The following is a 223,826-nucleotide window of genomic DNA, read 5'->3' on the forward strand; positions in this document are numbered from 1 at the left end:
ATGGATGGCCCTTCGCGGCGGGCCCACGGAGCAATGCCGGAGTGAGGGTATGCCGAGCCTAGGCGAGGCACCGAGTGGTGGGGCAGAAGCGCTTTGGTTACTTTCGCGCTTTTCGAAAGTGACCCGCCGTCAGGGCGGAACCCTAAGCCGCCGTTACCGCAGCAACGGATATTCACACCAAAGTTCGGGGAAAACACAAACCCTATGGCGCTATATCCCTCCCACCGCATTGGCCAGAAAACCCTCGACCAGCGAATCAAGCAACGCATCATCAAAAATCATACTGCGATGACGCAACGGAGAATGCACCGAGCATTGCAACTCACCCGTCAGGCTGTATTCCTTGAGCAGGGCTTCGCAGAATGCCAGTTCCCCCGGGGTTTTCTCCGCCTGTGTCCACCAGCAACTGGGTCGTATCCGCACCGGTTTGAACGTGAACCCAGCAAAGGCCTCCAGCAACCGATCATGCACGGAGAACGCCTGGGCGTTCATGACTTCATCCTTGACGCGCTGCACCATTGACAGCAAATCGCCTCGCCCCGACTCTATCTGAAGGGTGGCCCATTCATGGAAGGCCTGGACCGTGCTGTCGGGTTGTTCCCGTCGGTAAGCCGCCGTGCGTTCGGTGAGGGTTGGAAACAGCAGGTCGAAATATTCGATGGCCTCAAGCAGATCCTGGGAGGCCGGGTCGACTTGCTCAGCGCCTGGCAAATGCCGATGACGCGACAATGTTGCCGGGTACAGATGTTCAGGAATCGTGGCGTCCACCAAGCCGAGAAAACTCACGGTGTGGCCCTGGCTTTCCAGTGTCGCCGCGATGTCCAGCGCGATGGCGCCGCCCAACGACCAGCCCATCAGGTAATAGGGGCCTTGCGCCTGGGCCTTGACGATTTCCTGGCTGTAATCGGCAATCATCTCGCGCCAGGCTTCAGGCCCGGCGTGGGGTTCGCTGAAGCCGCGGTGCATGACGCCAACGGTGCGAGCCCGATGTTGGAGTTTGCGCGCCAGCGGCTGGTAACAGAACACGATGCCTCCGCTGGGATGCAGGCAGAATAACCGCGGTGCCGTGGCGGGGGCGTTGTTCAATTCGACAAGGCATGGGCTCTGTTCGCGGTGCTTTTGCGACATGAACAGGGCCAGCTCGGCGACGCTCGGGTTGGCCAGCAACTCCTGCAGCCGCACGGTGATATTCAGGCGGGCCTTGAGCTGGGCAATCAGCTCGATCGCCAGGATCGAATGCCCGCCCAGTTCAAAGAAACTGTCATTGATCCCCACGCGCTCAACCTTGAGGGACTGTTGCCAGAGCTGCGCCAGGGCTTCTTCCAGCTGCGTGCGGGGTGCCAGGTAATTCGAATGCCAGAGACGGGCGTCCGGTTCCGGCAAGGCCTTGCGGTCGAGCTTGCCATTGGCATTGAGCGGCAAGTGGTCGATGAACAACAGATGGCTGGGCACCATGTAGTCCGGCAACTGCGCTTTGAGCGCGGTCAACAGACCTTCGCGTAACTCGGCCGTGGCCGGTTGCGTGGCAATCACGTAAGCGACCAGTTGCAGGCCGCCGGGGCCTTCATGGGTCAACACGACACCATCGCGCACCGCCGGCAGGGTTTGCAGGTGTGCCTGGATTTCACCCAGTTCAATGCGGAATCCACGGATCTTGACCTGATGATCCAGGCGCCCGATGTATTCGATGCTGCCGTCGGTGCGGTAGCGGGCCAGGTCCCCGGTGCGATACAGGCGGCCACCCGGCAGCGGGTCGAACGGGTCGGGGATAAACCGTGTGGCGGTCAGGTCGGCGCGCCGGTGGTAGCCGCGGGCCAGGCCGGCCCGGCCAACGTGCAACTCACCGATGCAACCCTTGGGCACCGGGTTCAGGTGCGCGTCGAGCAGGTACCAGGACAGGTCGACGATAGGCTCGCCAATAGGGCTCGCGGCCTCGCTGTGCACGTCATGCATCGACAGCGGTCGCCAAGTGACGTGCACCGTCGTTTCGGTGATGCCATACATGTTGATCAACTGCGGCGTCTGGTCGCCGAAGCGTTCGAACCAGGGGCGCAGACTCTGCACATCAATCGCTTCGCCGCCAAAAATCACCTGACGCAACCGCTGGACGAGAGGCTGCCGAGGCGCGCAGGCGACCTGTAGCAACGCCTTGAATGCCGAGGGCGTCTGGTTGAGCACCGTGACGTTTTCCTGGCAAAGCAGGGCGTAGAAATCCTCCGGCGAACGGCTCACGGCATGGGGCACGATGACCAGTCGACCGCCGTGCAGCAGGGCCCCGAAAATCTCCCACACGGAAAAATCGAAGGCATAGGAATGAAACAGGCACCAGACGTCCTGCTGACCGAAACTGAACCAGTGGTCCGTGGCCTGGAACAATCGGCTGACGTTGTGGTGGGCGAGCAATGCGCCTTTGGGCTGGCCGGTCGAGCCTGAGGTGTAGATCACGTACGCCAGGTTATCCGGGTGCATCGGCACATCCGGGTTGTGCTCGGGACCGACGCTAGCAGCATCGACCTGATCCAGCAGCAGACAGGCTATGCCAGCGGGCAGCGCCAGCGATTCACGCAGATGAGCCTGGGTCAGGATCTGCGTGACGCCACTGTCCTGGATCATGTAGGCCAGGCGGTCGGCCGGGTAGGCCGGGTCCAATGGTACGTAAGCACCACCGGCCTTGAGGATCGCCAGCAGGCCGATGATCATCTGCGGCGTGCGCTCGACGGCGATGCCGACCAGCACGTCGGGCCCGACGCCCTGGGCGATCAGCCGATGGGCCAATTGGTTGGCCTGTCGGTTGAGCTCGGCGTAACTGATGTGCTGCCCTTCAAAAGTCAGGGCGATGGCGTCACCCGTGGCGGCGGCATGGGTTTCGATCGACTGGTGCAGGCACTGTCCGCGATGCAGTCGGGTCGGCTGGCGGTTCCAGTGGTCCAGGGTTTGCTGCTGTTCATCGGCGTTGAGCAATTGCAGTTCGCCGAGGGCACGTTCGGGCGTCTCGATCAGGCCCCGCAACAGGTTTTGCCAGTGCTCGGCCATGCGCTCGATGGTGTCTGCGCGGTAGAGATCGCGGCGGTATTCGAATGTCGCCACGATCTGCTGCTGTGAATAGTCGACATCCAGCGACAAGTCGAACTTGGCCTGGCTGTCACCGGTATCGAGAAACTCCAGCGCCAGTTGACCTCGGGTCGGCGCCGGCAGTGGGGGCGTGCCGGTGCGCCAGTTGAACAAGACCTGGAACAGCGGGTTGGCGCTCTGTACGCCGGGACGTTGCAACTGATCAAGGATCAGCTCCAGTGGGTAGTCGGCATGTTCAAGCGCGGCGAGGGACTGCGCGCGCAAGTCCCAAAGAAACGCCAGCACGCTGCGGGCCGAGTCGATCCGCGCCCGATACACCTGGCTGCTGACGAAGAACCCCACCAGGTCCTGGCTTTCCTGGCTGTTGCGGTTGGCGTTGGGGACGCCGACGGTGAAGTCGTTCTGGTTGCTGTAGCGGCCCAGCAACAATTGCCAGGCACCCAGCGCCACCACGAAAGGCGTCAGCCCCTGGCGTTGGCAGAACGCTTCCAGGGCCTGGGTCATTGCCGGGGCAAGCGTCACATGCACGCGTCCGGCCATCGGTTGCTGGCGGGTGGCGCGGGGGAAATCCTGGGGCAGCTCCAGCGTGGGCAGGTCGTGGCCCAGGTAATTGCTCCAGTATTCGCCACTGCGCTGGCAGGCTGCGCTCTGTAAATATTCGCCTCGCTGGTGGGTGGCGTAGTCGGTGTATTGCATGGACAGCGGCGGCAGCGCTGACGGATCACCGAGCAAGGCCTGGGCATAGGCCTGGGTCATGTCCTGCATGAGGATCGTATTGGACCAGGCATCGGAGACGATGTGATGCATGTTGAGCAACAGCACATGTTCGTCGCTGCCCAGCCGCAGCAGCGTTGCCCGCATCAGCGGCGCCTGGGTGAGATCGAACGGTTGCCGGGCGTGCTGCTCGATGCGCTGGGAGAGCGCCAGGGCGCGTGCCGGCTGGTCGAGCGTGCCGAGATTCTCCCGGTGCAGGGTCAGGCAAACGTTGCGCTCGACCACCTGGGTCGCGGCGCCGTCGACTTCAATGAACGCGGTGCGCAGGATGTCGTGGCGGTCGATGACGCGATTGAGTGCCTGCTCCAGGGCGTCGGCATTGAGCTCGCCCGTCAGCCGCAGGGCGCGTGGCAGGTTGTACGCCGAACGGGTCGGGTCGCGCTGTTGCTCCAACCACAAGCGTTGCTGGGCGAAAGACAAGGGCGCGCGGTCCAGCCGGGGGGAGCTTTCCTGCCTGTCGCCAGCGACATCCTCCAGCAGCAGCGTCAGCAGATCATCATCTAGCAGTTCGTTCATGGTGTTCTCGCGGTAAACAGCATTGCGTCGGACAGGCTCAGGCAAAGGCTGCCGGGACCTTTTCACTGACGACCCGACCGGCCTGCATCCGGATCAGTTGGTCGGCGATAGCGAAGTAACGATCGTCGTGGGAAATGACGATGATGGTTTTGCCCAGCGCCTTCAGTTCCGGCAGCAGTTCGGTATAGAAAACGCGGCGGAACACCGGGTCCTGGTCAGCGGCCCATTCATCGAACACCAGCACCGGGCGTTCTTCCAGCCAGGCGTTGAGCAATGCCAAGCGTTTGCGTTGGCCAGTGGACAGGTCGGTGGTGCTGAAGGCACCGTCGCGGATGCTGACCTTATGGGCGATTTCCAGGCGTTCCAGGTAGCGGTTGGCATTTTCAGGCACTTGTTGATCGCCCTGGACCAGTTCATCGAACAGGTAGTAATCGGCAAAAATCGTCGTGAACAGTTGGCGATAATCGTCACGTTGGGCCGCCAGCACCGGCTCGCCGTCGAGCAGGATGTCGCCGCCCTGGGGGGCATAGAGCCCCAGCAGCAGCTTGATCAGCGTGGTCTTGCCGCCACCGTTCTCGCCGACGATGAACACAATGTCGCCCTGGGCAATGGACAGGTTGACCGGTCCAAGGGCAAAGGCTTGGCTGCCGTCGACCGCCGGGAAGGCGTAATGCACGTCACGCAATTCAAGCTGCTGGATCGTCGGCTTGGCGACACATTTGTCATTGAGCAGCAGGTGCGGTTCGGGTGAGGAAAACTGTTCGGCCAGTTCGGCGATGCGCTTGAACGCAATGTTCGCCCGGCTGATCACCGGCAAGGTCATCACCAGGTATTCCAGTGGGCCCTTCATGTACAACAGCACCAGCACGAAACCGCTGAGCACGGCCTTGTCGGTGCCCAGCCACAGCGATTGCAGGGCCAGCACCAGGCCGATGACTACAAAAAACAACATCGAGCCGAAGGTCTTGGCCACCACGAAGGTGTTGACCGAGCGGATATTGGTGTCGCAGATGTAGTCGGCGGTGGCTTCGATGCGCTGGCTGAACATGCGCTGGCGGCGTGGGCGATGGATACGCAGCTCCTTGGCCCCGGCGGCGATTGCGCTGTAGTGTTTTTGCAGCGCGTCTTCGGCCTCGCGGGCGTCTTCAAAACCCCGGATGCCTCGGCCCCGGGCGACGTATTGCACGACCGTGCCGATCACCAGTGCCACCAGTAACAGCAAGAACATCGGCAGTGACAGGTAGGCCAGATAACCCAGGCAACCGAGGGTCACGGTGAAGGCGATGGCCAGCGGTGCGAACGAAAACGCGAAATTGCTGACGGTGTTGACGTCGTGGGTCAGCACCGGGATGAGTCGATGGCTGCGAAAGCGCTCGATCTGTTCGATGGGCGCCAGCAGCACTTTCTTGCCGAGGGATTTGCGCAACCCGGCGATGATGTTCTGGCCGACATGGTTGGTGCCGATGTCGGAAACAATCGAGGTCAGCAGGGCCACCGCGCAGAGTCCCACGAACGTCATCAGCGTCTGGGCCGTGGGCTTGGCCGCGGCGTTCAGGGCGTCGTTGATGGTGGCCAGCAGGGCGGTGATGCTCAGGCCGCCCAACATGCCCAAGAAGATGGAGCCTGCGACAATCAGCCGGAAGGGTTTGAGCAGGACGAACAATTCACTGATCACCCCGCGTGTTGGTTGGCTCATGGAGGTTTCCCTGCTTGATGAAAAGGGCGAAGGCCATCGCGGGCATTCACCGCATGGGCTGGAGGACGGCGGCACGCCGGTTGGGGCGCGCCCACCTGTAGAACGATTGTTGGGGGAAGGGATTTAGTGATGCCTACTGCATCGGTCCAGACGAGCGACTCACCTGTGGCGAGGGGATTTATCCCCGCTGGGCTGCGAAGCAGCCCCAATGAAATCACCGCGTTATTTCTGGCTGATCGGTGTTGCCTTTTTGGGGGCTGCTTCGCAGCCCAGCGGGGATAAATCACCTCGCCACAAGGTATTTGGCTGAGCTTGCCGGTTTACATATCCCGCGCCACCCGAAACCCCAGCCAATCGCCCCGTGCATCGGGGTACACCGCATTGCGATTGCCCGAGCGGGAGAACACCGGCGCTTCGCCCCAGTCGTTGCCGCGGATGCGGCGTGCCTTGCAATCACCGCTGAGCCAGGCGCTGCCGTCGCTCGGGGCGCCCACATAATTTTCGTTATAGCAATCGGCGGTCCACTCGTAGACGTTGCCGTGCATGTCGTACACGCCAAAGGCATTGGGCGCGAAGCTGCCGGCCGGGGCGGTGAAGTTGTAGCCGTCGGCCGCGCCGTAGGTGTTGGCGTGCTGGGCGATGCTGTAGTCCTTGCCCTCGTCGAACGGGAAGGGGAACGGCCCGGTGCTGCCGCCGCGTGCTGCGTATTCGCGCAGGGACTCGCTGACCAGTCGGTAGTGTTTGCCGGTCTTTTTCGACAACCACGCCACGTAGGCATTGGCCTCGGAAAAATCCATGCACACCGCCGGATGTCGGTCGGTGTACTGCTTGCGCGGGTCGCTGCCCTGGTAGTCCGGGATGCCGGCCTTGCAGGCGCGGCCGGGACGTTTGTCGCCGTCGGGCATCGAGTAGCCGGTGTCGCGCAGGTAGGCGAACCATTCACCTTTCAATACCTGGAAGCGACTGATCGCCAGCGGCTTGGCAAACGTCACCGGGTGCATCGGGCCTTCGTCGGGCTCGCGTCCCACTTCGTTTTCCGGGGTGCCCATCTGGAAGGTGCCGGTGGGCAGCACGACCATTTCCGGGCAGTCCTTGCAGTCGCGAAAGACCTGGCCCGGTTGCGAGGCCTGGGCGCTGGAGGGCAGCAGGGCGGCGAGGGCCAGTGCCGGGAGTAGCTTCAGCGAAAAACTGTTCATCCATCTCTCTCGATAAGTCAGGTTCAGAGTGTCTTGCCCAGCAATCCCATGAAGCGATCGATCTCGGCTTCGGTGTTGAGCAGCCCCGGCGCGGTACGGACCACTGGCCCCGCATCGCGATGCACGGCATCGGCGATCACGCGGTTCTTCATCAGGTAGGCAGCCACCTCGTCGCTGTCGCGGTCCTTGACCCGGAAGAAGGTGAAGCCGGCGGACAGGTCTGGGCTCAGCGGCGTGACCAGCTCGATCTGCGGCTGTACCACCAACTGTTTTTTCAGATAGCTGTTGAGGGCATGGATGCGCGCCTGCACCTCGGCCTTGCCCAGTTGCAGGTGCAACTTGAACGCCTCGTCCGCCGCCCAGCGATGCTCGAAGGCGTGGTAGCCCCCCGGGGTCATGACGGTGGAAAACGCCGTGGCTTCGGAGAAGGTCGGGATGATCGGCGTGACGTACTTGAGCTCTTCGCTGCGGCTGCACACCAGGCCCGTGCCACGTGGGCCGAACATCCACTTGTGGGTGCCGGCGATGAAAAAGTCGCAATTCATCTCGGGGAAACTGAGGTCTTCGACGCCGAAACCGTGCACGCCGTCCACCACATAAATGATCCGCTGCTCGTCGCTGCGGCCCTGGTTGTGCTTGTCCACCAGGGCACCGATCTTGTCGATCGGCAGCTTCACGCCGCTGCCCGAATGCACCCAGGTCATGCCCAGGACCCGGGTTTCGGGGCGGATGTTGCGGTCGATGGCTGTGAGGATTTGTTCGTGGCTGGCGTCGTGGGCGTTCTCGAACAGCTTGATCTTGCGCACCCGTGTGCCAGTCCGTTGGGTGCGCAGGTCGAGAATCGTGTGGGTGGCGTAGTGTTCGTGGGCGGTGCTGAGGATTTCCTGGTCGGCCGCCACATGGACGCCGCCGTAGATCATCGACAGGCCTTCGGTGGTGCTGCCGGTGAGGGCGATCTGCTTCGGGCTCGCTTGCAGGTAGCGGCCGGCCCAGGTGCGGACGTTTTCCTCGCGTTCTTCGGTGACGCCCAGGTCCCAGTCCATCAACAACCCCGGGTTTTTATCCAGGGCGGCGCGGTGCTTTTCGATGGCGTCGCGCACCGGACGCGGGTGAGTGGTGACCAGGAAATTGGAGAAGTGCAGGTAGTCCGGGTCCTGGTCGAACAGCGAGCGCAGTTGTGCCCATTTATTCTTCGGCAGCGGCGGCAGAGGATCGGCGCTGGCCGTGGCGGGCAGGCTGGCGGCGAGGGGCAGGCCGGCGGCGAGGATTCCGGCCTGCTTGAGGAAAGTGCGACGTTCATTCATGGCTGGATCGCCTGCTGGGTCGAGGCGATGGCGGGGCGGGCGGCTTTCTGGACCTGGTCCCAGACCCGCAGGAAATTGCCGCCCCACAGTTTGGCGATGTCGGCTTCGGAGTAGCCGCGGGTCAGCAGTTCGGCGGTGACGTTGCGGATATCGCCGACGTTCTCCCAGCCTTTCACGCCGCCGCCTTCGTTGAAATCAGAGCTGATGCCGACGTGGTCGATGCCGATCTTGCGTACGGTGTAGTCGATGGCGTCCCCCAGGTCCTTGAGGCTGGCCTTGGGTTCGTCTTCGAGGATGCCGTAGAGCTGGCCGGCGTATTCGCCGAACTTCTGTTCCGGCCAGGCGGCGATGATCGGGTCGCCGGGCATCAGCGCCATCGCCAGGTTGGGCAGTGGCGGCAGGTCGAAGCGCTCGCGCAGGGCGTTGAGTTTGTCTTGGGTCTTTTGCGTCAGCGGGCGCAGGTACTGGGAGAAACCAACGATCTGCACCACGCCGCCGCTGGCCTTGATCAGTTGCATTTCCTTGTCGCTGAGGTTGCGCGGGATGTCGACCATCGCCCGTGGCGCCGAATGGGAGGCCACCAGCGGCGTGCGGCTCAGTTGCGCGACTTGCTCCAGGGCCTGGGTCGACATCTGCGACACGTCGATGATCACACCCAGGTCGTTCAGGCGCGTCACCGCTTGCTTGCCGATGTCCGACAGGCCGCCGAGGGCGTCGGGCGAATCGTTGAAGAACGGCAGCGGACGGGAGGAGTCGGCCCAGTCGTTGTTGCCGATGTAGCTGAAACCGAACATGCGCATGCCCCGCGCTGTCCACAGGTCCAGCAGGCTCAGGTCATGGCCGAGGGGATAGGCGTTGAGCATGCTGATGAAGATCGCGAACTTGCCTTCGCCGTGCAGACGCCGGAAATCGTCCGGGGTGTAGGCGATGGCGACCTGGTTGGGAAAGTCGCGGACCATGCCGGTGATGATCTTGTAGCGCACTTCCTGCTGGTTGCGCGCTTCTTCGACGAAGCCGGCGGTGGGCTTGTGCGGAGCGTTGGGACCGTTCCACAACTCCGGCCAGCCAAACACCGTCAGGGCCGCGCCGGACAGGTGGCCGCGGTTGGCTTTCACCAGGTCGAACTGGCCCTTGCCGTCCTTGTCGGCTTCGTTGCCGGCGGTGCCGAAATCCAGCGGCACGGTGATGTGGCTGTCGAAGGACAGCAGGCGTTCGTGCAGCTCCCTGGCCTCTTTCATCACCTTGACCGGATAGCCGGGGTTGTCTCGCCACCAATGGTCCCAAGCCGCGACGCCTGCACCGACAGCCAATGCCAGGGCCAGGGGCAGGCCGATGAAAAGAGCCTTTTTCGAACGAGGTGTTGTCATTGCCGATCTCAGTCAGGTTCGCCTTGGAAGGACAGGCGCGGGGGCCTTTGCTATCTGGGGAGAACGAGCGATCGGGCGGGAAATTTAGGCGTTCTCAAGGCCGCCATCGCGAGCAAGCTTTGCTCCCACAGTGCAATTGCAATGGGGTTCACCTGTGGGAGCAAAGCTTGCTCGCGATGAGGCGCTCACAGCAGCCTATAAATTTGTCAGCCCACCCATCGTTCTAGCTTGGATAAAGCCCGCTCCAGGGCTGGACACAGGTAAGGCAATGACGATTTCTCGACGATGGTTCATGGCAGGCCTGGCGCTGACCGGTGCCGCCGTGCCTGCGGTGTATTACGGGCATCGCGAACTGACCCGGCCGGACCCGACCATCACCCCCGGCGAGGCCTCGTTCGACGTGGCTGACGTAGCGGGCCAGCGCCGGGCCGATACGTTGCGGGGCATCTGGACGATCCGTTTCACCGGCCGCGACGCTGGTCTCGAAGGCTTGCCCGAGGACGATCTGCAGTTGTTCCTCGATATCGGCCAAAGGGGCCGTGGCCTGGTGGGCTACCTCGACACGGCCGAACGCTTGCGCGGCACCGATGAGCCGCGTTATTGGGTGCTGGGGGACCTGGCCGGCAGCGATCCGCAGCAGTTGAGCTGGCGCTTGATGAGCGCTCGACAGGGCGCGCCGGACTATGAATTCATCATGACCCTGGACGAAGTCTGGGCCAGCTTTGGCAATGCCGGCAGCGCCACCCTCAGCGGTCGTGTGTGGCGCCTGGACCGTCCCTTGGCGCTGCCTGAACAGGACAATCATTTCATCGCCCTCAAGCAGCGTTTCCCCGAAGCCCGGGAACGCACGCCGCTGAGCCCGCCGCTGCTGGCCTGGCTGGTGTCGCCCGAGCATCGGCTGTTCCACCAGCTCTGGCATGCCACGCGGGACAAATGGCACACCCTGGACGAGGACAAGCGCAACGCCCTGCGCGGCATCGGCTGGCAGCCCGGGCCTCGGGACCAGGAGCGTGATGCTCGCGGCAAGCGCAAGGATCGCAATGGCTCGGGCGTGGACTTCTTTTTCATGCACCGGCACATGCTCGGCACGGCGCGTTCGTTCCAGCCGCTGCCGTCGTGGCCGCACTTCCCCTTGCCGCAACCGGAGCTTGAGCGCGATCGTCTTGGGTTCGCCCGCTACCTCGACAACCACGATGGTACGGCCTTGCCGCCGACCTGGCTGGCCAGGGGAGACGAGCAGTACGCCCAGTGGGTCAGCGACATCAAGACCGCCGAGACGTACCACAGCAATTTCCAGGTCTGGGAATCGCGCTACCGCGACCCGCGCTACCTGTCGAAACTGACCCTGGGCCAGTTGGGTTCGGAAGTGGAACTGGGCCTGCACGACTGGCTGCACATGCGCTGGGCCTCGGTGCCGCGCGACCCGTCCAACGGCCACCCGGTGCCGTTCGCCCGCGACCCGGCGGACTTCGCCCAGCGCTGGTTCGCCCCGGAAAACGACTTTCTCGGCGATCCGTTTTCCTCCCACGTGAACCCGGTGTTCTGGGCCTTCCACGGCTGGATCGATGACCGCCTCGAAGACTGGTTCCGCGCCCATGAACGTTTCCACCCGGGGGAAGTGAGCCGGCTTCAGGTCAACGGCGTGCCCTGGTTCGCTCCGGGCCGCTGGGTCGAAATCGCCGACCCCTGGCTGGGCCCGGTCACCCACGGTTGCAGCACCACGCCGGGGTTGCAGGTCGGGCGTTCGGTGGAAATGGACCCGGAAACCATGAAACTGGCGCTGCGCATCACCTTCGGCAGCGATGACAAAAAGCTCTCCGAACTGTTCCGCCGCGTGCCGCAGCGGCCGTGGTATGCGCGCAATCTCAAATCCAAACCGGTGTGAGCCCTGGCCCGAACTGACCGAGTCTGGGCTGTGTGAATGACTGCTTTTGTGGCGAGGGAGCTTGCTCCCGCTGGGCTGTACCCTGTAGGAGCTGCCGAAGGCTGCGATCTTTTGATCTGACGCTTGGGACTCAAGCGTCAGGGGAAAGATCGCAGCCTCGTTGCACTCGTCAGCTCCTACGGGACGTAGCCCTGCACAATGACGCGGGTACTTATCGCGGTGCGGCGATGTCCAAGGCGCGATTCGCCAGCAGCTCACTTAGCTCGACCATCTGCTGGATGCCCAGGGCAAAACTCCGGCGCGCGCCTTCCAGATCAAAGGCTAGCTCGTTGGCCATGACATTGACCGAGGCGAGGGTTTCGCTGAGGTTGGCCAGCAGGCATTCCAGGTCCGCGCTTTCAGCCACGGTGAACAACTGGCCCGGTGGTGGAGTGGGTTTTTCGGGTTTGGGATCGAGGTAAAAGGCGAGGGCGCGGTCGGCGGCTTCGTTGAGTTTTTTGGACTCGTCTTCGGGGGGATTGGGAGTGATCTTGAACATGGTGCAGCTCCTGATTATCCAAAGGGCGCTGCCATACATCACTTGCAGATGATGGGTGGCAGCTATGCGCGGGTCTGCAAGACCGGGAAACCAGGAACCCGGCAGACCCGAAGGTCTCCCGCACACAGCCGCCATTGAGCGACACGGATGTGTCGATTGGCTTGTGGCTATGCGCCTGGTATTTCGTCGGGCTTGCAGACCCGATCACTGATGGGCAGTGACGGGAAACAAGTTATCGACAGGAGGTTAGGCGCACAAGCCGGCGGATTCTGGCGTAGTTGTAGGCAATGACGCAAGGCAACGTAGCCTCGCTCGGGAGTCCTACATGGTCCGATAAACAGAGCCAAAGTCGAACACTCAGTTTGTGGTTAGGAGATTGATCTGTGGGAGCAAGGCTTGCCCGCGATGCAGGCACCTCGGTCCCCCTGAAACCGTGTCGCCCGCATCGCGGGCAAGCCTTGCTCCCACAGGGGATAACCCAAGTCACACTGTATTACGTGTCTTGTGGGCGTGGCGTGGCTTACATCGCCCGCCAACCCCCACCCAACGCCTTGTACAACGCCACGCTCGCCTGCACCCGCGCCAATCTCAGCTGCACGTTCATGTCCTGGGCGGCGAAGAGGGTGCGTTGGGTTTCCAGCACGGTGAGCAGGTCTTCGGCGCCGGCCTGGTAGCGGCGTTGGGCGATGTCGAAGGCGGTCTGGGCCTGGTGCAGTTCTTCGCTTTGCCACTGCCGTTGGCGGTCCAGGCCGTTGATGCCGTTCAGGGCTTTTTCGACGTCGGCGAAGCCGTTGATGATGGCGGCGCGGTAGAGCGCCAGCAGTTCCTCTTGGCGGGCGGTGGTTCTGTCTCGTTCGGCCTTCAGGCGGCCGTTGTTGAAGATCGGCGCGGCCAGGCCGGCGCCGAGGTTGTAGACGTTGTTGCGCAGCAACTGGTCGGCGATGTCGGCGCCGGTGGCGAGGCTCAGGCCCAGGGTCACGCTGGGCAGCATGGCGGCGCGAGCGACGGTGATGTTGGCCTGGGCGGCGGCGAGGCGGGCTTCGGCGGCGGCGATGTCCGGGCGACGGCGCAGCAATTGGCTGGGCACCCCGGCATCGATGGCCGGCCAGTGCAGACGATCGAAGTTTTCATCGTCGAGTGTGAGCGACTGCACCGGTTGCCCCAACAGCGTCGCCAGGGTGATCAACGCCTCGCTGGCTTGTTGCTGCACTTGGGGCAAGCGGCGTTGCTGGGCCGCCACCAGGCTTTTTTGCTGGGACAGTTCCAGGGCCGTGGCGCTGCCGGCGTCGTAGCGGGTCTGCACCAGGTCGAGCACGCGCTGGGCGTTGTCCAGGTTCTGTTCGGCGATGCGCTGTTGCTCGCGCAAGGACAACGCCTGGGTGTAGCTGTTGGCGACGCCACTGAGCAGGGTCAATTCCACGGTCGCGCGGTCGAACTGGCTGGCCGACAGCGTCTTCAGCGCACTGTCCCGGGCCGCCCGTTTGCCACCCCAGAAATCCAGCTCATAAGTGGCACTGAGGTTGGCGTCGTAGTAATCGATGGTGCGGTTGTCCCGGTTGACGTCCAGTTGGCTGTAGCCCTTGCCGCGCAGCAATTGCTGGCGGTTGCCGTTGAGCCCGGCTGTGACCGCTGGCAGCAATGGCGCGCCAGCGATCACCGCGCTGGCCTGGGCCTGGCGCACCCGGGCCATGGCGGCGGCCAGATCGTGGCTGTCCAGGCGCGCTTGCTCGATCAAGCGGTTCAATTGCGGGCTGCCGAAGTGCGTCCACCATTGTTGGTTATCCGCTCGGGCGCCGGGCGTATCGAGGTTCTGCCAGGCCGGTGGTGGTTGGAGGCCGCTGTCCGGTGCCGACAAGGGGGTGCCGCAGGCCACCAGTAAAAGACTGGCGGCCAGGAGGGTCAGGTGGACTTTCATAGCGTGGGGTTCATTCACTGGTAAGGGCCGTGACCGGGTCGAGGCGGGCGGCCTTGCGGGCCGGCATGAAACCGAAGACGACGCCGGTGACCAGCGCGCAGCCGAAGGCGCCGAACACCGCCAGCCATTCGAAGGCCACGGCGATCTTGCCCAGCAGCAAGGCGCCGCCCACCAGCAGGGCCAGGCCGATACCGGCGAGCCCGCCGACCACCGAGAGCATCACCGCTTCGGTGAGAAATTGGCGCAGGATGTCGCGCTGGCGGGCGCCGGTGGCCATTCGGATGCCGATCTCGCGGGTGCGTTCGCGCACGGTCATGAGCATGATGTTCATCACGCCGATGCCGCCCACCAGCAGCGAAATCGCGGCGATGGCGCCGAGCATCAGCGACAGTGTGCCCTGGGTGCGCGCCTCGGCCTGGATCATCGCGGCGTTGTTGGTCAGTTCGAAATCCTGCTTGCCGTCGTGCAGGCGCAACAGCGTCCGCGAGACGGCCTGCTCGGCCTGCTTGACCTTGCCCGCGTCCTTGGCGGCGATCACCACATACTCGGGATGCCGCGTGCCGAACAGCCGCACACTGGCGGCGGAATAAGGGATGGCGACGCGATTGTCGGCGTCCGAATCCCCGGAGCTGGCGCCTTTCTCGGCCAGTACGCCGACCACTTGGAACGGCACGTTCTCGATCAGGATGTAGCGACCGATGGGGTCGGCGACATCCTTGAGCAGTTTTTGCCGGACCTTGTGGCCGATCACCGCCACCGCCGTCGCGCTGCGTTCATCGGCCTCGCTGAAGTAGCCGCCTTGGGCCACCGGCCAATTGAAGATGGTTGGGAAGTTGGTGTCGTTGCCGCCGACGTAGCTGGTGTGGTCGAGGTTGCCGAAGCGCACGTTGGCGTTGGCACCGTTGACCGGCATGATCCGTTGCACTTCGGGCAGGGCGGCGAGGGCGGCCAGGTCGTACTCGCTGATGATGCCCTTGGCGGCGCGCGGGTTGGGCGCGGTGCCGTTGAGGTAGATGATGTTCGAGCCGAAGGCGCCCATCTGGGCCATGACCTGGCGCTTGCTGCCTTCGCCCACGGCCAGCATGACCACCACCGAGGCCACGCCGATGACGATGCCCAGTAGCGTCAGGGCGGTGCGAAAGCGATTGATCCACATCACCCGCCATGCCGCTTGTACCGCGTCCACCAGTTCACCTTTCCAGGCGCCGTTGTGTTCGCTGCCGGCACTCAGGCGCTGGCGCAGGTCCACGGCTTGCAGTGCCTTTGGGTTGGCTGGCACCTCGCTCGGCAAAGCGTTGGCGCTGTCGCTGATGATCAGCCCGTCGCGGATCTCGATGATGCGCTTGGCCCGGGCCGCCACTTCGCGGTCGTGGGTGATCAGGATCACCACATGGCCCTGGCTCGCCAGTTCGTCGAGCAAGGCCATGACTTCGATGCCGCTCTGGCTGTCGAGGGCGCCGGTGGGTTCGTCGGCGAGGATGATGTGGCCGCCGTTCATCAATGCCCGGGCAATCGACACCCGTTGCTGCTGGCCGCCGGACAGTTGATGAGGACGGTTGCCGGTGCGGCTGGCCAGGCCCAGGCGGTCGAGCAGGGCGCTGGCCCGGGCGTGGCGTTCGGCGGCGCAGGTGCCGGCGTAGATGGCCGGCATCTCGACGTTTTCCTGGGCGGTGCCGGAGGGAATCAGGTGATAGCCCTGGAACACGAAACCGAACGCTTCGCGCCGCAGCCAGGCGAGTTCGTCGCTGCCCAGGGCGGCGACGTCTTCGCCGGCGAAACGGTACTCGCCGCTGGTGGGGCGGTCGAGGCAGCCGAGGATGTTCATCAAGGTGGATTTGCCAGAGCCGGACGCGCCGACAATCGCCAGGAACTCCCCGGCGTGAATGGACAAGTCGATGCCGCGCAGCACCTCCACCCGAGGGCTGTCGCCACCGCCATAGGCCTTGCGAATGTCCCGCAGTTCGATCAGGGGCGTGTTCATTCAGCCTCCGCTGCCGCTGGCCGGGCCGATCAGCACCCGGTCGCCTTCGCTCAGGCCGTCGACAATCTCGGTACGCAGTCGATCGCTGACGCCGGTGCGAACGGTGCGTGGCTGGACATCGCCATTGTCGGCCAGCACCCGCACCTGGCCGGCGTCCTGCAAGGCGGCGATGGGCACGGTCAGCACGTTTTTGGCTTGGGCGGCGACGAAAAACACCTGGGCGGTCATGTCGGTCATCAGCGCGCGGTCGGCGTTGTCGACGTCGAGCAAGACGGTGTAGAGCACCACCCGCTCGCTGCCGCTGCGCCCACCGCTGGGGCTGCCGCCCTGGCTGGCTTCCAGCGGACGTGGCGGCACCGGGAGGATCTGGCGAACGGTGCTGCTCCAGCGTCGGGCGCCGCCGGCCAGGGTGGTGAAGTACGCGACCATGCCCGGTTTGACGTGGCCGATGTCGGCTTCCGAGACTTCGGCCCAGACGGTCATCGGCGACAGGCGCGCGATGCGCAGGATCAACGGGGTTTGCTGCTGGGCGTTGAGGGTCTGGCCTTCCCGGGCACCGACGGCGACCACGGTGCCGCTCATCGGCGCGTAGATGCGCGTATAGCCTAGCTCAGCCTCGTCGCTGCGCAGGTTGGCCTGGGCTTGGCGGATCTGGGCCTGGAACATGTCGATGCGCGCCTTGGTCGCTCGCACTTCGGCCTGGGCAGTTTGCACGTCTTCCTCACGGGTAGCGCCGCCGGCCTTGAGTTGCTGCTGGCGGCGGAATTTCTGCTGCGCCAGGTCGTGCTGGGCGCGCTGTTCCTGAAGCTGGGCCTTGAGGTTCTCGATTGAAAAACGCCCGGCGTCGAGCCGGGCTTTTTGCGTGGACGGGTCGATTTCCACCAGCAACTGGCCTTCGCGCACCTCGTCGCCGGCTTCCACATGAATCTTCTGGATCTGCCCGGACGCCTGGGCGCCGACGTCGACATAACGCCGCGGTTGCAGGGTGCCCAGGGCGGTGACGCTGTTTTCGATATCGCCACGGGTGACGGGCGCGGTGACCAGGGGCGCACGGCTTGGCGCGACCGCTTGCCACGCGGCGAAGGCCACGGCCGGAAGCAGGGCGAAGGTGAGAAGCCAGGCGCGTCGGGTAGGGCGGGGACGTTTCATGCAGGGTTCCGGCCGGTGATATCGGGCCCGTCCCAGGAAGGGCAGGGACGGGAGGCTGTTCTGGTAAACGAGTGCTCGGGGCGGGAATTTACTGGTGTGAAACACTTGTAGGAGCTGTCGAGCGAAGCGAGGCTGCGATCTTTCCACTGCCAATTGAGTCCAGAGCGAAAGATCAAAAGATCGCAGCCTCGCTTCGCTCGACAGCTACAGGACCCAGCGGGAGCAAGCTCCCTCGCCACAAAAGCGGCCCTGGCGCCTCATTTATCCGAATGAATCAGGCCCGATACAAACCAAAGCTTTAAATCTATATGAGAATTACTATAAATTACGCGATTGAATCTGCCACCATCGTGCCATTGCCTGTTCCAGGCATGCCGAGTGGGCACAGGGATAGCGGTCGCAGCCATTGCGCACGGGAGTCATGTTGGAAAACTACTATCGCGAGCTGGTGTGTTTCCTGAACGCCAGGCTAGGCAACCGCCAGGCGGCCGAGGATGTGGTGCATGACGCCTATGTACGGGTGCTGGAGCGCGCCAGCGACACCCCCATCGAACAGCCCCGGGCATTCCTCTATCGCACGGCATTGAACCTGGTGATCGACGGGCATCGGCGCAATACCCTGCGTCAGGTCGAATCCCTGGAGGTGCTGGACAGCGAAGAGCGCTTCTTCACCCCGTCGCCCCAGACCAGCCTCGACCATGGCCAACGCCTGGACATGCTCCAGCGCGCCCTGGCCGAGCTGCCGCCGCTGTGTCGCGAAAGTTTCCTGCTGCGCAAGCTCGAAGGCCTGTCCCATCCGCAAATCGCCGAGCGCCTGGGCATTTCCCGGGCACTGGTGGAAAAACACATCGTCAACGCCATGAAGCACTGCCGCGTTCGCGTGCGGCAGTGGGACGCGCATTAATCTGCCCACGCCGGTCGCATCGCGGTAAATTTTTTTTCATTGTCCTCGTTCCTCTCAACACACGACTTGTTGGCCCCTAAACGCTGGGCAGGTCACCCCAGGCTTTTCGCGCCCTGTTGAGGGCTTTTCCAGAGGACACTGGACATGACACAGGCAATTGCATCGCCCATCGTTCACGATTTGATCGGCATCGGCTTTGGCCCTTCGAACCTGGCGCTGGCCATTGCGCTGCAGGAGCGGGGGCCGGTCCAGGGTGAACTGGACGTGCTGTTCCTCGACAAACAGGCCGACTACCGCTGGCACGGCAACACCCTGGTGACCCAGAGCGAGTTGCAGATTTCCTTCCTCAAGGACCTGGTGACCCTGCGCAACCCCACCAGCCCGTATTCGTTCGTCAATTACCTCAAGCACCATGGCCGCCTGGTGGACTTCATCAACCTCGGCACCTTCTATCCGTGCCGCATGGAGTTCAATGACTACCTGCGCTGGGTGGCCGGGCACTTCACCGAACAGAGTCGCTATGGCGAAGAAGTGCTGCGCATCGAACCGCTGCTGTACAACCAGCAGGTCGAGGCGCTGCGGGTGATTTCCCGCAGTGCCCAGGGCGAGGAACGGGTTCGTACCACCCGGGCGCTGGTGGTCAGTGCCGGCGGCACGGCGCGCATTCCCGAGGCGTTCAAGGCGTTCAAGGATGACGCGCGGGTGTTCCACCATTCCCAGTACCTGGCGCGCATGGCGGGTCAGCCGTGCGTGAAGGGCCAGCCGATGAAGATCGCCATCATCGGCGGTGGGCAGAGCGCGGCGGAGGCCTTCATCGACCTCAACGACAGCTTCCCCTCGGTGCAGGTCGACATGATCCTGCGCGGCTCGGCCCTCAAGCCGGCGGACGACAGCCCATTTGTCAACGAAGTGTTCTCGCCGGAGTTCACCGACCTGGTGTTCCAGCAACCCCACAGCGAGCGCGAGCGCCTGGTCAACGAGTACCACAACACCAACTATTCGGTGGTGGACATCGACCTGATTGAACGCATCTACGGGATTTTCTATCGCCAGAAAGTCTCTGGCGTGGCCCGGCATGCATTCCGCACCCTCACCACCGTGGAGAGCGCCACGGCCACCGACGCTGGCGTGGAACTGGCGGTGCGCAACAACGCCACGGGCGAACTGACGGTGCGCTGCTACGACGCCGTGGTGCTGGCCACCGGTTACGAACGGCAGATGCACCGCACCTTGCTGGAGCCGTTGGCGCAATACCTGGGGGATTTCGAGGTGGATCGCAACTACAAGCTGATCACCGACGAGCGCTGCAAGGCGGCGATCTACATGCAGGGCTTCTGCCAGGCCAGCCATGGCCTGAGCGACACCTTGCTGTCGATCCTGCCGGTGCGCGCCGATGAAATCGCCAGCTCGCTCTATGAGCACGGGAACAATCGCGGACAGGCACGTCCGGTGCGCGATCAGTTGCTCGCCGCTGTGTAGGAGCTGTCGAGCGAAGCGAGGCTGCGATCTTTCCCCAAACACTTGAGTCCCAAGTGAAAGATCAAAAGATCGCAGGCTTCGCCAGCTCCTACAAAACAACCGCAAGCCAGTCAGGAAATTCTTCAGAAACTTCCTACACTCACTTCACAGCCTCCTGCTGTTTGAAAGGCTCGGTTCGCTGTTCCCCCGTATTGGCAGTCTGAACCCATCAGCCGGTCACCCTGACTGAACGTGCAGTCGGTGTGCGCCGGGCCGACTACGCCAAACGAAACAACCTGACCAGATGATGCTGTTTTTACGCACAGGCCTGGTGGCGCTGTTGCTGGGCTCAGTGAGTGTGGCGCCAACGGTGGGCGCGGCGCCCGAGGTGCTGCAGGTGCTCGGGCGCTCCAATGTGAGCGATTATTCGGTGTCCCTGGACAATGCCGACTGGACCTGGCTGCGCCAAAAGGGCACGTTGCAACTGGGCGCCTCGGCACCGGACTACGCGCCGTTCAGCATCACCGGCAATGGTCGCGACTATGAAGGCCTGACCGCCGACTACGCGCAATTGCTCGGGCAACTCTTGCACGTCAAGGTGCAGGTCCAGCGTTATCCATCCCGTGCCGAATCGCTCCAGGCCCTGCGCGGCGGAGAGATCGATATGCTCGGCACCGCCAACGGCTTCGAAGCCGCCGATCGGGACCTGGCGATGTCCCGGCCCTATGCCGATGACCTGCCGACGCTCGTGGCCCGGATCAACGACAGCCAGGACCTGCCCAGCGACCTGGCGGGCAAGCGGGTGGCAATGCTGTACCACTACTTGCCGCCGGAGACGGTCGAGGCCTTTTATCCCGAGGCCTCCTTGCAGCTGTTCCCCTCGACCTTGAGCGCCATCGGCGCCGTGGCGTTTGGTCAGGCCGACGTTTATCTGGGAGATTCGATCAGTTCCAACTACTTGATCAGCAAGAACTACCTTAACAATATTCAATTGGCCGATTTCTCGCGCATGGAAGTGCAGCCGTTCGCCTTCGCGGTCAGCCGCGACAACACGCGCCTGTTGCGCATCATCAATGCCGCGCTGCAAGCCATCCCCGCCAGCGAACACATGAGCATCCTGAGGCGCTGGAGTGCCGGCGGCGCGAGCATGCCGGGTCAGCAGGTGCTGCATTTCAGCGTCAAGGAGCAGCGTTGGCTGGACGCTCATCCGCGGATCAAGGTGGCGGTCAACGAAAACTTCCTGCCGCTGACGTTCTTCGATGCACAAGGCCATTTGCGCGGCATCGGCGCCGATGTGCTGGCGAGGGTCAGCTTGCGCACCGGTTTGAAGTTCGATGTGCAGCGTGGCGGCTCGGTTGACGATTTGATCGGGCAGATCAAGAGCGGCAAGGCCGACGTCTTGGCAACCGCCATACCCAGCACCGAACTCGAAGACGAATTGCGCTTTACCCGACCGTACCTGACGAACCCGTTCGTGCTGGTGGTGCCCGCTCGGGCCGAGGGCCCGCTAACCCTGGACCAGATGACTGGCAAGCGCCTGGCGCTGGTGCGCGGCAACGTGTTGCGCGAGTTCCTGCTCGAACAGTTCCCCCGCGTGCAATTGGTGACGGCGCAAAACAACGCCGACGCCATGGCCATGGTCGCCGCCGGCACGGCGGACGCTGCGATCAATCCGCTGATCAGTGCCCGCTACATGATCTCCCGCCAATACCGCGACAAGCTGCAGGTCACCAGTACCGTCGGCACTTTGCCGGCGCGCGTCGCATTGGCGACGAACCGGGGCGCACTGGAGCTTTACTCGATTCTCGACAAGGCGCTGTTGAGCATTTCTCCCGAAGAGATGGACGAGCTGACCAACCGCTGGCGCAGTGAGGTGGTGATCGACGACAGTTACTGGCTGCGCAACCGCACCACGATTCTCCAGGGGTTCACCGTCGCTGCGCTGCTGTTGCTGGTGACCTTGGGCTGGGTCATTTACCTGCGGCGCCTGCTGGAGCAATTGCGTGTCGCCAAGCAAAGCGCCGATGACGCCAATCGGGCCAAGACCACCTTCGTGGCGACCATGAGCCATGAGATCCGCACACCGATGAATGCGGTGATCGGCCTGTTGGAACTGGCCCTGAAAAAAGCCGACCAGGGCATCGTGGACCGGTTCGCCATCGAGGTCGCGTCGGGGGCCGCCCATGGCATGTTGGATTTGATCGGCGACATCCTCGACATCGCCCGCATCGAATCGGGCAAGCTGTCGCTGGCGCCGCAACGGGCCAATCTGCACGAATTGACCGAGTCGGTGGCGCGGATTTTCGAGGGCCTGGCGCGGCAGAAGCACCTGCGCCTGCAACGGGTGCTGGACGCCGGGGTCAACCGTGACGTGTTGATCGACCCATTGCGCTTCAAGCAGATCGTCTCGAACCTGTTGAGCAACGCCATCAAATTCACCGACCAGGGCGAGGTGCGCCTGAGCGTGCGCGGCGAGCCGGACGCTGAACACGGGCGCCTGGGCATTTGCCTGCGCGTCGAGGACACCGGCTGCGGGATTTCGCCTGAGGACCAGCGCCGCCTGTTCAACCCCTTTACCCAGGCCACCCACACCACCCAGTCGGCCCGCAGCGGTTCCGGGCTGGGGTTGGTCATCAGTCGCACGTTGTGCGAAATGATGGGCGGCACCCTGACGTTGCGCAGCGTGATGGGGGAGGGCACGCAGGTCGAGATTCTGCTGGACCTGCCGGTGCTCGATGCCTTGCCGGCCGCGCCGCCTGCCGAGGCCGAGGCGCTGGTGCCGGGCCGGGCGCTGAATATCCTGGTGGTCGACGACTACCCGGCCAACCGCTTGCTGTTGTCCCAGCAACTGGGCTACCTGGGCCATCGTGTCCAGGAGGCGCAGAACGGTGTCGAAGGTCTGCACGCCTGGCGCAGCGAACACTTCGATGTAGTCATCACCGACTGCAACATGCCCTTGATGAGCGGCTACGAACTGGCGGGGGCCATTCGCGACGAAGAGCGTGCGCAAAACCTGTCGCCCGGCGTGATCCTGGGGTTCACGGCCAACGCCCAAGCTGAGGAAAAGGACCGCTGCGCCGAGGCCGGAATGGACGATTGCCTGTTCAAGCCCATCAGCCTTCGGGAGCTCAATGCGAGCCTGGCTTCGGTCACGCCGGACGTGGGGGCGCCGCAGCCCGGCGTTGACTTGACCAGCCTGGAGCAACTGACCGGCGGCGACACGACCGCCATCAGGGCGCTGCTGGAGGAACTGGTCAGCAGCAATGCCGACGATCAAGCGCGACTGTCGCACCTGTCCAGCCGACAGGACTTGCCGGGCCTGGCGGACCTGGCGCACCGGATCAAGGGCGGGGCGCGGATCGTCCAGGCGCAACGCCTGATCGCCGCCTGCGAGGCGCTGGAAAGCGCTTGTCGGGGAGGCGACACCTTGCTGCTCGCCCAAGCCGTGGAAGATATTCGCCAAGCCATCAAGCACCTGGCCGAGCAACTAAAGATCTACATGGGAAAGTAGGAGCTGTAGGGGCCGTAGGAACTGTAGGAGCTGACGAGTGCAACGAGGCTGCGATCTTTCCCCAGACACTTGAATCCCAAGCGAAAGATCAAAAGATCAAAAGATCGCAGGCTTCGCCAGCTCCTACACCAGCGTCGAGCGCAGGACAGGTTCCCTCGTCGCAGGGGCCTCGTCCGTCATCATTTTGGGAATAGTCCTACATCGCCTTTCAAGAGCTTCCTCTAGCCTGACGGCCCTTGAATGTTCTTGAGCCGGTTTCTACCTGGCGCGTTGCTATTGGAAAGCTTGCCATGCCGAACAAAGCACTCCGTATCCTGATTGCCGACCCACAACATGCTCATCGAATCGTGCTGGAGCGCCTGTTCAATCAACAGGGCTATTTCCGGATTGTCCCCGTGAGCCATGTGCAAGAGTTGCTGACGCTGGTGGAGTACGGCAGCGAGCCGTTCGACCTGATTGTCATCAATGCCGGGCTGGCAAGCGGGGCGTTGGACCTGCACGATTTTGTTATCTATAACCCGCAGGTTCGTCACGGGATGATTTACAACGCGCAACCGGCCAGCCTGTCGTCGGTGCCGGTCGCGCGCCGAGCGAGCATGCACCTGAGCCAGGCGCCGTTGCCTGATCTTGCCTCCCTGCAGCGCCTGATGGAATGGGTCGATCCTCACGCCAGTGAGTCGCTGCAACCTTGGACGCACCCCCTCAGGCAGGGCCATGGGCGCTGAGAAAGACCGTTGGTCTGCACTGTCGGATCTGACAGGTGGCACGGCCTGGCGCTTATGCAAGAGTCCGGTGCAGCCATGGCGCCGGTGCCGTTTGTAATGACCTGGGGAATTGCCTTGAAAGACGTGTTGATCGTGGATGACCACCCTGTCATACGAGGGGCGTTGCGGCTTATTTGCCAGAATGAGGCGTTCCCCCACATCCGGGACGCCAGCGGCGTGGCCGACGCCCGGGCCCTCATCAAGGAACGTGTGCCAGACCTGGTGATCCTGGACCTGGTGATGAACGGTTTCGATGGCCTGGACCTGCTGGTCTGGATCATGGCCCAGTTCCCTGAATGCAGCGTGCTGGTGTTCACTTCCCAGGATGCGCAGCACTTCTGCAACCACTGCATTTCGGCCGGGGCCCGTGGCTTTGTGACCAAGAAAAGCGACCTCAAGGAACTGACCAAGGCCATCCAGGCTTTGAAGTCCGGTTATGCCTATTTTCCGCAGATGTCCGTCAGGCTGGACTTTCAGCAGCGCAGCGAACAGCAGGCCCTGGAAAGTCTTTCTACCCGCGAGTTATCCATCCTGCGCATGCTGGCCTTGGGCATGCGTGGCAAGGACATTGCCGAAAGCCTGTTCCTGAGCCCAAAAACCGTCAGCACCTACAAGACTCGGCTGTTGGAAAAGCTTGGCCTGCAATCGTTGGTGGGGTTGTCGGAGTTTGCCAAGCGCAATCACCTCTAAATGAGCCGACCCTAAACCTGTGGGAGCGAGCTTGCTCGCGATAGCAGTCAGTCGATGCATCTTCGGCTGATACACCGCCATCGCGAGCAAGCTCGCTCCCACAGAATTTTGATCGTTCTCTGTATAGAACGCTAAAGCCGATTTTTGCAGTCTAGTGCTGCAAAGGTGTCGGTTCTAAGCTGTGCCCATTAAATCGCAGCACCTGATTTTTGGAGACACAGCATGAAAAACATCATCGGCCTCTACACCAGTCCACGGCCCCATTGGGTTGGCGATGGCTTCCAGGTTCGCACGCTGTTTTCCTATGACAACCTGGGCAAGCACGTCAGCCCATTCCTGCTGCTGGACCACGCCGCCCCTACTGAATTCACGCCCACCACCGAGCGTCGTGGCGTCGGCCAGCACCCGCATCGCGGTTTCGAAACCGTGACCATCGTCTACCAGGGCGAGCTGGAGCACCGTGATTCCACCGGCAGCGGCGGCAAGATTGGCCCTGGCGACGTGCAATGGATGACCGCTGCGTCCGGCATCATCCATGAAGAGTTCCACTCCGAAACCTTCGCCCGGCAGGGCGGGTTCATGGAGATGGTCCAGCTGTGGGTCAACCTGCCCGCCAAGGACAAGATGGCCCCGGCCGGTTACCAGACGATCCTCAAGGGCGACATTCCGAACATCGCCCTGAAGGACAACGCCGGCAGCCTGCGCCTGATCGCCGGGCGCTTCGAAGGGCATCAAGGCCCCGCCAGGACCTTCACGCCCATCGACGTCTGGGACATCCGCTTGAATGCCGGGAAAAATCTCATTCTCGACCTGCACGAAGGCCACAACACCGCCTTGGTGGTATTGCGAGGCTCGGTCCAGGCCAATGGCCGCGAACGGGTCGAGGCCGGGCAAATGGCCCTGTTCGACCGTGCTGGCGATCAATTGAGCCTGCAAGCCAATAACGATGCGGTGGTGCTGCTGCTCAGTGGCGAGCCGATCGACGAACCCATCGTCGGCCATGGTCCGTTCGTGATGAACAGCGAACAGGAAATCCACCAGGCTTTCAACGATTTCCACTCCGGGCGTTTTGGCCGGATGGATGATTGACGCGAAACAGCAGCCACCCTGAACCCATTGTGGGAGCAAGCTCCCACATGGGGATCTGTGGGGATCTCTACAGGGCGTTCAATCTGTGCCAATCTTCGCCAATCGCCTTCCCGGAGCTGTCCCGATGCTGTCTCTGATCTCCGAGCACCCGCTGTTCTGTGCCCTGGCACTATTGGTGCTCGACCTTGTGATGTGGCGCCTGGTCAGTGCGAATCGGATCTATTGGAAAGTCGGCGCAAGGCTGGTGATTTTTTCCTTGTTCAGCGTGCTGCTGTTCAACGAAGGCCTCAACCCCATGGTGCCGGCGCAGTGGGTCGACGATGTGCCGCGGCACCTGGCCGCTACCGGCTTGCAGATCGCCTGGTGGCTGTTTGCTGCGCGAACCCTGACGGTGCTGATCGGCGCGATGATGATGCAACGGGTCGGCCATACCGGGCGGTTGTTGCAGGATTTGCTCGGCGCGGTGATTTTCCTGATCGCCGTCATCGCAGCAATGGCCTACGTGCTGGATTTACCGGTCAAGGGCGTGCTGGCCACGTCCGGCGCGATGGCGATCATCGTCGGCCTGGCCTTGCAGAGCACCCTCAGCGACGTGTTCTCCGGGATCGTGCTCAACACCACCAAGCCTTATCAGCTCGATGACTGGATTTCCATCGACGGCACCGAAGGCCGGGTCACTGACATCGACTGGCGCGCCACGCGCTTGCAGACCGCCCAGGGCAGCATGGCGGTGATCCCCAACTCACTGGCAGCAAAAGCCAAGATCATCAATTTCAGTCGGCCCAGCGATGTCCATGGTCTGTCCATCAGTATCCAGGTCAGCCCTCACGCGCGGCCACAAACCGTGATCGACGCGCTGGAGCGGGCGATGATTGGCTGTCGCTCGTTGCTCGCCAACCCGGCACCCTGCGTGGCGCTCAAAAGCAGCGGCAGTGGCGGGACGGAGTACGAGATCAGCGGATTCGTTGCCTCCATGGCCCAGAAACGCGCGGTGCGCAACCAGCTGTTCGACCTGGCGTTCCGGCATCTGCAGGCGGCGGGCGTGAGCCTGTTGTCCACCAGTGAACGCGCGGACCCCCAGGAGGTGTCGCGACCCCGGGCCTTGCTGGAAAGCTCGAACATTTTCTCCACCCTGCGCCAGGATGAGAAAGACACCTTCGCCCAGAACATGACCCTGCAGACCTTCCGTGCCGGTGATGTGATCCTGGCGGCCGGGGAGGTCAGCGATCATCTGTTCATCATCGAGTCCGGGGTGGTCAGCGTGACCCTCATGCGCAACGGCCAGCCACTGGAGGGCGGGCGCATGGGGCCGGGGGAGGTGATCGGCGAAGCCGGGATCGTCGCCGGGCAGGCGGCGCTGGCGAGTTTTTCCGCCAAGACGTTCTGCACCCTGTACCGCATCGAGAACAGCTACCTCAAGCCTTGCCTCGAGGCCCGTCGCGACATCAACGAGGCGATGAAAAACCTGCTGGACGTACGCATGCACCTCGCCCAGAACCTCACCCGCGAAGCCCCCAAGCCCATCGCCAAGAAACGCTTCCTGCAATGGTTGCGCAGCCGCGCCTGAAGCACTTGTGTAGGCGCTGTCGAGCGAAGCGAGGCTGCGATCTTTCCAAAGACACTTGAGCTTCAAGCGAAAGATCAAAAGATCGCAGGCTTCGCCAGCTCCTACAGGATAAATTCCCCCATTGGCCACCCGAACTTCCCAACAATTGGCTATTTGTACTGCGCCACTGCACGGCTAACGTAGCGCTACACCCAATTGTCCTGGAGTTCACCATGCAACCGCGTATCGATTTCTATACCGCTTCCCCTGACGCTTTCAAAGCCATGCTGGCCCTGGAAACCGCCGTCTCGAAGCTGGGCCTGGAAAAGTCCCTGCTGGAGCTGGTCAAGCTGCGTTCCTCGCAAATCAATGGCTGCGCTTTCTGCATCGACATGCACACCGCCGATGCCCGCAAGGACGGCGAGACCGAGCGTCGCCTGTACGCCGTGACCGCCTGGCGTGAAGCGCCGTTTTTCACCGGCCGCGAGCGCGCCGCACTGGCCTGGACCGAAGCCCTGACCCGCCTGAGCGATACCCACGCGCCGGACGCCGACTATGCCCTGTTGAGCGAGCACTTCAGCCCCAAGGAAATGGTCGACCTGACCGTGGCGATCAACGCCATCAATGGTTGGAACCGCTTGGCGGTGGGCTTTCGCAAGATGCCTGAAGCGTAATCAGCAGAAAAAGTACCTGTGGGGTGAGCCTGTGGGAGCAAATCTGTGGGAGGTGAGCCTGTGGGAGCAAACCTGTGGGTACCTCAGACCTTCAACACTTTGCCACTGGCCGCCACCGCCACCAGCGACATCGCAATCAACCCGAAGGCAAAGCTCAAGCTGCTGCCGTGGGCGACGAAGCCGATCAGCGCCGGGCCGGCAAGGATGCCGGCATAGCCGATGGTGGTGATGGCCGGAACAGCGATGGCCTCTGGCATCAGGGTCTGTTTGCCGACGGCGGTGTACAGCACCGGCACAATATTCGAACACCCGGCGCCCACTAGCGCATAGCCCAGCAGTGCGGCTTGCCACATCGGTGCGAGGGTCGCCAACAGGAACCCGGCTGCCGCGATCGATCCGCCATAGATGATCACGCGCTTGGCCCCCAGGCGATGCACCACTGAATCGCCGGTCAGCCGGCCGACGGTCATGGTCAGCGCGAAGGCGGCATAACCGAGCCCGGCATAGGCGGTATCCACCGCGCGTTCGGTGGTCAGGAACACGGCGCTCCAGTCCAGCACCGCGCCTTCGGCCAGGAACACGATGAAACACAGGATGCCGATAAACAACACCACGCCGTGGGGAATGGCGAACGCCGGTCCCGAGCTTTCACTGCCGTAGGGCAGCAGGTGCGGCGCAGCCTTGATCAACGCCACCAGCAGCACCCCATTGATCACCAGCGTTGCCCCCAGCGGCGAAAGCCCCAGGCCAAGCAGGGCACTCACACCGGCCGCGCCAATGATCCCGCCGAGGCTGAACATACCGTGGAAACCCGACATCATGGTCTTGCCACTGGCCCGCTCGACGATCACCGCTTGCAGGTTCACGGTCGAGTCCACGGTGCCGAGCCCGGCGCCAAACAGGAACAATGCGGCCACCAGCCAGGGCAGGGAGGTCATTGTCGCCAGCAACGGCAATGCCAGGCAGATCAGAATCGTGCCGCCGCTAAGCACCCGCCGGCAGCCGAACCGAGCCGCCAGCGCGCCGGAAATCGGCATTGCCAGGATCGACCCGACCCCCAGGCATAACAGCAGCAACCCGAGGGTGCCTTCATCCAGGTTCGCCCGTACCTTGGCGTAAGGCACCAGCGGCGCCCAGGCGGCGATGCCGATGCCGGCGATGAGGTAGGCGATGCGGGTGGACATTTGTTCCAGGCGTCCGGGGATAAAGGTGGGCGGGGGCGTAATGGCAGTCATGAAACGTCCTTGGTTTTGGTGCGGTGCGGTGAGGCGGGCAGGCGCTATGCTGGCATATCCACAGACCGCACCGCGACCCCAAGGTGCGGCCAACGTGCAGGCTTTGCTCCCACAGCCTTTGCCAGCATAAAGTACCGGCCCCTGCTGGCTGATTACGGGTCTGGTCCATGACGCAGTTTTATGATGCACGCGGCAATATGTATGGCGTCGTTTCACCGCAACAGGTACGTGACCGCGGCATTGACCTGCCGCCGTCGGCCGCCCAGGCAGCACAGCGACGCGAGTCCTGGGCCACGGCTGCCGTGCATGCCTTCTGCAGTTGGGCGCCGGGCCAAGCACCTCCGGACGCCAAGGCCCATCGCAGTGACGGCCTATTGATCGGCCCGTTCCAGAACCAACCGCCTTTTGATCTATTGATCGTCAACACCGACGGCACCCTGGCCGAGCGCAGCGGCAACGGCCTGACGATTTTCTCCCAGGCGTTGCAAGCGCAGGGCTTGATGCCGGGCGCGGGAGAGTGTGTGCTGCAAGTTCATCACGACAAACCCGACGGCGTGTCACCGCTGCACACCTCGGTTCGCGCCGCTGAATTCGATGGCGTTCAAGGCTTCTGGCTGGACCTGGGCAAACCGCTGTTCGGAGCCCAGGCCGTTGGCGCCCAGGAGGTCGAGAGCATGATGTTCAACCAGTGCGATGTCAGCCGCGTGGCGGCGCTTCACCGGTTGAACCCGGCGTGGGGCCACAGCCAGTTCGTGAGTATCGGTAACCCTCATTGCGTGACGCTGGTGGAGGGTGTCGAGGCGTTGCCGGGCAATTCGCAGATGCGTGCTGCGGCGCTGTTGCAAAGCCTGACCCGCATTGCCTATGCCGCCCCTGGTGGGGCCGGCGTCCCGTGCCCCAGGGGTGTGAATCTGCAATGGGCCTGGCGCGAAGCCGAGGGGCGAATCGCGGCCCGGGTGTTTGAGCGGGGCGAGGGGCCCACGGCTTCCTCGGGCACCAGCGCCAGTGCCGTGGCCAGTGCGGCGTGGCGGGTGGGTTGGGTGAAGGCGGGGGCGGTGAGTGTGGTGATGCCGGGGGGGACTGCGCCGATTTTGCTGGAAGAAGAGGCGGGTGAGTTGGTGCGGGTCAGGTTGTTTGGTACGGCGCGGTCTGTGCCCTAGCGCTTTCGCGCGCAAACCCGCTCCCACAGGGAATCAGTCTGGCTGCTGCGCAAACTCCACCAGCGGCATCTGCCGCTTCATCAGCACTTTGCCGTTGCGAATCGAGTAGAGCGGCAAGCCCTGGCTGCGGATCACTTCGTAATCGCTGTCCGCCGACAGGATCAGCAGGTTCGCCGGGCGCCCGGGTTCCAGGCCGTAGCGCTCGCCCAGGGCCATGGCCTTGGCGCTGTTGTCGGTGACCAGGTCCAGGGCGCTTTGCAGGTTGCGGTAGCCGAGCATGTGGCAGATGTGCAGGCCTGCTTCCAGCACGCGCAGGATGTTGCCGTTGCCCAACGGGTACCACGGGTCGACGATGGAGTCCTGGCCGAAGCACACATTCATCCCGGCTTCGAGCAGTTCATTGACCCGGGTGACACCGCGGCGTTTGGGGAAGTTATCGAAGCGCCCTTGCAGGTGAATGCTCTCGGTGGGGCAAGAGACGAAGCTGATGCCCGAGTGCCCCAGCAGGCGGAACAGTTTGGCGCAGTAGGCGTTGTCGTAGGAGCCCATGGCCGTGGTGTGGCTGGCGGTGACGCGCGCGCCCATGTCGCGGCTGCGGGCTTCTTCGGCGAGCACTTCGAGGAAGCGCGAGTGCGGGTCATCGGTTTCGTCGCAATGCACATCCACCAGGCAGCCGGTACGCTCGGCCAGGTCCATGAGGAATTTCACCGAGCTGACGCCCTGGTCGCGGGTGTACTCGAAGTGAGGAATGCCGCCCACCACGTCGGCGCCCATGCGGATCGCTTCTTCCATCAGCTCACGGCCATTGCGGTAGGACTCGATGCCTTCCTGGGGGAACGCGACGATCTGCATGTCGATCAGATGACGGCTTTGCTCGCGCACCTCCAGCAGCGCCTTGAGCGCCGTGAGCTCGGGATCGGTCACGTCGACGTGGGTGCGCACATGCTGGATGCCATGGGCAGCGAGGGCCTGGATGGTTTTCTTGGCGCGGGTCTTGGTGTCTTCCTCGGTGATGGTGGCCTTGCGCTCGCCCCAGCACTCGATGCCTTCGAACAGCGTGCCGCTCATGTTCCAGCGCGGTTCGCCGGCGGTGAGGGTCGCGTCCAGGTGGATGTGCGGTTCGACGAAGGGCGGGACCACCAGGTTGCCGCCGGCGTCGAGGTCCTCCGGTCCGAGGCTGGCGGCCTCGGTCTGACGGGCGATATTGGCGATCAGGCCGTTTTCAAGGTGCAGCTCATGCAAGCCTTCACGGTTACGCAAACGGGCGTTGATGATGTGCATCAAGCGAATCCTTTAGAGGTCTTGGAGGGGGGTGTCAGCGGCGCGAGTACCCATTACGCTGATCAATAGCACATACGTTAGCGCGCCGGCAGCGATTCCTACCAGTGGTGCGACCCATGGCGAATTGAATGCCGCGACGGTGCCAACCCCATAGGCCAACAGCCCGGGCCAGTTGAACGCCGGCAGTTGCGCCTCGGCCAGGCGCGGATAACGACCACGCCAGCGGAAGAAGAAGTCGGCCATGATCACCCCGCCAATGGGTGGAATCACCGTGCCCAGCAGGATCAGGTACGGCACCAGCAGGTCGTACATGCCCAGCAGCGCCAGCAGCGTGCCGATCACCGCGCCGCCCAGGGTCACGCTTTTGCGCCGGCGGGTGCGCAGCAGGTTGCAACCGGCCACGGCGAAGTTGTAGATGGTGTTGTCCTGGGTGCTCCAGATGTTGAGCAGCAGCATGGCCATCGCCGCCATGGCGAAGCCCTGCAGCAGCAACACTTCGACCACGTCCGGTTGTTGATAGACGATGGCCCCGTAGGCGCCGATCAGCACCATCAGGCCGTTACCGATGAAAAAGCCGATCAGGCTCGCCAGCACCGCGACCTTCGCCGAGCGGGAAAACCGCGTCCAGTTGGTCGCCTGGGTCGCGCCGCTGACGAAGGTGCCGAACACCAACGTGATGGCGGTGGACCGGTCGAGGCTGCCCGTCGGCACTATCGCCAGCAAGCCATCGAGGCCGCCGGCCTTCACCGTCGCGACCCACATCGACAGCATCAGCAGCAACATCATCGCCGGCACGGCAATGTAGGAGAGGATTTCCAGCCCGCGATAGCCGATGTAGGCCGTGGCGCAGAAGCCCAGGCCGAACAGCACCATCAACCCGAGCACGGTGCCTTCGCTCAATTGGAAATACTTGCCCAGCACCACCGCGGCCGTCGCCGTGCCCCAGGCGTACCAGCCGATCTGGGTGAACCCCAGTATCAAGTCACTGAGCTTGCTGCCCACCTCGCCGAAGCAGAAGCGGCCCATCAGCACCGAATTGAGCCCGCTCTTGAAGGCGATGTAGCCCAGGCCGGCGGCGTAGAGGCCCAGCAGCAGATTGCCGATGACGATGACCGTGAGCATTTCGGCAAAGCCGAACGCCACCCCCAGCTTGCCCCCGGCAAACATGGTGGCGGTAAAAAAGGTGAAACCCAGCAGCACCATGGCCGTGGAGGCCAGGCCTTTGCGAGCGTGCATGGGGACTTCGCTCAGGGGATAGTCGTTGCCCGGGTCGTTCTGAGTCATGTGGCGGTCCTTGCGGATGAGGGATGTCGCAAGCGTGCAGCGGCCGTGCCAAGCGAGTGATCGCGAGGTTATTTATAGACAATCTTTGGGATTGGGTGGGCGAAGGGATCGAAAGCGGTGCGGCGGTGATTCAAGTTGGAACACAAATCCCTCTACCCATGAAGGCTCCCACAGGGAAATGCAGTGTTCTTCAGGTCGAGGAATGCAACGCCAGGAACCGCAACACCGCCGCGACGACGGCCTCCGGCGCATCTTCCTGGACCAGGTGCCCGGCGTTCGGAATAGGGTGGAACTGTGCTCCTGGAATCAGCCGGTGCAGGGCACGACCGCGCTCGATGGGGATCCATTGGTCATCCTCGCCCCACAGTATCTGGGTCGGGCAGCGCACGGTCGGGTACAAGCCCTCGACCTCGCGGGTGTAACGCTCGTCCATCTGTGCGATCTGCCGGTAGAACGCCGCCTGGCCCGGCTCGCCAAGCCACGGCTGCACGTAAGGCGCCAGTTCTGCGTCCGGGATGTCCCGCTTGATCGCGCCGCGGATATAGGTCGGCACGATCGCCCGCTGGATGTAGTCGGGCAGGCCGCTGAAGGCAGCTTCATGCTGGCGTACATGCTGCACAAAGGGTGAACCCCAGGGCGAGAGGGCCACCGGGTCGATCAGGGTCAGGCTGCGGTAGTCCTTGCCATCGAGCAGGTGCGTGCGCAGGGCCGTGGCGCCGCCAAAGTCATGGGCCACCACATCGGGGCAGTCCAGGTGCCAGTGCTCCAGCAGTTGTGCGAGTAACGGGTTCTGCACGCCGAGGGACACATCGGCATCCGGTTGCGCGGACTGGCCGTATCCCAGCAGGTCGAAGAAATGCACCCGGTGGGTGGCGAAGAACAGCGGGGCGATGCGGTGCCACACGTAGGAAGAGAAGGGCGTGCCGTGGACAAACACCAGCGGCGGGCCGTCGCCGTGGATGGCGTAGCGGATGGGGTGTCCGTTGAAGTCGTATAGCTGATCCAGTGGCCAGTTGGTCATGATCGATACTCCACTGAGAATGGTCAGGGGATGGAGCATAGGCCAATGCGATTCAGCAGGGGAGACACCCTTGCTCCCGCTGGGCCGCAGGAGCTGTGTAGGAGCTATGTAGGAGCTATGTAGGAGCTATGTAGGAGCTGTGTAGGAGCTGTGTAGGAGCTGTCGAGTGCAACGAGGCTGCGATCTTTCCAAAGACACTTGAATCTCAAGCGAAAGATCAAAAGATCAAAAGATCAAAAGATCAAAAGATCAAAAGATCAAAAGATCAAAAGATCGCAGGCTTCGCCAGCTCCTACAGAGTCCAACGAGAGCACGCGCGCTCGCCACAAGGGATTGGCTATTCGCCGTGGTAGATGCAACCGCTGGTGCAGGTCTCGTGGATGCGAATGGCGCTGAGTTCCGGCAGCAACGGCTTCAACTCATTCCAGATCCACTTGGCCAGGACTTCGCTGGTGGGGTTTTCCAGACCTGGGATGTCGTTGAGGTAGTTGTGGTCCAGGCGCTCGTAGAGCGGCTTGAAGATCGCCTTGATCTCCGAGAAGTCGCGAATCCAGCCCGTGTGCGGGTCGATGTCGCCGCTCAGGTGGATCGCCACCTTGAACGAGTGGCCATGAAGGCGGCCGCACTTGTGGCCGTCCGGCACGTGGGGCAGGCGGTGGGCGGATTCGAAGGTAAACTCTTTGAAAATTTCCACAGGTTCGGGCTCTTTATATAGCGGTCGCGAGGCAGGCGGCGCAGTTTATCAGTTTGATAACGGCGTTGCGCGGCCGTGCTGACTAAAGGGTCAGCAAACGCTCGGCCAAGCCACCGTTGGCCGTCAGCTCCAGGAACTCATCGCCGAGCCGACGGCTCTCGTCCATCGCCGTGCGCCAGTACTGGCGGCGGCTCGGGTCATCGCCCATGAAACGCTTGAAGTCGTTGCGGTCCGGCAGTTTGCCGTAGGGCAGGCGCGCCAGGTATTCACGGGACGGTGCCAGCAAGAGCACGTCTTGCAGGCGGTCGACGTTGCCCCGGCGCCACGGCAGGCCCTTGTCGAACCAGCCGGGAATGACCCGGTCGGTGAAGTGCGGGTACAGCACGATGTCCTCGCCGCTGTACGGCAGGTCCAGGTGGTAGTCCAGCAAACCGCCGTCGCGGTAGGTGCCGGCGCCGGCGCCCGGCAGGTCGCGCACACCTTCCATGACCATCGGGATCGAGCCCGAGGCCAGCAGGGCCTGGCGCAGGTTGCCGGCGGCCAACGGAACGAAGCGCGACGGAAAGTCATTCAACGGGTGCAGGGGCGGCGCCAGGCGTGGGTCATGGATGATCAGCCGTTCGAAATGCCGCGACAGCCGCGCCCGGCCGCGCAGGTTATCGGCGATCACCGACGACAAGCCCAGGCCTAGCCGGCCGCGATGATCCTGGGCCAGCAGGCCGTGGCTCTTGACCACCATGATGTTGAGCCGGTATCGCGGGTTATCGAGGATCGAAGCGTCGCGGCCGTCGAGCAAGTCATCGAGCATGCGTTGCGAGCTCTGGCTGACCCCGGCCATGGTCACGCCCTTGGCGAAGCTTTGTTCGTTGTACAAGGTGCCCAGGCGCCGGATTCCCTCGGCGGCGTCCGGCAGGCAGGCGCTGGCGAAGCGCCAGGCACCCACCGAGGCCCCGATCAGCGAGCGTTCCCGGGGCGCGGCGGGCAGCCATTCGCCGAACAGCGCCAGGTCCAGCCCCTGGATGCCCAAGGCCTTGGGGCCGCCGGCGGCGCCCGGCAGGATGCCGACGTCGGCGGCGTTCAAGCCAGCCTGGCGAATCCGCCCGAACGCGCGCGGGCCGGCCTTGAGGGTGAGGGCGGGGAACTTGATGTGGATGGCGGTCATACCGGTCTCATGGTCTGGCGGGTGCAGCGATTATAGGGAGTCCTGTAGGAGCTGCGTAGGAACTGTGTACGAACTGCGTAGGGGCTGTGAGCTGTGTAGGAGCTGCGTAGGAGCTGTCGAGTGCAACGAGGCTGCGATCTTGCCCCAGACACTTGAGTCGCAAGCGAAAGATCAAGATCAAGATCAAGCAAGATCAAAAGATCGCAGCCTTCGGCAGCTCCTACGGGAGGAGTGTTCCATGATGGCCATTCAGTTTCAGTTAAGTTCCTCCCGATACAGTCCCTCGGTAAAGATTATAAAAAGGAGATAACCCATGAACCGCCTGACTGCCTTTTTCATCGCGACCCTCATGGCACTCGGTACCAGCCTGGCTCACGCACGAGACCTGAACGCGGACGAAGCCCGCAAACTGCAAGACGCTGGTACCATCTGGCCCTTCGAAAAACTCAACGCCGCTGCCCTGGCCGAGCACCCTGGTGCCACCTTGACCGATACCGAGCTGGAACAAGAGTACGGCAGGTACATTTACCAGGTGGAACTGCGCGATACGAAGGGCATCGAGTGGGATCTGGAATTGGACGCCACCAACGGCAAGGTGCTCAAGAATCATCAGGATACGTAATGAAGCTTAATCTGCGCGCCCATAGTCGATGGGCGCTGGCGCTGCTGGCGTTTTGTTCGTTGGCCGTGGCCCGCGACCTGGATCAGGACGAGGCCCTGCAATTGCGCCAGCAGGGTGTGATCTTGCCGCTGGAGCAACTGCTGCAACAGGCGCTGGACCGGCACCCCGGCGCCAAACTGCTGGAAGCCGAGTTGGAGGAGAAACACGGCGTCTATATTTATGAGGTCGAGCTGCTGGACACCAACGGCGTCGTGCGCGAATTGGACCTGGAGGCCAAAACTGGCCGCTTACTCAAAGATAAGGAAGACTGATGCGCCTGCTTCTGGTGGAAGATCACGTGCCCCTGGCCGACGAACTGATGGCCGGGCTTGCCCGCCAGGGTTACGCCGTCGATTGGCTCGCCGATGGTCGCGACGCGGTGTACCAGGGCAGCAGCGAACCCTACGACCTGATCATTCTCGATCTCGGCCTGCCGGGTGTACCGGGGCTCGAGGTGCTGGCCCAATGGCGCACCGGTGGCCTGAGCACGCCGGTGCTGATTCTCACCGCCCGCGGATCCTGGGCCGAGCGCATCGAGGGGCTCAAGGCCGGCGCCGATGACTACCTGACCAAACCCTTTCATCCTGAAGAACTTCACCTGCGGATCCAGGCGCTGTTGCGCCGTTCCCACGGCCAGGCCAACCAACCGACGCTGCAATCGGCGGGACTGCATCTGGATGAAGGCCGCCAATGCGTGATTCGTGACGGTGCGGAGATTCAGCTGACTGCCGCCGAATTCCGGCTGTTGCGCTATTTCATGCTGCACCCCGAGCAAATCCTTTCCAAAAGTCATCTCGCCGAACACCTGTATGACGGTGAGACCGAGCGCGATTCCAACGTGCTGGAAGTCCACGTCAATCACCTGCGGCGCAAGCTGGGCCGTAGCGTGATCGAAACCCGTCGCGGCCAGGGTTACCTGTTTGGCGGGAAGGCGCAGTGAGATCCATCCAGCGGCGCCTGAGCCTGGGGCTGATCGGTGTGATGGTGGTGGTCGGCCTGGTCCTGGCACAGACCAGCCTGTGGTTGTTCGAGCTGGGCTTGCAGCGTTACCTGGAAGCCGGGCTGCGCAACGACAGCGAGAACCTGCTGGTGGCCCTGGTGCGCGGCCCGCAGGGGCTGCAACTGGATGAACGACGTTTGTCGCCGGCCTACCAGCGGCCGTTTTCCGGGCACTATTTCCGCATCGATTTTGCCGACGTGCACTGGCGCTCCCGCTCCCTGTGGGACCAGGAATTGCCCCGCCTCGACCACCCGGGCCTGCACAGCAACCTGCAACTGGGCCCTGAAGGCCAGAAGCTGCTGGTGCTGCGCACCGACTATCGACGGCTGGGCCAGGCGATTTCCATCAGCGTGGCCCAGGACTACACGCCGGTGCGTGACAGCTTCCGCCGGATGCAGCAGATCGGCCTGGGTCTCGGGTTGGCGGGGCTGCTGTTGATTCTGTTGCTGCAACGCATCACCGTGCGCCGCGCCTTGCGTCCGCTGGACCGGGCGCGGGAGCAGATTGCCCAGTTGCAACGCGGGCAGCGTTCGCAACTCGACGAACAGGTGCCACGGGAGCTGGAACCGCTGGTGGCGCAAATCAACCATCTGCTGGCCCACACCGAAGACAGTCTCAAGCGTTCGCGCAACGCCTTGGGCAACCTCGGCCATGCCTTGAAAACCCCCCTGGCGGTGCTGCAAAGCCTGGCGTCGAACGAGAAGCTCGACCCGTATCCCGAGCTGCGCAAACTATTGCTCGAGCAACTGGAGCAAGTCCGCCAGCGCCTGAACCGGGAACTCAACCGCGCCCGCCTGTCCGGCGATGCCTTGCCCGGCGCGCACATGGACTGCGACGCCGAGCTGCCGGGGTTGCTGGCCACGCTGAACATGATCCATGGCGAACACCTGAACCTGAGCTACGTCGCCCCGCCAGGCCTGCACCTGCCCTGGGACCGTGAGGACCTGCTGGAACTGCTGGGCAACCTGCTGGACAACGCCTGCAAATGGGCCGACGCCGAGGTGCGCCTGACCATGACCGAGACGGTCGAGGGGTTCAGCCTGGCCGTGGAGGACGATGGCCCGGGCATCCCCAAGGATCGCCGCGACCAGGTGTTCAGCCGCGGCACGCGGCTGGATGAACAGACCGATGGGCACGGCCTGGGCCTGGGCATCGTGCGGGACATCGTCGACACCTGGGGCGGCCTGCTGGCGTTGGACGACAGTGAGTGGGGTGGGTTGAAGGTGGTGATCGAGCTGCCCAAGCGCTGACAGCTATTTCATGGCACCGCCTCCCTGTGGGCGAGCCTGTGGATAGGGTGAGGCTGTGGGAGCAAAGCCCCCACCTCCAAGGGGGGCAAGACTTGAAAACCCGCCCCACGGCCCTTGCAGCTTGCCGCCGCTTGCTGCAAAGTCGCGACCTTTTTGTCCGGTGGCATTCCATCGCTGTGCTTTGAGGTAATGATGATAAATGCAGTAATTGCCGCGGTTGGCGTCATGCTGGTGCTCAGCCTGGCCCGCGTGCATGTGGTGATCGCGCTGATTGTCGGCGCGTTGGTGGGTGGCCTGACGGGTGGCCTGGGGATCGAGGCAACGCTCAAGGCGTTCAATGCCGGCCTGGGTGGCGGTGCGACGGTGGCGTTGTCCTACGCCTTGCTCGGTGCCTTCGCCGTGGCGATTGCCAAGTCCGGCATGGCCCACGCCCTGGCGGACAAAGCCCTGGCCCTGGTGGATCGCCAGGACGCCGCGGGTGGTTCGGGTATCAAATGGGTGCTGATCGGTTTGCTGGGAACGGTCGCGGTCGCCTCCCAGAACATTCTGCCGATCCACATCGCCTTCATCCCGTTGCTGGTGCCGCCGCTTCTCTATGTGCTGACCAAGTTGCAGTTGGACCGCCGGTTGGTCGCCTGCGTCATGACCTTCGGCCTGATCACGCCCTACATGTTCCTGCCGGTGGGCTTCGGCAACATCTTCCTCAACGAAATCCTCCTGGCCAACGTCGCTCGCAGCGGTGTGGATGTCAGCGGTATCAACATTACCCACGCCATGGGCATCCCGGCGCTGGGCATGGTGTTCGGCCTGGCGCTGTCGTTTTTTACCTATCGCAAGAAGCGCGTCTACGATCTGAAGCAAATTGCCCGGGTCGAGCAAGTGGCGGTGCGCTACAACCCGCTGAGCCTGATGGTGGCCGGGTGTGCGGTGGCGGCGGCGTTCGCGGTGCAGCTGCTGGTGGACTCGATGATCATCGGCGCCCTGGTCGGGTTCCTGATTTTCTCGCTGTCGGGAGTGGTGCGCTGGCGCGAGACTGACGACCTGTTCACCGAAGGCATGAAGATGATGGCGATGATCGGCTTCATCATGATCGCGGCCTCAGGTTTTGCCGAAGTGATGAAGGCCACCGGTGAAGTCCAGAGCCTGGTGCAAACCTCGGCGGCCTGGATTGGCCACAACAAGGGCATTGGCGCGCTGATTATGTTGCTGGTGGGGCTGCTGGTGACCATGGGCATCGGCTCGTCGTTTTCCACGGTGCCGATCCTGGCGACGATTTTCGTACCACTGTGCCTGCAACTGGGCTTCAGCCCGCTGGCGATCGTCTGCATCGTCGGCACTGCCGGCGCCCTGGGCGACGCCGGCTCGCCTGCCTCGGACTCGACCCTGGGCCCGACTTCCGGCCTGAACATCGACGGCCAGCACCATCACATCTGGGACACCGTGGTCCCGACCTTCATCCACTACAACCTGCCGCTGCTGGTGTTTGGTTGGGTGGCGGCGATGGTGTTGTAAGGCCGATTCAACAAGACTCAAGGACCGAGTCGCCCCCTTCGCGAGCAAGCCCGCTCCCTCACTGGATCTGCTGTGAGCACAGGATATGTGCACACCAGCAATCCCTTGTGGGAGCGGGCTTGCTTGCGAAGAGGCCTTTGAATCCAGCGAGCAAGCTGCTGACCGTTCGCGATAGTTCGTTAAACCTGTCCTACAGTTTTGCCGAGCGATGCCGTTAATACAGCTAACCACGCCAATAACATCTACAAGAGTGAACAGCATGCGCCTGAGCCTGAAGGCTAAAGTCCTGTCCCTTGCGATACTGCCGGTATTGCTGTCCGCCGTGATCATCAGCCTGACCACGGCTTTCATTTTGAAGGAGCAAGCCAGCAAAGAGGTCCAGCAGACCCGCGAACGTCTGCTCAGCGACGCCAAGGCCACGCTGCAGAACTACGTGGCGGTGGGCCTGACCGCCATCAAGCCGCTCTACGATGCCGCCGCGCCAGGCGATAAAGAAGCGCGTGCCCAGGCGATCAAGCTGCTGTCCAATATCAGCTACGGCAAGGACGGCTATTTCTTTGGCTACGACTCCGAGACCATTCGTCTGTTCAAGGCCAACAGCCCTGATGGCGTGGGCAAGAGTTTCAAGGACAACCGCGACCCGAACGGTGTCTATGTCAACCGTGACCTGGTGAAAGTCGCCAAGGACGGTACGCATTACCTGGAATACAGCTCGCCGCTGCCCGGCAGCAAAGACCTGGTGCCCAAGCTGGGCTACACCGAATACCTGCCCAAGTGGGACCTGGCGGTCGGCAGCTCGGTCAACCTGGACGGTATTGAAGCCCAGGTGGCGTTGGTGGAAGCCAAGGTCCATGAACGTCTGCAAGGCGTGATATTGAGCATCGTCGGGATTGCGGTCGTGGTGTTGCTGGTGATCGCGGTGGTGGGGTTGTTGCTGGCCAACGCCATCCTGCGGCCATTGCACCTGATGAAGGACAACCTGGATGACATCGCCGCGGGTGAGGGTGACCTGACGCGCCGCCTGACCATCACCAGCCAGGACGAGCTCGGCCAGTTGGCCGGTTCGTTCAACCGCTTCGTCGACAAGATCCACGGCCTGGTGCGGCAGATCACCGACATGACCTCGCAACTGACCGGGCTGGTGACGCAAGTCTCCGAGCAGGCCCAGCGCTCCGAGCAGGCCATGGAGCGCCAGCGCCACGAAACCGATCAGGTCGCCACGGCGATCAACGAGATGTCCTCGGCTGCCCAGGAGGTCGCCCGCAGCGCCCAGGGCGCCGCCGTCGCGGCCCAGCAGACCGACGAGGAAGGGCAATCGGCCAAGCGCGTGGTGGCCGGCAGCATCCAGCAGATTCATGCGTTGGTGAACGATATCCGCAGCAGCGGCGTGTCCCTGGACAGCCTGCAGCAGGACGTGGCCTCGATTGTCAGTGTGCTAGGGGTGATTCGTTCGATTGCCGAGCAGACCAACCTGTTGGCCCTCAACGCCGCCATCGAGGCCGCGCGGGCCGGCGAGGCGGGGCGTGGGTTCGCGGTGGTGGCCGATGAAGTGCGGGCCCTGGCCAGCCGGACCCAGCAGAGCACCCAGGAAATCCAGGGCATGATCGATCGCTTGCAATCAGGCACTCACGCGGCGGTGGAAGCGATGCGCCGTTCCAGTGAGGCCGGCGACGGCACCTCGGAGCGGGCCAACGAGGCGGGCGCCTCCCTGGACACCATGGCGCAACTGATCGGCACCATCAACTCGATGAACGCCCAGATCGCCAGCGCTGCCGAAGAACAGACCGCGGTGGCCGAGGAAATCAACCGCAGCGTGCATCAGATCGCCGTGGCCGTGGACAGCGTCGCCGACGAAACCCAACTCGGCGCCCAGACGTCCCGCAGCCTGGCCGACCTGGGCCAGCGCCTGGGCAAGCTGGTGGGGCAGTTCCGGATCTGATCCCCTCGCAGCAGGAGCTGCCGAAGGCTGCGATCTTTTGCTCTCGATCCAGATGTTTTCACCTGGGCAACCGGGTCTTATCGAGAAAGAAGGATCGCAGCCTTCGGCAGTTTCTGTCGGGCTCACGAGGCGCAAACACAACAAACCCATGTGTGAGCGAGTTTGATCGCGATAGCGGTGTGTCAGTCAAATGAATTTGGCTGATCCGACGCCATCGCGAGCAAGCTCGCTCACAGGGCGCACATCGCGCATCAACAACCCAAACCGCAGATCCACCGCATCCGGGATGGGCACGTACACCACGTGCCCATCCCCCGGTGCCACCTCGATGCCCTGGCCTTTGGCGTTCTGCAACTGATGCAGGTCGAAATGGAAGTTGCCCTTTGGGGTCATCAGTTCCAGGTGGTCCCCCAGGCCAAAGCGGTTCTTCACCCGCACTTCGGCCAGACGTTCACGCCGCTCACCGGTCAGTTCGCCGACGAACTGCTGGCGCTCCGATACCGAACTGCCGTTCTGGTAGTTCTGGTATTCGTCGTGCACGTGGCGCCGCAGAAAACCTTCGGTGTAGCCGCGCTGGGCCAGGGACTCCAGGTCGGTCATCAGGCTGCGATCGAATTCCCGGCCGGCCACTGCGTCATCGATGGCCCGGCGATACACCTGGGTGGTGCGCGCGCAATAGAAGTGCGACTTGGTCCGGCCTTCGATCTTCAATGAATGCACACCCATGCGCGCCAGGCGCTCGACGTGCTGCACGGCCCGCAGGTCCTTGGCATTCATGATGTAGGTGCCGTGCTCGTCCTCGAAGGCTGGCATGGATGCTTCCGGGCGGTTGGCTTCCTGAAGCAAAAACACTTGGTCGGTGGGCGCACCGAGGCCCAGGGTCGGTTCGGGCTGATAGGTCTGCACAATGTCGCCCACGGCGTTTTCCACCGCCGGTTGTGCCGAATACTTCCAGCGACAGGCATTGGTGCAACTGCCTTGGTTGGCGTCGCGCTTGTTCAAATAGCCGGACAGCAGGCAGCGCCCGGAATAGGCCATGCACAGCGCGCCGTGGACGAACACTTCCAGCTCCATGGCCGGCACCTGCTCGCGGATCTCGGCGATTTCCTCCAGGGACAGTTCCCGAGACAGGATGATCCGGCTCAAGCCCTGCTGCTGCCAGAACTCGACGCTCGCCCAGTTCACCGTGTTGGCCTGCACCGACAGGTGAATCGGCATCTGGGGGAAATGCCGGCGCACCAGCATGATCAGCCCCGGGTCGGACATGATCAGCGCGTCCGGCGCCATGGCGATCACCGGTTCGAGGTCTTTGAGGAAGGTGCGCAGCTTGGCGTTGTGCGGGGCAATGTTCACCACCACGTAGAAGCGCTTGCCCATGGCCTGGGCCTCGGCAATACCCAAGGCCAGGTTCGCGTGGTCGAATTCGTTGTTGCGCACCCGCAGGCTGTAGCGCGGCTGGCCGGCATACACTGCATCGGCACCGTAGGCGAAGGCATAGCGCATGTTTTTCAGGGTGCCGGCGGGAGCCAGCAGTTCGGGGGCGGCGAAGGTCATGATGGCGTCGGATCGCAAAAGGCGGCGAGGGTAGCTCATGCTTGGCCAGGTCTTATTGATCTGAATCAATGCACCGCGTAAACGTGAAGGCACTCCCACGCGTCCTGGCGGACTAATGTTTATCCCGCCTTTGGACATGGAAGCTGATGAATCGAAAGATGCTGCAAAACAAAGCCCAGATGTTGCTCCTGGTGCTGGTCACGGTCGCCTTCATCTGGATTCTGCTGCCGTTTTACGGCGCGGTGTTCTGGGCGGTGATCCTGGGCATCGTCTTTGCCCCGATGCAGCGCCGCCTGCAGTTGAAGTTCGGCTGGCACCGCAATGTCACCTCACTGTTCACGTTGAGCATCTGTGTGGTCAGCGCGATCTTGCCGGTGATCATCATCAGTACGTTGTTGGTCCAGGAAGGCGCGGCGTTGTACAAGAGCCTGGAAAGCGGAGAGCTGGACATTGCCGATTACCTGGCCCGCTTCAAGGATGCCTTGCCGCCGTACTTTCAGCACCTGCTGGACCGCTTCGGCCTGGGCAACCTGAACGGCTTGCGCGACAAGATCGTCAAGAGCGCGATGCAGGGCAGCGAGTTCTTCGCCACCCAGGCCTTCAGTTTCGGCCAGGGGACCTTTCAGTTCCTGGTCAGCTTCTTCGTGATGATCTACTTGCTGTTCTTCTTTCTGCGCGACGGTGCGGAGTTGGTGCGCAAGGTGCGCACGGCCGTTCCCTTGGCGGAACACCAAAAACGCCGCCTGCAGTTGAAATTCAATCGGGTGGTGCGGGCCACGGTGAAGGGCAACCTGCTGGTCGCCATCAGCCAAGGTGCGCTGGGTGGGTTGATCTTCTGGATCCTGGGGATTCCGACGGTGTTGCCCTGGGCGGTGCTGATGGCGTTCCTGTCGTTGTTGCCGGCGGTGGGGGCGGGCCTCGTCTGGGCGCCAGTGGCGGTGTATTTCCTGCTCTCGGGGGCGATCTGGCAGGGCGTGGTGCTGACGCTGTTCGGGGTGTTCGTGATCGGCCTGGTGGACAATTTCCTGAGGCCGATCCTGGTGGGCAAGGACACCAAGATGCCCGACTACCTGGTACTGGTCTCGACGCTGGGCGGGCTGGCGGTGTTCGGGCTCAATGGCTTCGTGATCGGGCCGCTGATTGCCGCGCTGTTCATGTCGAGTTGGGCCCTGTTCACCGAAACAACGCCGCGGGTGCAGTTGCCTTAGGCGCTCAGCAGGTACGGGCCGATGCGTTGCGACAGGGCCTGGGCGGCGGGCAGTGAAGTCAGCGGGCCACTGATGGTCACGCCGTCCTGCACCAGATACCAGCAGACCAGCAACCCGAGTTCCCGGAGTGGGGCGGGGACGGCGCTGCCAATGACAGACATGATTTGAACCTTGGACATGGGAAACCTCCATCAATCGATGGGGTTACCTTACGACTCAGTGGGGGTAACGAAAAATCAACCGGCTCAATAGTAGGAATCGATGCCGCTCAATCGACGACCAGATCGAGCATGTGCACCACTTCCTGCTCGTTGAGCAGGCCCTTGCGCACCAGGTTTTCCGCCAGCAGGGAAAGGAACTTGGCGCTGCGGTGGCCTTCCAGTTGCTTGAGTTCGGTCAGCGCGTTGTACACCTTGCTGGAGGTGCACAGGCCGACGATGCGGTGGGGGTTTTGTGTGGGCATACCTTCGTCCTTGTTTTTATGAAGCTGTTGTTGGCGGACAGAGCCAGGTTGCGGCCCTGTCATGACGCACACGTGACAGCTCGAGTTGTTGGAAAAAGAAAGCAGGATTCAGACCATAATGCCTTTTTGGCGCCGGATTATTGTTCCGGCAGCGACCTCGGGCAGGCTTATACGGCCATCAGTCTGTTTTTTACCCACAAAAAAGCCCCTGGATCTTTCGATTCAGGGGCTTTGTTTGTTGCTGTCTGGCTCCACGACCTGGACTCGAACCAGGGACCCAGTGATTAACAGTCACTTGCTCTACCAACTGAGCTATCGCGGAATGGCGCGTATGTTACTGATTGGAAAAGAGAAGTCAAGCGTCCATTGCCGGACGGCGCATTCCTGGTGCTCTTTGACGGACAATCAACGATTGGCAGTTACCGCCAGGGCAGGAGAGGACTACCATGGTCGCCCGGAAGTGGCAGGACGCGCTGCCGGCCATTCGCCGACATAAGGTACGCGCCATGAACCACCTGTTTCCCCTTCACACAGCCCGCCGCGCCGAGGTGCTTCTGTGAGTACCGCCCAGATCAGCTTGCCCAAGGGTGTGGGACCTCATGCCGAGAAACTGTACGACGCCATCACCCAGGCCAGCACCGCCGAAGAACTGAACCGTGCCGGTGGCAAGGCCGAGGGCTTTGTCCTGGGGCTGGAAAGCACCAAGGCGATCAAGAGCCAGGTGGCCGAGTCGTTGTATGTCATTTATGACGATGCGGCGAGCCAGCGGGCGACGGAGTTGTAGCCTCAGCGAGAGTGTCGTGCCAGGTGCTTTTGTGGCCTTGCCTTTGTGGCGAGGGAGCTTGCTCCCGCTGGGCTGCGCCCGTAGGAGCTGTGTAGGAGCTGTCGAGTGCAACGAGGCTGCGATCTTTCCACTGACAATTGAGTCCAGAGCGAAAGATCAAGATCAAAAGATCGTCCGAACGCGGCCCGAGCCTCCGCCAGCTCCTACAGAGCCCAGCGGGAGCAAGCTCCCTCGCCACAGGTTGGGGGCTCCTGAGCTGTAGGCACACTCAAAAAAACGGGAAGCTCAATGGCTTCCCGTTTTTCATCCAGCACCGAAAACGTCAGATCACCTGGACGATGGCCTTGGTCACCGCATCGATGTTGTTCTGGTTCAACGCGGCCACGCAGATGCGGCCGGTGTCCAGGGCATAGATGCCGAACTCGTTGCGCAAGCGCGTCACTTGTTCAACGGTCAGGCCAGAGTAGGAGAACATCCCGCTCTGGCGTGCGACGAAGCTGAAGTCGTGATGCGGGGCGGCCTTGGCCAGCATGTCGACCATCTGGTTGCGCATGCCGCGAATGCGCAGGCGCATCTCGGCCAGTTCGGCTTCCCACTGGGCCCGCAGCTCAGGGCTGTTGAGCACGGCGGCAACGATGCTGGCGCCATGAGTTGGCGGGTTGGAGTAGTTGGTGCGGATCACGCGCTTGACCTGGGACAGCACGCGGGTACTTTCTTCTTTCGATTCGCTGACGATCGACAGGGCGCCGACGCGCTCGCCGTACAGGGAGAACGACTTGGAGAACGAGCTGGAGGCGAAGAAGGTCAGGCCCGACTCGGCGAACAGGCGCACGGCCGCCGCGTCTTCGTCGATACCGGCGCCAAAGCCCTGGTAGGCCATGTCCAGGAACGGCACGTGGTTCTTGGCCTTGACCACGGCCAGCACGTTTTTCCAGTCTTCGGGGCTCAGGTCCACGCCGGTCGGGTTGTGGCAGCAGGCGTGCAGCACAACGATCGAGCGGTCGGGCAGGGCATTGAGGTCTTCCAGCAGGCCGCTGCGGTTCACGTCGTGGGTGGCGGCGTCGTAGTAGCGGTAGTTCTGCACCGGGAAGCCGGCGGTTTCGAACAGGGCGCGGTGGTTTTCCCAGCTTGGGTCGCTGATGGCGACGACGGCGTCAGGCAGCAGTTGCTTGAGGAAGTCGGCACCGATCTTCAGTGCACCGGTGCCGCCCACGGCCTGGGTGGTGATGACGCGGCCGGAAGCGATCAGCGGCGAATCCTTGCCAAACAGCAAGGTCTGCACGGCCTGGTCGTAGGCGGCAATGCCGTCGATCGGCAGGTAACCACGGGAAACGTGCTGAGCCACGCGAGCCGTCTCGGCCTCGACAACCGCGCGCAGGAGTGGAATACGCCCCTCTTCATTGCAGTAAACACCTACACCCAGGTTGACCTTATTGGTACGGGTGTCGGCATTGAAAGCTTCGTTGAGGCCCAGGATGGGGTCGCGGGGTGCCAATTCGACAGCGGAAAACAGGCTCATTATTGCGCGGCTCTAATGGAGAGTGAGGGGAGGTGTGGCGCTCCAGCCGAATGCACTAGAGCGGTGCACAAACGGGGAGCTAGTATAGAGGCCATCACCCGGCGCGGCGACAGGCGATTCGGGTTTTACGCTAAGTTTTTACGATTTTTTTCGACCGTTAGTCCTCTCGCCGCGTCAAAGTCTTCAAGGCGTGTAGGACGTTCGTCTTGAAAGCGAAGGCATTCACCTCCACATTGTGTGCATTCCAGTTTTTTCCTCGGACGACATCGGTCGTTTCGGTCTTTCTCGTTCCTGTCGGCTGGCCGACAGGGGTGAATCCAGAGGTTATGTCATGTCTGAATTCCAGCTAGTCACCCGCTTCCAGCCCGCCGGCGATCAGCCGGAAGCCATCCGCTTGATGGTCGAGGGCATCGAGGCCGGGCTGGCGCACCAGACACTGCTCGGTGTGACCGGTTCGGGCAAGACCTTCAGCATTGCCAACGTGATCGCCCAAGTGCAGCGCCCGACCCTGGTACTGGCGCCGAACAAGACCCTGGCGGCGCAGCTGTACGGTGAGTTCAAGGCGTTTTTCCCGAATAACGCCGTGGAGTACTTCGTTTCCTACTACGACTATTACCAGCCCGAGGCCTACGTGCCGTCGTCGGACACCTTCATCGAGAAGGATGCCTCGATCAACGACCACATCGAACAGATGCGACTGTCGGCGACCAAGGCGTTGCTTGAGCGCAAGGACGCGATCATCGTCACCACGGTGTCGTGCATCTATGGCCTGGGTAGCCCGGAAACCTACCTGAAGATGGTGCTGCACGTGGATCGCGGCGACAAACTCGACCAGCGCGCCTTGCTCAGGCGCCTGGCGGACTTGCAGTACACCCGTAACGACATGGATTTCGCCCGGGCGACGTTCCGGGTGCGTGGCGACGTGATCGATATCTACCCGGCGGAATCGGACCTGGAAGCGATCCGCATCGAGCTGTTCGACGATGAAGTGGAGAGCCTTTCGGCGTTCGATCCGCTGACCGGCGAAGTCATCCGCAAGCTGCCACGCTTCACGTTCTACCCCAAGAGCCACTACGTCACGCCCCGGGAAACCCTGCTCGATGCCATCGAAGGGATCAAGGTCGAGTTGCAGGAGCGCCTGGAATACCTGCGTTCGAACAACAAATTGGTGGAAGCCCAGCGTCTGGAACAACGGACTCGGTTCGACCTGGAGATGATCCTCGAGCTGGGCTACTGCAACGGCATCGAAAACTACTCGCGCTACCTGTCGGGCCGTCCAGCGGGCGCGCCGCCGCCGACCTTGTATGACTATCTGCCGGCCGATGCCTTGCTGGTCATCGACGAATCCCACGTCAGCGTGCCCCAGGTCGGCGCCATGTACAAAGGCGACCGTTCGCGCAAGGAAACCCTGGTGGAGTACGGTTTCCGGCTGCCCTCGGCGCTGGACAACCGGCCGATGCGCTTCGACGAATGGGAAAGCGTGAGCCCGCAGACGATTTTCGTCTCGGCCACCCCCGGCAACTACGAGGCCGAGCATGCCGGGCGGGTGGTCGAACAGGTGGTGCGGCCCACCGGCCTGGTCGATCCGCAGGTTGAAGTGCGCCCGGCGCTGACTCAGGTCGATGATCTGCTCTCGGAAATCTCCAAGCGTGTGGCAGTGGAGGAACGGGTGCTGGTCACCACGCTGACCAAGCGCATGGCCGAAGACCTCACCGACTACCTGGCCGACCATGGCGTGCGCGTGCGTTACCTGCACTCGGACATCGACACGGTGGAGCGGGTCGAGATCATCCGCGACTTGCGCCTGGGCACCTTCGACGTGCTGGTGGGCATCAACCTGCTGCGCGAAGGCCTGGACATGCCGGAAGTGTCGCTGGTGGCGATTCTCGACGCCGACAAGGAAGGTTTCCTGCGTTCCGAGCGCTCGTTGATCCAGACCATCGGTCGCGCGGCGCGTAACCTCAACGGTCGGGCGATTCTGTATGCCGACCGCATCACCGGTTCCATGGAGCGGGCCATCGGCGAGACCGAACGCCGTCGCGACAAACAGATCGCCTTCAACCTGGCCAATGGCATCACCCCCAAGGGTGTGTTCAAGGACGTTGCCGACATCATGGAAGGCGCCACCGTGCCAGGCTCGCGCAGCAAGAAGCGCAAGGGCATGGCCAAGGCGGCCGAAGAGAGCGCCCGCTACGAGGCCGAACTGCGCTCGCCGAGCGAAATCACCAAGCGCATCCGGCAGTTGGAAGAAAAAATGTACCAACTGGCCCGGGACCTGGAGTTCGAGGCGGCGGCGCAGTTGCGTGATGAAATTGGCAAGTTGCGCGAGCGGTTGCTGACCGTTTGAGGTTTGGGCGACTCGGTCTGACGGCCGGCGACACAAATCCCGCTCTCACTGGAGCCCGCCCGCCATCGCCTGTTACCATTCGCCCCCTGTTCGATCTTCGCTTTTATATTCTTTCCGAGACATGCCATGACCACCGTCCGCACCCGCATCGCGCCTTCGCCCACTGGCGATCCCCATGTCGGCACCGCCTACATCGCTTTGTTCAACTATTGCTTTGCCAAGCAGCATGGCGGCGAGTTCATCCTGCGGATCGAGGACACCGACCAGTTGCGTTCGACCCGCGAGTCCGAACAGCAGATCTTCGACGCCCTGCGCTGGCTGGGGATCGACTGGAGCGAAGGCCCGGATGTCGGCGGCCCGCACGGTCCGTACCGCCAGAGCGAGCGGGGTGACATCTACAAGCAGTATTGCCAGCAACTGGTGGACATGGGGCATGCGTTCCCATGTTTCTGCACCGCCGAAGAGCTGGACCAGATGCGCGCCGAGCAAATGGCCCGTGGTGAAACCCCGCGCTACGACGGCCGGGCGCTGCTGCTGTCCAAGGAAGAAGTCGCCCGTCGCCTGGCGGCCGGCGAGCCCCATGTGATCCGCATGAAGGTGCCGACCGAAGGCGTCTGCGTGGTGCCGGACATGCTGCGTGGCGATGTCGAGATCCCGTGGGATCGCATGGACATGCAAGTGCTGATGAAGACCGACGGCCTGCCGACGTACTTCCTGGCGAACGTGGTCGACGATCACCTGATGGGCATCACCCACGTCCTGCGCGGTGAAGAATGGCTGCCGTCGGCGCCGAAACTGATCCTGCTTTACGAATACTTCGGCTGGGAACAACCACAGCTGTGCTACATGCCGCTGCTGCGTAACCCGGACAAGAGCAAGCTGTCCAAGCGCAAGAACCCGACCTCGGTGACGTTCTACGAGCGCATGGGCTTCATGCCCGAGGCAATGCTCAACTACCTGGGGCGCATGGGCTGGTCGATGCCGGACGAGCGCGAGAAGTTCTCGCTGCAGGAAATGGTCGAGCATTTCGATCTGTCGCGCGTGTCCCTGGGCGGGCCGATCTTCGACGTCGAGAAGCTGTCGTGGCTCAACGGCCAGTGGCTGCGGGACCTGCCGGTGGAAGAGTTCGCCGCACGTGTGCAGAAGTGGGCCTTGAACCCTGAGTACATGATGAAGATCGCTCCCCACGTGCAGGGCAGGGTTGAGACCTTCAGCCAGATCGCCCCGCTGGCCGGCTTCTTCTTCGCCGGCGGCGTGACGCCGGATGCGAAGTTGTTCGAATCCAAGAAGCTTTCGGGCGATCAGGTGCGCCAGTTGATGCAACTGATCCTGTGGAAGCTCGAAAGCCTGCGTCAGTGGGAGAAGGACAGCATCACCGCGACCATCCAGGCCGTGGTCGAGTCGCTGGAGTTGAAACTGCGCGATGCCATGCCGCTGATGTTCGCCGCCATTACCGGTCAGGCCAGCTCGGTGTCGGTGCTCGATGCGATGGAAATCCTCGGGCCGGACCTGACCCGTTTCCGCCTGCGCCAGGCCATCGATCTGCTCGGTGGCGTGTCGAAGAAGGAAAACAAGGAGTGGGAAAAACTGCTCGGCGCTATTGCCTGATCACTCGTAGGAGCTGCGTAGGAGCTGTCGAGCGAAGCGAGGCTGCGATCTTTTGATCTTTCGCTTGAGATTCAAATAGCTGGGGGAAGATCGCAGCCTCGTTGCACTCGTCAGCTCCTACACAACTCCTACGAAACAGGCGAGGCCCCAGTTTTATTGGGGGAGGGTGGTAAGTGATTGTTATCCCGGCAAAAAACTTTCAAATTTGTTGAAAATAAATTTGACAGCCCTCCGATACGCCCTTAAGATTCGCCCCGTCCTCAGCGATGAGGGGCTATAGCTCAGCTGGGAGAGCGCTTGCATGGCATGCAAGAGGTCGACGGTTCGATCCCGTCTAGCTCCACCAATTTACACTTCAAGGCCTGGCCACACGGGGCTTGAAGCGATCAACACTCAGCGTTGATCAGTTGTATAGAAGGGTTTGCGTCCCCTTCGTCTAGTGGCCTAGGACACCGCCCTTTCACGGCGGTAACAGGGGTTCGAGTCCCCTAGGGGACGCCAGTTTTACAGAAGCGATGTTGCAAGATGTCGCTCCGCCGCGAGGCGAAAAATCCGGGGCTATAGCTCAGCTGGGAGAGCGCTTGCATGGCATGCAAGAGGTCGACGGTTCGATCCCGTCTAGCTCCACCAATTACAGGTTCAAGGTCTGGCCACACCGTCCTTGAATCGATCAGTTCTCAGCACTGATCAAGTCAGAAGGTTTGTGTCCCCTTCGTCTAGTGGCCTAGGACACCGCCCTTTCACGGCGGTAACAGGGGTTCGAGTCCCCTAGGGGACGCCACGATTACCCGCTCTGCGGGATTTTATAAGGGTCATTCAATTCTTGAATGGCCCTTTTGTTTGTCTGGCGTTCGGCCAATTCCCTTATCCTTGAAAATAGACTTCTGACCAGCGGTCAAATTTCCGCTTGCGGAAAATTATTACATGGATAATATTTCAGTCGTAATATTCGGAGGCGACGATGAGCGATAAAAAGGCACAAACCCGTGAACGCATTCTCAAGGCCGCCAGCGATGCGCTGATCCAGCGTGGGCCGGCAGAGCCGAGCGTGGGCGAGGTGATGGGCGCGGCCGGGCTGACAGTGGGCGGTTTTTATGCCCATTTCGAAAGCAAGGATGCCTTGATGCTCGAGGCATTCAAACAGTTGCTCAATCGGCGCCGCGGCTTGATCGCCGACATGGACGGCGAGCTGACAGGCGAAGAGCGACGCGCTCTGGTGGCGGCGTTCTATCTGTCACGCAAGCACCGTGACTCCACCGAGCAAGCCTGCCCGATCCCCGCGTCGGTCGGCGAGCTTGGCCGGCTGCCGGATGCGTTTCGTGAGGTGCTCAATGAGCATATCGAGTTGATGGTCGCGCAATTGGCGGCCAGCCCGGAGGACGCCGACAAGGCCCTGGCCGACATCGCCTTGATGGTGGGCGGGCTGGCCTTGGCACGGGCGCTGGGCCCTGGAGAGTTATCGGACCGTTTGCTGCGCGCCGCCAAGTCGGCGGTGCGATGAGCTGAGGCGCAAGCCCTGGAGATGAGCGATGAACAGGTTGAGCTGGATTCGTAGCGTCAATGGCACGCTTGGCTGGGTGGCTCCGCGCCTGGTGGCCAAGCAGATGCGTTCGCTGTTCATGCGCCCGCGGAACTTGCCGCCGCGGGATTGGGAACTGCCGCTGCTGGCCTCGTCCGAGCGTATCACCTTGCGCTTCGGTCTCTCGGCCTTGCGCTGGGGCAAAGGTCCGGCAGTCTTGCTGATGCATGGCTGGGAAGGGCGGCCGACTCAGTTTGCAGCGCTGATCACGGCCCTGGTAGACGCCGGCTATACGGTGGTGGCGCTGGACGGTCCGGCCCATGGGCGCTCACCGGGTCGCGAGGCGAATGTCCTGTTGTTTGCCAGGGCCATGCTCGAAGCCGCCGCTGAGCTGCCGCCGTTGCAGGCCGTGATCGGGCATTCCATGGGGGGCGCCAGTGCCATGCTCGCGGTTCAGTTGGGGTTGCGCACCGAAACGTTGGTCAGCATCGCCGCGCCCGCCCGCATTCTTGGGGTACTGCGCGGTTTCTCCCGGATGATGGGGCTGCCCCCCAAGGCGCGTTCGGCGTTCATTCGCCAGGTGGAAAGCGATGTGGGCATGCCCGCCTCGAAGATGGACGTTGCGCATTACCAGCTGGACGTGCCGGGGTTGATTGTCCATGCCGAGGACGACACTTTCGTCTCGGTCAAGGAGTCGCAACTGATTCATGAAGCCTGGTTCGACAGCCGCTTGCTGCGACTGCCGCAGGGCGGGCATCAGCGGGTGCTGGCCGATCCTCGTGTCATTGATGGGGTGTTGTCACTGCTGGCTGGTAGAAGCCTGCAAGCGCGGCAATCGGCTTGAGCATCCGGTACACTGCCCCGATCCAAATTCGACCAGGAGAGGGGCATGGGCTGGGATCGCGCAACACCGTTCATTATTGATCTTCAGGTAAATGCCGAAGACATCGACGGACTGGGCCACGCCAACAACGCGGTGTACGTCACCTGGCTCGAGCGCTGCGCCTGGCGCCATTCCCAGCGCTTGGGCCTGGATCTGGTGGAGTACCGGCGCCTGGACCGGGCCATGGCAGTGGTGCGGCATGAAATCGATTACCTGGCAGCCGCCTATGAAGGCGACGAATTGCAGTTGGCGACCTGGATCGTCGATTGGGACCAGCGGTTGAAGATGACCCGGCATTTCCAGCTGATCCGCCCCAGCGACAACACCACCTTGCTGCGGGCCCAGACCACCTTTGTCTGCATCGAATTGTCCACCGGCAGGCCCAAGCGCATGCCGCCGGAATTCATCGAGGGCTATGGCGTGGCGCTAAACCCTTGTGGGAGCGAGCTTGCTCGCGATAGCGGCGGCACATCCGGCATCGTTGCAAGCTGACCCAGCGCTTTCGCGAGCAAGCTCGGCTCCCACAGGGGATTGGTGGTGAATTCCGATGTCGTAGCCAAAATCCGGTAAACTGCCGCACGTTTTTTCGTTCGAGTGTGTGTTTTCATGCAAATTGCCCTGGCGCCCATGGAGGGGTTGGTCGACAACATCCTGCGGGATGTCCTGACCCGTGTTGGCGGGATCGACTGGTGTGTCACCGAGTTCGTCCGCGTCAACGACCGTCTGCTCACGCCGGCCTATTTTCATAAGCTCGCCCCTGAGCTGCTGACCGGTGCCCAGACGGCTGCCGGCGTGCCGTTGCGGGTGCAGTTGCTCGGTTCCGATCCGGTGTGCCTGGCGGAAAACGCAGCGTTGGCGTGTGAGCTGGGTTCGCAGGTTATCGACTTGAACTTCGGTTGCCCGGCCAAGACCGTGAACAAATCCAGGGGCGGGGCGGTATTGCTCAAGGAGCCGGAACTGCTCAACGAAATCGTCGAGCACGTGCGTCGTGCCGTGCCAAAACACATCCCGGTCACCGCCAAGATGCGCCTGGGTTTCGATAGCCCGGACGGCGCGCTGGTCTGTGCTACGGCGCTGGCCGAAGGCGGCGCGGCGCACATCGTGGTGCATGCGCGGACCAAGGTCGATGGCTACAAGCCTCCGGCCCACTGGGAGTGGATTCCCCGGGTGCAGGAAGTGGTCAAGGTGCCGGTGTTCGCCAATGGCGATATCTGGAGCGTGGACGATTGGCGCCGTTGCCGCGAAATCAGCGGTGTCGAGGACATCATGCTCGGTCGCGGTCTCGTTTCCCGCCCTGACCTGGCCCGGCAGATCGCCGCCGCCCGGGCCGGTGAGGACGTTGTCGAGATGTCCTGGGCCGAGTTGCAACCGATGCTCCAGGACTTCTGGGTGCAAGTGGTCGAGCAACTGACACCGCGCCAGGCCCCGGGCCGGTTGAAGCAGTGGCTGGCGATGCTGACCCGCAATTACCCCGAAGCGGTGGCGTTGTTTACCGCTTTGCGTCGAGAAACCGATCTGGACGCGGTGGGCCATTTGTTGGGTGTGAAACGCACCGAAGCGGCCTGAAAAAATTCAAAAAAAGCTCTTGAAAAGTTTTTGGCGGTCCCTAGATAGGGATTACGCGATGCCGAATTCGGGTCGCGGAGACAAAAAAACTTGCTGAATTTTTCAGGAGATTTGAATCATGAGTACTGCATTTTCGCTGGCCCCGCTGTTCCGTTCCTCGGTAGGTTTCGACCGTTTCAACGACTTGTTCGAAACCGCCCTGCGCAACGAGCCGGGCAGCAGCTATCCACCTTACAACGTGGAAAAACATGGTGATGACGAGTACCGCATCGTGGTCGCCGCCGCCGGGTTCCAGGAAGAAGACCTGGACCTGCAAGTGGAAAAAGGTGTGCTGACCATCAGTGGCGGCAAACGTGAAGCCAGTAACGACAGCGTCACCTACCTGCACCAGGGCATCGCCCAGCGTGCGTTCAAGCTGTCCTTCCGCTTGGCCGATCATATCGAGATCAAGTCCGCCGGCTTGAGCAACGGTCTGTTGAGCATCGACCTGCTGCGGGTGATCCCGGAAGAGGCGAAAGCCAAGCGCATTCCGATCAACGGAGCGCAGCAGCAACCCGCACTGCAAAACTGATGCCGCGCAAATGAAGAAGGGCGCCCAATGGCGCCCTTTTTCATTTTGGATATCGGTGGAAGATTAATTGTGGCGAGGGGGCTTTGCTCTCGCTGCGTCGCGCCCGTAGGAGCTGTGTGGAGCTGTGTAGGAGCTGTCGAGTGCAACGAGGCTGCGATCTTTCCCCAGGGCACTTGAGTCCCAAGTGAAGATCAAAAGATCGTCCAAACGCCGCCCAAGCCTTCGCCAGCTCCTACAGAGTCCAACGCGAGCTTCATATCCACGTCACGGCAACAACCGCTCAAACGCCTCCAGCGGCAACGGCCGGCTATGCAAATAACCCTGGTACAAATGACAACCAAGCCCTTGCAGGAACTGCAATTGCTCCAGGGTCTCAACGCCTTCGGCAATCATGATCAGGTTGAGGCTGCGGGCCATGGCGACAATGGCGCGGATAATCTCGGCGTCGTTGGGGTCGCTGGTGGCGTCGCGCACGAATGACTGGTCGATTTTCAGTGTGTCCACCGGCAGGCGCTTGAGGTAGGTCAGCGACGAATAACCGGTGCCGAAATCGTCCATGGCGAAGCTCACCCCCAGTTTCTTGAGCCGGCGCATCTTGGCGATGGTGTCGTCCAGGTTCTGGATCACGATGCCTTCGGTGATCTCCAGTTTCAGCAGGGAGAAGGGCAGGCCGTGAGTGACGAGGCTGTTTTCGATGCGTTCGACAAAGTCGCTCTGGCGGAATTGCCGTGGGCTGATGTTCACGCACAGGCTGAATTGCTGGGGATCGATCTTGCCCTTGGCGATCAGTTGCTTGAAACCGTCGCAGGCTTCATCGAGGATCCAGGTCCCGACTTCCAGGATCAGGCCACTGTCTTCCAGCACTTTGATGAACTCGTTGGGCGATTGGGCGCCCAGGTCCGGGTGATGCCAGCGCACCAGGGCTTCGGCGCCGATGATGCGGTTGTCCCGGGCATCGACCTGAGGCTGGAAATGCACGCCGAACTCGCCGCGGGCCAGGGCCAGGCGCAGGTCGGTCTCCATGCGCAGCCGTTCGCTGGCGGCTTTTTGCATGGTGGTGTGAAACATCTGCGAGGTGTTGCGCCCCGAGTCCTTGGCGCGGTACAGCGCAATGTCGGCGCGCTTGAGCAAATCGGTGGGCGTGGAGCCGTGGTCCGGAATCAGCGCTATACCGATGCTCGGCGTGACTTGCAGTCGCTGGCCATCGAGGAACATCGGCTCCGAGAGCAGTTCGCGCAGGGTGTTGGCCAAGGTCTGCACTTGCTTGCTGACTTCGCTGCGCGAGCCTTCCAGGCCGCTGAGCAGCACCACGAACTCATCGCCGCCCAGTCGTGCGACGGTGTCCTCCAGGCGCACGCTGGCTTCCAGGCGCGCGGTGATGATTTTCAGCACGGTGTCGCCCACCGGGTGACCGAGGGAGTCATTGATGTGCTTGAAGTGGTCCAGGTCGAGAAACAACAAGGCGCCACGCAGGTTATGGCGTTTGAGCAGGGCGATCTGCTGGCTCAGCCGGTCCATCAGCAAGGCGCGGTTGGGCAAGTTGGTCAAGGGGTCGTGGTAGGCCAGGTGGCGAATCTGGGCTTCGGCATTGCGCAGCAGGCTCACGTCTCGGGCGGTCAGCAGCAGGCACGCGGTTTCATTGAGGGTGATGGGCTCGACTGACACCTCCACCGTGAGGATTTCCCCCCGCTTATTGCGCCCGAGCATTTCCTGGTGGACGATGCGGCCCTTGAGTTGCAGTTCGGCCAGCAGGGCGGCGCGTTGTTTTTCTTCGGCCCAGATTCCCACTTCGTAGACGGTGTGCCCGATCACTTCGTCGGCGCGGTAGCCGGTCAATCGGCAGAAACCGTCGTTGACCTCGAGGTAGCGACCGCTTTCGAGCTCGGTGATGGTGATGGCGTCGGGGCTGGAATGAAATGCCTTGGCGAATTTCTCTTCGCTGGCCTTGAGGGCCGCTTCGGAGCGTTGTTGCTGGGTGATGTCCCGCAAAGTGGTGACGATGCAGGGCTGGTTGCCGACGTTGATTTGCCGGCTGGAAATCACACAGGTCAGTGGCTGGCCGTTCTTATGGTGAACGACGATGGCGACATTGTTCAACGATTGTTCGCGGATCACCCGTTCGATGCGTTGCAGGCTGCTGCCGGAGGTATCCCAGAGGCCGATTTCGTCGGCGTCGAGGCCGATCACGTCGCTGGCGGTCCAGCCGAAGGTTTGGGTGAAACTGGAGTTGATCTCGAGGAACCGGCCGCTGTCCTGGTGGGTGACGCAGATCGGGTCAGGGCTGACCTGGAACAGCGTGGCGAATTTTTCCTCCGAGGCGGCCAGGCTCTGTTCGCGCTCCACCTGGTCGGTGATGTCGAGCAAGGTGCCGGCCATGCGCAAGGGGCTGCCGTCGTCGTTGCGGTAGAGGCGCGAGCGGCTTTCCAGATAGCGCGAGCTGCCGTCCGGCAGTTGCACGCGGTAGGTCAGCTGATAGTTGCCCGCCGGGCCTTCGCGCAGGCTGCGATAGGCGTTGCGCATGTTGTTGCGTTCTTCGGTGGGGACGCCTTCGAAAAACGCATCGAACGATTCGTGGAACGGCTTGGGTTCCAGGCCATGGAGCTGCGCGGCGCGGGCCGAGCCGTAGAGCATGCCGCTGGGAATGTGCCAGTCCCAGGTGCCCAGTTGCGCCGAGTCGAGGGCCAGGTCCAGGCGTTCCTGGCTGTCCTTGAGGGCCTGTTCGGCGAGTTTGTGCTCGGTGGTGTCGAGGAACGTGCTCAACAGGTAGGGCTGGCCCTCCAGCTCGACTTTCTGCGCGCTGAGCAGGCCGGTGTGGATCTGGCCATTGCTGGCCCGCAGTTCCACCTCCATGCTCGCCAGTTCGCCCTTGGTCTTGATGGCTTCCAGCAGTTTTACCCGTTGCCCGGGGTTGACCCACAAACCCAGTTCCAGGGTGGTGCGGCCAATCACATCGTGCAGCGGCCAGCCGAACAAGCTTTCGAAATACTGGTTGGCCTCGCTGATCAGGCCGTCTTCCTGGCGGGTCAGCAGGACCATGTTCGGGCACAGATGAAAGAGCGTGGCAAAGCGCTTTTCCGAACTGCGCAGTGCCTGTTCCCGTTGGCGCTGATGGGTGATTTCACGGATCACCCCGATCATGCGTGGGCGACCGTGCTTGTCGGGCAGCACGCTGCCGCTGATTTCAAGCCAGTGCAGGCTGCCGTCGGGCCAGACGATGCGGTGGTGCATGGCCTGTTCCAGCGGCGCCCCGGCCACTGCCGCGTGAAAGGCGCGCACGGCCCGGGCCCGATCTTCGGGTAGCAGCAGGTCCAGATAGTCCACATCCGCTGGCAATGGCTGGCGCGGATCGAAGCCGAACAGCGCCTGGGTGCCGCGCGACCAACTGATCTGTCCGCTGTCGATGTCCCACGACCAGGCCCCCAGCCGCGCACCGTTCAGGGCGGCCAGCAACTGCGGCGCACTGTCCCAGCTTTGCTCGGACCGTTTTGGGTCGAGCGCCTGGATGCGGGGCAAGGGCGGGAGGTGGTCAGCGGGTTTGGGCATTATCTAGCGAGCCTTGAGCGGGTTTGGGCATAAAGCACATGCGTTCGGGCCTGCAGGCGCGGCACAACCTATGCCCTTGTCCCTGGCAAATCGATTTGTGCGTCCAGTAAGGCCATGAAAGCCCGTGCGGCATTCGACAGCGTCCGTTCGGTGTGCAAGATATAGCCTAGCTGGCGACTGAGTTGTATGCCCGGCAAAGGAATACGTGCCACCTGTTCGTCGAGCATGGTGCGCGGCAAGACGCTCCAGGCCAGGCCAATGGAGACCATCATCTTTATGGTTTCCAGGTAATTCGTGCTCATGGCGATGTTCGGCGTCAGGCCCTGGGCTTCGAACAGCCGTTGCACGATGTGGTGGGTAAACGTGTTGCCCCCCGGGAAAACCGCTGGATGCAAGGCAATGTCCGCCAGGCTGACCGCGCCGTTTTCCAGCAACGCGTGTTCTGGGGCGACCACGAAGTCCAAAGGGTCGTCCCACACTGGCGTGGCCCGTACCAGGGTGTGAGGTTCGGGGGCGAGGGTGATGACGGCCAGTTCCGCCCGGCCATGGAGGATTTCTTCGTAGGCCACTTCCGAATCCAGGAACTGGATATCCAGCGCCACCTGGGGGTAGCGACGGGTGAACTCCCGCAATAGAGGTGGCAGGCGGTGCAGGCCGATGTGGTGGCTGGTGGCTAGCGTCAGGCGCCCGGTCACTTCGCCGGTCAGGTTGGTCAGGGCGCGGCGGGTGTCGTCCAGCACGTTGAGGATCTGATAGGCCCGTGGCAACAGGGCCCGGCCAGCCTCGGTCAGGCCTACTTCACGGCCGAGGCGGTCGAACAGGCGCACCTTGAGCTGTTGCTCGAGGCCGGCAATGCGCTTGCTGATGGCCGGCTGGGTCAGATGCAGGCGTTCACCGGCGCCGGAGAAACTGCCGGTCTCGGCGATGGCAATAAAGGCGTTGAGATTGGCGAGGTCCATGGCGGTTCCGGTCGAATTCCAATTGGTTATGCAAAGTATGAAAAATATGAATTTGAGTTATTTAATGTAACCCCATAGGATCAGCCTCACAAGCCAAGGGGTTATTGATTCGTTCAAGGCCCGGGGCATAGAAACAAGCTGATGAGGAAACCGTCTGATGGCCGGCAAAACGCTCTACGACAAGCTCTGGGATTCGCATTTGGTCAAGCAGCGCGACGATGGCTCGGCGCTGATCTACATCGATCGTCACATCATCCATGAAGTGACGTCGCCGCAAGCCTTCGAAGGCCTGCGCCTGGCCGGGCGCAAGCCGTGGCGCATCGATGCCAACATCGCGACCCCGGACCACAACGTACCGACCACGCCGGAGCGCAAGGGCGGCATCGAAGCCATTGCCGACCAGGTCTCGCGCTTGCAAGTCCAGACCCTCGACGATAACTGTGACGAATACGGCATCGTCGAATTCAAGATGAATGACGTGCGCCAAGGCATCGTCCACGTCATTGGCCCGGAGCAGGGTGCGACCTTGCCTGGCATGACCGTGGTCTGCGGCGACTCGCACACCTCGACCCACGGTGCTTTCGGCGCCTTGGCCCACGGCATCGGCACTTCCGAGGTGGAGCATGTGCTCGCCACCCAGTGCCTGGTCGCCAAGAAAATGAAAAACATGCTGGTGCGCGTCGAGGGCAAGTTGCCGTTCGGCGTGACCGCCAAGGACATCGTCCTGGCGGTGATCGGCAAGATCGGCACCGCCGGCGGTAACGGCCATGCGATCGAGTTCGCCGGCAGCGCGATCCGCGACTTGTCCGTCGAAGGCCGCATGACCATCTGCAACATGTCCATCGAGGCCGGTGCCCGCGTTGGCCTGGTGGCCGCCGATGAAAAAACCGTGGAATACGTCAAGGGCCGTCCGTTCTCGCCAAAAGGCGCGCAATGGGACATGGCGGTCGAAGCCTGGAAAGACCTGGTGTCGGACGCCGATGCCACGTTCGACACTGTAGTCGAGCTCGACGCGACGCAGATCAAGCCACAAGTCAGCTGGGGCACTTCGCCTGAGATGGTGTTGGCGGTGGACCAGAACGTACCGGATCCGGCCAAGGAAATGGACCTGGTCAAGCGTGACTCTATCGTCCGCGCCTTGAAATACATGGGCTTGAGCGCCAACCAGGCGATCACCGACATTCAGCTCGATCGCGTGTTCATCGGCTCCTGCACCAACTCGCGGATCGAAGACCTGCGCGCCGCTGCAGTGATCGCCAAGGGTCGCAAGGTGGCCTCGACCATCAAGCAGGCCATCGTGGTGCCGGGCTCGGGCCTGGTGAAAGCCCAGGCCGAAGCGGAGGGGTTGGACAAGATTTTCCTCGAAGCCGGTTTCGAATGGCGTGAGCCGGGGTGCTCGATGTGCCTGGCGATGAACCCGGACCGTTTGGAGTCGGGCGAGCATTGCGCCTCCACCTCCAACCGTAACTTCGAAGGCCGCCAGGGCGCCGGTGGTCGTACGCACCTGGTGAGCCCGGCCATGGCCGCGGCGGCGGCTGTCAACGGCCGTTTCGTCGACGTCCGCGAATTGATCTGAAGGAGCGCAGCATGAAAGCTTTTACCCAGCACACCGGTCTTGTCGCGCCTTTGGATCGTGCCAACGTCGACACCGACCAGATCATTCCCAAGCAGTTCTTGAAGTCCATCAAGCGCACCGGTTTTGGCCCGAACCTGTTCGACGAATGGCGTTACCTGGATGTCGGCCAGCCATACCAGGACAACTCCAAGCGGCCGTTGAACAAGGATTTCGTGCTCAACGCCGAGCGTTACCAAGGCGCCAGCGTGTTGCTGGCTCGTGAGAACTTCGGTTGCGGCTCGAGCCGCGAACACGCGCCGTGGGCCCTGGAAGAGTACGGTTTCCGCAGCATCATCGCGCCGAGCTATGCCGACATCTTCTTCAACAACAGCTTCAAGAACGGCTTGCTGCCGATCATCCTCAGCGATGCTGATGTGGATGAACTGTTCCAGCAGGTCGAGGCCAACCCTGGCTATCAGCTGCAGATCGACCTGGCCGCCCAGACCGTGACCCGTCCCGACGGCAAGGTACTGGGTTTCGAGATCGACGCGTTCCGCAAGCATTGCCTGCTCAATGGCCTGGACGATATCGGCCTGACCTTGCAGGACGGCGAGGCAATTGCCGCGTTCGAGGCCAAGCATCGGGCGAGCCAGCCTTGGTTGTTTCGCGATGCTTGATTTTGCATAAGGCGTAAAGACGCCATCGCGAGCAAGCTCGCTCCCACATTGGATTTGCGGCGTTCACAAAGCCTCTGTGGGAGCGACTTTGCTCGCGATGGGCCCCGCCCAGGCAATACAAAAACCACAAGGACACCCCATGACCAGCACCGCCCACAGTCAGGTTGTACAAAAGCAATTCGGTGAACAGGCCTCGGCCTATCTGAGCAGTGCGGTGCACGCCCAGGGCGCTGAGTTTGCGCTGCTACAGGCTGCGTTGGCCGGTCGCGGCGATGCCCGGGTGCTGGACCTGGGGTGCGGTGCCGGCCATGTGAGTTTCCACGTGGCGCCGCTGGCCGGTGAAGTGGTGGCTTATGATTTGTCCCAGCAAATGCTCGACGTGGTCGCCACGGCGGCTGCCGAGCGTGGCCTGGGCAATATCGGCACGGTATGCGGCGCCGCTGAGCGCCTGCCGTTCGCCGACGCGGAGTTCGACTTCGTGTTCAGCCGCTATTCGGCGCATCATTGGAGCGACCTGGGCCTGGCATTGCGGGAAGTGCGTCGGGTGCTCAAGCCCGGCGGCGTGGCGGCGTTCATCGACGTCCTGTCGCCTGGCATGCCATTGCTGGACACCTACTTGCAAAGCGTCGAAGTGCTGCGCGACACCAGCCACGTGCGCGATTATTCTGCCGGCGAGTGGTTGCGCCAGGTCAGCGAAGCGGGGTTGCACACCCGCAGCACCTCGCGCCAACGCCTGCGCCTGGAGTACCGCTCCTGGGTCGAGCGCATGCGCACCCCCGAGGTGATGCGTGGGGCGATCCTCGAGTTGCAGCGCGCGATGGGTGACGAAGTGCGTGAATATTTTGAGATTGAGGCCGATGGTTCGTTCAGTACGGATGTACTGGTGCTGTGGGCCGAGCGATAGCATTTTTCCCGGCCAGCCCATGGGCGCCGATAGTAAAACGAGGAAAGCATGAGCAAGCAGATTCTGATTCTCCCAGGTGACGGCATTGGCCCGGAAATCATGGCCGAAGCGGTCAAGGTCCTGGCGCTGGCGAACGACAAGTACAGCCTGGGCTTGGAACTCAGCCACGACGTGATCGGCGGCGCGGCCATCGACAAGCACGGCGTGCCCCTGGCCGATGAAACCCTGGACCGTGCCCGTGCAGCCGATGCCGTGCTGCTGGGCGCCGTGGGCGGCCCGAAATGGGACAAGATCGAACGCGACATCCGCCCCGAGCGCGGCCTGCTGAAGATCCGCGCGCAACTGGGCCTGTTCGGCAACCTGCGTCCGGCGATTCTCTACCCGCAACTGGCCGATGCATCGAGCCTGAAGCCGGAAATCGTCTCGGGCCTGGACATCCTCATCGTCCGTGAACTGACCGGCGGTATCTACTTCGGCGCCCCGCGTGGCACCCGTGAGCTGGATAATGGCGAGCGCCAGGCCTACGACACCCTGCCGTACAGCGAAAGCGAAATCCGCCGTATCGCCCGGGTCGGCTTCGACATGGCCCGCGTGCGTGGCAAGAAGCTGTGCTCGGTGGACAAGGCCAACGTGCTGGCTTCCAGCCAACTGTGGCGTGAAGTGGTCGAGCAGGTGGCCAAGGATTACCCGGACATCGAGCTGAGCCACATGTACGTCGACAACGCCGCCATGCAACTGGTACGTGCGCCCAAGCAGTTCGACGTGATCGTCACCGACAACATGTTCGGCGACATCTTGTCCGACGAAGCGTCGATGCTAACCGGTTCCATCGGCATGCTGCCGTCGGCCTCCCTGGACGCCAATAACAAGGGCATGTACGAGCCGTGCCACGGTTCGGCGCCGGACATCGCCGGGCAGGGCATTGCCAACCCGTTGGCGACCATCCTCTCGGTGTCGATGATGCTGCGTTACAGCTTCAACTTGAACGATGCCGCCGATGCGATCGAAAAAGCCGTCAGCGTGGTCTTGGACCAAGGCTTGCGCACCGGTGATATCTGGTCGCAAGGTTGTACCAAAGTCGGTACGCAGCAAATGGGCGATGCAGTAGTCGCCGCGCTGCGGAATCTGTAATCTTTCGGGCCCACCGCTCCGACGGTGGCCCACTTTTGTATAGGTGTAGTTGCGATGAAACGTGTAGGTCTGATCGGTTGGCGCGGCATGGTCGGTTCCGTGCTCATGCAGCGAATGCTGGAAGAGCAGGATTTCGATCTCATTGAGCCGGTGTTTTTCACCACTTCCAATGTGGGTGGCCAGGGCCCGTCCGTGGGCAAGGACACCGGTGTGCTCAAGGATGCCTACAGCATTGACGAGCTCAAGACCCTCGACGTGATCCTGACCTGCCAGGGCGGCGACTACACCAGCGAAGTCTTCCCCAAGCTGCGTGAAGCCGGCTGGCAGGGTTACTGGATCGACGCCGCTTCCAGCCTGCGCATGCAGGACGATGCGGTGATCGTCCTTGACCCGGTGAACCGCAAGGTCATCGACCAGCAGCTGGACGCAGGCACCAAGAACTACATCGGCGGCAACTGCACCGTCAGCCTGATGCTGATGGGCCTGGGCGGCTTGTTCGAAGCCGGTCTGGTGGAGTGGATGAGCGCCATGACTTACCAGGCGGCGTCCGGTGCCGGCGCGCAGAACATGCGCGAGCTGATCAAGCAGATGGGCGCCACCCACGCCGCCGTCGCCGATGACCTGGCCAACCCGGCCAGCGCCATCCTCGACATCGACCGCAAGGTCGCCGAGGCGATGCGCAGCGACGCCTACCCGACCGAGAACTTCGGCGTACCGCTGGCCGGCAGCCTGATTCCCTGGATCGACAAGGAACTGCCTAACGGCCAGAGCCGCGAAGAGTGGAAGGCCCAGGCCGAAACCAACAAGATTCTCGGTCGCTTCAAGAGCCCGATCCCGGTGGATGGCATCTGCGTGCGCATCGGCGCCATGCGCTGCCACAGCCAGGCGCTGACCATCAAGCTGAACAAAGACGTGCCGATCGCCGACATCGAAGGGCTGATCAGCCAGCACAACCCTTGGGTCAAGCTGGTGCCGAACAATCGCGAAACCAGCATGCAGGAGCTGAGCCCGACCAAGGTCACCGGCACCCTGAATGTGCCGGTGGGTCGTTTGCGCAAACTGAACATGGGTTCGCAATTCGTCGGCGCCTTCACCGTCGGCGACCAACTGCTGTGGGGCGCGGCCGAACCGCTGCGTCGCATGCTGCGGATCCTGCTCGAGCGTTGATCGATTGCTGCTGTGAAAGAACCCGTGCCTTGTGAGAGGTGCGGGTTTTTTTATGTCGGTTTGGTGAGTTCTCTGTGGCGAGGGAGCTTGCTCCCGCTGGGCTGCGAAGCAGCCGCAAAACTCTAGCGGTTGCTGCGCAACCGAGCGGGAGCAAGCTCCCTCGCCACAGGTTCTCTTGTGTGCAATTGCTTGCCCGCCAACCACCCGGTAAAGTGCCGCTCCCCACGTTTTACCTGAGGTAGACCCATGAGCCAGTCCTTTGATATTGCCGTGATCGGCGCCACCGGTACTGTCGGCGAAACCCTCGTCCAGATTCTCGAAGAGCGGGACTTCCCGGTCGGTAACCTGCACCTGCTGGCCAGCAGCGAATCGGCAGGCAGCTCGGTGATGTTCCGCGGCAAAAACGTGCGGGTGCGGGAAGTCGACGAGTTCGATTTCAGCAAAGTCCAACTGGTGTTCTTCGCTGCCGGCCCGGCGGTGACCCTGAGTTTCGCCCCGCGGGCCACGGCGGCCGGCTGTGCGCTGATCGACCTGTCCGGCGCCTTGCCGCCCGAACAGGCGCCGCAGATCGTGCCGGAAGCCAACGCCCAGGTGCTCGCCGGTTTGAGCAAGCCGTTGCAGGTCAGCAGCCCCAGCGCTTCGGCCACGGCCTTGGCGGTGGTGCTGGCGCCGCTGCGCGAATGCCTGGACTTGCAGCGCATCAGCCTGACCGCCAGCCTCGCCGTGTCGGCCCAGGGCCGCGTGGCTGTGAGCGAGCTGGCGCGCCAGACCGCCGAGCTGCTCAACGCCCGTCCACTGGAGCCGAAATTCTTTGACCGGCAGATGGCGTTCAACCTGCTGGCCCAGGTCGGCACCCCGGACGAGCAGGGCCATACGCAGTTGGAAAAGCGCCTGGTCCGCGAGTTGCGCCAGGTGCTGAATCAACCTTTGTTAAAGATTTCCGTCACTTGCATTCAAGCCCCGGTGTTTTTTGGCGATAGCTTTAGCGTGACTGTGCAGTCTGCCAGTCCCATCGACCTGGCCAAGGTCAACGCGGCGCTGGAAGCGGCCCCGGGTATCGAGCTGGTGGATGCGGGCGATTATCCGACGGCGGTGGGCGATGCGGTGGGCCAGGATGTGGTCTACGTTGGTCGTGTGCGCGGTGGAATCGACGATCCGGCGGAACTAAATATGTGGCTGACGTCAGATAACGTGCGCAAGGGCGCGGCGCTCAATGCCGTGCAGGTGGCTGAGTTGTTGATAAAAGACTTGCTGTAAAAGATACTTGGCATCAATTTGTCGAATGATTCTAGCTGGGCGCTATGCTTGGTCGGAGTGCTGAAGGCGAACATCCCTCTGGGGGACATTCCCGGGGCATGAGTGAAATGATCGCGCGCACCGTCGCTTCGGGGCTGCGCGCAATGCCTTACGGCAGCGGCATCAATACCTTCTCGCTGGCCGAGGAATGTTCAAACAAAGGAAGAGGCTATGGTTCAAGTTCGCAAACTGGTGTTAGCAATAGCGGCCGCCTCGGCGCTGTCCTCCGGTATGGCGCAAGCGCTCGGGCTTGGGGAATTGACCCTGAAGTCGCCGCCGAACCAGCCCCTGGTCGCCGAGATCGAGCTGCTCGATGTCCAGCAACTGACCGCCGCCGAAGTCGTGCCGAGCCTGGCCTCGCCCGAAGAGTTTGCCAAGGCAGGGGTCGACCGCCAGCCCTTTCTCAATGACCTGAGCTTCACTCCGGTGATCAACGCCAATGGCAAGAGCGTCCTGCGGGTAACGTCCAGTCGGCCGCTGTCTGAACCCATGGTCAAGTTCCTGGTGCAGGTGATGTGGCCCAATGGCCGCCTGCTGCGCGACTACAGCGTATTGCTCGATCCCTCCAAATTCTCGCCACAGGCCGCTGACGCCGCCCGGGCGAAACCGCCCCAGGTCGTGTCCACGCCGGTCACCGGCGCCACCAAGCCTTCGCAATACACCACCACGCCGCGCGATACCCTGTGGGAAATCGCCGCCAAGGTGCGTAACGGCGGCTCGGTCCAGCAAACCATGCTGGCGATCCAGGCGTTGAACCCTAACGCGTTCATCAACGGCAACATCAACCTGCTCAAGACCGGCCAGGTGTTGCGCCTGCCGGACCCGGTGCAAAGCACGGCATTGCCGCAACCCCAGGCCATCGCCGAAGTGGCTGCGCAGAACGCCGCCTGGCGTGCGGGGCGGCGTGGCGTGGCGGGTGCTGGCAAGCAGCAGTTGGATGCCACCAAGCGCGGCCGTGGTGAAGGTGCGCCGGCACAGGCTGCCGGTCGCGACAATTTGAGCCTGGTGTCGGCTGATTCGGCGAAGGCGGGCGGCAAGGGCAAGGGCGCTGCCGGCGATGCCCAAGCGCTCTCCAACAAGCTTGCAGTCACCCAGGAAAGCCTCGACTCGGCTCGCCGGGATAACGAAGAACTGAAAAGCCGCATGGCGGACCTGCAGAGTCAACTGGACAAACTGCAACGCCTGATCGAGCTGAAGAACAATCAACTGGCCAAGATGCAGGCCGAAGGTGTCGCCGTTCCTCCTGCTGGCGAGGCACCTCCTGCAATGTCCGCAGAACTGGCCCCTGCACCTGCGCCTGCACCTGCGCCAGAGGCAGCCCCGGAAGCGACGCCGCCTGCCGCTGCGGTCGAGCCGACGCCTGCCGCGTCCAACGAGCAAAAATACAACGACCTGCTGACCAACCCGATCCTGCTGGGGTTGATTGGCGGTGGGGCGCTGCTCCTGCTGTTGCTTTTGTTGTTGCTCGCCCGTCGCCGCAAGGCCCAGCAGGAAGCGGAAAAGCACTTGCGCATGGCCCGAGCCCTCGAGGAGGAGGCTGACTTCTCCCCGGAGCTCGATCTGCCCCCGAGCAGCTTCGAGGGCATTGATGTTCCACCGCCTAGCGTAAAGCTCGAGCCAAAACCCGCGCCTGCTCCTGCGCCGGTACCCAAGCCGGCCCCGGTGGTTGCGCCTGTGGTGGTCACGCCGCCTATCGCGGCGCCCTTGGTGGCTCCGGCTGCCGATCGCTCCGACGACGTGCTGCCCCAGGCCCAGTCCCATATCGACCGCGGCCGCTTGAACCAGGCTGCCGACCTGCTTGAACAAGGCATCAAGGCCGAGCCTCAGCGCAGCGATCTACGCCTGAAGCTGATGGAAGTCTACGGTCAGCAGGGCGACCGCGACGCCTTTGTCGCCCAGGAACGCCAATTGGTGGCCAATGGCGAGAATTTCGCCCAGGTCGAACAACTGAAAAGCCGTTTCCCGGCCATGGTGGTCGCGACCACCGCGGGCCTGGCCGCGGCAGCGGTGGCTGCTGAACTGGACGCGCAGTACGTCAAGGACCTGCTGGAAGACAAGGCGCCGACCGACGAGGAACTCGACAGCGCCTTCGACCTGAGCCTGGATGACCTGGAAGCCGCCCCGGTTGCGCCGACGCCAGAGCCTGTCGCCGAGCTGGACGCGTTCCCGGAAGACGACGACCTGAGTTTCGAGTCGGTGCTCAAGCAGCAGACTGAAGCCAGCGAAAGCCTGGACGACCTGTCGGAGTTCGATTTGGACCTGGGTGCCGATGCCCCGACCCCGGTCCCTGCGCTCGACGATGAAGACTTCCTGCTGGACCTGGACGACGACCTCAAGGGCCTGGACTTGCCTGCGACTGAAACGCCGGCTTTGGCTGATACCCCGGCTGACGATCTCGAACTGCCGGCGGACTTCGATCTGTCCCTGTCTGATGAAATGGACGCGCACGATGCGCCCAAGGATGTCTTCGAGTCCGAGCTTGACGATGTAAACGCCGAGTTGGATCGTCTGTCCGACAGCCTTGGCCAGCCGACCTTCACCGCCGAAGATGCCCTGGCCGGTGCAGAAGACGAGCCGGACTTCGACTTCCTTAGCGGTACCGACGAAGTGGCGACCAAGCTCGACCTGGCCCAGGCCTACATCGACATGGGCGACAACGACGGCGCCCGCGACATCCTCGGCGAAGTCCTCAGCGAAGGCGACGCCACCCAGAAGAGCGAAGCGCAGGAGATGTTGTCGCGTTTGGCTTGAGTCAGTGTTTATACAAAAACGGCAGCCAGTGAGGCTGCCGTTTTTGTTTGCGGCGGGATTTGCGGGTGTTTGGGCTGGCCTCATCGCGAGCAGGCTCGCTCCCACAAGGGTTTTGCTGTGGGAGCCAAGCTTGCTCGCGATGACCGAGGTCCATTCAGCATCAATGCACGCTGACCCACCGCTATCGCGAGCAAGCTCGGCTCCCACAGGGGGGGGGCGGTGAGCGCGGAACGCATGAACACTGGAGAATTGCTGTGGGATCAAAGCTTGCTCGCGATGACCGAGGCCCATTCAACATCAATGCACGCTGACCCACCGCTATCGCGAGCAAGCTCGGCTCCCACAGGGGGGAGGCGGTGAGCGCGGAACGCATGAGCACTGGAGAATTGCTGTGGGAGCCAAGCTTGCTCGCGATGACCGAGGTCCATTCAACATCAATGCACGCTGACTCACCGCTATCGCGAGCAAGCTCGGCTCCCACAGGGGGGCGGTGAGCGCGGAACTCGTGAGCGCTGGTGAACCCCTGTGGGAGTGAGTTTACTCGCGATAGCGTCAGTCCATTCAATACAGGATCACCCGTCGGACTGGCATCCCAAGCCATCAGCCTTATAATGCCCGCCTTTGCGTACCTCAGCAGGCTGTAATTCCTTGGCAAACATAGACAACCCGGCCGCCGAAATGGCGGCCGATGGCTTTTTCCGGATCGCCTTGGGCGTTGAATACAAAGGTTCGCGCTATCGTGGCTGGCAGCGCCAGGCTTCCGGTGTATTGACGGTGCAGGAAACCCTTGAAAACGCCCTGTCCAAAGTCGCCGACTCGCCCGTGGCGCTGCATTGCGCCGGGCGTACCGATGCCGGCGTGCATGCCTGCGGCCAGGTGGTGCATTTTGACACTCAGGTCGAGCGTTCGATGAAGGCCTGGGTGATGGGCGCCAACATCAACTTGCCCCACGATGTCAGCGTCAGTTGGGCCAAGGTGATGCCGGCGCATTTCCATGCGCGCTTCAAGGCCATCGCCCGGCGGTATCGCTACGTGATCTACAACGATCAGATCCGCCCGGCGCACCTGAACGAAGAAATCACCTGGAATCACCGTCCGCTGGACGTCGAGCGCATGGCCGAGGCCGCACAATACCTGGTCGGCGTCCATGATTTCAGCGCCTTCCGTGCCGGCCAGTGCCAGGCCAAGTCGCCGATCAAGGAGTTGCATCACCTGCGCGTGAGCCGTCATGGCAAGATGATCGTGCTCGACATCCGCGCCAGCGCGTTCCTGCATCACATGGTGCGCAACATTGCCGGCGTGCTGATGACCATTGGTGCGGGCGAACGGCCGGTGGAGTGGATCAAGGAAGTGCTCGACAGTCGTGTTCGTCGCTCCGGTGGCGTCACGGCGCACCCGTTTGGCTTGTACCTGGTACAGGTCGAATATCGCGATGAATTCGAGCTGCCGGAGCGTTATATCGGGCCACATTTCCTCACGGGCTTCTCGGAACTCGACGGCTGACGCCCTGCGCAGCATTTGCTACCATCCGGGACTTTCACGGATTTGCCTGAGGTTTTACCCACCATGCCGGTCGTTCGCAGCAAGATTTGCGGGATCACCCGCGTCGAGGACGCATTGGTAGCGGTCGAGGCCGGGGCTGATGCCATCGGGCTGGTGTTTTACGCCAAGAGCCCGCGCGCGGTGACGGTGCAGCAGGCGAGGGCGATCATCCAGGCTTTGCCGCCGTTCGTGACTCCGGTGGGCCTGTTCGTCAATGCCAGTCGTTGCGAGTTGGGCGAAATACTCGATGCGGTGCCGCTGGGTTTGTTGCAGTTTCACGGCGATGAAGCCCCGGCCGATTGCGAGGGCTGGCATCGTCCGTACATCAAGGCGTTGCGGGTCAAGGCTGGTGACGACATCGCCGCCGCTTGCCAGGCGTTTGCCAGTGCCAGCGGCATTTTGCTGGACACCTATGTGGAAGGCGTTCCCGGAGGGACCGGCGAAGCGTTCGATTGGTCGCTGGTGCCCCAAGGCTTGGACAAACCGATTATCCTGGCCGGTGGCCTGACGGTGGATAACGTGGCTCAGGCCATTCGCCAGGTTCGCCCTTACGCGGTGGACGTGAGCGGTGGAGTGGAGCAGGACAAGGGCATCAAGGACCCGGCAAAGATTCGTGCATTCATGGCCGCTGTGCGCAGCAGCCAGTCGTCAATGTGACGGCTGGCAGACTGCCGCCGTCCATACCAGCACTGTACAAAGCAGGCAGGCGCCGCCTCCGGGTGGGCCGATAGCGAAGTGGTAACCGCCGTGCGGTTGCCGGGATGGCTGAGGAAGGCTGGGTTGCACGCAGGTCATGTTTTGCACTGACCGTGGCGACCCCTCGACTCGCCGCACAATGAATTTAGCTCAAGGGCATACGCGGGGCCGCGAACCAAAGCGTTCGGGCCGCCGGTACTGGAGAAAGAAAGCATGAGCAACTGGTTGGTAGACAAACTGATCCCTTCGATCATGCGTTCCGAGGTGAAGAAAAGCTCGGTGCCTGAAGGTCTGTGGCACAAATGTCCATCCTGCGAAGCGGTGCTGTACCGTCCCGAGCTGGAAAAGACCCTGGACGTTTGCCCCAAGTGCAACCACCACATGCGCATCAGTGCGCGCGCCCGTATCGATATTTTCCTCGATGCCGAAGGCCGTGTTGAGCTGGGTGCCGACCTGGAGCCAGTGGATCGCCTGAAATTCCGCGATGGCAAGAAATACAAGGACCGCCTGACCGCTGCCCAGAAGCAGACCGGTGAAAAAGACGCGCTGATATCCATGAGCGGCACCCTGCTGGGCATGCCGGTGGTGGTCTCGGCCTTCGAATTTTCCTTCATGGGCGGTTCCATGGGCGCCATCGTCGGTGAGCGCTTCGTTCGTGCCGCCAACTATGCTTTGGAAAACCGTTGCCCGATGATCTGCTTCGCCGCTTCCGGCGGTGCGCGGATGCAGGAAGCGCTGATCTCGCTGATGCAAATGGCCAAGACCTCCGCGGTGCTGGCGCGTCTGCGTGAAGAAGGCATTCCGTTCATCTCGGTGCTGACCGACCCGGTCTACGGTGGCGTTTCCGCCAGCCTGGCGATGCTCGGCGACGTGATCGTCGGTGAGCCGAAAGCCCTGATCGGCTTCGCCGGTCCGCGCGTGATCGAGCAGACCGTGCGCGAAAAACTGCCGGAAGGCTTCCAGCGCAGTGAGTTCCTGCTGGAGCACGGCGCCATCGACATGATCATCCATCGCCAGGAGCTGCGTCCGCGCCTGGGCAACCTGCTGGCTCAATTGATGGGCTTGCCGACGCCGAAGTTCGTCGCTGCACCGATCGAGCCGATCGTGGTTCCGCCGGTGCCTGCTGGCCTATGATCCAACGTACCCTGGGCGATTGGCTTGCCTACCTCGAGCAGTTGCATCCATCGGCCATCGACATGGGGCTGGAGCGCTCGCAAGCGGTAGCGTCCCGCATGGGGCTGGCCAAGCCGGCGCCCCGGGTCATCACCGTCACCGGCACCAACGGCAAGGGGTCGACCTGCGCCTTCGTGGCCTCGCTGTTGCAGGCCCAGGGGCTGAACGTTGGTGTCTACAGCTCGCCGCACCTGCTGCGCTACAACGAGCGGGTGCAAGTCAATGGCGTCGAAGCCACTGACGCGCAGCTGTGCGAAGCCTTTGCCGCGGTGGAAGCCGGGCGAGGCGATACAACCCTCACTTATTTCGAGATGGGCACCCTGGCGGCGTTCTGGTTGTTTGCCCGTGCCGGTCTCGATGCGGTCGTGCTGGAAGTCGGCCTGGGCGGACGCCTGGATACAGTCAACCTGGTGGACGCAGACATTGCCCTGGTCACCAGCATTGGCGTGGACCATGCCGACTACCTGGGCGATACCCGCGAATCCGTGGCCTTCGAGAAGGCCGGCATCTTTCGCCAGGGCGCGCCTGCGCTTTGCGGCGATCTCAATCCTCCTCAGCCGTTGCTCGACAAGGTTCGCGAATTGAACTGCCCGTTCTTTCTGCGTGGGCGGGATTTCGACCTGGCGATGACCGAGCAGCATTGGCAATGGCGCGGCAGTGACTTGCGGGGCAATCCGGTGGAATTGCACGATCTGCCCTTGCTGGACCTGCCGATGGAAAACGCCGCGCTGGCGCTCCAGGCCTACCTGTTGCTGGACTTGCCATGGGATGCCGGGCAAATCGTCCAGGCGCTGCAGGCGACCCGTGTGGTCGGGCGCCTCGATCGTCGCCAGTTCGATTGGCAAGGCAAGCGTCTGAACCTGTTGCTGGATGTCGGCCATAACCCCCACGCGGCGCAGTACCTGGCCGAGCGCCTGGCACGGCGCCCCGTGGTGGGGCGGCGTCTTGCCGTGTTCGGGCTGCTGTCCGACAAGGATCTGGATGGCGTTGTCGAGGCGTTGGGTGCTAGTGTCCAACATTGGGCGGTGACGCCACTGGATTCGCCACGTTCGCGTACAGCGGCTCAGCTGCAGGAAGCCTTGCAGCGCCGTGGTGCTTCAGTGCAAGCCTACGCGAGCGTGGCTGCCGCGCTGGAAGGGCAGTGCGCCCTGGCGACGGCCGATGATGAAATCCTGCTGTTCGGATCATTTTTTTGTGTTGCCGAGGCCCTTCAATGGTTGGCCCGGCGCTCCACGGAGGAAGCTGCAGATGGCATTGCTGGATAAAGCGTACAAGCAGCGCATGGTCGGGGCACTCGTGTTAGTAGCCCTGGCGGTGATTTTCCTGCCGATGCTGTTTTCCCGTCAGGACGAGCAGCGCCAGGTCACGGTCGATGCACCAGCGGCGCCCCAGGCGCCGTCCGTGCCGCCTGTGCAGGTCGAGCCAGTGATCGTGCCCGAACCACAGGCGCTGCCCCAGGAGCCTATTCCGAGCGACGAGGAGTTGGCCGAGCAATCGGCGCCGTCGATGCCGATTGCGCCTGCCCCCGCAACGCCTGCGCCCGCCGCGCCGAGCAAGCCGGCAACTGCTCCGGCTCCAGCTCCCGTTCCGGCGGCTCCAGCGGTCAAGCCGGCCCCAAGCCAGCCGATTACCGCCGCCACGACCAAGCCGGACACCACGCAAAGCCGCGTGGATGCCAATGGCCTGTCGGTCAGTTGGTCGGTGCAATTGGCCAGCCTGAGCAGTCGAGAAAGTGCCGAGAACCTGCAGAAAACCCTGCGCAGCCAGGGCTACAACGCTTACATCCGCTCCGCCGATGGCAAGAATCGGGTGTTTGTCGGCCCGCTGATCGAGCGTGCCGAAGCCGACCGCCTGCGTGACCTGCTCGGCCGCCAGCAGAACCTCAAGGGTTTTGTGGTGCGCTTCCAGCCAGAGCGCGGCTAACGGCGATTTAGCTGATTTGAATCGTGCAGCTTACCGACAGCCCTGCGCTCTGCTAAAATGCGCCGCCTTATCCGTCTGTAGGCTGCACCGTGCCATTTACCTGGGTTGACTGGGCGATCGTTGCGATCGTCGCCATCTCCGCATTGATCAGTCTGAGCCGCGGCTTCGTCAAGGAAGCCCTCTCACTGCTGACCTGGATCATCGCGGGAGTCGTAGCCTGGATGTTTGGTGGTTCGCTGTCCCAGTACCTCGCCGGATACATCGAAACGCCGTCGGCTCGCGTGATCGCGGGCTGTGCCATCTTGTTTATCGCCACCTTGCTGGTTGGCGCAATGATTAATTATCTGATCGGCGAACTGATTCGCGTCACCGGGCTTTCCGGGACGGACCGGTTCCTGGGCATGGCCTTTGGCGCGGCGCGTGGCGCATTGCTGGTGGTCGTGGCCGTCGGGCTCTTGAGCCTGGGGCCGGTACAGCAGGATACGTGGTGGCAGGAGTCCCGGCTCGTGCCACAATTTCTATTGGTCGCAGACTGGTCCAAAAACCTGATCCTGGGTTGGAGCAGTCAGTGGCTTGCCAGCGGTATCAGCGTACCCGCTGAAATACCGTTCAAGGAACAGCTCTTGCCGATGGCCAAAACGCCGCAGTAAGTGTTGTTCAGTTCAGATCCATTAAGTAGGGGTTGCGTCGCATGTGTGGCATCGTCGGTATCGTCGGTAAGTCGAACGTCAATCAGGCGCTGTATGACGCGCTAACCGTGCTCCAGCACCGCGGCCAGGACGCTGCCGGTATCGTGACCAGCCATGACGGCCGGTTATTCCTGCGCAAGGACAACGGCCTGGTGCGTGATGTGTTCCACCAGCGCCACATGCAGCGCCTGGTCGGTCACATGGGTATCGGCCACGTGCGCTACCCGACCGCGGGCAGCTCGACGTCGGCTGAAGCCCAGCCGTTCTACGTCAACTCGCCGTACGGCATCACCTTGGCGCACAACGGCAACCTGACCAACGTCGAGCAACTGGCCAAGGAGATCTACGAATCTGACTTGCGCCACGTCAACACCAATTCCGACTCGGAAGTGATGCTCAACGTCTTCGCCCATGAGCTGGCCCAGCGCGGCAAGCTGCAACCGACCGAAGAAGACGTGTTTGCCGCCGTGACCGACGTGCACAACCGTTGCGTGGGTGGCTACGCGGTGGTGGCGATGATCACTGGCTACGGCATTGTCGGTTTCCGCGATCCCCACGGTATCCGCCCGATCGTGTTCGGCCAGCGTCACACCGACGAAGGCGTCGAGTACATGATCGCCTCCGAAAGCGTGTCCCTGGACGTGCTGGGCTTCACCCTGATTCGCGACCTGGCCCCGGGCGAAGCGGTCTACATCACTGAAGACGGCAAGCTGCACACCCGTCAGTGCGCGACCAACCCGTCCTTGACCCCGTGCATCTTCGAACACGTCTACCTGGCGCGTCCGGACTCGATCATCGACGGCGTCTCGGTCTACAAGGCCCGCCTGCGCATGGGCGAAAAACTGGCCGACAAGATCCTGCGCGAACGTCCGGACCATGACATCGACGTGGTCATCCCGATCCCGGACACCAGCCGCACCGCGGCCCTGGAACTGGCGAACCACCTGGGCGTCAAGTTCCGCGAAGGCTTCGTGAAGAACCGCTACATCGGCCGGACCTTCATCATGCCGGGCCAGGCTGCCCGGAAAAAATCCGTACGCCAGAAGCTCAACGCCATCGAACTGGAATTCCGCGGCAAGAACGTGATGCTGGTGGACGACTCCATCGTGCGCGGCACCACGTGCAAGCAGATCATCCAGATGGCCCGTGAAGCCGGCGCCAAGAACGTGTATTTCTGCTCCGCGGCCCCGGCCGTACGCTACCCTAACGTCTACGGCATCGATATGCCGAGTGCCCATGAGCTGATCGCTCATAACCGTACCACCCAGGACGTGGCCGACCTGATCGGCGCCGACTGGTTGATCTACCAGGACCTGCCGGACTTGATCGAAGCGGTCGGTGGCGGCAAGATCAAGATCGAACACTTCGATTGCGCGGTATTCGACGGCAAGTACGTCACCGGCGACATCGACGAGGCCTACCTGAACAAGATCGAGAACGCACGTAACGATGCGTCCAAGGCCAAGACTCAGGCGGTCAGCGCGATCATCGATCTGTACAACAACTGATTAACCAACCGGCCCTGAGGGGCCGGTTTGCGTTTAAACCGATTTCAGGAGTGACAGCATGAGTCAGGATTGGGATGCCGGTCGGCTGGACAGCGACCTTGAAGGCGTAGCGTTCGATACCCTGGCGGTTCGCGCGGGTCAGCACCGCACACCGGAGGCCGAACATGGCGATCCGATGTTCTTCACCTCCAGCTACGTGTTCCGCACCGCTGCCGATGCCGCCGCACGGTTTGCTGGCGAAGTGCCGGGCAACGTTTACTCGCGCTACACCAACCCGACCGTGCGGGCTTTCGAGGAGCGCATCGCCGCCCTGGAAGGCGCCGAGCAAGCCGTGGCCACTGCCACCGGGATGGCCGCGATCATGGCCGTGGTGATGAGTCTGTGCAGCGGTGGCGACCACGTGCTGGTGTCGCGCAGCGTCTTCGGCTCGACCATCAGCCTGTTCGAAAAGTACTTCAAGCGCTTTGGCGTGGAAGTCGATTACGTGCCCCTGGCGGACCTGTCCGCTTGGGATGCGGCAATCAAGGCCAATACCAAGCTGTTGTTCGTCGAATCGCCGTCCAACCCCTTGGCCGAGCTGGTGGACATCGCCGCGCTGGCGGAAATCGCCCACGCCAAGGGCGCCATGCTGGTGGTCGATAACTGCTTCTGCACCCCGGCGCTGCAGCAACCGCTGAAGTTGGGCGCGGACGTGGTGGTGCATTCGGCGACCAAGTTCATCGACGGCCAGGGCCGTTGCATGGGCGGCGTAGTGGCCGGTCGTAGCGAGCAGATGAAGGAAGTGGTGGGCTTTTTGCGCACCGCAGGTCCCACCCTCAGCCCGTTCAACGCCTGGATCTTCCTCAAGGGCCTGGAAACCCTCGGCCTGCGCATGAAAGCCCATTGCGCCAATGCCCAGGCCCTGGCCGAGTGGCTGGAGCAGCAGGACGGCATCGAGAAAGTGCATTACGCCGGCCTCAAGAGCCATCCGCAACATGACTTGGCCTCCCGTCAGCAACGCGGTTTCGGTGCGGTGGTGAGCTTTGAGGTCAAGGGGGGCAAGGAGGGCGCCTGGCGCTTCATCGACGCGACCCGGTTGATTTCCATCACCGCCAACCTGGGTGACACCAAGACCACCATCACCCACCCGAGCACCACATCCCACGGTCGCCTGTCGCCCCAGGAACGTGAAGCGGCGGGTATTCGTGACAGCCTGATCCGCGTTGCGGTCGGCCTGGAAGACGTGGCTGATCTGCAAGCCGACCTGGCCCGCGGGTTGGCGGCCTTGTGATCGAGCTGGCTACGCCGTCGAGCGGCACCCATGGCCGGGTTGCACTGGTTACGGGCGCCGCACGGGGCATCGGCCTGGGCATCGCCGCCTGGCTGATCTGTGAAGGCTGGCAGGTGGTGCTGACCGACCTGGACCGCGAGCGCGGTTCCAAGGTGGCGAAGACCCTGGGCGACAACGCCTGGTTCATCGCCATGGACGTGGCGGACGAGGGGCAGGTCGCCACCGCTATCGCCGAGGTGCTCGGGCAGTTCGGGCGACTCGACGCGCTGGTGTGCAACGCGGCCATCGCCGACCCGCACAACATCACCCTGGAAAGCCTGGACCTGGCCTATTGGAATCGGGTGCTGGCGGTGAACCTGGGTGGGCCGATGCTGCTGGCCAAGCACTGCGCGCCGTATCTGCGCGCCCACAACGGTGCCATCGTCAACCTGGCCTCGACCCGCGCCGCGCAATCGGAACCCGATACCGAAGCCTATGCGGCGAGCAAGGGCGGCTTGCTGGCCCTGACCCATGCCCTGGCCATCAGCCTTGGGCCGGAGATCCGGGTCAACGCCGTCAGCCCTGGCTGGATCGACGCGCGTGATCCCTCCCAGCGTCGCGCACAACCGCTGACCGATGCCGATCACGCCCAGCATCCAGCGGGCAGGGTGGGCACGGTAGAGGACGTGGCGGCGATGGTGGCGTGGCTGTTGTCGCGCAATGCCGGTTTTGTCACGGGGCAGGAGTTCGTCGTGGACGGCGGCATGACCAAGAAAATGATTTATACGTGAGTGCGGTTGCGGGTGCCGTTTGAAACTGTTTTGAAAAAACTTCAACCCTGCTATTGACTTAGCTTCGGTACCTGCGTAAATTTCGCGGCCTCAACGAAGCAAAGGGTGATTAGCTCAGCTGGGAGAGCGTCTGCCTTACAAGCAGAATGTCGGCGGTTCGATCCCGTCATCACCCACCATGTTTTACGAGAGTTTTGCGAAAGCAAGACGGAAGCTGTCAAAAGCCTCCACCGACGCGCAGCGGTAGTTCAGTCGGTTAGAATACCGGCCTGTCACGCCGGGGGTCGCGGGTTCGAGTCCCGTCCGCTGCGCCATATTTTCCGAAGCAGGTTCGCCTGGTTCGAGATCCAGACCCAAGGGTTTTGATCAGACGAGTTAACTGGACGCAAGTCCATAGCGATACGCAGCGGTAGTTCAGTCGGTTAGAATACCGGCCTGTCACGCCGGGGGTCGCGGGTTCGAGTCCCGTCCGCTGCGCCATATCTGCTTCGAGGCCCACTGAACGCCTTGAAGCTAAGAAGAAAGCTGAAAAGCTACTTCTAGTCGATAGCAAAGACCCTGGTCGAAAGACCGGGGTTTTTTGTTTTTCGGATTTGAAAGATTGGAACAAGCCCGTGGCGAGGGAGCTTGCTCCCGCTGGGCTGCGAAGCAGCCCTTGTTGTTGGCGGCTTCAGAACCCCAATTTATCCCGCAACCCGTAATACCAAGCCCCCATCGCCGCAAATGGCGTACGCAACAACTGACCGCCAGGAAAAGGGTAATGGGGCAGGTCCGCAAACGCATCAAAACGCTCAGCCTGACCTCGTAGCGCTTCGGCCAGGACTTTGCCCGCCAGGTGCGTATACGTCACGCCATGGCCGCTGCAGCCCTGGGAATAATAAATGTTATCCCCCAGCCGCCCTACCTGCGGCAGACGCGACAACGTCAGCAGGAAATTTCCGGTCCAGGCGTAATCGATCTTCACATCCTTGAGCTGCGGGAAAGCCTTGAGCATCTTCGGCCGAATGATCGCCTCAATGTTCGCCGGATCCCTCGCGCCATACACCACGCCGCCCCCGAAGATCAGGCGCTTGTCGCCCGTCAGCCGGTAGTAATCGAGCAGGTAGTTGCAGTCTTCGACGCAATAATCCTGAGGTAGCAGGCTATGAGCCAACTCGTCCCCCAGCGGCTCGGTGGCGATCACCTGCGTACCGCAAGGCATGGACTTGGCCGCCAACTCCGGCACCAGATTGCCCAGGTAAGCATTGCCCGCCACGATAATGAACTTGGCCCTGACCTTGCCCTGTGGCGTATGCACAACCGGGCTGGCGCCACGCTCGATACGCACCGCTGGCGATTGCTCATAAATCACCCCGCCCAGCGACTCCACCGCCGCCGCTTCGCCCAGCGCCAGGTTGAGTGGATGAATATGCCCGCCGCTCATATCGAGCATGCCGCCCACATACTCATCGCAAGCCACCACCTCGCGAATACGCCGCTGATCCAGTAACTCCAGCTGGGTATGTCCGAAACGCTCCCATAAACGCTTCTGCGACTCCAGGTGGCCCATCTGTTTAGCGGTGAGGGCGGCGAATACACCGCCGTCCTTCAAATCACACTGAATCTGATACTTCGCCACCCGCTCACGAATGATCCGCCCGCCCTCGAACGCCATGTTGCCCAGCAACTGCGCCTGCTGAGGACCAACGCTGCGCTCGATCACATCAATGTCGCGGCTATAGCTGTTAACGATCTGCCCGCCGTTGCGACCCGAAGCCCCAAAGCCGACCTTCGCCGCCTCAAGCACGGTGACCTTGAAGCCGTTCTCCAGCAAAAACAGCGCAGAGGACAGGCCGGTGTAACCCGCGCCGATCACGCACACATCCGTCTCGACGTCATCCTGCAGGGCAGGGCGCGGAGGAACCGGGTTGGCCGACGCGGCGTAATAGGACGCTGGATAGGATGTGTTCGCCATTCTGCAACCTCTGTTTTATATTTTTTACGAATGCAGCGATCCTACCCGAGATAAAAATCGGCCGCCAGCCACCGCGAAATCTTCGTTGCCTTGGCGAAATTAAATATTTTGCATATTCATAGGGTTAGGTGAAAAAAAGGTGTTGACACCCCTCCGGAATTCCGTAGAATGCCGCCTCACAGCAGGCACGTAGCTCAGTTGGTTAGAGCACCACCTTGACATGGTGGGGGTCGTTGGTTCGAGTCCAATCGCGCCTACCAAACAAAATCCGCTCTGCTGGGCGGTCTAGAAGGGGTAACCAGAAATGGTTACCCTTTTTTTGTTTCTGCGATTTGCAAAACTTTTGCAAAACTTTTGCAAAACCCCCACCTCACAACGCCAATTCGGCTCCCACCTCGACGTACTCAATTGTCTTGTTGCCGTGTCCCTCCTGGTAGTGCCTGGTCATCTTCTCGTCCGCATGGCCCAGCAGCGCCTGGATGTATTCCTGAGGGAAATTTTGCTGTTCATAAAGCCATGCACCCAAAGCGCGGATCTCATGAAAAGTGGGGCGCTCGCCGGCCGGCACATGGTCGTAGGCGTGTGCCGCGTCTCGGGCCTTGCTGAACTCCTTGGTCAGGTAATCCGGTGTCACCGACGTCCAATGGTCCTTTGCGTCGATCTGCTCCCGCCGCCTAGCCTTGGGCTTGTAGTGAATCAGGTAAGGCGAAGCCAGAGGCGAGCGCAGGCACTCGCCAACTACCTCACGGAGCGCCGCCCCCATCTTGATTTTCAGGTGGACGGGGTTGTCATAACCCTGGGTCTTGCCGGGCGATACCGTCAGAGTGTTTTTCTCCATGTCGGCAGCTGATTTCAGCCACGTCACGATATCTTCGCGCCGCTGTAGGCTGGTCAGCGCCAGGCGAATTGCTCGCTTCAGCCAGGGTGGCGTGGTCACCGCGTCGATGATCGACTTCAATCCCTCCAGCGTGTGCCGCTGCCGCTTCTTCTCCGCCTCCTTCTTCACCAGAGTCAGCTCGGCGTTATTTCGCTCGGCCAGGCCCTTGGCCACGGCAAACGCGAATATCTGCACCCACAACCCCCGGTGCTTGGTGTAGGCGTTGTTGCTGAACTGGTCCAGATACTCGGCCATGGCCAGCACGTCCATCTGCCCGATAAGCCTATCTCCAAGGTCCTGCCGGTATCGCTCGATCTTGAATTTGATCTCTTCCAAGGTGCGAGCGGCGTAGCCCTTATCCACCAGCCATTCATCGTGGAAGCGCTGGAGCAGGTTGCTGACAGCCGGCAGTCGGTCACCCGTCAGCAGGGTGAGCAGCGCGCCGTCGTCGACAACGAGCGCCGCTAGTTTCAAATTCGCCGCCCGGGCTAGTTTGATTGCCTCCTCTATGGGGCGGTTGATGCTCGTCATCAGGCCGGTGATTGGGTTGCGGTACCGCCAATACTTCCCGTTGGGGTAGAGGTTCGGCGGTAACTTCCTGTTTTTCAGTGTGCGCGGCCGGGCAGCCATCAGCCGATCTCCATCATTTGGGCCAGCAGCGGGTCAGCAGATCCCATCACGGCGGCCTGGACGTCCACAAAATACATCCCGCCTTTCACTTCTCCTGCCACCTCGCCTTCCTCAATCCATTTCTTCAGCTGCTGAACGCTCGGCTTTCCCCCGACGTAGCGCAGCTTCCTGTATTCGCTCACCTCCATGAGGCGGGGGAGCTTTATCGTAATTTGGGCAATGACTTTCGCCATGATGATGCTCCGGACCGTGCTCGGCTCTATCTTCGGATTTGTCTTGCGACACGTTTTCGGTATTCGCGATTTGTGTCGCGTCACGGCCTATTCGTCACGCGAAGCGGGAACGCCTCACCTTCCCATTTACCCGGCTGACCGCGTATATCGCCGTACTGCCCGTACTGATGAGGCTTCTTGCTCAAGAATAATTTCTCGCATGCCTCGAATCGGGCCCGATCGGTATCGAGCGCGATCAATTCCTGGCCCGCCATCGAGCCGATCTGGATCCACCCCAGTTTGTCCCGCCCGTAGTTATCGGTCTTGAACAGGCGGTACCGGTTTCTGTGTCCGGTACCAGGGGAGGAGGATTCGGTGTTCAGGTAAAACGATGCGCCACCCAGGCGGACGCGCAGGACTGTTTTAGCCATCTGATCGTCCCTCCGATTCAGCCACTATGCGCAGCTTGAGGTTGATCCCGCAGATCTGGGCCAACTGCGTCAGTTCGCTGACCGTGGTGCTGGGCTCTTGCATGGCCTGGCCGAAGCGAACCAGGCGGTAACCGAGCTGGTGGAACTCATTCTGGAGAGCTATCCGGCTGCCACTGGGTGTTGTGGCTGTCATGGCTGCGCCTCCGTTTGTTCGACGAGGGAGCCGCCAGGGTTGCCCTTAGTGAACAGGTCGCGCGGATCTGTGTCAGGGTTGTTTCTTTCCTGTCCTGGAACTGCCCGCTCAAGTGCATCGGTCAGGGCATCCAGCATCAGTTCTTGGCGTCGATTGCAGTCGAGGTGATTTCGGATCGCCTGGACAATCACGCTGTTCATGCTGCGGTCTTCGATGACCGCCAGGGCCTCAACATCAGCTCGCATGTCGTCCGGCAGGCGCACCACAAATTTATCGGCGTTGCGGGAGTCGTACCGCTTCATGGTTGTTTCTCTGCAGTCTCGGCTGAATGCCATTTGTTGATGATGTGTATGACGATGCAGGCGGTGCAGATGAGCCACAGGACGGATCCTGCGAAACCGGTCAGAACGGCTCCGGTTGAGCTGTTGCTGAGTATTTCCGGCGCGGCAAATCCAAACCAGGCAATCGTGAGCGCGACGTAGACGAACATGAACATCAGCACCTCAAACAGTCGTTTTGCCGACAAGCGTTTCTGTGTCATAACTTTCTCCAGGCCGAGCGAATCCCGGCCGCATTGATGGCTTTCGCAAAAATTAGTGAGTGCCCGTGTTTCGCCATGAGATGGCGAAGGAGTGGCTATAAATTAGCAATAGCTAAATAAATTAGCAAATTGTTTTGATGATTTTTGGTTTGCTAATTTTCTAGGGCTTGACTCGTAGTGGCGAAATAATGGTGCTAGATTCTGCATTTTGCGGCTAGGACATCTGGCGGCGTATGATTTGTAGGGGCACCATGCCTTTCAACAATCCATTCAAGCCCTGAAGCGTGACCTCCAGAACATAGCCACAGGCCTCATTTGGCCAGCCGTCGCTCTGATGTGATCGCCGAACGTTGGGGGCCCGTTGGCAGCAAGGCAGATGCCCAGGTGTGGTACTGAAGATTTCCGCGGTCTTTCATGGTGGGAGAATCGGCTGCCGATTATGCGGAGGAAGGATTGTGCGGGTTGGTACGTCAGCTTGTTAAGCTGGCGGGCCAAGAAGACAAAATCAATTGACAAGTAGAAAATCCGCATGGAAAGCATAGAAAAATTTACATCATCTGGCGGTTTATCCTCTATCCTCCAGTTAACCTATGGGTTAATGTGCGCTCAGTTTCGGTGACGCAGTGGACCTCAAGATCCTTTTCGCGAACCGATGGCAAATAGCCTCCCCGATGGAGCCGAACGGGTTATCCCAAGTGGAGCTGTTCATGGAAGAGGTTGGTTCTGGCTTCGAATCGAACCTTAACGGCTTGCTGATCATGATGGAGCGGCATAGCAAACAAGGGCCGGAAACCTTCAACACAGCCCAGTGTCACTACGTTGATCAGGGCGAGAAAATTTACGAGTACATCAAGGGCCGATTGAGGCTTTTCTGGTTTGAGGACGATGAGAAAATAGTCGTTTGCACTCACGGGATAGTAAAAAAATCTCAAAAGACTCCCAAGCGAGAGATACAGCGAGCGATACGCGTGAAGCGCGCCTATGCTGAGAGCAAGTCTCTGAATAGTCTAAGATTTCTTACGGAGGAATAACTGATGCTCAAATCATTCAAGGAAAGAATAAGCGAGCTCAAAAGGACCAAGAGCTACTGCCAGGAGCAGGCAAAGCTGGAATTCGTGGGTGGAATCACACGACTCATGCGGTTAAAGGGGGTGAACAACGCCGCCCTTGCGGATAGATTGGATTCCAGTGCGGCTTACGTCACGAAAGCGCTGCGGGGTGACGCAAATTTCACCATCGAGACAATGGTCAAGGTTGCTCACGCAATGGGCGGGCGCATCCATATTCACGTCGCAGATGCTGAGGCTAGCGTTCGGTGGCTCGAGCACATTAATTGCGCAAATGTTGATCATCAGCCAGCCCCCCCTGCGCACCAAAAGGATCGCGAGCTGATTGATGTTTCCCGCGTATTTGATGAGATACAAAATGAAAGCCGCGAAATTTACGCTTGAAAATCTGTTTTTCCCTGAAATTTCCGTCAAGGCTAACCAAGGATTTAGTACTGAATCTAAAGAGTTGCCAACTGAGCCAGAAGTAGCGATTCATGTGCATAGGAATGGCAGCGATACTTTTCACGTAGGTCTACGGCTGGTGGTGTCTGCAGAGTTTGACTCGGACAAGTACGGCATTGAAGTGTTAGGGATTGGAACCTTCAGTACTGACGAGAGCCTTAGTGACGAGCAAAAGGTTTCCCTTATAGCCCGTAGTGGGCCGAATATTGTTTACAGTGGAATTCGGGATATGATTGCGACCGTGACTGGCCGTGGTCCCTGGAGTGAATACTATTTACAGCCCAAGATTATCGGGCCGGAAGATTTTTCCTCGACAGAAATAGAAGAGGAAGATGAATAAGGATTTTAGCGTCTTGAATCCTATTCCGTAAGCCCGGCCCAGCGCCGGGCTTCTTGTATCTGCCTAGATCGATTTAAACAGGATCGTCTGTCGGCTTGTGCCGAGAACCGTCAGGTAGGAAGACATGCCAATCAGCTCCAGCGGTCCATGCGATACCGATGACCAGAACTGCCCTTCCATCGCATCCTTATCGGTGATGATAGTGATCGCTGGAAAGCCGCCAGGATTTGTCATGCTGATAAGAAGAACTCTCTTTCCAGCCACCTGGGCGATTCTGTAATCACCATCACTTGCCCATACAAACTTGCCCTTGTGCTTGGATACCCCCGATTCTTGAAGCAAAGAGATTATGTTGTTGAAGCTCATTTGGTTTTTGCCGGAGAGCATGGGCTGCACGCCGGTCCGGTCAACCACGTCCGAGATTAAACGATCATCTTTCCTTCTCTCTTTGTTTTCAATATTACGAACATAGGTAAGGTGCTCTGCTCGCTTTTTCCTGCAAAGATCCGCAATCTCTTCTATCTGCGAATTTGAAACCTTGAGGCGCTGGCCGCCCCCGAGCAATGTCGAGGGGCTGACCACCTCCAACGTCGCAAGCGAGGCTCGGAACAACGCTTCATTATCGAATTCGGCTGATCTTTTCCAGAACCCTGCCCCGTCCATGTTCAGGGACCATCTTTTATCGGCCGCCCTGTAGGGTCCTATGATTGCCGGCCGGATAGAATACTGGGTATCGCCCTCAATGCAAGACGCAGAAATATCTATAGCCATCCCGGCTGACGTTGATATAACCCGCACGCCGACGGCTCCATAACTTGAGAAATCTTCATAGGCGAAATCATTTTGGGAGGGCTGGGGAGAGTTCGCGCACCCCCCTAAAGAAAGCGCTATAGATAGGGCAATTATCCGTTTCATTTCCTGCTCCAGTTTGTGCGCGGCGATTGTAGCAGAGCGCCACCATTACTTATTCAGGCCTTCCCCATCGCAGGGTTTTCTTTGTCCGCGATTTGCCCATCCCTCCCGCTAATGCATTTTAGGTTGATGGTAGAACTGCAAGCAGTTCATCGAGTGAGGCTTCGTCTTGCTCCAGATAAGACGATCCGGAATGTGTCAAAGCCAGTTGCTCCCCGCTCACCTCTACGACGTCCACCAGCCCAAACAGAGAGAGTAAATCGATTCCTTCTGCTCGACCTATCTCTGGGGCTACGAAGTCATCCTCATCGGTAAACTGCGCTGCTAGCTCTTGAGCCTCATCGCAGGACCCAAGCAGCTCAATGCCGGTGGGAGGCCAGTAGATGGAAGGTCCGAAGTAGGTGATGGTATCGGGCTGTCCGGAGGTCATGAGGTAGTAAGCGTGTTTACCTTCAAGGGCTTTGCGGTCCGGGTGTTCTGGGCCGCGGCGAATAATCCACGCGCCATTAGGTCCTCTGGCGCTGATGTGAGGAACTAAAATTAACTGGTGTGCCCATGGTGTGTACTCAAAGAAGCGTAGGGGTAGCGCTGGACGGCCCAGGCGCAGATGCGAGCCACCGCATGTGAACTCTGATCGATGACTGTTCGTGGAGGACCATGAACCGAAGGGCTCCCTCTCCCTCATCAGCTTGATGATTGCTGGGATTAGCTCCCGCGATTTGCGCCCCATCAGCGGTGCGCAGCGCGCGAAATACTTTTCATCCTCTGCGGCCGCCTCGGAGGGAGTAGGGGGGGGCATTTGCTTCCCTATCTCGACGAATTCCCATTCCCAAAGACCATCGCGTTGCATATCTACCGCAGCGTGGTATTCGTCATTGTAGGTGCGCAGCTGTTCGTCCCGAAGGGGAATGGCATCCGTCTCACGCGCCGCACGGCCGGCGTTGGGATCCGGTTTGATCGACGCAATCGCTGCTTTCCAATCGCATCCGACGCCGGACCAGATAAGGACAGCCTCGGGGAACGGTACGCCCGAGGCATTCTCGGTTGGATCTCCAGGGTAGTAGCGAACGAGTGAAGGGGCGCCGAAGAAGGACCTTGCCCAAACCCTTGTTGAGGGTAGGGCTCCTTTGGTTTGTACGCCTATGACCATGTCCAGATCGCCACAGGTCATCGCACCGCGGGCATAGGACCCTACGACCCACATCGATGTGATTTTGATCTCGCCAGTGAACTCGCCATAAATGTCTTTGTGCGTGATGGTGCGGACAGAGCATTCGTCCAGCCTCTGGCACATTCGGATCAGCTTCTTGGTAAATGATTCACGGAGATGCCGTTTTTCAGATGCGGACATGCTCTGGTCTCAGCAGACGAGCGAGAAACTGAACGTATCACTCCTGGTATTCAATCACCATTAGCATCTGGTACAGAGCTATAGGTCCGGGTTTGACATCGCTGCAGTACGTGTTGATAGCACTGCTGATTCTCTACCGGAGAGGCCAGAGCCGGGCGGCGCGGTACCTCGAATTTCATTGCGAGACACGAAAGCGTTATAGCGCAAACGTGTCACGACGGGTCGTTAGCTTCAGCAGCCTGGGAGCTGCGGTTGATCAGTGGCGCCTACCACAAGCCCTTTATCTTCGCGTATGCCAAGCTTAGCTCAAGCTCGACATGTTCTACGTCTCGCTCCGGGATGAACAAAGCCTTGTTGCTTGAGTCGTTCAAGATTTCGCTTGCTCGATCTACCAGTTTTGCCGGGTCTATTCCTTGCTCTTTCGCGGCTGCGATTATCGCAACCAAAGCTTGCTGATGAACGTCAGTATTTACATCAGACATCTCTAACTCCTTGATCCGACCCTATGCCGGTTATCCGTGATACCTCAATCCGAGCCGAATTTCCATCATTGGTAATGGACGGCTGCGCCTGGGTTGGTCTATCTGTATCGCTCAGAACGGAAGCGCACGCGATTAGGACGGCTGCATGTCGATCCATCGCTCAGCCGCGCTCTTTGAGATTTGCACAGCATGGTCATAACTATCCCACGGACCCTCGATGACGTCGTAAATGTAGATATCACCGTCGTGGTCCCGAGGCAGAATTACTGCATGTGTTGGAACATCTGAGCCTTCGCGATAACGAAACGCGATCTGGAGTTTATTGCCTTTGTAATCATGCTCAATGGGCCACGGACGATCGACTAGCAAACTCATTCTTCTTCTCCTTGATCCGGCCTCATGCCGGGCCATCAACCAATAGCCCACAAACTCGAAGCACGCCAACCGGCGAGACATCCGGTTGGTATTGTTCAATCAGATATGGTGAACATCGCCTTCAGCCGCTCCTTCGCGGTTTCCCTGTTCAATTCGTACTCAGCTTCGTCAAGACGAATGTTGTAGTCAGCAAGCAGTTGCTTCATTGCTTTCGATGATTTTTCGGCCCGAAGCCCTTGGTAGAGCGCGAGCCCGCCAACCCCAATCATCACCGCCCAGTGCCAGCGCAACCCCTCCATGAGCACCCCCATCACACCCGTGGCGCCGACGAAGCAAAGGGTCATGCATAGCAATGTCTTCGCTTTGCCGATCCAAGACTTGGGGGCATCATTCGATGAATGTAAAGCTGCGATAAGAGTCTTCAGTTCATTGATTTCTGCTTCAAGCCTGCGAGCTTTTGCCTCATCCATTCACTTGCACCCCCCTTAAAAATACGCAGTTTTATCGCGCACAACTCCGAGGGCGCCGTCGGTTGAGGTTGATACGACCCACTGGGTTGCTGCGCTAACGTGTTGCCTCAGTACATGCTCGGGCATTTGTAGAATTTGATCGCCGAGCTGTCCAGGCCGGTACTGGCAATCACATAAAGCGTTTGGATGCTGGACTTCTGTGCAATGAAACCCTCGCAGGAATGACCACACATCATGATCTTGGCAGTGAAGCAAACATTCTGCCGCTTGAGTTTGTACAAGTCCTGAGGCCGGGTCATGCAGTCATTGTCGCCGAGAGGAGGGCAGGTGACTCGCTCGAGCCCGCCAGAAGCCAAGACGGTCGACCCCGTCAACTACTGATCAATCTCTCCATACCCCCACGCCACCTGGCTCAGTCCAGTAACGATCAGCTGCAATACCCAGCGCAGTGCGGTCATAATCTTACATGATGCAGATGATAGGGCGTCGACGCTACGCTGAGCGCAGGCTTCAATGGCTGTCACCACGACCGTTCAGGTTGTGTTTCTTGGATGCGCGGCTCGGCTATTACATTTTGCTAACGGGCTATATAAACTGCGGTCTCTTGGCATTCGTAATGCAGCTGGCTCTAGGTGGAAGGTTATGGCAGCAATTAAGTTTTTAGACAAAGTGTTGAATAGCTTTGTATGTGTCTCCGACCTTGTCACCAGTGTCGCGTATTCGGATGAGGGGACAATATTATCCCTACAAGATGCCGCTCGGGTAATACTCGGATGCCTGCGATCCGTAAACACCCCTCCTCAGGGCATGAGGTTAGATAATGCTGGGTTACCAGTGTTCGACCCTGGCTGTGGTGCTACACTGCTTTTGGAAAGAGTAGCAGGAAATAAGAGTTATTCTAATCTAAAAATTAGCGATTTTTTATTTGATGAGAGATTGTTTTCAGAAAGTAAGGAGCTGCTTGAGTATGGTTTCTCAAAAGATATTTGGGATGTTCTTCAGCGTGGCGGCATCCAAACAAGTTGGCGCCTAAACTCTAAAACTGGCTTGCGTAAATATTCGCTTCTATCGTCCGTTTGGAAGGCTACGCCGCGTGAAATCAGCGTCCTGCTGGAGGATCAAGGTCATAAGCGTCCGGTGGTGGTCAGCCTCATAAGGAAGGGGTATGCGGTGCCTGCTATCTCGTTAAGTGGAGCGGTGGAACGAACAGCCGACCTTGGAATCGATCAGGACATAGATCTAGGGGATGCTAGGCGTTGGTTATCAAAAAACGGCATAGACTGGCCTATTCCCGTAATGGCGGAGCGCGTAACAGCTGGCTGCTCAATCGAAGTGCCGGTGGGCCTACGCATCAAAGAGCTTGAGCGCCAAAACTTTGATTTACTCCAAGAAAATGCCGATCTGCGGGCTCAATTAGCGAACTCAAATTTGGAGTCTGCAAGCGAAGCTAAAAGCCTGCAAGGTCTGAATTTTCCCTATGCTACAAAGGAACTTGAGGTTATGCGGGCGGTAGCTTTGAAGTACTGGGCTCAATACACGTCTGAGATGCGGCAACCGAAGCAGGACACTATTCAGCGAGAATTCTGCAGTCTGTTGGGGCTGAATGTCCCTGCTGATAAAACACCACCACACAAGGCAGTTTACTTAGCTACAGCGATCAAGCCTGATCATCTTCTCAAGCCATGACATGGAGCATGTAACCATGTAACCCCTTCCTGTCATGGGCGCTTCTGCGCCAATCTGTTTCCAGTCCCAATCAATGGCAGGAAGCAGCATGACCGACTTGAATGACCACTCCAGGCAATTTGATCCCGCTTTCGTCTTAATTCGTCTGCCTGACGTCGAAAAGATCACCGGATTAGCGAGCACCACGATTTATAGACGGATAAAAGATGATCCGTTCTTTCCCAAGCCAGTCCCATTGGGTGATAGCGATTCTCGCGGCTCTCCAGTGGGCTTTGTTCTTGCTGAGGTTCAAAGTTGGGTGCGGTTGCGAGTTAGTTTGAGGTAATCCTCTCGCACAAAGGACGCTTTAATCCGCACCGTTCAAGAGATCAACAAGTTCTTTTGATAGGCAATATGCGCAGGGGCACAAAAAAATTGTGGGACCATATGATGGGACTAAGTTTTGGGAAAGCGTTTACGAGCGGCAGGGCCTTTATTAGGCTGTTCAGCTTCATCCGTAAGTCCCTGTGTGCCCCGGAGAGCCTGGATCATCGCCGACAAGATTTTTTCTTCTTGCGGGGTCAGCGAATCATCAAGCCCGGCCAGCAAACGATCCTTATGGATTTTTGTAGTCACCTGAGCATCGCTGTATGGAACGTAGAGAGCGTGTTCGGGATTCATTCGATCAATATCGTTAATCCCAAGCTCGTCGGTCTCAGTAAAGCTCCGCTCGAGACGATCAAGAATCTCAGCTGTAGCGGAACGCTTATTCCGTTTTGCGGCAGTCATTACAAGATCGCGCAGGGATTCTGGAATGCGTAGGTTGAATTGCGGGTCGGTGCGGCTCATGTCAACTCGGTCAACTATGGGTTTACTAGGTTTACGCGAGAGAATGCATCACGGTGGTATTGACGGCAATGCATCACGGTTCTATATTGCTCTGGTGAATCACGGTGATGCATAAGGGGCGGGCCCATGTCTAGAAAAGATCCACAGTTCAATCTCAGGCTTCCGGAGGAGCTAAAGCAATGGGTGGAGAGCCAGGCGCAGGAAAATTGCCGGTCACAGACAGCGGAAATTGTTTTCCGGCTGATGGAAGAGAAAAGGCGACAAGAGCAGGCAAATGCCTGAAACGAAGAAGCCCCGACGAGGTGAGATTCGTCAGGGCTTCGGGAAACGAGATCCGCTTCGAGGAAGAAATCGTCATGAATAAGCATACCGAAGTAAACGAAAAACTCAATGCTGGCGCTGTTAAAGGGCCAGTGACTGTTGATTGCTCCTTCATCCCTTGCAACAGTGATCGGCAAGATTTGTTTGCTGTTCGTCCTGGCGTACCGGCAGAAGATGCACTCAGCGAGGCATCCTGCATCCTGAGCGAGCTTAAGGGGCAGCTCGAGTTCATGGCGATGGGGAGCGACGATATTCCGTGTATCAACGCTTGGTCGTTTCTCCGGGCAGTGGTTTCCGCGAAGGCTGTGATCGACTCTGTCCAAGAAGGTCTGGAGCGAGTGCGATGAATACTTCTTCCATCCAATTTGGACAGCTTTCTGGCGATGCGACACAATTTGTTGAATCGCGAAACGTGTCGCGCTCTGAAATCGTCAGTCTTGTAGATGGCGAAGCGGTGACCACCACTCTCGCCATCGCCGCAGGATGCGAAGTCGATCATGCCAGCGTCATTAAACTGGTTCGAACCTACCAAGCCGACATGGAAGAGTTCGGAAGGGTCGGATTTGAAATCCAGACCTTTCAGACCGCTGGCGGCCAGCAAGCAAGGGAGATTGCAAATCTCAATGAGCAGCAATCGACACTGCTCCTTACCTATATGCGCAACAGTATGATCGTCCGCGACTTCAAAAAACGGTTGGTCAAAGAGTTTTGGCGGATGGCGCACGCCAGGCCAGCCTTCGACATCGCCAGCCTCAACGACCCGAAAGTCCTCCTGGCCCTGCTGACCGACAACGTGCGCAAGGTCGTCACCTTGGAGGCCGACAACACCGAACTGACCAAAGAGAACCATCTACTGGAAGTGAAGGTAGAACAAGACGCTCCAAAGGTGGCCTTTCACGACATGGTCACGGTATCCCACAAGAGGTACAACGCTGCCCAGGCTGCGAAGATCATCGGTACCGGCCGCACCAGACTGCTGCAGTTCATGCGCCAGAAGGGGTGGGTGACCAGGAGCAACGAACCGTACCAGGCGAAGATCGAGGCCGGTTTGCTCGACGTGAAGCTCGGCACCTTCGAGCATCCAATAGACGGCATCGTCCCAACGTGCTCGACGCTGATCACTGGCAAGGGGCTGACCAAGCTTCAGGCTATGTGGCAGAGCAGGGAAGAGGACTTGCTGACGTAGCAAATGGAAGAGAGCCCGGCCATGCGCCGGGCTTTCTGCATCTGACTCAAGGCTTTTCAGCGTTGGCCTTCTCAAGCAGAGCGGCGATGCCCTCCAAGAGCACTAGGTCCGACTCCTTCAGCCGTCCCTTCGCCGCGGCTCTAGCGAGCTTCTCGATAACAGCGATCGCTTTGGGCGAAGCACTTTGTTGCATAGCCTGATAGGCGGGTGACTGGTCGCGCACAACATCCTGGCGAGTGAACTCACCTTCAATGACGTTCGAACCGTACCCACCCGGGTTGACCAGAACGCCTGGCGCCAGCCCGATCTTTTTCTCGAGGTTGAGCGCCGCTTTCTCGCCCAAGCCTCGATGCCCGTTGAGGATCTGGGACAAATAGGAAGCGTCCAGGTCGTGCTGGTCGGCGAATTCTTTCTGACTGAGTTGGCCGATTACACGCCGCAGCGCTTCGACCCGAAGGGTTTTCATGTCCATCAGCGAATAGTGTCCGTGCATTAGCAATCTGTAAATTATAAAATGCTATTGCTATTTAATTTAGCAATATGTAATGTGAAGCCTCTTAGGAGGAAAACCATGACGCTAATTGAACTCATGCGCTCCCTGGACGCCGTTTCGCTGGACTCCCTGGCTAAGCGTTGCGACACCAGCGTGGGCCAACTCAGACAGGTCGCTCTCGGCTTTCGCCGTGCCAACCCCGCTCTTGCTATCAAGCTCGAGCGTGAGACGGAGAGGGCGGTGATCTGTGAAGACCTTCGGCCCGATATCGATTGGGCGTACCTGCGCAACTCCCAGCTCAAGACCGCATAAGCGAGCCTTGCCGAGGGCGCACATTTTCGCCTTGGGCAGGACGTTCCGCCACGACAACCACGAAGAGGTTTCCCGAAATGGAACAGGTACATCGCGCAATTCACGAGGCAGTCCTGGAGGCGGGACCGAAACAATTGGCTCACCTGATGGGTATGAGTCACACCTCGCTGCTCAATCGGGTCAACCCGAACGACGACTCGCATCGGCTGAACTTTGAGCAGTTCCTGCAAATTCTGGTGCACAGCAAGAACCCTGAGCCACTTGAGCTGCTGGCAAACGCTTTGGGTTATGCCCTGGTGCCCCAGGCACGGCCGGCGAGCAAGAACCTCATCGAAGCGCTGATACACCTCGCAGCCGAATACGGGGACGTCTCCCGCCTGGTTCACGACGCGCTTTCCGATGGCCGGGTTTCACCGTTTGAGAAGGCAAATATTCAGAAAGAGATCGGCCACGTGCGGCAGAGCTTGCTTGTGTTGGAGGAGTCGGTGAAAGCGGCGTGAATGGCCGGCGAATGAATTTTCGCTCGGCCCAGAAAGCAACAAACCCGGCGGGAACCGGGTTCATTAATCGTCCTGTGCAACCAGGACAACATATCTCGTAGAGGTACTAATCATGGCACACGCAATCCGTAATGAACAAGCCCGTTCGAATGCGAGCGTCTTTGGGATGCTGCAGGCTCAAGCATATCCGATTGATGAGGTGGGCTTCGATATCGGGTGCATCGGTTTCTGCGTCCAAGGTTTCCATCGTGAGCGCGGTATCAAGCGTTTCATGACTCATGAGATGGGGCGTGCTGACGCAAAGGTGGCCCTGGAGCTTCTTATCCCAGAAGTCCCAGAGGCAGAGTTGTCTCTTTCTGCGAAGGGATTTTTCAGTCAGGAAGTACCTGAGTTTGAAAGGAAGGCTTCGATCATGAGCTCCATTGTCAGAGCGTCCAAATACGAAGCGCGGCCGGGGAGGTTCATTCTTGAGGCCGTGGGCTGGTACGGCCAGGCTGCCAAGGAGATGGCGAAGCCAATCTGGATGCCGGTATGGAGCGCAGATCAATGAGCCACCTACGTGTATCTCCTACCCGCATCGCTGATGACGCAGAGTCCATGCACTCCGCAGGCTATTTCGTTGATGCCCTTGGTCGTCTCTTGCTGGACTTAGCTGCTGAGGCCCCGGATTCGGTAGAGAGAATTCTCAACGGATACACCGTTGGCGGAATCGCTGCCGGGTTGCGAATCGTCGGCACCGACTTGATGAATCGTGGTGACAATCTGAATGCACTCCTCAAGAAACTGGACAGTAAGGGGGAGCCAAGATGAGCGAGTTCAATTCAACCGAACCTACGGTGATCGACGAAGCCCACTTCGAGAATTACTCCGACGCCGCCCTATTGCTGAAGTGCTTCGAGGTCGTCAAGGATGTGCTGGATGTGATCGACGAGCCTGAGTATTCCATCGAGAAAGAGAGTGATACTCACATTGACCTGTATCGAGCTTTCTATGCCCTCAAGGTGCTATTCAGGCGCAGGACTGGGCACGATGCGAAGCAAGTTGCCCAAGATCACTGGGAGGCTATGAGTCGCTACTTGTTGGAGGGTAAACCGCGGCCACAAAACCTTATTCCCGTCGTCGTATTCCCTGGCGAATGCCTGCCGGATGAAGCATTCGATGATCTGACGGACCAGCAACTGGCTTGTGCCGCGTTCAACTACAGCGATCGCGTTCGAATCTTGATCATGGACCACTCCCCACAGGCCTTGGCGCTGGATGAGGCTCGCACTTTTTCAATTGATGCCACAACCGCTCTGCGCAAACTTGTGCTGCGTCTGTTTGGCAGCTCTGTGGAGTCCATGGGCGCCCAGATTAGTCGCAAACCAGGGGAGACCCTGCAATGAATACACGGCCGAAAACATCATCTGCTGAGAAGGGGCCGGCATCGTTGATAGCCGGCCCATGGCCCAGCTACGCGTCATTCAGATCCCTCCCAGAGCGAGAGCGCTGGGTACTTTACGGCAGCGCCAAGGCGTACCGCGAAGCGCTGGAGGGCCAGGGCCTGATCATGGCTGAGGGTTACGACGATTTCGTCCGTCGCGTGACTGGGGAGCTTGAGCTATGAGCATCATCCGTGCCCCTCGTCCCGAGGGAAATTTCTATCTACTCAACAAAGGAATCAGCGAGGACGCCCGGCTTAGCTGGGCGGCCCGCGGGTTGCTGATTTTCCTGCTGGGCAAGCCTGATCACTGGGAAATTTCCGTAGCGCATCTGCGTGGGGAAACGGCCAAGTCATCAAAACCTACTGGCCGAGACGGTGTGTATGGACTTCTCCAAGAACTAATCAGTGCCGGTTATGTACACCGCAGCCAAGATCGTTCCGACACCGGCGTACTTGGCGAGATCCACTATTTGGTTTCTGAATCACCGCTTCCGGCTCAGCCGTATACGGATTCACCGGAAACGGCTCAGCCGTATACGGCAAATCCGACACTAGTAAGTATTGAAGGTAAGCAAGGACTGAATGAAGCAGCAAGGACTGAAAAACCTTCGTGTAAATCGGACCCTCTGGAGGGCTTTGAACAATTTTGGAAACTCTACCCAAACGGAAAGGGTAAGCAGGAAGCTGCAGCAGCATGGAAGAAGCTCAAGCCTGACGCAGATCTGCGCAATGTTCTGAAGACCGCTCTTGCACAACACAGCGCTTCTCGAGACTGGACCAAAGACGACGGGCAGTACGTTCCGATGGCATCGACCTGGCTGAATAAGAAACGATACCTGGACGAGCTGAAGCCAGCTATGCCCTCCAAGCAATCGGCATACACCGGCCTGCCTAACCACACGCTCGAGTACCCGGAGGTAGCACATGGCTCGAATTTCTAATTTCTGCCCGCAGCCGCGCATTCGCTTCTTCGACAGCGAGTGCCCGAAGCATGGCCAGGTGAGCAGCTCGGAGATCGAGCAGTTCGATGGCTCCATGCTTGCGCGTGGGTGCAAGAATTGCCACTGGGAGGCGTTGAATATCGCTCCGGCTGAGAGCGAGGAACATATCCAGGCACGCAATCGAAAAAAGGCAGAGGAGCTGAACAAACTGCTCGTAGGTTCGGGAATCACGCCGCGGTTCAGCAAATGCACCTTTGGCAACTACCGAACCTCCGGCGGTGTGGACGCCATGGCGAAAGCTTTGAAGCTTTGCAAGGGCTATGTCGATCAGTTCAATGAGAACTATGAGGCCGGTCGCTCATTGATCCTCTCCGGAAACGTTGGCAATGGGAAAACCCATCTGGCCTGCGCGATAGTCCAAGCTGTGATTCGAGAACACCGGGCCCAGGCCGTGATCGTGTCTGCGGCTGAGATAATCCGGGTGTTCAAGGGTGCTATGGATCGTGGTGCTGAATACACCGACAGGGATGTTTTGGATGAACTCGCGAGTTTTGATCTTCTGGTCATCGATGAGGTGGGAGCCCAGGCGGGAACTGCCTACGAGCTGGGTGTGCTTCACGAGGTAATTGATCGGAGATACCAGCTCGTCTTGCCTACCGTGGTGGTGTCGAATCTAGTGGCAGCGGACCTGGGGCGTTATATCGGAGATCGAGCACTGGATCGACTTCGTGAGGGGGGAGGCCAGGCTGTCGGATTCAGTTGGGCCTCGGCGAGAGGTGCCGTATGAACGACTATCGCGAGCTTTACAGCGACGAGGCAGAACATGCGCTTCTCGGTTCCCTGATGTTGGATGGTGATCTGTTCGACTCGATCACCGCCAGCGTCACAGTTGCTGACTTCCATGACCCGGAAAACGCAGCGCTGTTCCAGCTGATGCTTGACCTGCATGCAACCGGCGCACCGGTGGACCCGGTCACGCTTCACGATTTCAGGCCGTATCTACCCAGTGGCGGTCCGACCATTGCATATGCAGGGGAATTGGCGAAGAACACGCCCAGCACCGCCAACTGGAAGGCATACGCCAGAACGGTAGCAGAGAGGGCGGTTCTCCGCCGCCTGGTTGAAGCGGCCGATGCCGTGCGCGAATCGGCCAGCGAGAACAAGCCGGTGGTGGAGATCATAGCCAGCGCCCAGCAAGCCATGGCGGATCTTCGCGACCTGGACACTGGCGAGCCGGATTATAAGCGTATGGACGAGGTGGTGACTCGAAACATCGACATAATCGACTCCAAATTCAACAAAACTTTGAAGACCGGTCTTTCCACCGGCCTGACGGACCTGGACAAACTGATCCGCGGCCTGCGCAAGAAGACCGTAACCATCATCGCCGGCCTGCCAGGGAGCGGCAAGACCACGCTTGGCCTGCAAATCGCCCAGCACATTGCCTGTACCGGCCTTGGTGTGGGCATGGTTTTCTCGCTTGAGATGCCGGAGGAGGAGTTGGGCAACCGCGCGCTGGCCTCCCTCGGAAGCGTCGATCTGCAAGTACTGGACAACGGCCAACTGCAGGATGAGGACTGGCCCCGCCTGACCTCGGCGGTGAGTCAGATCATGGATAGGCCGCTGTACGTCAGCGACAGATCAGGGCTGACCGTGGCGCGGATTCGGAGCATTTGTCGTCAGGTCAAGCGCAGGCAGGGCCTCGACGTAGTGGTGATCGATTATATCGGTCTGATCGGGTCCGACGGGAAGGCGTTCAACCGCACCTCGGAGCTGGGAAAGATCTCGACAGGCATCGTGAATATCGCCAAGGAACTGGATGTGCCGGTGATCCTGCTGGCGCAGCTCAACCGCGACTCAACCAAGCGCCCAGGTAAAAAACCGATTGCCTCCGATCTACGCGACTCCGGCCAGATCGAGGCAGACGCCCACTGCATCATTCTCGTTCACCGCGACAACGATTCGGAGGAGGGCCAGAACGGTGTCACCGAGCTGATCATGCCCAAGTGCAGGCACGCTCCGGTGGGTTCATGCCTTGTGCAACAGCAGGGCAGGTTCGCCCGATTCGTCAATTTTGCAGGCCGCGAGCCCACGCAGGAGGAGGTCGAAGCAAGTCGCCCCTTCGCTGGCCGCATCAAGGGGAGAGCAAACCATGGGTAACGTCAAAGCGGTACCGCCGCGCAAAGCCATGAGCGATATCGAGTGCCAGTTCCTGAAAATAGCCGGCGAGGAGTTGGCGAAGATCAAAATGGGCGGCCCGGCGGCGCTGGCGGCTCTGTTGGATATGGTCGCCAGTTGGCACTCGAGCCGTCTGCAGATCGGTTTCCATGATTACGGCCAGCGCTGGTTGCTGGAGGGCAATGCAAAGAAAACCGCCGCCGACCGGTTGCTTCGAGATCTGTTTGGCCTGAGTGATCCTGACCCGAGGAAAGCTGCATGAAAAAGCGCACCTACATCAACAAGCCCCTGGGGGACACGGAGTACTTGCTGGAGCAGTGGGGCTGGTGGCGCATGGACGGAATGGGAGTGCCTCGGTATGTCTCGCCGCAATTGGCGCTCATGCGGGACAACGTCCAGATGCCCAGCGTGTCCAGTTACGTGATCACGGATGACGAGGCTCTGGCAGTGGATTCCGCTATGGCCAAGCTCACACAGCGCAACGCACAGATGGGCCTGTTCCTCTGGCTTTACTTCGGTGCCAAGTGGACGATGGTTCGAATAGGGGAATCGGCGGGGGGCGGGGCGGCAGGCATTTCTGAGCGTTCAACGAGAGAGATAATCAAGTCAGGTGTTGGTTGGATTGATGGCGTCCTGCACGGAATGAGCGATGCCGCGTAAATAAACCTTTCATGCCGGATAAAGACTTGCTTTCATGGCACGGTGTTCAGCTGTTGAAGCGCGACACAGAGACAGTTCTAAGGAGAGAGCCCGGTTGCAAATCGATGCGATCCGGGCTTTTTTCCGATGCAACAGCTGCAATTGGGTGCGCAACTCGGCCTTATTCGGTATCCATCGAACTTGAAACCCTTGGCGTGGTTCATCATGGAACGAGGCAGGGTTGTTCAGCGAAAGCGACTTGGGGTTGTTCTGATACTTCGCGCGATGTAATGTCCTTTAGCCATTATGGCACCATAAGGATTGATTTTATGAGCGAACAGAATACTCAAGTACGAAAGGATGACAGGGGCGATTGGCTGCTCAGAGCTTGGATATCGGGTACAGGGAAAGGTGGCGAAGGGTTCTCAGTTGTGCTCACAACAGCTGCGGGAATTATTAGCGGAACTTTGATTTCTGAAGCTCGGTATTTAGATTCCATCGGCACTGCGATGGCAGATGGCTGGGGGGAACAGGCAGAGGCTTTCCGGAATTTGTTCGCACCGATGCGTGAGTTTGAGGGCCAGCTTCCCATACATTATGTCCATCTAAAGGACGCGCAGCTTGTAACGCTTCAGGGGGCCATGCCGGTAGGTGTTAACGGCTTGTGGCGAGGCGACTTGAACGCAATTATAGGGCATTCAATTGGCCGGATCACTTTGAGCCAGGTATCTGGTTAGGCAGAGCTTCTGACGCGTCGTTTGACTGTGTAGAGTTATGATATGAAGACGGAGCCTGAGATCGAGCAGGTTCTCGTTGCTAGACCCGATTAAAAGCCCGGCCATTGAGTCGGGCTTTTTTGTATTCGAAATTCAACCCTGAGCCTCGCCACTGTGCGGGGCTTTTTCGTTTCTGGAGGCCCCAATGGCAGCCTCAGGCAGGAGTTCAAACATGGCCAACCCGACGCCCGAGAGCATCGTAGAGGTGGTGGGTGCGTCAGTGGCCAACAAAGGCATGATGGTTGGTGCGGCAACAGGCGTTGCAGGCTGGTTGTCCCAGGTCAACTGGATCGGGATTGCCGGTGTTGTCGTTGCAGTCCTTGGCTTGCTCATCAGCACCTATTTCCAGATCCGCCGGGATCGCCGAGAGCACGCCGAGAGCGCTGCCCGCATCCAGGCGTTGCGTGACCAGTGCCGCCCATGAACAACCGCCAGCGCGTTGCCGTAGGCCTGCTCACCATGAGCCTGGCCGGCATCGGTGCCTGGAAAACGAACGAGGGCTACACCGACCACGCGGTCATCCCCACCAAGGGTGACGTACCAACGATCGGCCACGGCTCGACCCGCTACGAAGACGGCACACCGGTCCGCATGGGCGACACCATCACCCCGAAGCGCGCCGACGTGCTGGCCCGCAACCTGATCGGCCAGGACGAGAAGATGTTTGCCGCGTCCCTGCCGGGCGTGAAGCTGAATCAAGCCGAGTTCGACCTGTACATGGACTTCATAGGTCAGTACGGCATCGGCACCTGGCGCAAGGGCTCGATGCGCCGCGACCTGTTGGCCGGCAACTACGTCCAGGCCTGTCACGACCTGCTCAAGTACAAGTTCGCCGCTGGCTACGACTGTTCCACACCGGGCAACAAGCGTTGCCCAGGCGTGTGGTCGCGACAACTCAAGCGCTATGCCAAGTGCATGGCGGCTCAATAACCCCGTGACCACCGAGATAATCGAGATGACCCAGGAATACATCGGCACCAAACAGATCACCGGCTGGCCTGCCATGAAAGATGGCATCGAAGGCTATGGCGTGAAGTACGAGGACGGTTACACCAGTTGGAGCCCGAAGGACGTTTTCGAAAAGGCGTACATCGGGATCGGCCAGGTGAAGGCGCTTCCTCCGCATGTACAGCGGATGATTGGTGAGAAGGCGCAGAACGATGACCGTCTTGCCAAGCTGAACGCATTCATCAAAACCCCAGGCTTCCGTGAGTTGAGCGCCAAGTCGCAAGAGCTGCTGACGACCCAGGCCGGAGCAATGACCGAGCTGTCCGAGATCCTGGCGCAGAGGATTGCCCTCTAGCATGACTCGCTACCTGATCGCCGGCCTTGCTGTTGCGCTGATCCTCGCTGGCTGGCGCCTAGATCACGTCAGCAACAGCCTGGACAGAGCCAAGGCCGTCATCAGCGGCCAGGTGGACACGATCAACACGCTTGAGGCTGCCGCGCAGTCTCGCCGCAACACCCAAAAGCTACTGGCCAAACTCGACACCGAACACACAAAGGCCCTGACCGATGCTCAAGCCGCTAATAACCAGCTTCGTGCTGATGTCCGCAATGGCACTCGCCGCCTGTCAGTCAAAGCCACCTGTCCCGCTGTGCGAGACACCACCACCTCCACCAGCCTGGGTGATGCAGAAGCGCGAGCCGAACTTGACCCAGCGTCTGGTGAACGAATTGTCGCCATCACCGACGACGGCGACCAAGGACTGATTGCTCTGCGTGCTGCGCAGGCCTACATCGCCAACGTCTGCCTGAAAGGAAACTGACCCATGCCAACCTTCAAAGTCCGCACCTACGAAGAGAACGTCACCGTCGAGGCTGACGCAGTCGAGCACTGCACTGATGGTGTGCGCCTGCTGTTCTGGACCAATGACAAGATCACCGCCGGTTTTTCGCGTTACCTGTGGGTGCAAGAGGTGAAGGCTGAGCCTGTCGCTGATGCGCCTGTGACCGAAGAGCCTGCCGAGTCAGTGAGCGAATAACCATGGCTGATCCGACCGGTAAGCGTGCTCGCTTCGTGGATGAGTACCTTATCGACCTGAATGCCACTCAGGCTGCCGTACGGGCCGGATACAGCGAAAAGACGGCTTATTCCCAGGGTCAGAGGCTGTTGAAGGATGTTGAGGTCCAGGCGCAGCTACAGAAGCGCATGACGGATCGCGAGAAACGCACCGAGATCAATGCCGATTACGTGCTGAAGCGCCTGGTTGAGATCGATCAGCTCGACGTGCTGGACATCTTGCAAGACGACATGAGCTTCAAGCCCTTGTCGGAGTGGCCGAAGGGCTGGCGCCAGTATCTGGTCGGCTTCGATATCGCCGAGATGTTCGAAGGCTCGGGCGAAGACCGTTCAATGGTCGGCCTGATGAAGAAGATCAAGTGGCCGGACAAGGTCAAGAACCTCGAACTCCTTGGCAAGCACGTCAATGTGAACGCCTTCCGCGACCAGGTGAGCGTTGATGTCAACGTTTCCCTATCTGAGCGGATGGCAAAAGCCCGTGAACGCGCCAGCAAAGATTGACCTCGAACAGCAACTGGTCGAGGACATCCTTTCATTTGCTGACGATCCACTGGGCTATGTCTGGTACGCGTTTCCCTGGGGAGAGCCGGGCACTGAGCTGGCGAACAAGACCGGTCCCAGGCAGTGGCAGATAGATGTCCTCGACTCGATCGGCAAGAAGATCCGAGGTGGCGCCAAGGACCTGGGCGATGTCATCCATGAGGCAGTAGCGAGCGGCCACGGTATCGGTAAGTCCGCCCTGGTGTCCTGGATCATCAAGTGGGCGTTGGACACCGCCATCGACACGCGCGGCGTTGTGACGGCCAACACCGAAACCCAGCTCAGGACCAAGACCTGGCCCGAGGTGGCGAAGTGGAACCGGTTATCCATCACGGCCCACTGGTTCAGGCTCACAGCCACGGCGCTGATCAGCACCGACCCGGAGCACGAAAAGAACTGGCGCATAGACGCCGTGCCCTGGTCGGAGAGCAACACCGAGGCCTTCGCCGGCCTGCACAACGAAGGCAAGCGCCTGTTGCTGATCTTCGACGAGGCCTCAGCCATTGCTGACCTGGTGTGGGAAGTGGCCGAGGGTGCGCTGACGGACGAGAACACAGAGATCATCTGGGCAGCCTTCGGTAACCCGACCAAGAACACTGGCCGGTTCCGCGAGTGCTTCACCCGATACAAGCACCGCTGGAGCCACCGGCAAGTCGACAGCCGCACGGTGGACGGCACCAACAAGACGCAAATCGCCAAATGGCAGGCGGACTACGGCGAAGACAGCGACTTCTTCCGCATCCGTGTTCGCGGCATGTTCCCGAGGGCTTCCGAATTGCAACTGATCCCGTCCGACTGGGTAGCCGCGGCGATGAAGCGCGAGCCTGTGTATGGCCTGGATGACGCCATGGTCTGCGGTATCGACATTGCCCGGGGCGGTGCGGACAGCAACGTGATCGTGTTCCGCCGCGGCCTCGATGCTCGTTCGATCAAGGCCATGAGCATTCCCGGCAGTGAGACGCGCGACACCACGCTGTTCATCGCCAAGGTCTGCACCGTGGTCCAGGAGCATCGTCCTGACGCCGTGTTTGTTGACTCGACCGGTGTCGGTGGCCCTGTTGCTGACCAACTGCGCCGCCTGATGCCTGGGATCGTCATCCTCGACGTGAACTTCGCCAGCGCTGCACCTGATCGCCACTACGCCAACATGCGCACCTACATGTGGTGGAGGCTGCGTGAAGGCCTGCGTGCCGGCCTGGCCCTTGAGGAAAACACCGAACTTGAGTCGGAACTGACCTCGCCCATGTACGGGCACAACGGCAGCGATCAGATCGCGCTGGAAAAGAAAGACGCCATCAAGAAGCGCCTCGGTCTGTCGCCTGACTATGCCGACGCCCTGGCCCTGACCTACGCAATGCCCGTGATGAAGAGCCAGTACACCGGAACCGGTGGCGGCCCCAACAGCGAACTGGAATCCGATTACGACCCCTATGCGGAGGCATAAACATGTGCGGCAAGAAGATCAAAAAACTGATGAACAAGGTCATCGACCTGGACCCACTGCGTGGCGGTGACGTGATCCTGGAGGGCATGGGCTTGCCCAACCTGACCGGCGAGAACACCGGCTTCCTGAACAAGGCTGAGCGCGAGAAGGCAGCGGCTGAGGCAGCATCCGGCTCGGGCACATCGGTGAATCCAGCAGCGCCAACGACCAGCAGCGACTCGGTACAGGCCGCTATAGATGCTGAGCGCCGCCGCCGCCTGGCCCAGTCCGGTCAGAACGGCACCATCCTGACCGGTGCATCCGGCCTTCTTGGCGGTGCCAACACCGGCCAGAAAACGTTGTTGGGGGTGTAAGTTGGCTGACTCCCTGCGCGAACAGCTCGACAAACGCCTGGCACGGCTGAAGCAGGAGCGCGACAGTAACTGGCTGCCTGAGTGGCAGGAGCTGAGCGACTACATCCTGCCCCGGGCTGGCCGGTTCAACACTACTGACGTGAACCGCGGGCAGCGCCGGGACAAGAAGATCATCAACCCGCGCGCCACGTTCGCCGCTCGGGTCCTGGCCGCCGGCATGCACAGCGGCATGACCAGCCCGGCATCGCCCTGGTTCAAGCTCGGCACACCTGACCCAGGCCTGATGCAGTACGGCCCGGTGAAGGAATGGCTATACGCCGTCGAGAAGGCGATGCGCGAAGTCATGGCCCGCTCGAACCTCTACAACGTGCTGCCCACCGTGTACGGGGAAGAGGGCGTATTCGGTACTGCCGCCATGGCTGCGCTACCGGACGAGCGCGACACCGTGCGGTTCTACCCGTTCACCTGTGGCAGCTACATGATCGCCAACAGCGACCGCCAGCAGGTGGACACGCTGTATCGCGAATTCAAGATGACTGCGCGCCAGATGGAACAGCAGTTTGGCAAGGAGGCGCTAAGCCAGACCGTGCGCACGTTGCTCGACAGCAACAGTGAGGCTTGGGTAGACGTGTGCCACGCGACCGAGCCCAACGACAAGCGCGAGCAGGGCCGCAAAGACAACACCAACATGGCCTATCGGTCCGTGTACTGGGAGAAGGGCGGCGACAAGGACAAGCTGTTGCGCCAGTCGGGCTTCCAGGAATTCCCGGTCATGGCTCCGCGCTGGGATGTGCTTGGCGAGGACGTCTACGGCACCGGCCCAGGCTCGCAATGCATCGGCTCGACCAAGGCGCTGCAGCTCATGGAGCGCCGTAAGGCTGAAATGATGGAGAAGGGCGTTCGTCCGCCAATGGGCGCACCTGCCAGCCTAAAAGGGCAGCGCGCCTCAATCCTGCCTGGCGGCATCACTTACCTGAACGACATGCAGATCGGTGCCAAGTTCGAGCCGCTGTATATGGTCAACCCAGCGTGGATCGGCCAGTTGCGCGGTGAGATCCAGGCCGAAGAGCAGATCGCCGACACCGCGTTCTTCGTCGATCTGTTCCTGATGATCAGCCAGATGGACAGCGTGCGCACGGCCTACGAGATCGCCACGCGCAAGGAAGAGAAGATGCTGATGCTCGGCCCAGTGCTGGAGCGCCAGAACGACGACCTTCTGGACCCGTGCATCGACCAGGTGTTTCACCTGATGGTTGAACAGTCGATTTCGCGCTGGATGGGTCTGCTCCCGGGTAACCCGCTGCTGCCACCACCTCCGAAGGAACTGGGCAACCTGGACCTGCGCATCGAATACACCAGCATCCTGGCCCAGGCCCAACGGGCAGTGGAGGGCGGCAGCATCGAGCGCGCCATTGGATTCGCCGGCACCGTCGCCAACATCAAGCAAGACCCGTCAGCCCTGGACCTGCTCGACACCGACAACGCCCTGCGTGAGTACTTCAAGGCTGTCAGTGTGCCGCCAACCCTGGTCCGCTCCGACGATGCCGTCTTGGCGATCCGCGAGCAGCGCGACCAGGCCATGCAGGCCCAGCAGATGCAACAGGACCTGGGCGCAGTCATTCAGGGCGCACAGCTGCTCAGCGAGACAGACACCAGCGGCAACAATGCCCTGACCCAGCTGGCGGGTGCCGTGTGATGGATGACCTCAACGAACAGGAAGAGAAAGCCAGGATCGAGGAAATGACTGCCCGCGATCAGGAGGTGGCCGACTTCCTCTGGCTGATGGGTGACCCTCGCGGGCGCCGCTTCATGTGGCGAATGATGGGGCAGTGCAAGGTGTTCCAGCCCTCATTCAACACACACGGAGGGGTTATGAATTTCAACGAAGGCCAACGAAATGTTGGCCTTTTTCTTTTGGGCGAAGTGAACCAGCTGTGCCCGGCGCGATTCGCCGTCATGGCCTCCGAAAACGCCACGCAACCAGTAGAGGAAGAATCCCATGACTGATGTAACTGCCGCTCCCGCTCAGGACACCACCGCCGCGCCAGCAGCCGCAACGCAGTCGGATACCACCGTGCTCACCCCGAGCGCTCCAGCAGCCGACCCGGCACCAGCCACTGCTGATGCAGTAGCCAAGCCGGATGACACCAAGCCAGCCGACGCAAGTACCAAGGAAGGCGATGCGGCCAAGCCAGAGGGCGCGCCCGAGGCCTACACCGACTTCACCCTGCCGGAAGGCATGGAGCTCGACGCCGACGTTCTTGGCGAGTTCACCGCCTTTGCGAAGGAGCTGAACCTGCCCCAGGACAAGGCGCAGAAGATCGTCGATTTCCAAACGAAGCTGGCAACCAAGCAGGCCGAGGAGTACCAGGCCGCTGCACTCAAGCAGGGCCAGGAGTGGGCCACGGCAGTCAAGAACGATCCAGAACTTGGCGGCGCCAACTACGACAAGAGCGTAGCCAGTGCCGTGAAGGTGATTCAGTCGTTCGGCGACGACGGCTTGCGGGAACTGCTCAACGGCTCAGGCCTGGGCAATCACCCCGCGCTGTTCAAGTTCTGCCACCGCATCAGCCAGGCGATCTCGGAAGACAAGTTCGTCTTGCCGGGCAGCCAATCATCCACCGGCCGCAAGTCGAACGAAGAAGTTTTCTACGGCGGCAACAAGTCTTAACCACGGAGTAAACACGCATGGCTACCATCGCGAACACCGCCATCACCCTGGCGGATTGGGCAAAGCGTCAAGACCCAGACAACAAGCAGGCCCGCATCGTGGAGATGTTGGATCAAACCAACGAAATCCTGACCGACATGCTTTGGCTGGAAGGCAACCTGCCAACCGGTCACCGCACCACGGCGCGCACGGGCCTGCCCTCCGGCACCTGGCGCGCACTGAATGGCGGTATCGCCACCGGCAAGTCCACCACCGCACAGATCGACGAGACCTGCGCAATGCTGGAAAACCTCGGTGTTGTGGACGTAGCGCTGGCCGATCTGAACGGCAACACCGCAGCGTTCCGCCTCTCGGAAAACTCGGCCTTCATCGAGGGCATGAACCAGGACATGGCTACCGGCCTGTTCTACAACAACGATTCGCTGGCTCCTGCCCAGTTCCTGGGGCTGGCGCCGCGCTACAACGACAGCACCGCAAAGAACGGCCAGAACATCATCAAGATGGGCGGCGCAGGCTCGGACAACACCTCGATCTGGCTGGTTGTGTGGGGTGATCAGTGCGTACACGGCATCTACCCGAAAGGTTCGAAGGCCGGCATTGAACACAACGACATGGGCATTGAGCTGGTGGACGACGGTACCGGGAAGAAATTCCGCGCCTACCGCGACCACTACAAGTGGGTACCGGGCATCGCGCTTCGCGACTGGCGCTATGCGGTCCGCATTTGCAACATCGATGTTTCCGACCTGCTCGCCGACACCACTGGCGCATCGGTGAAGATCATCGAGGCAATGATCCGTGCCGTTCACCGCATCCCGAACCTGAAGATGGGGCGTTCCGCGTTCTACATGAACCGCACCATCCTGGAATGCCTGGACATCCAGGCGATGAACAAATCCAACGTCCAACTCAAGATCCAAGAGTACGACGGCGAGTTCATCACCAGTCTGCGCGGCGTGCCTTTCCGCACCGTTGACGCCCTGCTCAACAACGAGGCCCCAGTGGTCTAAGGCCGCTGTCCCTCGCTCATTGGAGACCTGAACATGATCACCGACAAACTCAATACCTTCAGCAACGGCCAGGCGGTCACGGCTTCTGCCGCGTCCACTGATGTCCTGGACCTGGGGCCGCTGACCCACGGCAACACCCGCCGCGACATTGGTGCGGGCGAGCCGATTTACCTGGTTGTCGCCGCCCTCACTACGGCAACCGCAGGCGGCGCTGCCACTACCAACATCCAACTGCAGACCAGTGACGACAACAGCACCTGGGTGACGCTTTTTGACTCTGGTTCGCTGGCCCTGTCCGCTCTCACCGCCGGCGCTCGCCCGGTTCAGGTGGCCGTTCCGCGTGGCGTGCGCCGCTATCTGCGCGTGAACTACATCATCGGCACCGGCCCACTCACTGCTGGTAGCTTCTTTGCCGGCCTGGTCAAAGACGTACAAGACAACACCAAGTACGCCAGCGGCTTCGCGATCCTGTAAGGGGGTGATCCATGCAAGTTACAGCGAAAGAGCGCGGTTTCTACGGAGGCGGCATCAAGGACCCGGGCGACACCTTCGTGCTGACCGACAAGAAGCACTTCAGCGACCAATGGATGGTCAAGGGTACGGAAGCCCCGGCCAAGGATGCGCCGTCCTTCACCGGCTACGTGTCTGCTCGCAGCGCCGCCGGCAAGTTCGTCGTCAAGGATGCAGCCGGCCAGATGATCGGCACCTTCACCGGCACCAAGGCTGAAGCCGATGCAGAGGCCGAGCGCCTGAACCAGGGCGGCGACATTGCCCCGGCCAAGGATGCGCAGGACGACGGCAACGACAGCGACCTGCCCGACGCCTGATTCTCCCGCAACAAACCTAAGGGCCCTTCGGGGCCCTTTCTAATTTCTGGGGTTCCCGAATGCCAAGCGATATCGAGATCTGCAACATCGCGCTCTCGCGGGTTGCGCACACTCAGCCGATTGTGTCGTTCACGGAAAAGAGCAAGGCGGCCGAGCTGTGCAGCGTGTTCTTCGGCACGCTGCGTGAGCTGGTGTTGACTGAATTTCCGTGGCCGTTCGCTGAATCCATCGTGACCCTGGCCGATATCGGTAGCCCTGCGCCTGGCTGGCTGTATCGCTATCGCTACCCGGCCGACTGCCTCAAGGTTCGGGAAATCATCATCCCTGGCCAGCGCCGACCACTGTCGAGCGATCAGCAGATTCCATACAAGATCGGCTACGACCCCGGCGGCCGGGTGATCCACACCGACCAGGAAGAGGCCGGCGTGCGGTTCACGTTCAAGGTTGAGGACTCGACTTTCTTCGACCCGCTGTTTGCCGACGCACTGGCTTGGCGCCTGGGTCAGGACCTGGCGCTGCCGCTCAGCTCCAAGCCTGACTTGCAGCAGTACTGCCAGCAGCAATACGAAATGGCGAAGACGCGCGCCCAGGGCTCGGCCTTCGAAGAATCGCAGGACGATCCAGAGCCTGAATCCGAATTCGTCACGGTGCGCTCATGACCAGCGCCCTGCAGCCAACCTTCGCCGCCGGCGAACTGTCACCGTCGGCCAGCGCGCGTACCGACATAGCCCGCTATTACACCGGACTGAAACTGTGTCGCAACTTCATGGTCATGCCGTACGGCGGCGTGCGCAACCGTCCTGGCACCAAGTTTGTGTGCGAGGTGGCGGACTCGACCAAGCTGAACCGATTGATCCCGTTCCAGTTCAACGATGAGCAGACCTACATCCTGCAGTTCAGCGATCAGCTCATGCGTGTGATCAAGGATGGAGGCCAGGTGTTGTTCGGCCCCGGGCCTTTCGAGGGGCTGCCGTACCAGATCATTATGCCTTACGCCCAGTCGAGCCTGAGTCAACTGAATTTTACCCAGTCCGCCGATGTGATGACGTTCGCCCACACGTCGTATAGGCCGCGCGAGCTTAGCCGCCTGGCCCATGACAATTGGACAACAGCGGAGCTGAATTTAGCCCCGCGCATCGCAGCACCGGCCTCGGCAACAGCCACGCCAACGGCAGGCACCGGCGTCCAGCAGTCATGGCGCTATCAGGTTACCGCCGTGCTGGATGACGGCAACAGCATCGACGAATCCCTGCCGGTCACCTCGAACGCCGTGACGATCTTTGCGGACACCGCATCAGCCACCATCGTGTGGCCGGCGGTCACTGGCGCCACGTATTACATCGTGTACAAGGACAATGCCGGCGCCGGTATCTACGGCTTCATTGGCCGGGCCACGGCCCTGACATTCACCGACCGCAACATCACAGCGGTGAAGACCGACACGCCGCCGAACGGTGCCGATCCGTTCGTGGGAGCGAACAACTATCCTGGCGCCGTGGGCTACTTTCAGCAACGCCTCGTCTTTGCTGGCAGCAATCTGAGCCCGCAAACCTTTTGGATGAGCAAGACCGGCCTGTTCAAAAACTTCGGCTACTCGATCCCCAACAAGGACGACGACGCCATCACGTTCACCATTGCCAGCACTGAGGTGAACAAAGTCCGCCACCTGATCGGGCTTCGCAAGTTGCTGGGCCTGACTTCAGGCGGTGAATGGACCTTCACTGGTGGTGACTCGGGGCTGACAGCCAAAAGCATTCAGGCCAGCCAGGAAGGGTATGACGGTTCCGCCCTGGTCCCGCCGGTTGTGGTTGGCACCAGCGCGGTGTACGTCCAGGCCCGCGGCAATCGAGTGTCGTCCTTTGGCTACTCGCTCGACGCTGATGGCTTTGCAGCTGATGACCTGACGCTGTTCAGTGCCCACCTGTTTCGCGGGTACGAACTGACCAGCGTTGCCTACCAGAAGATCCCCGACTCGATCGTCTGGTACGTGCGCGACGACGGTAAGCTCCTGGGCATGACCTACCTGCCAGAGCAGCAGCTTGTGGGCTGGCACTGGCACGACACGGACGGGTTCGTCGAGTCCATCGCCTGCATCCCAGAGGGCCAGGAAGACGCGCTCTATATGGTGGTGCGCCGCACGATCAATGGCGTTCAGAAGCGCTACGTCGAGCGCATGGCTACGCGCCAGGTGCTTTCGATCGAGGATGCGTTCTTTGTGGATTGCGGCCTGACCTACGACGGGCGCAACACCAATGCAGCCAAAACGATGCTGTTGTCTGGTGGTACGACTTGGGAATATCCCGAAGTCCTGACCATGACGGCCTCGGGGCACGCGCCGTTCACGGCCAGCAGTGTCGGGGTCAACTATTCCCTGAAGCTGACCACCACCGACGCGAACGAGGACGAAACCACTGATACGGTACGGGCTGAGGTCGTCGGCTACACCAGCTCAACCGTGGTTACGGTCAAGCTACTGATTGTTTGCCCCGAAGCCCTGCGCAACGTGGCCACCTCCGATTGGGCGCGCCAGGCGAAAACCATTTCAGGCCTTAGCCACTTAGAAGGGAAGACTGTTTCCATTCTTGCCGACGGCAGTGTTCATCCGCAGCGTGTGGTATCCGGTGGCTCTGTTGTGCTGCAAGAGGCCGCTGGCGTGGCGCACATAGGCCTGCCGTACAAGTCGGACATGGAAACGCTCGACCTTGAGCTCAAGAACGGTAACGAAACCGTTCTCGACAAGAAAATTGCCGTCACGTCGTTGACGGTCATGGTTGAGGAATCCCGAGGAATCTTCGCCGGCAAGGACAAGAATTCGCTGTATGAGGCCAAAACAGAGCGGGACACCTACGAGCAGGCGCTCGACTCACTCACCGGCCAAACTGATATCAACATTTCCAACGACTGGCAGGGCAAGGGCCGGATATTCATTCGTCAATCCGATCCACTGCCACTGACGGTCTTGGCCGTGATTCCAGAGGTAACCATCGGTGGCCGCTGAAGTCCTGCCGGTATCGGCTGATGATGTGCCGGCCATCCTGCCGTTCGTGCGTCAGGCGGACATTGACGAAATCACCGAAGCCCTGGGCATCCCCATGGAAGAGGCGCTGATTGATGCCGTCACGGACAGCCTCAACGCCAAGAAGATCGTGGTCGATGGCCAGGTGGTCGCGGTGTTCGGCGATGCCACCTACAGCATTCTTGGTTCGGTTGGGGTTCCGTGGCTGATCAGCACCGTGCATGTCGAGCGCCATGCCCGGGCATTCCTGAAGGTCTGCAAGCCAGAAGTACAGGGCATGCTCACCCGGCACCAGCACCTTCTGAATTACGTAGATGCCCGCAACACAGCCGCTATCCGCTGGCTGAAGTGGCTGGGCTTCACCTTCGGCCCGGCTATCCCCTACGGCCCCAAGGGCTTCCCGTTTCACCCATTCACATTGAACAGAGAGAATTGATTATGTGCTGGATGGCATTGATACCGATCGCCATATCCCTGGTCGGCGGAATGATGGGTGCGCAGAACGCCAAGCAGGAAGGCGCGTTCGGTGCGGGCATGCTCAACCGCAACGCCCAGCTTAAGGACCAGACGGCCCAGGAGACGCTGTTTGCTGGAGATACCTCGGCAGACTGGCAGCGCGTGCGCACCGGGCAGGCCATTGGTACGCAGCGCGCCGTACAGGCTGCCAACGGCATAGACGTGAACAGCGGAAGCGCGGCCCAGCTCCAGGACGACACCTCAATGATTGGCGAGCTGGACGCCCTGACCATCCAGAACAATGCCGCCAAGGAGTCGTTCGGCTACCGCATCCAGGCCGATCAGGACCGGATGAATGCCAGACAGACACTGACCAATGCCGGGAACAAGGCCACAGGCTCGATCCTGGGCGGCATTGGCGGCGCGTTTGGCTCGTTCGCCGGGGGCATGTCATGAGGGTGCCAACGTTCGACACGGCGCAGGTCCAGCAGCAGCCAGGCCGTGCTGTCGAGCTGCGCGGTGTGGCGCCGGACAACTCCGGCATCGAGCAAGGTCTGCGTAGCTTTCAGCGTGGTGCCGAGATTCTGGTAGCCAAGGAGCGCGAGAAAGCCGACACCGCCATGCTGATGGAGGCCGACAACCAGCTAACCCAGTGGCAGCAGAAGACCATGTACGACGAGGGCGGCGTCTATAGCCGCAAAGGCAAGAATGCCCTCGACGTCACAAACCAGACCCTGGAGCAGTTCGAGCAAACCCAGGCTGAGATCGCTAAGAACCTGAAGAGTGACGCACAGAAAGCGCGCTATGCGCAGATCGTGGCAAGCCGGCGCAACTCGCTGTCCAACGACCTGAACCGGTATGAATACACCGAGCGCCAGAACTATTACGGCCAGGTTGAGAAGGGCCAGCTTGAGACGTCCATGCAGGGGGCGGCCTTGGAATACCAGGACCCGGCCAAGGTTCAGCAGTACCGGCAGAAGATCGATGCCGTGCTGGCGAGTCGCGCCGAGCGCCTGGGGCTTTCGCCAGAGGCTGCCCAGGCCGAGCGCCTGGAGACGAATAGCGGCATGTCCACGGCTGTCATCCAGCGGATGCTGGTCGATTCACCGCAGCGGGCCAAGGGCTATTTCGAGTCCTTCAAGGATACCATGACCGCCGAGGACCAGATCCGGGCGAGTAGCGGCATTGACCAAGGGTTCCGCCGACTGGCAGCCGAAGCGCGCCAGGCGCAGATCGAAGCCCGCCAGATGCAGGCTATCAACCGGATGGAGCTGAGCGGCCGCGTGCAAGACGCCAGCGCCGCCTACTCGCAAGGCCTGGATTTCGAGAATCCACCGAACTTTGCCGACTTCAAGGCGGCATACGGCGACAAGGCCAAGGATCAATACGAGTCGTTTGCCAAGGTGCAGGCTCTTGCGCCGGCCATCCGCGAGTTTGCCACCGCAGACCCGCAAGAGCGCCAAGCGATTCTGGACAAGTTCAACCCGACTCGCACGTCAGCTGGTGCGTTCTACGGCGACAAGGCCGCCGGCATGCTGGAACAGGGAAACATTGACCTCAATGCCAGGCCGACCGTGAAGAATGCCGATGGCTCAATCAGTACGGTGCGATCGATGTCGGCCAACTTTGATGGGCAGGAGGTTTTGATTCCGACTGTCAGCGACGACGGCAAGATCCTCAGCGAGGAGGACGCCATCAAGTCATACCTGAAAACTGGAAAGCATCTTGGCAAATTCGGGAACCCGGAAGACGCCACTGCTTATGCCGAATCCCTGCACGAGCAGCAGGCGCGCCAGTACGCGGATGGCGGCACCCCCACCGTGGGCAAGGGCTTCAAGGAAGACTCACAGCTCTATCAGCACCTGACCGGCGTTGCCGTGGGCTTGATGAAGCAGCAGCAGACCGACCCGGCCGCCTATGTCGCGAAGTACAGTCCGATCGTGCAGCAGGCTTTCGCCGTGGCCCAGGAAGAAGGCACGCCCGAGGCATATCAGGCGTACGCCGCAGCAACGGTTGCCGAACAACAGCGCTTGGGCGTGGCACAGCCTCAATTGCTACCGAAGCAGGCCGCCGATCAGTTCGCCGCCACGTTCAACCAGCAGCTCCAGGGCGGCGAGAATGCGGCGGTATTGATCGAGCAAGAGGCGCAGAAGTGGGGCAAGGACTTCCCTGCGGTGCTCCAGCAGGTCGGCAAAAAACTTCCGGCCGAGGCGCAGGTAATTGCGACCGGGTTACCGAAGGACATCGCCGAGCGCATGGCGTCCGTGGCCGTTGTGCCGGACAAGGACCTGGACATCGGCTTGCAAAAAGGCCAGAAGGACGAAATCAGCCAGAACATTCAATCGGCTATGGCGCCGTTCGCTGAATCGCTACAGGGCCAAATAGGGTCGACCAGCACCTACAGCACCATGTACAAGGCGGCTTTGCGAACTGCCACGTCCTACGTGCTCCAGGGTGAAAGCCCCAAGGATGCCGCGCAGCGTGTGGTCGACGGAATGGTCAACGACAAATACGACTTCTTCGGCACCTACCGTGTACCGAAGACCCTGGACACCAATGCCGTCAGCCGCGGCGCCGATCGAGCGTTGCAAACAATCACGCCTGATGAGCTGATGCCGCTTCCTGGGTTCGAGGGCGTGACTGATGGGGAAAACGCGAACCAGCTCATCAATGCCGTGAAGTCCGGCGGCCAGTGGGTACCGACCAACGATGAAAGCGGCCTGGCCCTGACGCTCAATGGCTATCAGTTGTTGGGCAAAGACGGGAAGCCACTGATCCGCACGTGGGATGACCTGCAGCTGAAGGGCCTGCAAGAATCCGGCACCTACCGTGTAGCACCGATGGGGATCATGCCATGACGATCTTTGCGGGAGACGCACCGGTACTGCGCCGGCGGACGATGCTAGACATCCCGGCCGACGCCGGCGAGGTATTCGACGCAGCGTTTGACAGCGCGCTCAGCACCAACCCCACCACCTCGCTGGTGCGCACCGAGGAACTGGCCGAGCAGGAACAAGGCCGCGCCATGGTCATGGGGCCGGAATCCTACCTGGCGCCCGATGCCGGCCGCGCAGCACCAGACACGCCAATGCTCGACGCGCAGGTCGCCCGCGAGCGCGTGGCAGGTATGGGCCTGGACATCAAAATCCCGGAACAGGGTATCCGCGAGGGCGCGCTTGAGGTTCTGGTCAATCGTCACCGGGAGCAGGCTGCCCATCAGCAGATCATGGCCCGTTCCGGCGGTGGGTCGATGGGCACGCAGGTTGCTGCCAGCCTGGCCGCGTCATTGCTCGACCCACTGAACATCGCGTCGGCATTCGTTCCCGTGGTCGGCCCGGCGCGATATGCCTCCATGCTTGGCCGAGCATCTGGCCCGCTGGGGCGTGCCGGTGTTCGTGTTGGCGTCGGCGCCGTTGAGGGGGCAGTAGGTGCAGCCATCATTGAGCCGTTGCCGCTGATAGCCGCGAACATGGACCAGACCGAGTACGGGCTTTCCGACTCTCTGGCCAACATCGCCCTTGGCGGTGTGCTGGGCGGCGGCCTACATAGTGTTGGCGGTGCCGTATCCGATGCGCTCCGCCGGCGGATTGCAACCGAGACGCCCGCAGTCGATACCGTGCTGAACGCTGCCGATCACCAAGCTGTTGCGCCTTCCTCCTTGCGCACCGCTGACTTCGACCGGCTGTTCGATGAAGACCCTGAAACAGCCCTCCGGACAACCTTGTCCCGGCAACTGGAGGCCGACGGCGCCAACCTGTACCGCAATGCCCAGCGCCAGGCCATCGACGAGATCCGCCCGACGCTGACCGGTGATCGGGTAGGGAATGTGGCTGATCTGCACGCCGAGCGGATAACCCTGACCCAGCAAGCCATGAAGCTGGACGACACGTTCCGCGATGTGGCGAAGCAGTTCCAGGGCCAGGGCATGACCCGCAAGCAGGCCGAGCGCGCCGCCCGGGACAGTATCGCCGTGCAGCGCGAACAGATCGGCGCCCGACAGGCTGAGATCAATACCACGCTCGAGCGCAACCGCGCCGGCGAGTTCGATCGTCGTGACCTGGGCCTGATCGAGCGTGGCGAGGTGCCGGAGCGCCTTCGCCCTCAAATTGAGGCCAGGGCCAAGCAGATCATGTCGGGCTACCAGCAACGTCCGCTGGGCTCCGCGATCAGAACTGCCCGGGAAACCGCCCAGGCCGCCGACTGGAAGGTGCGCGAAAGCGCGTTGCGCAGTGCCGTAGCCCAGGCCGTTAGCGGTCGCGAGATCGACGTGAATGCCTTGTTTGACTTGGAAGCCCCAGGCAAGTCAGGCGCGGCGCTGGAATACGTCAAGCGTCCACCAACCAGAAGTGTCGACCCGCAAGGCCAAGCCGAAAGCCTGCGCGCCGATGGCCAGGCTAAAGCAGAAGGCCAGGATGACCTGGAGTCTGCCCAACAAGCCTTTGACGAGGATGAAGCGCTGGTCAACGAAATGCTCGACCAGCTACCAGAACAGGATCGCGCAGATGTGCTGGCCGCCGGCCGTGAAGAGGCTGACCTAGCCATCGCCCAGGCTGAGCGGGCCGAACGCTACTCGAAGGCATATCGCGCGGCCGCCGTGTGCGACATAAGGAACGGACAATGAACCCTTGCATTGACGCTGTACGAGCTGCCGCGGGCGACCTTGAAGACCAGGAACTCGTCGAGATTTTCGAGTTGTTGCGCGGGCGCGCCCAGGAAATCATGGCCAGGGAAGGTGCGCTGGGTATGGAGCAAGCCACGCTTCGAGCTGCCGATGAACTGGGCAAGCAGGCACAACAGGCCGCACTGATCGAGCGCCGCAACGCGCTGATCAACCTGCGCCGCCGGAGCGAGATCGTCACGTTCGTGCGCAGCAACTTCGCCGACCGCCCCGACCTTGGCATCGAATCGCTGCTGGTGGGCACCAACCTGGCACGCCAGGGCTCCAGAATGTCGGTGGCCGCCGAGCAAAAGGCGTTGGGCGATGCCTACATTGGCGGCATGATTCACGACCTGGAGAGCAAGGACCTGACTGCCATCCTCGCCAATGGTGGGTCTGACATCGATATCGCGGACGCCTTGTGGAAGATCGGCAATGATCTGGACACGTCGAAGCTGAACGACCAGGTCGTCGATATCGCCAGGATCATCCAGAAATACCAAGAGGCGGCGCGCGTCGACGCGAACCGTGCTGGGGCCAGCATTGGAAAGATCCCGGGCTACATCGCTCGCCAGAGCCACGACAGCGAGAAGATCGGCGCCGCGGGCTATGACAAGTGGGCAGAAGACATCCTGCCACGCCTTGACCCGAAGACGTTCGATGGCGTGACCAATGAGGCCAGCTTCCTGCGCGGGGTCTATAACGGACTGGTCACCGGCAATCACCTGAAATCGTCTGATACTCCCAAGCCAAACGGCTTCAAAGGCCCGGCCAACATCGCCAAGAAGATCAGTCAGGAACGGGTCCTGCACTTCAAGGATGGCGTGGCCTGGCACGAATACAACCAACAGTATGGCACCGGCAACCTTCGCGAGGCTGTATTGCGCGGCTTGGATCTGTCCGGTCAGAACACCGCGATCATGCGCCGTCTGGGAACCAACCCCGAGGCAAACCTTGAAATGGCAATGGATGTCATCGCCTCCGACCTGGACAAGGCCGGTGACACAACGGCGTCGACCAACTTCAAGACCGCGCGGGACACCATGTTGAAAAACCGGTTCGCCGAGGTCAGCGGACAAACTCGAATCCCGGGCAACGCCTGGGCCGCCAGGATCTCGGCCAACGTCCGGGCCTGGCAGTCGCTGTCAAAACTGGGCGGCGCACTGCTGTCGAGCTTCACCGATCTGCCGGTGGCCGCGAGCGAAATGCGGTACCAGGGCAAAAGCTTCTTGGGTTCGCTGGGGGAAATGACCGCCGGCTTGGTCAAGGGGCGCGGAAGCAAGGAGCAGAAAGAAATCCTGTCCAGCTTCGGCGTGTATGCCGACTCGATGCGAGGGGAGATCATGCGGCGATTCTCGGCCGATGACTCGGTGGGCGGGAAAATGTCGCGGGGGATGTCGCTGTTCTTCAAGCTGAATGGTCTGTCCTGGTGGACTGATGCCAACAAGGCGAGCGCCGGCTTGATGATGGCCCACAACCTGGCGCAGAACAAAGGCCGCGCGTGGAGCTCTATGGATGCCAGCTTCCGTCGAACCCTGGAGCTGTACGATCTGGACGCCGGCAAGTGGGATCTGTTGCGTGGCATGGATACCAAGATGGCCGACGGCCGGGATTACATGACCACCGATGGCATCGGCTCCATCCCGGACGAGAAAATCAGCGAATACCTGACATCGCAGGGCAGAAAGGTTTCCGACGCCGCCATCCGCGAAACACGCGAGGGCCTGGACCGCAGCCTGCGCACCTACGTCAACGACCGGGTGAGCTATGCGGTGCTGGAGCCGGACGCCCGAACCCGATCGATCCTGAACCAGGGCACCCGCCCGGGCACGGTGATGGGCGACCTCAACCGATTCCTGACTCAGTTCAAAAGCTTCCCCGCGGCCTACATGCAAAAAACCCTGGGCCGGGAGCTATACGGACGAGGCTATACGCCGACGCCGCTGGGCCAGGGCTACCGTGGAAGCAGGGACCTCATGGCCGCCCTGCGCAACGGCAATGGGGAGAAGCTCGGGCTTGCCCAGTTGCTGCTGTGGACCACGGCCTTCGGTTATCTGTCGATGTCCTCGAAAGACGCCATGAAGGGCCGCGAGCCAAGGCCGGCGGATGATCCAAAGACGTGGATTGCATCCATGGTTCAAGGTGGCGGATTCGGGATATTCGGTGACTTCATGTTTGGCGAGGTGAGTCGATTCGGCAACAAGCCGCTGGAAACCATGGCCGGGCCGACGCTGGGTACCGCCGCCAGCGCTATCGACCTCTGGAGCAAGATCCGCTCCGGCGATGACGCGGCAGCCTCGTCGTTCAACTTGGCCCTGAACAACACGCCATTCCTGAACCTGTTCTACACCCGCATCGCCTTGAATCACCTGTTCCTCTATTCGGTCCAGGAGGCGATGAACCCTGGATCATTGCGCCGAACCGAGCAACGAATCCAGAAAGAGAACAGCCAGCAGTTCCTGATCAGGCCATCCCAAAACTACGCCGACCCACTGGGCATTGCCCGGTAGGTCAATCAACCCCATCAAGCCCGCCACTGAGCGGGCTTTTTTTCGTCCAGAGAAAAGGAGTCACGACAGTGACCGTACCAACTCTAAACAGTGTCGCCGAGTTTGCAACGAATGGGGTTACGACCAACTTCCCGTTCTTCTTCAAGTTCCTGGCGAATGAGGACCTGGTCGTCACGTACGTCAACCCGGCCGGCGTGAGTTCGGTGCTGGCGTTTGGCACCCAGTACACCGCCAACGGCGCTGGCGATGAGGATGGCGGCAGCGTCGTCACTACGACAGCCCTGGCGGGACCCGGGCAATTGATCGTGTCGCGGGAAATGGATGCGTACCAGCAGACATCGCTGCGCAACCAGGGCAAGTTCCTCGCTGAGACGCATGAGGACGTGTTCGACCGGTTGACGATGCTGATCCAGCAGGGATTTTCCATCTTCAAGCGCGCCCTTGTCCGCCCGTTCGGTCGCGATTATTACGACGCTGAAAACCGGAGGATCGCGAATGTTGCCGATCCGGTTGAGCCGCAGGACGCTGCAACGGCCCAGTGGACCGGCGAGTACGTCGCAGACCTGATAGAGCAGATTTCAGGACCCATCAACAACGCCGCCAATATCTACATTACGGGTGCCGATGGGTTGCCGCATGTGGTCCAGGATATTGGCAATGCCAATGGTTCGCAGGTCGTAGGTCATCACGGTGGCACGCTTGAGGCGGCGCTTGATGGTCTGGATAAAAGGGTTGGGCTGGAACTTGTCCTCGATGCGAAAACAGACGGCACGGACCAGACCGCTGTAGTTGTGGCGTTCTTCTCCAAGGTGTTGACTGAAAATCGCCCTTGGATGGTCCCGTCGGGGGACTACGTCATCAATCCGACTTCTCCCATCACAATTAAAACCTCAGGGGTATGCAATGGCCGATTCCTTGTCCCGAAGGCGAACCAAACTTTCCGCTTCGATATCCTCCGAGATGTAGCAGGAACCGTGATTCCAACAGGTTCATGGACTGCTTTGCAGCGCGGGACAACCAACGCAAGCGCGTTGAACGCCGTTGGCAAAAACCTGTTCATCTCATCGACCGAGGTATTGATTGAACGCATCGGGTCAGGCGGAGCACCTTACTTGAAGCAGGAGTTCATCCGATGCCCTCTGCCTGGCGGCATCTTCAGCACCGCTATCACGCGCAATTACAACTTCAACACCAACTTGACAGTGACGGCTCACACCCCGTCGGTGCCGATTTCGATTGAAGGACTTTCAATTCTGCTCACGGGACAATCTGGTGGCGTGGAGTCCAACCGCGGAACGATTGTGGTGACGCGTGATAACGTCGTGATGGACCAGCCATCCGTGATCAATGCTGACCCCGCCCAGCCACGGCCTGTCGCGATTGAAGTTAGTTACTGTGCAGATGTGACGCTTAACCAGCCGCATGTCCGTGGCTTCAACTACGGCGGCCTGGGTTATGGAATCCTCAACGGCACGACCATCGGGCTCACCGTGAATCAGCCAGTGTTGGAAGACTGCCGGCATGCCTATACCGGCGCTTATACGGTCGACGTTGTGCTCAACGGCGGCTCATACAGTCGAGTTATTGACGATCACTGGACCGATCGATTCACCGCCAATGACGTCAAGGTATACGCACAGCCGGGCGCAAGCGCATTCGAATTTGCAGGTGACGACATCACCATCAACAACCCTCAGCAGTTCGGCGGGCGAAGCCTGTTAGGCATCCGTGTGGATACGCCGAGCCTAGGGGGCAAAGTCGTGGTCAAGAACCCACGGATTCAAACTCGAGGGGAGAGCGGCGCGTTCCATTTGTTTGGTTTCTCCAGCCCGGGCGGACCTGGAGCAATTGGTTTCACCTACACCAATAAGCCGCGGTTGCCCGACACGGTCGTAATCGAAGACGCCCGGATTGATTCAGATACAGCCGTTGTGTATGGCGCGTACCTGGGGAGCCTCTTGGCGCCGCACACCACCTGGGGAACCATTTGCCTGCGCGGACAATGGACGTTCACGGGTTCTACGGTGATCGGTATCTTTGCGGAGAAAAATGCCACCTATCAGCAGGATCGGCGCCCGCTGTTGGCCTGTGAAGCAACGATGGATTGCGGAGCCAACGGTACTGCCGTGTATGTGATTGCTACCGATGCGGTCACCACCAACGCCATGGACGTCAAGTTGACGAATACTGTTCGCGGAGCTTTGCGCTACAGCGGGTACAGCGTCAACAACCTGCGAGCCAACAACGCGACGATTACGAACATGGTTGACGACAACGCGGCGGCGACGCCGTTAGGGGCGAGTATTTTTTCTGGTTGTTGGTTTACCGGCGGGGCGGTGTCCGCGACCCTGAAGAATATGGCTTTTCAAGCATGCCAGTTTACCGGCAACTACACAGCATTCCCGATCGCGGCCAACGTCACGATGGTGGGGAATATCAAAGGCACCACCGTAACCGGGCTCCCTGCTGACATTCGGGCAAACGTGGTGGCACCTTTCTCTTAAGCGCAAAGGAGTATGGTTACGCAGTCCTGCATCGGCGGCCGCGCCGCCCATGTCCGAGCGCCGATGCGGGTCGCCACCGAGTCTGCACCAGCCGCTATCGGCCTAACCGTCTTCTCAAATATATTTGGACTTCTCGTTGTAGGCGGGAGTAGCTTTGAATATCTCTCTCGCCTGGAAAGGAATATCCAATGGGCCGCAAGACAATTCCATCAAGTGTAATGTTGGCCCTAAGATCTGAAGTAGGCTTTGGATGCCCTGTGAAAGACTGCGGAAATCCGTATTTGGAGTACCACCACTTTGATCCTCCTGTCAGCGTTCGTGCTCACAATGAGCCGCAAGGCATGATTGCTCTTTGTGCGCAGCATCACAAGAAAGCGGATGGCGGCGCCTATACAAACGAACAACTACATGCATTGAAAAAAGATAGAGCACATGCTGAGAGTGTTAAGGGAAGTTTGGATTGGCTGCGTCATGAGCTTATAGCGGTAGTAGGTGGGAATTATTACCATGAGACACCAAGAATTATCGTTATTGATGACGTAGAGGTTGTTTCTTTGAGAAGAGATGAGGAGGGATATCTTCGGCTCAGTGTTAACATGTTGAGTCTTGGAGCAGAAGAGCGGATGTCAATAGATAGAAATTCTTGGGGAGGGGTAGGAACGCCAATTGACTTAAGGTGCCCGCCTCAGGGCAAGGAGTTAGAAGTTAAGTATAGAAATGGAGACTATCTTTATCTCCGCTTTTTTGAGGTTGAATCGGCAAAAGAAGCTGTAAAAAAATATCAAAATGAAGGTTTTTTAGATGAGGGAATTAATTATCCAGTTACTATCGTTGAGGTGAATTTTAAGGTTGGTGGTACTGATATTGATTTTTCACCCATTGGGTCAGAGTTTGGTGGTTATTCTGTGTCCGGCGGGTTTTCATCGCACTGCGGAGGAGGTGTGTATATAGGAGGGACTGGGTTGGAGTGGAAGCAGAACCCGGATGAAATAGCTGGATCAATATCGTCGTTAAAAAGTGGTCGCGTAATAAAAGTCGACTTTAGAAAAGGTAGATAGTTCGTGGAGGTTTAAAGCCCGGCGCTGGGCCAGGTCCTTGATGCACGTCACCACGCCTTTGGGCTGAGTTCATTGTGCTGGATGTGCGATGAGATCAGTGGAGTGCGGGGGAAAATAGCGCCTTGGCGGCCTCGTCCAGCTGCTTCTCGATCTCAATCAGCTCGGCTTCTTTGACACCAATCGCGCTTTTGTAAATGCAGGCCATGAGTCGCAGCAGTTCAAGGTCTGAAATGTTCGCGAGATCATCTTTTAGGTCGGGACACTCGCTGAGTAGAAGCGCTCGCACCTCTTCTGCGGATTTTGACTTGCCCATGCTTAATCCCTCCATGGCAAAACTCGATTTTAGCCCATGAGAATGCGGGGCAATGGCCACTGATCGCCAGATCTGCTGAAGGAGAGGGGTAGATACAAGAAGCCCGGCGCTGGGCCGGGCACACTAGTCGAGCAGATGAGTAGCTTGTCGTGACATCACCATCTCTTCCAAGATCTCGCGGACAAGTCTATGGATTCCCTCTTCTCCGTGATAATGGCTGCGCTCTATCTGTGAGATCGTGAACTGGTTTGTGCCTGGGCCAGCCACGTTAATCGATAAGCATCCGTCTTCGTTAATCGAGCACGTGACAATGCACTGCGGAAGCCGATCAGAAAGAAGGCGTTCAAGATCGAGCTTGCTTAGGACGTCCATTCAGTGACCTGAAGGAAGGGGGGAGGGAGTATGAGCATAGACCCTGACAGCCGAGTGTAAATGATGTCTTATTAATACCTCGCCAAATTGGCGGGCACATACGAAAAGCCCAGCGCTGGAGGCTCCACCCGCTGTCATCTATCCAACCATGGGTGGCGCTGGACGATGTAAAGCCTGCGGTTGATAACCATGGGCAGGTCACTCTGGTGTCATCAGGACCGCAAGCGTCATCTTGATGAACTCCTCGTTCTTGTCGATGGTGTCCAGGGCGCCGCGTACGTTGTCAGCAACGTCGGTGGAGCCGTGCCGTTCGACCCAATTGGACAGCTCCATGATGGCCGCTTCGAGGGCCAGTTGGTTTTCATGGATCTTGAATAGCAGGGAAGGGAGAAGGTCCGAGTTGGGCATGTGACGACTCCTTGGGCAATGGAATCAGCGTAGCAGTTTGGGAAGGGTATTCGGACGGCAGGACGTCGGATGAAGGGTGACCCACTGTAGTAATATACAACGCTAAGCTATTGATTCTTATAGGGTGTTAAGGCTGTTTTGTCTTGTGCGGTATTTATGAACTTTCCTTTATTTTTCATAGTGTTACACTCGATTTACGGTCACCTTGACATGGTGGGGGTCGTTGGTTCGAGTCCAATCGCGCCTACCAAACAAAATCCGCTCTGCTGGGCGGTCTAGAAGGGTCAACCGAGAGGTTGGCCCTTTTTTGCGTCTGGGGTTTGGGGAAACCTATATAGTGGAAGTCACTGATAGCCCGCTGATGCGCGGGCTTTTTCGGTACGCGTCTATCGGTTCCCAGCCTGCTCGTACACCGAGCTTCGCTCGCGCTTACCGACGGCTAGCACCAAGATGACAATTCGCTCATCCTCAACGCGGTACACAAGTCGGTAGCCGGCGCCGCGCAATTTGATCTTGTAGCAATCCTTCATGCCGTGGAGCGCATCGCCTGGCACTCGCGGGCCGGTCTGCCGCTGCTGAAGCTTTTTGAGAAACTGGAGACGAATTGCACCGTCCAGCTTTCGCAGTTCTTTCAGCGCTTTCGGATCCCACTCGACTCCGTACTCAACGCCCATTGGCTATATCTGCTTCGGCCTCGCCAATCAGATCGTCGAGAGATACGCGAACAGGTGTTTCGTTGGCGTCGAGCCGTGCCTTGGCCAGGTGTACGAGTTCCAGTTCGTCCAGGCGCTCGACCATCGCCTCATAAACATTCGCGGGGACCATATAGCCCACAACGCGGTTGTGGTTCAGCACGGCCACAGGCAAGCCATTGGCGCCGCTCAAGACGGAAGATGGGTTCTTCTTGAGTTCAGATACGCTGACGGCCACATCGGCCAGAATATTTTGCATGGATATGACTCCTGAATAGGTCTTTATTCTGGTCTTTTTATTCTGGAGTGACAACTGTGCAGGATCTTCATGCAGGCTCAAGTCCAGTCAACCGCAGCGGGGAAAGCGGGGACAGGCCACGATTATTAGATGGGCCGATTACAAGTGAGCTCAAATCGTGGTCTGTCCCCGGTTTCCAAAAAAGCCGAAAAAGGGGACAGATTTATTTCGCCGCGCTGAAAGTCTTTTTTTGGGCTGGTTTGGGAAAAAACTGTCCTCTTTTCCGTCTCCTTTCCCCTACGTCCCTTCGCTGCGGCTTATGACGACTCAAACGAGCGTCGCGAGGGGTATTGACGCAAATTCCTACACAAACCTCGGAAGCCAGCGCATTGCAGCATCAAGGTGCGCAGCTTATTGTCCCTCTGTCGCCGAGATGGCGATTCGGGTTTGGCGACTCGACTGAATGAAGCGCAGAAGCTCCTGCTACACTGCGGGGCTTTTTTGCAGTTGCAGACTGCTTTATGGCAGCTGTGTGCGGGAGACTTTCGAGTCTGCCGGTTCGCTTTCATTCCCGGTTCGCCAACCCGAGCACAGCTGCCACCCCATTCGTTTGGCGACGTTTGAGTGGTAGTCCTTATCAATTGAATGAAGGTACTGCTCATGACCCGATACATGCCCATCACCGGCATCGACTGCATCCCCGCAACCCTGCTCATCGACACCGAAGCGCCTCTGGACGTCCTTTTCGAAACCGCCGATTACCGCATCCGCACGGTGACCCAAGTCTTGGAAAATATCGCGTTTCGCTCGGACATCAGCTCAGACACGGTGGTGCTGACTGATTTTTGCAAATTGCTGACCACATCGTTACGCGATGGTTGTGATGTCATGGATGTGATTGGAAGACGATTGCGGGCGCAGGCGGCGGAATAATGAAGACGGGCGACTTATAAGCCGCCCGTTTCATAAGAGGAAAACGGGGGGCAGACTACGATTATGAGACGGGCCGATTTTACAAGCGAACTCAAAATCGTGGTTTGTCCCGGTGTCTAATCCGTTCGTCAGGCCGGTGAATGATTAGCTGCATGCCCAGGCTGCGCATGAAGATCAATGCCTAGCGCATGAATGACCTTGAGTACGGTATCAAATCTCGGCTTTGATCCGGGTGCGAACGCCTTGTACAAGCTTTCTCGCCCCATGCCAGAGTCTTTAGCGATCTGCGCCATGCCGCGGGCCTTGGCCACATAGCCAATCGCTCGGAGAAACTCCTCGCTATCGCCATCAGCCAGCACCTGAGAAAGGTATTCGCTGATTGCTTCGTCGCTATCGAGAAGTGCCGCCATGTCAAATGTCGTCAGGTGTTGGCTCATGCTCAAATCTCCTTTGCCGATTTCTTCGCTCGCCGGATATCAGCACGCTGTGAAGACTTGTCACCACCGGCCAGTAGCACGATGACCACACCACTGCGCAAGGTGAAATAGACCCGGTAGCCAGCGCCTACATCCACACGCAACTCTGAAATACCATCACCGACAGGTTTCACATCGCCCAGGTTATCTGCTGCAGCGCGATCAATGCGGCGGACGATAGCGATTTTTGCTCGCAGATCACGGACCGATGAATGCCAAGCAGTGAACGTCTGCGTTTGCTGGATGAGATCATTTATGAGTGGACCGTATCCAGCTGGATACAGGCAGTCAAGATGCCGATACTGGTCATCCCCAGTATTCTCAATCCGGGGTGGGTAGGGGAGAAAATGGGGACAGCCCATGACCTGTGAACTCAAAACCATGGTCTGTCGCCAGTCTTTGCTGACCTCGCCCTTGGCTCGTAGCAGCGAAGTAATGGTGCTAAATTCTGCGCGTCCCAGCGTGCGGGCTCGTCTGGCTCGGCGGGGATATTTAACGCCTCTCTCAACCGATTTTGTGGATATGGAAATTCAATGAACACGTCCAAGCTTTCGATTGCGCTGTCCTGTGCTGTTGCTGTTCTGATGTTGGGCGGATGCGCTGCCTCTGTTAAAAGCGGCGGGACTGAAACACTCGTCATTCAGGAGTCAGCCAAGCAAAACCTGGTCGTAAACTTTCAAGGTAATAGCAAGGTTCAACAAAACGAGGACTGGCCTCGCTTGAGGCAAGAATGGAATGACGCCCTGCAAGTCGAAGCAACTCGCGCCGGCTACAGCCTTACAGAGACTCAGGCATCAAGCCTCGACGGCAAGGACGGTGTCGGTATCAAGATCAACGTGACCAATTTCCGTTACCTGACACCAGGTGCTCGCTACGGAGCCGGGGTCATGGTGGGAAATGCGTGGGTCAATTCCAGTGCAGACTACTCGGACTTGAAATCGGGCCGCCTGATTGGAACTCGGACATATGACACGTCGTCGTCTGCTTGGGAAGGTGTCATGTCGGCTATGACCAAAGAGCAGGTTCAGGCTATTTCTCAGAAAATCATCAGTGACATCAAGAGCGCAAAAGCCAAGTAATGCGATCCTGGTTAACCGGCGTCCTGAGTCGACGAATAAAGCGGGTTGCGGAAGAGCGCGGATGACTCAATGGAAAACACAGGGGTTCTGGAGTAAGGCGTGGACCTATGCGTTGTTGGTATTTCTCGTAGTGTTTACCTTTTACTCCGACGCGACCTGGTTGGGCGACGGCTCATCCAAGCCCAGGCGGGTCTTCAGCCCCGGCTTCATCGCGTTCTGCGCATTGGTGGCTGTGTTTGAACTAATGGTGCTGAATCACTTCTATGGTGCGAGTAGATGAGGTGAGAGTTAAAGGATTGAGGGGATGCGGGGCAGGCCACGATTATGAGACGGGCTGATTACAGATGAACTCAAAATCGTGGTCTGTCCCCTGTTTCCCCTGTTTCCCCTGTTTCCCACCTCACGCCCGGCTGCATCCCTCCAGCTTCCAATCCGGCCCCGGAACTTTTCCTTAAAATGATGTCAATTTGATAGCGTTTCGCGACGCTCCTAAATGAGGATCAACCAGTGCCAGGCTGTTTCCTGGCAGACCCAGGAACGTATGAAATGAAAGTGATTCTTGCGATGGTATTGATGTTCAGCGGTTACGCCTTTGCCGGTTGTGGCAACATCGATGATCATGACCAGCGCGCTTATTGCAATGCCAGGGAGAGCGGCAGCAGTTGCGGAAACATCGATAATCACGATTTGCGCGCGGCGTGTAACGCAGAGCTGGGAGGCAGTTCTTGCGGCAACATTGATGATCATGACCAGCGGGCGTATTGCAATGCCAAGCAGGGCGGTAGCAGTTGCGGCAACATCGATAATCATGACTTGCGTGCGCGATGCAACGCGGAGACGGGTAGCAGTTCCTGCGGCAACATCGATGACCATGACCAGCGCGCCTACTGCAATGCCACCACCGGCAGCAGTAGTTGCGGGAATATCGACAATCATGATCTACGCGTCCAGTGTGAGTCCGCGAAGCGCTGATTGGGGCATCGGCGGTGGAATGGGTAGGGAGCACCTGCATAGCGTTCTGCCGTGATGTATCTGCGTCGAAGCTGATGAAGCAACGCCCCGAGGAAGGGTTGATCAATGCCAAAGAAACATCAGGAAAGCAAAGCAGCGACTGCTGCTGACATTGAGCGCTCCATCCAGGCACTGAACAAAATGGCAGAACGCCTCTGGGGCGATGGTCGGGAGGCTGAGGCGAAAGCCCTGCTCGATGCCTTGGATGCTTTAAACAGGGCGCTCGATAGGATCAGGATCGGGGAGAGTCGCAGGGTTCTTCATTGAAGCGTGAGGAGAGATGGGGCACACCCACGATATGAAACGGGCTGATTACCGATAAACTCAAAATCGTGGATTGTCGCTGGTATCTAGGCGTCGGCATACGTTTGGCGCGCAAAGAAAAGCCCGACTGGGGAGGCCGGGCTAAAAGGGTTTCACTAGGAGCTGAGATGACCATAGGCGCTCGGCTGTGAAAGGGATGTGAAAGATTGCGTTCAGTACGAGTTTTACAATCGTGGTCTGTCCCTGGTCTCATTACGGCGAGCGAGCGGGATAGAGCAATCGCTGCCGGATAACTGGCTGCTGGCTACACTGGGTTAGCTCACTCATCGAAGGACATGGAATGCTCATCGTCTTCAGCGGCCTTCCCGGCACCGGAAAAACGACTATCGCTAATGATCTTGCCGCTACAACAGGCGCCGTGTACCTGCGGATCGATACGATTGAACAGGCGATTCGAAACTCGGGTGCTCTTGCGCGAGATGTGGGACGCAGTGGTTACATGGTTGCTAATGAGCTAGCCCTGAGCAACCTTCGTTTGGGTCGCACAGTCATCGTTGATTGTGTCAATCCCGTTCTCGAAAGCCGAATTGCGTGGAGCGAAATAGCCTCACAGGCGGGTATTCGATTGGCAAATATCCAAGTGATTTGCTCCGATAAACATGAGCATCAGCGCCGGGTCGAAACAAGGAGGGTTGATATTCCCGGGCTGACGCCACCCACCTGGCAGTCGGTACTGGATCACGAATATGAGCCGTGGGATGAAGCTCCGTTTTGCATAGACACGGCTCTGATCTCTCCGGTGCAAGCGGTCGCGATGATCATCAATCGACACGGTGGTGCTGACTGATGTTTTTAAGTTGCTGACCACATCGTTACGCGATGGTTGTGATGTCATGGATTTGATTGGACGACTGCGGGCGCAGGCGGCGGAATAATGAAGACGGGCGACTTATAAGTTGCCCGCTTCGTAAGATGTGGGACAGCTCCAAGAACGGAAGGGGGGCAGGAGCCCAGCTACATCGCATTTGACGCATAACAGCCAGGATTGGAACCGGTTAAAGGCGGCTACGAAATGAATTTACCGGCGGTCCGACCTTTTGGAATTGCTGTCACCCGGGGGACTCCACTCATAGAGAAATATGTATTTCTCAATGGCGGTGAACACCGCCCGAGGTAAATGGAATGACGTCGTTCGAAGAATTCAGGGCCGCATCCCATGAGCTTCTCAAAGAGCTGGACGCTGCGACGATAAAAATGATGATGCTGGTTTCTGCCAAAGAGGTATCCGGTCCTTTTTGGGAGGATGCTGCCCAGCGACATCATGACGCTGTAGATGCTTGGCACTCCTTTCTCAATATCCCTACGGATTTCGCTGTGAATCCGCCTGTTCCCTGAGGGGGGGAAGGAAAGGGACGGGGCGAATTCTGCCCTTTTTTCGGCGCTGAAGGCGCCATTGGATCAGTCTTGGTCCAAGGTGTCGCTGGCAGGAGCATCCGCTTCAGCGATGCTCCGCCCCAACAACCACTCACTAAACACCCGCACCGCCGCCTGCCGCTCCCGCCCCGGCACACACACCACCGTATACAGCGCACCCGCCAAGCGAACCTCGGGGCGATATTCAACCAGCTCCCCACGCCCGACAGCCTCAGCAACCAGCACATTACTGGCGAGCACCAGCCCGTGCCCGGCGATCGCCGCCTGCAGGGCATGCTGCTCCTCGTCATAACGCCGCAAACGCGCGTTCTCGAGCCAGCCCAGGGTGTCGGCCTTGGCGCACCACGCAGGCCAGTCGACCGCCACCTTTGCGCTGCTCAGCCACGGCACGTCGATCAGTTCAACGGGTGAGCCCATAGCGGGTGGTTGCCAGCCGGGGCGGCAATACACGCCAAAGTACTCGTCCAGCAAAGGCTGTTCGAACAGCTGTGGGTCCGGGGTGAAGAGGGCGCGGATTGCCAGGTCGATGCTGGCGTCTCGTCGCAGGTCCACCACGTCGTTGCTGCTGTGCAGCCTGACGTCGATCTCCGGGTGCAATCGATGGAAGTCCCCGAGCCGAGGGATCAGCCACAGGCTGGCGAACGCCGGCGTTGTGCTCACCACCAGGGACTGCGCGGCACACGGTGGCGACAGCATCTGCAGGCCCTGCTGGATATCGAGCAGGGCGCGGTGCATGTAAGGGTGAAGGCGCTCGCCGTCGGCGCTCAGGCGCACGTTTTGGCTGGAGCGAGCGAACAGGCGCACGCCAAGGAAGGCTTCAAGGCTTTTGACCTGGTGGGAGATCGCCGCCGGGCTGACGTTCAGTTCCTGGGCCGCCGCCTTGAAGCTGCCCAGCCGTGCAGCGGACTCGAAGCCGCGCAAGGCGGTGAGGGGCAGTTTGGCGAACATGGGTGGGTAGGTTACTCAGGTTGAGCGTGGCTCAATTTAGCTCAATTGTGCGCGGGTGCTCAACTTGCCAGGCTGTGGTCTACCAACCCAGCTAAGGAGCCCAGCGATGCAAGGCACGCCCCGTAAAATCCTTCAGGCCATCCTCTACGAAGCCGGTGGCGTGCTGTTCGTGGCACCGGCGCTGGCGCTGACCTACGACCAGGGCATGGGCTATTCAACCCTGCTGTCGCTGGTGATTTCCGCTGTCGCGCTGGCCTGGAACATGCTTTTCAACGGCCTGTTCGAGTGGTGGGAACGTCGCCAGCGCAGCCGCCATCGCAACTGGCAGCGACGACTGCTGCATTCCCTGGGATTTGAGGGCGGCTTGACGTTAATTCTTACCCCGGTGATCGGCGCGTGGTTGGGCATCAGCTTGTGGTTGGCGCTGGTGACCAACCTGGGGTTGTTCGTGTTTTTCTTTTTTTACGCGCTGGTTTTTCAATGGGGGTTTGATCGAGTGTTTGATGTTCCGCTTTCGGCGCAGGCCGATCAGGGTTCTGTCTCTAGTGCTCGCTGAGGCAGTTGCATGAATTTGTACGGGCGGCGATGGGCCTTTCCAGGCCGAAAGTCATTACAATTTGGCACGACGCGGGGCATTCGCAACGCACGGCATTTCATTTGAATAAGGAAGTCCTACGTGAAACGGAGTTTCTCCCTGGCGCTTGTCATCCTGGCCGCAACTCTCGGTGGCTGCGCCGCCAACAAGCCGTCCAATGATCCATCCTTGGTTGGTTCATGGAAAGGCCTGCGGGCAGAAAATGGCAAATGCCAGTTCCTCTCCTGGAACAATAACCTCAAGCCTGACGGTCGCTTCACCATCACCTTTTTCCGGGATGCCCAGCAGACCCAGCCGATTCAAACCGAACATGGCACCTGGTCCGCTGCCAATGGCAAGAACGAATTGAGAACCGATGGCGTGCGTTTGCCAGATGTCTACACGTACAAGTTGATCGATGCCGACACGGTGCATTATGTAAGTGTGGCGTCAGACCCTTCCGGCGATTGCCAGGAAGATTATGACTTCATTGAGCGCCGCATTCGCGGTTAAGCCGATTTGACATGCGTTTGCCTTATCGGCGATGTGTTTTCCGCAATCAGGCATCTACTCGTTGGTCTGAGCCTGTTTGATCTTGCGTGAATAAATGATGCTGGTATGGTGGCGCCTCGTTTAAATCAGCATTCTAGAGGGACCTCTTATGCACTCATTTTTCGCCAAGACTTTTGGCGGTCTTACGACCAGCTACTACATCCGCCAGTTTCTTTTTGGGCTGGTGTTCACTGTGATGATCATCTCCCTGGCGGCCAACGGCCCCGGTGGAATCGGCGCGAAGCCTGGGCTGATCGTGTTGGCGATCATCAACACATTGCTTTATCCGTACTCTCGATTCGTCTACGAAAGCGTTGTTGGCTACATCATGGGTAACAATGTTTTTTTCGTGAATGCATTGTTCATGTTGATGGTGAAGGTTTTCACCATGGCCATGTGCTGGTCGTTTGCGATTTTCGTAGCGCCGGTGGGGTTGGCGTACCTGTTCTGGCGCAACAGCCGTTCGGCCGTTGAATAGATCAATAGCTCAACGCGTTTGTAGTTGAAAATTGGTGTGGGTAGGGCACGCGTGAACAGACCATGGTTATGGGGAAACTCATAATCGTGGTCGGTACCCTGTTTCCCTGCACGAGGAAAGCCGCAGGGTTCTCCATTGATCCGCTAGCGGACGTGAGTCCTCAATTTACGATATGGAAATCTCATGAAAAAAAACCTCGCAATACTCGTTCTCTTGGCCTTGACCGGCTGCGCCTATCAGAAATCTCAGTACGTTCTCGATATCGAGAATGCGCCCCTGCCAACGACTCCTGAAGCAACAGCCAGCGAGTGCGCTCGCATCTACGACGAGATCGACAAGAATAACCAGGCTATGGCTCGCAGCTACCAAGACGGTAGCTTCACCATGAAGGCTCAGAACGAAAAAGATGCGCGTAATGAAGCGCTATCTATTCGGACATTCAAGATAGGCTGCCCTCGGCGGTAACGTCAGCATTAGCGGTCCCGATGGTCATTACCAACTCCGATCCCGCTATGATGCATGGCTTAGATGGCGATTGTAGATAAAACTATGCAAAAGTTGTCATTCTTCGTCAGAGTGTTGTTTGCATGTTGCCTTCTTGTCGCCACGGCTAATCACATCCGTGCAGATGCTTTACATGGTTTGCTCTGGGACTACGGATACGGACCTAGCGCTTATATGGCGAGCCGTATCTTTTGGGGAGCGCTTACATTTTTTGACCCGCTCGCAGCTCTGCTCCTGTTCCTCAAGCCAAGAGCCGGAATCATGCTTACGGCTGCGATCATCTTGGTCGACGTAGCTCACAACACTTTATACGTCGCATTGAAGCAGCAGTGGCTGGAGCCGTTCTACCTGTCCCAGGTGGCGTTCCTTACCTTTGTATGCCTGCTGTCCCCCATCGCTTGGCGCGGCTTGACTCCTGACGCTGTAATTACCAGTCCAGCCTGAGCGGCAAGGGTCCCTCACGTTGAGAGCGTCAGGCAGAGAGCCAGTACTGTGGCAGTTGCCCGGTCTGCCGAAACCGAACAGCCGGCGGTCATTGGGTGCCAGCTGTGATGCTTGAAGCGCTCCCGCCAGCGGGTCGGAGTTTCGCGATCATCTCTGCGTGCAACGGGGTGGTGGTTGATTCGTCCTGGGTGTTCACCACAGCTCCTTGGAGGGTCTGGATCGACCGTTATGAAAGCACACATTGGCCCGCCGGGGCAGGGTGTCATTGGTCGGCGACTCGTCTAGATCGGGGGTTTATACCAAGCTAAGGGTTGCCACACGGATTGTTGGCGACTACCCTGAAAATGTTTGGATTGTTACGAGAAGTTTCGTGCGTGGCGATTTTTGGTCAACCCACTTAAGGATGAGGTGAGCACTATGTTTTCTCATGAAGGTACTGCAATAGAGGTGTTGCTCTTCATTTTTGGCTTTGCCGGGTTTGCCCTGGCACTGTGGTTCGTTCATGCCTATTTCGAGCGAAAGACTAAAAATGGTGTAAAAAAACAACATTTCGGTCATTAAGGCAATTGAGCTTCGGCCGATGGTTCTTCGTAAGCGTCTGCCGAATCCACCTTCCTGATACCTACGCTCAGGGCGATGGAGTCCATCTCTTGAGATGCCCGTTCTCGTCGGGCAAACTCCTGCTGCTCAGTTGGCCGATAACAGGAGTTTACGGATGCCATTTCCACTGACGGAACAGAATGCCTTGTTGACCCTGAAAGGCGTAGGGCCGGCTGTTATCGCTCGCCTTGAGCAGATGGGCATTGACTCGCTAGCTGTGCTCGGTAAAGCGAATGCTTGTGACATCCTGGCTCAGGCATCGGCAGCAGCAGGATCGACTTGCTGGAAGAATAGCCCCCAAGCTCGGGCCGCCATTAACGCGGCCATTGAGTTTGCCAGGAACGCTCAGTTGGGCACACCAGGTGCGTAAAGCTGATCGCTTATTTCAATTGGTAAATCTGATTCGTGTCCATCAGCCAATCTCTGCTGAACGACTGGCTAGCCGAATTGGCGTTTCCGTTCGCTCGATCTATCGATACATCGATGACCTTTCCTTAAGTGGAATCCCAATCTATGGGACCGTCGGCGTGGGGTATGCCTTGGATGCCGATTTTGAGATGCCGCCTTTAACGTTGAACAGGCTCGAGCTGGATGCATTGATGCTCGGGATGGAAATGCTTTCAGCTTGCGCCGATAACGATCTAAGTGCTGCTGCAAGGATGTTGTTGAGCAAGATCTCAGCGTCTATGGGCCATCACAAGGTTGATCCCGGCACGGCAAAAATCAGGGCACTTGGCACAACACCTTCTTCGACACGAGGCCATCTGGCAGCCCTTCGAAATGCCATCGAAAACATTCAGACACTGAAAATAACGTATACCCGTCTGGACGGTGTGGTTTCGAAACGGCTCATTTGCCCCCTTGGCCTTTTCTACTGGGGAGGAAAATGGACAGTTGGAAGCTGGTGTTGCGTCAGGGCGGCTTACCGCGATTTTCGGGTCGATCGCATCACCTCCATCGCCATTGCCCAGCAATCATCACCCGACCATCCTGCCCTTGATCTTCAAGCGTATATGAAGCACCAGGCAAGCCATTGGAAAGCGACCACCACTACTGACACTACGCTGTCAGTATGAGCCACTGACAATGGGGACTTCTTAACACACGGAAGGTCATTGCTATGCAGCACTCATCTCATGTACTCGAACTTGCCATTTTCAAGGTCAAACAGGAATGCGTTGCGCAAATGCCTGTGCTTCGCGCAGGGCTTCGTGAAACGTTAAAGGCCTTTGCTGGTTTGATCGAGTACCGTGCCTACTGCCCTATGAGCGACGATCGAGTCTTCGTGGACTTGGCAATGTGGGACAGTCTTGAGAGCGCACAAAAAGTGGCAAAGGCGTTCAACGATGGAGATCCGAGATTCTCTGAGTATATGTACGCCATTGAAAACCTGACGTTCATGAGTCACCTCGTTCCAGAGATGAATTGATCTGACAGGCCGTGTGACCTGCAACGGGTCACTGACGGCTTTTGGCGTCATTCCATCAGCCAGCAGAGGCAGGATACGGGCCCGCTCGACAAGGGCCTGGCCCAGCGTACTCATCCTCATCCAACCTTGCAGCGTAATGAGATCAGAAGGCGATGAAGTGAAGGGAGAGGCTGGCCTTCAGGAGCGGCTGACGCTGTCACCGTAGACACGGATCATGTCCAGCAGGTTCTTGACCCGCAACGGCAGGTTGCCGGCTGGATAGACCGCATGCATGCGCGGGTCTTCACCCGTGCTGGAGGTCAGCTTGTACTCGGGGAACACCCGCGCCAGGCGTCCCGCCGCCACTTCCGGCTCCGCCAGCCAGTCGGCCAGGCGGGCAATCCCGGCACCGGCCAGCGCAGCCTGGAACACCGCCGCGCCGGAACTGAAGCGAAACTTGGGGTGCACGCGAAAGCTGCCGGCCTGGCCTGGCCCACGAAAATTCCATTCCTTTAGAATCCGCGGCGCCGTGTGCAGGATCAATGCGTGCTGTTCCAGCGCCTCGATGGACGCCGGCAGCCCGCATCGCTCCAGGTAGCCAGGGCTGGCGTAGAGGTAGCGCGAATAGCTCCACAGCGGGTAGCCGATCAGGTCGCTGGATTGTGGAAAGGCGCCGCGAATCGAAAAGTCCAGCTTGCCCTTGACCGGATCGACCGCCGCATCGGTGAAGATCACATCCACGCTGACATCGGGATAACGCTGGCTGTACTGGGCGATCAACCCGGGGATCACCGTGTGGGCCAAGGATTGCGGTGCGCAAAAGCGGATCCAGCCGGTGGCCAGGCCGCTGAGCCCGGCCAGGTCCTCGTCCGCCTCACGTTGCAGATCGAGCATTCTGCAGGCGTGGGGCAGTAGCCGCTCGCCCGCCTCGGTCAGCGTCACGGCATTGGCCGAGCGATTGAACAGCTTGACCCCGCTGCGTTCTTCCAGCCCTTGAATGGCGCGGGTCAGCGAGCTGGGGGAGCGCCCCAGGCTGCGGGCTGCGACGACAAAGCTGCGCTTGCGGGCCACCGCCGCAAAGGCTTCAAGATCAGCCAACATATCCAGTGCCATCGGCCACCTCGTTGCACTTTTCACAATATGACATTGCAACACAAAAAGGCCCCTTCAGTTAGCCTTCCCGCTCTCGACCACCCACCCCTTTATCGCCAGAGCCTGATTCAATGTTCGATATCGTCCTGCTATGTGTCTTCGCCTTCGCCGCCGGCCTGATCGATGCGGCCGTCGGCGGCGGCGGCCTGATCCAGATCCCGGCACTGTTCAATGTGCTGCCCAGCGCCCAGCCCGCCGCCCTGCTCGGCACCAACAAGGTCGCGGCGGCCTGCGGCACGGCCTTTGCTGCACGCTCGTTCGTGCGCAAGGTGGTGATCGACTGGAGCCTGGTGGTTCCTGCCGCTGGCGCGGCCTTTGTCATGGCCTTCGCTGGCGCGGCGACGGTATCGATCGTGCCGCAGGCACTGATGCGCCCGGCGGTATTGGTGCTAATCATGCTGATGGCGATCTACACCTTCTGGAAAAAGGACTTCGGCAGCCTGCACAAGCCCATGCGCATCGGCACCAAGGAGAAGCTGCTGGCGGTACTGGTCGGTGGCGCCATCGGTTTCTACGACGGTTTGTTCGGACCGGGCACTGGCAGCTTCCTGATCTTCCTGTTCATTCGCTGCTTCGCCTTCGACTTCCTGCACGCCTCGGCGTCGGCCAAGCTGGTGAATATCGCCACCAATGTCGCAGCGCTGCTGTTCTTTATCCCGACCGGCAACGTGCTCTACCTGGTAGCGCTGCCGATGGCGCTGTTCAATATCCTCGGCGCGCTGACCGGCACCTGGCTGGCGGTGCGCAAGGGAGTGCCCTTTGTCCGCGCGCTGTTCCTGGTGCTGCTGGTGATCCTGATCAGCAAGCTGTCCTATGACCTGATCCTCCAAGGCTGATCCACCGCAGGCGCAGTTAAGAAACTCAATAAAGAATTCGATACGTTCCACGGTACGGTTTATCGGGGCCAGGGCAACGCGAACTGGGGATTAATGACTTCTCTGGCCCGCAGCCCCAAAACTCTCTAAGGCTCGGCGGGTTGAGTTGCCCATTGACCCGCCAAACAGTTTTCGACAGGCAGATTCAGCCCCATACTCTCGGTTTTTGCACCGCAGATATCCAGAAGAGGTCCTGTTTTGTCGAATGTTGAACCCCACCTGCACGCGCTGACGTTGAATCACATTTACGACGGTTTCAAACAGCTGATCCCCATCTCTCTTTTCGTCGTCGTGTTCGGAGTGGCTTTCGGCCTGGCCGCTGCGCAAACGGGCTTGAGTGATACATCAGCCGTGCTCATGAGCACGCTGGTTTTTGCCGGCGCTTCTCAATTTGCCGCACTGGATCTGTGGGGGCAGCAAGTGCCGGTGGTTCCGCTGATGATCACCGTCTTCGCCATCAACGCCCGGCACTTGTTGATGGGCGCGACATTGTATCCGTGGCTTCGGGAGCTACCCGTCGCCAAGCGCTACGGTGTCATGCTGGTTGTTTCGGACGCCAACTGGGCCATGGCGATGCAGGCGCTCAGTCGGGGCAAGCCGGGACTCGGGATTTTATTCGGCGGTGGCATTGCGCTCTGGGTCACTTGGATCCTGGGCAGTTGGCTGGGCCTTCATTTTGGCAGCGCCATTGAGAACCCGGTCAGTTTCGGGCTCGATATGGTGATGGGCTGTTTCTTGTTGGCGATGGTCGTGGGCGGGAAGAAAAACCTGCGCATGTTCATCATCTGGACCGTGGCGGCCTGCTCATCGCTGTTGGCCTACTGGTACTTGCCGGCGAACAGTCATGTCGTGGTCGGCGCTTTGGCGGGGGGCATCCTGGGCGCGCTGTGGATGGAGAAAAAACAATGAATATCGAAACGGCGGGCTACGGCACGTTGATCGTCATATTGATCATGGCCGTCGTGACATTGGCGACTCGGTGGGGCGGTGTTTTCGTGATGTCGTTCGTGCCGATCAACTATCGGGTGCAGCAGTTCATCACGGCCATGTCGGGCTCGGTGTTGGTGGCGGTGCTGGCTCCGCTGGCCGTTAAGGGTGATAACGGCGCGCGCCTGGCGCTGCTGAGCACGGCCATTGTCATGTTGATACTTAAAAAGCCGCTACCGGCGATTGCGGCCGGCATACTGGCAGCGGCTTTAGCCAGGCAGTTCTGAAAGGCCGAGTCGCCCGCCCACAAGCGGGCGATGGGTTTCAAGCAGTCCGCTGCACTGAATGCTTCTACGGAAGACGGCGCTATAGGTGTCTGCTTTAACTTGGAATAGATTCGGGAAATGGCCCCTTTCCCTGCTTTTCTTGTTCCCATTTCTTCTTTTTTACCAGCATTGACTATGCTGCTTGCTTAAACCATGGAGGATGTGAGCAATGGATGCTGCCGGCTTTGACAAGTTGTCTAACGTCGTTTCTCTCAATGGATTAGTGGGGACTGCGGGACTGGGAAATTGTATTGCCGTTGCTGGGTTCAATACGGGTAACGGCAGAATGGCCATGGCGCATTACAACACGCTTTTTTGTGCGAATGGCGAAGGCGACCCATGGAATGAAGGATCGCTGCGAAATTTTCATAAGTGGTTCGTCGGTGAGACCAAGGCCAATCAATTCATGATTGGCCTTGGTGCCGTTTGGTTCAATACTGCTGCCTCAACGGGCAAGAAGAACCGTCAAGGTTATCCGCTGATGGATGATCGGCGCTTTCAACTAATCAGGCTGATCGCACAGGTGTTTGATTATGAACCGATCCACGCAAGCCTTTGTTTTACCTTCACTGCGTCAAGAGGCCTGCCAATTCTTACCCCCTACCCGGACGAAACAATCATGCCTGACGGTTGGGGGCAGGTCGGCAAAGACATTCCCTACCGTAACTTTTAGCGCCTGATCAGCCTCTCTCCCTTTATTTATACCCATTACTGCGGCCCGGTCACTCATCGACGCCCTCATGGAGGAGGGCATCAACATGGCTTCATCAGGACGCTCGCTCCAATACATGAAAACGCGATTGTCGGCGCACTCAATGGTGTGCTCACGAAACCGATGTGATTGCTGAGGCGATGAGTTCCAGCCAACCTCCGGGTCAAAAGCTCAGGGTCGCCTCCCCAAACGAGTGATCCTGAACCCCAGCCATGAAATGCAGCGGCATCTGCTTTTTTGTCTCCAGAGGCGCAATTTCGAAACTTCCCACGACTTGGCCTTGAAGCGCACTCAGCCGTATCGACTCTTCTTCCTTTGCCTTTGCCATTCTCGCGTGGTTCGCTGCGATTTCGTTGAGAGTTGACACGGTACATCTCCATTGGCTGACTAAGCATTGATAAATTTGCCGCCGCGTCAGAATTACGTCGTTCTTGGCTGCTAACACAGGCCCGTGCAAACCCTAAGCCAGACGTGGCCGTCTATCGGACGCTACGTTTAACGGGCGACGAATGGCGGGACTGGCTGTCCAGAGCGCCCGGAAAGACGTTCAGCGCCGGTAACGTTGCAACCATGCCTCAACAATAAGTCACTGATAATACAAACCCCTCCCTCTGTATCCGGCTCACGACGATCAGTCAGCCTCTGCGCCACAGGCAGCGGGCACGGGGGGCGCGTTTTTATGCAGCGCCACCATTGCTATACCGATCAGGCTGGTGACCAGCGCCAATAGCAAAATCACCCGTTGGGTTCCGACAGGCGCGGCGAGTACCGCGACCAGCAGCCCCGCCAGCGGTTGCGACAGGTTGTTGAGCAACGTGATGACGCCGACGGTCTTGCCGAAGTCCTGAGGCGGAATGACTTGTTGGCGGAGGGTGCGGAAGTAGACGTTGAACATCTTGTCGAAACCGACAATCAGCAAGAAACCGACCACGTAGCCCCCTATGTTCGGGCTGAGCGCGGTGATGAAGGCGCCGACGGAAATCAGCGTGTAGGAGAGGGCGCCCAGCAGTTTCAAGGGCAAGGTCACCCGGGCCAGGAAGAACAGGATGAGGATGGTGGTCACGGCACCGGCGGCCTGTAAGCCTGCGTAGTCATCCTTGCCGGCGCCGTAATGGCCGATGACCATGGCCGCCGAGGTGGCGAGGGTGACGCCGATGATCAGGTTGACGCCCACCGCCAGGCCGATGATTTTTTTCAGTTCCGCCAGGTTGCAAATGTGGCCGAAGGCAATGCGTAGCGGGTTTAGCCAGAGGTCGTGATGTTGCTCGAAGGTTTCCAGGGTGACCGAACTGATGCGCTGCCAATACAGCATTGCCAGGTCCGCCAGCAGGAACAGCCCGGCAGTCGCCAGCACCACCCAGTGCCACGCCCACACCTCAAGCAGCAGCGCGGCGATCAGCGGGCCCAGTACCAGGCCGGTCTGGTCGGCGATTTGCGAGTAGGACAGGGTCTTGGTGTAGGTGTAGTGCTTGAAGATGTAAGGCATCACCACTTCGCGGGCCATGATGCCTTGGGTGGTCAGTACGCCGCACAAGGCTGAAAGGGCGACGATCCAGTAGATCCCACCAAAGATTGTGTAAAGCATGACCGCCACGCCGCAGGCGACGGCGCGATAGACCTGGCTGATGTGCAGGATGCGAATCGGCGGGAACTTGTCGCACAGCGCGCCGCAGATGGGGAACGCCAGATAGCGTGGCAAGGATTCGACGAAGAAGGCCAGGCCTGCCCAGGCGACGCTGTTGGTGGTCTGGAAAACAATCAGCGGGACGATGAACAGCAAAATCTGGTCGGCCAGCCGGGAGAGGAACATCGAAATGAAAAAGGCCAGGTAATCCTTGCGCATGGAGCTCCTTGATCGCGGATTGAATGTCTCTTCCTGTCTGGCAACGACGCACAGCGTGATATGGAACTAATATCACCGTTAGTCTCTATATCTTTACAGGGGACATCCCTTTTTTGAGAGAACTGCCATGTTCAAATCGCGCTCATTGATTGCTGCAGTTACCTGTTTCGCCTTGGCGGCGGGCCCTGGCATTGTTGTCGCTGACCCTGGCAACGGCAAGGGGAATGCTCAATTCGATCAAGGTCCCGGTCAAGGGCAAGGAGGCAAAGGCGGGCAGGGCAACAAGGGCGGTCAAGGAAATCCCGGTAACAAGGGTAACCAGGGCGGCAAAGGCAACCAAGGTGGCGGCGGCGGCGATTGGCATAGCGGCCCGAGCCTCGACCGCAGCGGCATCCTGGGTGTGATTGGCGGATATCGCGATTACTGGAGCCCCGGCCCGGCGTTGCCGCCAGGCATCCAGAAAAATCTTGCACGAGGCAAGCCGTTGCCACCCGGTATCGCCAAAAAGCTCGATGGGCGACTGCTGGGGCGGTTGCCGCACTATGACGGTTATGAGTGGCAACAGGTCGGTACGGACCTGATCCTGGTGGCGATTGCCACTGGCATCATCTATGAAGTGCTCAATGGTGCGTTCGACTAAGTCGGAGTAATGCAATCAATTAAGCAATACACCTGTGGGAGCGGTGTAGGACCGGGAGAGCCAGGCCGGCCGCAAGTCCGCCTCGCGAGCAAGCCCACTCCCACAGGTTTCGTATCAGTTTTCAACTTGCCGCAGGCGTTTGTACAAGGTATTGCGGCTGACCCCCAGCCGTCGCGCCAGGTGTGAAATATTCCCGCCCACTGCCTGCAACTGACGGTTCAGGTCCTCGGCATCGTTCAGGTCCACCGTCAGCGGCTCAGGCGTCTGCACCGGTTCCATTTCAAGGTCGACAAAGAAGTCGTCGGGCAGGTGTTCCGGGCGGATCGGTTGTTCTTCGGCCATTGCCAGGGCCACTTGCAGCACGCTGCTGACCTGGCGCAGGTTGCCCGGCCAAGGGTGGCGTTCGAACAGGTCCAGTACCTCACGGCTCAGGCCGGCCCATTGGGTCGGTTCGCGGTGGTGTTCCCAGAGGCGTTTGAACAGGGCCTGCTTGTCGCTGCGTTCGCGCAGCGGTGGCAGTTCCAGGGTCAGGCCGCCGATGCGGTAGTACAAGTCTTCGCGAAACCGCCCCAGTTGCACCTGTTCGCGCAGCGAGCGGTTGGTGGCGGAGATGATGCGGATGTCCACCGGGAACAGCTCGGCGCTGCCCACCGGTTGTACGCAACGTTCCTGCAAGACTCGCAGCAGCCGGGCCTGGGTCGGCAGGGGCATGTCGCCGATCTCGTCGAGAAACAGCGTGCCGCGGTCGGCCTTGCGGATCAGGCCGATGCTGCCCTTTTGATTGGCACCGGTGAAGGCGCCTTTTTCATAACCGAACAATTCCGATTCCACCAACTCGGCGGGGATCGCTGCACAGTTCACGGCAATGCACGGCTGCTTGCAGCGCGAACTGGCCTGGTGCAGGGCTTTGACGAAGACTTCCTTGCCGACGCCGGTCTCGCCATGGATCAGCAGTGGAATGTCCTTCTCCAGCAAGCGCTCGGCCTGGCGCACGGCTTTCTCCACGCGGCTGTCACCGAAGTGCAGGGTGTTGAGGCTGATGACATGGGCGGCAGGTGCCGAGGCAAGCGTGGGCGCAGGCTCGGTGAAGACCCGCGCCTTGATCGACACCTGGCTCGGACGCCTGAGCAAGCACTGGAAACGATTGCTACCGGATGCTTGCAGGGCGAACGGCAGGCCGTCGGGTTGGTTCAGCAGGTCCAGCAGCGAGACCTTGAACAGGCTTTCGATGCTGACCCGCGACAGGCTCAGGCCCAGCAGGTTGTCGGCCCGGCGGTTGGCGGACAGGACCTGGCCGCTCTCATCGAAGATCAGCAGCCCGGCCCATTGGCTGTCGAGGTTGTTCAAGCCGGTGTTGAAGGTCAGTTGGAAGTGTTCACCGCGGAACAGGTTGAGGATCAGCCGGTTTTCCACGGTCTGGCTCATCATCTTGACCATGCCCAGGGTGTGGGACGGCGGCAGGTAGCTGTCGCTGGAGACGTCCAGCACGGCGATGACCTTGCGCTCGGTATCGAAGATCGGCGCGGCGGAGCCGGTCATGAAGCGATTGGCCTTGAGAAAGTGTTCATCGTGCTCGATGTGTACCGCCTGTTCGCAGGCCAGCGCGGTGCCGATGGCGTTGGTGCCGGTGCAGCGCTCCATCCAGCTCGCCCCGGCGCTGAAGCCATGGGCCAGTTTCGGCTCGATGAAACGCTGGGTGCCCCAGGAGGTCAGCACTTGGCCCTGGTTGTCGGCCAGCATGATCAGGCAGTTGGAGTTGCTCAGGATGTTTTCGTAATACGGCAAGACTTCCTGGTGGGTGGTCTGCACCAGTGAATGCTGGCTCTCCAGCAACTGGGCGATGCCTTGGGCGGGCAACTGGTCGAAGGCCGGCACGCTTTGATGGCTCAGGCCGAAGGCGCGGCAACGGGACCAGGAGGCCTGGATGATGGCCTCGTGGGACAAGGCTGGAGCAGGTGCGGCCATGGGGGCACTCTCGCTGGAGCTGTTTTTATTGTTGTGGCAAGTCTCGCACAGAGTCCTTGTGCAGGGGCAAGCCTGAATACCACTTCATACACAAATCCCTTGTGGGAGCGGGCTTGCTCGCGAAAGCGTCGTGACAGTCGATATTTGTGCCGGCTGACACACCGTCTTCGCGAGCAAGCCCGCTCCCACAGAATCGCAGCCGGGCTAGCCGAAAACATTCTTTCAGTGTTGTTCAAAATTGTTCATTGTCAACCCGCTTGCTGTTCAATTGTTCATTTTCGATTGTTCACTTGTGTTCATCAACGAACGTATTTTTCCTACGGGTGAAAGGAAATTTAAAGCTGATCAAGGGTTTGTGGTTTCTGGCACGGCTTTCGCTTTCTAACTCGGGTCGCTTGACTCCAATAATAAAAAGGCCGAGCCATGTCATTAACGCTTGAGCACATCTGTCGCACCGTCGAAGGCCAGACCTGGATCGACGATGCCAATCTGAGTTTCGAACCTGGATCGTTCAACGTCCTGTTGGGCCGCACACTGTCTGGCAAGACCAGCCTCATGCGCCTGATGGCCGGTCTGGACAAGCCCGACAGCGGCCGCATCCTGATGAACGGCGTCGACGTCACCCACCGCCCGGTGCGGCTGCGCAATGTGTCGATGGTCTATCAACAGTTCATCAATTACCCGACCATGACCGTTTTCGAAAATATCGCCTCGCCGTTGCGCCAGGCCGGTGTGTCCGAAGAGGTCATCCAGGGCAAAGTCCTGGAAACCGCAAAAATGTTGCGGATCGAAAAATTCCTCAAGCGTCATCCGCTGGAGTTGTCCGGTGGCCAGCAGCAGCGCACCGCCATGGCCCGGGCCTTGGTCAAGGATGCTGAGTTGATCCTGTTCGACGAGCCGCTGGTGAACCTGGACTACAAGCTGCGTGAAGAGCTTCGCCAGGAAATGCGCGAACTGTTCCAGGCCCGCCACACCATCGCCGTCTACGCCACCACGGAGCCCAACGAGGCGTTGGCCCTGGGCGGCACCACCACGATCCTGCATGAGGGCCGGGTGATCCAGAGCGGCAAATCGTCCTCGGTGTATCACCAGCCGCAAACCGTGCTGGCCGCCGAATTGTTCTCCGAACCACCGATCAACCTCATGCCCGGACGCATCGCAGGCAATGAGGTGAGCTTCGCCAATTTCGTGCACTTCCCGCTGAACGTCGACCTGCGCCCGGTGGGCGAGGGTGAGTTCCGTTTCGGCGTGCGCCCCAGCCATATTTCCCTGGTGCCGAGCAACGACGACGACCTCGAACTGGCGGTGACCGTCGAGGTGGCCGAGATCAGTGGCTCGGAGACGTTCCTGCACGTGCGCAACGAACATTTCCTGCTGGTGCTGCACTTGCCTGGGGTGCATGAGTACGACGTGGACGCGCCGATCCGCATCTACATTCCGACCCATAAACTGTTTGTCTTCGACGCCCAGGGCAAGCTGGTCCAAGCCCCAGGGCAGCGTATCGCGAGGGTTGCCTGATGGCTGAAATTCGTTTGCAGAACCTCGCCCACAGTTACACCAGTACCCCGGCAGGCCCCGAGGACTACGCGATCCGCGAGATGAACCACATCTGGGAGCAGGGCGGCGCCTATGCGCTGCTCGGGCCTTCGGGCTGCGGCAAATCCACATTGCTCAATATCATTTCCGGATTGCTCAGCCCTTCCGAAGGGCAGGTGATGTTCGACAGCAAGGTCGTCAACGACCTGACCCCGGAACGCCGCAACATCGCCCAGGTGTTCCAGTTCCCGGTGGTGTACGACACCATGACTGTGTTCGACAACCTGGCGTTCCCGTTGCGCAACCAGGGCATGGCCGAGGCGAGGATCCACACCAAGGTGCAGGAAATCGCCGAGGTCCTGGACCTGCAGAACCTGCTGGACAAAAAGGCCCGCAACCTCACCGCCGACGAAAAACAGAAAGTCTCCATGGGCCGCGGGCTGGTGCGCGACGATGTGTCGGCGATCCTGTTCGACGAGCCGCTGACGGTGATCGACCCGCACCTGAAATGGAAGCTGCGGCGCAAGCTCAAGCAGATCCACGAGCAGTTCAACATCACCATGGTCTACGTCACCCACGACCAGTTGGAGGCTTCGACGTTCGCCGACAAGATCGCAGTGATGTACGGCGGCCAGATCGTGCAGTTCGGCACGCCCCGGGACTTGTTCGAGCGCCCCAGCCACACCTTTGTCGGCTACTTCATCGGCAGCCCGGGGATGAACCTGATCGAGGTCACGGCACAGCCCGGTGGCGTCGGCTTCGGCTCGACCCACTTGCCCCTGTCCGAGCCTCTGCAGCAACGCGTTGCCGAGGCCCAGGGCAAGACCCTGAAGGTCGGCATCCGCCCGGAATTCGTGCATGTCTGGGATGGCCCCTATGACGACGCGATGCGCGCTGAGGTGGTCCACGTCGAAGACCTGGGCACCTACAAGATCCTGACCCTCAACCTCGATGGCGTACCGCTGAAAGTGCGCCTGGCCGAAGACAAGCCAGTGCCCGAAGGCACCGCCTATATCAGTTTTCCGGGCCAATGGCTGATGGTCTATGCCGATGAATACTTGCTGGAACCGTCGAGTGAGGTGCAGCCATGAACAAGGTGCAGAACAACAAGGCCTGGTGGCTGGTGTTGCCGGTGTTCCTGCTGGTGGCGTTCAGCGCCGTGATCCCGATGATGACCGTGGTCAACTATTCGGTGCAGGACATCTTCGACCAGTCCAGCCGCTACTTCGTCGGCGCCGAATGGTACAAGCAGGTGCTGCTCGATCCACGGTTGCACGATTCGTTGCTGCGCCAGTTCATCTACTCGGCGTGCGTGCTGCTGATTGAAATCCCCCTGGGCATCGCCATCGCCCTGACCATGCCGACCAAGGGCAAATGGTCGTCCCTGGTGTTGATCATCCTGGCGATCCCGCTGCTGATCCCGTGGAACGTGGTGGGCACCATCTGGCAGATTTTCGGCCGTGCCGACATCGGCTTGCTGGGCGCGACCCTCAACGGCCTGGGCATCAACTATAACTATGCGGCCAACACCGGCGACGCCTGGGTCACCGTGCTGGTGATGGACGTCTGGCACTGGACTTCATTGGTGGCACTGCTGTGCTATTCGGGGCTGCGGGCGATTCCCGACGTGTACTACCAGGCCGCGCGGATCGACCGGGCCTCCAACTGGGCGGTGTTCCGGCACATCCAGCTGCCGAAGATGAAGAGCGTGCTGCTGATCGCCGTGATGCTGCGCTTCATGGACAGTTTCATGATCTACACCGAGCCGTTCGTACTCACTGGCGGCGGGCCGGGCAACGCCACCACGTTCCTCAGCCAGACCCTGACGCAGATGGCCATCGGTCAATTCGACCTGGGCCCGGCGGCGGCGTTTTCCCTGGTGTACTTCCTGATCATTCTGTTGGTGTCCTGGCTGTTCTATACCGCCATGACGCACTCCGACGCCAACCGTTGAGGCCCGCACGATGAGCAAGAGAAAGCTGATACCGCTGCTGATCTACATCCTGTTCCTGCTGGTGCCCATCTACTGGCTGCTGAACATGTCGTTCAAGAGCAACACGGAGATCCTCGGCAGCCTGACCCTGTGGCCCCAGGATTTCACCTTCCAGAATTACAAGGTGATCTTCACCGACCCAAGCTGGTACACCGGTTACCTCAACTCGCTGTACTACGTGAGCCTGAACACGGTGATTTCCCTGGGCGTTGCGTTGCCGGCGGCCTATGCGTTTTCGCGCTACCGGTTCCTGGGGGACAAGCACCTGTTCTTCTGGCTGCTGACCAACCGCATGGCGCCACCGGCAGTGTTCCTGTTGCCGTTCTTCCAGCTGTATTCGTCCATCGGCCTGTTCGACACCCATATCGCCGTGGCCCTGGCTCACTGCCTGTTCAACGTGCCGCTGGCGGTGTGGATCCTCGAAGGGTTCATGTCCGGGGTGCCGAAAGAAATTGACGAGACCGCCTACATTGACGGCTACAGTTTCCCCAAGTTCTTCGTGAAGATATTCATCCCGTTGATCGGCTCCGGCATCGGTGTCACGGCGTTTTTCTGCTTCATGTTTTCCTGGGTCGAACTGCTGCTGGCGCGAACGTTGACGTCGGTGAACGCCAAGCCGATCGCGGCGGTCATGACCCGCACCGTGTCGGCCTCCGGTATCGACTGGGGTGTGCTGGCAGCAGCGGGGGTGTTGACCATCCTGCCGGGCATGCTGGTGATCTGGTTCGTTCGCAACCACGTGGCCAAGGGCTTTGCCCTGGGCCGGGTCTGAGGAGTCGATGATGGAATGGATGAACTGGACCGCCCCCACGGCGGCATTCTTTGGGGTCATTGCCTTGCTGCTGGCAGGCATGACCACGTGGGAACTGCGTTCGCCGAGCATCCCTCGGCGCGGTTTCCTGCCGATTGCCACGACCCGGGGCGATCGGTTGTTTATCGGTCTTCTCGGTAGCGCCTACCTGCATATGCTGGTGATCGGTGCTACCGACTGGAGCATCTGGATAGCGTTCGCGTTGTCCTTGGTGTGGCTGTTGGCAGTGATGCGGTGGGGCTGAGTGGCCTGCGTGGCTAATTCGTGCACTCGAGTTAACCGTACAGGCCACCGTCGAAGGTTCGACGATCAGGCTCTTAAACCCAAACAGGAGGTCTCTATGTTCAATAAAAACAATAAGCTGCGACATAGCGTTTCATTGGCAGCCATGCTGGCACTCAGCGGGCTGAGTGCTGCGGCCTGGGCCGACGCCTATGAAGACGCCGCTAAAAAATGGATCGGCAGTGAATTCAAGCCGTCGACCCTGACAGCCGAGCAGCAGCTCGAAGAACTCAAGTGGTTCATCAAGGCCGCCCAGCCGTTTCGCGGCATGAAAATCAACGTGGTGTCGGAAACCATCGCCACCCACGAATACGAGTCCAAGGTACTGGCCAAGGCCTTTACCGAAATCACCGGGATCCAGTTGACCCACGACCTGCTCCAGGAAGGCGACGTGGTGGAGAAGCTGCAGACCCAGATGCAGTCGGACAAGAACATCTATGACGGCTGGGTCAACGACTCGGACCTGATCGGTACGCACTTTCGCTACGGCAAGACCGAATCGATCACTGACCTGATGGCCAACGAAGGCAAGAATTTCACTTCGCCGACCCTGGACCTCAAGGACTTCATCGGTATTTCCTTCACCACCGCGCCGGACGGCAAGATCTATCAACTGCCCGACCAGCAATTCGCCAACTTGTACTGGTTCCGCGCCGACTGGTTCGAGCGCCCCGAGCTCAAGGCCAAGTTCAAGGAGAAATACGGCTACGAGCTGGGCGTACCGGTGAACTGGTCGGCCTATGAAGACATCGCCAAGTTCTTCTCCGAAGACGTCAAGGAGATCGACGGCAAGCGCGTCTACGGCCACATGGACTACGGCAAGAAAGACCCCTCCCTGGGCTGGCGCTTCACCGACGCCTGGTTCTCCATGGCCGGCGGCGGCGACAAGGGCCTGCCCAACGGTTTGCCGGTGGACGAGTGGGGCATTCGTGTCGAAGATTGCCATCCGGTCGGCTCCAGCGTGACCCGCGGCGGCGATACCAACGGGCCGGCGGCGGTGTTCGCCACCACCAAATACGTGGACTGGATGAAGAAATACGCACCACCGGAAGCGGCGGGCATGACCTTCTCCGAATCCGGCCCGGTACCGTCCCAGGGCAACATCGCCCAGCAGATTTTCTGGTACACCGCTTTCACCGCCGACATGACCAAGCCGGGCCTGCCGGTGATGAACGCCGATGGCACGCCGAAATGGCGCATGGCGCCGTCGCCGCGCGGTCCGTACTGGGAAGAGGGCATGAAACTGGGGTACCAGGACGTGGGTTCCTGGACATTCATGAAGTCTACGCCGGAGAAGCAGAAACTCGCCGCCTGGCTTTACGCGCAGTTCGTGACGTCCAAGACCGTATCGCTGAAGAAGACCATCGTCGGCCTGACGCCGATTCGTGAGTCGGACATCAACTCCCAGGCCCTGACCGACCTGGCGCCGAAACTCGGTGGCCTGGTGGAGTTCTACCGCAGCCCGGCCCGCGTGCAATGGACCCCGACCGGGACCAACGTGCCGGACTATCCTCGCCTGGCGCAACTGTGGTGGAGCCACATCGCCGAAGCTGCCAGCGGCGAGAAGACCCCGCAGCAGGCCCTCGACGGGTTGGCCAAGGACCAGGACGCGATCATGACTCGCCTGCAGCGCTCCAAGGCCCAAGCCACCTGCGCTCCGAAAATGAACCCTGAGCGCGACGCGCAATACTGGTTCGACCAACCGGGCGCACCGAAGCCGAAACTGGCGAACGAGAAGCCTAAGGGTGAAACGGTGAGCTACACCGAGCTGTTGAAATCGTGGGAGGCGGCACGCAAGTAAAGCCCCAAGCGTGAAAACGAACGGCACCGAAAGGTGCCGTTTTTATTGGGCGCGTTTGCACCGCTATCGCGAGCAAGCTCGGCTCCCACAGGGGGCGGCGGTGAACACTGATCTTGTAGACAACCAGAGAACTGTGTGGAGGAAATCTGTGGGAGCCAAGCTTGCTCGCGATAGCGGTGTGACAGTCAATGAAGGTGTTGGGGGTCAGCCGGGGACCTGTGCGTTAGCCGGCCTTGGCCGAGCTTACCTGGGGGCGCTCGGCCATGGGCGATGGCTTGTCTTTCATCAATGTGTCCAGCGCTTGCCGGTAGGTCTGGCCCGCCAGGCTCATGCTGTTGTTATGCGTCGCCCCCGGTACCAGCAGCAGGCGCTTGGGCTCACGGGCGGCGTTGAACAGTTGCTCGCTCAAACGCGGCGGTACGTAGCGATCGGCAGCGCCGTGCACCACCAGCAGCGGCATGTTGATCTCGCCGATCTTGTCGATGGAGTCGAATTTCTGCGACAACAACCAGCGCACCGGCAGGGACGTATTCGCCATCGCGGTGGCGACATCGCCCAGGGAGGTGAACGTGGATTCGATGACCAGGCCTCGGACCTGGGCACCGCCATTCTTCGCGGCCTCCTGGCCCAACTGCGCAGCGAGGTCCACCGCGACGGCACCGCCCAGAGAATGACCGTAGATCAGCCGCAGGGCAGGGTCCGGTTGCAGTACTTTGAGGCGTTCCCAGGCGATGCGTGCATCTTCATAGACGCTGGCTTCCGACGGCAGATCCCCATGGCTTTTGCCAAAACCACGGTAATCGATCGCCAGCACCGAATAGCCCAGCGCCCTCAGTTGCTGGATACGAAACAACTGGCCGGTCAAGTTCCAACGCACACCGTGCAAGTACAGGATGGCCGGCGCATTCTTGCGTTCGGCCGGCCACCACCAGCCGTGGATGTTTTCCCCGGCCTTGAAGCGCTTGGGTCTGAGATCGAATTCCTGCACGCCGCTGGGAAGCCCACTGAACCAGCTTGCCGTCCCCGGCTCGATACGAAAGACCAGCTCGCGTTCCTTATGCTGCAGCACTGCACAGCCCACCGGCAGGCCGACCACCATGGCGCTCATGACAACGAAGGCCAGCCAGCGCCGCCGAAGGCGAGAGAATAAAGATAAAGGCATCGACGCAATTCGCCACTCGAAAACAGAAGATGCCTTGTAGCAGATTCTCCGAAAGTGACGCAGGGATTTCGGACGGCCGTGGCCAGGGAAGCGCGCTCGCGCTGGGACCTGTAGGAGCTGGCGAAGCCTGCGATCTTTTGATCTTGATCTTGATCTTGATCTTGATCTTGATCTTGATCTTTCGCTTTCGACTCAATGGGCAGGGGAAAGATCGCAGCCTCGTTGCACTCGACAGCTCCTACACAGCTCCTACACAGCTCCATCGCACCTACACAGCTCCATCGCACCTACACAGCTTCTACATCGCTTCTGCACAGCTTTTACGGAGTCTGGCGGGAACGGGTCGCTTGCCACAGACACCTCCTGCGTCCCTGTCAATGTACATCCCCATACTCAACCAGCGTCACCACCCGCGTGGTCCGGCCGTACGCGACTTTGGGCACGCCCGCCAGGCGCTTGTGCAGTACTTGGGTCAACGACTCTCCTGGCCTCAGGCTGGCATCACCAAAGTCTTCGTCCAGTTCCAGTGGATGCACGATGACCTCAAGCGAGCCATGTGTCGGTGGCGCGGCGTGGTTCAGGTCGGCAGGGGTGCAGACGTAGTCCGCTGTCGCACCGCACAGGCTGCGCATGCGCCGGTTGAGCAGGGTCTTGAAGAGGCGCTTGGGCAGGTTCAAGTTCGCCCCCAGGTTGCGTGCCAGGCGCATGGGCACGCCTTGCCTGGCGGCGAAGCGAGCCACCAGCTCGCCGATGGGCCAGATGTTGTGCACATGTTGATGGGAATCGAGGTGGCTGGGACGCAGGCCGTGGTCCAGGCAGTGTTGCCATTGCGCCTGCAGTTCATCTTCCACCGCCGCCAGATCCTTTGCACCCAGGCGCAGGCAATAACGCGACAGGTTCAGGTCGAACTGGCCATGGGCGTCGCAAAAAACCGGTCGCGAGATGATCGCCTGGCCCAACGGCGGGCCGTAGCTGAGGTTGAAATGCAGGCCTACGTGGCCGTCGAGCAGCGGTTGCCGGGCCATTTCACATGCCTGCTCGAAGCCCGGCATGTTGGCCATGGCCGTGGCCGAACTGATCACGCCGGTCTCGAAGGCCCGCAGGATCAGCGCGTTTTCACTGAGGTTGAGGCCAAAGTCGTCAGCGTTGACGATCACTTGACGCGGCATCTGTTTTCTCCTGGTGTTTGGGGGTAGACGATGCCGTCGTCGCGGTCGGTTTGGTCCGGCGTTTGCCGAACCACGGTTTCAAGCTTTTCCATAGCCGCAAGGCAAATCCCAGGAGCAAGCCACCGGGCTGCCAGGAATAGAAGCTCCAGCGCCAGTGTTCCAATTGTCCGGTCATGCGTTCATGCAATTGATGGCTGGAGTTCTCCAGGCTGACCCGTGATGCATCGATCCAGCGCCAGTTCTCGTCCAGCCCCCAGCGAATCCACTCCTCGAGCAAGACCCGGCCGCTGCCCAGATCGGCATGCTGCGGCAAGAACGCCAGGTTGTAGTCGTACAGCCGCCCCTGGTCCAGCAGGCCGAGGCGATAGCTGATGCATTCGCCGTTCAGCTCCAGCGTCACCACCCGTACCAGGCCTTGGGCGGCGAGGGCGGTGAAGGCGTGGTTCATCCATTGCCGGCGCCTGGGGTCGGCGAAGATGCCGACGCCTTCCTCGCCTTTCCAGCTGGCCGCCTCGACATCGGCGAGGGTCCGCAACAGTTGCCCCATGCTGATGGCGTCCGGTTTCACCCGACGGATCTCGGCACCGCAGGCAGCGATCCGCTTGCGTGCCCGACGCAACTTGTAGCGTGGGTCGCCAGAGATTTCCTGATGGTCGTTGTCGCTGATCAAATGCACCGGCACCCGGCAACTCAGGCGGCGCTCCCCGGTGGAGCTCAGCGCCATCCAGGCACTGAGGACGCTTTCTTCACCGACCGGCTCGACCACCTCATTCAATTGCAGCAACGCGTGGGGCAAGTGCTGGCGGATCTGCATCAGCGCCAGCCCCATGCCCTCGGCGTCCAGGCGCGCGAGCAAGGCGATGCGGTCGGCCAATGGATAACCCAAGTGATGCAACACCCGGAACCGCAGCCCACCGATACGCTCACGCCCCGATACCAGGGGCAGGCACAGGCATAGCTTCTGGTCTTGCCAGCCCAGCAACACATGCAACTGCTGGTCCGGCAGCAGGGCGAATTCCGCCGCTTGCAGCCAGGCCAGGGTGTTGAAGGGCGTAGCGTCGGGCACCTGGGCGCGCAGCTGTTCATACGCGGTTATGGGAAAGTCCTCGGCCCTCAGGGAGCGACTCCATTGGAACCGGATCGCCATGGACATCAGGCTGCCGCAGTCGATGCAACCGGACGGGCCGGTTTACGAAAGGCGTCCAGTGCCGAGCCGTTGTAAAACGTGTCGCGGAAAAACCGCCAGCGACCGAACAGGCAGTACACGTGGGTGATCTTGCCGCGTTCCTGAAAATCCATGCGCAGGTGCATCTTGATCGCAGGGATGTTCTGTATGTCGCAGACATCGACCATTTTTTTGCTGCCCTTTGCTGCCATGATTTTCCACAACTCTTCTTGCAAGTCCGCCGACATCCTGGACCCCCAGTAGGCGCGGGTCATTTCGCCGCCGAACTGAAAGTACTCGCCGGGGTTGATAGGGAAGTTGCAGCGATAGAAGTGACGGTCGAAATAGTCTCGCGTACTGGCCCAGGCGAACCCCACGGTGTCGCCCTGATCATCCAGGTACATCAAGCCTGTGTAGCCTTCGGCTGCCAGCTCGCGCATGGTTTCGACGCGGTCGCCGAAATACCGGGCAAAAGCGTCGGCATTGTTGACCGTGATGAACTCCGAGCGCGTCGGTGGGTAGGGCTTGAGGTTATGCGGGGGGAGCGGGGCCATCACGTCGTGCTCCAGCCACACCAGCCGGGAGTGGAAAAACACGTAGCGCCGCAACAGCTGTTTGAGAACGGCGCGCAGGCCTTTTTTCTGGATGCGATCACGCAATTTCTGCAGAGCGTTCATGGTGCCTCCTGACGGGTGGCGGGTTGGGGGGAAGAGGGTGCGGTCCAGCTCAGGGCAAACAGGGTTTCCCCTGGCAGGAGAAAGCGGATCTGCCCGGCCTCGCAGTTGAACGGGGCGCTGCGGCTATGGTTGTCGGGTCCGAAATACACCAGCTCGGCTTTGGCCTGGGGGCAAGGTGCGCCGTCCAGGCTGACCTGTTGCGGGCGCGTGCTTTTGTTCACGCCCAGCAGGCTGCGCCTTGCGTCGGTGGCCATGGCCAGCACGTCGACTTCGAAGGCGTCGTTATCCAGGCGTAGCACTTGGTCGAGCCAATGCTGGTGGATGAACTGCTGGGCCAGACCCACCGGCTTGAGTTCGAAACGCTGGTTGTCCAGCACTCGAACCATGCCTTTTGGGTACTCCGGTTCGTCGGCGGACTGGAACCAGTTGAGCATGTCCAGCAGGCCGTCCGCCGAGGCGTTGATCACAACGGACGTCCACCACAGGGCCGCGTAATGGGTTTCCTGGTCGTAGGGGCTCAGGCTCGAACCGCTGGACATGTTGGTCTGGTCCAGCAGCAAGGCCTTGCGTGGCCGACCGTTGCTGTCCAGGCCCACCAGGCTGGCGGCGCGGCGCACGCTGTTGCGATAGACCCGGGTCGCCAGCAGGTCGCGGACCATCCATTCATGCCAGGCCACGGCGTCGATCTGGTCACTGGATTCGGCCAGCAAGCGTCGCGCCCAGTCGATGCCGCGCTTGTCCGCGGCGTTTTCCGCCAAGGGACCATTGGTGAACCGGGAGCTGGCCGGTATGGCAATGCGCACCCCGGCGCGGGCGTTGTCGGGGTTGGCACGGACTTGGCCGGCCATACTCTCGAACACCTGCTGGAAGCTGGCGAAATCCGGGTAGTTGAGGTTCGGCTCATCGGCGAAACTGAGGTAATGAATGCCTTTGCCGCCCAAGGCGCGGGTCGACGTGAGCCAGGCCTGCAAGCCGCTGTTGCTGATGCGGTCGGCTCGCAAGTCGGCTTTGCGTGCGCTACCGGCCAGCAGGGTGATGTCCCGGGTGATGCCGAAGCGGTCCTGGTACAGGCGCCGGAATCCATCTTCATGGTCCACCTTGGCAGCGGTGACGTCGACAAAACTGTAATAAGTGGCGGCCTGGGGCTTGAGGGCATCGATAACCGGATAGGCCGAGGGTGGGGGCATGACGTAGGGCAGGGACATGCCCAGTCTCGGGGTTGGTCCCAAGGCGTCGCCATAGAGTTTCAGGTGCGCGTGCCCCGGATCCTGGCGCAGCGGTTGCAGGTGCTCAGGGGCCTGGGCGAACAGGTTCGCCGTGCCATCGAGCCAGAACGCCGCCTTGCCGTTGCCCTGCAACTGCAAGCGCCAGGTTTGCTCGACGTTGGCAACAGGCAGGGCGACCTGATCGAACTGCCAATAGGCCGGGTACGGCTTGAGATTCAACTGCACCTGTTTGCCATCGGCGACGCGCCGGGCTTGCAGGCCGCGCACACCGCCGTGGAACTTGCCCGCCAGCACGGCTTGTTCACCGGGGGCGACCTTGAAATACAACTCATCGCCGTCATGGGTTTCAGCGCTGAAATGCACCTTGGCCGGGGCGAACATTGCCCGGGTACGGGCATCGTGCTCGACGCTGTAGCGGCGGAAACTGTAACCGGGAAGTTCCAGTCGATAGCTGGCGGCCCCTGGCAGCAAAGGCCACTGCTGCTCGCCACGTTCCTGGGTGGCCTTGATCAAGCGCTTACCCACCAGTCGCCCCTGGCCGTCGAGCAGGTACAGGTGCTCTGCATTGGCGTCGGCCTGCCAGGCCGGCACCCAGCGCACGGTCACGTCATCCGGGCGGTCGGTCTGCAGGTACAGGCTGGCGTCGCGGATGCCGGTCCATTGCATCGCCGCGCCCTGGGCAAAAAAGGCCAGGCTCCAAAGACACAGGCCAGCGCCCGATTTCCACCAACGCCGCACCGGCCCCATCGCGAGCAGGCTCGCTCCCACAGGACAATCCAAAAGCCCTGTGGGAGCGAGCTTGCTCGCGATGGCGGTTTGGTTGGCAACCGCACTCATGCCGATTTCCCAAGCAGCATTTTGCGCATCGGCAGCAGGTCGCTGGGCAGGATGATCAATGTCTGCCACAGCGCCACGCCACTGAGGCGGCAGTACATGGCCAGCAGGGCCACGGTCACGCCCAGGTAGGCGATTGACGACGCGGCGGCGGCCCCGACGATGCCGTAGCGGGGAATCAGGAACAGGTTCAGTGCCAGGTTCAGCAGTGCGCCGCCGCCCATCATCAGAGAAACCGTACCAGGGCGGTTCTTGCCCAGCAGATCCAGGCGCAGGATGCTCGCGTAGCACAGCCCGAACAGCCCCGGCAGCAGCGCCAGCAAGGCCGGATAAGCCGGCTGGTAGGCGGCGCCAAACAAGGTGACGATCAGCCATTGGCCGATCAGCGCCATGCTCAGGCAGGCGCCGAGCATCACCGTGGCGGTCAGGCGCAGGGCCAGGGGCGTCAGGCGCCGCATGTCGCTGTCCTGTTGCAACAAGCGTTTCATCAGCGGCGTGGTGACGGCTTCGGGCACGATCAGCAGCAGTTCGGCGGCGGCGCTGGCCATGGCGTAGTGACCCAGGGCCGTGCTGCCCAGCAGGGCGCCGATGAACAGGAAGTCCGAGCGCAGCAGTACTTGCTGGAACAGCAGGTCCGGGTGGCTGCGGGCGCCGTAGCGCAACAGTTCGTTCTGACCGGTGCGATCCCAGCGCAGGGTGACCACATGATCGCGGCGCAACCACACCCAACCGGCCAGCACCACCAGGCTCAGGCCCGCCAGCCAACTGATCAGTGCCGCTTCCAGCGCCGTGTCTTTCCACATCCAGAACAGCGCAACGAACAGCAGCAGGGGCGCCAGGGATTCCATCAGGCGCAAGGCGTTGAAGGCACCGACGCCGCCGCAAGCATTGTGCAGCGTCAGCAGACCGCTCTTGAGCACGGTCAACGGCACCGCCAGCAATAGCAGCCAGGCGAGCAACCCCAATTGCGTGGTGATGTCCAGTTCGCCGCCGAACTCGCGCACCAGCGCCACCACCAATAAGGTCAGCAAACCGGCCAACAGGCAGCCGAAGACCAGCACCTGGCTGAGTAACAGCCCCATCGAACGCTGCTGCGCCGCCTGATAACCCACGGCGCTATTCAGGCCGCCGCTGGTGGCAGCGCTGATCAGGTCCGGCAGGGTGCTGAGCAAGGCGAACAGCCCACGTTCGCTGGGCCCGAGAATCCGTGCCAGCAGCACATTGCGCAGCAGGCGCAGGCCGATCATCGCCAGGCGCGTGCCCATGCTCAGTGCCAAATGCTTGAGGTAATGTGCGCGGCTCATGGGCGTGCCCCTCGGCGAATGCGCCAGGCCAGTAATTCAGGGTGATGGGCATTGTGTTGGCTGACGCCGAAACGTGGCACGTTCAAGGGGTCGCCGTCGTTGCGATACAGCCCCGCCTCGGTGCCGAGGGCGAAGGCAAAACCGTGGGCCGCGACCTGTTGGCGCACGCGCTCATCGTTATCGCCGTTGGGGTAGCAATACACCGGCAAGGGTTGCGCGCAGCCGTTTTCCAGGGCGATCCAGCTGCGCGTCAGCTCTTCATGCAGGCGCTGGTCATCCAGCCCGGTCAGGATCGCGTGGCTGGCACCGTGAGGGCCGAAGCGAATCAGCCCGGAATCTTCGAGCATGCGCACCTGGGGCCAGTCCAGGGCCTGGGGCTGGGAACCCTGGGGGCAGGCGTCGGTGAGCTCGCTCAGCATGAGTGGATCGAGCGTCTTGAGGCTTTGCAGGTAATGCAGCAGCGCCAGGCTGCGGCGCTCGTCGTCGATGTCGTCGAGCAGCACCGGCAACGGTCGACCGACGTGCTGCAAGTGCTCGATCAATGAGCGCCGTGCCACTTGGCCATGGCTGCCCCAGAGGGTTTCGCCGATGCTTTCCCACCAGAAGTGCTGGCGGCTGCCGATGAAATCGGTGGAGAGGAAAATACTTGCCGGCACCTGGTATTGGCGCAGCAACGGAAAGGCGTTCATGGCGTTGTCGCGCCAGCCGTCGTCGAAGGTCAGGGCCACCCGCGGACGGTTGGGAACGCTTTCAGGATCGGCCAGCAACAAGGTCATCAGCGGCACGCACTCGAAATACCGTTGCAGCCAGATCAGCAAATGTTCAAACGCTTCGGGCCCCACGCACAGCTCGTTGCGGTGGGGCAATTCGGCGGCGCGGTCGTTGTTCAGCACACGATGGAGCATCAGGATCACCCCGGCGCCACGCAGTGGGTGGCGGCCCAGGGACGTGTTCAGGTACAGCCAGCCGCCGGTGCGCTTGAACACTTGTTTGATTGACATGGGCCGTCCTCCTTAGCGGTTCTGCTCGGGGTTCCACTGGCTGTAGCGCTGGCCCCGCAGGAACTGCCAGAGCCCGATGCTCATGCCCGCCAGCGTCACCAGCACGAATGCGGCGAGGCGAAAGGGCCGGGGCAAGCGGTGGCGCGCATCCATCAACCCGATCAACGCCATGGCGTAACCGAGCAATTGCGCCACCAGGCTCAGGCGATAGAACGGATGGTCGTTCCACAGCCAGGCATTGCTCAGCAAGAGCGGCAGCAGCAACACCGGCGCCAGGCGGCGGATCAACTTGTGGCTGATCAACCCGATGGCATAGAGCCCATGACGCAGTGGGTTGAGCAATTCCCGACGCTGAGCCAGGCTCTGCAACCCGCCGACGGTGACCCGCTGGCGCCGGCGGAACTGTTTGTCGGCTTCGTCCACGCCCTGGTCGGTCACCCGGGCCATGGGTGCATAGACGATGGACTTGCCGGCGACCGGCGCGCAGGTGCTGAGGAAAAAGTCATCGTTGACCTGGGCCGGAATCGGTTGGAACAGCTCCCGGCGCAGGGCCAACAGCGCGCCGTCGGCCGAGACCATGCAACCGGTGCGGCTCTCCACCCGACGCAACCAGCCTTCGTAATGGCGATACAGGCTGTCGCCCAGGCTCAGGCCCTTGCCCGGCACCGGGATTTCCATGTGCCCGGCACAGGCGCCGACTTCCGGATCGCCCAGGGGCGCCAGCAGATGGCCGAGGGTATCGGCGGCCCATTGGTTGTCGGCGTCGGTAAATACCAGGATTTCGCCGCTGCTGTGGGCGACACCGGTATTGAGGGCGGCGGCCTTGCCCTGGCGCGGCAGGTCGAGCACGGTGATGCGCGGGTCGATCACCTTGCGTGCGCAGGCCACCGTGTCGTCGGTGGAGCCGTCGCTGGCGAGGATGATTTGCAGTGAATGGGCCCGATAATCCTGGGCCAGCAAGCAGCGCAACTTTTCCTCGATGTGCCGCGCCTCGTTGTGGGCGGCAATGACGATGCTCACGTCCATCGGAAACGCCTTGCCGTAGCGGCGCCGCGGAAACAGCGGCGCCAGCAGGCTCAGCATCAAGGGGTAACCGAGGTAGGCGTACACCGGCAGCAACAGGCACGACCAGTAAATGAATTCAGCCACGGGCAGGTCTCCTGGCATTCCAATGACACAGGTTGAGCAGCAGTGCGGCACCGGTCAGGTGCAGGCGCACCCAGTGCAAGGCCCACAATTGCAAAGTCAGGCGCGGGTCGCGTCGGCTCTGGCGAAGGCTCAGGAACAAGGGCGGCAGGGCGGTGACCAGCAATAGCGTCAGCGCCAGGTGCAATTGCCCCTGGAGCAACGCCAACACTGCCAGCAGGTCCAAGCCCCAGGCGCCAACGGACAGCGCCGGAAAGCGCAGCAGGCGCAGGCTCGGGCCATGGCTGCGGAGCAATTGCAGATGACTGCCCTGGCGCCACAATTCCTTGCTCATCCACTCGCGCCAACTGCCTTCGTAGCCCCAGTGCAGGGCAACGCTTTCGTTGACCAGCAGCAAGTGCGCGTCGGCCTGGCGCAGGCGCAAGGAGAAGTCCTTGTCTTCGCCGGTGCGCAGGGTTTCGTCGAAGCCGCCGACCCGTTCGAACCAGCTGCGACGCATCAACAGATTGGCACTGGGCAGCCACTGCACCCGATGCAGGAGACGTGACCCCGGGCGCTGGCTGCGGCGCTGCCAGGCTTCGGCGAACCACGGCGCCTGCCGGGGCGTATCGAGGTCCAGGCCGAGTACGTCGCCCTGTTGGCCTTCGAGTTCCAGCAACAGCTTGAGCCAGTCGGCCGGCATTTCGATGTCGGCGTCGATGAACGCCAGCCAGTCACCCCGGGCGGCGGCCGCACCGCGGTTGCGCAGGGCGCCGATGTGCACGCCTGGCACGATCAACACCCGTGCCCCCAGCTCGTTGGCGATGCGCGGGCCGTGGTCGTCGGAGCCGTTGTCCACCACGATCAATTCACAGGCCAGGCCTGCCTGGCGGGCGGCTTGTTGCGCCGCTTGCAGCGTACGGCCGATGTGCCGGGCCTCGTTGTACATCGGGATCACAATGCTGACGCAGCTCATGGACGAGCCTCCTGTGGCGCGGCCTGCTCGGCGTCGTAGCGCAACACACTGGTGAGGGCGAGCATGATCCACAGCAATTTGTGGTTCGGCGCACTGAGGAACATCAGGAACAACGCCAGCGAGAGAAAACTCATGCCCAGGTGCGTCAGCAGGTCCGCCTGCGCCCAGTCCCGGCGTTGCAGCCAGAGCTGGCGCGCGCGCAGCAGGTTGTACAGGCCAAGACCGATCATGGCGACGAACATCAGCCCGCCCGGGATGCCGATTTCGCTGAAGATTTCCAGGTAGGTGTTATGGGCCCGGCGATACAGGTCCCCCAGCTTGCGGTTGGCCGAGAACGCCTTGGCATAGCCGGTAGGCGCGTAGTGCAGGGGAAAGGTCCCGGGGCCTGAGCCGAGTATCGGGTTCTCGCGGATCATCTGGCTGCCGACGACGATGTACGAGGCGCGGCGGCCCAGGGATTCGTCCTGGTGGGCGCTGGCGCCGGCACTGAGGATGCTCAACGACTGGATGCGTGCCACGTAGCCGGCCGGCATCACCGCGATTGCCAGGGGAATCAGCAACGCCAGCCCAAGCATGGCGAAGCCCAAGTGCCGTGGACGGATGCGCGGCAACTGCGCGCGGTAGTGATACAGCCCGATCATCAGGCTGAGCATCAACACCACCAGCCCCGAGCGCGATTCGGTCTTGGTCATGCCGCCCAGCAGCAGGATGAAACAGCCGCCCCAGAACAACCGGTGCAGCAAGCTCGGGCCACGCACTACCAGCAGCAACGCCAGCGGCACGGTGAAGGCGATCAGCAGGGCGAAGGTGTTCGGGTCTTCCAGCAGGCCGGAGGCGCGGCCCTGATCCTGGTACTTGGCCGAGAACATTGCCAGCACGCAGGTGGTGGTGACGCTCAAGGTCACCAGGCGACAGAACATGTCCAGGTTCAATTCACGACCGATCAGCAAGGTGATCACGAACAGGATCAGCCCAACCGCCAGTTCGCGAAAATGGGTTGTGGACAGGCCCATGTTTTCCGACAACAGCAGGCTCAGGCCATAGAGCACCATGAAGCCGATCAGCGGCCGCCAGATATTGCTGCGCAGGCGTGTCCCGGGAATCTGGTGCACCGCCAGTTGCAACATCAGGATCATGATCAGCGCCAGGCCAAAGAACTTGCTGCCGGAAAAGGCGTTGTCCTTGAACAGGCCTTCGAACGGCACCAGTGCGGCAATGCCCAGCAAACCCCAACCGGGCTTGCGGTACAGCACGGCGACGCCGACCAGGCCGAGCACTGCGCCCGGCGCCAGGAACGGATAGGGGCTGGCCAGCAGCGCCAGGCAGACCAGGCCCAGCAGGCTGACGATCGAGAGTGGGACAATCATGAGCGAGCCTCCCGTGCCGTGCGGATGTAAAGCTGCGACCAGCGTTCGGCCAGCGTGCGCAAGTCGTAGCGGTCCTGTTGGGTGCGGCGTGCGTTGTCGGCCAGGATCCGCGCCAGGGGCGGTTCGCTGAACAGCGTTTCGATCTGCGCCGCCAGTTCCGCGCTGTCGGCCGGTGCTGCGAGCAGGCCGTTGTGACGGTCCTGCAATACGTCGGGAATGCCGCCGACGCCGAACGCCACCACCGGCACGCCGGCCTGCATGGCTTCGAGCAGAATCATCGGGGTGCCTTCGGTGCGTGAGCTGATCACCAGGGCGTCGAGGCGACTCCACCAGGCGTTCATGTCGGTCTGGTAGCCCGGCAATTCGATGCGCGTGGGCAGCCCGGCATCGTTGATGCGCTTGAGCAGCGCCTGGCGTTCCGGGCCGTCGCCGAGCATCACCGCGTGCAGCGATGCATGCTTCTGGCACAACGGGATCATGGCGTCGAGGAACAGGTCCGGGCCTTTCTCGCTGCTCAAGCGGCCGACGTAGCCGACCCGCCAGCGTTGCTTGTCAGCGCGGTGGGCCAACGGCGTGCTGGCCGCTGGCAGGCCGTTGGGAATCACATCGAGTTTTTCCGCTCGCACGCTGGCCCGGCGATGCAGCGTGGCAATGCTCTCGGCCACGCAGACGACCCGCTTGACCGAGGCGGTGCGGCACAGTTGCAGGCTCAGCCAGGTATAGAAGCGCTGCTTGGGGCTACGCGGCGTGAAACCATGCTGGGTGATCACCAGCGGCAGGCCCAGCAGCGTGGCGGCGGACCAGCCGAACAACAGCCCTTTGAAGTTGTGGGTGTTGATCAGCGGTCGTTCGTCCCGGCGCTGGCGCAGGTGCTGCAACAGCTCGGCCCAACTGGCGCAATGACGGCAATCGACCCCGGCCTGGCGAAAACGCGTGATCAAGGTCGGCGGCGCCGCCAGGAACAGCACCTGGTGCTGTCCGGGCGTTGCCAGGCAATGATCGAGCAGCATCCGCTCGGCCCCATAGAAGCCGCCGCTGTCGAGCAGATGAATGATCGACAGGGGGCTGCTGTGGTGGCTCGGGCCGAACGGCGCGTTCAATTTCGCACCCAATGGACAAGGCTGGGCAGGCTCCAGTTGCGGTGCGGGTTGACCTGCTCGGGGGACTGCTCGTTGATCACCAGCAGTACCGGCACATCCAGTTGCTGGGTGATTTGCGCTGGATGCTTGAAGCGATGGTCGAAGAACTCACGCACATAGACCAGGGCAATCGCCAGCAGCAGGCCGCTGAACATGCCGAAGACAATGATCAGCATCGGCTTGGGAAAGGCCGCGGCGGTGGGTTCGAACGGCGGGCTCAGGACCCGGGCGTTGGACAGGTCGTTGTCCAGCGAACGCGCGGTGCTGGCTTCGGCGAACCGCTGGGCATAGGTGGAGAACGCCGCGTGCAGGGCGTTGATCTCGGTGTCCATCTGCCGCAGCTTGCTCTGGGTTTCCTGCAATTGATGGATGCGTTCCTTGAACGTGGCGATGCGCTGGGCTTTCTGGTTGATCACCGAGCTGACGACGGCCAGGTCAGTGGTGCGTTCCTGGATCCGGTTGTTCACCACCTTCAGGAACTGCTGGCGCGTACGGACGATCTGTTCCCGGGCCAGCAGCATCGGTTCGCTGCCGGGCTGGAAGATCGCCAGGTCATTCATGTAGCGGCTGACCTGGCTGGTCAGTTGCTCGCCCAGTTGCCTGATTTCCCGGTCTTCGAAGGCAATGTTGTCCACGGTGGTGGTGAAGGTGAACGGGAAGGTGTAGTCGTTGAACCGCGAGCTGTTCGCCGCCGCGAGACTGGTCTTGAGGTAGTCGAGCCAGCGTTGGCTTTGCAGCAGGCGATCCTGGTACAGGTTCAGGGCCTGTTCTTCGGTGTTGATGGCGTTCAGGCGGAAAGTGATTTCTTCCTTGGGATCGGACGAACCGACGTTTTCCAGCAGCCCTAGCCGGGTGCCTTCCAGGCCGTCGAGACGGGTCTGGTATTGGGCTTTCTTCTGCTCATAGAAGGTCTGCGGCAGTTCGATCGATTGCAGGTCCTGGCGGCTGGTGAGGTAGTTCTGCAGCAGTTGCGCCACGAACCGGGTGCCCTGGGCCGGGTCGCCGAAACTGTAGACGATGGAGATGACGTTGGAGCCGGGCAGGGTCTCGATCTTCAGGTTTTCGATGGCCTTGTCGGTCAGTGTATCGAGCATCGTGTCCCGCACCGGGTCGACCTCTAGTCCCAGGCTATCGCGCAGCGGGTTGACGACATACTCGCGCAGGGGCTGGGTGATGTAACGCTTGAGCGGTTCGCTCACCCACTTGTTGAGAATGCCCGGGCTTGGGGTGTATTCGCCCTGGTCGCGCAGGGTGCTGATGGTCTGCCGGATCAACGCCGGCGAGCGCAGGATATTGCTCTCGGTTTCCATGTCCGCCAGGGACGGCGGGATGAAGGTGGCATTTTCCTGGTTCAGCGACGTGGTGGCGTCGCCCTGGGAGAGTTTTTTCGACTGCACGATCACCTGGGCGGTGATATCGAAGCTCTGCTTGAGCATCAACGGCAGCACCAGGGCGATCACGGCGAAAATCAGGAAGACGCGCTTCACCCACTGCTTGTTGGCGAAGAAGATCCTGAAAAACTCATGCAGATAATTTTCCTTGGGGTTCATGATCGGTCACCTGAGTTTCAGTTGTCGCTGCCTTTGTTGTCGACGCGGTAGCCGAAGCTGAACCCCACGCCCTGGAACAGCACCACGTCGGCCAGTTGCCTGGCCAGTTCGCCAGCACTGGCAAGCTTGGTCTTGGGTACGAAAAGCATGTCTTCCGGTTGCAGGTAGGCGATCTGCGAGGCGTCACCGCTCAGGGCTTTTTCCACGTCGTAGTGGCGGGCTTCGACCTGGTTGCCGGTGCGCCGCATGATCACCACCGAGTCGAGCCGGGCCTTGACGTTCGTGCCGCGGGCCAGGGTCAGGGCTTCGAGGACCGAGATAGGCCGGCGGATCGGATAGGAGCCGGGCTGGGCCACTTCACCGAGGACGTAGATCTCGTTGCCGGCGGTGGACTTGAGCAGCACATCGACGGTCATGTGGCCTGGCAACTGGGCGTAGCGCTCGTTGAGGAAAGTTTCCAGCTGGTTGACGGTCATGCCTTGCAGCGGCACGGAGCCGATTTCCGGGAAACTGGCGTAACCATCCCGGCCCACCGTGATTTCCCGGCTCATGCCGGTGCCCGGGTGGGTCAAGGTGTTGCGCAGGTTGGTCTCGCTGGACAGTGGGCTGGTCACCAGCACCGTCAATTGGTTGCGATTGGGCTGGAACAGCATTTTCTGGTCATAGGCGCGCTGCACCGCCAGGCGGGCTTCGTCGGTAGTCAGGCCGGCGATTTTTACCGAGGTGTTGGCCCCTGGCAGTTCGATACTGCCGTCGGGCATCACCTGTTGCGTGCCGTTGAGCTGGCTGGCGGCGGTGAAATTCAGGGCAACCTGGTCACCGGCCTGCACACGATAGGCTTGGGAGCCGGTGGTGCTGATGTGAAAAATCACGTCCAGCACGTCCTGGGGCCGCAGGGTCTGTTCGACCTTGGGCATGTCGGTGGCCTGGGCGTTGGCCGGCGGGGCCGTGAGGATCTGCACCGGCATCGAACGGGTATCGGTATTGCTGGAGCAACCGGCAAGCGGCAGCAACAACAGGACAAGCATTCTGGCGTTCATCTCGTCATCCTTTTGCAGGCTTACAGGTTGTTGTAGAGCCACTTGGGCATGTAGTACTTGCGGCGGTTGAACACGCTGCCCACCACTTTCGCGCCGGCCTGGGACAGGCGCTGGCGGGCGGCCTGGGCCACTTCCCAACGGGTGTCTTCACCACGCACCACCAGCACCACGCCGTCGACCTGGGTGCTGAGTACCAGCGTGTCGCTGGCCGAATACACCGCGTCGGCGTCGATCACTACAAAGCGGTATTGCGCCGCCAGTTGCCTGAACAGTGGGCGCAGGCGCTCGGGGCTCAGGTGCTCGGCATTGCGACCCAGGCGCCCGTGGGGCAACACGTCGAAGGGCAGGCTGGATGCCTGCACCACGCAGTCCTGCAGCAAGGGCGGGGCGAGGCTGTTGAACAACAGGTCGGTAAAACCGCGCTCCTTGTGCAACGACAGTTGCTGGGTGAGGTTGCGCGGTGACTGGCTGGCATCTACCAGCAGGACGCGACCGTTGCTCATCTGCGCCAGTTGAGCGGCCAGCGCCATCGCGCTGGTGCTGGTTCCGGTGCCGGTGTTGGCGGCCGTCAAGAGCAGGATCCGCAGGGAAGGGTCGAGCACGGTCGAGGTCAGGTTGGTCTCGCTCGGGCTGGCTATGGTCAGGATATTGGTTGAACCGTCCATTTAACTCGCTCCGTGGCCGCTGAACACTTTGAAGGGGGTAATCATCAGGATCTTCAAATCCAGCCACAGGCTTTGTTCAGCGATATAGCTGAGGTCCAATTCCACGCGCTGGTCGAAGTCGATATTGCTGCGCCCGGAGATCTGCCAAAGGCCGGTCATGCCGGGGTAGATGCTCAGGCGCACAAGATGGTTGTCCTTGTATCGATAGGCATTGAACGAGGTCGGCCGCGGGCCCACCAGGCGCATGTCGCCGATCACTACATTGATCAGGTTCGGCAGTTCGTCGAGGCTGCTGCGTCGCAGGAACCGGCCGATGGGCGTGATGCGCGGATCGTTGTCGATCTTGAAGTCGATGGCATCGGCGCCGTGTTTGTTGAGGTGGCGAAGCGACTCCTTGAGCGCCTCGGCGTCGGCAACCATGGTGCGGAACTTGTACATGCCGAAGACCCGGCCGCGATAACCGGTGCGCTTCTGCACGAACAATACGGGACCTGGGCTGGAGAACTTGACCAGCAGCGCCAGGCCCAGCAGCAGCGGGCAGAGCAGCAGCAGGATCGCCAGTGCGCCGAGGCAGGCCACCACGCGATTGGTGCGTGAAACCGTCCAGGGCCGGCCGCTGTCGCGACCGGTCAGCCAACCACGGCCCTGGCGATGGATGGCCGCGTCCAGGCGCCTGCGGTGCTCCGGATCGACACGCTTGTCGCGTCCGGGGGCGTTGATCTCGATGACTTGCTCATGTCGGGTCATGGATTCCTCCGCTGAGGTTGGGCCGCAAGCGTTCAGTCGCGAGCGGTGCGTGGGCAGGCCGTGGGTAGTAATCGAGGAACCACTGGATGAAGCGGCCCAGGCCCTCGTCCAGTTCGATACACGGTTTGAAGCCGGTGGCCCGTGCCAGGTCGCTGGCATCGGCGCAGGTGTTGAGCACATCCCCCGCTTGCAGGGGCAGCAGTTCGATGCGGGCGGTTTGTCCCAGGTGTTTTTCCAGCAGCTCGACATAGGTGCGCAGCGCCACCGGGTGCTGTCCGCCGATGTTGTAGATCCGCCACGGCGCGCGGCTGGTGGCCGGGTCCGGTTGTTCGTGATCCAGCAAAGGCGTGACCTGGGGCGCACGGTCGATCAGGCGGGCGATGCTTTCGACGATGTCGTCGATGTAGGTGAAATCGCGTTGGTGCTCGCCGTGATTGAACAGCTGCAGCACACGGTCTTGGGCAATGGCGCGGGCAAACTGGATTGGCGACATGTCTGGCCGGCCCCAAGGGCCGTACACCGTGAAGAAGCGCAGGCCGGTGCAGGGAATGCCGAACAGGTGGCTGTAGCTGTGGGCCATCAGTTCGTTGGCTTTTTTGCTGGCCGCGTACAGCGACAGCGGATGGTCGACGTTGTCCTGTACCGAATAAGGCGTGCGCGTGTTGGCGCCGTATACCGAGCTTGAAGAGGCATAGATCAAGTGCTTGACCGGATAGCGACGGCAGTTTTCCAGGATGTTCAGGAACCCGGTGATGTTGCTGTCGACATAGGCCTGCGGGTTTTCCAGGGAGTAGCGCACGCCTGCTTGGGCCGCGAGGTGAATCACGACCTCCGGGCACCGGGTCTGGAACAGCTCATCGATGGCTGGCGCGTCGGCCAGGTCGATCCGCGCCAGGGGAAATTCGCCGGCCTGCTCGTTCACCCAGGTCACGCGGTCGTGCTTGAGCTGGGGGTCGTAGTAGTCGTTGAAATTGTCCAGCCCACACACCCGATGGCCGTCGCACAGCAGTCGCCGCACGACGTGGGCGCCGATGAAGCCGGCTGCGCCGGTGACCAGGATGTTCATGCTTGTGACCCGGAGAGCGGGGTGCCCGGCACGGTGTGCCGCAGCCCGATACCGCGATACAGCAGCCCGGCGGCGGCCAGGTGGTCGGGGTTGTACAGGTTGCGGCCATCGATGATCACCCGGGCGCGCAACTTGCTGGCCAGCAGGTCGAAGTCCACCACGCGGAAATTCTTCCACTCGGTGCAGATCACCAGGGCGTCGGCGTCTTCCAGGGTGTCGTCGCGGGTGGCGCACAGGTTCAGGTCCTTGCGATAGCCGTAGAGGCGACGGCATTCGGACATGGCTTCCGGGTCATAGGCGTGGACCCGGGCGCCTTCGCGCCACAGCGCTTCCATCAGGTAGCGGCTGGGGGCTTCGCGCATGTCATCGGTGTTGGGCTTGAATGCCAGGCCCCAGATGGCAATCGACTTGCCGGCCAGGCCGTCCTGGAATTGCGTCGCCAGTTTCTCGAAGAGGATGTGTCGCTGGCTGTCGTTGACGTCGGTGACGCTGCGCAACAAGCGCAGTGGCATGCCGCTTTGTTCGGCGGTGTGCAGCAAGGCCCGCAGGTCCTTGGGAAAGCACGAGCCGCCAAAACCGCAGCCGGGGTAGATGAAGTGGTAACCGATGCGCGGGTCCGAGCCGATGCCCTTGCGCACCGCTTCGATGTCGGCGCCCAGCCGTTCGGTAAGGTTGGCCAGTTCGTTCATGAAGCTGATGCGGGTGGCGAGCATGGCATTGGCGGCGTACTTGGTCAGTTCGGCGCTGCGGTTGTCCATGAACATCAGTTTTTCGTGGTTGCGGCAAAAGGGCGCGTAGAGCTCCGTCATCTGGTCGCGGGCCAGCGGATCGGCGGTGCCGATGATGATCCGGTCGGGGCGCATGCAATCGGCCAGGGCGCTGCCTTCCTTGAGAAACTCGGGGTTGGACACCACACGCACGTTCAACTGTTTCAGGCCCCGTCGCGCCAACGCCTGGCGGGCGCATTCGGCCACCTTGTCAGCCGTGCCCACCGGTACCGTGGACTTGATGATCAGGGTGCGGTCGCAGTCCATGAAGTCGGCTATTTGCCGGGTGACAGCCAGCACATGGCTCAGGTCTGCCGAGCCGTCTTCATCGGCAGGGGTGCCGACGGCGATGAAAATCAGCTCGCCGTGGTTGACCGCGTCGCTGGCCTGGGAGCTGAACGACAAGCGTCCGGCCTTGATGTTGTCTTCGAGCAAACTGGACAGCCCCGGCTCGCTGATGGTCGGTACGGCTTGTTGCAGTTGCCGGATTTTGTTCGGGTCGATGTCGATGCACAAAACGCGGTGACCGACGTCAGCCATTGCAGCCGCCTGGATCAACCCGACATACCCCGTTCCAAATACGCTCACGTCCATTCTTGGCGCGCCTCGCAGACCCATTGATGTAACTCGGATGAAACTGTTTAGAGGGGTATAGCGCAGCTTCAGAAAAGCGTGTCAGCAAAATGACAGTTGTCAGTGTTGGCAATTCAAGTGAAATCGGGCGTTTTGATATCAAGTCATTGACTGCCTTAGCAAAGTGGCTGTTTTACTGGGTGTTTAGGTAATTTGATAAACCGATAAACGGTAGTAGCCCATAGATTTTTACATTTTGTGACGAGGTTTCGTGTCATTTTTGGGGTAACTTTTTTTTGACGCGTGGTTGGGGAGAGGGGTTTCTTGCGCTTTGAGAGCCGGCTGCTAACGTGCAGGAACGAAGCACTTTTGACACGGCGATCCGGTCGAGGAAAACATGGCGCGCTACCTCAAGGAACTGCTGCTGGTTCTGTACCTGCTCAAGGGGTACGACTATTACCTGGACCGTCTGAATGCGTTGGGCCTTGGGGTCGCAACTTTGATGTTCGGCGCCATGTTCTCGGTGCTGGTGCTGGCGCTGTGGATGAGCGCCTACATACGCCAGACCCTGGTGAGGCATGTGTTTGCCTTGGCGATGTTTGTTTCAGCGGTGTTTTTCGAGGTGTACACCCGGGTCACGGACAGCTACCTGACCTATAGCCAGTTCGTTTCGCTGGTGTACTCGGGGGGATTTATCCAGGAGGCGGCCTATCAGTACCGCGATGTGATTATCAGCGCGGCGGTCAGCGGCTTGCTGCTGTTGTTCGGCATCGCCCTCAAGCCTCGAAGGTCGATGCGGCTGTCCGGGTATCTGCCAATGGCGGCACCCGTCCTGGGCGTGTTATTGCTCAGTGGTGTGTTGTTCGTGCGGGCGGGCGAGGGCGCGCGCGGCCTGCCCGTGATGTACACGCCGCTGGCCTATCTGAATCTGTTTGCCTACGAGTCCTTGCACAACACCATTGGCCCTCGGGAGCCGGTCAACCTGGCGCGACGATCGTCTTTGATCGAGCAGGATATCGTGCTGATCATCGATGAAAGCGTTGGTGGCAATTACCTGGATATCAACACGCCGTTCGGCGTACACACTGGCCTGAAGACGCCGCCCGAGGGCGTGGATGTTTTCAATTTCGGTTATGCGGCCTCCATTGCCAATTGCAGCGCCGACACCAATGTCACCCTGCGCTACGGCGGCACGCGCACCGACTACATGCGCATCAACAGCACCCGACCGTCGATCTGGCAGTACGCCAAGAAGGCCGGGTTGCGTACCGTCTATATCGACGCCCAACGCACCGGCGGCTACCTGCAGAACCTGATGACCGAACTGGAAAAACAGGACATCGACGAATTCGTCCAATTCGACCAGGCCAGCGTGCGCGACCGCGACATGGCGGCGGCGGCGAAGTTGATCGAGCTCCTGGGCGACAACCAGGCCGAACTGGTGGTGATCAACAAGGTGGGGGCGCATTTCCCGGTACACGACAAATACCCCGACGACTTCATGACCTACCGCCCGGCGTTGCCACGAGGACAGTTCCAGGACGTGGCCGACACCGGCAGCCGCGACGGCTTCAATGGTCAGAAAGATGACTGGTTGCTGTACCGCAACGCTTACCAGAACACCTTGTTGTGGAACGTCGGCGAGTTCTTCAAGCGAATCTTCCAGCAGGCCGACCTGAGCCATGCCGTGTTGATCTACACCTCCGACCACGGCCAGGACCTGCACGAGCGCGGCAACCCCGGGCTCAACACCCATTGCGGCGGTGACCCGGTGGCGGAGGAGGGGTTGGTGCCGTTGGTGGTGATCCAGGGCTCGCAGTTGCATGCCCTGGATTGGCGCCAAGCCTGGGCACAGAACAAAGACCGCTCCAGCCACTACAACATTTTCCCGACGCTGTTGCAGTTGATGGGGTACGAGCCGGCTGGGGTCGAAGCGATCTATGGCAAGTCCCTGGATCAACCGACCGATGACGACTTCACCTTCAACTACCGCTTCAATGCGCGCTTGGGGGCGAAACCGGCTTGGAAACACATCGACTTGGGCGACATCGTGACACCGCAGTCCGGCCAGGTTGAGATGGCGGTGGGGCATTGATTGGCGCTGAGCTCTTGGTGGGCGAGCTTGTAGCCGGTCAGGATGTTATTGATTGAGTACATATCCGTTACCGCAGAAACGGATATACACCCCAACCCGACGAGCAAACCCAGGCTCTGTGGCATCTACCTCGTCGTAGCTATTCTGGTTGCTGAGTATCAGGCAGGTTCATCCCGGGTGGGGACCGTCCCTCAACTCCGCTATCCTGAGCCCCACGTTCATCCATCGAGCCTTTTCATGCTTGAAGTCCGCGATGTTTTCAAAAGCTACGCCACGCCCCAAGGCCCATTGCCGGTGCTGCAAGGCATCGACCTGACGCTGATGCCAGGCAGCAGTCTGGCGTTGATGGGGGAGTCGGGCAGTGGCAAGAGCACCTTGCTGCACCTGGTCGCTGGGCTGGACAAGGTGGATCGCGGCAGCATTCGCAGCGGCGAGTATCGACTCGATGGCATGAGTGAAAGCCAGTTGGCGAATTGGCGACGCACGGAAATCGGTCTGGTGTTCCAGCAGTTCAACCTCATCAGCAGCTTGTCGGTGGAGGACAACCTGGCGTTCCAGGCGCGTCTGTGCGGCCGTCATGACGCAGCTTGGCAAGCCCATCTGGTGCAGCGGCTCGGGCTTTCAGCGCTGCTGCGGCGTTATCCCGAGCAACTGTCCGGCGGCCAGCAACAACGGGTGGCGCTGGGGCGGGCGTTGGCCTCGCGGCCGCCCTTGTTGCTGGCCGATGAACCCACCGGCAGCCTCGACGAGGCCACAAGTGACGAAGTGCTGCAACTGCTGCTGGAACTGCTGGATGGCAGCCCCACCAGCCTGTTGATGGTGACCCACAGCCCACGGGTGGCGGCTCGCCTGGCCCAACGCGTGGTGTTGCACGGCGGGCGATTGGCGCAGGTGGCCCAGGGGTGATGATTTTTCGTCAGACCCTCAAGGCCCTGCTCAGCCATTGGCGCCAACACCCGGTGCAATTTTTCAGCGTGCTGACGGGCCTGTGGCTGGCCACCAGCCTGCTCACCGGCGTGCAGGCGCTGAACAGTCAGGCCCGGGACAGCTACGCCCGAGCCAGCCAACTGATCGGCGGCGAACCCCAGGCCAGCCTCAGTGCACCCGGTGGCGGCACTTTTACGCAGCAATGGTTTGTCGAGTTGCGGCGCCAGGGCTGGCCGGTGTCGCCGGTGTTGCAGGCGCGGGTGATGCTCAAGGACCGCGAGGATCAGCGCCTGCAACTGATGGGCATCGACCCGGTGTCACTGCCACCTGGTGCAGCACTGGCGGGGCAGGCGCGGGAAATGAGCGAGGTGGTGGCGTTCTTTACCGATCCCGGTCGCACCTGGATTGCCCCGCAGACCTTGCAGGCCCTGGGGCTGAACGAGGGCGACCGGCCTCGCACCGTCGATGGACGTTCCCTGCCGCCGCTGCATGTCCAGGAGGATATGGCGCCGGGCGTGCTGTTGATGGACATCGGTTTTGCCCAACAGGTACTCGGATTGCCGGAGCAACTGTCGCGGCTGTTGTTGCCCGCCACGTTCAGCGCTGCGTTGCCGGAAGCGTTCAACGGTCGACTGCTACTCAAGCACGCCGATGAAGAAAACAACCTGTCGCGCCTGACCGAAAGCTTTCACCTGAACCTCGACGCCTTGGGGTTTTTATCCTTCGTGGTGGGGCTGTTCATCGTTCACGCGGCCATCGGCCTGGCCCTGGAACAACGCCGCAGTCTGTTGCGCACCCTGCGCGCCTGCGGCGTCAGTGCGCGGGTGCTGGTCACCAGCCTGACGATTGAGTTGGGTGGGTTGGCCTTGCTGGGCGGGATCGCCGGGGTGCTCAGCGGCTACTGGCTGGCGAGCCTGTTGTTGCCCGATGTGGCGGCGAGCCTGCGGGGTTTGTACGGCGCCGAAGTGGCCGGGCACTTGAACCTCAGCCCATGGTGGTGGTTCAGCGGTGTCGGCCTGAGCCTGCTCGGTGCGCTGCTGGCGGGGGCCGACAGCCTATTGCGGGCGGCGCGCCTGCCCTTGCTGGCGCTGGCCAATCCGCAGGCCTGGCATCAGGCCCATGGGCGATGGCTGCGACGCCAGGGTTGGGTAGCGACGGTGGCGGCGTTGATTGCTGCATCGGCGTTGATCTGGGGCGATAGCCTGGCCAGCGGTTTTGTCCTGATGACCGCCTTGTTGCTGGGCGCGGCGCTGGCCTTGCCGGTGTTGCTCAACAGCGCGCTGAAGCGGCTGTTGCACCGCAGCCGCTCGGTGCTCGCGCAATGGTTTCTCGCCGATTGTCGCCAGCAATTGCCGACGCTGAGCCTGGCGCTGATGGCCTTGTTGCTGGCGCTGGCGGCGAACATCGGCGCCGGGAGCATGACGGCCGGTTTCCGCCAGACCTTCAGCAACTGGCTTGAACAACGGCTGACGGCCGAGCTGTACGTCAACCCGCAAACCCCGGCCCAGGCGGAGGAACTGCACACCTGGCTCAAGCAGCAACCGGCGATCACCGCTGTCGTTCCGCTCTGGCAGGTCTCGGTCCCGTTGCAGGGCTGGCCGACGGATATTCATGGCATCATCGATCACCCCCACTATCGACAGCATTGGCCGCTGCTGGAGTCGGCCGGTGACAAGCCGTGGGAGCAACTGGCCGCCGCCGATACCCTCATGCTCAGCGAACAACTGGCCCGGCGTCTCAAGGTGAGTATCGGCGATCAGTTGACCCTGCCGACACCGCAGGGCCCATGGGCACTTCGCATCGTCGGAATCTACGCCGACTACGGCAATCCCAAGGGCCATGTGCTGGTCAACGCCGACCACTTGCTGACGCACTGGCCGAACCTGACGCCGAACCGTTTCAACCTGCGCATCGAGCCGTCGGCCATCCCGTCGCTACTGACAGCGTTGCAAGGCCGGTTCAGCCTGGATGACAGCCGCATCGTCGACCAGGCCCGGCTCAAGGGCTGGTCGACCCAGGTGTTCGAACGCACCTTCGCCGCCACCGCTGCCCTCAACAGCCTGACCCTGGCGGTGGCCGGGGTGGCGTTGTTCATCAGCCTGCTGACCCAGAGCCAGAGTCGCCTCGGCCAGTTGGCACCGCTGTGGGCACTGGGCGTGACGCGGCGGCAGTTGATGCTGCTCAACCTCGGCCAGACCTGGCTGCTGGCGTTGCTGACCCTGGTCCTGGCGTTGCCGCTGGGCATCGCCCTGGCCTGGTGCCTGGACGCGGTAATCAATGTGCAGGCCTTCGGTTGGCGCCTGCCGTTGCGGGTGTTTCCGTTGCAATTGGCGCAATTGCTGGCCCTGGCGATGCTCGCCACGCTGCTGGCATCGGCCTGGCCGTTATATGCGTTGTACCGCACCCAGCCGGCGGATTTGCTGAGGACCTTTGCCCATGAAGATTAAAGTTGGCGTGTTGCTGCTGGCATTGCTCAGTGGTTGCGATGACTCAGCACCAACGCAAAAGGGCTTTGCCGGCCTCGGCGACCAGGCTGTCGCGTTCACGCCGGTTGTGCCTGGGCGGGTGTTCAGTTTCCCCACCGACCATGGCCTTCATGAAGGTTTTCGCATCGAGTGGTGGTACGTCACCGCCAATCTCAAGGATGCCCAGGGGCATGAGTTCGGCGTGCAATGGACGCTGTTTCGCAGCGCCTTGAATGCCGCGCCCCAGCCCAGCGGCTGGCGTAACCAGACGATCTGGCTCGGTCACGCTGCGGTCACGTCTGCCACCGTGCACCATGCCGCCGAGCGATATGCACGAGGCGGGGTGGGGCAGGCCGGGGTGCAGGCGGTGCCCTTCAATGCCTGGATCGACGACTGGCAATTGAGTACCCAGGCTTCAGGGGCCGAGCCGTTGGCGGACATGCAATTGAAGGCGCGCGACCCGCGCTTCAGCTATGCGTTGCGGCTGACGTCGAGCCGGCCACTGGTGTTGCAGGGCGATCAAGGTTTCAGCCAGAAATCCGAACAGGGGCAGGCGTCGTATTACTACAGCCAGCCGTTCTTCCAGGCCAGCGGTGAATTGGAAATCGATGGTCAGCGTTATGCGGTCAGTGGCCCGGCCTGGCTCGACCGCGAATGGAGCAGCCAGCCCCTGACCGCAAACCAGACCGGCTGGGACTGGTTTTCCCTGCACCTGGACAACGGCGAGCACCTGATGCTCTACCGCATGCGCCACAAGGACGGCGCGCCGTACCTCACAGGTACCTGGATCGACGCGCAGGGCCAAGGGCAGACCCTGCACGCCGGGGAAATCAGCCTCGTGCCCCAGGACACTGCCAAGGTCGCCGGGCGCTCGATGCCGGTTGGCTGGGCCATCAAGATCCCCAGCAAGCAACTCGACATCACCCTCCACGCGCTGAACCCCAACGCCTGGATGAACCTGCGCATTCCCTATTGGGAAGGGCCGGTGCAACTGCGTGGTAGCCAGGGCGGCACCGGTTACCTGGAAATGACCGGCTACTGAGAATCGCCGGAACTCCCCGCGAACGTCGACCCTCATAGCTTATGAATGTCTCGCAGGAGCCCGTCATGAGCGATGACCTCAAACTTCCGTCGCTGGCCGATTGGCAGCGATTGTTCGACGACAAGGCCTACTGGCAGCAGTCCCCCGATGCGCACTTCACCGAGCTGATGCGGGTGGCCAATGACTTGTTCGGTCAGGGCGCCATCGACCTGGCGCAGTGGCAGGCCTTGAAGACCAAGGCCGAGCAACTGCACCAGCGTTCCCCGGATGCCAATGTCACTGAAGAAGTCGCCGACCCCGACGCCTGACGCCTCACCCCTGACCTCAGGCCTGAAAGATTCAAGGAGTTCGCCATGCAGCACCGTCCCGATCAAACCCGGAAAAACCCTGACGCCCCGGCATTGCCCGGTGAAGTGGAACGCGATAACGATGCCTTGCGACCCAATGACCCGACCAAGCGCAAACAACAGCACGGCGACCCTGAGGCAGGGGATACCGATGCTCAGAAAACCGGTCGGCGTGGCTGAATGACGTCACGTCGACGGGTATTAAAAAAGAGTTTTTCAGGACTGTTTAATTTTGTTTTGTCGATAACTTTGTCTACTTGTCCATGTTTTGTATAACTATTTGTACAGCTATACGCAGGCCCCCCAAACCCTGGCTACGCAGGCGTTGTGTGCACGCTGTGTAGGAGCTGCCGAGTGCAACGAGGCTGCGATCTTTCCCCAGATACTTGAATCTCAAGCGAAAGATCAAAAGATCGCAGCCTCGTTGCACTCGACAGCTCCTACAGCTCCTACAGATCCTGAGCGCGATAGTTGCAACGATGAATAATTATTTAAACAGGCTCACGGACATATTCTAAAAGTTCGATTATTATTGTGCCCGTTCGCCCAGTGTCAGGCTCTTTACCAGTGCATGGATTGCCGAGGCCATCGCACTGGGCGAACACCGCCCTGAATCAACAACTATCGATTATTTTCAACGGCACATCGACCCGCAGAGCGGGCCGATGCGTGAGTGGCTGCCTCAGATTCAACCAGCGACCGGTGAGCGCCAGTCATCGGAGCCCGAGGTGCCGCTGACTTCGTGGGTCCAGGTGATTTTGCGATATGTGAAGTGCACGTCTTCGAGATGGGTGAAGTGTGCGTTCTCTGGGTCCTGGCAGTTGCGCATGTAGTCCTTGATATCAACGATGATCGCGTCCTCCAACGTGGTGGTGTAGTAGTGCTCCTGGGTGCCTGCTGCCGAAGTGCGGTACCACTGGATCTTGACCTCCTTCAGCCGTTCGCCGCTCGTTAGGGCGACCTGCAGCAGTGGCGAAGCTTTATCGAATACCTTGGTGATGATCAGGGGTTTGTGTATGCGCTGGCTGGTTGGCTGACCGGACTGGGGATCGCGAGGGATGGTCACTTGGTGCTCGAAAGCTTGCACCATGACCTGGTCTTCATGACCCTCTTGGTAGGTGTTGCCCACTGAATCGGCGGTAAACGCACCGGCAGTGATCAGACCTTGTTTGTAGCCCTCAACGGACATGTATGCGGGAGTTGCCAATGGATGCTCTCCTTCCTGGATAACGATAGGACCTGGGACGGGAGTCGCCCCGAGGTGGCCTGACGGTTATCAAGAGCTATGCCATTTTTAAAAAAACTATATATATCAATAAGTTGATGCGTTGTTGGGCGGTTATTCCTTCCAGGCAGGCAAGAAAGCGCACAAAGGTTTGCCCGGCGCCTTGCAGCTCCTCGCGGCTTGACCGAACGCCGCGATAGCCAGGCAGCTTGGTCGATGAGGGCGCGCCGTGCGGCACGCCGGTTATGCAGCTTCTTGCCGTTTTATCCCTCAGCTTGTTCCTACACGCCCAATGCAGCCCTGCACTCATCGATGGAGCGCTGTTGCGTCTGGGCATACAGCCCCAGTTCATCGATGGTCGCTCGCCCCAGCGCCTCTTCGAAGGCCTGGCGATTGGACTGGCCGGCATAGTGACTCTGGGCGGCATCGCCGAGGTTCGACTGGAAGATGCCGGCGGCGCTGACAGGCAGGAAGTCCTCGTACACCAAGGGTTCGGCGCGCAGGTATTGCTGCTCGAGCAAGTGCTCCAGGGAGACGGCTTGCTCGAGGGTGCCCTTGGCGGCGAGGCCCTCGGGCGTGACGAAATAGCGGAAGTACGCCAATGCCTGTCGGCGCAGTTCGTCGTGGTTGTCAGGGAATTCAACAAAGTGTTCGGTCATCAACCGGTTGTAGCGTTCGGCGTTGGCTTCGTTGGGAAACTCCCCCAGCGCGTCGCGCGCGGCGTTCAGCAATTGATCGTAGAGCGCGCGGCCCTTGGGCGTGAGGGCCGCGCCACGTTGTTCGATTTCGCCGAAGCGGGCGCTGTGGCTGCCTTGGGTCTGGGTCTGGGGCTGGTCGGTGAAGGCGACGGGCTCGTCGAGCGCCTTGAAACTGGTCTGGCGCAGCAGGATCTGGCATTGGCGGCGGGGTGGGCCTTCGATCACGGCCTTGGGAGTAATGCCGTGCGCCGGCATCCGGGCCTGGACGATGTCGATGTCCAGGGTGCGCGGTGTCAGGTGATTGATGTGCGGGCCCTTGAACGCCACCACGTCGGCGATCAGACGATGTTGGGCGCTCAGTTGCCGGTACTGTTCGGCGGTGACGGTGGCGCTGTGGTGCCAGCGAAAGGTTTCCAGGGCCTGTAGGACGAAGTCCTCAGCCTGGGCCTCGGTCAGGCCGCCCTGGCGTTCGGCCAGGTCAATGAGCTCAAGGGCGCGGGGGGTAAAGATCCGGCGTTTGTCCAACACCGACTCGGCAAAGGCCCGAAGCTCGGCGTTCTCGATCAGTTCCAGGCGCAGCAGCGAGGTAAACACTCGGAACGGGCTGACCTGCAACGCGCTTTCGTGCACGGCGCGGAAAGCGGTGGAATGCACCGGCACCCCGGCTGGCGTGAGGTCGTAGTAGCCCACCGGCTGCATGCCCATGACCGCGAATAGACGCCCCAGGGTCGCCAGCTCGGCGGCGGTGCCGACGCGGATCGCACCGTGGCGTTCCAGGTCCAGGCGCTCGAGCTCGCCGGTGCTGCGCAGGTGTGCGGCCAAGGCCGGGTCTGCGGCCAGCACTTGGGCGTTGGTGTGCTCCACCAGCTTCATCAGGGCGCCATACAGCGGCACCTCGTCGCGGTACATGTCGGACATCGCCCTGGAGAAGCGTTGGCGGATCAGGTCGGGGCTGACGAAGCTCATCGTGAGAATTCCTGGCGAGGGCTGTGGGAAAGTTGGACGAAAGATCGCAGCCTTCGCCGGCCCCGGCAAACGAAGAATCTTCAGGACTTCATTCTGCCAGGGACTGATCCACCAGCTCGATCCAGTGCCGCACGGGCGTGCGACCGGCACCGTCGAGGTGGTGCTGGCAGCCGACGTTGGCGGTGACGATCAGCTCCGGTTGGCCGCTTTCCAGCGCATTGAGGCGGTTGTCGCGCAATTGCCGCGCCAGGGCAGGCTGGGTCAGCGAATAGGTGCCGGCCGAGCCGCAACACAAATGGCCGTCGGGCACCTCGGTGAGGTTGAAACCCAGCCGCGTCAGCAGCGCCTCGATGCTGCCGCCGAGTTTCTGCGCGTGTTGCAAGGTGCAGGGGCAATGCACGGCAATGCGCTGGTTCCTGGCCGCGCAGATCTGTTCCAGCGGCTCCTTGCCAAGCACTTGCACCAGGTCCAATGCCCGTTCGCTGACTTGTTTGGCCTTGGCGGCATAGCCAGGATCATGTTCCAGCAGGTGCCCGTAGTCCTTGATGAATGCGCCGCAGCCGCTGGCCGTCTGAACGATGGCTTCGGCACCGTTTTCCAGGTGCGGCCACCAGGCGTCGATGTTCTGTCGGGCGCGGTCCAGCCCGGTGGCCTGGGCGTCGAGGTGATAATCCAGCGCGCCGCAGCAGCCAGCCTGCGCACAGGGGATCACGCTGATGCCGAGTCGATCCAGCACCCGTGCCGCCGAGGTATTGGTGTTGGGCGACAGGCCCGGTTGCACGCAGCCTTCGAGCATCAACACTGTGCGCCGATGCCGGACCGGTGGACGTTCGCGGTGGGCTGGGGAGGGGTGGGGCAACTTGGCGCTCAGGTTCGCCGGCAGCAACGGACGGAAGATCGCCCCAAGGCGCAGCAGGGTCTTGAACCGCTCGGGACTGGCGGCCAGGCTGCGCAGCCCCAGGCGCAGTGCACGTTGGCTGGCGGGTCGCGGCACGGCTTGGTCGACCACCGCCCGGCCGATGTCCAGCAGGTTGTGATAATCCACGCCGGACGGGCAGGTGGTCTCGCAGTTGCGACACGACAGGCAGCGATCCAGGTGCAGTTGGGTGCTGGCCGTCGCCGGCTGGCCTTCAAGCACCTGCTTGATCAGGTAGATGCGTCCGCGCGGGCCGTCCAGTTCATCGCCGAGCAATTGGTAGGTGGGACAGGTGGCATTGCAGAAGCCGCAATGCACGCAACTGCGCAGGATGCGTTCGGCTTCTTCGGCGCGGGGCAGGTTTCTGGCTTGGTCGCTAAAACGGGTCTGCATAGGTAGTGTCCTGTATCACAAATGCTGTTTCTTTTTGACGGCGTCTGTTGTCGTCATGCTGCGTTGCCGCTCCTCGCCATAGCGGGCTATGACTCGTCGCGGCGCCTTGCCTGACGACAACAGCCACTCGTCAAAAAGGAACACATTTGCGACACAGGACACTATAACTCCGGGTACATTCGACCAGGATTGAACAGCCCCAGGGGATCGAGCTGGGCCTTGAGTTGCCGGTGATAGCGCAGCAGTGCCGGGGCCAGTGGCTGGAACGGTGTGTCGCTGGCACCCTGACGATAGCAGGTGGCATGGCCGCCGACTTCATGGGCCAGGGCCTGCACCGTGTCGGCCTCGGTCTTCAACCAGCGTTGAGCGCCGGCCCAGTCGATCAGTTGCGCGCCGGGCAGGGTGAGCGGCCCGGTATGGTTGGGTAACGACAGGCGCCACAGCGGCAAGCCTTCATCGAAGAAGGCCAGTTGATGTTCGTTGAGTGCCGTCCAGTATTGATCGTCGATCACCTCGCCACCGAAACGCTGATGAGCGGCGCTGACCGAGCCTTCGCCACCCTCCAGGCGCAGGTGCAGGCAGTTGCCGTCATGGCTGGCGGCGCTGATGGGCAAGGGTTGTCGGCCCCATTCGGCGAGTTTTTCCAGGGCCTCGGTGCTGTCCAGTTCCAGGCGGATACTCAGGCTGTGACGGGGCTTGGGCAGGACCTTCAAGGAGACTTCGGTGATCACCCCCAGGCAACCGAAGCTGCCAGCCAACAGGCGCGACAGGTCGTAGCCGGCGACGTTTTTCATCACCTCGCCGCCGAAGCGTAGCAACGTGCCGTGGCCACTGATCAGGCGCGTGCCCAAGACGAAGTCGCGCACCGAACCGGCCCACGGGCGACGCGGCCCCGACAGCCCGGCGGCGACCATGCCGCCGACCGTGGCGTCGTCGCCGAACGCCGGCGGTTCGCAGGGCAGCCGCTGGCCAGCGGCGTCGAGGGCTGCGAGCAGTTCCCGCAGCGGGGTGCCGGCCCGGGCCGTGACGACCAACTCGGTGGGGTCATAGTGGACGATGCCCCGATGCACGCGGGTGTCCAGCACTTCGCCGGCCACTTCGCGCCCCAGGAAAGCCTTGCTGTTCGAACCCTGGATGCGCAGCGGCGTGGCGTCGGCCCGTGCGCGATTGACCTGTGCGAGCAGCAGGTCGCTGGCGTCCTGGTCGGCTTCGCGGCTCATCAGAAACGCTCCAGTTCAGGAAACGGCAGTTGCCCGCCATGGATGTGCATGGCACCGAATTCGGCGCAGCGGTGCAGGGTGGGGATGTTCTTGCCGGGGTTGAGCAGACCTTTGGGATCGAACGCTGCTTTTACCGCGTGGAACAGGTTCAGTTCGTTGCTGTTGAATTGCGTGCACATCTGATTGATTTTTTCCCGGCCGACACCGTGTTCGCCAGTGATGCTGCCGCCCACCTGGACACACAGTTCGAGGATTTTTCCGCCCAGGGTTTCGGCGCGCTCCAGTTCGCCGGGCTGGTTGGCATCGAACAGGATCAGCGGGTGCATGTTGCCGTCGCCGGCGTGAAAGACGTTGGCGACGCGCAGGCCATGTTCGGCACCGAGGCTGGCGATGCGCTGCAGTACCTCGGGCAAGGCGCGTCGCGGGATGGTGCCGTCCATGCAGTAATAATCCGGCGCCAGGCGGCCCACCGCCGGGAAGGCGTTCTTGCGCCCGGCCCAGAAGCGCAGCCGCTCGGCTTCGTCCCGCGCCTGACGCACCTCGGTGGCACCGGCCTGCTCCAACACCTGGCGGACCCGTTCGCAATCGTCATGGACATCGGCCTCGACCCCGTCCAGTTCACACAGCAGGATCGCTTCGGCCTCCACCGGATAGCCGGCGTGGATGAAGTCCTCGGCGGCGCGGATCGCCAGGTTGTCCATCATTTCCAGGCCACCGGGAATGATGCCGGCGGCGATGATGTCGGCCACCGCCCGCCCGGCCTTGTCCACCGAATCGAAACTGGCCAGCAACACCTTGGCGACCTGGGGCCTGGGCAGCAGTTTGACTGTCACTTCGGTGATCACCCCCAGCAAGCCTTCGGAACCGGTGAACAGCGCCAGCAGGTCCAGGCCCGGCGAATCCAGGGCTTCGCTGCCCAGGGTCAGGCGTTCGCCTTCGACGGTGAGGATTTCCAGCTTCAACAGGTTATGCACCGTCAGGCCATACTTGAGGCAGTGCACGCCGCCGGCGTTTTCCGCGACATTGCCGCCGATGGAGCAGGCGATCTGCGACGAGGGATCCGGCGCGTAATACAGCCCGAACGGTGCCGCCGCCTGGGAAATCGCCAGGTTGCGTACCCCTGGCTGAAGCCGCGCGGTGCGGGCGTCGGGGTCGATGTGCAGGATCTGGTTGAACCGCGCCATCACCAGCAACACGCCGCTTGCCAGGGGCAGGGCGCCGCCGGACAAACCGGTCCCGGCACCCCTGGCGACCACCGGCACATTCTGCCCATGGCAGAGCTTGAGCAGCGCTTGCACCTGCTCGACGCGCCTGGGCAAGACCACCAGCAGCGGCGTGGAGCGGTAGGCCGACAGGCCATCGCATTCGTAGGGCTTGAGGTCTTCTTCCAGGTGCAGGATGTCCAGGTCTGGAACCTGTGCCTGCAAGGCTTGAAGCAGGGCCTGTTTGTCCACCTTGGGCAAGGGGCCGTCGAGGTGTTCGTCGTAGAGGATGTTCATGAAGTCGATACCTCTGGGTCGGCTCGAATCCCTGTGGGAGCGAGCTTGCTCGCGATGGCGGTGGGGCAGCTTGCATCCATGTTGAATGTGTCACCGCTATCGCGAGCAAGCTCGCTCCCACATGGGGGTTCATTTTGTTATTTTTGCATCGCCGTCACTGCCTCAACCCGTTGAGAAACTCCCGATACAGCGCCGCGGTTTTTCCCGGTCGTTCCACCATCGGCATGTGGCCGATACCGTCCCAGATTTCCACCCGCAAGTCGGCGATGCCCTTGCTCCACACCGGCACGCTGCTGACGTCGATCAGCCGGTCCTTGCGACCCCAGAGTAGCAGCGATGGAGCGCTAATGTCGGCCAGGCGCGGTTCCATCGGCGGGCTGGCGCGAAAGTCGACGAAGATCTCCGCCAGTTCATCGCGGCGCTGTTCGTAACGTTCGGCCATTGCCGCCAGCACCACGCTGGGCACCCAGGGCGGGGAGGCCATGGTCATTGCGTAGAACGGCGCGAAATCGTCCCGCGAGTCGACGAGGAACGGGTTATGTCCGGCGGCCAGGTGGCGTTCCATGTCGCTGGCCTGGGGCGCGGTGACGCCGGCCGGATCGATCAGCGCAAGGGTCAGCACGCGCTCGGGCGACGTGGCCGCCAGCCATGCGGCGAGGTAGCCGCCCATGGAATTGCCGATCACATGGACCTTGTCCAGGCCACAGGCATCGAGCAACTCGATGACCCGCCGGGCCTGGGTCGGGATGTCATAGCCGCCGCCGGCCTTGAAGCCGGTTTCGCCATGGCCGGCCAGGTCGGGCACCACCACCCGGTAGTCGTCGACAAAATGCCGGGCAAAGCGCAGCCAGAGGTTCTTGTCGGCGCTGTAGCCATGCAGCATCAGGATGCTACCGGACGCTTCATAGGGCCCGCCTTGCCAGGTCGACACGGTCATCTCGCTGATGGGGACGGTGATCTTGTGCAACCGGTAGAGACGTGCCTCCAGCGCCATGCCCATGTCATACAGCACATGGCCGATACCTGGATACGTCAACCAGCTCCAAGCGATAAACACGGCAAGGACTACCCACAACACCAACATGTTTTGCCCTCCTGGGTCAGGACAGAATGTGATCGACCAGCCTGAGCCGACGGGTCAGATACTGTTAAGTGAAGCTGAAACCCGAGCACATCGCGATGACATGACCGCTTTTGCTTTGATACCAACCATGACAGCGGACGGATGAGTCATGTAAAGCCGGAATCTGCGGCGGGGCGGGGCATGCGAAAGAGAATAAATACCCCCTCATTCAGTGGTGGCTATTTGATGCCGCCCTGATAGACTCCAAGTGACCCCCCCCCCGTCCCAATGACTTGGGAAACCCGCGGTGCAGAGGCTTCTATGCAAAAAACGGGAAAAAAGGGACGGACGCTCGCCAGGAGGCTGTATATATCGCGCACTCTGGGCTTGACGCTGGGGTTGGTATTGGTAAGTGCTGCCGTCCTTCCCCTCGAACCGGCGCCGTGGGTCTGGGGTTTCATGCTGTTCAACGGCCTGCTCTGGCCACACTTGTCCTATTGCTGGGCCCGCCGATGCGCGGTGCCATACCACGCCGAACACCTCAATTTATTGATCGATGCGGCGCTTGGCGGTTTCTGGGTCGCGGCGATGCAGTTCAACCCGCTGCCCGCTGCCGTCACGCTGGCGATGATGGCGATGAACAATGTTGCCATTGGCGGCCTGCGCTTCTTGTTTGTCGGGGCGATTGCCCAAGCGGCAGGCATTTTTGTAGGCGAAATGATCTTTCCGCTGACTAGCGTGCCCATGACCAGTGCGGCGCAGCTCTACGCCTGTTTACCCCTGCTGTGCCTGTATCCGATGGCGCTGGGTTGGTTCTGCTTTCGCCAGGCCTACGCCCTGGGGCGGCAAAAGCGCGAGTTGCTGGCCCTGAGTCGCACCGACAGCCTGACCGGGTTGCTTAACCATGGCGCCTGGAAAGATCGCCTCAACGAGGAGTTCCAGCGCTGCCTGCGTCACCCCAATGACGGGGCAGGGCGCGGCGCGCTTGCGCTGATCGACATCGATCACTTCAAGGCCATCAATGACACCTATGGCCATGTCGCCGGCGACATCGTGCTGCGCCAGCTTGGCAAGATGCTCAAGCAAAACCTGCGCGCCGCCGATGTGGTCGGGCGTTATGGCGGGGACGAGTTCTGTGTGATTCTGCCGGACCTGACGCTTCACAACGCTGTACAGGCCATGGACGGGTTGCGCGAGCGCTTTGCGACGCTCAGCTATGAACAGAACCCGGCGCTGAAGGTGAGCCTGAGCATTGGCCTGGCAGCCTTCAACCCGACTTATGGCGATGCGACCCATTGGCTCAATGATGCCGACCAGGCGCTTTACGAGGCCAAGACCAGCGGGCGCAATCGGGTCACTTGTTACGGGCATCGGCAGAGGTTGGAAGCGCCAGCGGTTTTTCCTTAAGGCAATGGTTGGATTGCGTTGGCACTTTTCAATACCAAACAAGGATGGAAATAGTTTGATCAAAGGTGCTTCGTTTTCTCAGGTAGCAGACCAGAAAGCGCCGTCAGTCAGGCAATGAATTGTATATTGTGGAGATGGCTGATTCTGTCGTCAGCATATTTACATTGATTCCGCGAGTGTAAGGTCTCGCGGAATCAGGTTGAGTGGTTTTAGTTAGTGCGCTATGAGGCACGTTTATCAACTAGATCTATTTCAATGTAGTCGTAAGTGGGGTCGGAATTGTATACATATACCCGTCTTCCGACCTTCCAGGCATAGGAGCTCCAATGCCCAGCAACCGTGTCGCCCACGCTGGGGAGTGCAGCGCTGACAAAGTTTTTATATTCAAATGTAGTTCCTTCGTATTTGAATTTAACTAACATTTCAAGGCTCCTTCTGAGTTACTACTTTTAGTGAGGGTTTCGTTCGTGGCTGTAGTAGCAATCATAATTACCAATTACAGGGAGGTGCTATTGCAGCAAGATCAATTTGGCGTTAGAGGAGTTTTGTTGTCACCTGTAAGAAATTACAGTGGCGACAAACGGTTCCGCTGGAGACTCGCTTAAGGAAATTTCTACGGCCAATGGTAGTTTTCAGTTAGCAATTCCTAATGAATGTATCCAATTAGACGTGCCAGGATTTTCAATGAAGTCCACTAGAAAGCGCTGATTTACTGTGGATTTATCCAGAATGTCTGCCAAGGCCCATGACGTGACCCTCAACCTTGAACCGGGTCGCCCGGCCGATGGTTTGGTGGTGTGGCGCAAGGGCAGCGCTACGGCGCTGGTGGAGGTCAAGGGCAAGGCGTCCCACGCCGGTGTCGCGCCGGAACTGGGGCGCAATGCGGCGATGGACGCGGCGCACCAGATTCTGCAACTGGGCAAGCTCGGCGACGCGGAAAAGAAAACCACCATCAACTTCACGGTGATCATGGCCGGCGACCGGACCAACGTGATCCCCGACCAGGCAAGCGCCAAGGCCGATGTGCGGGCGGCGGTGCCGGAAGAATTCGACCGCATCGAAAAAGACCTGGCCCGGGTGTCGCAGGACAAGTTGATCGCCGACACCGAAGTCACCACCAGCCTCAAGCGCGGCTTGCCACCGATGCCGCAGACGGCAGAGTCGGACCGGTTGATGGCCATGGCCCAAGGCATCTATGGCGAACTGGGGCGCAAACTGACTGAAGAAGGCAGCGGTGGAGCGGCGGATGCCAGCCTGTCGGCCGGGGTTGGTACGCCGACGTTGGATGGCTTTGGCATTGTTGGCGGCAACATCCACACCCCTGAGGAATACGCCGAAGTCGAGAGTGTGGTGCCAAGGATTTATCTGTTGTCGCGGATGATCATGGAGTTGGGGGGGGGGCGGTAACGCGCTGCCCGTTCTTTAAGGATACGCAGGCTCTTGTGGCGAGGGAGCTTGCTCCCGCTCGGTGCTGTAGGAGCTGTCGAGCGGAGCGAGGCTGCGATCTTTTGATCTTTCGCTTGAGACTCAAGTGTTTGGGGGAAGATCGCAGCCTCGTTGCACTCGACAGCTCCTACACAGCTCCTACAGACCCAGCGGGAGCAAGCTCCCTCGCCACAAGGAATGCGCTATGTCGACGGGCGGGCTTCGACATTGTCCAGCGCTCGGTTTGCCAGCTGTCCACTCAATTCGATCAATTGGTGGATGCCCAGGACAATGTGGCGTCTTGAGCCTTCCAGGTCGAAGGCCAGGTCGTTGAGCATGGCGTTGGCCGAGGCCAGGTTTTCGCTGAGGTTGGCGAGCAGGGTTTCGGTGTCTACGCCATAGGCGACCGTGAACAGTTGGCCTGTATCAGCCTCGGGTTTGCTGGGTTTGGGCTTGAGGTAGTGGTCGAGGATGCGGTCGGCGGTTTTGTCGAACGCTTTTGAGTTGGCTGGCTCGGTGTCCGGCGGGTTGGGTGTTGGCTTGAACATGGATGAAACTCCTTGGTAATTGGAGCCGCAACCTTTTGCTACCAAACATTGGGTGGCGGCTATACGCAGGTTGGTAGACCGGGTACCAAGGCAAACCCAGCGCGCCACAAGGGCGCCCCGCGCACAGCCGCCATAAAAAATATGCCGGAGCTGTGCGCCTTAGTTTTACCCGGGCTACCAAACCCGATCGCTGATTCGTCAGCGACCCGGAAACGATAAAGCCCTGGCCTCAAGGTGCACAAGCCGGCGGATTCTGGCGTAGTTGTAGGCAATGGCGCAAGACGACGGAGTTTGGTCCTACGCCGAAACCAATGCGATAAACGCTGAGCTTTTGTGGCGAGGGAATTTAGCGAAACGTCGCACCGCCCCGCTGTGGGAGCAAGGCTTGCCCGCGATGAAGATGACGCGGTCTCCTGGGGTACCGAGGTGCCTACATCGCGAGCAAGCTTTGCTCCCACAGGGATTTGTGTTGCGCCGCTTGGCGGGTTCAGTAAACCCAAACCTCCACCCGCCGATTCCTGACCCGTCCTTCATCCTCACTATTGGCCGCCACCGGCATCAATGCGCCGAACCCTCGCACTTCGCGCAGTGCCACGCCGTATTTGACCAGTTCGCGCCGCACCGCCATGGCCCGCAGTTTGGAGAGCAGGTCGGCCCGCGCCGGATCGTCCTTGGCGTCGCCAAAACCCACCAATGTCACGCGCCGGTCGGTTTTGCCGTGCTGCTTTATATAGTCGAGCACGCGGCCCAGGTCCTGGTGGGCCTTGTTGTCCAGGCTGGCGCTGCCTTCTTCGAAGCGGAAGTTCACGCTCAAGCGTTGGGCGTGGCGGCTCAGGGCCTGGTAACCCTCGGGCATCAGTGCATTCGGCGTGACGGCCATGGCCTGGACGGTCTGGGCGATGAACCCGTTGGCCGCGACGATGGCCTGGCCCTGCTCGCTTTGGGTGAACGCCACCAGTGCCTCGGCCCACAGGTTGGTTGCCTGGGGTGGCAAATAAAGGAACAGGCGCCGGGACAAGGGGTAGTCCTCGGTGGCGATCAGGTTGTTCAACGGCAACATGGGTTGCGAATCACCGTCGACAATCGCCAGTGCCTTGGCCTGGCGCACGTAGGGCAAACCGATGAAACCGATGCCCTGCGGGTCCTGGCTGACAGCGTCGGACAACTGTTCGCTGGATTCGAAGCGCACTGCTGAAGGATCCAGCCGTCTGCCCTGTCGGCCAAGGACCAGTTCCTTGAAGGTATCGTAGGTGCCGGACTGTTCATCCCGGGCATACAGATGAATCGGTCCGCCGACACTGCCGACGGCTTCCCAGGTTTTCGCCTCGCCGCTGAAAATTCGCGCCAGTTGTACGGTATCGAGCTGACGCAACGGGTTCTGCGGATGAAGAATAATCGCCAGGCCATCAATGGCGATGACCTGCTCGGCAGTGGGAGTTTTCAGATCGCCCAGGGACGACAGTTCGTTCAGCTCGCTGTCCTTGATCGGTCGCGAAGAGGCAGCCAGGTCGGCGTTGCCCTGCTTGAGGGCGGCGAAACCGGTGCTGGAGCCGTGGGCGGCAATGTCCACTTCCACCCGTCGGCCATCGGCGGTCTGGCCGACGATGCGCTGCTCATTGTCCCTGCCGGTGATTTCGGCGCTCACTTTGAGCAGCCCCTGGTTTTCCATCAGCCCTTTGACCAGCGCCGGGCCGAGCGCTGCCCCTATGGTATTGGAGCCTTGAAGGCGCAGGGCCGGGCCCTGTTCGGGAATGGGCAAATTGCCGGCCGATGCCATGAACGGCAGCCAGAGGCCGATGAAAAAGACAACGCGCAGCCGCATGCCGGTACCTTCTGAACCCGAGGAAGTGCCGGAAGATTAAGTCAGTCAGGTTACTGAAAGGTGACAGGGTTGCGACTTGTCAGGCGCGGCAGGGCGATGGGGGTCGCAGAATCAGAAAGTTTCTGTGGGAGCAAAGCTTGCTCGCGATGCAGGCGGCACGGTTCAACTGCAAGATCGTGTCATCGTTCATCGCGAGCAAGCTTTGCTCCCACAGGGGTTTGGTGTGACGCGCTCAGCCCAACTGCAACCAGATCGGCGCATGGTCCGATGGTTTTTCCATGCCCCGCAGTTCGTAGTCCACGCCCGCGTCCTTGACCCGTGGCAGCAGGCCATGGGAGGTGAGGATCAGGTCGATGCGCAGGCCGCGCTTGGGTTCATCCTCGAAACCACGGCTGCGGTAGTCGAACCAGCTGAAGCGGTCGGTGACGTCCGGGTTCAGGTGACGGAAGCTGTCCACCAGGCCCCAGTTCTTCAGGCGGGCCATCCATTCGCGTTCTTCCGGCAGGAAGCTGCATTTGCCGGTTTTCAGCCAGCGCTTCATGTTGTCCGGGCCGATGCCGATGTCGCAGTCTTCCGGGGAAATGTTCACGTCACCCATCACCACCACCGGCTGATCGTTGCTGAAGCGGCTTTCCAGCAGTTGCTGCAAATCGCTGTAGAAACGTTCCTTGGCCGGGAATTTGGTTGGGTGGTCGCGGCTTTCACCTTGTGGGAAATAACCGTTCATGATGGTCACCGGCACGCCGTTGGCATCGGCGAAGGTGCCCCAGATGAAGCGCCGCTGGGCGTCCTCGTCGTCGCCCTCGAAGCCTTTGTACAGGCTTAGCGGTGCCTGGCGCGAGAGCAGGGCGACGCCGTAATGGCCCTTTTGCCCGTGGTAATGCACGTGGTAGCCCAGGGCCTGCACCTCGGCCAGGGGAAATTGTTCGTCGTGGACTTTGGTTTCCTGCAGCCCGATCACGTCCGGCTGGTGCTTCTCGATCAGCGCCGCCAACTGATGGGGGCGGGCGCGCAGCCCGTTGATGTTGAAGGAGACGATCTTCATGGTCGGCTGTCCTGGCAAAACTGCGATGCTAGCTGACATGTGGGAAGGGAGCCAGCGTGGCAGTAGGACAAATGCACTGCTAATGTCCTGTGGCGAGGGGATTTTCCCGTTCGGCTTTGTAGGCGCTGGCGAAGCCTGCGATCTTCTGATCTTTCGCTTGGGATTCAAGCGACCGTGGAAAGATCGCAGCCTCGTTGCACTCGGCAGCTCCTACAGGGCTCATTACCAAACCTCGCTCCAAGGAGAACCAACGTCATGCCTGAAACCGCCACCGCCATCGCCGACATCCATATGCTCGACAGTGGTTATTCCCGTGAAGCCCGTTCGTTGCTGTACCAGGCCTATCGCCATGAGCCGACCTTCAGCTACCTATTCGAGTCCGAGCGTCCCGGTTATGAACAGCGGGTACGGGCCACGGTGCGTGAGCTGGTCAAGCAGCATTTTCTCCAGGATTTGCCGGCCATCGGCTTGCTGGTCAACGACCGCCTGATCGGCATCGCCCTGATCGCCCCGCCGCAGCGGCGCCTGGGCATCACCGAAAGCTGGGCCTGGCGCCTGCGCATGGTCTTGAGCACCGGTTTTCGCTGCACCCGGCGCTACCTGGAGTACCACGCGGCGGTGCTGGCCTGCCTGCCGTCGGATGCGGTCCATGTATTGCCGCTGCTGGGCGTGCACCCACAGTTCCAGGGCAAGCACTTCGGCGAACAGTTGCTCGAGGCGGTGCATAACTGGTGTGCGGTGGACGAGCATTCCCAAGGCGTGGTGCTGGACACGGGCAACCCGCGTTACCTTGAGTTTTATAAACGCCAGGGTTACGAGGAAATCGGTGAAGTTGCGGTAGGACCGATCCGCGAGCATGTGTTCTTCCACGCCAACCCGCAGGTTCTGCAAAGCGCAACGGCATAATCGGACGAACTTTTGCGAAATGTCCGGCTCTATCAAGCACCTACGCTCGTGATAGCATCCGCGCCATGAACCTCTCAGGAAGAATCACCAGTGGCGCGCTCCTGCTGTCCCTCAGTTGCGCAGCGCTGGCAAACAGTGAATTGGAAGTACGGGTCAAGCCGTCCAACGATGAACTCAAGGCCAACGTAGAAGGTTACATCGGCGGCGTGGGTGATCGTGACGAGGAGGCCTTGCTGCGCTTCAGCCGTGGCGCCGAGGAGCAGGCGCGCAAGGCCGCCCAGGCGCTGGGCTACTACCAGCCGCAGATCGACAGTGAGGTCAAGGGTGGCAACGACCCACGCCTGGTGCTGACCATCGACCCCGGCGAGCCTGTGCATTTGCGCAACGTCACCGTGCGCATCGACGGCCCGGCGGCATCGCTCAAAGCCTTTCGCGTACCCAGCAACGCCGCCCTCAAGCCTGGCGCGGTGCTCAACCATGGCCGCTACGAAGACGCCAAGCGAATCATCCAGAACCAGGCCTCGCGCTATGGTTTTTTCAGCGGGCGCTTCACCCGGCAGAAACTCTTGGTGGACCCCCAGGCGGGCATCGCCGACATCGAGCTGATCTACGACAGCGGCCCGCGCTATGCCTTGGGCCCGGTGAGTTTTGAGGGCGACACCCCGTTCGACGAAGAGCTGCTGCAACGCATGGTGCCGTTCAAGGCCGGCACGGCGTACGACTCCGAACTCATTGCGCAGCTCAACCAGGCCCTGCAATCGAGCGGTTATTTCGAAGGCGTGCGCGTGGATGCCGCGCCCACCGCCGCCACCGACAACGTGATCCCGGTGGCGGTCAAGCTCGACACGCGCAAGCCGCGCACCATGGGCCTGGGCCTGGGGTTTTCCACCGACGTCGGGCCCAGGGCCAAAGCCAACTGGACGCGCCACTGGGTCAACCCCCAAGGCCATAGCTATGGCTGGGAAGCGGAAGTGTCGGCGCCCCGGCAGAACGTCGGCCTGTGGTACGACGTGCCATTGGACCCGCCGTTGACCGACAAGCTGCGTTACGCCGGCGGTTATCAATATGAAGAACTGGCCGGCACCGACAGCCTCAGCAAACTGCTCACCGTAGGGCCGGAATGGCACAGCAAGTTGCCCAGCGGCTGGCAGCGGGTGGTGTCGCTCAAATGGCAGCGCGAGGAGTACCGCCTCGGCGACGATGCGGGCTTGAGCACGCTGCTGATGCCGGGCGTGAGTTATTCCTACCTGCGCAGCGACAACCGTATCGATCCGCACAACGGCTACCGCTTGCAGTTCGACACCAAGGTCGCCAAGGAAGGGCTGGGCTCGGACAACAACCTTTTATACGGCACCGCCATGGTCAAGGGCCTGACCACGGTGTTCGCCAAGCATCGCTTGCTGGCGCGGGCGCAGATCGGCGGCAGCGCCACCAATGGCTACAAATCCATCCCGCCGTCCCTGCGCTTTTTCGCCGGTGGCGACCAGAGCGTGCGGGGTTACGACTACCAGAGCCTGTCGCCGGAAAACGCCGAGGGCGACCGTATCGGTGGTCGCTATATGGTAGCGGGCAGCCTCGAGTATCAATATTCGATCGCGGAAAAATGGCGGGTGGCGACGTTCGTCGACCAGGGCAACTCCTTTAACAACCTTGAATTGCCGAGCCTCAAGACCGGCGTGGGTGTCGGCGTGCGCTGGGTCTCGCCGGTGGGCCCGATCCGTCTCGACCTGGCCCATGCGATGGACGACGACGGCGGCATTCGATTGCACTTTTCCATGGGGCCTGAGCTGTGACGCGTGGTTTTAAGATAACGCTGCTGGCGCTCGCCGGGGTGCTGGTGGCGGTCGTGCTGGCCTTGAGCGTTGTGCTGGGCACGGCATTCGGAAGCCGTTGGGCCCTCGGCCTGGTGCCGGGGCTGACCGTGGAGAATTTCCAGGGCCGGCTGGGCGGGCAGTGGAGCGCCGATCATGTGCTGTGGCAGCAGGACGCCAGTCGGGTGGAAGTGGATCGGCTGATATTCGCCTGGTCGCCGCTGTGCCTGGCACGCATGACCCTGTGCATCGAACAGCTCAAGGCCGACCAGGTCGCCTTGCAGTTGCCAGCCTCTGCCGATGAACCGAGCAGCGGCCCGATCAGCTTGCCGGACCTGAACTTGCCGCTCGTCATCGAACTGGGCGATGTGCAGGTCGGCAGCCTGTCGTTCAACGGCAGTGAGCAGCTCAAGGGCCTGCAATTGGTTGCCCATTGGACCGCCGAGGGCATGCAGATCGATTCGGTGCAATTGCAGCGCGATGAGCTGAGCCTGAAACTCTCCGGCCTGCTCAAGCCGGGCGGCGACTGGCCGTTGAACGCCGAAGGCCGGTTGACCTTACCGGCGCCGGGCGCCACGCCCTGGGCCTTGGACCTGAAAGTCGACGGCAACCTGCTCAAGACCCTCAACCTCAAGGCCGACAGCAGCGGCTACCTGCAAGGCCAGTTGAGCGGTGAGCTGCAACCGCTGGCGGACAACCTGCCCGCCAAGGTGCGCATCAGCGCCGACGGCTTCAAGGCCAGTGCCGATCTGCCGGACACGTTGTTGCTCAATCAACTGGAATTGACCGGCGAAGGCGATCTGAAGAACGGCTATCAACTGCTCGGCAAGGCGACGCTGCCCGCCGAAAAAGGGCCGGTGGCGTTGTTGCTGCAAGGTACGGTGGACGCCAATGGCGCACGGATCGCCGGCCTGGATCTGGATGCCGGCGCTCAGCAAAGCCTGAAACTCAGCGGCCAAGTGGACTGGCGCGAAGGCCTGCGCGCCGAGGCGAAAGTCGCCTGGCTGGATTTCCCCTGGCATCGCCTCTATCCGCTGATCGACGAGCCACAGGTGACGCTGCGCAGCTTCGACGGCGAAGTCTCTTACACCGATGGCCAATACCTGGGCAACTTCCAGGCGGCGCTGGACGGACCCGCCGGGGCCTTCAGCCTGGGCAGCCCGTTCAGCGGCGACCTGACGCAAATCCATTTGCCACAGCTCAAGCTCGCGGCGGGGCAGGGCAAGGCCGAAGGGCACCTGAGCCTGCAATTTGCCGACGGCATTGCCTGGGACACGGCATTGCAACTGTCGGCCATCAACCCGGCGTACTGGCTTGGCGAACTGCCCGGAACCCTGGCCGGGCCGTTGCGCAGCAAAGGGGCGATGAAAAATGATCGCCTCGATCTCGACGCGGACCTGGACCTCAAGGGCAAGCTGCGTGGCCAGCCAGCGGTGTTCCAGGCCAAGGCCAGCGGCGCTGGCGAGCAGTGGAACCTCAGCGCGCTGGATATTCGCCTGGGGGACAACCGCATCAACGGCAGCGGCAGCCTGCAACAGAAACTGACCGGCCAGATCGACATCAAGCTCACACGCCTGGCTCAGCTCTGGCCGCAATTGCGCGGCCAAGTCGTCGGCCGTGTCGACGTGGCCGGCACGCTCAAGGCCCCCCAAGGCAAGCTCGGCCTGCAAGGCACGCAACTGGCCTTCCAGGACAACCGCCTGCAAAGGCTGAACCTGGACGCGACCCTCGACAGCGCCCAGCGCGGCAAGCTCGACCTCAAGGCCAGCGGCATCCGCGTCGGCGAAACGTCACTGGGCGTGTTGACGGTCAGCGGACAGGGCGATATCAAACGGCAGAAGCTCAACCTGGATCTGCAAGGGCCGCAGCTCGACACGACCCTGGCCCTCGATGGCACGCTCGACCAGGGCAATTGGCGCGGGCGCCTGGCCAGTGGCAACGTGCAGGTCGGCGGTCAAGCCTGGCGCCTGCAAGCCCCGGCGAAACTGGAGCGCCTGGCCGATGGCACGCTCAATGTCGATGCTCATTGCTGGCGTTCCTTTGATGCCAGCCTGTGCGGTGAAGACCAGCGGCTGATGCCGGAGCCGAAGTTGCGTTACCACCTCAAGCAATTTCCCATCGAAAGCCTGGCCCAGTGGATGCCCAAGGATTTTGCCTGGCAGGGCCGACTCAGCGCGGACCTGCAACTGGACTTGCCGGCCAGCGGTCCGAATGGCCGGATCCGGGTGGACGCCAGCGGCGGTACTTTACGGATTCGGGACAAGGAGGGCGATAAGGCACAATGGCTGGACTTCCCCTACCAGACCCTCACGCTCAACAGCCGCCTGACCCCCAAGCGCATCGACACCGACCTGAACTTCGTCGGCGCCAGGCTCGGCGAACTGATGCTGCAGGCGCAGATCAACCCGCTGCCGGCCAACAAACCCTTGAGCGGTTCGTTCCGCCTGACTGGCCTGGACCTGTCCGTGGCCCGGCCATTCGTGCCGATGGTGGAAACCCTCACCGGTCACCTGAACGGCAGCGGGACCTTGTCCGGTGGCTTGCTCGCGCCCCAGGTCAACGGCAACCTGGTGCTCAGCGACGGCGAAGTGTCCGGTCCGGAACTGCCGGTCAGCCTCGAAGCCTTGCAGGTGCGGGCGATGATTGCCGGCGAGACGGTGCGGCTCGACGGCGACTGGAAAAGTGGCAAAAACGGGCAGGGCCGCCTGAGTGGCACCGTCGGTTGGGGCGATGCCTTGTCCATGAACCTGGCCCTCAAGGGCTCGCAACTGCCGGTCACCGTTGAGCCTTATGCGGTGCTCGACGTGGCGCCGGACCTGAACATCACGATGCACGGTGAGCGGCTTTCCATTGCCGGCAAGGTCCTGGTGCCCAAAGGCGAGATCACCGTCCGCGAACTGCCACCGTCCACCGTCAAGGTTTCGGATGACACGGTGATCGTCGGCCACCAGACCGAAGAGGGCAAGGCGCCGCTGGCCATGGCGATGGACATCGACGTGATCGTCGGCCAGGACAAACTCGCGTTCTCGGGTTTCGGCCTGACGGCCAACGTGCGGGGCCAGGTTCACATCGGCGACAACATGGACACCCGCGGCGAACTCTGGCTCAACGACGGTCGTTATCGGGCCTACGGGCAACGGCTGACGGTGCGACGGGCGCGGCTGCTGTTCGCCGGACCCATTGACCAGCCCTATCTGGACATCGAAGCGATCCGCCAGACCGACGACGTGATCGCCGGCATCCGCTTGAGCGGCAGCGCCGAGCAACCGACCACGCAGATCTTCTCGGAACCGGCCATGAGCCAGGAGCAGGCGTTGTCCTACCTGGTGCTGGGCCGACCACTGAGCACCACCGGGGAGGACAACAACATGCTCGCCCAGGCGGCGTTGGGCCTGGGGTTGATGGGCAGCTCGGGCGTGACCACCAGCCTGGCCAATAACCTGGGGATCGAGGATTTCCAGCTCGACACCCAGGGCAGTGGTAATGAAACCAGCGTGGTCGCCAGCGGCAACCTGTCGGAGAAACTCAGCCTGCGCTACGGCGTTGGCGTGTTCGAACCGGCCAACACCATTGCCCTGCGCTACAAACTCAGCAAGAAGGTCTACCTCGAAGCCGCGAGCGGCGTCGCCAGCTCGTTGGACATCTTCTACAAGCGCGATTTCTAACCCCTTCCCAAAACCCTATGGGAGCTGAGCTTTTGTGGGAGCAAGGCTTGCCCGCGATATAGGCAACTCGGTCTATCAGTCGAACCGAGGTGATGCTATCGCGGGCAAGCCTTGCTCCCACAGGACCAGCTCCCACACACTTTATGTGAATAGCAAGCTAACGATTTGTTTGACATTTGCTGCCTAAGCAGTAATATCCCGACATACATTCACTGCCTAGGCAGCAAACGGTGGTCAGATGAAGCATTTCACCCCAGACAACTTTCACAATTGCCATCTCGGCATGCTGCTCGGCCGTACCGCGCTGCTCAAGGACCGGATCATCGACACCCACATGGAACCCGTCGGCATCACCGCCGCGCAGTTCAAGGTGTTGATCATCATGGCCCAGTACGGCATCGAGACGCCGGCCGAGCTGTGTCGTTACCTGTCCCTGGACAGCGGCTCGATGACGCGGATGCTCGATCGCCTGGAGCAGAAAGGTTTCCTGGCCCGTGAACGCTCCGCCCAAGACCGCCGGCAAGTGCGCCTGGTGCTCACCGAAGCTGGCCAGGCCCTCGCCGATCGCCTGCCGTTCATCGGCGCCGAGGCCATGAACCAGTTGGCCAGCGCCATCAGCCCCGAGGAGCTGCAAACGCTCGAACAGATCCTCAAGAAAATTCTGCTCGCCGCCGGTGACCCCATCACCGTGTCGCGAATGGGGGAAAAATGAAGCGTAAAACCTTGCATACCCGATTAAGCCTGGTGGTCTTGGCCATGAGCCTGGCGGGTTGTGCCAGCTACAGCGGCCTGAAGACCGAAGGCGTCAGCCTGGAGGCCCAGAGCCTCAAGGTCGGGCAATCCCTGAACGGCGTCACGCTGTCGCCGGCCGCGTGGCCGAAGAGCGATTGGTGGAAGAGCCTCGGCGACCCGCAACTCGATGGCCTGATCCGTGAAGCCTTGCGCGATAGCCCGGACATGCAGATCGCCAGCGCCCGGGTGCATCAGGCCAGTGCCGCCGCCTATGCCGCCAACGCGGCGCGCCTGCCGACGCTGGATGCCAGCGGTGGCGTGAGCCGTTCGCGCCTGTCCCGTGACGAGGACCCGCTAGGGCAGGGCGGGGCGTACAGCACCCTGCGCACCTTGGGTGTGGACTTCAATTACAACTTCGACCTCTGGGGTGGCCAGCGTGCCGCCTGGGAAGCTGCCCTGGGCCAGGCCCGCGCCGCCGAGATCGATCGCCAGGCCGCGCAACTGACCCTGGCCGCCGACGTGGCCCGGGCCTACAGCGACCTGGGCCAGGCCCACATCATTTATGACCTGGCCTCCGAGGACCTCAAGCGCACCCGGCAGATGCTCGACCTGGGCAAGCGCCGCCTTACTGCCGGGATCGACAGCGAATATCAGTTCCAGCAGACCGAAAGCCTGGAGGCCAGCGCCGATGCAACCCTGATCGACGCAGAGAAACGCCTGCAAAGCGCCAAGATCGCCTTGGCGGTGTTGTTGGGCAAAGGCCCGGACCGCGGCAATGAAATCCCCCGGCCCAACGTGCTGCAAGCCAGCGCGGTCGCCTTGCCGTCGAACCTGCCGGCCGAGTTGCTGGGGCGTCGTCCGGACCTGGTCGCGGCGCGCTGGCGGGTCGAGGCGGCGAGCAAGAACATCGAGGCCGGCAAGACCAACTTCTACCCCAACCTCAACTTGAGCGCAGCCGCCGGGACCCGATCGTTGCTGGGCGATGCGATGTTCGGTTCGGCCAGCCGCTTCTTCAATGTGGGGCCGACGGTGTCGCTGCCGATCTTCGATGGCGGCCGCTTGCGGGCGGACCTGGATGCCCGGGACGCCGATTACGACCTGGCGGTGGCGCAATACAACAAGAGCCTGGTCACGGCCCTTGGGGATGTCAGCGACACCATCAACCAGTTGCGTGACATCGCTCGCCAGATCGGCGCCCAGCAACATGCCACCGATATTGCACAAAGTTCCTACGACACCGTGGTCCAGCGCTACGGCTCGGGCATCGGTAATTACCTGGACGTGCTGAGCATCGAGCAGCAATTGCTCCAGGCCCAGCGTCAACTGGCGAACCTGAATGCCGAGCAGATCGATTTGTCGATCCAACTGATGCAGGCCCTGGGCGGCGGTTTCGAGGCCCAGACCCTGGCGGCGGCCACCCCGGCCGCTACCACGCCAAATAACTGATTCGAGGTACTTGTCATGGCGACTGCCGAAACGACTCAATCCGAACATACGCAGGACGGCAACCCACGCAAGCGCAAGGTCATGCTGCTGACGCTGGCGCTGCTGGTCATTCTCTCGGGCCTGGGCGTCTGGGCCTGGCACGAACTGTATGGTCGCTGGAGCGAAAGCACCGACGATGCCTATGTGAACGGCAACGTGGTGGAAATCACGCCGCTGGTCACCGGCACCGTGGTGAGCATCGGGGCCGATGACGGCGACCTGGTGCGTGAGGGCCAGGTGCTGGTGCAGTTCGACCCGAACGACGCCGAAGTCGGGCTGCAAAGTGCCCAGGCCAACCTGGCCCGGACCGTGCGCCAGGTGCGTGGCTTGTACAGCAACGTCGATGGCATGCGGGCGCAGGTCAATGCGCAAGAGGCCGAAGTGCAGAAGGCCCAGGAGAACTACAACCGACGCAAGAACCTGGCGGCCGGCGGGGCGATTTCCAAGGAGGAACTGTCTCACGCCCGGGATGACCTGACCTCGGCGCAGAACGCCTTGGCCAATGCCCGGCAACAGCTCAAGACCACCAGCGCGTTGGTGGACGATACCGTGGTGTCATCCCATCCCGACGTACAGTCCGCCGCCGCGCAATTGCGCCAGGCCTTCCTGACTCATGCCCGCAGCACCTTGATCGCACCGGTCACCGGTTATGTCGCCAAGCGCACCGTGCAACTGGGCCAACGGGTGCAGCCGGGCACGGCGTTGATGGCGGTGATCCCGCTGGATCAGCTGTGGATCGACGCCAACTTCAAAGAAACCCAACTGCGCGACATGCGCATCGGCCAGCCGGTGGACATCGAGGCCGACCTGTACGGCAGCGATGTGAAGTACAGCGGCACCATTGACAGCCTCGGGGCCGGGACCGGCAGTGCGTTTGCCTTGCTGCCGGCGCAGAACGCCACCGGCAACTGGATCAAGATCGTCCAGCGGGTGCCGGTGCGCATTCACATCAATGCCCAGGAACTGGCCAAGCATCCGCTGCGGGTCGGCCTGTCGACCCTGGTCAACGTCGACCTGCACGACCAGAGCGGCCCGGTACTGGCCCAGCAGCCACCGCAAAAAGCCTCGTTCAGCACCCAGGTCTATGACCGACAGTTGGCCGATGCTGACGCGATGATCGCCCGCCTGATCCACGACAACAGCGCGGTGGCCAGCAAGACCGCGCAACGCTGATCGCAATTGCAGGCCGACCGCTGAAATCTGTGGGAGCAAGGCTGTCGGCGGTGTGGGAGCAAAGCTTGCTCGCGAAACAGCCAACTGGATTTCTGAAAGACCGCATCGCTTGTGTCGCGAGCAAGCTTTGCTCCCACACAGCCCAGCTCCCACAGGGGTTGGGTCTTGTCCCATGGAATTTCGCCACCTTCGCTTCATAGGATTTTCGCAATGAGCAATAACGCGTCTTTCACGCCGCCCAGCCTGTTGCTCAGCACCATCGGGCTGTCGCTGGCGACGTTCATGCAGGTGCTCGACACCACCATTGCCAACGTCGCCTTGCCGACCATTTCCGGCAATCTGGGCGTCAGCTCGGAGCAGGGCACTTGGGTGATCACCTCGTTCGCGGTGAGCAACGCCATCGCCCTGCCGCTCACCGGCTGGCTGAGCCGGCGGTTTGGCGAGGTGAAGCTGTTTTTGTGGGCGACGATGCTGTTCGTGATCGCTTCGTTCTTGTGCGGTATTTCCACCTCGATGCCGGAGCTGATTGGCTTTCGCGTGCTCCAGGGGCTGGTGGCCGGGCCGTTGTACCCGATGACCCAGACCTTGCTGATAGCCGTGTACCCGCCGGCCAGGCGCGGCATGGCCCTGGCGTTGCTGGCGATGGTCACGGTGGTGGCGCCGATTGCCGGGCCGATCCTCGGCGGCTGGATCACCGACAGCTACAGCTGGCCGTGGATCTTCTTCATCAACGTGCCCATCGGCGTCTTCGCCGCGCTCGTAGTGCAACAGCAGCTCAAGGCGCGGCCGGTGGTCACCAGCCATCAACCGATGGATTACGTGGGATTGATCACGCTGATCATCGGCGTCGGCGCGCTCCAGGTGATCCTCGACAAAGGCAACGACCTGGACTGGTTCGAATCGAACTTCATCATCATCGGTGCGCTGATTTCGATCATTGCCCTGGCGGTGTTCGTGATCTGGGAAATGACTGACCGCCACCCGGTGGTCAATCTGCGCTTGTTCGCCTATCGCAACTTTCGCATCGGCACCATTGTGCTGGTGGGGGGCTACGCCGGGTTCTTCGGCATCAACCTGATCCTGCCGCAGTGGTTGCAGACGCAGATGGGCTACACCGCCACCTGGGCCGGGCTGGCGGTGGCGCCCATCGGCATCCTGCCGGTGCTGATGTCACCCTTCGTCGGCAAGTACGCCCACCGGTTCGACCTGCGTGTGTTGGCCGGGCTGGCGTTCCTGGCCATCGGCCTGAGCTGCTTCATGCGCGCCGGGTTCACCAACGAGGTGGACTTCCAGCACATCGCCCTGGTGCAGTTGTTCATGGGCATTGGGGTGGCGCTGTTCTTCATGCCGACCCTGAGCATCCTGATGTCGGATTTGCCGCCGCACCAGATTGCCGACGGCGCGGGGCTGGCGACGTTCTTGCGGACCTTGGGCGGCAGCTTTGCCGCGTCCCTGACCACCTGGATCTGGATCCGCCGGGCCGACCAGCATCACGCCTACCTGAGCGAAAGCATCAGCACCTTCGAACCGGCCACCCGCGAGGCACTCAACCAGCTTGGTGGCGCGAGTGCCCCGGCCTATGCCCGGCTCGAGCAGGTGCTCAACAGCCAGGCGTACATGCTCTCCACCGTGGATTACTTCACGCTGCTGGGGTGGGCGTTCATGGGGTTGATCGTGCTGGTGTGGCTGGCGAAACCGCCGTTCGCGGCGAAGGCTGGGCCTGCCGCTAGCGGTCATTGAAACAACACATCCCCCTGTGGGAGCAAGGCTTGCCCGCGATGCAGGCGACATGGTTCAACTGCAAGACCGTGTCATCGTTTATCGCGAGCAAGCTTTGCTCCCACAGGCTCGCGCCCACAAAGGAGATCTACCGGCTTCAGTTGCTTGGCAACGCCAACTGCGCATTACCAAACCCGAACGGCGCCAACGCAAACCCTTGTTCGTCCACTTGCAACGCCCAACCTTGCTTGTCCCAATCCCCCAGCACGATGCGCCGGGCGGCGTGTTCGCCCAGTTGCAGCTTGTGGATGGCGGGACGATGGGTGTGGCCGTGGATCAAGGTCTTCACGCCGTATTGCTGCATGATCCGCGGGATCTCTTCGGGCGTGACGTCGACGATGTCATTGGCTTTCATGCGTGTCTGCGTGCGGCTTTCGCTGCGCAGTTTGCGCGCCAGTTTCTGGCGACTGCCCAGCGGCAGGTGCCGCAGGACGAACAACGTGACCGGGTTGCGCAGCCAGCGCCGCAGCTTCATGTAGCCTTCGTCGCGGGTGCAGAGGCTGTCGCCGTGCATCAGCAGCACCGGCTCGCCGTTGAACTGCACGACACTCGGGTCCTTGAGCAGGGTGCAGCCGGCCGCCTTGCAGAAGGCCTGCCCCAGCATGAAGTCGCGATTGCCGTGCATCAGGAAGATGGCCGTGCCGCTGTCGCTCAATTCGCGCAGGGCCTGGCAGATGGAACGCTGGAACGGCGTCATGGCATCGTCGCCGATCCAGGCTTCGAAAAAGTCGCCCAGAATGTACAACGCTTGCGCCGAGCGGGCGCGTGTGGCGAGTAAATCCAGAAACGCCCGGGTGATGTCCGGGCGCTCCTCTTCCAGATGCAAGTCTGAAATCAGCAATATCACTCAACGATCTCGGCTTTCTCGATGATCACGTCTTCTGCCGGGACGTCCTGGTGGCCGGCCTTGGACGTGGTGGAAACGCCTTTGATCTTGTCGACCACGTCGGTGCCTTCAACCACTTTGCCGAACACGGCGTAGCCCCAGCCCTGGGTGCTCTTGCCGCTGTGGTTCAGGAAGCTGTTGTCCGCCACGTTGATGAAGAACTGTGCGGAGGCCGAATGCGGTTCCATGGTACGGGCCATGGCGACGCTGTATTTTTCGTTCGGCAGGCCGTTGTCGGCTTCGTTCTGGATGCTTGGGCGCTTGTCTTTCTTTTCCTTCATGCCTGGCTCGAAACCGCCACCCTGGATCATGAAGTTGCCGATGACACGGTGGAAAACGGTATTGGTGTAATGGCCGGCTTTGACGTATTCCTCAAAGTTGGCAACGGTGATTGGCGCTTTCTCAGCGTTTAGTTCCAGAACGATGTCACCGTGATTGGTGGTCAGTTTGACTTTGCTCATGATCGGTACTCTTTCAAGGAATTCGTGGGTTTCGGGGCTTCACTGCCCGCAACCTGTCTGGCTGTAATCGGCCAGGCTGGGCAGTTTAGCGTGCCGGGCACGAATTTCGAGGCTGTTTTTCATCTGGCCGTCGATTAAATTCAATCGTTTGCCGGCCTGGCCTGTCAGGTGCTTGACAGCATCGGCTATGATACGGGCTTTGATTTATCAGGCCGCACCCGGCCGCGCACTTGTCTGTTCAAGGATCCTATGAGCAAGCCCACTGTCGACCCTACCTCGAATTCCAAGACCGGCCCGGCCGTGCCGGTCAACTTCCTGCGCCCGATCATCCAGGCGGACCTGGACTCGGGTAAGCACACACAGATCGTCACTCGCTTTCCGCCAGAGCCCAACGGCTACCTGCACATCGGCCATGCCAAGTCGATCTGCGTGAATTTCGGCCTGGCCCAGGAGTTCGGCGGCGTCACGCACCTGCGTTTCGACGACACCAACCCGGCCAAGGAAGACCAGGAATACATCGACGCGATCGAAAGCGACGTCAAGTGGCTGGGTTTCCAATGGTCCGGTGAGGTGCGCTACGCCTCGCAATATTTCGACCAGTTGCACGACTGGGCAGTGGAACTGATCAAGGCCGGCAACGCCTACGTGTGCGACCTGACCCCAGAGCAGGCCAAGCAATACCGTGGCAGCCTGACCGAGCCGGGCAAGAACAGCCCATTCCGTGACCGCAGCGTGGAAGAGAACCTGGGCCTGTTCGCCCGCATGCGCGCCGGCGAGTTCCCGGACGGCGCTCGGGTGCTGCGCGCCAAGATCGACATGACCTCGCCGAACATGAACCTGCGCGACCCGATCATGTACCGCATCCGTCACGCCCATCACCACCAGACTGGCGACAAATGGTGCATCTACCCCAACTATGACTTCACCCACGGCCAGTCGGACGCCATCGAAGGCATCACTCATTCGATCTGCACCCTGGAATTCGAAAGCCATCGTCCGTTGTACGAGTGGTTCCTCGAGCACCTGCCCGTGCCGGCCCATCCGCGCCAGTACGAATTCAGCCGCCTGAACCTGAACTACACCATCACCAGCAAGCGCAAGCTCAAGCAACTGGTGGACGAGAAGCACGTCAACGGCTGGGACGACCCGCGCATGTCGACGCTGTCGGGCTTCCGTCGTCGCGGCTACACGCCCAAGTCGATCCGCAACTTCTGCGAAATGGTCGGCACCAACCGTTCCGACGGCGTGGTGGACTTCGGCATGCTGGAATTCAGCATCCGTGACGACCTCGACCACAGCGCTCCGCGTGCCATGTGCGTGCTGCGTCCGCTGAAAGTCGTGATCACCAATTACCCGGAAGGCCAGGTCGAGAACCTCGAACTGGCGCGCCACCCGAAAGAAGACATGGGCGTGCGCGTCCTGCCGTTCGCCCGGGAAATCTACATCGATCGTGAAGACTTCATGGAAGAGCCGCCAAAAGGCTACAAGCGCCTGGAGCCTGCTGGCGAAGTGCGCCTGCGCGGCAGCTACGTGATCCGCGCCGACGAGGCCATCAAGGACGCCGACGGCAACATCGTCGAGCTGCGTTGCTCGTACGATCCCGACACCCTGGGCAAGAACCCGGAAGGTCGCAAGGTCAAGGGCGTGATCCACTGGGTGCCGGCCGCCGCCAGCGTCGAATGCGAAGTGCGCCTGTACGATCGCCTGTTCCGTTCGCCGAACCCGGAAAAGGCCGAAGACAGCGCCAGCTTCCTGGACAACATCAACCCTGACTCCCTGCAAGTACTCACGGGTTGTCGTGCCGAGCCTTCGCTGGGCAACGCACAGCCGGAAGACCGTTTCCAGTTCGAGCGCGAAGGTTACTTCTGCGCGGATATCAAGGACTCGAAACCTGGTGCTCCGGTATTCAACCGTACCGTGACCTTGCGCGATTCCTGGGGTCAGTGATCAAGTCTTAAGGGAAACCCTGTGCTTACGATCTACAACACGCTCACCAAGAGCAAAGAAGTCTTCAAGCCGCTGGATGGCAACAAGGTCCGCATGTACGTCTGCGGCATGACCGTATACGACTACTGCCACATTGGGCATGGTCGCAGCATGGTCGCTTTCGACCTGGTGACTCGCTGGCTGCGATTCAGCGGTTATGACCTGACCTACGTGCGCAACATCACCGACATCGAAGACAAGATCATCAACCGTGCCCGCGAAAACGGCGAGCCTTACGATGCGCTGACCGAGCGCATGATCAAGGCCATGCACGAGGACGAGGCGCGTCTCAATATCCTCAAGCCGGACCTGGAACCCCGTGCCACGGACCACATCCCGGGCATGCTGGCGATGATCCAGACCTTGATCGACAAGGGCTACGCCTACGCCCCGGGCAATGGCGACGTGTACTACCGCGTCGCCAAGTTCCTGGGCTACGGCAAGCTGTCGCGCAAGAAGATCGAAGACCTGCGCATCGGCGCGCGTATCGAAGTCGACGAGTCGAAAGAAGACCCGCTGGACTTCGTGCTATGGAAGGGCGCCAAGCCGGGTGAGCCGAGCTGGGCATCGCCATGGGGCGCCGGACGTCCGGGCTGGCACATCGAGTGCTCGGTGATGTCCACCTGCTGCCTCGGCGAGACTTTCGACATTCATGGCGGCGGCAGCGACCTGGAATTTCCGCACCACGAAAACGAAATCGCCCAGAGCGAAGCGGCCAGCGGCAAGACCTACGCCAACACGTGGATGCATTGCGGCATGATCCGGATCAATGGCGAGAAGATGTCCAAGTCCTTGAACAACTTCTTCACCATCCGCGACGTGCTCGACAAGTACCACCCGGAAGTCGTGCGTTACCTGCTGGTGTCGAGCCACTACCGCAGCGCCATCAACTACTCGGAAGACAACCTCAAGGACGCCAAGGGTGCCCTGGAGCGTTTCTATCACGCGTTGAAGGGCCTGCCGAGCGTGCCGCCTGCCGGTGGCGAAGCGTTCGTGGCACGTTTCACCGAAGTGATGAACGACGACTTCGGCACGCCGGAAGCGTGCGCGGTGCTGTTCGAGATGGTGCGTGAGATCAACCGCCTGCGTGAGAGCGATCTCAATGCCGCAGCCGGCCTGGCGGCCCGCCTGAAAGAACTGGCCAGCGTGCTGGGTGTGTTGCAGCTTGAAGCCGATGACTTCCTGCAGGCCGGTGCGGAAGGTCGCGTGGACGCCGCCGAGGTCGAGGCGTTGATCCAGGCGCGCCTGGCTGCGCGCGCCAACAAGGATTGGGCCGAATCCGACCGGATCCGCGATCAGCTCACCGCCATGGGCGTGGTGCTGGAAGATGGGAAGGGCGGCACGACCTGGCGTCTGGCGGACTAAGATCTTCTAAAGCTCGCCGTACCCCAGTGGGAGCGAGCTTGCTCGCGATAGCGTCGGATCAGTCGACAATGATGTTGATTGAAAGATTGCCATCGCGAGCAAGCTCGCTCACACATTTTTTTGCATGCCAACCCTGGCAATCATTGTTTTATGAGCTAGTACTGTCAGGTCGATTCGACGTTCTCTGACAGGACTCTTCCATGTTGGCTCATTGGTCTCTGGCGGCAATTCATCTGTTGGCGTTCGCCCTCGGATTCTGGGCGGTGCTGACGCGCGGCACGGCGCTACGACGCCTGGCGGGTGGTGCGGACTCGGTTCGCAGTGTCTTGATCGCTGACAACGTGTGGGGCCTGTCGGCGCTGGTGCTGTTGGTGACCGGTGGGATGCGTGCGTTTGGCGGGTACGAAAAAGGCACGGACTATTACCTGCACCAACCGCTGTTTCACTTGAAGATGACCTTGCTCCTGCTGATCCTGTTGCTTGAGGTCGCGCCAATGATCGGCCTGATCAAATGGCGGATGGCGCTGGGCAAGGGGGCTGCGATCGATCCTTCGAAAGCCGGCCGGTTTGCACGGATCAGCCACATCGAAGCCTTGCTGCTGATCTTGATGATGGTCGCCGCCACGGGCATGGCGCGTGGCGTGAGCCTGGGTTGACCAGTCGCGAACGCCCGCTTCGTCATCATCAAAACGAAACGTCTGACAGCCATGCTAAGCGCTATGTCATTAGTATCGGTTCAACGGAGTGGACGAAACAAAGGTGGGGGGCAGGGCGAGGCACGGTCGACCAGAATCTTTAGCCAGCCATTGCGGCGATGCAAACGGGCTGGCTACGGACTGCAGCAAGGCTCAGGGCGTTTGCGGCTTGTCGGGGGCAGTGAGGCCCGCCTGAATACGCTGGTAAATTTCTTCGCGATGCACCGCAACGTTTTTCGGGGCGTTGATGCCGATCCGGACCTGTTGGCCGCTAACGCCCAGAATGGTGATCGTGATGTCGTCACCAATGTTTATGCTTTCACCGACTTTGCGGGTGAGTATCAGCATGGTGTTCTCCTTGATTGCTTTATAGGGCACCTGATTCAGACAGTGCAGATGTCGGTACTACTTATAGATTAGTGCTAAGTGTCACAATGTGGGTGCCTCTTTCTGACGTGCAGATGCAGCATTAATTCCCAGGGTGCGACTATACAGAGACGCCGGGCAGGATTCTCGTGTTTTGAGCACTGTTTGCGGCGATCTTGAGGGTCACGGGTGCTAAAATCCGTGCTTCATGTCTTCCGGGGGAAACGTTTGTGCGCAAATTGGCTTGGGTTATTGCGGTATTGGTGCTGGCAGGATGCGGTGAGGGGCGTGACGTCGAAGCACCGAAGCCTAAGCCCGTAGCGACCTCTGCACCGGCCGTCGCTGCCGCGCCGCAGTGGGCCGTCGAGGTTCGCGGCGAGACGCCGCAGGCAGTCAGCGACCTGACCGGTTGGCTCATCGAGCACAGCTTCATGTCGAACGTGGTGCGCGAAAACGGCAAGGAGCGCGTCCTGGTCGGCCCTTTCAGTTCCAGGGCTGAGGCCGAAACCAAGCAGGAGCAAGTGACGGCCGCCCTGGTCCGGGCGAAAAAACGCAACATCGAGACGTTGGTGGTGGATTACCCGACGGCCCAATAATCGGGCAGGACAAACAAGCCAGTTAAGCCACAAAACCTGTGGGAGCGAGCTTGCTCGCGATAGCGGTGGATCAGCCAATGTTGATGTCGGCTGACATGCCCCTATCGTGAGCGAGCTCGCTCCCACCGTTCATTTGTGCTGTTCACGAATGCCAGGTCAGCCGCAGGCCTTCAAATTCACCGGCCCCACGAACTCGTTTCCGCGGCCCATGACGCACGCCACGCTCTGGTTGCGCTGGCGTTCCCAGCTTTGTACCGGGTAGGTCTTGTCCCAGGCTTCATACAGGCGCCGGTCCTGTTTCGAGAGGCGCAGGCCATATTGCTTGCTCATGTAGAAATAGGTCCGGGCGATCATGCCCCGGATAGAAGGGCGGGGCATGACTTTCTTGGCCTTGAAGTCCACTTGGGTCAGGCATGAGCCGTATTGACCCTTTTGTTCCGGCAACCAGCCGAAACTGAAATTGCTGCGATCGCCATTCACTTCCCCAATGCTCGGCACCAGGTTATGCAGGTCGGCCTCGGCCCGTTGATAGACCGGATCATGGCGCGTGCAATTCTTGCGACCCCCTTGCTGCCAGCATTGACGCTGATGGCCAATCTGCCACGCCGGGACAATATGTTCCCACTCGATGCGAGCGGCGCGCTTGGCATTCTTGCGCGGTACATAACCGCAGGCGGCCAGGTTCACGCGATTGCCGGTGTATTTGCACCCACAGTAAAATTCGGTGGATTGTGGTGCGTAGAGTTTCCAGGCGACTTTTTTGGCTTCGTTGAAGGTGCGCGGAGCACCGGCCTGTGCGCCGATGGCGATAAACACAAGCAAAAAAGCTAAACAGCGAACACTCATCAGGCTCAATCTTCCTTCGGCACAACCCAGAAAATCTGCACGCCACCATCGTCGCGATAGGCGAGGGTCACGTTATCGTTCTCGTCGATTTCTTCCAGCAGGCGCTCCCACTCATCCACCGGCTCGTCGGGAAGGCGGAAGATCAGCGCTGCCTTGGCTTTTTGTGCGGTGGGGGCGTTGATGATTTTCGAGACCCGCAGGCCGAGTCGGGTATAGGAATCTAAGGGGGTGGTTGCAGCGGAGGGCGTAGCCACAGGATTATCCTTATTAAGCTGTACGTGTATACAGTATTTAACCGTAGGCATTTACGCAACTGCTTAAAATTAAAGAAAATCGTCTGACAGCACTTTTTTCGTTTTGGTGTAGGAGAAAGGAATTTTTTATTGGCTGGCGTAAACGGGTGGATCAACCGCTCTGGCCTGTGACGGATTTGCGCGAGCGCTAAAGAAATGGCCTCGGCGGGCGATGTCCTGCTTAGGAATCTCATCCATGGAGTTTTGTCATGTCGTTTTCTGTCGGTTTTCCCAATGCGGCGGCCGTGACCATCGGCGGTCAATCCGCAGCTACCCTGAAGGCCTTGAACGAGGCGAGTACCGAGGCCGCCGATGAGGCCTTGGAGGAGACGCAAACACCCGGCAAGGTCCGTACGGGGGCGGGCGCTGGAGCGACCGATCAGGCACAAGAGAGCGGCAGCACCCAGAGCATTGCCGTCCAGGTTTTGCTCAAGCGGATGCAAGAGCTGCAGCAACAGCTCAGGGAGCAGCAGCAACAACTGGCCGCCGCACAGGCGCGCGACTACCCAACGGCGGAAGCCAAGACCTCGGCGGTCATGGCGGTCCAGGGACAGATCGCCGACACCAGTGGCGCGTTGCTGGAGGTCACCGGCCGTTTGGTCACGGAGCTGGCAAAGGGCGCCAGTTCGGGTACGGTGGTCAATACGACGGCCTGAACTGCGACGTTGCGGATGAAACCGCAACGTTGACAAATCCCCGAAGCCTTACCATAGTTCACTTCACGCAAACGTTTGCGCGGCGTTCCGTGCATTGATTTGCTCACAATAATCATAAGATCGGAGTGAACCCATGAAGTTGCCATTCGCTGGACGCCTTCTCGCTGTTGCCATGCTCGCGGCCGCATCCGCTGCGCTGCCTATCTCCTCGGCATTCGCCCAGACCGCAGAAAAACCCAAGGTCGCCCTGGTCATGAAATCCCTGGCCAACGAGTTCTTCCTGACCATGGAAGACGGCGCCAAGGCGTATCAGAAGGAACACTCCGCCGATTTCGACCTGATCTCCAACGGGATCAAGGATGAAACCGACACCGCCAACCAGATCCGCATCGTCGAGCAGATGATCGTGTCCAAGGTCGATGCGCTGATCATCGCGCCGGCGGATTCCAAGGCCATGGTGCCGGTGATCAAGAAAGCCGTCGACGCTGGCATCACGGTCATCAACATCGATAACCAGCTCGATCCGGCCGTGGTCAAGAGCAAGAACATCAACGTGCCGTTCGTAGGCCCGGACAACCGCAAGGGTGCGCGCCTGGTAGGCGAATACCTGGCCAAGCAACTCAAGGCCGGTGACGAAGTCGGCATCATCGAAGGCGTGTCCACCACCACCAATGCCCAGGCACGCACCGCAGGCTTCAAGGATGCGATGGAAGCGGCGCAGGTCAAGGTCGTCTCCCTGCAATCGGGTGACTGGGAAATCAACAAGGGCAACCAGGTTGCCGCGTCGATGCTCAGCGAATACCCGAACATCAAGGCACTGCTGGCCGGTAACGACAGCATGGCGCTCGGCGCTGTATCGGCCGTGCGCGCGGCGGGCAAGGCGGGCAAGGTGCAGGTGGTCGGCTACGACAACATCAATGCCATCAAGCCGATGCTCAAGGATGGTCGTATCCTGGCGACTGCCGACCAGTTCGCTGCCAAGCAGGCCGTCTTCGGCATCGAGACGGCGCTGAAGATCCTCAAGGGCGAAAAAGTCGACAGCGGCACCAACGGCGTTATCGAAACTCCGGTCGAGCTGGTGACCAAGTAGTTATCCTGGCGACACAACGGTGCTCGCCCATCCGGGCGAGCGCATGGAGAGTTTTTTATGTCCGTTTGCGACCCGAACGCTGTCCTTTCTGTCAGCGGCATCGGCAAGACCTATGCCCAGCCGGTACTGAGCGGCATCGACCTGACGTTGATGCGCGGCGAGGTGCTGGCGCTGACGGGTGAAAATGGCGCCGGCAAAAGCACCTTGTCCAAGATCATCGGTGGGTTGGTGACACCGACGACCGGGCAGATGCAATTTCAAGGTCAGGATTATCGCCCTGGCAGCCGGACCCAGGCTGAAGAGCTGGGTGTGCGCATGGTGATGCAGGAACTCAACCTGCTGCCGACCCTTTCCGTGGCCGAAAACCTGTTTCTCGACAACCTGCCCAGCCACGGCGGCTGGATCAGTCGCAAGCAATTGCGCAAGGCGGCCATCGAGGCCATGGCCCAGGTGGGGCTCGATGCCATCGATCCCGACACCTTGGTCGGCGAACTGGGGATCGGTCACCAGCAAATGGTCGAGATCGCCCGCAACCTGATCGGCGATTGCCATGTGCTGATTCTCGATGAGCCGACGGCGATGCTGACGGCCCGCGAAGTCGAGATGCTCTTTGAACAGATCACCCGCTTGCAGGCTCGCGGCGTGTCGATCATCTACATTTCCCATCGCCTCGAAGAACTGGCGCGGGTCGCCCAGCGCATTGCCGTACTGCGTGATGGCAACCTGGTCTGCGTCGAGTCGATGGCCAACTACGACAGCGAGCAACTGGTGACCCTGATGGTTGGCCGGGAGCTGGGTGAGCATATCGACCTTGGCCCGCGCCAGATCGGCGCGCCGGCGCTGACCGTTAAGGGCCTGACGCGTTCCGACAAGGTCCGCGACGTGTCCTTTGAAGTGCGCAGTGGCGAGATCTTCGGTATCTCCGGCCTGATCGGGGCAGGGCGCACTGAGTTGTTGCGGCTGATCTTCGGTGCCGATACTGCCGACAGTGGCACGATAGCACTGGGTTCGCCGGCCCAGGTCGTGAGCATTCGCTCCCCGGCCGATGCGGTGGCCCATGGCATTGCGTTGATCACCGAAGACCGCAAGGGTGAAGGCCTGCTGTTGACCCAATCCATCGCCGCCAACATCGCCCTGGGCAACATGCCGGAGATTTCCAGCGCCGGCCTGGTCAATGGCAATGCCGAACTGGCTTTGGCACAGCGGCAGGTCGATGCCATGCACATCCGCAGTTCGAGCCCGACCCAGTTGGTGTCCGAGCTGTCGGGTGGCAACCAGCAGAAAGTGGTGATCGGTCGTTGGCTCGAACGCGATTGCACGGTCATGTTGTTCGACGAGCCGACCCGTGGCATCGATATCGGCGCCAAATTCGACATCTATGCGCTGCTCGGCGAGCTGACGCGCCAGGGCAAGGCGCTGGTCGTGGTGTCCAGTGACCTGCGGGAGCTGATGCTGATTTGTGACCGGATCGGCGTGCTGTCTGCCGGACGCCTGATTGACACTTTCGAGCGCGACCGCTGGACCCAGGATGACTTGCTTGCCGCCGCATTCGCCGGCTACCAGAAACGTGATGCGTTGCTCAACGAAGCAGCGCCTAGGGATTTTTCATGAAAACCGCATCTGCCGTCGGCAAATCGAGTGGCAATTTCTATGGCCTCGGGACTTACCTGGGCCTGGCCGGCGCGCTACTGGCCATGGTCGCGCTGTTCTCGGCCCTGAGCAGCCACTTCCTGTCCTATGACACGTTCAGCACCTTGGCCAACCAGATTCCGGACCTCATGGTGCTGGCGGTCGGCATGACGTTCATCCTGATCATCGGTGGCATCGACCTGTCGGTGGGGTCGGTGTTGGCGCTTGCGGCATCGACGGTCAGCGTGGCCGTGCTCGGCTGGGGTTGGAGCGTCTGGCCATCGGCCTTGCTCGGCATGGCTGTGGCGGCGTTGGCGGGTACGGTCACCGGTTCGATCACCGTGGCCTGGCGGATTCCATCGTTCATCGTCTCCCTCGGCGTGCTGGAAATGGCCCGGGGCCTGGCGTACCAGATGACCGGCTCCCGGACCGCCTACATCGGTGACTCGTTCGCCTGGCTGTCCAACCCCATCGTCTTTGGTATTTCGCCTTCGTTCATCATCGCCTTGCTGGTCATCTTCATTGCCCAGGCGGTGCTGACCCGTACGGTGTTTGGGCGCTACCTGATCGGCATCGGCACCAATGAAGAAGCCGTGCGCCTGGCCGGTATCAATCCAAAGCCCTACAAGATCCTGGTGTTCAGCTTGATGGGCTTGCTGGCCGGTGTGGCCGCGCTGTTCCAGATTTCGCGCCTGGAGGCGGCGGATCCGAACGCCGGTTCAGGGCTCGAACTGCAGGTCATCGCCGCCGTGGTCATCGGCGGCACCAGCCTGATGGGTGGGCGAGGCTCGGTCATCAGCACCTTCTTTGGCGTGCTGATCATCTCCGTGCTGGCGGCGGGCCTGGCGCAAATCGGCGCCACTGAACCGACCAAGCGCATCATTACCGGTGCGGTAATCGTGGTGGCGGTCGTGCTCGATACCTATCGTAGCCAGCGCGCCAGTCGGCGGGCTTGAACCATGGCGACGATCAAGGATGTAGCAGCGCTCGCGGGGATTTCCTATACGACCGTGTCCCACGTGGTGAACAAGACGCGGCCGGTCAGCGAAGAAGTGCGGCTCAAGGTCGAGGCGGCCATCGAGCGCCTGGACTACGTGCCCAGCGCCGTGGCCCGTTCGCTCAAGGCCAAGACCACGGCGACCATCGGCCTGCTGGTGCCCAACAGCCTCAACCCTTACTTTGCCGAATTGGCCCGGGGCATCGAGGATTACTGTGAGCGCAACGGCTATTGCGTGATCCTGTGCAACTCCGACGACAACCCGGACAAGCAACGCAGCTACCTGCGGGTGCTGCTGGAAAAGCGTATCGACGGTCTGATTTTCGCGTCCGCCGGCGGTGATGTCGGCCTGGTCGAGGGGCTGTCCAACGTGCGCACGCCCATGGTGATCGTCGACCGTGGGCTCGATGGCGTCGACGCCGACCTGGTGCGCATCGATCATGAATACGGCGCCTACCTGGCGACCCGGCACCTGCTGGAGCTGGGTCACCACGATATCGCCTTCATTGGCGGCCCGGCCGATACCAGCGTGGCGCAAATGCGCCTGGCCGGTTATTGCCGGGCGTTGAAAGAGGCAGGGATCGAGCTGCCCGTCGAGCGCATGCTCGAGAGCGATTTCACCAGCACCGGCGGCTACCGCGCCGCCGCGCAACTGCTTGAACAGATGCCGCCGAGCGCGATTTTTGCGGCCAACGACATGATCGGCATCGGTGTGCTGCGCGCCGCCGCTGAACGCAACGTGCGCGTGCCCAGCGAACTGTCGGTCATCGGTTTCGACGACATCCAGATGAGCCGTTATGTCTACCCGGCGTTGACCACGGTAGGGCAGTCGATCCTGCAACTCGGCGAGATGGCGGCCGAAGTGCTGCTGCGACGAATTACGACGCCGGGCCTTGCCACCGAACAGCGGATCGTGACGCCGAGTATTGTCTTGCGAGAGTCGACTGCGCCGCTGTCCGGTACATTCGCCCAATACCGCTGAACCGAATTGATGAGTAGTGATGTATGCCAGCAAAAGTAGTGGTAATAGGCAGCCTGAACATGGACCTGGTGACCCGGGCGCCGCGTCTGCCGCGTGGTGGTGAAACACTGATCGGCAAGTCGTTCTCCACCATCCCGGGCGGCAAGGGTGCCAACCAGGCGGTGGCCGCCGCGCGCCTGGGGGCGCGGGTGTCGATGGTCGGTTGCGTGGGCAATGATGCCTACGGCGAACAATTGCGTGGCGGGCTGTTGGCCGAGGGCATCGACTGCCAGGCGGTCAGCGTGGTGGAGGGGGCCAGCGGCGTGGCGCTGATCGTTGTCGACGACAACAGCCAGAATGCGATCGTTATCGTCGCCGGTGCCAATGGTGCGCTGACCGCCGAAGTGCTGGACAGTGTCGATGAAGTGCTGCAAAGCGCCGATGTCATCATCTGCCAGCTCGAAGTGCCGGATGCCACCGTCGGTCACGCTCTCAAGCGCGCTCGTGAGTTGGGCAAAATCGTCATCCTCAACCCGGCGCCGGCCTCCCGCACATTGCCGGCTGACTGGTACGCCTGCATCGACTACCTGATTCCCAATGAAAGCGAAGCAGCGGTCTTGAGCGAGCTGGCGGTGGATTCCCTGGAAACCGCCGAAGCCGCCGCGGCGCATCTGATCGCCGCCGGTGCTGGCAAGGTGATCGTGACCCTGGGCGCCCAGGGCTTGATGTTCGCCAACGGTGCCAGCTTCGAACACTTCCCGGCCCCGCGGGTCAAGGCAGTGGACACCACGGCAGCCGGAGACACCTTCGTCGGCGGCTTCGCGGCAGCCCTGGCCAGTGGCAAAAGCGAGGTCGACGCGATTCGTTTCGGCCAGGCCGCCGCCGCGCTGTCGGTCACCCGCGCGGGTGCGCAGCCTTCAATCCCCACGTTGCTGGAAGTACAGGCTTTTAAATCATGAAAAAGACGCCGTTGTTGAATGTGGCACTGTCACGATTGATCGCTTCCCTCGGCCATGGCGACAAGGTGGTTATCGGTGATGCCGGCCTGCCCGTGCCGCCCCAGGTCGAATTGATCGACCTGGCCCTGACCCATGGCATTCCTGACTTTGTCAGCACCTTGAAGGTCGTGCTCAGCGAAATGCAGGTGGAAAGTCATGTCCTGGCCGAGGAGATCCTCGATAAACAACCGTCGGCCCTGACGACCCTGGAGACGCTGCATGCCGAGGGTGCGCTGGGCGAACGGGAGCTGGTCAGCCATGAACAATTCAAGATCATCAGCCGACAGGCGCGGGCGATCATTCGCACAGGCGAGTGCTCTGCGTACTGCAATATCGTGCTGGTCGCTGGAGTGACGTTCTAACCCTGTTCAACCCTGCACAAGGAGTGCGCCATGCACCGCTATGCTCAGAAAATGCATCAACTGATCCGGAGTCTGCTGCTGTTGTCATTGATCACCGCTACGAGCGCCCAGGCGGCGGAAAAAATCGACCTGATCATCGACACCGATCCAGGGGCCGATGACGTCGTGGCGCTGTTGTTCGCCCTGGCGTCGCCCGAGGAGTTGCATATCCGCGCGCTGACCACCGTCGCCGGCAATGTGCGCCTGGACAAGACCTCTCGCAACGCTCGCCTGGCCCGGGAATGGGCGGGGCGCGAAGACGTGCCCGTGTATGCCGGTGCGCCGAAACCGTTGATGCGCACACCGATCTATGCGGAAAACATCCATGGCAAGGAAGGCCTGTCGGGTGTCACCGTGCACGAGCCGAAGAAGGGGTTGGCCCAAGGCAATGCCGTCAACTACCTGATCGACACCCTCAAGGCGGCCAAGCCCCACAGCATCACCATTGCCATGCTTGGCCCGCAGACCAACCTGGCCCTGGCACTGGTGCAGGAGCCCGACATCGTCCAAGGCATCAAGGAAGTGGTGATCATGGGCGGTGCGCATTTCAACGGCGGCAATATCACGCCGGTGGCTGAATTCAATCTGTTCGCCGACCCGCAGGCGGCCGAGGTTGTGGCCAAGAGCGGCGTGAAGCTGACGTACCTGCCGCTGGATGTGACCCACAAGATCCTCACCAGCGAAGCGCGCCTGAAGCAGATCGCGGCGCTGAACAACAATGCCGGCAAGCTGGTGGGCGATATCCTCAACGAATACGTCAAGGGCGACATGGAGCACTACGGCATGACGGGCGGGCCGGTGCATGACGCGACGGTGATCGCCTACCTGCTCAAGCCGCAGTTGTTCACTGGCCGTTCGGTCAATGTCGTCGTGGACAGTCGCGAAGGCCCGACGTTCGGGCAGACCATCGTCGACTGGTACGATGGCCTGAAAGCGCCGAAGAATGCGTTCTGGGTGGAAAACGGTGATGCCCAGGGCTTCTTCGACCTGCTGACCGAGCGCCTGGCGCGCCTCAAGTAAACTGCCTGGCTTTGCACCCGCAGGCCAGCCTGCGGGTGCGAGCATCAGTCCACGGCGTCGACGGTGCTCGGGTAGCGTTCGAATGCCTGCTGGATGAAATTGCGGGCGACGTCCGTCCCCAGTTCCCTCACCAGCAATTCTATGCCGATGATTGCCAACTCCTCCGGGCTGCCCGGGCTATAGGAGCTATGGCCCTCCGACCATTTGGCATTGATGGTGGCTTCGATGCTGACGGTGCTCATGATAGGGCTCGCGAGTTGGAGGACTGTAGGTGGAGTTAAGCATTTTTGCCCTCGGTTTGGCACTGCGACTTAGGCATTGGGGGAGGGCTGTGCGACACTTGTTTTTTGTTTTTAAAGGAGCCCTGCCGTGCAGATCGATTTGAACGCTCCGGATGGCCTGAGTCTCGAGGCGGTTCGTCAATTGCTGGCTTCGGCCAGTGATGACGAACATACTCAACTGCGCGTGACCAAGGGCGGTATCGCCTATTTGTCCTCGGGTGTGGTCGGCGGCACTGACATCAATGGTTTGCTGTTTCGGCTCGAGACTTGGGCGAAGGGCTCGGGCTACGTCGGGCGGGTCGCGGCCAGCGACGAGGTCTGGGTCATGCAGATCTACAAGGCGTTGAAAGACAACTGGCCAAATCCTCCCTTCGATTACATTGACGTTTATTGAACGGTGTTCATATCCAGTCACGATTCATGCCTGAACGGCGGTGGCGGCTCAGGCAAACTGCCGGTTTTCCGGATGGGCCAGGCCGATGGCCGCGGTGTTGAAACCAAGCGTCGTTTGGGTTGTCGCACGCTCTCTGTTTATTTATTGAAGAAAGGAGGCGTCATGCCTTGGAAGCTCGCGTCATTAAGTACTTTGCTGGCTGCCGTGTTCTTGAGCGGTTGCAGCAGCACCTCTGAGTCGACCCCAGATCCCGTGGCGACCGAGTCCGGCTACAGCCGCTGCGAAGCAAAGGCCGCCGAGTTCGCCATTGGCAAGAAGGCCTCGCCGCAATTGCTGGAGCAGGCCCGTACCCGTGCCGGCGCGCAGAATGCGCGGATTCTCAAGCCCAACGACATGGTGACACTTGAGTACCGCTCCGATCGCCTGAACCTCAATACCGATGCCAACCTGGTGATTAACCGGGTGAACTGCGGCTGACAGGCGGTTTTCAATCGCCCATAAAAAACCCCGTCACATGGACGGGGTTTTTTTAGTGCGCCGAGAAATTACTCTGGGCGAACCTGTGCAGCTTGCATACCCTTTTGGCCTTTCTCAGCCACGAAGGAAACGGTCTGGCCTTCTTTCAGGCTTTTGAAACCGTCGCTTTCGATAGCTTTGAAGTGTACGAACAGGTCGTCACCGCCACCTGTAGGAGTGATGAAGCCGAAGCCTTTTTCATCGTTGAACCATTTAACGGTGCCGGTTTGGCGATTAGACATGGTGTATCTCCAAGAAACATATATTTTCAGTGTACTGTGCTGCTCAGGCCAACTGGGCACACCGGGGTATCATAGTCGAAATGTTCGATTTGGGACCCCCCCAGACGCGCTGTTTGCCAATCAGTCGTGTTTTCTTTACCGCCTTTACCCGCTGAAAGGCCCGGTTTTAAAGGCTTTGAGCCGAAAGTAAAGACGATAAAAAAAGCTGTAAAACCTGAATAAATCGTTCAAAAAAGCTTGAAATGAGGGTTTTTCAACCCTGTCGGGCCCGTTCAGGAAGCCCTTGATCTCACTTTTTCGCCTTGTTCTCAGCCTTGCATTTTGCGATCTCCCCCAGTGCCTTTTGCTGCAGCTGCGGGGTGGCCTTGTTGTCCATCAAGGCCTGGAGGTCCGAGGCTGGATAGGACTTGATCGCATCGGCGCCGCAGGCGCAATGGGCTTTGGCAGCGGCCCGGCCGATCTGCGGCGTTGCTGTCTCGGTGCATTGGGCCATGTATTTTTCGCGTTCGCCTTTGGGCCAGTCGGCATGGGCGGTCAGTGGAAGCAGCAGGGCGAGGGGGGCGACTACTGCGAACAATGTGTTCAGACGCATGCGAAGGTGCTCCTTTGGGGTCGATGTCTTGATATCTGAGGCGTTACGCTCGATTCAGTTCAGCACTCTGGCATAAAAACCCTGGATTTACGCCTGCTTCAATTCCCGCACGGCGATGACCGTTCATCTGTGCTAGCATGCCGGGCTCGGGTATTTCCAGGCTGCGGATGACAACTCGTCCCGGTGGTAAATGTTCGAAATAACCCTGATTTGAATCCCAGTCACTCTGGTTCGGTTTTCCCGGTTGGCCGCAAGGCTCCTGCCGCTGTAAGGCAGGCGTTCGTCATTGAATGGCCTGGACTGGATCTTGTACTGGCTCATCCCAACCCACGTGACCTTTGGTAGGGGTCACCACTAGGAGAGGAGGCGCCATGCCAACTATTACTCTTCCCGACGGCAGTCAACGTTCATTCGATCACCCGGTTTCCGTAGCCGAGGTCGCCGCATCCATCGGTGCGGGCCTGGCCAAGGCGACCCTGGCCGGCAAGGTCAACGGCAAGCTGGTCGACGCCAGTGACGTCATCGACAGCGACGCCACGCTGCAAATCATCACGCCCAAGGATGAAGAGGGGCTGGAGATCATTCGCCACTCTTGCGCTCACCTGGTCGGCCATGCGGTCAAGCAGCTGTACCCGAGTGCGAAGATGGTCATCGGGCCAGTCATCGACGAAGGCTTCTATTACGACATCGCCTTCGAGCGTCCTTTCACGCCGGAAGACATGGCCGCTATCGAACAGCGCATGCAGCAGCTGATCGAGAAAGATTACGACGTCATCAAGAAAGTCACCCCGCGCGCCGAAGTCATCGAAGTCTTCAAGGCCCGTGGCGAGGACTACAAGCTGCGTCTGGTGGAAGACATGCCGGACGAGCAGGCCATGGGCCTGTATTACCACGAAGAATACGTCGACATGTGCCGTGGCCCGCACGTGCCGAACACGCGCTTCCTGAAATCCTTCAAGCTGACCAAGTTGTCCGGCGCCTACTGGCGTGGCGATGCGAAGAACGAGCAGTTGCAGCGCGTCTATGGCACTGCCTGGGCGGACAAGAAGCAACTGGCGGCCTACATCCAGCGCATTGAAGAAGCCGAGAAGCGCGATCACCGCAAGATCGGCAAGCGCCTGGGCCTGTTCCATACCCAGGAAGAGTCCCCGGGCATGGTGTTCTGGCACCCGAACGGCTGGACCCTGTACCAGGTGCTCGAGCAGTACATGCGCCAGGTCCAGCGTGAGAACGGCTATCTGGAAATCAAGACGCCGCAAGTGGTGGACCGCAGCCTCTGGGAGAAATCCGGGCACTGGGCCAACTACGCCGACAACATGTTCACTACCCAGTCGGAAAACCGCGACTACGCCATCAAGCCGATGAACTGCCCTTGCCACGTGCAGGTGTTCAACCAGGGCTTGAAAAGCTACCGCGAGCTGCCGATGCGCCTGGCCGAGTTCGGTGCCTGCCACCGTAACGAGCCGTCGGGGGCGCTGCACGGCATCATGCGCGTACGTGCATTTACCCAGGACGATGCGCACATCTTCTGCACCGAAGAGCAGATGCAGGCCGAATCCGCCGCCTTCATCAAGCTGACCATGGACGTCTATCGGGACTTCGGCTTCACCGAAGTCGAGATGAAGCTGTCCACTCGTCCGGAAAAACGCGTTGGCTCCGACGAGTTGTGGGATCGCGCCGAAGCGGCCCTGGCCGCCGCCCTCGATAGCGCGGGCCTTGCGTACGACTTGCAGCCGGGTGAGGGGGCCTTTTACGGTCCGAAGATCGAATTCTCGCTGAAAGATTGCCTCGGTCGTGTGTGGCAGTGTGGTACCTTGCAGCTCGATTTCAACCTGCCGATCCGTCTGGGCGCTGAATATGTGTCCGAAGACAACAGCCGCAAGCACCCGGTCATGCTTCACCGCGCGATCCTCGGTTCGTTCGAGCGTTTCGTCGGGATTCTGATCGAACACTACGAGGGCGCGTTCCCTGCGTGGCTGGCGCCGACCCAGGCAGTGATCATGAATATCACTGATAAACAGGCAGATTTTGCCGCCGAAGTCGAAAAAACTCTCAATCAAAGCGGATTTCGTGCCAAGTCCGACTTGAGAAATGAAAAGATCGGCTTTAAAATCCGCGAGCATACTTTGCTCAAGGTTCCCTTTCTCTTGGTTATTGGAGATCGGGAGGTCGAGATGCAGACTGTCGCTGTGCGTACTCGTGAAGGTGCTGACCTGGGCTCGATGCCCGTCGCCGAATTCGCTGAGTTTCTCGCGCAAGCGGTTTCCCGGCGTGGTCGCCCAGATTTGGAGTAATTATTATTAAGCGTGAAATGAGACAAGA

At 60.7% G+C, this 223,826-nt stretch carries 220 protein-coding genes, 10 tRNA genes and 2 pseudogenes (1 of these 232 running past the window's edge); 149 read left to right on the plus strand and 83 right to left on the minus strand.

The window, feature by feature from the left end:
- Positions 1-210 precede the first annotated feature (210 nt).
- The 5 genes from AC09SL_RS16035 to pvdM form a co-directional block, all read right to left on the minus strand.
- On the minus strand, positions 211-4,362 hold the full coding sequence (locus tag AC09SL_RS16035; RefSeq protein WP_058542419.1) for a non-ribosomal peptide synthetase: 4,152 nt from the start codon (positions 4,360-4,362) through the stop codon (positions 211-213).
- A 37-nt stretch (positions 4,363-4,399) separates the two neighbouring features.
- Positions 4,400-6,058 (minus strand): cyclic peptide export ABC transporter, encoded by a 1,659-nt coding sequence (locus AC09SL_RS16040; RefSeq protein WP_064106994.1) that lies wholly within the window; start codon positions 6,056-6,058, stop codon positions 4,400-4,402.
- A gap of 320 nt (positions 6,059-6,378) precedes the next feature.
- Positions 6,379-7,254, minus strand: a complete 876-nt coding sequence (gene pvdO, locus AC09SL_RS16045) for a dihydropyoverdine dehydrogenase (RefSeq protein WP_058542420.1) — start codon at positions 7,252-7,254, stop codon at positions 6,379-6,381.
- A gap of 23 nt (positions 7,255-7,277) precedes the next feature.
- Entirely contained in the window at positions 7,278-8,558 is a 1,281-nt protein-coding gene (pvdN, locus tag AC09SL_RS16050; protein WP_058542421.1) for a pyoverdine-tailoring periplasmic protein PvdN, read from the minus strand.
- Positions 8,555-9,925 (minus strand): pyoverdine-tailoring dipeptidase-like protein PvdM, encoded by a 1,371-nt coding sequence (gene pvdM / locus AC09SL_RS16055; RefSeq protein WP_058542422.1) that lies wholly within the window; start codon positions 9,923-9,925, stop codon positions 8,555-8,557. The genes pvdN and pvdM overlap by 4 nt, the downstream gene beginning before the upstream one ends.
- Before the next feature lie 268 nt (positions 9,926-10,193).
- Between pvdM and pvdP the strand changes: the two genes are divergently transcribed.
- Positions 10,194-11,810, plus strand: a complete 1,617-nt coding sequence (pvdP, locus tag AC09SL_RS16060) for a pyoverdine maturation tyrosinase PvdP (RefSeq protein ID WP_058542423.1) — start codon at positions 10,194-10,196, stop codon at positions 11,808-11,810.
- Positions 11,811-12,021: 211 nt separating this feature from the next.
- Here pvdP and AC09SL_RS16065 read toward each other — a convergent pair whose 3' ends face one another.
- From AC09SL_RS16065 to AC09SL_RS16080, 4 genes are all read right to left on the minus strand, one after another.
- Positions 12,022-12,348, minus strand: a complete 327-nt coding sequence (locus tag AC09SL_RS16065) for a DUF6124 family protein (RefSeq protein ID WP_058542397.1) — start codon at positions 12,346-12,348, stop codon at positions 12,022-12,024.
- A gap of 520 nt (positions 12,349-12,868) precedes the next feature.
- Positions 12,869-14,263 (minus strand): efflux transporter outer membrane subunit, encoded by a 1,395-nt coding sequence (locus AC09SL_RS16070; protein WP_058546858.1) that lies wholly within the window; start codon positions 14,261-14,263, stop codon positions 12,869-12,871.
- 10 nt (positions 14,264-14,273) lie between these two features.
- A complete protein-coding gene (locus AC09SL_RS16075; protein WP_058546859.1) occupies positions 14,274-16,244 on the minus strand; it encodes a MacB family efflux pump subunit in 1,971 nt (656 codons plus the stop codon).
- On the minus strand, positions 16,245-17,393 hold the full coding sequence (locus tag AC09SL_RS16080) for an efflux RND transporter periplasmic adaptor subunit (RefSeq protein WP_058546860.1): 1,149 nt from the start codon (positions 17,391-17,393) through the stop codon (positions 16,245-16,247).
- Between the two features lie 421 nt (positions 17,394-17,814).
- On the opposite strand from AC09SL_RS16080, the gene AC09SL_RS16085 reads away from it, so the two are divergent.
- From AC09SL_RS16085 to AC09SL_RS16120, 8 genes are all read left to right on the plus strand, one after another.
- The gene (locus AC09SL_RS16085) at positions 17,815-18,297 is read left to right on the plus strand and encodes a sigma-70 family RNA polymerase sigma factor (RefSeq protein WP_058546861.1); all 483 of its coding nucleotides are present in this window, start codon (positions 17,815-17,817) and stop codon (positions 18,295-18,297) included.
- Between the two features lie 144 nt (positions 18,298-18,441).
- A complete protein-coding gene (locus AC09SL_RS16090) occupies positions 18,442-19,776 on the plus strand; it encodes a lysine N(6)-hydroxylase/L-ornithine N(5)-oxygenase family protein (protein ID WP_058546862.1) in 1,335 nt (444 codons plus the stop codon).
- 283 nt (positions 19,777-20,059) lie between these two features.
- Positions 20,060-23,266 carry a transporter substrate-binding domain-containing protein gene (locus AC09SL_RS16095; RefSeq protein ID WP_058546863.1) on the plus strand — a complete coding sequence of 1,069 codons (3,207 nt, stop codon included), beginning with the start codon at positions 20,060-20,062 and terminating at the stop codon, positions 23,264-23,266.
- 290 nt (positions 23,267-23,556) lie between these two features.
- Complete coding sequence (locus AC09SL_RS16100) at positions 23,557-23,991, plus strand: PleD family two-component system response regulator (RefSeq protein WP_058546864.1); 435 nt, start codon at positions 23,557-23,559, stop codon at positions 23,989-23,991.
- A 114-nt stretch (positions 23,992-24,105) separates the two neighbouring features.
- Positions 24,106-24,720: a response regulator transcription factor gene (locus AC09SL_RS16105; protein ID WP_058546872.1), complete on the plus strand. Its 615-nt coding sequence runs from the start codon at positions 24,106-24,108 to the stop codon at positions 24,718-24,720.
- Positions 24,721-24,942: 222 nt separating this feature from the next.
- Positions 24,943-25,809: a pirin family protein gene (locus tag AC09SL_RS16110; RefSeq protein ID WP_058546865.1), complete on the plus strand. Its 867-nt coding sequence runs from the start codon at positions 24,943-24,945 to the stop codon at positions 25,807-25,809.
- 124 nt (positions 25,810-25,933) lie between these two features.
- Positions 25,934-27,376: a mechanosensitive ion channel family protein gene (locus tag AC09SL_RS16115; RefSeq protein WP_058546866.1), complete on the plus strand. Its 1,443-nt coding sequence runs from the start codon at positions 25,934-25,936 to the stop codon at positions 27,374-27,376.
- Positions 27,377-27,588: 212 nt separating this feature from the next.
- Entirely contained in the window at positions 27,589-28,029 is a 441-nt protein-coding gene (locus AC09SL_RS16120) for a carboxymuconolactone decarboxylase family protein (RefSeq protein WP_003203930.1), read from the plus strand.
- An 83-nt stretch (positions 28,030-28,112) separates the two neighbouring features.
- Here the strand turns inward: AC09SL_RS16120 and AC09SL_RS16125 are convergent, their stop codons facing one another.
- Positions 28,113-29,264, minus strand: a complete 1,152-nt coding sequence (locus tag AC09SL_RS16125; RefSeq protein ID WP_058546867.1) for an MFS transporter — start codon at positions 29,262-29,264, stop codon at positions 28,113-28,115.
- 167 nt (positions 29,265-29,431) lie between these two features.
- Here AC09SL_RS16125 and AC09SL_RS16130 point away from each other — a divergent pair, with 167 nt between their 5' ends.
- Entirely contained in the window at positions 29,432-30,424 is a 993-nt protein-coding gene (locus AC09SL_RS16130) for a diaminopimelate epimerase (RefSeq protein ID WP_058546868.1), read from the plus strand.
- 33 nt (positions 30,425-30,457) lie between these two features.
- Here AC09SL_RS16130 and codA read toward each other — a convergent pair whose 3' ends face one another.
- From codA to AC09SL_RS16155, 5 genes are all read right to left on the minus strand, one after another.
- Positions 30,458-31,705, minus strand: coding sequence for a cytosine deaminase (codA, locus tag AC09SL_RS16135; RefSeq protein WP_058546869.1), 1,248 nt, complete (start codon positions 31,703-31,705; stop codon positions 30,458-30,460).
- Positions 31,706-31,717: 12 nt separating this feature from the next.
- Positions 31,718-32,989: a cytosine permease gene (gene codB, locus AC09SL_RS16140; RefSeq protein WP_058546870.1), complete on the minus strand. Its 1,272-nt coding sequence runs from the start codon at positions 32,987-32,989 to the stop codon at positions 31,718-31,720.
- Positions 32,990-33,179: 190 nt separating this feature from the next.
- Positions 33,180-34,010 (minus strand): alpha/beta fold hydrolase, encoded by an 831-nt coding sequence (locus AC09SL_RS16145; RefSeq protein WP_058546871.1) that lies wholly within the window; start codon positions 34,008-34,010, stop codon positions 33,180-33,182.
- Between the two features lie 337 nt (positions 34,011-34,347).
- Positions 34,348-34,704, minus strand: coding sequence for a 6-carboxytetrahydropterin synthase QueD (gene queD, locus AC09SL_RS16150; RefSeq protein WP_003203918.1), 357 nt, complete (start codon positions 34,702-34,704; stop codon positions 34,348-34,350).
- Positions 34,705-34,786: 82 nt separating this feature from the next.
- The gene (locus AC09SL_RS16155) at positions 34,787-35,866 is read right to left on the minus strand and encodes a hypothetical protein (RefSeq protein WP_064106995.1); all 1,080 of its coding nucleotides are present in this window, start codon (positions 35,864-35,866) and stop codon (positions 34,787-34,789) included.
- Positions 35,867-36,179: 313 nt separating this feature from the next.
- On the opposite strand from AC09SL_RS16155, the gene AC09SL_RS16160 reads away from it, so the two are divergent.
- From AC09SL_RS16160 to AC09SL_RS16185, 6 genes are all read left to right on the plus strand, one after another.
- Positions 36,180-36,488, plus strand: a complete 309-nt coding sequence (locus AC09SL_RS16160; protein WP_058545264.1) for a PepSY domain-containing protein — start codon at positions 36,180-36,182, stop codon at positions 36,486-36,488.
- The gene (locus AC09SL_RS16165; RefSeq protein WP_058545263.1) at positions 36,488-36,799 is read left to right on the plus strand and encodes a PepSY domain-containing protein; all 312 of its coding nucleotides are present in this window, start codon (positions 36,488-36,490) and stop codon (positions 36,797-36,799) included. Before AC09SL_RS16160 ends, AC09SL_RS16165 begins: the two co-directional genes overlap by 1 nt.
- Positions 36,799-37,467, plus strand: coding sequence for a response regulator transcription factor (locus AC09SL_RS16170; RefSeq protein WP_058545262.1), 669 nt, complete (start codon positions 36,799-36,801; stop codon positions 37,465-37,467). Before AC09SL_RS16165 ends, AC09SL_RS16170 begins: the two co-directional genes overlap by 1 nt.
- Entirely contained in the window at positions 37,464-38,777 is a 1,314-nt protein-coding gene (locus AC09SL_RS16175) for a sensor histidine kinase (RefSeq protein WP_058545261.1), read from the plus strand. Before AC09SL_RS16170 ends, AC09SL_RS16175 begins: the two co-directional genes overlap by 4 nt.
- Before the next feature lie 195 nt (positions 38,778-38,972).
- Entirely contained in the window at positions 38,973-40,289 is a 1,317-nt protein-coding gene (locus AC09SL_RS16180; protein ID WP_165826076.1) for a Na+/H+ antiporter family protein, read from the plus strand.
- A 259-nt stretch (positions 40,290-40,548) separates the two neighbouring features.
- Positions 40,549-42,228 carry a methyl-accepting chemotaxis protein gene (locus AC09SL_RS16185; protein ID WP_064106997.1) on the plus strand — a complete coding sequence of 560 codons (1,680 nt, stop codon included), beginning with the start codon at positions 40,549-40,551 and terminating at the stop codon, positions 42,226-42,228.
- A 186-nt stretch (positions 42,229-42,414) separates the two neighbouring features.
- Here AC09SL_RS16185 and trhP read toward each other — a convergent pair whose 3' ends face one another.
- A complete protein-coding gene (gene trhP / locus AC09SL_RS16190) occupies positions 42,415-43,782 on the minus strand; it encodes a prephenate-dependent tRNA uridine(34) hydroxylase TrhP (protein ID WP_058543869.1) in 1,368 nt (455 codons plus the stop codon).
- A 146-nt stretch (positions 43,783-43,928) separates the two neighbouring features.
- Here trhP and AC09SL_RS16195 point away from each other — a divergent pair, with 146 nt between their 5' ends.
- The gene (locus tag AC09SL_RS16195) at positions 43,929-44,990 is read left to right on the plus strand and encodes an AI-2E family transporter (RefSeq protein WP_058543864.1); all 1,062 of its coding nucleotides are present in this window, start codon (positions 43,929-43,931) and stop codon (positions 44,988-44,990) included.
- On the opposite strand, the gene AC09SL_RS16200 is transcribed toward AC09SL_RS16195, so the two are convergent.
- The 3 genes from AC09SL_RS16200 to AC09SL_RS16210 all read right to left on the minus strand — a co-directional run bounded on the left by AC09SL_RS16200 (position 44,987) and on the right by AC09SL_RS16210 (position 45,775).
- Positions 44,987-45,169 carry a hypothetical protein gene (locus AC09SL_RS16200; protein WP_058543865.1) on the minus strand — a complete coding sequence of 61 codons (183 nt, stop codon included), beginning with the start codon at positions 45,167-45,169 and terminating at the stop codon, positions 44,987-44,989. The genes AC09SL_RS16195 and AC09SL_RS16200 overlap by 4 nt on opposite strands.
- 89 nt (positions 45,170-45,258) lie before the next feature.
- Positions 45,259-45,453: a hypothetical protein gene (locus tag AC09SL_RS16205; RefSeq protein ID WP_058543866.1), complete on the minus strand. Its 195-nt coding sequence runs from the start codon at positions 45,451-45,453 to the stop codon at positions 45,259-45,261.
- A gap of 246 nt (positions 45,454-45,699) precedes the next feature.
- Positions 45,700-45,775: transfer RNA gene (locus tag AC09SL_RS16210), tRNA-Asn, on the minus strand.
- A gap of 234 nt (positions 45,776-46,009) precedes the next feature.
- On the opposite strand from AC09SL_RS16210, the gene AC09SL_RS16215 reads away from it, so the two are divergent.
- Positions 46,010-46,237 (plus strand): hypothetical protein, encoded by a 228-nt coding sequence (locus tag AC09SL_RS16215; protein ID WP_018612405.1) that lies wholly within the window; start codon positions 46,010-46,012, stop codon positions 46,235-46,237.
- Between the two features lie 322 nt (positions 46,238-46,559).
- Here AC09SL_RS16215 and AC09SL_RS16220 read toward each other — a convergent pair whose 3' ends face one another.
- Positions 46,560-47,756: an amino acid aminotransferase gene (locus AC09SL_RS16220; protein ID WP_058543867.1), complete on the minus strand. Its 1,197-nt coding sequence runs from the start codon at positions 47,754-47,756 to the stop codon at positions 46,560-46,562.
- 331 nt (positions 47,757-48,087) lie between these two features.
- On the opposite strand from AC09SL_RS16220, the gene uvrB reads away from it, so the two are divergent.
- From uvrB to AC09SL_RS16275, 11 genes are all read left to right on the plus strand, one after another.
- Positions 48,088-50,103 (plus strand): excinuclease ABC subunit UvrB, encoded by a 2,016-nt coding sequence (uvrB, locus tag AC09SL_RS16225; protein ID WP_058543868.1) that lies wholly within the window; start codon positions 48,088-48,090, stop codon positions 50,101-50,103.
- A gap of 126 nt (positions 50,104-50,229) precedes the next feature.
- Positions 50,230-51,711 carry a glutamate--tRNA ligase gene (gene gltX, locus AC09SL_RS16230; RefSeq protein WP_003203882.1) on the plus strand — a complete coding sequence of 494 codons (1,482 nt, stop codon included), beginning with the start codon at positions 50,230-50,232 and terminating at the stop codon, positions 51,709-51,711.
- 270 nt (positions 51,712-51,981) lie between these two features.
- A tRNA-Ala gene (locus AC09SL_RS16235) sits at positions 51,982-52,057 on the plus strand.
- Positions 52,058-52,136: 79 nt separating this feature from the next.
- A tRNA-Glu gene (locus tag AC09SL_RS16240) sits at positions 52,137-52,212 on the plus strand.
- A gap of 53 nt (positions 52,213-52,265) precedes the next feature.
- Positions 52,266-52,341: transfer RNA gene (locus AC09SL_RS16245), tRNA-Ala, on the plus strand.
- Positions 52,342-52,416: 75 nt separating this feature from the next.
- Positions 52,417-52,492 (plus strand) — tRNA-Glu (locus AC09SL_RS16250).
- A 180-nt stretch (positions 52,493-52,672) separates the two neighbouring features.
- Positions 52,673-53,212, plus strand: a complete 540-nt coding sequence (locus AC09SL_RS16255; RefSeq protein ID WP_058546579.1) for a TetR/AcrR family transcriptional regulator — start codon at positions 52,673-52,675, stop codon at positions 53,210-53,212.
- Positions 53,213-53,240: 28 nt separating this feature from the next.
- A complete protein-coding gene (locus AC09SL_RS16260; RefSeq protein ID WP_058546580.1) occupies positions 53,241-54,074 on the plus strand; it encodes an alpha/beta fold hydrolase in 834 nt (277 codons plus the stop codon).
- A 45-nt stretch (positions 54,075-54,119) separates the two neighbouring features.
- The gene (locus AC09SL_RS16265) at positions 54,120-54,605 is read left to right on the plus strand and encodes an acyl-CoA thioesterase (protein ID WP_064106998.1); all 486 of its coding nucleotides are present in this window, start codon (positions 54,120-54,122) and stop codon (positions 54,603-54,605) included.
- A 114-nt stretch (positions 54,606-54,719) separates the two neighbouring features.
- Positions 54,720-55,679 (plus strand): tRNA dihydrouridine synthase, encoded by a 960-nt coding sequence (locus tag AC09SL_RS16270; protein ID WP_058546581.1) that lies wholly within the window; start codon positions 54,720-54,722, stop codon positions 55,677-55,679.
- 118 nt (positions 55,680-55,797) lie between these two features.
- Entirely contained in the window at positions 55,798-56,250 is a 453-nt protein-coding gene (locus AC09SL_RS16275; protein WP_003203872.1) for an Hsp20 family protein, read from the plus strand.
- A 264-nt stretch (positions 56,251-56,514) separates the two neighbouring features.
- Here the strand turns inward: AC09SL_RS16275 and AC09SL_RS16280 are convergent, their stop codons facing one another.
- Together AC09SL_RS16280 and AC09SL_RS16285 are read right to left on the minus strand one after the other, a co-directional pair.
- Positions 56,515-59,793: a sensor domain-containing protein gene (locus AC09SL_RS16280; protein ID WP_058546582.1), complete on the minus strand. Its 3,279-nt coding sequence runs from the start codon at positions 59,791-59,793 to the stop codon at positions 56,515-56,517.
- 68 nt (positions 59,794-59,861) lie between these two features.
- Positions 59,862-60,752, minus strand: a complete 891-nt coding sequence (locus AC09SL_RS16285) for a LysR family transcriptional regulator (RefSeq protein WP_058546583.1) — start codon at positions 60,750-60,752, stop codon at positions 59,862-59,864.
- Positions 60,753-60,909: 157 nt separating this feature from the next.
- Between AC09SL_RS16285 and leuC the strand changes: the two genes are divergently transcribed.
- From leuC to AC09SL_RS16380, 19 genes are all read left to right on the plus strand, one after another.
- Complete coding sequence (gene leuC, locus AC09SL_RS16290) at positions 60,910-62,328, plus strand: 3-isopropylmalate dehydratase large subunit (protein WP_058546584.1); 1,419 nt, start codon at positions 60,910-60,912, stop codon at positions 62,326-62,328.
- Positions 62,329-62,339: 11 nt separating this feature from the next.
- Positions 62,340-62,984: a 3-isopropylmalate dehydratase small subunit gene (gene leuD, locus AC09SL_RS16295; RefSeq protein WP_003203864.1), complete on the plus strand. Its 645-nt coding sequence runs from the start codon at positions 62,340-62,342 to the stop codon at positions 62,982-62,984.
- Between the two features lie 139 nt (positions 62,985-63,123).
- A complete protein-coding gene (locus AC09SL_RS16300; protein ID WP_058546585.1) occupies positions 63,124-63,888 on the plus strand; it encodes a class I SAM-dependent methyltransferase in 765 nt (254 codons plus the stop codon).
- A 48-nt stretch (positions 63,889-63,936) separates the two neighbouring features.
- A complete protein-coding gene (gene leuB / locus AC09SL_RS16305) occupies positions 63,937-65,019 on the plus strand; it encodes a 3-isopropylmalate dehydrogenase (RefSeq protein ID WP_058546586.1) in 1,083 nt (360 codons plus the stop codon).
- A gap of 54 nt (positions 65,020-65,073) precedes the next feature.
- The gene (asd, locus tag AC09SL_RS16310; RefSeq protein WP_058546587.1) at positions 65,074-66,186 is read left to right on the plus strand and encodes an aspartate-semialdehyde dehydrogenase; all 1,113 of its coding nucleotides are present in this window, start codon (positions 65,074-65,076) and stop codon (positions 66,184-66,186) included.
- A 246-nt stretch (positions 66,187-66,432) separates the two neighbouring features.
- Complete coding sequence (locus AC09SL_RS16315; protein WP_053189459.1) at positions 66,433-67,443, plus strand: aspartate-semialdehyde dehydrogenase; 1,011 nt, start codon at positions 66,433-66,435, stop codon at positions 67,441-67,443.
- Between the two features lie 210 nt (positions 67,444-67,653).
- Positions 67,654-70,233: a FimV/HubP family polar landmark protein gene (locus tag AC09SL_RS16320; RefSeq protein ID WP_058546588.1), complete on the plus strand. Its 2,580-nt coding sequence runs from the start codon at positions 67,654-67,656 to the stop codon at positions 70,231-70,233.
- 678 nt (positions 70,234-70,911) lie between these two features.
- Positions 70,912-71,736, plus strand: coding sequence for a tRNA pseudouridine(38-40) synthase TruA (gene truA, locus AC09SL_RS16325; RefSeq protein ID WP_058546593.1), 825 nt, complete (start codon positions 70,912-70,914; stop codon positions 71,734-71,736).
- A 63-nt stretch (positions 71,737-71,799) separates the two neighbouring features.
- Positions 71,800-72,432, plus strand: coding sequence for a phosphoribosylanthranilate isomerase (locus tag AC09SL_RS16330; protein ID WP_058546589.1), 633 nt, complete (start codon positions 71,800-71,802; stop codon positions 72,430-72,432).
- A gap of 252 nt (positions 72,433-72,684) precedes the next feature.
- Positions 72,685-73,605, plus strand: coding sequence for an acetyl-CoA carboxylase, carboxyltransferase subunit beta (accD, locus tag AC09SL_RS16335; protein ID WP_058546590.1), 921 nt, complete (start codon positions 72,685-72,687; stop codon positions 73,603-73,605).
- Entirely contained in the window at positions 73,602-74,909 is a 1,308-nt protein-coding gene (folC, locus tag AC09SL_RS16340; protein WP_058546591.1) for a bifunctional tetrahydrofolate synthase/dihydrofolate synthase, read from the plus strand. The genes accD and folC overlap by 4 nt, the downstream gene beginning before the upstream one ends.
- Entirely contained in the window at positions 74,893-75,567 is a 675-nt protein-coding gene (locus AC09SL_RS16345; RefSeq protein WP_058546592.1) for an SPOR domain-containing protein, read from the plus strand. Before folC ends, AC09SL_RS16345 begins: the two co-directional genes overlap by 17 nt.
- A gap of 89 nt (positions 75,568-75,656) precedes the next feature.
- Positions 75,657-76,217 (plus strand): CvpA family protein, encoded by a 561-nt coding sequence (locus tag AC09SL_RS16350; RefSeq protein ID WP_039593931.1) that lies wholly within the window; start codon positions 75,657-75,659, stop codon positions 76,215-76,217.
- A 41-nt stretch (positions 76,218-76,258) separates the two neighbouring features.
- The gene (gene purF / locus AC09SL_RS16355; RefSeq protein WP_003203840.1) at positions 76,259-77,764 is read left to right on the plus strand and encodes an amidophosphoribosyltransferase; all 1,506 of its coding nucleotides are present in this window, start codon (positions 76,259-76,261) and stop codon (positions 77,762-77,764) included.
- 58 nt (positions 77,765-77,822) lie between these two features.
- Positions 77,823-79,034: an O-succinylhomoserine sulfhydrylase gene (locus AC09SL_RS16360; RefSeq protein WP_058545771.1), complete on the plus strand. Its 1,212-nt coding sequence runs from the start codon at positions 77,823-77,825 to the stop codon at positions 79,032-79,034.
- A complete protein-coding gene (locus tag AC09SL_RS16365) occupies positions 79,031-79,804 on the plus strand; it encodes an SDR family oxidoreductase (protein WP_058545772.1) in 774 nt (257 codons plus the stop codon). Before AC09SL_RS16360 ends, AC09SL_RS16365 begins: the two co-directional genes overlap by 4 nt.
- A gap of 103 nt (positions 79,805-79,907) precedes the next feature.
- A tRNA-Val gene (locus AC09SL_RS16370) sits at positions 79,908-79,983 on the plus strand.
- A gap of 58 nt (positions 79,984-80,041) precedes the next feature.
- Positions 80,042-80,118: transfer RNA gene (locus AC09SL_RS16375), tRNA-Asp, on the plus strand.
- 89 nt (positions 80,119-80,207) lie between these two features.
- Positions 80,208-80,284 (plus strand) — tRNA-Asp (locus tag AC09SL_RS16380).
- Between the two features lie 190 nt (positions 80,285-80,474).
- On the opposite strand, the gene AC09SL_RS16385 is transcribed toward AC09SL_RS16380, so the two are convergent.
- Positions 80,475-81,758 (minus strand): NAD(P)/FAD-dependent oxidoreductase, encoded by a 1,284-nt coding sequence (locus tag AC09SL_RS16385; protein ID WP_014337463.1) that lies wholly within the window; start codon positions 81,756-81,758, stop codon positions 80,475-80,477.
- Positions 81,759-81,941: 183 nt separating this feature from the next.
- Between AC09SL_RS16385 and AC09SL_RS16390 the strand changes: the two genes are divergently transcribed.
- Positions 81,942-82,018, plus strand: a tRNA-Val gene (locus tag AC09SL_RS16390).
- 110 nt (positions 82,019-82,128) lie between these two features.
- Here AC09SL_RS16390 and AC09SL_RS16395 read toward each other — a convergent pair.
- From AC09SL_RS16395 to AC09SL_RS16420, 6 genes are all read right to left on the minus strand, one after another.
- Entirely contained in the window at positions 82,129-83,265 is a 1,137-nt protein-coding gene (locus AC09SL_RS16395) for a tyrosine-type recombinase/integrase (RefSeq protein ID WP_058545773.1), read from the minus strand.
- Entirely contained in the window at positions 83,265-83,498 is a 234-nt protein-coding gene (locus AC09SL_RS16400; RefSeq protein WP_058545774.1) for a hypothetical protein, read from the minus strand. Before AC09SL_RS16400 ends, AC09SL_RS16395 begins: the two co-directional genes overlap by 1 nt.
- An 80-nt stretch (positions 83,499-83,578) precedes the next feature.
- Complete coding sequence (locus AC09SL_RS16405) at positions 83,579-83,908, minus strand: hypothetical protein (protein ID WP_058545775.1); 330 nt, start codon at positions 83,906-83,908, stop codon at positions 83,579-83,581.
- Positions 83,901-84,101, minus strand: a complete 201-nt coding sequence (locus AC09SL_RS16410) for a hypothetical protein (protein ID WP_058545776.1) — start codon at positions 84,099-84,101, stop codon at positions 83,901-83,903. The genes AC09SL_RS16405 and AC09SL_RS16410 overlap by 8 nt, the downstream gene beginning before the upstream one ends.
- Positions 84,098-84,403: a CopG family ribbon-helix-helix protein gene (locus tag AC09SL_RS16415; protein WP_064106999.1), complete on the minus strand. Its 306-nt coding sequence runs from the start codon at positions 84,401-84,403 to the stop codon at positions 84,098-84,100. Before AC09SL_RS16415 ends, AC09SL_RS16410 begins: the two co-directional genes overlap by 4 nt.
- The gene (locus AC09SL_RS16420) at positions 84,400-84,642 is read right to left on the minus strand and encodes a hypothetical protein (RefSeq protein WP_058545777.1); all 243 of its coding nucleotides are present in this window, start codon (positions 84,640-84,642) and stop codon (positions 84,400-84,402) included. Before AC09SL_RS16420 ends, AC09SL_RS16415 begins: the two co-directional genes overlap by 4 nt.
- A gap of 707 nt (positions 84,643-85,349) precedes the next feature.
- On the opposite strand from AC09SL_RS16420, the gene AC09SL_RS16425 reads away from it, so the two are divergent.
- From AC09SL_RS16425 to AC09SL_RS16435, 3 genes are read left to right on the plus strand one after another with little or no spacing between them, the layout of a single operon-like run.
- Positions 85,350-85,673, plus strand: a complete 324-nt coding sequence (locus AC09SL_RS16425; RefSeq protein ID WP_196764475.1) for a type II toxin-antitoxin system RelE/ParE family toxin — start codon at positions 85,350-85,352, stop codon at positions 85,671-85,673.
- Between the two features lie 3 nt (positions 85,674-85,676).
- Complete coding sequence (locus tag AC09SL_RS16430) at positions 85,677-86,093, plus strand: helix-turn-helix domain-containing protein (RefSeq protein ID WP_058545779.1); 417 nt, start codon at positions 85,677-85,679, stop codon at positions 86,091-86,093.
- Complete coding sequence (locus tag AC09SL_RS16435; RefSeq protein WP_058545780.1) at positions 86,068-86,493, plus strand: protein-export chaperone SecB; 426 nt, start codon at positions 86,068-86,070, stop codon at positions 86,491-86,493. Before AC09SL_RS16430 ends, AC09SL_RS16435 begins: the two co-directional genes overlap by 26 nt.
- A gap of 63 nt (positions 86,494-86,556) precedes the next feature.
- On the opposite strand, the gene AC09SL_RS16440 is transcribed toward AC09SL_RS16435, so the two are convergent.
- The 6 genes from AC09SL_RS16440 to AC09SL_RS16465 all read right to left on the minus strand — a co-directional run bounded on the left by AC09SL_RS16440 (position 86,557) and on the right by AC09SL_RS16465 (position 90,382).
- Positions 86,557-87,408 carry a hypothetical protein gene (locus AC09SL_RS16440; protein WP_058545781.1) on the minus strand — a complete coding sequence of 284 codons (852 nt, stop codon included), beginning with the start codon at positions 87,406-87,408 and terminating at the stop codon, positions 86,557-86,559.
- 118 nt (positions 87,409-87,526) lie between these two features.
- Positions 87,527-88,756, minus strand: coding sequence for a hypothetical protein (locus AC09SL_RS16445; protein WP_058545782.1), 1,230 nt, complete (start codon positions 88,754-88,756; stop codon positions 87,527-87,529).
- A 266-nt stretch (positions 88,757-89,022) separates the two neighbouring features.
- Positions 89,023-89,238 (minus strand): hypothetical protein, encoded by a 216-nt coding sequence (locus AC09SL_RS16450; protein ID WP_058545783.1) that lies wholly within the window; start codon positions 89,236-89,238, stop codon positions 89,023-89,025.
- A 132-nt stretch (positions 89,239-89,370) separates the two neighbouring features.
- The gene (locus tag AC09SL_RS16455; RefSeq protein ID WP_058545784.1) at positions 89,371-89,613 is read right to left on the minus strand and encodes a hypothetical protein; all 243 of its coding nucleotides are present in this window, start codon (positions 89,611-89,613) and stop codon (positions 89,371-89,373) included.
- Between the two features lie 95 nt (positions 89,614-89,708).
- Entirely contained in the window at positions 89,709-90,083 is a 375-nt protein-coding gene (locus tag AC09SL_RS16460) for a hypothetical protein (protein ID WP_058545785.1), read from the minus strand.
- Positions 90,084-90,190: 107 nt separating this feature from the next.
- Positions 90,191-90,382, minus strand: coding sequence for a hypothetical protein (locus AC09SL_RS16465; protein WP_058545786.1), 192 nt, complete (start codon positions 90,380-90,382; stop codon positions 90,191-90,193).
- A gap of 343 nt (positions 90,383-90,725) precedes the next feature.
- On the opposite strand from AC09SL_RS16465, the gene AC09SL_RS16470 reads away from it, so the two are divergent.
- Together AC09SL_RS16470 and AC09SL_RS16475 are read left to right on the plus strand one after the other, a co-directional pair.
- Positions 90,726-91,769 (plus strand): hypothetical protein, encoded by a 1,044-nt coding sequence (locus AC09SL_RS16470; RefSeq protein ID WP_058545787.1) that lies wholly within the window; start codon positions 90,726-90,728, stop codon positions 91,767-91,769.
- A gap of 88 nt (positions 91,770-91,857) precedes the next feature.
- On the plus strand, positions 91,858-92,094 hold the full coding sequence (locus tag AC09SL_RS16475) for a helix-turn-helix transcriptional regulator (protein ID WP_231139249.1): 237 nt from the start codon (positions 91,858-91,860) through the stop codon (positions 92,092-92,094).
- A gap of 110 nt (positions 92,095-92,204) precedes the next feature.
- Here the strand turns inward: AC09SL_RS16475 and AC09SL_RS16480 are convergent, their stop codons facing one another.
- Positions 92,205-92,597, minus strand: a complete 393-nt coding sequence (locus AC09SL_RS16480) for an Arc family DNA-binding protein (protein WP_081264486.1) — start codon at positions 92,595-92,597, stop codon at positions 92,205-92,207.
- A gap of 126 nt (positions 92,598-92,723) precedes the next feature.
- Between AC09SL_RS16480 and AC09SL_RS16485 the strand changes: the two genes are divergently transcribed.
- Genes AC09SL_RS16485 through AC09SL_RS16495 form a run of 3 tightly spaced genes read left to right on the plus strand, consistent with a single transcriptional unit; the run spans position 92,724 to position 94,104 of the window.
- Positions 92,724-92,879, plus strand: coding sequence for an Arc family DNA-binding protein (locus AC09SL_RS16485; RefSeq protein WP_058545789.1), 156 nt, complete (start codon positions 92,724-92,726; stop codon positions 92,877-92,879).
- A gap of 20 nt (positions 92,880-92,899) precedes the next feature.
- Positions 92,900-93,265 (plus strand): DUF3077 domain-containing protein, encoded by a 366-nt coding sequence (locus AC09SL_RS16490; protein WP_419555154.1) that lies wholly within the window; start codon positions 92,900-92,902, stop codon positions 93,263-93,265.
- The gene (locus tag AC09SL_RS16495; protein WP_058545790.1) at positions 93,262-94,104 is read left to right on the plus strand and encodes a Rha family transcriptional regulator; all 843 of its coding nucleotides are present in this window, start codon (positions 93,262-93,264) and stop codon (positions 94,102-94,104) included. Before AC09SL_RS16490 ends, AC09SL_RS16495 begins: the two co-directional genes overlap by 4 nt.
- A 46-nt stretch (positions 94,105-94,150) precedes the next feature.
- Here the strand turns inward: AC09SL_RS16495 and AC09SL_RS16500 are convergent, their stop codons facing one another.
- Positions 94,151-94,576, minus strand: a complete 426-nt coding sequence (locus tag AC09SL_RS16500) for a helix-turn-helix domain-containing protein (protein WP_058545822.1) — start codon at positions 94,574-94,576, stop codon at positions 94,151-94,153.
- Positions 94,577-94,675: 99 nt separating this feature from the next.
- On the opposite strand from AC09SL_RS16500, the gene AC09SL_RS16505 reads away from it, so the two are divergent.
- From AC09SL_RS16505 to AC09SL_RS16670, 34 genes are all read left to right on the plus strand, one after another.
- Entirely contained in the window at positions 94,676-94,909 is a 234-nt protein-coding gene (locus AC09SL_RS16505; RefSeq protein WP_058545791.1) for a transcriptional regulator, read from the plus strand.
- A gap of 77 nt (positions 94,910-94,986) precedes the next feature.
- A complete protein-coding gene (locus tag AC09SL_RS16510) occupies positions 94,987-95,409 on the plus strand; it encodes a phage regulatory CII family protein (protein ID WP_058545792.1) in 423 nt (140 codons plus the stop codon).
- 112 nt (positions 95,410-95,521) lie between these two features.
- A complete protein-coding gene (locus tag AC09SL_RS16515) occupies positions 95,522-95,959 on the plus strand; it encodes a hypothetical protein (protein WP_155742095.1) in 438 nt (145 codons plus the stop codon).
- Positions 95,956-96,219 (plus strand): hypothetical protein, encoded by a 264-nt coding sequence (locus AC09SL_RS16520; protein ID WP_058545794.1) that lies wholly within the window; start codon positions 95,956-95,958, stop codon positions 96,217-96,219. The genes AC09SL_RS16515 and AC09SL_RS16520 overlap by 4 nt, the downstream gene beginning before the upstream one ends.
- The gene (locus tag AC09SL_RS16525) at positions 96,216-96,794 is read left to right on the plus strand and encodes a hypothetical protein (protein WP_058545795.1); all 579 of its coding nucleotides are present in this window, start codon (positions 96,216-96,218) and stop codon (positions 96,792-96,794) included. The genes AC09SL_RS16520 and AC09SL_RS16525 overlap by 4 nt, the downstream gene beginning before the upstream one ends.
- Before the next feature lie 217 nt (positions 96,795-97,011).
- On the plus strand, positions 97,012-97,773 hold the full coding sequence (locus tag AC09SL_RS16530; protein WP_058545797.1) for a hypothetical protein: 762 nt from the start codon (positions 97,012-97,014) through the stop codon (positions 97,771-97,773).
- Positions 97,757-98,560: an ATP-binding protein gene (locus tag AC09SL_RS16535; RefSeq protein ID WP_058545798.1), complete on the plus strand. Its 804-nt coding sequence runs from the start codon at positions 97,757-97,759 to the stop codon at positions 98,558-98,560. The genes AC09SL_RS16530 and AC09SL_RS16535 overlap by 17 nt, the downstream gene beginning before the upstream one ends.
- Positions 98,557-99,933, plus strand: coding sequence for a replicative DNA helicase (locus AC09SL_RS16540; RefSeq protein ID WP_058545799.1), 1,377 nt, complete (start codon positions 98,557-98,559; stop codon positions 99,931-99,933). The genes AC09SL_RS16535 and AC09SL_RS16540 overlap by 4 nt, the downstream gene beginning before the upstream one ends.
- On the plus strand, positions 99,926-100,213 hold the full coding sequence (locus AC09SL_RS16545) for a hypothetical protein (protein WP_058545800.1): 288 nt from the start codon (positions 99,926-99,928) through the stop codon (positions 100,211-100,213). Before AC09SL_RS16540 ends, AC09SL_RS16545 begins: the two co-directional genes overlap by 8 nt.
- Positions 100,210-100,611: an antiterminator Q family protein gene (locus tag AC09SL_RS16550; protein WP_058545801.1), complete on the plus strand. Its 402-nt coding sequence runs from the start codon at positions 100,210-100,212 to the stop codon at positions 100,609-100,611. The genes AC09SL_RS16545 and AC09SL_RS16550 overlap by 4 nt, the downstream gene beginning before the upstream one ends.
- Before the next feature lie 308 nt (positions 100,612-100,919).
- The gene (locus AC09SL_RS16555; RefSeq protein ID WP_058545802.1) at positions 100,920-101,327 is read left to right on the plus strand and encodes a hypothetical protein; all 408 of its coding nucleotides are present in this window, start codon (positions 100,920-100,922) and stop codon (positions 101,325-101,327) included.
- A gap of 211 nt (positions 101,328-101,538) precedes the next feature.
- Positions 101,539-101,790 (plus strand): holin, encoded by a 252-nt coding sequence (locus tag AC09SL_RS16560; RefSeq protein WP_058545803.1) that lies wholly within the window; start codon positions 101,539-101,541, stop codon positions 101,788-101,790.
- Positions 101,787-102,296: a glycoside hydrolase family protein gene (locus AC09SL_RS16565; RefSeq protein WP_058545804.1), complete on the plus strand. Its 510-nt coding sequence runs from the start codon at positions 101,787-101,789 to the stop codon at positions 102,294-102,296. The genes AC09SL_RS16560 and AC09SL_RS16565 overlap by 4 nt, the downstream gene beginning before the upstream one ends.
- A gap of 25 nt (positions 102,297-102,321) precedes the next feature.
- Positions 102,322-102,669: a crAss001_48 related protein gene (locus AC09SL_RS16570; RefSeq protein ID WP_058545805.1), complete on the plus strand. Its 348-nt coding sequence runs from the start codon at positions 102,322-102,324 to the stop codon at positions 102,667-102,669.
- 1 nt (position 102,670) lies between these two features.
- A complete protein-coding gene (locus tag AC09SL_RS16575; RefSeq protein WP_058545806.1) occupies positions 102,671-103,135 on the plus strand; it encodes a lysis system i-spanin subunit Rz in 465 nt (154 codons plus the stop codon).
- 3 nt (positions 103,136-103,138) lie between these two features.
- Positions 103,139-103,351 carry a hypothetical protein gene (locus AC09SL_RS16580; RefSeq protein ID WP_058545807.1) on the plus strand — a complete coding sequence of 71 codons (213 nt, stop codon included), beginning with the start codon at positions 103,139-103,141 and terminating at the stop codon, positions 103,349-103,351.
- Between the two features lie 2 nt (positions 103,352-103,353).
- Positions 103,354-103,890, plus strand: a complete 537-nt coding sequence (locus tag AC09SL_RS16585) for a terminase small subunit (RefSeq protein WP_058545808.1) — start codon at positions 103,354-103,356, stop codon at positions 103,888-103,890.
- Positions 103,868-105,373 (plus strand): hypothetical protein, encoded by a 1,506-nt coding sequence (locus tag AC09SL_RS16590; protein WP_058545809.1) that lies wholly within the window; start codon positions 103,868-103,870, stop codon positions 105,371-105,373. Before AC09SL_RS16585 ends, AC09SL_RS16590 begins: the two co-directional genes overlap by 23 nt.
- Positions 105,374-105,375: 2 nt before the next feature.
- Positions 105,376-105,726, plus strand: a complete 351-nt coding sequence (locus AC09SL_RS16595) for a hypothetical protein (RefSeq protein ID WP_058545810.1) — start codon at positions 105,376-105,378, stop codon at positions 105,724-105,726.
- 1 nt (position 105,727) lies between these two features.
- The gene (locus tag AC09SL_RS16600; RefSeq protein ID WP_058545811.1) at positions 105,728-107,422 is read left to right on the plus strand and encodes a portal protein; all 1,695 of its coding nucleotides are present in this window, start codon (positions 105,728-105,730) and stop codon (positions 107,420-107,422) included.
- Positions 107,422-107,733, plus strand: coding sequence for a Bbp19 family protein (locus AC09SL_RS16605; RefSeq protein WP_058545812.1), 312 nt, complete (start codon positions 107,422-107,424; stop codon positions 107,731-107,733). The genes AC09SL_RS16600 and AC09SL_RS16605 overlap by 1 nt, the downstream gene beginning before the upstream one ends.
- Positions 107,726-108,397 (plus strand): hypothetical protein, encoded by a 672-nt coding sequence (locus AC09SL_RS16610; protein WP_058545813.1) that lies wholly within the window; start codon positions 107,726-107,728, stop codon positions 108,395-108,397. Before AC09SL_RS16605 ends, AC09SL_RS16610 begins: the two co-directional genes overlap by 8 nt.
- Positions 108,398-108,414: 17 nt before the next feature.
- Positions 108,415-109,407 carry a major capsid protein gene (locus AC09SL_RS16615; RefSeq protein ID WP_058545814.1) on the plus strand — a complete coding sequence of 331 codons (993 nt, stop codon included), beginning with the start codon at positions 108,415-108,417 and terminating at the stop codon, positions 109,405-109,407.
- Positions 109,408-109,440: 33 nt separating this feature from the next.
- Entirely contained in the window at positions 109,441-109,881 is a 441-nt protein-coding gene (locus AC09SL_RS16620) for a Bbp16 family capsid cement protein (protein WP_058545815.1), read from the plus strand.
- An 11-nt stretch (positions 109,882-109,892) separates the two neighbouring features.
- Complete coding sequence (locus tag AC09SL_RS16625; protein WP_058545816.1) at positions 109,893-110,234, plus strand: hypothetical protein; 342 nt, start codon at positions 109,893-109,895, stop codon at positions 110,232-110,234.
- A gap of 59 nt (positions 110,235-110,293) precedes the next feature.
- The gene (locus AC09SL_RS16630) at positions 110,294-110,893 is read left to right on the plus strand and encodes a phage connector family protein (protein WP_058545817.1); all 600 of its coding nucleotides are present in this window, start codon (positions 110,294-110,296) and stop codon (positions 110,891-110,893) included.
- Positions 110,890-113,232 (plus strand): phage tail protein, encoded by a 2,343-nt coding sequence (locus tag AC09SL_RS16635; protein ID WP_058545818.1) that lies wholly within the window; start codon positions 110,890-110,892, stop codon positions 113,230-113,232. The genes AC09SL_RS16630 and AC09SL_RS16635 overlap by 4 nt, the downstream gene beginning before the upstream one ends.
- Positions 113,222-113,686, plus strand: coding sequence for a phage protein Gp13 family protein (locus AC09SL_RS16640; RefSeq protein ID WP_058545819.1), 465 nt, complete (start codon positions 113,222-113,224; stop codon positions 113,684-113,686). The genes AC09SL_RS16635 and AC09SL_RS16640 overlap by 11 nt, the downstream gene beginning before the upstream one ends.
- Before the next feature lie 11 nt (positions 113,687-113,697).
- Positions 113,698-114,162: a hypothetical protein gene (locus AC09SL_RS16645; protein WP_155742098.1), complete on the plus strand. Its 465-nt coding sequence runs from the start codon at positions 113,698-113,700 to the stop codon at positions 114,160-114,162.
- Positions 114,159-116,564, plus strand: coding sequence for a hypothetical protein (locus tag AC09SL_RS16650; RefSeq protein WP_231139250.1), 2,406 nt, complete (start codon positions 114,159-114,161; stop codon positions 116,562-116,564). The genes AC09SL_RS16645 and AC09SL_RS16650 overlap by 4 nt, the downstream gene beginning before the upstream one ends.
- The gene (locus tag AC09SL_RS16655) at positions 116,561-118,327 is read left to right on the plus strand and encodes a hypothetical protein (protein WP_231139251.1); all 1,767 of its coding nucleotides are present in this window, start codon (positions 116,561-116,563) and stop codon (positions 118,325-118,327) included. Before AC09SL_RS16650 ends, AC09SL_RS16655 begins: the two co-directional genes overlap by 4 nt.
- Positions 118,324-120,873: a hypothetical protein gene (locus tag AC09SL_RS16660; protein WP_058544386.1), complete on the plus strand. Its 2,550-nt coding sequence runs from the start codon at positions 118,324-118,326 to the stop codon at positions 120,871-120,873. Before AC09SL_RS16655 ends, AC09SL_RS16660 begins: the two co-directional genes overlap by 4 nt.
- Before the next feature lie 68 nt (positions 120,874-120,941).
- A complete protein-coding gene (locus tag AC09SL_RS16665) occupies positions 120,942-123,377 on the plus strand; it encodes a hypothetical protein (RefSeq protein ID WP_058544385.1) in 2,436 nt (811 codons plus the stop codon).
- Between the two features lie 188 nt (positions 123,378-123,565).
- Positions 123,566-124,435 (plus strand): HNH endonuclease, encoded by an 870-nt coding sequence (locus AC09SL_RS16670; RefSeq protein ID WP_081264488.1) that lies wholly within the window; start codon positions 123,566-123,568, stop codon positions 124,433-124,435.
- Positions 124,436-124,529: 94 nt separating this feature from the next.
- Here AC09SL_RS16670 and AC09SL_RS16675 read toward each other — a convergent pair whose 3' ends face one another.
- Positions 124,530-124,748, minus strand: a complete 219-nt coding sequence (locus AC09SL_RS16675) for a hypothetical protein (RefSeq protein ID WP_058542879.1) — start codon at positions 124,746-124,748, stop codon at positions 124,530-124,532.
- 570 nt (positions 124,749-125,318) lie between these two features.
- Positions 125,319-125,528 (minus strand): hypothetical protein, encoded by a 210-nt coding sequence (locus tag AC09SL_RS16680; protein WP_058542881.1) that lies wholly within the window; start codon positions 125,526-125,528, stop codon positions 125,319-125,321.
- Positions 125,529-125,649: 121 nt separating this feature from the next.
- On the opposite strand from AC09SL_RS16680, the gene AC09SL_RS16685 reads away from it, so the two are divergent.
- Positions 125,650-125,778 (plus strand) — tRNA-Ser (locus AC09SL_RS16685).
- Between the two features lie 136 nt (positions 125,779-125,914).
- Here AC09SL_RS16685 and AC09SL_RS16690 read toward each other — a convergent pair.
- On the minus strand, positions 125,915-126,202 hold the full coding sequence (locus tag AC09SL_RS16690) for a type II toxin-antitoxin system RelE family toxin (RefSeq protein WP_058542882.1): 288 nt from the start codon (positions 126,200-126,202) through the stop codon (positions 125,915-125,917).
- On the minus strand, positions 126,192-126,479 hold the full coding sequence (locus AC09SL_RS16695; protein ID WP_058542883.1) for a type II toxin-antitoxin system Phd/YefM family antitoxin: 288 nt from the start codon (positions 126,477-126,479) through the stop codon (positions 126,192-126,194). The genes AC09SL_RS16690 and AC09SL_RS16695 overlap by 11 nt, the downstream gene beginning before the upstream one ends.
- 639 nt (positions 126,480-127,118) lie before the next feature.
- Here AC09SL_RS16695 and AC09SL_RS16700 point away from each other — a divergent pair.
- Positions 127,119-127,391 (plus strand): hypothetical protein, encoded by a 273-nt coding sequence (locus AC09SL_RS16700; RefSeq protein WP_003203821.1) that lies wholly within the window; start codon positions 127,119-127,121, stop codon positions 127,389-127,391.
- Positions 127,392-127,519: 128 nt separating this feature from the next.
- Here the strand turns inward: AC09SL_RS16700 and AC09SL_RS16705 are convergent, their stop codons facing one another.
- Both AC09SL_RS16705 and AC09SL_RS16710 read right to left on the minus strand, forming a co-directional pair.
- On the minus strand, positions 127,520-127,828 hold the full coding sequence (locus AC09SL_RS16705) for an addiction module antidote protein (protein WP_038858737.1): 309 nt from the start codon (positions 127,826-127,828) through the stop codon (positions 127,520-127,522).
- Between the two features lie 2 nt (positions 127,829-127,830).
- Positions 127,831-128,124 carry a type II toxin-antitoxin system RelE/ParE family toxin gene (locus tag AC09SL_RS16710; protein WP_058542914.1) on the minus strand — a complete coding sequence of 98 codons (294 nt, stop codon included), beginning with the start codon at positions 128,122-128,124 and terminating at the stop codon, positions 127,831-127,833.
- 276 nt (positions 128,125-128,400) lie between these two features.
- Here AC09SL_RS16710 and AC09SL_RS16715 point away from each other — a divergent pair, with 276 nt between their 5' ends.
- From AC09SL_RS16715 to AC09SL_RS16735, 5 genes are all read left to right on the plus strand, one after another.
- Positions 128,401-128,946 carry a DUF4410 domain-containing protein gene (locus AC09SL_RS16715; protein ID WP_058542885.1) on the plus strand — a complete coding sequence of 182 codons (546 nt, stop codon included), beginning with the start codon at positions 128,401-128,403 and terminating at the stop codon, positions 128,944-128,946.
- Between the two features lie 546 nt (positions 128,947-129,492).
- Positions 129,493-129,918, plus strand: a complete 426-nt coding sequence (locus AC09SL_RS16720; RefSeq protein WP_003203795.1) for a hypothetical protein — start codon at positions 129,493-129,495, stop codon at positions 129,916-129,918.
- Between the two features lie 105 nt (positions 129,919-130,023).
- Complete coding sequence (locus AC09SL_RS16725; protein ID WP_007895617.1) at positions 130,024-130,224, plus strand: hypothetical protein; 201 nt, start codon at positions 130,024-130,026, stop codon at positions 130,222-130,224.
- A gap of 337 nt (positions 130,225-130,561) precedes the next feature.
- On the plus strand, positions 130,562-131,068 hold the full coding sequence (locus AC09SL_RS16730) for a P-loop nucleotide/nucleoside kinase family protein (RefSeq protein ID WP_058542887.1): 507 nt from the start codon (positions 130,562-130,564) through the stop codon (positions 131,066-131,068).
- Positions 131,069-131,403: 335 nt separating this feature from the next.
- On the plus strand, positions 131,404-131,616 hold the full coding sequence (locus AC09SL_RS16735) for a hypothetical protein (RefSeq protein ID WP_058542888.1): 213 nt from the start codon (positions 131,404-131,406) through the stop codon (positions 131,614-131,616).
- 63 nt (positions 131,617-131,679) lie between these two features.
- Here the strand turns inward: AC09SL_RS16735 and AC09SL_RS16740 are convergent, their stop codons facing one another.
- A complete protein-coding gene (locus AC09SL_RS16740) occupies positions 131,680-132,603 on the minus strand; it encodes a LysR substrate-binding domain-containing protein (protein WP_058542889.1) in 924 nt (307 codons plus the stop codon).
- 106 nt (positions 132,604-132,709) lie between these two features.
- On the opposite strand from AC09SL_RS16740, the gene AC09SL_RS16745 reads away from it, so the two are divergent.
- The 9 genes from AC09SL_RS16745 to AC09SL_RS16785 all read left to right on the plus strand — a co-directional run bounded on the left by AC09SL_RS16745 (position 132,710) and on the right by AC09SL_RS16785 (position 137,184).
- Positions 132,710-133,159 carry a PACE efflux transporter gene (locus AC09SL_RS16745; RefSeq protein WP_058542890.1) on the plus strand — a complete coding sequence of 150 codons (450 nt, stop codon included), beginning with the start codon at positions 132,710-132,712 and terminating at the stop codon, positions 133,157-133,159.
- A 120-nt stretch (positions 133,160-133,279) separates the two neighbouring features.
- The gene (locus tag AC09SL_RS16750; protein WP_058542891.1) at positions 133,280-133,690 is read left to right on the plus strand and encodes a hypothetical protein; all 411 of its coding nucleotides are present in this window, start codon (positions 133,280-133,282) and stop codon (positions 133,688-133,690) included.
- Between the two features lie 148 nt (positions 133,691-133,838).
- A complete protein-coding gene (locus tag AC09SL_RS16755; RefSeq protein WP_058542892.1) occupies positions 133,839-134,207 on the plus strand; it encodes a hypothetical protein in 369 nt (122 codons plus the stop codon).
- A gap of 183 nt (positions 134,208-134,390) precedes the next feature.
- On the plus strand, positions 134,391-134,672 hold the full coding sequence (locus AC09SL_RS16760; RefSeq protein ID WP_058542893.1) for a hypothetical protein: 282 nt from the start codon (positions 134,391-134,393) through the stop codon (positions 134,670-134,672).
- An 84-nt stretch (positions 134,673-134,756) separates the two neighbouring features.
- The gene (locus tag AC09SL_RS16765) at positions 134,757-135,155 is read left to right on the plus strand and encodes a hypothetical protein (protein ID WP_058542915.1); all 399 of its coding nucleotides are present in this window, start codon (positions 134,757-134,759) and stop codon (positions 135,153-135,155) included.
- A 417-nt stretch (positions 135,156-135,572) separates the two neighbouring features.
- Positions 135,573-135,716: a hypothetical protein gene (locus AC09SL_RS16770; protein ID WP_196764476.1), complete on the plus strand. Its 144-nt coding sequence runs from the start codon at positions 135,573-135,575 to the stop codon at positions 135,714-135,716.
- A gap of 154 nt (positions 135,717-135,870) precedes the next feature.
- The gene (locus AC09SL_RS16775; protein WP_058542894.1) at positions 135,871-136,125 is read left to right on the plus strand and encodes a hypothetical protein; all 255 of its coding nucleotides are present in this window, start codon (positions 135,871-135,873) and stop codon (positions 136,123-136,125) included.
- Positions 136,118-136,831: a helix-turn-helix transcriptional regulator gene (locus AC09SL_RS16780; RefSeq protein WP_058542895.1), complete on the plus strand. Its 714-nt coding sequence runs from the start codon at positions 136,118-136,120 to the stop codon at positions 136,829-136,831. Before AC09SL_RS16775 ends, AC09SL_RS16780 begins: the two co-directional genes overlap by 8 nt.
- Before the next feature lie 44 nt (positions 136,832-136,875).
- On the plus strand, positions 136,876-137,184 hold the full coding sequence (locus tag AC09SL_RS16785) for a hypothetical protein (protein WP_058542896.1): 309 nt from the start codon (positions 136,876-136,878) through the stop codon (positions 137,182-137,184).
- A 6-nt stretch (positions 137,185-137,190) separates the two neighbouring features.
- Here AC09SL_RS16785 and AC09SL_RS16790 read toward each other — a convergent pair.
- Positions 137,191-137,322: pseudogene (locus AC09SL_RS16790) on the minus strand (IS630 family transposase); the annotation flags it as partial.
- Between the two features lie 39 nt (positions 137,323-137,361).
- Positions 137,362-138,276, minus strand: coding sequence for a LysR family transcriptional regulator (locus AC09SL_RS16795; protein WP_058542897.1), 915 nt, complete (start codon positions 138,274-138,276; stop codon positions 137,362-137,364).
- Positions 138,277-138,386: 110 nt separating this feature from the next.
- On the opposite strand from AC09SL_RS16795, the gene AC09SL_RS16800 reads away from it, so the two are divergent.
- The 4 genes from AC09SL_RS16800 (at position 138,387) to AC09SL_RS16815 (ending at position 141,116) form a co-directional block, all read left to right on the plus strand.
- Positions 138,387-139,151, plus strand: coding sequence for a sulfite exporter TauE/SafE family protein (locus AC09SL_RS16800; protein ID WP_058542898.1), 765 nt, complete (start codon positions 138,387-138,389; stop codon positions 139,149-139,151).
- A 237-nt stretch (positions 139,152-139,388) separates the two neighbouring features.
- A complete protein-coding gene (locus AC09SL_RS16805; protein WP_058542899.1) occupies positions 139,389-140,099 on the plus strand; it encodes an AzlC family ABC transporter permease in 711 nt (236 codons plus the stop codon).
- Positions 140,096-140,404 (plus strand): AzlD family protein, encoded by a 309-nt coding sequence (locus tag AC09SL_RS16810; protein ID WP_058542900.1) that lies wholly within the window; start codon positions 140,096-140,098, stop codon positions 140,402-140,404. The genes AC09SL_RS16805 and AC09SL_RS16810 overlap by 4 nt, the downstream gene beginning before the upstream one ends.
- Positions 140,405-140,612: 208 nt before the next feature.
- Entirely contained in the window at positions 140,613-141,116 is a 504-nt protein-coding gene (locus AC09SL_RS16815; RefSeq protein ID WP_058542901.1) for a hypothetical protein, read from the plus strand.
- Between the two features lie 202 nt (positions 141,117-141,318).
- On the opposite strand, the gene AC09SL_RS16820 is transcribed toward AC09SL_RS16815, so the two are convergent.
- Together AC09SL_RS16820 and AC09SL_RS16825 are read right to left on the minus strand one after the other, a co-directional pair.
- Positions 141,319-141,522, minus strand: coding sequence for a hypothetical protein (locus AC09SL_RS16820; protein ID WP_058542902.1), 204 nt, complete (start codon positions 141,520-141,522; stop codon positions 141,319-141,321).
- A gap of 264 nt (positions 141,523-141,786) precedes the next feature.
- Positions 141,787-142,998 (minus strand): MFS transporter, encoded by a 1,212-nt coding sequence (locus AC09SL_RS16825; RefSeq protein WP_058542903.1) that lies wholly within the window; start codon positions 142,996-142,998, stop codon positions 141,787-141,789.
- 127 nt (positions 142,999-143,125) lie between these two features.
- On the opposite strand from AC09SL_RS16825, the gene AC09SL_RS16830 reads away from it, so the two are divergent.
- Complete coding sequence (locus tag AC09SL_RS16830; RefSeq protein WP_058542904.1) at positions 143,126-143,638, plus strand: anti-virulence regulator CigR family protein; 513 nt, start codon at positions 143,126-143,128, stop codon at positions 143,636-143,638.
- Between the two features lie 114 nt (positions 143,639-143,752).
- On the opposite strand, the gene AC09SL_RS16835 is transcribed toward AC09SL_RS16830, so the two are convergent.
- Positions 143,753-145,603 carry a sigma-54-dependent Fis family transcriptional regulator gene (locus AC09SL_RS16835; RefSeq protein WP_058542905.1) on the minus strand — a complete coding sequence of 617 codons (1,851 nt, stop codon included), beginning with the start codon at positions 145,601-145,603 and terminating at the stop codon, positions 143,753-143,755.
- Positions 145,604-146,026: 423 nt separating this feature from the next.
- Here AC09SL_RS16835 and AC09SL_RS16840 point away from each other — a divergent pair, with 423 nt between their 5' ends.
- The 6 genes from AC09SL_RS16840 (at position 146,027) to AC09SL_RS16865 (ending at position 152,026) form a co-directional block, all read left to right on the plus strand.
- Complete coding sequence (locus tag AC09SL_RS16840) at positions 146,027-147,121, plus strand: ABC transporter ATP-binding protein (protein WP_058542906.1); 1,095 nt, start codon at positions 146,027-146,029, stop codon at positions 147,119-147,121.
- Positions 147,121-148,230 (plus strand): ABC transporter ATP-binding protein, encoded by a 1,110-nt coding sequence (locus tag AC09SL_RS16845; protein ID WP_058542907.1) that lies wholly within the window; start codon positions 147,121-147,123, stop codon positions 148,228-148,230. The genes AC09SL_RS16840 and AC09SL_RS16845 overlap by 1 nt, the downstream gene beginning before the upstream one ends.
- Positions 148,227-149,093, plus strand: coding sequence for a carbohydrate ABC transporter permease (locus tag AC09SL_RS16850; protein WP_058542908.1), 867 nt, complete (start codon positions 148,227-148,229; stop codon positions 149,091-149,093). The genes AC09SL_RS16845 and AC09SL_RS16850 overlap by 4 nt, the downstream gene beginning before the upstream one ends.
- A gap of 10 nt (positions 149,094-149,103) precedes the next feature.
- On the plus strand, positions 149,104-149,904 hold the full coding sequence (locus tag AC09SL_RS16855) for a carbohydrate ABC transporter permease (protein WP_058542909.1): 801 nt from the start codon (positions 149,104-149,106) through the stop codon (positions 149,902-149,904).
- Between the two features lie 10 nt (positions 149,905-149,914).
- Complete coding sequence (locus tag AC09SL_RS16860; protein WP_057451631.1) at positions 149,915-150,187, plus strand: DUF2160 domain-containing protein; 273 nt, start codon at positions 149,915-149,917, stop codon at positions 150,185-150,187.
- A gap of 96 nt (positions 150,188-150,283) precedes the next feature.
- On the plus strand, positions 150,284-152,026 hold the full coding sequence (locus AC09SL_RS16865; RefSeq protein WP_058542910.1) for an ABC transporter substrate-binding protein: 1,743 nt from the start codon (positions 150,284-150,286) through the stop codon (positions 152,024-152,026).
- A 223-nt stretch (positions 152,027-152,249) separates the two neighbouring features.
- On the opposite strand, the gene AC09SL_RS16870 is transcribed toward AC09SL_RS16865, so the two are convergent.
- The 17 genes from AC09SL_RS16870 to AC09SL_RS16950 all read right to left on the minus strand — a co-directional run bounded on the left by AC09SL_RS16870 (position 152,250) and on the right by AC09SL_RS16950 (position 171,600).
- The gene (locus AC09SL_RS16870) at positions 152,250-153,188 is read right to left on the minus strand and encodes an alpha/beta hydrolase (RefSeq protein ID WP_058542911.1); all 939 of its coding nucleotides are present in this window, start codon (positions 153,186-153,188) and stop codon (positions 152,250-152,252) included.
- Between the two features lie 374 nt (positions 153,189-153,562).
- Positions 153,563-154,357 (minus strand): carbohydrate deacetylase, encoded by a 795-nt coding sequence (locus AC09SL_RS16875; protein WP_058542912.1) that lies wholly within the window; start codon positions 154,355-154,357, stop codon positions 153,563-153,565.
- Positions 154,329-155,504 (minus strand): GNAT family N-acetyltransferase, encoded by a 1,176-nt coding sequence (locus AC09SL_RS16880; RefSeq protein ID WP_058542916.1) that lies wholly within the window; start codon positions 155,502-155,504, stop codon positions 154,329-154,331. The genes AC09SL_RS16875 and AC09SL_RS16880 overlap by 29 nt, the downstream gene beginning before the upstream one ends.
- A gap of 5 nt (positions 155,505-155,509) precedes the next feature.
- Positions 155,510-156,199 carry a GNAT family N-acetyltransferase gene (locus AC09SL_RS16885; RefSeq protein WP_064107001.1) on the minus strand — a complete coding sequence of 230 codons (690 nt, stop codon included), beginning with the start codon at positions 156,197-156,199 and terminating at the stop codon, positions 155,510-155,512.
- Positions 156,196-158,172, minus strand: a complete 1,977-nt coding sequence (locus tag AC09SL_RS16890; protein WP_081264494.1) for a hypothetical protein — start codon at positions 158,170-158,172, stop codon at positions 156,196-156,198. The genes AC09SL_RS16885 and AC09SL_RS16890 overlap by 4 nt, the downstream gene beginning before the upstream one ends.
- Positions 158,173-158,258: 86 nt before the next feature.
- Positions 158,259-159,563 (minus strand): lipopolysaccharide biosynthesis protein, encoded by a 1,305-nt coding sequence (locus AC09SL_RS16895; protein ID WP_058544323.1) that lies wholly within the window; start codon positions 159,561-159,563, stop codon positions 158,259-158,261.
- Positions 159,560-160,564 carry a polysaccharide deacetylase family protein gene (locus AC09SL_RS16900; protein WP_058544322.1) on the minus strand — a complete coding sequence of 335 codons (1,005 nt, stop codon included), beginning with the start codon at positions 160,562-160,564 and terminating at the stop codon, positions 159,560-159,562. Before AC09SL_RS16900 ends, AC09SL_RS16895 begins: the two co-directional genes overlap by 4 nt.
- Positions 160,565-160,576: 12 nt before the next feature.
- The gene (locus tag AC09SL_RS16905) at positions 160,577-161,713 is read right to left on the minus strand and encodes a glycosyltransferase family 2 protein (protein WP_058544321.1); all 1,137 of its coding nucleotides are present in this window, start codon (positions 161,711-161,713) and stop codon (positions 160,577-160,579) included.
- Positions 161,706-162,665: a glycosyltransferase gene (locus AC09SL_RS16910; RefSeq protein WP_058544320.1), complete on the minus strand. Its 960-nt coding sequence runs from the start codon at positions 162,663-162,665 to the stop codon at positions 161,706-161,708. The genes AC09SL_RS16905 and AC09SL_RS16910 overlap by 8 nt, the downstream gene beginning before the upstream one ends.
- Positions 162,662-164,032, minus strand: coding sequence for an O-antigen ligase family protein (locus AC09SL_RS16915; RefSeq protein ID WP_058544319.1), 1,371 nt, complete (start codon positions 164,030-164,032; stop codon positions 162,662-162,664). Before AC09SL_RS16915 ends, AC09SL_RS16910 begins: the two co-directional genes overlap by 4 nt.
- On the minus strand, positions 164,029-165,132 hold the full coding sequence (locus AC09SL_RS16920) for a glycosyltransferase family 4 protein (RefSeq protein WP_058544318.1): 1,104 nt from the start codon (positions 165,130-165,132) through the stop codon (positions 164,029-164,031). Before AC09SL_RS16920 ends, AC09SL_RS16915 begins: the two co-directional genes overlap by 4 nt.
- Positions 165,129-166,721 carry a GumC family protein gene (locus AC09SL_RS16925; protein WP_058544317.1) on the minus strand — a complete coding sequence of 531 codons (1,593 nt, stop codon included), beginning with the start codon at positions 166,719-166,721 and terminating at the stop codon, positions 165,129-165,131. The genes AC09SL_RS16920 and AC09SL_RS16925 overlap by 4 nt, the downstream gene beginning before the upstream one ends.
- 17 nt (positions 166,722-166,738) lie before the next feature.
- Positions 166,739-167,761: a polysaccharide biosynthesis/export family protein gene (locus AC09SL_RS16930; protein WP_064107002.1), complete on the minus strand. Its 1,023-nt coding sequence runs from the start codon at positions 167,759-167,761 to the stop codon at positions 166,739-166,741.
- 20 nt (positions 167,762-167,781) lie between these two features.
- Entirely contained in the window at positions 167,782-168,426 is a 645-nt protein-coding gene (locus tag AC09SL_RS16935) for a CpsD/CapB family tyrosine-protein kinase (protein WP_058542971.1), read from the minus strand.
- Positions 168,427-169,173: a sugar transferase gene (locus AC09SL_RS16940; RefSeq protein ID WP_058542970.1), complete on the minus strand. Its 747-nt coding sequence runs from the start codon at positions 169,171-169,173 to the stop codon at positions 168,427-168,429.
- Positions 169,160-170,239, minus strand: coding sequence for an NAD-dependent epimerase (locus AC09SL_RS16945; protein WP_058542969.1), 1,080 nt, complete (start codon positions 170,237-170,239; stop codon positions 169,160-169,162). Before AC09SL_RS16945 ends, AC09SL_RS16940 begins: the two co-directional genes overlap by 14 nt.
- Entirely contained in the window at positions 170,236-171,600 is a 1,365-nt protein-coding gene (locus tag AC09SL_RS16950) for a UDP-glucose dehydrogenase family protein (RefSeq protein WP_058542968.1), read from the minus strand. Before AC09SL_RS16950 ends, AC09SL_RS16945 begins: the two co-directional genes overlap by 4 nt.
- A gap of 376 nt (positions 171,601-171,976) precedes the next feature.
- Between AC09SL_RS16950 and AC09SL_RS16955 the strand changes: the two genes are divergently transcribed.
- The 6 genes from AC09SL_RS16955 to AC09SL_RS16980 all read left to right on the plus strand — a co-directional run bounded on the left by AC09SL_RS16955 (position 171,977) and on the right by AC09SL_RS16980 (position 178,635).
- Positions 171,977-173,674, plus strand: coding sequence for a sulfatase-like hydrolase/transferase (locus AC09SL_RS16955; protein ID WP_058542967.1), 1,698 nt, complete (start codon positions 171,977-171,979; stop codon positions 173,672-173,674).
- Positions 173,675-173,911: 237 nt separating this feature from the next.
- Positions 173,912-174,580, plus strand: a complete 669-nt coding sequence (locus AC09SL_RS16960; RefSeq protein ID WP_058542966.1) for an ABC transporter ATP-binding protein — start codon at positions 173,912-173,914, stop codon at positions 174,578-174,580.
- Complete coding sequence (locus AC09SL_RS16965) at positions 174,577-177,048, plus strand: ABC transporter permease (protein WP_058542965.1); 2,472 nt, start codon at positions 174,577-174,579, stop codon at positions 177,046-177,048. The genes AC09SL_RS16960 and AC09SL_RS16965 overlap by 4 nt, the downstream gene beginning before the upstream one ends.
- Positions 177,038-178,108, plus strand: a complete 1,071-nt coding sequence (locus AC09SL_RS16970; protein ID WP_058542964.1) for a lipocalin-like domain-containing protein — start codon at positions 177,038-177,040, stop codon at positions 178,106-178,108. The genes AC09SL_RS16965 and AC09SL_RS16970 overlap by 11 nt, the downstream gene beginning before the upstream one ends.
- A 65-nt stretch (positions 178,109-178,173) precedes the next feature.
- On the plus strand, positions 178,174-178,416 hold the full coding sequence (locus tag AC09SL_RS16975; protein ID WP_058542963.1) for a hypothetical protein: 243 nt from the start codon (positions 178,174-178,176) through the stop codon (positions 178,414-178,416).
- Between the two features lie 45 nt (positions 178,417-178,461).
- Complete coding sequence (locus AC09SL_RS16980) at positions 178,462-178,635, plus strand: hypothetical protein (RefSeq protein WP_165826012.1); 174 nt, start codon at positions 178,462-178,464, stop codon at positions 178,633-178,635.
- A gap of 508 nt (positions 178,636-179,143) precedes the next feature.
- Here the strand turns inward: AC09SL_RS16980 and AC09SL_RS16985 are convergent.
- The 6 genes from AC09SL_RS16985 to AC09SL_RS17010 all read right to left on the minus strand — a co-directional run bounded on the left by AC09SL_RS16985 (position 179,144) and on the right by AC09SL_RS17010 (position 186,456).
- Positions 179,144-179,662, minus strand: coding sequence for an Hcp family type VI secretion system effector (locus AC09SL_RS16985; RefSeq protein ID WP_058542962.1), 519 nt, complete (start codon positions 179,660-179,662; stop codon positions 179,144-179,146).
- A gap of 299 nt (positions 179,663-179,961) precedes the next feature.
- Complete coding sequence (gene hglS, locus AC09SL_RS16990; RefSeq protein ID WP_058542961.1) at positions 179,962-181,344, minus strand: 2-oxoadipate dioxygenase/decarboxylase HglS; 1,383 nt, start codon at positions 181,342-181,344, stop codon at positions 179,962-179,964.
- 88 nt (positions 181,345-181,432) lie between these two features.
- Positions 181,433-182,653 carry a glycolate oxidase subunit GlcF gene (gene glcF / locus AC09SL_RS16995; RefSeq protein ID WP_058542960.1) on the minus strand — a complete coding sequence of 407 codons (1,221 nt, stop codon included), beginning with the start codon at positions 182,651-182,653 and terminating at the stop codon, positions 181,433-181,435.
- A 161-nt stretch (positions 182,654-182,814) separates the two neighbouring features.
- Complete coding sequence (gene glcE, locus AC09SL_RS17000; RefSeq protein WP_058542959.1) at positions 182,815-183,873, minus strand: glycolate oxidase subunit GlcE; 1,059 nt, start codon at positions 183,871-183,873, stop codon at positions 182,815-182,817.
- Entirely contained in the window at positions 183,873-185,372 is a 1,500-nt protein-coding gene (gene glcD / locus AC09SL_RS17005; protein ID WP_058542958.1) for a glycolate oxidase subunit GlcD, read from the minus strand. The genes glcE and glcD overlap by 1 nt, the downstream gene beginning before the upstream one ends.
- Positions 185,373-185,526: 154 nt before the next feature.
- A complete protein-coding gene (locus AC09SL_RS17010; protein ID WP_058542957.1) occupies positions 185,527-186,456 on the minus strand; it encodes an alpha/beta fold hydrolase in 930 nt (309 codons plus the stop codon).
- A gap of 300 nt (positions 186,457-186,756) precedes the next feature.
- On the opposite strand from AC09SL_RS17010, the gene AC09SL_RS17015 reads away from it, so the two are divergent.
- Positions 186,757-187,842: a diguanylate cyclase gene (locus tag AC09SL_RS17015; RefSeq protein WP_058542956.1), complete on the plus strand. Its 1,086-nt coding sequence runs from the start codon at positions 186,757-186,759 to the stop codon at positions 187,840-187,842.
- A 717-nt stretch (positions 187,843-188,559) separates the two neighbouring features.
- Positions 188,560-189,249: pseudogene (locus AC09SL_RS17020) on the plus strand (M20/M25/M40 family metallo-hydrolase); the annotation flags it as partial.
- 221 nt (positions 189,250-189,470) lie between these two features.
- On the opposite strand, the gene AC09SL_RS17025 reads toward AC09SL_RS17020, so the two are convergent.
- The 3 genes from AC09SL_RS17025 to xthA all read right to left on the minus strand — a co-directional run bounded on the left by AC09SL_RS17025 (position 189,471) and on the right by xthA (position 192,682).
- Positions 189,471-189,815, minus strand: coding sequence for a DUF6124 family protein (locus AC09SL_RS17025; RefSeq protein WP_058542954.1), 345 nt, complete (start codon positions 189,813-189,815; stop codon positions 189,471-189,473).
- 487 nt (positions 189,816-190,302) lie between these two features.
- Positions 190,303-191,637 (minus strand): substrate-binding domain-containing protein, encoded by a 1,335-nt coding sequence (locus tag AC09SL_RS17030; protein ID WP_058542953.1) that lies wholly within the window; start codon positions 191,635-191,637, stop codon positions 190,303-190,305.
- Positions 191,638-191,869: 232 nt separating this feature from the next.
- Positions 191,870-192,682 carry an exodeoxyribonuclease III gene (gene xthA, locus AC09SL_RS17035; RefSeq protein WP_064107003.1) on the minus strand — a complete coding sequence of 271 codons (813 nt, stop codon included), beginning with the start codon at positions 192,680-192,682 and terminating at the stop codon, positions 191,870-191,872.
- Between the two features lie 255 nt (positions 192,683-192,937).
- On the opposite strand from xthA, the gene AC09SL_RS17040 reads away from it, so the two are divergent.
- The 7 genes from AC09SL_RS17040 to AC09SL_RS17070 all read left to right on the plus strand — a co-directional run bounded on the left by AC09SL_RS17040 (position 192,938) and on the right by AC09SL_RS17070 (position 204,194).
- A complete protein-coding gene (locus AC09SL_RS17040; protein ID WP_003203682.1) occupies positions 192,938-193,588 on the plus strand; it encodes a GNAT family N-acetyltransferase in 651 nt (216 codons plus the stop codon).
- 65 nt (positions 193,589-193,653) lie between these two features.
- The gene (locus tag AC09SL_RS17045) at positions 193,654-195,381 is read left to right on the plus strand and encodes an autotransporter assembly complex protein TamA (protein WP_058546842.1); all 1,728 of its coding nucleotides are present in this window, start codon (positions 193,654-193,656) and stop codon (positions 195,379-195,381) included.
- Entirely contained in the window at positions 195,378-199,064 is a 3,687-nt protein-coding gene (locus AC09SL_RS17050) for a translocation/assembly module TamB domain-containing protein (RefSeq protein ID WP_058546841.1), read from the plus strand. Before AC09SL_RS17045 ends, AC09SL_RS17050 begins: the two co-directional genes overlap by 4 nt.
- Positions 199,065-199,302: 238 nt before the next feature.
- Positions 199,303-199,776, plus strand: coding sequence for a MarR family winged helix-turn-helix transcriptional regulator (locus AC09SL_RS17055; RefSeq protein WP_058546840.1), 474 nt, complete (start codon positions 199,303-199,305; stop codon positions 199,774-199,776).
- The gene (locus AC09SL_RS17060; RefSeq protein WP_064107004.1) at positions 199,773-201,242 is read left to right on the plus strand and encodes an efflux transporter outer membrane subunit; all 1,470 of its coding nucleotides are present in this window, start codon (positions 199,773-199,775) and stop codon (positions 201,240-201,242) included. Before AC09SL_RS17055 ends, AC09SL_RS17060 begins: the two co-directional genes overlap by 4 nt.
- A 15-nt stretch (positions 201,243-201,257) precedes the next feature.
- A complete protein-coding gene (locus tag AC09SL_RS17065; protein WP_058546839.1) occupies positions 201,258-202,454 on the plus strand; it encodes an HlyD/EmrA/EmrK family protein in 1,197 nt (398 codons plus the stop codon).
- Positions 202,455-202,664: 210 nt separating this feature from the next.
- Positions 202,665-204,194 carry a DHA2 family efflux MFS transporter permease subunit gene (locus AC09SL_RS17070; protein ID WP_058546838.1) on the plus strand — a complete coding sequence of 510 codons (1,530 nt, stop codon included), beginning with the start codon at positions 202,665-202,667 and terminating at the stop codon, positions 204,192-204,194.
- Positions 204,195-204,330: 136 nt separating this feature from the next.
- Here AC09SL_RS17070 and lpxH read toward each other — a convergent pair whose 3' ends face one another.
- Positions 204,331-205,080, minus strand: a complete 750-nt coding sequence (gene lpxH / locus AC09SL_RS17075) for a UDP-2,3-diacylglucosamine diphosphatase (RefSeq protein ID WP_058546837.1) — start codon at positions 205,078-205,080, stop codon at positions 204,331-204,333.
- On the minus strand, positions 205,077-205,580 hold the full coding sequence (locus AC09SL_RS17080; protein WP_058546836.1) for a peptidylprolyl isomerase: 504 nt from the start codon (positions 205,578-205,580) through the stop codon (positions 205,077-205,079). Before AC09SL_RS17080 ends, lpxH begins: the two co-directional genes overlap by 4 nt.
- Positions 205,581-205,829: 249 nt before the next feature.
- On the opposite strand from AC09SL_RS17080, the gene AC09SL_RS17085 reads away from it, so the two are divergent.
- The 3 genes from AC09SL_RS17085 to AC09SL_RS17095 all read left to right on the plus strand — a co-directional run bounded on the left by AC09SL_RS17085 (position 205,830) and on the right by AC09SL_RS17095 (position 209,587).
- Complete coding sequence (locus tag AC09SL_RS17085; protein WP_058546835.1) at positions 205,830-207,527, plus strand: glutamine--tRNA ligase/YqeY domain fusion protein; 1,698 nt, start codon at positions 205,830-205,832, stop codon at positions 207,525-207,527.
- A gap of 21 nt (positions 207,528-207,548) precedes the next feature.
- A complete protein-coding gene (cysS, locus tag AC09SL_RS17090; RefSeq protein ID WP_058546834.1) occupies positions 207,549-208,931 on the plus strand; it encodes a cysteine--tRNA ligase in 1,383 nt (460 codons plus the stop codon).
- 200 nt (positions 208,932-209,131) lie between these two features.
- The gene (locus AC09SL_RS17095) at positions 209,132-209,587 is read left to right on the plus strand and encodes a DUF2214 family protein (protein ID WP_058546833.1); all 456 of its coding nucleotides are present in this window, start codon (positions 209,132-209,134) and stop codon (positions 209,585-209,587) included.
- Positions 209,588-209,779: 192 nt separating this feature from the next.
- Here AC09SL_RS17095 and csrA read toward each other — a convergent pair whose 3' ends face one another.
- A complete protein-coding gene (gene csrA, locus AC09SL_RS17100) occupies positions 209,780-209,974 on the minus strand; it encodes a carbon storage regulator CsrA (RefSeq protein ID WP_003179932.1) in 195 nt (64 codons plus the stop codon).
- A gap of 248 nt (positions 209,975-210,222) precedes the next feature.
- On the opposite strand from csrA, the gene AC09SL_RS17105 reads away from it, so the two are divergent.
- Positions 210,223-210,588: an SPOR domain-containing protein gene (locus tag AC09SL_RS17105; protein ID WP_058546832.1), complete on the plus strand. Its 366-nt coding sequence runs from the start codon at positions 210,223-210,225 to the stop codon at positions 210,586-210,588.
- 156 nt (positions 210,589-210,744) lie between these two features.
- On the opposite strand, the gene AC09SL_RS17110 is transcribed toward AC09SL_RS17105, so the two are convergent.
- Together AC09SL_RS17110 and AC09SL_RS17115 are read right to left on the minus strand one after the other, a co-directional pair.
- Complete coding sequence (locus tag AC09SL_RS17110; protein WP_058546831.1) at positions 210,745-211,434, minus strand: endonuclease; 690 nt, start codon at positions 211,432-211,434, stop codon at positions 210,745-210,747.
- Between the two features lie 5 nt (positions 211,435-211,439).
- Positions 211,440-211,739, minus strand: a complete 300-nt coding sequence (locus AC09SL_RS17115; RefSeq protein ID WP_058546830.1) for a DUF1654 domain-containing protein — start codon at positions 211,737-211,739, stop codon at positions 211,440-211,442.
- A 197-nt stretch (positions 211,740-211,936) separates the two neighbouring features.
- Between AC09SL_RS17115 and AC09SL_RS17120 the strand changes: the two genes are divergently transcribed.
- The 8 genes from AC09SL_RS17120 to AC09SL_RS17155 all read left to right on the plus strand — a co-directional run bounded on the left by AC09SL_RS17120 (position 211,937) and on the right by AC09SL_RS17155 (position 219,479).
- Complete coding sequence (locus AC09SL_RS17120) at positions 211,937-212,383, plus strand: hypothetical protein (protein ID WP_058546829.1); 447 nt, start codon at positions 211,937-211,939, stop codon at positions 212,381-212,383.
- Positions 212,384-212,516: 133 nt separating this feature from the next.
- Entirely contained in the window at positions 212,517-213,473 is a 957-nt protein-coding gene (locus tag AC09SL_RS17125) for a sugar ABC transporter substrate-binding protein (protein ID WP_058546828.1), read from the plus strand.
- 57 nt (positions 213,474-213,530) lie between these two features.
- Positions 213,531-215,084: a sugar ABC transporter ATP-binding protein gene (locus AC09SL_RS17130; protein WP_058546827.1), complete on the plus strand. Its 1,554-nt coding sequence runs from the start codon at positions 213,531-213,533 to the stop codon at positions 215,082-215,084.
- Positions 215,081-216,058: an ABC transporter permease gene (locus AC09SL_RS17135; RefSeq protein ID WP_058546826.1), complete on the plus strand. Its 978-nt coding sequence runs from the start codon at positions 215,081-215,083 to the stop codon at positions 216,056-216,058. The genes AC09SL_RS17130 and AC09SL_RS17135 overlap by 4 nt, the downstream gene beginning before the upstream one ends.
- A gap of 3 nt (positions 216,059-216,061) precedes the next feature.
- Positions 216,062-217,081 (plus strand): LacI family DNA-binding transcriptional regulator, encoded by a 1,020-nt coding sequence (locus tag AC09SL_RS17140; protein ID WP_058546825.1) that lies wholly within the window; start codon positions 216,062-216,064, stop codon positions 217,079-217,081.
- Positions 217,082-217,104: 23 nt separating this feature from the next.
- Positions 217,105-218,019: a ribokinase gene (gene rbsK, locus AC09SL_RS17145; RefSeq protein ID WP_058546824.1), complete on the plus strand. Its 915-nt coding sequence runs from the start codon at positions 217,105-217,107 to the stop codon at positions 218,017-218,019.
- Complete coding sequence (gene rbsD, locus AC09SL_RS17150) at positions 218,016-218,420, plus strand: D-ribose pyranase (protein WP_058546823.1); 405 nt, start codon at positions 218,016-218,018, stop codon at positions 218,418-218,420. The genes rbsK and rbsD overlap by 4 nt, the downstream gene beginning before the upstream one ends.
- 30 nt (positions 218,421-218,450) lie before the next feature.
- A complete protein-coding gene (locus AC09SL_RS17155; protein ID WP_058546822.1) occupies positions 218,451-219,479 on the plus strand; it encodes a nucleoside hydrolase in 1,029 nt (342 codons plus the stop codon).
- A gap of 44 nt (positions 219,480-219,523) precedes the next feature.
- Here AC09SL_RS17155 and AC09SL_RS17160 read toward each other — a convergent pair whose 3' ends face one another.
- Positions 219,524-219,721, minus strand: a complete 198-nt coding sequence (locus AC09SL_RS17160; RefSeq protein WP_064107005.1) for a hypothetical protein — start codon at positions 219,719-219,721, stop codon at positions 219,524-219,526.
- A 127-nt stretch (positions 219,722-219,848) separates the two neighbouring features.
- On the opposite strand from AC09SL_RS17160, the gene AC09SL_RS17165 reads away from it, so the two are divergent.
- Together AC09SL_RS17165 and AC09SL_RS17170 are read left to right on the plus strand one after the other, a co-directional pair.
- Positions 219,849-220,154 (plus strand): hypothetical protein, encoded by a 306-nt coding sequence (locus AC09SL_RS17165; protein ID WP_058546389.1) that lies wholly within the window; start codon positions 219,849-219,851, stop codon positions 220,152-220,154.
- 162 nt (positions 220,155-220,316) lie between these two features.
- Complete coding sequence (locus AC09SL_RS17170; protein WP_058546390.1) at positions 220,317-220,631, plus strand: I78 family peptidase inhibitor; 315 nt, start codon at positions 220,317-220,319, stop codon at positions 220,629-220,631.
- Between the two features lie 68 nt (positions 220,632-220,699).
- Here the strand turns inward: AC09SL_RS17170 and AC09SL_RS17175 are convergent, their stop codons facing one another.
- Together AC09SL_RS17175 and AC09SL_RS17180 are read right to left on the minus strand one after the other, a co-directional pair.
- Positions 220,700-220,912, minus strand: coding sequence for a cold-shock protein (locus tag AC09SL_RS17175; RefSeq protein WP_047229330.1), 213 nt, complete (start codon positions 220,910-220,912; stop codon positions 220,700-220,702).
- A gap of 289 nt (positions 220,913-221,201) precedes the next feature.
- Positions 221,202-221,504: a hypothetical protein gene (locus AC09SL_RS17180; RefSeq protein WP_058546391.1), complete on the minus strand. Its 303-nt coding sequence runs from the start codon at positions 221,502-221,504 to the stop codon at positions 221,202-221,204.
- A 371-nt stretch (positions 221,505-221,875) separates the two neighbouring features.
- Between AC09SL_RS17180 and thrS the strand changes: the two genes are divergently transcribed.
- On the plus strand, positions 221,876-223,798 hold the full coding sequence (thrS, locus tag AC09SL_RS17185) for a threonine--tRNA ligase (RefSeq protein WP_003203626.1): 1,923 nt from the start codon (positions 221,876-221,878) through the stop codon (positions 223,796-223,798).
- A protein-coding gene (infC, locus tag AC09SL_RS17190; protein ID WP_169432615.1) for a translation initiation factor IF-3 crosses the window boundary here: on the plus strand, positions 223,798-223,826 show its start. Its footprint extends 523 nt past the window's final position; 29 of the gene's 552 nt are visible here — the first part of the coding sequence; it begins with the start codon at positions 223,798-223,800; the stop codon falls past the right edge of the window. Before thrS ends, infC begins: the two co-directional genes overlap by 1 nt.

The sequence above is a fragment of the Pseudomonas sp. PF05 genome (assembly GCF_056521845.1).

Excerpts from the sequence above, each read along its gene's own strand:
- AC09SL_RS16035 (WP_058542419.1), bottom strand. The coding sequence starts at position 4,362 with ATGAACGAACTGCTAGATGATGATCTGCTGACGCTGCTGCTGGAGGAT.
- AC09SL_RS16040 (WP_064106994.1), bottom strand. The coding sequence starts at position 6,058 with ATGAGCCAACCAACACGCGGGGTGATCAGTGAATTGTTCGTCCTGCTC.
- pvdO (WP_058542420.1), bottom strand. The coding sequence starts at position 7,254 with ATGAACAGTTTTTCGCTGAAGCTACTCCCGGCACTGGCCCTCGCCGCC.
- pvdN (WP_058542421.1), bottom strand. The coding sequence starts at position 8,558 with ATGAATGAACGTCGCACTTTCCTCAAGCAGGCCGGAATCCTCGCCGCC.
- pvdM (WP_058542422.1), bottom strand. The coding sequence starts at position 9,925 with ATGACAACACCTCGTTCGAAAAAGGCTCTTTTCATCGGCCTGCCCCTG.
- pvdP (WP_058542423.1), top strand. The coding sequence starts at position 10,194 with ATGACGATTTCTCGACGATGGTTCATGGCAGGCCTGGCGCTGACCGGT.
- AC09SL_RS16065 (WP_058542397.1), bottom strand. The coding sequence starts at position 12,348 with ATGTTCAAGATCACTCCCAATCCCCCCGAAGACGAGTCCAAAAAACTC.
- AC09SL_RS16070 (WP_058546858.1), bottom strand. The coding sequence starts at position 14,263 with ATGAAAGTCCACCTGACCCTCCTGGCCGCCAGTCTTTTACTGGTGGCC.
- AC09SL_RS16075 (WP_058546859.1), bottom strand. The coding sequence starts at position 16,244 with ATGAACACGCCCCTGATCGAACTGCGGGACATTCGCAAGGCCTATGGC.
- AC09SL_RS16080 (WP_058546860.1), bottom strand. The coding sequence starts at position 17,393 with ATGAAACGTCCCCGCCCTACCCGACGCGCCTGGCTTCTCACCTTCGCC.
- AC09SL_RS16085 (WP_058546861.1), top strand. The coding sequence starts at position 17,815 with ATGTTGGAAAACTACTATCGCGAGCTGGTGTGTTTCCTGAACGCCAGG.
- AC09SL_RS16090 (WP_058546862.1), top strand. The coding sequence starts at position 18,442 with ATGACACAGGCAATTGCATCGCCCATCGTTCACGATTTGATCGGCATC.
- AC09SL_RS16095 (WP_058546863.1), top strand. The coding sequence starts at position 20,060 with ATGATGCTGTTTTTACGCACAGGCCTGGTGGCGCTGTTGCTGGGCTCA.
- AC09SL_RS16100 (WP_058546864.1), top strand. The coding sequence starts at position 23,557 with ATGCCGAACAAAGCACTCCGTATCCTGATTGCCGACCCACAACATGCT.
- AC09SL_RS16110 (WP_058546865.1), top strand. The coding sequence starts at position 24,943 with ATGAAAAACATCATCGGCCTCTACACCAGTCCACGGCCCCATTGGGTT.
- AC09SL_RS16115 (WP_058546866.1), top strand. The coding sequence starts at position 25,934 with ATGCTGTCTCTGATCTCCGAGCACCCGCTGTTCTGTGCCCTGGCACTA.
- AC09SL_RS16120 (WP_003203930.1), top strand. The coding sequence starts at position 27,589 with ATGCAACCGCGTATCGATTTCTATACCGCTTCCCCTGACGCTTTCAAA.
- AC09SL_RS16125 (WP_058546867.1), bottom strand. The coding sequence starts at position 29,264 with ATGACTGCCATTACGCCCCCGCCCACCTTTATCCCCGGACGCCTGGAA.
- AC09SL_RS16130 (WP_058546868.1), top strand. The coding sequence starts at position 29,432 with ATGACGCAGTTTTATGATGCACGCGGCAATATGTATGGCGTCGTTTCA.
- codA (WP_058546869.1), bottom strand. The coding sequence starts at position 31,705 with ATGCACATCATCAACGCCCGTTTGCGTAACCGTGAAGGCTTGCATGAG.
- codB (WP_058546870.1), bottom strand. The coding sequence starts at position 32,989 with ATGACTCAGAACGACCCGGGCAACGACTATCCCCTGAGCGAAGTCCCC.
- AC09SL_RS16145 (WP_058546871.1), bottom strand. The coding sequence starts at position 34,010 with ATGACCAACTGGCCACTGGATCAGCTATACGACTTCAACGGACACCCC.
- AC09SL_RS16155 (WP_064106995.1), bottom strand. The coding sequence starts at position 35,866 with ATGACCGCCATCCACATCAAGTTCCCCGCCCTCACCCTCAAGGCCGGC.
- AC09SL_RS16160 (WP_058545264.1), top strand. The coding sequence starts at position 36,180 with ATGAACCGCCTGACTGCCTTTTTCATCGCGACCCTCATGGCACTCGGT.
- AC09SL_RS16165 (WP_058545263.1), top strand. The coding sequence starts at position 36,488 with ATGAAGCTTAATCTGCGCGCCCATAGTCGATGGGCGCTGGCGCTGCTG.
- AC09SL_RS16170 (WP_058545262.1), top strand. The coding sequence starts at position 36,799 with ATGCGCCTGCTTCTGGTGGAAGATCACGTGCCCCTGGCCGACGAACTG.
- AC09SL_RS16185 (WP_064106997.1), top strand. The coding sequence starts at position 40,549 with ATGCGCCTGAGCCTGAAGGCTAAAGTCCTGTCCCTTGCGATACTGCCG.
- trhP (WP_058543869.1), bottom strand. The coding sequence starts at position 43,782 with ATGACCTTCGCCGCCCCCGAACTGCTGGCTCCCGCCGGCACCCTGAAA.
- AC09SL_RS16195 (WP_058543864.1), top strand. The coding sequence starts at position 43,929 with ATGAATCGAAAGATGCTGCAAAACAAAGCCCAGATGTTGCTCCTGGTG.
- AC09SL_RS16200 (WP_058543865.1), bottom strand. The coding sequence starts at position 45,169 with ATGTCCAAGGTTCAAATCATGTCTGTCATTGGCAGCGCCGTCCCCGCC.
- AC09SL_RS16205 (WP_058543866.1), bottom strand. The coding sequence starts at position 45,453 with ATGCCCACACAAAACCCCCACCGCATCGTCGGCCTGTGCACCTCCAGC.
- AC09SL_RS16220 (WP_058543867.1), bottom strand. The coding sequence starts at position 47,756 with ATGAGCCTGTTTTCCGCTGTCGAATTGGCACCCCGCGACCCCATCCTG.
- uvrB (WP_058543868.1), top strand. The coding sequence starts at position 48,088 with ATGTCTGAATTCCAGCTAGTCACCCGCTTCCAGCCCGCCGGCGATCAG.
- gltX (WP_003203882.1), top strand. The coding sequence starts at position 50,230 with ATGACCACCGTCCGCACCCGCATCGCGCCTTCGCCCACTGGCGATCCC.
- AC09SL_RS16255 (WP_058546579.1), top strand. The coding sequence starts at position 52,673 with ATGAGCGATAAAAAGGCACAAACCCGTGAACGCATTCTCAAGGCCGCC.
- AC09SL_RS16260 (WP_058546580.1), top strand. The coding sequence starts at position 53,241 with ATGAACAGGTTGAGCTGGATTCGTAGCGTCAATGGCACGCTTGGCTGG.
- AC09SL_RS16265 (WP_064106998.1), top strand. The coding sequence starts at position 54,120 with ATGGGCTGGGATCGCGCAACACCGTTCATTATTGATCTTCAGGTAAAT.
- AC09SL_RS16270 (WP_058546581.1), top strand. The coding sequence starts at position 54,720 with ATGCAAATTGCCCTGGCGCCCATGGAGGGGTTGGTCGACAACATCCTG.
- AC09SL_RS16275 (WP_003203872.1), top strand. The coding sequence starts at position 55,798 with ATGAGTACTGCATTTTCGCTGGCCCCGCTGTTCCGTTCCTCGGTAGGT.
- AC09SL_RS16280 (WP_058546582.1), bottom strand. The coding sequence starts at position 59,793 with ATGCCCAAACCCGCTGACCACCTCCCGCCCTTGCCCCGCATCCAGGCG.
- AC09SL_RS16285 (WP_058546583.1), bottom strand. The coding sequence starts at position 60,752 with ATGGACCTCGCCAATCTCAACGCCTTTATTGCCATCGCCGAGACCGGC.
- leuC (WP_058546584.1), top strand. The coding sequence starts at position 60,910 with ATGGCCGGCAAAACGCTCTACGACAAGCTCTGGGATTCGCATTTGGTC.
- leuD (WP_003203864.1), top strand. The coding sequence starts at position 62,340 with ATGAAAGCTTTTACCCAGCACACCGGTCTTGTCGCGCCTTTGGATCGT.
- AC09SL_RS16300 (WP_058546585.1), top strand. The coding sequence starts at position 63,124 with ATGACCAGCACCGCCCACAGTCAGGTTGTACAAAAGCAATTCGGTGAA.
- leuB (WP_058546586.1), top strand. The coding sequence starts at position 63,937 with ATGAGCAAGCAGATTCTGATTCTCCCAGGTGACGGCATTGGCCCGGAA.
- asd (WP_058546587.1), top strand. The coding sequence starts at position 65,074 with ATGAAACGTGTAGGTCTGATCGGTTGGCGCGGCATGGTCGGTTCCGTG.
- AC09SL_RS16315 (WP_053189459.1), top strand. The coding sequence starts at position 66,433 with ATGAGCCAGTCCTTTGATATTGCCGTGATCGGCGCCACCGGTACTGTC.
- AC09SL_RS16320 (WP_058546588.1), top strand. The coding sequence starts at position 67,654 with ATGGTTCAAGTTCGCAAACTGGTGTTAGCAATAGCGGCCGCCTCGGCG.
- truA (WP_058546593.1), top strand. The coding sequence starts at position 70,912 with ATGGCGGCCGATGGCTTTTTCCGGATCGCCTTGGGCGTTGAATACAAA.
- AC09SL_RS16330 (WP_058546589.1), top strand. The coding sequence starts at position 71,800 with ATGCCGGTCGTTCGCAGCAAGATTTGCGGGATCACCCGCGTCGAGGAC.
- accD (WP_058546590.1), top strand. The coding sequence starts at position 72,685 with ATGAGCAACTGGTTGGTAGACAAACTGATCCCTTCGATCATGCGTTCC.
- folC (WP_058546591.1), top strand. The coding sequence starts at position 73,602 with ATGATCCAACGTACCCTGGGCGATTGGCTTGCCTACCTCGAGCAGTTG.
- AC09SL_RS16345 (WP_058546592.1), top strand. The coding sequence starts at position 74,893 with ATGGCATTGCTGGATAAAGCGTACAAGCAGCGCATGGTCGGGGCACTC.
- purF (WP_003203840.1), top strand. The coding sequence starts at position 76,259 with ATGTGTGGCATCGTCGGTATCGTCGGTAAGTCGAACGTCAATCAGGCG.
- AC09SL_RS16360 (WP_058545771.1), top strand. The coding sequence starts at position 77,823 with ATGAGTCAGGATTGGGATGCCGGTCGGCTGGACAGCGACCTTGAAGGC.
- AC09SL_RS16385 (WP_014337463.1), bottom strand. The coding sequence starts at position 81,758 with ATGGCGAACACATCCTATCCAGCGTCCTATTACGCCGCGTCGGCCAAC.
- AC09SL_RS16395 (WP_058545773.1), bottom strand. The coding sequence starts at position 83,265 with ATGGCTGCCCGGCCGCGCACACTGAAAAACAGGAAGTTACCGCCGAAC.
- AC09SL_RS16400 (WP_058545774.1), bottom strand. The coding sequence starts at position 83,498 with ATGGCGAAAGTCATTGCCCAAATTACGATAAAGCTCCCCCGCCTCATG.
- AC09SL_RS16405 (WP_058545775.1), bottom strand. The coding sequence starts at position 83,908 with ATGGCTAAAACAGTCCTGCGCGTCCGCCTGGGTGGCGCATCGTTTTAC.
- AC09SL_RS16410 (WP_058545776.1), bottom strand. The coding sequence starts at position 84,101 with ATGACAGCCACAACACCCAGTGGCAGCCGGATAGCTCTCCAGAATGAG.
- AC09SL_RS16415 (WP_064106999.1), bottom strand. The coding sequence starts at position 84,403 with ATGAAGCGGTACGACTCCCGCAACGCCGATAAATTTGTGGTGCGCCTG.
- AC09SL_RS16420 (WP_058545777.1), bottom strand. The coding sequence starts at position 84,642 with ATGACACAGAAACGCTTGTCGGCAAAACGACTGTTTGAGGTGCTGATG.
- AC09SL_RS16425 (WP_196764475.1), top strand. The coding sequence starts at position 85,350 with ATGGAAGAGGTTGGTTCTGGCTTCGAATCGAACCTTAACGGCTTGCTG.
- AC09SL_RS16430 (WP_058545779.1), top strand. The coding sequence starts at position 85,677 with ATGCTCAAATCATTCAAGGAAAGAATAAGCGAGCTCAAAAGGACCAAG.
- AC09SL_RS16435 (WP_058545780.1), top strand. The coding sequence starts at position 86,068 with ATGAAAGCCGCGAAATTTACGCTTGAAAATCTGTTTTTCCCTGAAATT.
- AC09SL_RS16440 (WP_058545781.1), bottom strand. The coding sequence starts at position 87,408 with ATGAAACGGATAATTGCCCTATCTATAGCGCTTTCTTTAGGGGGGTGC.
- AC09SL_RS16445 (WP_058545782.1), bottom strand. The coding sequence starts at position 88,756 with ATGTCCGCATCTGAAAAACGGCATCTCCGTGAATCATTTACCAAGAAG.
- AC09SL_RS16450 (WP_058545783.1), bottom strand. The coding sequence starts at position 89,238 with ATGTCTGATGTAAATACTGACGTTCATCAGCAAGCTTTGGTTGCGATA.
- AC09SL_RS16455 (WP_058545784.1), bottom strand. The coding sequence starts at position 89,613 with ATGAGTTTGCTAGTCGATCGTCCGTGGCCCATTGAGCATGATTACAAA.
- AC09SL_RS16460 (WP_058545785.1), bottom strand. The coding sequence starts at position 90,083 with ATGGATGAGGCAAAAGCTCGCAGGCTTGAAGCAGAAATCAATGAACTG.
- AC09SL_RS16465 (WP_058545786.1), bottom strand. The coding sequence starts at position 90,382 with ATGACCCGGCCTCAGGACTTGTACAAACTCAAGCGGCAGAATGTTTGC.
- AC09SL_RS16470 (WP_058545787.1), top strand. The coding sequence starts at position 90,726 with ATGGCAGCAATTAAGTTTTTAGACAAAGTGTTGAATAGCTTTGTATGT.
- AC09SL_RS16475 (WP_231139249.1), top strand. The coding sequence starts at position 91,858 with ATGACCGACTTGAATGACCACTCCAGGCAATTTGATCCCGCTTTCGTC.
- AC09SL_RS16480 (WP_081264486.1), bottom strand. The coding sequence starts at position 92,597 with ATGAGCCGCACCGACCCGCAATTCAACCTACGCATTCCAGAATCCCTG.
- AC09SL_RS16485 (WP_058545789.1), top strand. The coding sequence starts at position 92,724 with ATGTCTAGAAAAGATCCACAGTTCAATCTCAGGCTTCCGGAGGAGCTA.
- AC09SL_RS16495 (WP_058545790.1), top strand. The coding sequence starts at position 93,262 with ATGAATACTTCTTCCATCCAATTTGGACAGCTTTCTGGCGATGCGACA.
- AC09SL_RS16500 (WP_058545822.1), bottom strand. The coding sequence starts at position 94,576 with ATGGACATGAAAACCCTTCGGGTCGAAGCGCTGCGGCGTGTAATCGGC.
- AC09SL_RS16505 (WP_058545791.1), top strand. The coding sequence starts at position 94,676 with ATGACGCTAATTGAACTCATGCGCTCCCTGGACGCCGTTTCGCTGGAC.
- AC09SL_RS16510 (WP_058545792.1), top strand. The coding sequence starts at position 94,987 with ATGGAACAGGTACATCGCGCAATTCACGAGGCAGTCCTGGAGGCGGGA.
- AC09SL_RS16515 (WP_155742095.1), top strand. The coding sequence starts at position 95,522 with ATGGCACACGCAATCCGTAATGAACAAGCCCGTTCGAATGCGAGCGTC.
- AC09SL_RS16520 (WP_058545794.1), top strand. The coding sequence starts at position 95,956 with ATGAGCCACCTACGTGTATCTCCTACCCGCATCGCTGATGACGCAGAG.
- AC09SL_RS16525 (WP_058545795.1), top strand. The coding sequence starts at position 96,216 with ATGAGCGAGTTCAATTCAACCGAACCTACGGTGATCGACGAAGCCCAC.
- AC09SL_RS16530 (WP_058545797.1), top strand. The coding sequence starts at position 97,012 with ATGAGCATCATCCGTGCCCCTCGTCCCGAGGGAAATTTCTATCTACTC.
- AC09SL_RS16535 (WP_058545798.1), top strand. The coding sequence starts at position 97,757 with ATGGCTCGAATTTCTAATTTCTGCCCGCAGCCGCGCATTCGCTTCTTC.
- AC09SL_RS16540 (WP_058545799.1), top strand. The coding sequence starts at position 98,557 with ATGAACGACTATCGCGAGCTTTACAGCGACGAGGCAGAACATGCGCTT.
- AC09SL_RS16545 (WP_058545800.1), top strand. The coding sequence starts at position 99,926 with ATGGGTAACGTCAAAGCGGTACCGCCGCGCAAAGCCATGAGCGATATC.
- AC09SL_RS16550 (WP_058545801.1), top strand. The coding sequence starts at position 100,210 with ATGAAAAAGCGCACCTACATCAACAAGCCCCTGGGGGACACGGAGTAC.
- AC09SL_RS16555 (WP_058545802.1), top strand. The coding sequence starts at position 100,920 with ATGAGCGAACAGAATACTCAAGTACGAAAGGATGACAGGGGCGATTGG.
- AC09SL_RS16560 (WP_058545803.1), top strand. The coding sequence starts at position 101,539 with ATGGCCAACCCGACGCCCGAGAGCATCGTAGAGGTGGTGGGTGCGTCA.
- AC09SL_RS16565 (WP_058545804.1), top strand. The coding sequence starts at position 101,787 with ATGAACAACCGCCAGCGCGTTGCCGTAGGCCTGCTCACCATGAGCCTG.
- AC09SL_RS16570 (WP_058545805.1), top strand. The coding sequence starts at position 102,322 with ATGACCCAGGAATACATCGGCACCAAACAGATCACCGGCTGGCCTGCC.
- AC09SL_RS16575 (WP_058545806.1), top strand. The coding sequence starts at position 102,671 with ATGACTCGCTACCTGATCGCCGGCCTTGCTGTTGCGCTGATCCTCGCT.
- AC09SL_RS16580 (WP_058545807.1), top strand. The coding sequence starts at position 103,139 with ATGCCAACCTTCAAAGTCCGCACCTACGAAGAGAACGTCACCGTCGAG.
- AC09SL_RS16585 (WP_058545808.1), top strand. The coding sequence starts at position 103,354 with ATGGCTGATCCGACCGGTAAGCGTGCTCGCTTCGTGGATGAGTACCTT.
- AC09SL_RS16595 (WP_058545810.1), top strand. The coding sequence starts at position 105,376 with ATGTGCGGCAAGAAGATCAAAAAACTGATGAACAAGGTCATCGACCTG.
- AC09SL_RS16605 (WP_058545812.1), top strand. The coding sequence starts at position 107,422 with ATGGATGACCTCAACGAACAGGAAGAGAAAGCCAGGATCGAGGAAATG.
- AC09SL_RS16610 (WP_058545813.1), top strand. The coding sequence starts at position 107,726 with ATGACTGATGTAACTGCCGCTCCCGCTCAGGACACCACCGCCGCGCCA.
- AC09SL_RS16615 (WP_058545814.1), top strand. The coding sequence starts at position 108,415 with ATGGCTACCATCGCGAACACCGCCATCACCCTGGCGGATTGGGCAAAG.
- AC09SL_RS16620 (WP_058545815.1), top strand. The coding sequence starts at position 109,441 with ATGATCACCGACAAACTCAATACCTTCAGCAACGGCCAGGCGGTCACG.
- AC09SL_RS16625 (WP_058545816.1), top strand. The coding sequence starts at position 109,893 with ATGCAAGTTACAGCGAAAGAGCGCGGTTTCTACGGAGGCGGCATCAAG.
- AC09SL_RS16630 (WP_058545817.1), top strand. The coding sequence starts at position 110,294 with ATGCCAAGCGATATCGAGATCTGCAACATCGCGCTCTCGCGGGTTGCG.
- AC09SL_RS16635 (WP_058545818.1), top strand. The coding sequence starts at position 110,890 with ATGACCAGCGCCCTGCAGCCAACCTTCGCCGCCGGCGAACTGTCACCG.
- AC09SL_RS16645 (WP_155742098.1), top strand. The coding sequence starts at position 113,698 with ATGGCATTGATACCGATCGCCATATCCCTGGTCGGCGGAATGATGGGT.
- AC09SL_RS16650 (WP_231139250.1), top strand. The coding sequence starts at position 114,159 with ATGAGGGTGCCAACGTTCGACACGGCGCAGGTCCAGCAGCAGCCAGGC.
- AC09SL_RS16655 (WP_231139251.1), top strand. The coding sequence starts at position 116,561 with ATGACGATCTTTGCGGGAGACGCACCGGTACTGCGCCGGCGGACGATG.
- AC09SL_RS16660 (WP_058544386.1), top strand. The coding sequence starts at position 118,324 with ATGAACCCTTGCATTGACGCTGTACGAGCTGCCGCGGGCGACCTTGAA.
- AC09SL_RS16670 (WP_081264488.1), top strand. The coding sequence starts at position 123,566 with ATGGGCCGCAAGACAATTCCATCAAGTGTAATGTTGGCCCTAAGATCT.
- AC09SL_RS16675 (WP_058542879.1), bottom strand. The coding sequence starts at position 124,748 with ATGGGCAAGTCAAAATCCGCAGAAGAGGTGCGAGCGCTTCTACTCAGC.
- AC09SL_RS16680 (WP_058542881.1), bottom strand. The coding sequence starts at position 125,528 with ATGCCCAACTCGGACCTTCTCCCTTCCCTGCTATTCAAGATCCATGAA.
- AC09SL_RS16690 (WP_058542882.1), bottom strand. The coding sequence starts at position 126,202 with ATGGGCGTTGAGTACGGAGTCGAGTGGGATCCGAAAGCGCTGAAAGAA.
- AC09SL_RS16695 (WP_058542883.1), bottom strand. The coding sequence starts at position 126,479 with ATGCAAAATATTCTGGCCGATGTGGCCGTCAGCGTATCTGAACTCAAG.
- AC09SL_RS16700 (WP_003203821.1), top strand. The coding sequence starts at position 127,119 with ATGACCCGATACATGCCCATCACCGGCATCGACTGCATCCCCGCAACC.
- AC09SL_RS16705 (WP_038858737.1), bottom strand. The coding sequence starts at position 127,828 with ATGAGCCAACACCTGACGACATTTGACATGGCGGCACTTCTCGATAGC.
- AC09SL_RS16715 (WP_058542885.1), top strand. The coding sequence starts at position 128,401 with ATGAACACGTCCAAGCTTTCGATTGCGCTGTCCTGTGCTGTTGCTGTT.
- AC09SL_RS16720 (WP_003203795.1), top strand. The coding sequence starts at position 129,493 with ATGAAAGTGATTCTTGCGATGGTATTGATGTTCAGCGGTTACGCCTTT.
- AC09SL_RS16725 (WP_007895617.1), top strand. The coding sequence starts at position 130,024 with ATGCCAAAGAAACATCAGGAAAGCAAAGCAGCGACTGCTGCTGACATT.
- AC09SL_RS16730 (WP_058542887.1), top strand. The coding sequence starts at position 130,562 with ATGCTCATCGTCTTCAGCGGCCTTCCCGGCACCGGAAAAACGACTATC.
- AC09SL_RS16735 (WP_058542888.1), top strand. The coding sequence starts at position 131,404 with ATGACGTCGTTCGAAGAATTCAGGGCCGCATCCCATGAGCTTCTCAAA.
- AC09SL_RS16740 (WP_058542889.1), bottom strand. The coding sequence starts at position 132,603 with ATGTTCGCCAAACTGCCCCTCACCGCCTTGCGCGGCTTCGAGTCCGCT.
- AC09SL_RS16745 (WP_058542890.1), top strand. The coding sequence starts at position 132,710 with ATGCAAGGCACGCCCCGTAAAATCCTTCAGGCCATCCTCTACGAAGCC.
- AC09SL_RS16755 (WP_058542892.1), top strand. The coding sequence starts at position 133,839 with ATGCACTCATTTTTCGCCAAGACTTTTGGCGGTCTTACGACCAGCTAC.
- AC09SL_RS16760 (WP_058542893.1), top strand. The coding sequence starts at position 134,391 with ATGAAAAAAAACCTCGCAATACTCGTTCTCTTGGCCTTGACCGGCTGC.
- AC09SL_RS16765 (WP_058542915.1), top strand. The coding sequence starts at position 134,757 with ATGCAAAAGTTGTCATTCTTCGTCAGAGTGTTGTTTGCATGTTGCCTT.
- AC09SL_RS16770 (WP_196764476.1), top strand. The coding sequence starts at position 135,573 with ATGTTTTCTCATGAAGGTACTGCAATAGAGGTGTTGCTCTTCATTTTT.
- AC09SL_RS16775 (WP_058542894.1), top strand. The coding sequence starts at position 135,871 with ATGCCATTTCCACTGACGGAACAGAATGCCTTGTTGACCCTGAAAGGC.
- AC09SL_RS16785 (WP_058542896.1), top strand. The coding sequence starts at position 136,876 with ATGCAGCACTCATCTCATGTACTCGAACTTGCCATTTTCAAGGTCAAA.
- AC09SL_RS16795 (WP_058542897.1), bottom strand. The coding sequence starts at position 138,276 with ATGGCACTGGATATGTTGGCTGATCTTGAAGCCTTTGCGGCGGTGGCC.
- AC09SL_RS16800 (WP_058542898.1), top strand. The coding sequence starts at position 138,387 with ATGTTCGATATCGTCCTGCTATGTGTCTTCGCCTTCGCCGCCGGCCTG.
- AC09SL_RS16810 (WP_058542900.1), top strand. The coding sequence starts at position 140,096 with ATGAATATCGAAACGGCGGGCTACGGCACGTTGATCGTCATATTGATC.
- AC09SL_RS16815 (WP_058542901.1), top strand. The coding sequence starts at position 140,613 with ATGGATGCTGCCGGCTTTGACAAGTTGTCTAACGTCGTTTCTCTCAAT.
- AC09SL_RS16825 (WP_058542903.1), bottom strand. The coding sequence starts at position 142,998 with ATGCGCAAGGATTACCTGGCCTTTTTCATTTCGATGTTCCTCTCCCGG.
- AC09SL_RS16830 (WP_058542904.1), top strand. The coding sequence starts at position 143,126 with ATGTTCAAATCGCGCTCATTGATTGCTGCAGTTACCTGTTTCGCCTTG.
- AC09SL_RS16835 (WP_058542905.1), bottom strand. The coding sequence starts at position 145,603 with ATGGCCGCACCTGCTCCAGCCTTGTCCCACGAGGCCATCATCCAGGCC.
- AC09SL_RS16840 (WP_058542906.1), top strand. The coding sequence starts at position 146,027 with ATGTCATTAACGCTTGAGCACATCTGTCGCACCGTCGAAGGCCAGACC.
- AC09SL_RS16845 (WP_058542907.1), top strand. The coding sequence starts at position 147,121 with ATGGCTGAAATTCGTTTGCAGAACCTCGCCCACAGTTACACCAGTACC.
- AC09SL_RS16850 (WP_058542908.1), top strand. The coding sequence starts at position 148,227 with ATGAACAAGGTGCAGAACAACAAGGCCTGGTGGCTGGTGTTGCCGGTG.
- AC09SL_RS16855 (WP_058542909.1), top strand. The coding sequence starts at position 149,104 with ATGAGCAAGAGAAAGCTGATACCGCTGCTGATCTACATCCTGTTCCTG.
- AC09SL_RS16860 (WP_057451631.1), top strand. The coding sequence starts at position 149,915 with ATGGAATGGATGAACTGGACCGCCCCCACGGCGGCATTCTTTGGGGTC.
- AC09SL_RS16865 (WP_058542910.1), top strand. The coding sequence starts at position 150,284 with ATGTTCAATAAAAACAATAAGCTGCGACATAGCGTTTCATTGGCAGCC.
- AC09SL_RS16870 (WP_058542911.1), bottom strand. The coding sequence starts at position 153,188 with ATGCCTTTATCTTTATTCTCTCGCCTTCGGCGGCGCTGGCTGGCCTTC.
- AC09SL_RS16875 (WP_058542912.1), bottom strand. The coding sequence starts at position 154,357 with ATGCCGCGTCAAGTGATCGTCAACGCTGACGACTTTGGCCTCAACCTC.
- AC09SL_RS16880 (WP_058542916.1), bottom strand. The coding sequence starts at position 155,504 with ATGGCGATCCGGTTCCAATGGAGTCGCTCCCTGAGGGCCGAGGACTTT.
- AC09SL_RS16885 (WP_064107001.1), bottom strand. The coding sequence starts at position 156,199 with ATGAACGCTCTGCAGAAATTGCGTGATCGCATCCAGAAAAAAGGCCTG.
- AC09SL_RS16890 (WP_081264494.1), bottom strand. The coding sequence starts at position 158,172 with ATGGGGCCGGTGCGGCGTTGGTGGAAATCGGGCGCTGGCCTGTGTCTT.
- AC09SL_RS16895 (WP_058544323.1), bottom strand. The coding sequence starts at position 159,563 with ATGAGCCGCGCACATTACCTCAAGCATTTGGCACTGAGCATGGGCACG.
- AC09SL_RS16900 (WP_058544322.1), bottom strand. The coding sequence starts at position 160,564 with ATGTCAATCAAACAAGTGTTCAAGCGCACCGGCGGCTGGCTGTACCTG.
- AC09SL_RS16910 (WP_058544320.1), bottom strand. The coding sequence starts at position 162,665 with ATGAGCTGCGTCAGCATTGTGATCCCGATGTACAACGAGGCCCGGCAC.
- AC09SL_RS16915 (WP_058544319.1), bottom strand. The coding sequence starts at position 164,032 with ATGATTGTCCCACTCTCGATCGTCAGCCTGCTGGGCCTGGTCTGCCTG.
- AC09SL_RS16925 (WP_058544317.1), bottom strand. The coding sequence starts at position 166,721 with ATGAACCCCAAGGAAAATTATCTGCATGAGTTTTTCAGGATCTTCTTC.
- AC09SL_RS16930 (WP_064107002.1), bottom strand. The coding sequence starts at position 167,761 with ATGAACGCCAGAATGCTTGTCCTGTTGTTGCTGCCGCTTGCCGGTTGC.
- AC09SL_RS16935 (WP_058542971.1), bottom strand. The coding sequence starts at position 168,426 with ATGGACGGTTCAACCAATATCCTGACCATAGCCAGCCCGAGCGAGACC.
- AC09SL_RS16940 (WP_058542970.1), bottom strand. The coding sequence starts at position 169,173 with ATGACCCGACATGAGCAAGTCATCGAGATCAACGCCCCCGGACGCGAC.
- AC09SL_RS16945 (WP_058542969.1), bottom strand. The coding sequence starts at position 170,239 with ATGAACATCCTGGTCACCGGCGCAGCCGGCTTCATCGGCGCCCACGTC.
- AC09SL_RS16950 (WP_058542968.1), bottom strand. The coding sequence starts at position 171,600 with ATGGACGTGAGCGTATTTGGAACGGGGTATGTCGGGTTGATCCAGGCG.
- AC09SL_RS16955 (WP_058542967.1), top strand. The coding sequence starts at position 171,977 with ATGGCGCGCTACCTCAAGGAACTGCTGCTGGTTCTGTACCTGCTCAAG.
- AC09SL_RS16960 (WP_058542966.1), top strand. The coding sequence starts at position 173,912 with ATGCTTGAAGTCCGCGATGTTTTCAAAAGCTACGCCACGCCCCAAGGC.
- AC09SL_RS16970 (WP_058542964.1), top strand. The coding sequence starts at position 177,038 with ATGAAGATTAAAGTTGGCGTGTTGCTGCTGGCATTGCTCAGTGGTTGC.
- AC09SL_RS16975 (WP_058542963.1), top strand. The coding sequence starts at position 178,174 with ATGAGCGATGACCTCAAACTTCCGTCGCTGGCCGATTGGCAGCGATTG.
- AC09SL_RS16980 (WP_165826012.1), top strand. The coding sequence starts at position 178,462 with ATGCAGCACCGTCCCGATCAAACCCGGAAAAACCCTGACGCCCCGGCA.
- hglS (WP_058542961.1), bottom strand. The coding sequence starts at position 181,344 with ATGAGCTTCGTCAGCCCCGACCTGATCCGCCAACGCTTCTCCAGGGCG.
- glcF (WP_058542960.1), bottom strand. The coding sequence starts at position 182,653 with ATGCAGACCCGTTTTAGCGACCAAGCCAGAAACCTGCCCCGCGCCGAA.
- glcE (WP_058542959.1), bottom strand. The coding sequence starts at position 183,873 with ATGAGCCGCGAAGCCGACCAGGACGCCAGCGACCTGCTGCTCGCACAG.
- glcD (WP_058542958.1), bottom strand. The coding sequence starts at position 185,372 with ATGAACATCCTCTACGACGAACACCTCGACGGCCCCTTGCCCAAGGTG.
- AC09SL_RS17010 (WP_058542957.1), bottom strand. The coding sequence starts at position 186,456 with ATGTTGGTGTTGTGGGTAGTCCTTGCCGTGTTTATCGCTTGGAGCTGG.
- AC09SL_RS17015 (WP_058542956.1), top strand. The coding sequence starts at position 186,757 with ATGCAAAAAACGGGAAAAAAGGGACGGACGCTCGCCAGGAGGCTGTAT.
- AC09SL_RS17025 (WP_058542954.1), bottom strand. The coding sequence starts at position 189,815 with ATGTTCAAGCCAACACCCAACCCGCCGGACACCGAGCCAGCCAACTCA.
- AC09SL_RS17030 (WP_058542953.1), bottom strand. The coding sequence starts at position 191,637 with ATGCGGCTGCGCGTTGTCTTTTTCATCGGCCTCTGGCTGCCGTTCATG.
- xthA (WP_064107003.1), bottom strand. The coding sequence starts at position 192,682 with ATGAAGATCGTCTCCTTCAACATCAACGGGCTGCGCGCCCGCCCCCAT.
- AC09SL_RS17040 (WP_003203682.1), top strand. The coding sequence starts at position 192,938 with ATGCCTGAAACCGCCACCGCCATCGCCGACATCCATATGCTCGACAGT.
- AC09SL_RS17045 (WP_058546842.1), top strand. The coding sequence starts at position 193,654 with ATGAACCTCTCAGGAAGAATCACCAGTGGCGCGCTCCTGCTGTCCCTC.
- AC09SL_RS17055 (WP_058546840.1), top strand. The coding sequence starts at position 199,303 with ATGAAGCATTTCACCCCAGACAACTTTCACAATTGCCATCTCGGCATG.
- AC09SL_RS17060 (WP_064107004.1), top strand. The coding sequence starts at position 199,773 with ATGAAGCGTAAAACCTTGCATACCCGATTAAGCCTGGTGGTCTTGGCC.
- AC09SL_RS17065 (WP_058546839.1), top strand. The coding sequence starts at position 201,258 with ATGGCGACTGCCGAAACGACTCAATCCGAACATACGCAGGACGGCAAC.
- AC09SL_RS17070 (WP_058546838.1), top strand. The coding sequence starts at position 202,665 with ATGAGCAATAACGCGTCTTTCACGCCGCCCAGCCTGTTGCTCAGCACC.
- AC09SL_RS17080 (WP_058546836.1), bottom strand. The coding sequence starts at position 205,580 with ATGAGCAAAGTCAAACTGACCACCAATCACGGTGACATCGTTCTGGAA.
- AC09SL_RS17085 (WP_058546835.1), top strand. The coding sequence starts at position 205,830 with ATGAGCAAGCCCACTGTCGACCCTACCTCGAATTCCAAGACCGGCCCG.
- AC09SL_RS17095 (WP_058546833.1), top strand. The coding sequence starts at position 209,132 with ATGTTGGCTCATTGGTCTCTGGCGGCAATTCATCTGTTGGCGTTCGCC.
- csrA (WP_003179932.1), bottom strand. The coding sequence starts at position 209,974 with ATGCTGATACTCACCCGCAAAGTCGGTGAAAGCATAAACATTGGTGAC.
- AC09SL_RS17110 (WP_058546831.1), bottom strand. The coding sequence starts at position 211,434 with ATGAGTGTTCGCTGTTTAGCTTTTTTGCTTGTGTTTATCGCCATCGGC.
- AC09SL_RS17115 (WP_058546830.1), bottom strand. The coding sequence starts at position 211,739 with ATGCCTACGGTTAAATACTGTATACACGTACAGCTTAATAAGGATAAT.
- AC09SL_RS17120 (WP_058546829.1), top strand. The coding sequence starts at position 211,937 with ATGTCGTTTTCTGTCGGTTTTCCCAATGCGGCGGCCGTGACCATCGGC.
- AC09SL_RS17125 (WP_058546828.1), top strand. The coding sequence starts at position 212,517 with ATGAAGTTGCCATTCGCTGGACGCCTTCTCGCTGTTGCCATGCTCGCG.
- AC09SL_RS17130 (WP_058546827.1), top strand. The coding sequence starts at position 213,531 with ATGTCCGTTTGCGACCCGAACGCTGTCCTTTCTGTCAGCGGCATCGGC.
- AC09SL_RS17135 (WP_058546826.1), top strand. The coding sequence starts at position 215,081 with ATGAAAACCGCATCTGCCGTCGGCAAATCGAGTGGCAATTTCTATGGC.
- AC09SL_RS17140 (WP_058546825.1), top strand. The coding sequence starts at position 216,062 with ATGGCGACGATCAAGGATGTAGCAGCGCTCGCGGGGATTTCCTATACG.
- rbsK (WP_058546824.1), top strand. The coding sequence starts at position 217,105 with ATGCCAGCAAAAGTAGTGGTAATAGGCAGCCTGAACATGGACCTGGTG.
- rbsD (WP_058546823.1), top strand. The coding sequence starts at position 218,016 with ATGAAAAAGACGCCGTTGTTGAATGTGGCACTGTCACGATTGATCGCT.
- AC09SL_RS17155 (WP_058546822.1), top strand. The coding sequence starts at position 218,451 with ATGCACCGCTATGCTCAGAAAATGCATCAACTGATCCGGAGTCTGCTG.
- AC09SL_RS17160 (WP_064107005.1), bottom strand. The coding sequence starts at position 219,721 with ATGAGCACCGTCAGCATCGAAGCCACCATCAATGCCAAATGGTCGGAG.
- AC09SL_RS17170 (WP_058546390.1), top strand. The coding sequence starts at position 220,317 with ATGCCTTGGAAGCTCGCGTCATTAAGTACTTTGCTGGCTGCCGTGTTC.
- AC09SL_RS17175 (WP_047229330.1), bottom strand. The coding sequence starts at position 220,912 with ATGTCTAATCGCCAAACCGGCACCGTTAAATGGTTCAACGATGAAAAA.
- AC09SL_RS17180 (WP_058546391.1), bottom strand. The coding sequence starts at position 221,504 with ATGCGTCTGAACACATTGTTCGCAGTAGTCGCCCCCCTCGCCCTGCTG.
- thrS (WP_003203626.1), top strand. The coding sequence starts at position 221,876 with ATGCCAACTATTACTCTTCCCGACGGCAGTCAACGTTCATTCGATCAC.